The organism is Pseudomonas sp. Leaf59 (assembly GCF_920984685.1).
Lineage (GTDB): Bacteria > Pseudomonadota > Gammaproteobacteria > Pseudomonadales > Pseudomonadaceae > Aquipseudomonas.
Map to the genome: position 1 here is coordinate 113,749 of NZ_CAKLBR010000002.1, position 230,686 is coordinate 344,434.

Below are 230,686 nucleotides of genomic sequence, written 5' to 3' on the forward strand. Positions count from 1 at the left end.
GCATGACCCGCGCGGCGGTGATCGACCAGCTCGACAGCCCCTACGTGGAAATGGCGCGGCTCAAAGGCGTCGGCCCGATCCGCATCGTGCTGCGCCATGCCTTGCCCAATGCCATCGGCCCGATTGCCAATGCCATCGCCCTGAGCCTGTCGTACCTGCTGGGCGGCGTGGTCATCGTCGAAACCATCTTCAACTACCCGGGCATTGCCAGCCTGATGGTCGATGCGGTGACCAACCGCGACATGGCGCTGGTGCAAGCCTGCACCATGCTGTTCTGCACGGCTTACCTGAGCCTGGTGCTGATCGCCGACCTCTGCGCAATCCTCTCCAACCCGAGGCTGAGAAACCAATGAACACGCTCATTGCGAAGTCCAAGCCTGCATCCTCCGCCCTGGCACTGGCCAAAGCCTCCAACGGCCCGTCCTGGCTGGGTCTGGCCGGTGCGGTGATCTGCGTCGCCTGGCTGCTGCTGGCGCTGGTCGGCCCCTGGCTGGCGCCACACCCGGTGGGTGAAGTGGTGTCCGATAACGTCTTCGACGGCTTCAGCCTGGCGCACCCGTTCGGCACCGACTACCTGGGCCGTGACATGCTCAGCCGGGTGATGGTCGGCGCACGCTTCACCGTCGGGCTGGCGCTGGTGGCCGCGGTGCTTGCCAGCACCCTGGGCACCCTGTGTGCGCTGGTGTCGGTGGTGTCGCCCAAGTGGCTGGACGAAATCATCAGCCGCATCATGGACGCCTTCATTTCCATCCCGAGCAAAATGCTCGCGCTGATCATGGTGTCGGCTTTCGGCTCGTCGGTGACCCTGCTGATCTGCACGGCGGTCATCAGCTACATCCCCGGATCGTTCCGCGTGGCCCGCAGCATGGCGGTGAACATCGAGGCGCTGGAATACGTGCAGGTCGCCCGCACCCGGGGCGAGCGCCGTTTGTACGTAGCGTGCCGGGAGATCCTGCCGAACATCCTCAACCCGGTGCTCACCGACCTCGGCCTGCGGTTCGGTTACATCGTACTGTTGCTCGCCGGCATGAGTTTTCTCGGCCTCGGCGTGCAGCCACCCGACGCCGACCTCGGCTCGCTGGTGCGCGAAAACATCGGCGGCCTCAGCCAGGGCGCGCTGGCTATCGTTATTCCGGCGCTGGCCATCGGCACCCTGACCATCGGCGTGAATCTGTTGATCGACTACCTGTCTTCCAGGCGTAGCCGACGCACCGGAGGCCATTGAAATGACTGAATTGATTCGTGTCGAAGACTTGCGCGTGGTCGCCTGTGGCGAACGCGGCGAGGTGGAAATCGTCAAGGGCGTGAGCTTTGCCCTGGAACAGGGCCAGGTGCTGGCGCTGATCGGCGAGTCCGGTTCCGGCAAGACCACCATCGCTCTCGCGCTGTTGGGCTATGCGCGCAGTGGTTGCCGGTTGTCCGGCGGCGTGGTGCGTGTGGGTGAGCACGACATGCTGGCGGCGAGCGAAAGCCAGTTGCAGAAACTGCGCGGCAACCGCGTGTCCTATATCGCCCAGAGTGCCGCCGCCGCGTTCAACCCGGCGAAAAAACTTATCGACCAGGTGGTGGAGGGCGCCTTGATCCATGGCCTGGGCAGCCGCGTTGAGCTGGAGGCCAAGGCGATCGAGCTGTTCCGCGACCTGTCATTGCCAAACCCGGAAACCATCGGCCAACGCTACCCGCACCAGGTCTCGGGCGGGCAGTTGCAGCGGGTGATGGCGGCCATGGCGCTGATCAGCGACCCGTTGCTGGTGGTGCTCGACGAGCCCACCACGGCGCTGGACGTGACCACCCAGATCGACGTGCTGCGCGCGTTCAAGCGCGTGGTGCGCGAGCGCGGTGCCACGGCGGTGTACGTGTCCCACGACCTGGCGGTGGTGGCGCAGATGGCCGACCGCATCGTGGTGCTCAATGACGGGCAGATTCTTGAACAAAGCGACACCGCACCCTTGCTGGCGGTGCCGGCCCATGACTACACGCGCAGCCTGCTTGCGGCCGCGCGGCCCGACGCGACGATTCGCCCGCCCAGCGGCATCGCCGAAGACACACCGCTGCTGACCATCAGCGGCCTGACCGCCGGTTACGGCAACAAGAACGCCCAGGGCATGCCGCTGATCCGTGTGCTCGAAGGCATCGACCTCACCGTGCGCCGTGGCCAGGCGATTGGCGTGATCGGCGAATCCGGCTCGGGCAAATCCACCCTGGCGCGGGTGGTCGCGGGCCTGCTGACACCGGCCCTGGGCGGCCTCACATTCGACGGCCAGCCCCTCGGCGGTTGCCTGTCCGAGCGCACGCCGGAACAGTTTCGACGCATTCAGATGGTGTTCCAGAACGCCGACACCGCGCTTAACCCGATGCACAGCGTGGGCGCCATCATTGGCCGGCCGCTGAAGATGTATTTCGGCCTCAAGGGCGCGGCGTTGCGCGAGCGCACCCATGAACTGCTCGACCTGGTGCGCCTGCCGCACGCCCTGGCCGAGCGGCGCCCCAGCGAGTTGTCCGGCGGGCAGAAGCAGCGGGTCAACCTGGCCCGGGCGCTGGCCGCCAAACCCGACCTGATCCTCTGCGATGAAGTGACCTCGGCGCTGGACACCGTGGTCGGCGCGGCGATCCTTGAGCTGCTGCGCGATTTGCGTCAGCAACTGGGCGTGTCCTATCTGTTTATCAGCCACGACATCTCCACCGTGCGCGCGCTGTGCGACGACATTGTGGTGATGTACAGCGGCCACAAGGTGCAGGCCGGCAGCCGCGAGTCGTTTGCCGCGCCGCCGTTCCATCCCTACACCGACCTGCTGATTCATTCGGTGCCGGAGTTGCGCCAGGGCTGGCTGGAAACCTGCGGCGCCACCAGCGGCACTCTGCCGCCAGTGGGCGCGCGGGCCGCCGTGCCGGAGCTGTGCACCTTCCTCAACCGTTGCCCGGTGCGTATCGACGGCGTCTGCAACCGCGTCGCCCCCAGCCGTCACTCCCTGGACAATGGCAGTGAAATGCTCTGCCACCATGACGGCGCCCAATTGATCAAGACCCAGCGTGGCCTCGTGGTGGAAACCAGCGGAGCCTACGCATGAGCCGATATTTTGCCCTGCAACGGAGCCAGTCCTTATGAAACCGCGCGTACTGGAGATCCTGAAAAAACTGATGGCGTTCGACACCGTGTCGTCCGAGTCGAACATGGCCTTGATCGAATACGTGCGTGAGCTGCTGCTGACCCAGGGCATCGAGTCGCTGATCGTCAAGGACCAGAGCGGCAAGAAGGCCAACCTGTTTGCCAGCACCGGGCCCGAAGTGCGCCCTGGCGTGCTGCTCTCCGGGCACACCGATGTGGTGCCGGCGGCAGGGCAGGCCTGGACCTTCCCGCCGTTTGCCGCCACCGTGCAGGACGGGCGCATCTACGGGCGTGGCAGTTGCGACATGAAGGGCTTTATCGCGCTGGCCATCGACGCCATGCTCGATGCGGCGCAGCACACCTTGAACCGCCCGTTGCAACTGGCCTTGTCCCATGACGAAGAGATCGGCTGCGTCGGCGTACGGCGCCTGCTCGATGTGCTGCACCTGGCACCGATGCGTCCGTTTCTGTGTGTGATCGGCGAGCCGACCAACATGCAATTCGTGCTGGGGCACAAGGGCAAGGGCTCCTACCGCACCTACTGTCGAGGCCTGGAGGCGCACTCGTCGCTGGCGCCGCGTTCGGTCAACGCCATCCATGTCGCCTGCGACTTTATCGCCGCACTGCGCGAGAGCCAGCAGCAGTTGCAGCACCATGGCGCCCAGGACAGCGATTACGATGTGCCCTACAGCACCGTGCATGTCGGGCAGATTGTCGGCGGCAAGGCGCTGAACATCGTGCCCAACCTGTGCACCCTGGATTTCGAGGTGCGCAACCTGCCGGCCGACAACCTGGACCTGTTTCTGGAGCAACTGCGCGAGCGCGCCGAAGTGATCGTGCACGAGGCGAAAAAACTCTCCAGCGTGGCCGCCATCGAGATCGAAACCGTCAACGTCTACCCCGGCCTCGACACGCACCCCAGCGTTGAAGCGGTGCGTTTTCTCAAGCAGTTCGCCGCGCCCGACACCGGCACCGCCAAGGTCTCGTTCGGCACCGAAGGCGGGCTGTTCAAGCAGCGCCTGGACGTGCCGGTGGTGGTATGCGGGCCGGGCTCCATCGAACAGGCGCACAAGCCCGACGAGTTTATCGAGATCAGCCAGATGGAGGCCGGCGAGGCATTCCTGCACGGCCTGCTTGGCTCGTTGAGGGCTTAGCAGAGCCTGCCGTTGCGCGGGTAATTTCAGCACGCCACGCTGCCCACGCCACGCTTTCGGCATCCTCGTTCGCGGCACCTCCCTAGACTGGAGCGTGTCTCGGATCAGGACTCGACCATGCTCACTACTCGCCTGCAAGACCCCAGCCTTCTGGCTGAACTCGCCTACGTTGACGGCCAGTGGATCGCCGCCGCCAGCGGCGCCACCCTGGACATCCTTGACCCTGCCAGCGGCGAGGTGCTCGCACGGGTGCCGGCCATGGACACGGTCGACACCCGCCGCGCCATCGACGCCGCTGAGCGTGCCTGGCCCACCTGGCGTGCACGCCCGGCCGCCGAACGCGCAGCGCTGCTGGAGCGCTGGTACCAGGCCATGCTCGACAACCTCGAGGACCTGGCGCTGATCATGACCTGCGAGCAGGGCAAGCCGCTCAATGAAGCCCGTGGCGAGATTCGCTACGGCGCAGGTTTCGTCAAATGGTTCGCCGAAGAAGCACGGCGGGTGTATGGCGAAACCATGCCGGCGCCCAGTGGCGACCGGCGTCTGCTGACGTTGAAACAGCCGGTGGGTGTGTGCGCCGCCATCACCCCGTGGAATTTCCCCAACGCGATGATCACCCGCAAGTGCGCGCCGGCATTGGCCGCCGGTTGCCCGATCATCGTCAAACCGTCCGACCTCACACCGCTGTCGGCCCTGGCCCTGGCGGTGCTGGCCGAGCGCGTCGGCATTCCGGCCGGCGTCTTCAATGTGATCACCGGGCTGCCCGCCGGCATCGGCGCCGAGCTGACCGGCAACCCGGTGGTGCGCAAGATTTCCTTCACTGGCTCCACCGCCGTCGGCCGCCTGCTGATGCGCCAGAGCGCCGAGCACATCAAGCGCCTGAGCCTGGAACTGGGCGGCAATGCGCCGTTCGTGGTGTTTGACGACGCCGACCTGGAGCAGGCGGTGGCCGGGGTCATGCTCAGCAAGTTTCGCAATGCCGGGCAAACCTGCGTGTGCGCCAACCGCATCCTGGTGCAGGCCGGCATCTACGAACGCTTCGCCGCGCGGCTGGTGGAGGAGGTGGGCAAGCTCAAGGTCGGCAATGGGCTGCAGGAGGGCGTGACCATCGGCCCGCTGATCAACCCTGCGGCGGTGGCCAAGGTGACGCGGCATATCGAGGATGCCCTGAGCCAGGGCGCGACCTTATTGTGTGGCGCCATCCCAGGTGGTGACAGCCCGTTTGTGCAGCCTACGGTGCTGGGCGAAGCCCACGCCGGGATGCTGCTGGCCAATGAGGAAACCTTTGGGCCGGTGGCGCCACTGATGCGCTTTACCGACGAAGCTGAGGCGCTTGCGCTGGCCAATGCCACGCCGTATGGGTTGGGTGCCTATTACTTCACGCAGAACCTGGCACGCTCGTGGCGCTTTGGTGAGGCGCTGGAGTTTGGCATGGTCGGGCTCAATACCGGGATCATCTCGATGGAGGTGGCGCCGTTTGGCGGTATCAAGCAGTCGGGGTTGGGGCGTGAGGGGAGCAAGTACGGGTTGGATGAGTATCTTGAGGTTAAGGCATTTCATATTGGGGGGTTGGGGTGACAGCTTTTTAGCGGTGGGTACATATCCGTTATTTGGGTAACGGCTACGTAGGGTTCCGCCCTTACGGCGGGTCACTTTGGAAAAGAGCCCCAAAGTAACCAAAGGGCTCTTGCCCCACCACTCGGCACCTCGCTAGGGCTCGGTGTGCCCGCACTCCGGCTTGAATCCGTGGGCCGCCGCGATGGGCCATCCCTGGCCCAGCGCGGCTAACCCGGCGTCCTGCCGGGTTACCCACGGATTCAAGCCTGCGTGCGGCCAGCGTGGTTAACGGGGCGCCTGAGATCAAGATCAAAAGCCAGAGCCAGAGCCAGAGCCAGAGCCAGAGCAAAGCAGATCAAAAGCAGTGTGATATCCAACAGACAAATGGAGATCAACTGTGGGAGGGGGCTTGCTCCCGATAGCAGTGGGTCAGCTACCCATAAGCTGACTGACACTCAGCCATCGGGAGCAAGCCCCCTCCCATAGTTTGAACAGCGCCAGGTAGTGTGGGGAGGTTTTAGATATGGCACTGGTGGGAGGTTGGTGGGATGAGCCGGGACAAACCGGGAGATGGTGCGACAGGCCAAGCCTCGCAAGGGATTCGGAAGATACCGTCCCCCCAAATCAGTGCCAAAGAAGTGCGACAAAATAAACAGGACAAAATTAGTTGTAACGCCGTAGCCGGGTGGTTTTAGCGAAACCTTTGGCACTGGGCTCCAGCGCCTCAGTAGGTTGATATTATACCTTGCCTGGCCGGCAAGCTAGCGATAGGTCAGTTTGGTTTAGGGGGTAGCACGGCTTCTGGTGTACCAATTGACTCAGTTGGTCTTCCCGGTGGGTTCTATTACTACGGGGCGGGTAGTACCGGTTTTGGCAACAACGTCTCCCTAGTCAACATCCCCTATGGTATTGCGGGATATGCCGGTCAAATTGGTATCCGGCAGGGTCAGGTAGAACCAGAAGTATTAGTCCGGGGCTGCCAGTCAAATGGCGTGTGGGGCAACACACGCAAGCTGTGGCACTCCGGCAATTTTGATCCTAACGCTCTTTTGCCTACTGGTACGTCCATAGCCTTTGCCTCTTCATCGGTTCCCGTTGGATTCCTGAAAGAAAACGGCGCAGCCGTATCACGCACTGTTTACGCAAATCTGTTTGCGGTCATTGGCACCTTCTACGGTGCGGGCGATGGCAGCACTACGTTCAATTTGCCTGATAGCCGTGGTGAGTTTTTCCGGGGCGCGGACGATGGGCGCGGTGTCGATTCAGGGCGCGCTGTAGGTAGTTGGCAGGATTCGCAAAATAAGGACCACACGCATTCCTATGGCGCTCAACACAACACCAATTTTGGTCTCAGTGCTACTGGCTACGCCGGGGTTAGCCCTGGCAGTCAAGTGATGTACGAAACCGCATCTTCAGGCGGAAGCGAATCGCGTCCGCGCAACACCGCACGACTTATGTGCATCAAGTACTGAGGTGAACCATGTCTGAATCCACTCTGATGGTGTACCAAGCACACCCCGTAACCGGAGAATATCTCGGCCCGTGCCAGGCCGACGCGGACCCACTGGATGAGGGTAAATGGTTAATTCCCGCGATGGCCTTTACCGATGTTCCCCCAGAGCCGAAGCCAGGCTTCGCAATTGCGCATATCGCAGGCAAAAAGTCCGCATGGAGTCTCGTTGTCGACTTCCGAGGCATCGTCTACCAGGTTTCCAATGGTGAGGCCGTTGAATGGCACAGCCTCGGCCCGCTGCCGGAGGAACTGACAGCAGAAGCTTATCCAGGCCCCTTCCATGTCTGGAAGGATGGCGCCTGGAGCCTTGATGAGGCATTGGAAGCTGAAGTGCTGACGCAACAGGCGTTGGGTAAGCGTGACGGAATGCTAATTGATGCAGCCACCAGGATCAGCCCTCTACAGGACGCCGTTGACCTTGGTGATGCCTCCGCTAAAGAACAAGCGGAGCTAGAGGGCTGGAAGCGTTATCGAGTGGCCTTGAATCGGATTCAGCAGCAACCAGGCTTTCCTAAAACTATTGACTGGCCTTCGGTGCCAAATACGTCGTCAGATTCCGAGGTTTGAATCGCGGCGCGCGATGCCAATCATCGCGCAATGCGGTGCCAAATCCGGCGCGCGCTTACAGGTAGGAAAACCTCGGTCGGCTCTAAGGCCGCCGCGCTCTTGATCTTGATCTGAGGCGCCCCGTCAAACACGCTGGCCGAACGCAGGCTTTGGAGCGTGGGTAACCCGGCAGGACGCCGGGTTAGCCGCGCTGGGCCAAGGATGGCCCATCGCGGCGGCCCACGCTCCAAAGCCGGAGTGAGGGCACACCGAGCCCAGGCGAGGTGCCGAGTGTTGGGGCAAGAGCCCTTTTGGTTACTTTTGGGGCTCTTTTCCAAAAGTGACCCGCCGTAAGGGCGGAACCCTACGTAGCCGTTACCCAAATAACGGATATGTACCCAGTAATAACGGATATGTACCCCATCAATACCCCTTCCCCCGATCCACCTCCCCAACCATCCGCTCCCCGCGCTGAAACCTTCGAATATTCCCCAACAACACGCCAAACGCACTCTCCGGCTGAGTCATCGCCGCAATATGCGGCGTCAGCACAATCTGCGGATGCCCCCAAAACGGATGCTCTTCTGGCGCCGGCTCCTGCTGCAGCACGTCCAGCACCGCGCCGCTGAGTTGCCCGCTGGAAAGCGCTCCCAGCAGATCCTCCTCCACCAGGTGCCCGCCGCGTCCCATGTTGATAAGCCCCGCACCCTGTGGCAGTTGATCAAACAAGCGGCTGTTGAGAATGCCCTGGGTCTGCTCGGTCAACGGCAACACGCACAGCAGAATGTCGCACTGGCCGAGAAACGCCGGCAGTTGCGCTTCACCCGCATAACACGTAACCCCCGGCAGTTGATGTACGCTGCGGGCCCAGCCCGACAAGGCAAACCCCAGCGGTGCGAGGGTCGCGAGGATCTGCTGCGCCTGCGCGCCCAGGCCCATCACGCCGACGCGGCGGTTGGCCGCCGGTTGCAACCGGTGCGCCTGCCAGCAGCGCGCCGTCTGTTGCTGGCGGTAGCGCAGCATGTCGCGATGCAGGCTGAGCACGGCCCAGGTGGCATATTCGCACATGCCCTGGGTGATGCCGGGATCGAGCAGGCGCACCACCGGCAAGTCGGCGGGCAAGCGGGCAAGGTCCAGTTGATCGACCCCGGCCGATACGGCAAACAGCACCTTCAGGTTGGGCAGCAATTGTTCAAGATCGTCCGGCGCCAGCCAGGCGGCGAGGTAGTCGATTTCGCTGGGGTCGCCAATGTCCGGCCAGGCGCGCCATTCGATGTCCGGCGCGTGTTCGGCAAACAGCGCCTTCCAGCGTTCGCCGCGCACGGGGTCGGATTTGTAGAGCAGGGCCATGGGCATCTCCGCAGGGCTGAAAGTAGCCATCATCATCGCGCAATGCCGGCGCAGGATCTGTTGAAACGCAGTGAAAAAACAGTCGATCCGAATTTCTCACGGGGCAAGTTCGGTGCAGTTCGTTTTTGCCAGGCCGTAATCTGAATGTCATCGCAACCACCTTCCGGTTGCCGGGCTCACCTTGGGAAATGCCATGAACAGCAGAGTCGATAAAACCCCACATTTGCTCCGTCAGCGCGATCAATTCGTACCCCGTGGCCTGATCACCGCGCACCCGCTGGTGATCGATCGCGCCCAGGGCGCCGAACTCTGGGACGTGGAAGGCAAGCGCTATCTCGATTTCGTCGGCGGCATCGGCGTGCTGAACATCGGTCATAACCACCCCAAAGTGGTCGCGGCGGTGCAGGCGCAGTTGCAGAAAGTCTCCCACGCCTGCTTCCAGGTGGTGGCCTACCAGCCTTACCTCGACCTGGCCCAGCGCCTGTGCGAGCTGGTTGGCGGGGAGGCGGCGTACAAGGCGGCGTTCTTCACATCCGGCGCCGAGGCGGTGGAAAATGCCGTGAAGATCGCCCGTGCCCACACCAATCGTTCGGCAGTCATTGCCTTTCGCGGCGGCTTCCATGGCCGCACGTTGCTTGGCACGACGCTCACCGGCATGAGCCAGCCGTACAAACAGAACTTCGGACCGTTCGCGCCGGAGGTGTTTCACACCCCCTATCCCAACGCATACCGCGGCATGACCAGCGAGCTGGCGCTCAAGGCGCTGGATGAACTGCTGGCCACCCAGGTTGCCCCGGACCGCGTCGCGGCGATTCTCATCGAGCCGGTGCAGGGTGACGGCGGCTTTCTCGCCGCGCCGCCGGAGTTTCTTCAGGCCTTGCGCGCACTGGCCGACAAACACGGCATCGTGCTGATCCTCGACGAGATCCAGACTGGTTTCGGTCGCACTGGCAGTTGGTTCGGTTTCCAGCACTCGGGCATCCAGCCCGACCTGGTCACCGTGGCCAAGAGCCTGGCCGGCGGCTTGCCGCTGTCCGGCGTGGTGGGCAAGGCGCACATCATGGACGCGCCGCTGCCTGGCGGTCTGGGCGGCACCTACGGCGGTAATGCGTTGGCCTGCGCGGCGGCGCTGGCGGTGATCAGCGCGTTCGAAGAGGAACAATTGCTGGCGCGCAGCCACGTGCTCGGCGAACGCCTGCGCCACGGTTTGCTCGGTCTGCAGGCGCGCTACCCGCGCATCGGTGACGTGCGTGGCACCGGCTTCATGCTGGCAATCGAACTGGTCAAGGACGACGCGGCGCGTAGCCCGGATGCCGACCTCAATCAACGGGTGATCGACGAAGCCCGCGCCGGTGGTTTGCTGGTGATCAAGTGCGGTGTGTACCGCAACGTGCTGCGCTTCCTTGCGCCGCTGGTGACCACCGAGGCGCAGGTCGACGAAGCCGTGCAGATTCTCGACGCAGCCCTGGTACGGGTCTTGAACTGAGCCGCTACCGGCGACGAACCCGGTTGGCGGCAGCGCCCGTGACCCGTTATGGCGCACGGGCGACCACATTGCATCATTGGAGGCGTGACCCCTCATGGGACTGACAGATTATCGAGCGTTGCTGATCGATTGTGATGGGGTGCTGGTGGACCGTGACTCGGGCGTATTCGCCGCGTTGCAGCCGCTGCTCGACAGCCGTGGCGGGCCAGCGCCGGCCAGGGAGCAGGTGCTGGCCGAGTTCAACACGGTGATCGAGGGCCTCTACCCGCGTTTTGCCGAGCTGGGCTTCAGCGGCGTGCTGTGTTTTGCCCATCGCCAGCTCGCCGAGCGCTGGGGGCTGCACGCCAGTTGGGAGGAGGGCATGAGCTTTGCGCGTTCGGCGGGCAACTGGTCGCTGTTCGAGGATGCGCCGGGGGCGATGCTGTACCTGCGCAAGTTCTATCGTCTGCTGGTGCGCGGCGACCGCGATGCCGAGGACCGTGGGCTGTTGTGCGAGCGCCTGGGCATTGAGGCGGAGCATTTCATTTCCCTGGTCGAGGCCGAGCAATGGCTTGACCGCCAAGGGGCGCAGGTAGAGCCTGTGTTGCACGTGACCCGCGCATCAGCCGGCGCCGTTCTGGCGCTGGACCGCTGCCTGATCGGCCGTCACCGCTCGCCGCAGCCCACGCCGTGTGCAGCCGATTACTGCATTAACAGCATGGCTGATCTGGTCGCTCAGCATCAGCTGTCTTTACGGCGCTGATTTTGCTAGAAGATTGCTTACAAACGGCAGTCAAGAGGTATGCAATGGAAGGGCTCGTCAAGCTGGACCGGATCGACATCAGCATTCTGGTTGAACTGCAAAAAGATGGTCGGATGACCAACGTCAGCCTGGCCGATGCCGTGGGCCTGTCCGCCAGCCCCTGCCTGCAACGGGTCAAGCGGCTGGAGTCGGCCGGTTATATCTCCAGCTACAAGGCGCATCTGAACCTGGCCAAGATTACCGATTCGGTCACGGTGTTCACCGAAATCACCCTCAGCGACCACAAGCGCGAAGACTTCGCCAAGTTCGAATCCAACATCCGCCTGGTGGATGAGGTGCTCGAATGCCACCTCATCAGCGGCGGCTACGACTACCTCGTGCGTTTCATGACCCGCAGCATCCAGCATTACCAGGAAGTGGTCGAAGGCCTGCTGGACAAGAACATCGGTATCTCCAAGTACTTCAGCTATATCGTGATCAAATCACCGGTGCTGAAAGACGGCGTGCCGCTGCGCAAGCTGCTGCGTCATTGAGTGCGGCTGCGCCCGTTCAGGATCAGCAGGGTCAACAGCCCCGCGACAATGCCCCAGAACGCCGAGCCGATGGAAAACAGCGTCAGCCCTGATGCGGTGACCATAAAGGTGATCAGCGCCGCTTCGCGTTCCTTCGGCTCGTGCATGGCGACGCTCAGGCCATTGATGATCGAGCCGAACAACGCCAGCGCCGCAATCGACAGCACCAGCTCTTTTGGCAAGGCGGCGAACAGTGCCGCCAGGGTCGCGCCGAACACCCCGGCAATGCCGTAGAACACGCCGCACCACACGGCGGCGGTGTAGCGCTTGTTTCGGTCTTCATGGGCGTGCGGCCCGGTGCAGATGGCCGCGCTGATCGCCGCCAGGTTGATGCCGTGGGAGCCGAACGGCGCCAGCAGCAGCGAGGCCAGCCCGGTGACGCTGATCAATGGCGAGGCCGGCACGCTGTAACCGTCGGCGCGCAGCACGGCGATGCCGGGCATGTTCTGCGAGGTCATCGCCACCACGAACAGCGGGATGCCGATGCTGATGGTCGCCGCGAGCGAGAAGTGCGGCGTGGTCCACACCGGCACCGCCATTTCCAGGTGAAAGACGCTGAAATCCAGCAGCCCCAGCAGCCCGGACAATGCGGTGCCGATCACCAGCGCGGCGAGCACCGCATAACGCGGCGACAGGCGCTTGATGATCAGATAGGTAAAAAACATCCCCAGCACCAGTGCGGTGCGATGTTGCGCGGCGACAAAGATTTCGCTGCCGATCTTGAACAGGATCCCGGCCAGCAAGGCTGCGGCCAGTGAGGCGGGGATGCGCTTGAGCAGTCTTTCAAAACTGCCGGTCAGCCCGCACAGCGTCACCAGCACCGCGCAGGTGATGTAGGCACCGATGGCCTCGCCGTAGCTCACACCGCCCAGGCTGGTGATCAACAGCGCAGCGCCGGGCGTCGACCAGGCGACGGTGATCGGCGTGCGGTAGCGCAGCGACAGGCCGATGCTGCACACCGCCATGCCGATGGACAGCGCCCAGATCCACGAAGAAATCTGCGCCGTGGTCAAACCGGCAGCCTGGCCGGCCTGGAACATCAGCACCAGGGAGCTGGTGTAGCCGGTCATCATGGCGATAAAACCGGCGACGACGGCCGACGGCGAAGTGTCGGCCAGCGGGCGCAGCGGCGCGTGGGTGGCGTCGGTCATGACGGGGTGTTCCTTTTGCCTGGGTATTTGCCGGTGAGGGCGCGGATTCAAGCCTAAACTCAAAGGTAACCGGTCATTGCAATACAGCCGGGGCCGCAAACAGCCGTACAGTGTGTTGGCGTATTGGGTTGTGTACAATGTGCCCCGTTTTCAGGCGATACTTGCCAGCGCCACGCTGTTGCCGTATTACCGTTAATTCGCCGCCGTTCTCCAAACCCGAGTGCCCATGAACGAACAGTTGCAACCTCTCAAGAAACAACCGCGCGCCGGCAAGGCCGGTCGCACCGGCACCCAGGACGATATCGTCTACGCGCATATCTTCGAGGCGATCCTCGAGCAGCGCCTGGCACCCGGCACCAAATTGAGTGAAGAGGCACTGGGCGAAATCTTTGGCGTGAGCCGCACCATCATTCGCCGTGCGCTGTCGCGTCTGGCCCATGAAGGCGTGGTGCTGCTGCGGCCCAATCGCGGTGCGGTGGTTGCCAGCCCGAGTGTCGAAGAGGCCCGCCAGGTGTTCATGGCGCGGCGTCTGGTGGAGCGGGCGATCACTGAATTGGCAGTGCAGCACGCCACTGCCGAGCAACTGGCTGAACTGCGCCAGATGGTCAACGACGAGCGCGACAGTTTTTCCCGGGGGGATCGCGGTGCGGGTATTCGTCTCTCCGGCGAATTCCACCTCAAGCTGGCCGAAGCGGCTAAGAATGCGCCGCTGATCAGCTTTCAGCGCAGCCTGGTTTCGCAGACATCATTGATCATTGCTCAGTACGAAAGTGGCAACCGCTCGCACTGTTCCTACGATGAACACACCCAGTTGATCGATGCGATCGAAGCTCGCGATGCGGTGCTGGCGGTGGATTTGATGATGCATCATATGGATCATATCGACAGCAAGCTTAACCTTGATGAGGAAGGGGCTTCGGATGATTTGCATGCGGTGTTTTCGCATTTGCTGCAGACCAGGAAGGCTGGGCGTTCTTCTTTGAAGGTGTGAACACATTTTTAAAAGTGTGGGAGGGGGCTTGCTCCCGATGGTGGCTTTATTGTGTACATATCCGTTGCTGCGGTAACGGCTGATATGGGTTCCGCCCTTACGGCGGCTCACTTTTGAAAAGCGCAAAAGTAAGCAAAACGCTCTTGCCCCACCACTCGGCACCTCGCCTAGGCTCGGTGTGCCCGCACTCCGGCTTGAATCCGTGGGCCGCCGCAATGGGCCATCCCTGGCCCAGTGCGGCTAACCCGGCGTCCTGCCGGGTTACCCACGGATTCAAGCCTGCGTTCGGCCAGCGTGGTTGACGGGGCGCCTGAGATCAAGATCAAGATCAAAGGCCAAAGCAAAGCAGAGCAAAAGCAGGTGATATCCATCAGACAAATGGAGATCCAAATGTGGGAGGGGGCTTGCTCCCGATAGCAGTGGGTCAGCTACCAATAAGTTGACTGACACTCAGCCATCGGGAGCAAGCCCCCTCCCACATTTTGTACAGCGTTCGGCAAACCATTCCGGTCGGCTCTAAGGCTGCCGCGCTCTTGCTTTTGATCTGGGGCACACCGAGCCTGGACGAGGTGCCGAGTGGTGGGGCGATGTAAGGGTGGAACCGCCAGCACTGGAGATGTACACAATAACCCCGTGGCCAAGATCAGCGTTCGTGCACTAACCGGCCAGCCGCATAGGTCTGCAACACCACCCGATCATCCCCCAGCGTCATCAACACAAACAACGTCTCGGCAATAGTGTTCGACTGCTTCAAGCGATAACTGAGCAGTGGCGTAGCGTTGTAATCCAGCACCAGAAAATCCGCATCCGAACCCGGTTGCAAGGTCCCGATCCTGTCCTCCAGGCGCAGCGCCCGGGCGCCGCCGAGGGTCGCCAGGTACAACGACTTGAACGGGCTCAACCGCACGCCCTGCAACTGCATGACCTTGTACGCTTCGTTCAGGGTCTGCAGCAGTGAAAAGCTGGTGCCGCCGCCCACATCGGTGCCCAGACCGACATTGAGCTTGTGCTTCTCGGCCATCGGCAGGTTGAACAGCCCGCTGCCCAGAAACAGGTTCGAGGTAGGGCAGAAGGCGACTGCCGAGCCGGTCTCTGCCAGTCGCGCGCATTCGTCGTCACACAGGTGCACGCCGTGGGCGAACACCGAGCGTTCGCCCAGCAGCTTGTAGTGGTCGTACACGTCCAGGTAGCCGCTGCGCTCCGGGAACAGCTCTTTTACCCATTCGACTTCCTGCGTGTTCTCGCTGATGTGGGTCTGCAGGTAAAGGTCCGGGTATTCCCCCAGCAACTGCCCGGCCAGTGTCAGTTGCTCCGGCGTGCTGGTGGGCGCAAAGCGCGGGGTGACTGCATAGTGCAGGCGGCCCTTGCCGTGCCAGCGTTCGATCAGCGCCTTGCTGTCCGCGTAGCTGGTTTGGGCGGTGTCGGTGAGGTAGTCCGGTGCGTTGCGGTCCATCATCACTTTGCCGGCGATCATGCGCAGGTCGAGTTTTTGCGCGGCTTCAAAGAACGCGTCCACCGACTGCGGGTGCACACTGCCGAACACCAGCGCCGTGGTGGTGCCGTTGCGCAGCAGTTCCTTGATGAAAATGTCCGCGACGTGCTCGGCATGGGCCTTGTCGGCGAACTGGCTTTCGCAGGGGAAGGTGTAGGTGTTGAGCCAATCGAGCAATTGCTCGCCATAGGCGCCGACCATGCCGGTCTGCGGCAGGTGAATATGGGTGTCGATCAGACCTGGTGTGATCAGCGCGTCCTGATAATGAACGACTTCGGTATCGGCGGGCAGGCTCGGCAGCAGGTCGGCGGCGTGGCCGACGGCGCTGATGCGGCCGTTTTCGATCACCAGCAGGCCGTCCTCGAAATACTCGTAGGAGGCTTCGATCCCCACTTCGGCAGGGTCGCCGATGCTGTGCAGGAGGGCGGCGCGGTAGGCTTTGCGAGTCAAAGGCATGAGGGTCTCGATTCAGATAGCTTGGCTGCGACGTGACGCCGGCAGCAGTTTGGCAATGGGTTCGGCGCGGGCAGCGTGCTGGCCGAAACTGGCGTTGTAGGTGGCGATGATTTCGCCGGCGATGGAAATGGCGATCTCCACCGGCAGTTTGCCCTTCACCTCGGTGAGGCCCATGGGGCAGCGCATGCGTTGCAGCTGCGCGGCATCGAAGCCGCGCTCGCGCAGGCGGTGTTCGAACTTGACGCGCTTGGTCCTGGAGCCGATCAGACCGAAGTAGGTGAAGTCATTGCGCTTGAGCAGGGCGGCGCTCAGTGCCAGGTCCAGCGCGTGATTGTGGGTCATGACGATGCAATAGCTGCCCGCTGGCAGGTCGGCAATTTCGTCGACCGGCTCTTCGCTGACGATTTTACGCACGCCCTCGGGAATCTGTTGCGGAAATTCCTGCTCGCGCGAATCGATCCAGCGCACCCGGCACGGCAGGCTCGCCAGCAACGGCACCAGTGCGCGGCCGACATGGCCGGCGCCGAACACCGCGATGTGTGCCTGCACCTGGCCCATGGGCTCGAACAGCAGCACGGTCACGCCGCCACAGCACTGGCCCAGGCTGGCGCCGAGGCTGAAGCGCTCCAGATGAGTGTTCTGCTGGCCGCGCACGAGCATGTCGCGGGCGATCTGCATCGCCTTGTATTCCAGGTGCCCGCCGCCGATGGTGTCGAAGGACCGGTCGGCGCTGATCACCATTTTCGACCCGGCATTGCGCGGGGTGGAGCCGAGCTCTTCGATGATGGTGACAAGCACGCAGGGTTCGCCGCTGGTTTGCAGGTGGGCGAGGGCGCTGATCCAGTTGTTCATGGTTACCTCTCGTGGTGTCTGTCAGGCCGTCATCGCGGGCAAGCCGCTCTTACAGTCGGAATGCGTTCCCCTGTGGGAGCGGGCTTGCTCGCGAAGGCAGCACCTCGGTCCTAAAGCGAAGCCTGCAACTGCCGCATCTGCTCACACCCCCACAACACCCGCTCCGGCGTCGCCGGCGCATCGATCTTTGGCTGATGGCGGTAATCACCGAGGCTTGCGACCGCATCCTTGATCGCGCACCACGAGGCGATGCCGAGCATGAACGGCGGCTCGCCGACGGCCTTGGAGTGAAACACCGTGTCTTCCGGGTTCTTGCGGTTCTCCACCAGCTTCACCCGCAAATCCAGCGGCATGTCCGCCACCGCCGGGATCTTGTAGCTGGCCGGTCCATTCGTCATCAGCTTGCCCTTGTCGTTCCACACCAGCTCTTCCATGGTCAGCCAGCCCATGCCTTGAATGAAGCCGCCTTCGACCTGGCCGATGTCGATGGCCGGGTTCAGCGAGGCGCCCACGTCATGCAGGATGTCGGTGCGCAGCATCCGGTATTCGCCGGTGAGGGTGTCGACAATCACTTCGCAGCAGGCTGCGCCGAACGCGTAGTAGTAGAACGGCCGCCCGCGCGACTGGCTGCGGTCGTAGAAGATTTTCGGGGTCTTGTAGAACCCGGTGCTCGACAGCGACACCTGGGCGAAATACGCCTGCTGGATCAACGCCTCGAAGCTCAGGATCTGCTCGCGCACGCGCACATGGCCGTTGCGAAATTCCACATCCGCTTCACTCACGTCGTACTTGCGCGCAGCAAATTCCACCAGGCGCTGCTTGATGGTTTCGGCGGCGTTCTGCGCGGCCTTGCCGTTCAGGTCGGCGCCGCTGGAGGCGGCCGTGGGCGAGGTGTTCGGCACTTTATCGGTGTTGGTCGCGGTGATCTGCACGCGGTCGATGTGCACCTGGAAGACCTCGGCCACCACTTGCGCGACCTTGGTGTTCAGGCCCTGGCCCATCTCGGTGCCGCCGTGGTTGAGGTGGATGCTGCCGTCGGTGTAGATGTGGATCAGCGCGCCGGCCTGGTTGAGAAAGCTGGCGGTAAACGAGATGCCGAATTTCACCGGGGTCAGCGCCAGGCCTTTTTTCAGGATCGGGCTGTGGGCGTTGTACTGGCGGATCGCTTCGCGGCGTTCGGCGTATTGGCTGCTGGCTTCAAGCTCGGCAGTCATTTCGTCGAGCATGTTGTGCTCGACGGTCTGGTAGTAGTGGGTGACGTTGCGCTCGGTCTTGCCGTAGTAATTGGCCTTGCGCACCGCCAGCGGGTCGAGCGCGAGGTGGCGGGCGATGGCGTCCATCACTTCTTCGATGGCGACCATGCCCTGTGGGCCGCCGAAGCCGCGATAGGCGGTGTTGGACGCGGTGTTGGTCTTGCAGCGATGACCGTTGACCGTGGCGTCGCCCAGGTAATACGAGTTGTCGGCGTGGAACATCGCGCGGTCGACGATCGAGTTGGACAGGTCCGGCGAGCAGCCGCAGTTGCCCGCCAATTCCAGGTTGATCCCGTGCAGCCGGCCACTGTCGTCAAAACCCACGTCGTATTCGATATAGAACGGGTGGCGCTTGCCGGTCATCAGCATGTCTTCGACGCGCGGCAGGCGCATCTTGGTTGGCTGGCCGGTGAGGCGCGCGACCACTGCACACAGGCAGGCGGGGCTCGCCGCCTGGGTTTCCTTGCCGCCGAAACCACCGCCCATGCGGCGCATGTCGACGACGATTCTATTCATCGACACGTCGAGCACTTCGGCCACCAGTTTCTGTACTTCGGTGGGGTTTTGCGTAGAGCAGTAGACGATCATGCCGCCGTCTTCGGTGGGCATCACCGAGGAAATCTGGGTTTCGAGATAGAAGTGTTCCTGACCGCCGATGTGCAAGGTGCCTTGCAGACGATGTTTGGCCGCGGCCAATGCGCCCGCCGAATCCCCGCGTTGGTGGGTGTGGCTGTCGAGCACGAAGTGTTTGGTGCGGTAGGCTTCGACCACGTCGAGCACCGGTTCCAGGTCTTCGTATTCGATCAGCGCCGCCATCGCGGCTTTGCGCGCGGTGTCGAGGTCGCGGGCGGCCACGGCCAGCACCACCTGACCGACGTATTGCACGGTGTCGATGGCCAGCAGCGGGTCGCCGGGCAGCAACGGGCCGATGTCTTTGAGGCCCGGCACGTCTTCGTGGGTGATGACGATGCGCACACCGTCAAAGGCGTAGCAGGGCGCGGTGTCGATGCTGAGAATGCGCGCGTGGGCGCGGTCGGACAGGCGCGCATACAGGTGCAACTGGTTGGGAAATTCCAGGCGGTCATCGATGTACTGCGCTTCACCGCTGACGTGCTTGGCGGCGCTGTCGTGCTTGACGCTGCGGCCGACGCCAGAGGTGATTTCCCCGGCGAACAGCTCGGCCAGTTCGGCCTGGGTTTTAACGACGGCGTGATGGTTAGACATAAGCGGTCACCCGAGTCTCGATGTGCGGCGTCTGCAGCTCGATGAAGTATTTGCGCAGCAGGTTCTGCGCGCTGAGCAGGCGGTATTCCTTGCTGGCGCGAAAATCCGAGAGCGGGGTGAAGTCCTCGGCCAGGGCGGCGCAGGCGTGTTCGACGGTGGCGGCGTTCCAGGTGGCGCCGACCAGCGCGGCTTCGCAGTGTTTGGCGCGCTTGGGCGTGGCGGCCATGCCACCAAAAGCAACGCGCGCGTGGCGGATTACACCGTTGTCGATCTTCAGGTTGAAGGCGGCGCAGACCGCGGAAATATCATCGTCCAGGCGCTTGGACACCTTGTACGCACGAAACAGCGTGTGGCCCTTGGGCACGATGATTTTTTCGATGAATTCGCTGTCTTGCCGGGCGGTGACGCGGTAGTCGATGAAGTAGTCTTCCAGCGCCAGGGTGCGCCGGGTGTTGCCCTTGCACAGCACGATCTGCGCGCCCAGGGCGATCAGCAGCGGCGGTGAATCGCCAATCGGCGAAGCGTTGCCGATATTACCGCCCAGGGTGCCCTGGTTGCGGATCTGCAGGGAGGCAAAACGCTGCAGCAGTTCGCCAAAATCCGGATAGGCCTGGTGCAACGCGGTGTAGCAGTCGGAGAGGGCGGCGGCGGCGCCGATTTCCAGGCGGTCGTCAAAGGCGTCGATGCGCTTCATCTCGTCGATGTTGCCCACGTAGATCATCACCGGCAGCGTGCGGTGAAACTGCGTGACTTCCAGCGCCAGGTCGGTGCCGCCGGCGAGCAGCCGGGCTTGCGGGTAGGCGTCGTAAAGGTCGGCCAGGTCGGCGACGGTGAGCGGCACCAGGCAGCGTTTGTCGCCGCTGTTCAACTCGCCGGTCTGGGTGGGCGCGATGGCCTTGAGGCGGGCAATGGTCTGGGCCTGGCGACTGTCGAACTGGTCCTGGGGTTTGTTGCAGCAAGCCTGCGCGGCGGCGGCCAGGATCGGGCGGTAGCCGGTGCAGCGGCACAGGTTGCCGGCCAGGGCTTCGTGGGCTTTGTGGCTATCGGGTGAGTCGCTGTTCTTTTGCAGGGCAAACAGCGACATCACAAAGCCCGGCGTGCAAAAGCCGCATTGCGAGCCGTGGCACTCGACCATCGCCTGCTGCACGCTGTGCAACTGGCCCTGGTGCTTGAGGTCTTCGACGCTGATCAATTGTTTGCCGTGCAACGACGAGACAAAGGTCAGGCATGAATTGAGGCTGCGATAACGAATCTGCTCGGCGCCGCTGTCATCGCGGTGCAACTCGCCCACCACCACGGTGCACGCGCCGCAGTCACCGCTGGCGCAGCCTTCCTTGGTGCCGGGCTTGCCCACGTGTTCACGCAGGTAGTTGAGCACCGTCAGGTTGGGGTCCAGGGCGTGCTCGCTACGGAGTTCCTGGTTGAGTAAAAACTGGATCACGGAAGGCCTCGCAGATTCATTATTGTTGTAACCGCTTTGCGCCGAATCTAGTCATGTCTGACTTTTCGGTCAATGCTTTTCTGACTTAAGGGTCAAGAAAGCGCGATCACAGCATCCTCAATTAGGGGGCGGGCTTCTGAAGCCGGCGTTTTTACAGGGTGATGAGCTGTAATAACTGCTTATTTCATGCCAAATTCGCCCCTGTGGGCGTAGCGCCATCAGCGAGCCAATGCGCTACACTGCCGCGCTGTCAACGATAGAAGATTTTGAAGGGAAAACATGACGTTCAAGGCGCCGGACAGTCTCGCCGAGCAAATCGCTCACCACCTCGCCGAACGCATTATTCGCGGCGATTTAAAGCCTGGGGAGCGTATCCAGGAACAGAAGGTCACGCTGGCGCTGAATGTCAGCCGTGGTTCCGTGCGCGAAGCCTTGTTGATCCTCGAACGTCGCCACCTCATCGCGATCCTGCCGCGCCGTGGCGCCCACGTCACCGAACTGACGGCGCACAAAGTGCAGAGCCTGTGCACGTTGATGGGCGAGCTGTACATCCTGCTCGGCAATGCGGTCGCCGAGGGCTGGCAGACCCAGGCCGATATGGCGCCGTTCGTGCAGATCCAGCAGCGCCTGGTGAGCAATTTCGAACGCCAGGACATCCGCGCCTTCGTCGAAGAAAGCTTCAATGTGATGCGCGCCGCGTACCCCTTCGCCAACAACCCGTATCTGCAGGAAACCGTCGAGAACCTGCAACCGGCGATGAACCGTGCCTATTACCTGGCCCTGGATCAGCGCAAGGCGAGCATGAGCGAATACCTGGCGCTGTTCGAGCAACTGCTCGCCGCCGTGCTCGAGCGTGACCTGGCGCAGATTCGCGCGGTGCTGTCGGCCTACTGCCAACGCAGCAGCTCGCTGGTGATCGCCGCGTTGGCGGACGCCTAAGCGTGCGGCTCAAGTGCATCAAGCTGGCGGGGTTCAAATCCTTCGTCGACCCGACCACGGTGAACTTCCCCAGTAACATGGCGGCGGTGGTCGGGCCCAATGGTTGCGGCAAGTCGAACATCATCGACGCCGTGCGCTGGGTGATGGGCGAGAGTTCGGCGAAGAACCTGCGTGGCGAGTCGATGACCGACGTCATCTTCAACGGCTCCACCAGCCGCAAACCCGTGAGCCAGGCCAGCATCGAGCTGGTATTCGACAACTCCGACGGCACCCTGGTCGGCGAATACGCCGCCTACGCCGAAATCTCCATCCGCCGCAAAGTCACCCGCGACAGCCAGAACAGCTACTTCCTCAACGGCACCAAGTGCCGTCGACGCGACATCACCGATATCTTCCTCGGCACCGGCCTGGGCCCGCGCAGCTACTCGATCATCGAGCAGGGCATGATCTCCAAGCTGATCGAAGCCAAGCCTGAGGATCTGCGCAACTTCATCGAAGAAGCCGCCGGCATCTCCAAGTACAAGGAGCGTCGCCGCGAGACCGAAAACCGCATCCGCCGTACCCATGAAAACCTTGCCCGCCTGACCGACCTGCGCGAAGAGCTGGAGCGTCAGTTGGAGCGCCTGCACCGCCAGGCCCAGGCGGCCGAGAAGTATCAGGAATACAAGGGCGAGGAACGCCAGCTCAAGGCGCAGCTGTCGGCCCTGCGCTGGCAGGCGCTGAACGAGCAGGTGGGCCAGCGCGAGGCGATCATCGGCACCCAGGAAATCAGCTTCGAAGCCCTGGTGGCCGAACAGCGCAACGCCGACGCGAGCATCGAGCGCCTGCGTGACGGGCACCATGACCTGTCCGAGCGCTTCAATCTGGTGCAGGGGCGCTTCTATTCGGTGGGCGGCGACATTGCCCGCGTCGAGCAGAGCATCCAGCATGGCCAGCAGCGTCTGCGTCAGTTGCAGGACGATTTGAAGGAAGCTGAGCGCGCGCGCCTGGAAACCGAATCGCACCTGGGCCATGACCGCACTCTGCTGCTGACCCTCGGCGAAGAGCTGGACAGGCTCACCCCGGAGCAGGAAATCACCAGCGCCGCCGCCGAGGAAGCCGCTGCTGCCCTGGAAGAAGCCGAAACCACCATGCACGGCTGGCAGGAGCAGTGGGACGCCTTCAACCTGCAATCGGCCGAACCGCGCCGTCAGGCTGAGGTGCAGCAGTCGCGCATCCAGCAGCTGGAAACCAGCATGGAGCGCCTGGCCGAGCGCCAGCGCCGCATGCTCGAAGAGCGCGCGCTGCTCGCCGCCGACCCTGAAGATGCTGCAATCATGGCCTTGAACGAGCAACTGGCCGAAAGCGAGATGACCCTCGAAGAGCTCGAAGCCAGTGAAGAACAGCAAGTGGAGCGCCTGGAGCAACTGCGTCAGCAATTGCACACGGCGACCCAGGCCCAGCAGCAGGCCCAGGGCGATCTGCAGCGGCTCAATGGCCGGCTGGCGTCGCTTGAGGCCTTGCAGCAAGCGGCCCTGGACCCGGGCACCGGCACCGCCGAATGGCTGCGCGACCAGCACCTGGCCGAGCGTCCGCGCCTGGCCGAGGGCCTGAAGGTGGACGCCGGTTGGGAATTGGCAGTGGAAACCGTTTTGGGTGCCGACCTGCAAGCGGTGCTGGTGGATGATTTCGCCGGCTTTGACCTGGCCGGCTTTGCCCAGGGCGATCTGCGCCTGCTCAGCCCGGACGCCGATGGCAAGCGGGTGCCGGGCAGCCTGCTGGACAAGGTCGAGGCGGCCGTTGACCTGTCGCCGTGGCTGGGCCAGGTCAGGCCGGTTGAATCCCTCGACGAGGCGCTGGCCCAGCGCAGCCAGTTGGCGGCGGGCGACAGCCTGATCAGCCGCGATGGCTACTGGGTCGGCCGTCACTTCCTGCGGGTGCGCCGCGCCAGCGAAGCCGAAAGCGGCGTGTTGGCCCGTGGCCAGGAAATCGTCAACCTGAGTGCCGAGCGCGAAGAACGCGAAGCCACCCTGGAACGCCTGGAAACCGAACTGCAAACCCTGCGCGCGACCCAGCGCCAGCAGGAAACCGGCCGCGAGCACCTGCGCCGTCTGTTGCAGGACGAAGCGCGCCAGCAGGGCGAATTGAAGGCGCAGCTCTCGGCGAGCAAGGCCAAGGCCGAGCAGCTGACCCTGCGTCGCACGCGTCTCGACGAAGAAGTCGCGGAGATGGGCGAACAACGCGCCCTTGAACACGAACAGATCGGCGAAGCGCGCCTGCAGTTGCAGGAAGCCCTCGACAGCATGGCCCTGGACACCGAACAGCGCGAGCTGCTGCTGGCCCAGCGCGACAGCCTGCGCGAACGCCTCGACCGCGTGCGCCAGGAAGCCCGGCAGCACAAGGATCACGCCCATCAGTTGGCGGTGCGCCTGGGTTCAGTGCGCGCCCAGCATGCGTCCACCGCCCAGGCCCTCGAACGCCTGGAGATGCAGTCCGAACGCCTTACCGAAAAACGCGAGCAACTGAGCCTGAACCTGGAGGAGGGCGAAGCGCCGCTGGAAGAGCTGCGCCTCAAACTCGAAGAGTTGCTCGACAAGCGCATGAGTGTCGACGAAGAACTCAAGACCGCGCAGATCGCCCTGGAAGATGCCGACCGCGAATTGCGCGACGCCGAGAAGCGTCGCACCCAGGCCGAGCAGCAATCGCAGTTGATCCGTGGCCAGCTCGAACAACAGCGCATGGAGTGGCAAGCCCTCACCGTGCGCCGCAAGACCCTGCAGGACCAGTTGCTCGAAGACGGCTATGACCTGCACGGCGTGCTCAATACCCTGACCGCCCAGGCCAACGAGAAAGACGCCGAAGAAGAACTCGAACGCATTGCCGCGCGCATTCAGCGCCTGGGCGCGATCAACCTTGCGGCCATCGACGAATACCAGCAGCAGTCCGAGCGCAAACGTTATCTGGATGCTCAGGACGCCGACCTGGTCGAAGCACTGGACACCCTGGAAAACGTGATCCGCAAGATCGACAAGGAGACCCGCAACCGCTTCAAGGATACCTTTGATCAGATTAATGGCGGTTTACAGGCGTTATTCCCGAAAGTTTTCGGCGGTGGCAGCGCTTATCTGGAACTGACGGGCGAAGATCTACTCGATACAGGGGTGACGATCATGGCGCGCCCGCCGGGCAAGAAGAACAGCACCATCCATTTGTTGTCCGGCGGCGAAAAAGCCCTCACCGCACTGGCGCTGGTATTTGCCATCTTCAAGCTCAACCCGGCGCCGTTCTGCATGCTCGACGAAGTGGATGCGCCGCTGGATGATGCGAACGTCGGGCGCTATGCGCGCCTGGTCAAGGAGATGTCCCAGACGGTGCAGTTCATCTATATCACCCATAACAAGATCGCCATGGAAATGGCCGATCAACTGATGGGGGTGACGATGCACGAACCGGGGTGTTCGCGATTGGTGGCGGTGGATGTCGAAGAAGCGCTGAAGATGGTGGAGTCTTGAACGCGGCCATCGGCGCCAATGCAGGGGGCGATAAAGGGCGTTTTACCGGTCTGAAGAAAGTGGCAAATGGACATATTTGCTCAAGGCATTTTGACAGACGGTGTAAAGTTATCTTTGGTCGTGCTAGTTTAATGTGAATTTTCGTGTACGTGGGCAAAACGTCAGTCAGAACATAGAGTTGGCGCCACGTTTTAAAGCGGTTTGCACGGTGCTAAACCCCTTATTTTTCAGCATTTTTTATTAGAGGCACGGGATTACATGGAAATCGGTCTGCGCGAGTGGCTGATCGTCATCGGCATCATTGTGATTGCCGGTATTCTTTTTGATGGCTGGCGCCGCATGCGCGGCGGCAAGGGCAAGCTTAAGTTTCGTCTGGACCGCAACCTGTCCAACTTGCCCGACGACGACGGCAGCGCCGAGCTGCTGGGGCCGCCCCGTGTGCTCGATACCCATAAAGAGCCGCAGTTGGACGAGCATGACCTGCCGTCGATGAGCGCGCCGCAGCGTGAAGCCCGCGAGCCGACCAAGCGTGGCAAGCGTGGCAGTGCAGGCGCCGCCGAACCGCACCAGGGTGACTTGAATCTCGACGTGGAAGAAGGCCCGAGCTTCAGCAGCCGCGACGATGATTTCCCCGATGAAAACGTCGGCAAGCAGGCCTCGCGTCAGTCGGTCAGCGACCAGCCGGCCGCCGAGGAAGTGCTGGTGATCAGCGTGATCTGCCGCGACGCCGGTGGTTTCAAAGGCCCGGCGCTGTTGCAGAACATTCTCGAAAGCGGCCTGCGCTTTGGCGAGATGGATATTTTCCATCGTCACGAAAGCATGGCCGGTAACGGCGAAGTGCTGTTCTCCATGGCCAATGCGGTCAAGCCGGGCACCTTCGACCTGGACGACATCGACCTGTTCAGCACCCCGGCAGTGAGTTTCTTCCTTGGCCTGCCAGGCCCGCGTCACCCGAAACAGGCGTTCGACGTGATGGTGGCGGCAGCCCGCAAGCTGTCCCAGGAACTCAACGGCGAACTCAAGGACGACCAGCGCAGCGTGCTGACCGCCCAGACCATCGAGCATTACCGTCAACGCATCGTCGAGTTCGAGCGTCGCGCCCTGACACAGAAACGCTGAGGTTCGATCTTAAGCGTTGTCTGTAGAATCCGTGCACTAACATATTGAGCAGCTTCGGCTGCTCTTTTGCTTTATGAGAGAACACCCATGACCGCCGCCCACACCCGCATTCTCGAGCTGCGCGCTGAACTGGATCAGCACAACTACCGCTACCACGTGCTCGACGAGCCGAGCATTCCGGACGCCGAGTACGACCGCCTGTTTCATGAGCTCAAGGCGTTGGAGGCCGAGCATCCTGAGCTGGTGACGCGCGATTCGCCGACGCAGCGGGTGGGCAGTGCGGCGCTGTCGGCGTTTACCCAGGTGCGCCATGAGATTCCCATGCTCAGCCTGGGCAACGCGTTCGATGAGAGCAGCATGCTGGAGTTTGATCGGCGCGTGACCGAGGGCCTGGACCTGCCGGCCGGCGACCTCTTTGGCGCTGTCGAGTACAGCTGCGAACCCAAGCTTGATGGCCTGGCGGTCAGCCTTTTGTATCAGGACGGCGAGCTGGTGCGTGGCGCCACCCGTGGCGACGGCACCACCGGCGAAGACATCAGCGTCAACGTGCGCACCGTGCGCAATATCCCGCTCAAACTGCACGGCAGCGGCTGGCCGGCGACGTTGGAAGTGCGCGGCGAAGTGTTCATGTCCAAGGCCGGTTTCGAGCGCCTCAACGCGTCGCAGCTGGAAGTCGGCGGCAAGACCTTCGCCAACCCGCGCAACGCGGCAGCCGGCAGCCTGCGCCAGTTGGACTCGAAGATAACCGCCAGTCGCCCGCTGGAATTCTGCTGCTATGGCATCGGCCAGGTGACGGCGGACATCAGCGACAGCCATATCGGTAACCTGCAGCAACTGCAGCAGTGGGGCCTGCCGATCAGTCATGAACTGAAACTGGCCAAGGGCATTCAGGATTGCCTCGACTACTACCGCGACATCGGCGAACGGCGTAACAGCCTGCCCTATGAAATCGACGGCGTGGTGTTCAAGGTCAACCGCATTGCCTCCCAGCGCGAACTGGGGTTTCGTGCCCGCGAACCGCGCTGGGCCATTGCCCATAAATTCCCGGCCATGGAAGAACTCACCGAACTGCTCGATGTGGAATTCCAGGTCGGCCGTACCGGCGCCGTCACCCCGGTGGCGCGCCTGAAACCGGTGAAAGTGGCCGGCGTGACGGTGTCCAACGCCACCTTGCACAACATGGATGAAGTGGCGCGCCTGGGCCTGATGATCGGCGACACGGTGATCATCCGCCGCGCTGGAGACGTGATCCCGCAGGTGGTCTCGGTGGTGACCGAACGCCGCCCCGGGCACGCCCGCGCGGTGCAGATCCCCGAGCACTGCCCGGTGTGCGGCTCCCATGTGGAGCGCACGCAGCTGGTCAAGCGCAGCAAGGGCAAGGAAACCGTCAGCGAGGGCGCGGTGTACCGTTGCGTCGGCCGCCTGGCCTGTGGTGCGCAGCTCAAGCAGGCGATTATCCATTTTGTCTCGCGCCGGGCCATGGACATTGACGGCCTGGGCGACAAGACCATCGAGCAACTGGTGGATGAAAAGCTCATCGGTTCGCCAGCTGACCTCTACAAGCTCACGTACGAGCAGATCATCGACCTGGAAGGCTTCGCCGATATTTCCAGCAAGAAGCTGATCACCGCGATTGAAAACAGCAGGACGCCGACCCTGGCGCGCTTTATCTATGCCCTCGGCATTCCCGATGTGGGCGAGGAGACCGCCAAGGTGCTGGCACGCTCTCTGGCCTCGCTGGAGCGGGTGCAGCAGGCCTTGCCGCAGGTGCTGACGTACTTGCCGGACGTGGGCCTGGAAGTGGCGCACGAGATTCATAGCTTCTTCGAAGACGCTCATAACCGGCAGGTGATCGGCGCGCTGCTGTCGCCGGACGAATGTGGCCTGCAGGTGCAGGATCAGGGTGACCTGAGCGCCGAGTTCGCCGCCAGCACCACCCTGGGCGGCTTGCTCGACAAACTGCACGTACCGTCCGTCGGCCCGGGCGCGGCGCAGAAGCTCGCCGATAAGTTCGGCAGCCTCGAAGGCGTAATCAAGGCCGACTGGCTCGACATGCGCCAGGCACTGCCCGAGAAGCAGGCCAAGGCGGTGCGCGAGTACTTCGATAACCCGGCAAACGCCAGCCACGCGTTGGCCATCGAGCAGCAGCTCAAGGATTTCGGCATGCACTGGGAGAGCGAGAAAAAGGTCGTCGAAGGCCTGCCGGAAGCCGGGCACACCTGGGTCCTCACCGGCTCTCTGGAGTTGATGAGCCGTGACGTGGCCAAGGAAAAGCTCGAAAGCCTGGGCGCCAAGGTGGCCGGTTCCGTGTCGGCGAAAACCCACTGCGTGGTGGCTGGGCCAGGGGCAGGATCCAAGTTGGCCAAGGCCAGCGAGCTGGGGCTCAAAGTGCTGGATGAGGCCGCCTTTGTGGCGTTTCTGAGCAAGTACGGAAAAGCCTGACGCTGCGCGGGAACGATCCCGTGCGCAAGGTGATCTAGTCTCTGTCTTCCCGTGAGAGATCGCCATGTTCCGCTACTTCGAGCAACTCAGTTCGCGCATCGCCGCCCCGTTCATGGCCGGATCCTCGCGTAACAGCAAGGTCTGGCAATGCCGCTGCGGCCAGTCGCTGTTTTTTCGCAACAGCCAGTGCCTGGCCTGCTCGGCCCTGCTGGGCTACCACCCGCAGCAGAGCCGGCTGTCGTCGCTGCAACCGGGCCCGGTGGTCGACACCTGGCAGATGGATGACAACCTCGACGCAGGCGCCTTTCGCCGTTGCGCCAACCTCGACACCCCGGCGGCGTGCAACTGGCTGATCCCGGCCCACAGCACCGACACGCTGTGCGTGGCCTGCAGCCTGAACCGCACCATTCCCGACCTGTCGATTGCAGAAAATCACGAACGCTGGGGCAAGGTCGAGACGGCCAAGCGTCGGCTCGTCGCACAGTTGATCAGCCTGGGCCTGCAAGTGGTGCCCAAAAGCGTGGATGAAGAGGCGGGCCTGGCGTTCGACTTCGTCGGTGTCGACCTTGAAGGCAATGCACCCACCACCGGCCATGCCAACGGCCTGATCACCCTCGACATCAAGGAAGCCGACGACGCTCACCGCGAGAAGGTCCGCGTGCAGATGCACGAGCCCTACCGCACCTTGCTCGGGCATTTTCGTCATGAAGTCGGCCATTATTACTGGGATCGTCTGATCGCCAACAGCCACTGGCTGCAGCCATATCGCGACCTGTTCGGCGACGAACGCGCCAGTTACGCCGAGGCGCTTGACCAGCACTACCAGCACGGCCCGCGTGCCGACTGGCAGCAGACCTGCGTCAGCGCCTACGCCACCATGCACCCGTGGGAAGACTGGGCGGAAACCTGGGCCCACTACCTGCACATGATGGACGCCGTCGACACCGCCCTGGGCTTTGGCATGAGTGCCCGTGAGATGGACCTGGACTACCAGCCGTTCCCCCTCACCACCCTCTATGACCCCGAGCATCCCGGCGGCCCGGCGTTCCTGTCGTTCGTCAACGCCTGGATCGAACTGGCCGGCATGCTCAACGAACTGTCACGCAGCATGGGCCAGCCGGATTTTTACCCCTTTGTACTGCCGCCTGCAGTGATCGCCAAGCTGCACTTCATTCACCTGGTGATTCAGGAAGAGGGCGGCCGGGCTGATGAGGTCCTGCTGGCAAAATGAAAGAGCGCCAATGGTGAGGCGCAAGTCTCTGGCAAGTGCTTGAACCAGCGGATATTTTTAATCCGGCACCAACGGTTGTAACTTCCGATGAGATCGGTACAATGGCCCCGCTTGCCGAGAGGCAGGCGTCGTTATGGTGACCCCATCGGTCCCCCCGCAACGATTACCCGTGAACCTGGTCAGAGCCGGAAGGCAGCAGCCACAGCGGGAACATTGTGTGCCGGGGTGTGGCTGGTGGGGTTGCCTCCATAACGCTCTCCCTCCTGATTCAACTCACCCTCCTTTTATTCAGCCTTCTGCCCATTTTTCATGGCGCGGACGATCCCGGCTGGACAACACCACGCTGCCTGCTAATTTCAATCATGCAAATGACCTCAGTGCTGGAGTAGTGAAGAAGTGAAGGCGCTCATTTCCTGAAGACTTAGGATGATTGCCATGACCACTTCTGCAGATTTATCCGGTGCTATCGGTGCTTCAGTCGGCACCGCTGCCAAAGCCAGCAATGTGCCCGCTGACGTCAAATTCATTCAACAGCTGTTCAATCTGATCGCCCCCACCTCCGCGACGCCCCTGGTGGTAGACGGCAAATGTGGGCCGCTGTTGATCCAGCGTATTAGCGACTTCCAGAAAACTCGCCTCAATGTGATCAGCCCCGACGGGGTCATTGATCCGGGCGGCAGGACGTTTAAGAGTCTGCTCGAGGATGCGCGCAAGGCCGGGCAACCTGCTGCGGCGGTTCAATCGCCGGTTCAGGCTGTGTCGGACAAGCAGCAGTTGGTCAACCAGGCCACCTGCGACGGTAACGTGAACCTCAGCGACGCCGACTTCAAGCGTGCGGCCCTTGCGTTGGGCAACGGCATCGAGGTGAATATCATCAAGGCGTTCGCCATCGTGGAGTCGAGCGGACGATCCGGATTCGGGCCGGAAAAATTCCCGGTGCTCGCCTACGAGCGGCACATCTTCCATAAATACACCCAGAAAAAGTATGCCAGTACCCATCCCAATCTTTCAGCCCCCAGCATGGTAAAGGCCGACACGCAATGGCGAATCAATAACAAGAATCAGGCCACCGCCTGGCAAACCTTGCGGGCGGCGTACAGCCTGGATCAGAAGGCTGCATTGATGTCCGCGTCTTACGGCATGTTTCAGATCATGGGCTTCAATTTTGCAGCGTGTGGTTTCAAGGATGTGTTTGATTTTGTTGCTGCGATGAAGCTCAACGCCGGCCAGCAGTTGAATGCGTTTGTGGGTTTTTGCAGCAAGAATGCGACGTTGGTCAAGGCCATGAAGGCCCGGGATTATGCTGGGATGGCCCGTCACTACAATGGTCGGCAATACGGCGATTACGACCAGCGAATCAAAAAGGCTTATGAAAAGCTGCAAGCCACTAAATAGCGGGCTTACCTGGGCTGTTTCTCGGCAGGAAACAGCCTATGGACAACCCCGAACCGGCTTGTTAGCGTCCGCCGGCCTCTTGCTCATCACGTGTCAAGTGTGCGCAATTGATAGTGAACTGGGGAAAGACACGATGATCCGTTTTTTGGCGATGGGTGTGTTGTCGTTATGCGTTGTTGGCCCTGCCTTGGCGGCCGAACTGCATTCGGGCAGATACGAAGGCTTGATGCTGGCCGTGACGCCGCAGCATGAGGTCGAAGGCTATTACGCCGAACAAATGGGCGAAGGTGTGACGCGCAGTTGCGCGTTCTACCTGCAAGGCAAGCCCGACGCGCTGACCACCTGGCTCGACGCCGCCTACCCCGGCAGCGTGGCGCCGTCAGTCGATGGCGTGACGTTGACCGTGGAGCAGGGCCGGCAGCATCCCGGTTGCATGACTGTGCTGATGCCCGAGATCGCCACCGGCCTGGACTTGAGCGAGACTGCCGATACGCAATGGATCGGTCTGGTGACCGTGTCGGCCGACAAGGCCTACCTGCTTGAATCGCCGGGCGCCGACGCTGCCAAGCGCCCTTACATCGTCAAGCATGACGTGGTGGGGGTGCTGGCCTTCAAGGATGGCTGGGCCCAGGTCGAGTTCACCAATGCCGGGGATCGCACCTACACCGGCTGGATCAGCCAGGATCAGTACGCTCGGTTGACTGCGCCGAAAAGCTGACCTCAACGACACAGACAATCCAAGTGTGGGAGGGAGCAAGCCCCCTCCCACACGGCTTTTCTGAGTTAAGCGAAGGTTCCTTGCCGGTCTTCAGTCCGCAGGGGCATTGGCGGCGGGGCGCCCGGTGTACAACTGGATAATGCCGTCGATTTCCCCCGACCTCTTCATTTGCTGCAAGGTGCGCAGGATCTGTTGCACCGGCACGTCCGCGGCATTGCGCACCACGCACCTGAGGTCTTGCTCTTCAATTGTCGCCACCTTGTGCAAGCGCCGCCCAACCGGGACTTTCTGATTGAAGCGATCAACGATCCATTCATTCATCACCGCATAGTCGAAGCGCCCGGCCACCAGCTTTTGCAGCACCTGTTCCTCGCTGCGGGCATCGTCGCGGCTGAGCTGGCCGCTGGCAAACAGCAGGTCGAGCAGGGGGTAGCGGTAGTTGAGCACCGTGCCGATCGGTTGCGCGGCCAGTTCGTCCACCTTCACCGGCTGGCTGTTGATGCTGACCAGCACATCGCGCTGCACCATCAGCGGCACGCTCCAGCTGTAGTCGCCCGACAGGTCGTTGACCCAGGCCTGGGCCACGTAACAGCGCACATCAATGTCGCCATGGGCCATGGCTGCCGCAATCCGCACCCGCGACAGCACATGGAAACTGATCGGGCGGCCGACCTGGGTGGCCAGGCTCGACATGAGGTCGTACACAATCCCTTGGGTGGGCACGCCGCCCTCCAGTTGCACCACCGGCATCGCCCAGCTGTCGGAAACCGAGAAACGCAGCGGCGCAGGGGCCGCCAGGGTGGCCGTGGCTATCATCCATAAAGCGCCCAGAACTACGCGCATATGCCCTCCATGTTCAGGCCTTCGAGAGGCGGTTGAGCACAGCTTAGTCAGATTAGACGAGCGTGCCGGATGCAATTTCCCCCTTGCTCCGCTAGCATTACCGGCTTCCGCTTCCCAGTTGCGACGGTTTTCGATGAGTTATCAGGTTCTTGCACGTAAATGGCGCCCGCGCTCGTTCCGCGAAATGGTCGGCCAGACCCATGTGCTCAAGGCTCTGATCAATGCCTTGGACAGCCAGCGGCTGCACCATGCCTACCTGTTCACCGGTACGCGGGGGGTGGGCAAGACCACCATCGCGCGCATCATCGCCAAGTGCCTGAACTGCGAAACCGGTATCACCTCCACACCCTGCGGTACCTGCTCGGTGTGCCGCGAGATCGACGAAGGGCGCTTCGTCGACCTGATCGAGATCGACGCCGCGAGCCGCACCAAGGTCGAAGACACCCGCGAACTGCTCGACAACGTGCAGTACGCCCCCAGCCGCGGCCGCTTCAAGGTCTACCTGATCGACGAAGTGCACATGCTCTCCAGCCATTCCTTCAACGCGCTGTTGAAAACCCTGGAAGAGCCGCCGCCCTACGTCAAATTCATCCTGGCCACCACCGACCCGCAGAAACTTCCTGCGACGATTTTGTCGCGGTGCCTGCAATTCTCCCTGAAAAACATGACCCCGGAGCGCGTGGTCGAGCATCTGACCCACGTGCTCGGCGTCGAGAACGTACCGTTCGAGGACGACGCACTGTGGCTGCTCGGCCGCGCCGCCGATGGCTCGATGCGCGACGCCATGAGCCTCACCGACCAGGCCATCGCCTTCGGTGAAGGCAAGGTCATGGCCGCCGATGTGCGCGCCATGCTGGGCACCCTGGACCACGGCCAGGTGTTCGACGTGCTGCACGCGCTGATCGAGGGCGACGCAAAGGCACTGCTCGAAGCGGTGCGCCATTTGTCGGAGCAGGGCCCGGACTGGAACGGCGTGCTCTCGGAAATACTCAACGTGCTGCACCGCGTCGCCATCGCCCAGGCGCTGCCTGAAGGCGTCGACAACGGCCATGGTGACCGCGACCGCGTTTTGGCCCTGGCCCAGGCGCTGCCGGCCGAAGATGTGCAGTTCTATTACCAGATGGGCCTGATCGGCCGCCGCGACCTGCCGCTGGCGCCGGACCCGCGCGGTGGCTTCGAGATGGTGCTGCTGCGCATGCTGGCCTTCCGGCCCGCCGACTCGGCCGACGCGCCGAGGCAGCCGCTAAAGCCAGTGGGGATCAGCCAGGCCACAGTTGATTCCGCCAACTCCGTGGCGGGTGCGGCGGTGGTTGCGCCGGTGGCGACTGCGCCTGTTGTGCCGGAGCCGGCGCCGGCGCCAGAGCCATTGCCCGAGCCGGCGCCGGTCGTGGTCGAACCCGAGGCTGAGCCCGAGGCGATTGTCGATCTGCCCTGGAACGAGCAGGCCCCAGTCGAGCCCGAACCCGGACAGCAGCCCGCCGTGGAGCCCGTGCTGGAAACCACCGGCGAGCAGCCCGAACTGACGCCGATGCCCACGCCGACCCCGGACAGCGTGGTGCCGGATGCCCCCGAGTGGGTGTCTGCGCCGGTGCCCGAGCCGACCGTTGCGCAGGTGGAAGCCGCCGTTCCGGCTATCGACCTCGACGACGAACCGCCACTGGACGAAGATTACATCGAGCCGGATATGGATTCGGCCTACAGCTACCTGGACGAACTGGCCAGCGAACACGTTGCCGAACCGGCTCCGGAGCCCGAGGCGGAACCCGCCGCAGCCCCGGCCACCGGTCTGGCGCTGCAATGGCTGGAGTTGTTCCCGAAACTGCCGATTTCCGGCATGACCGGCAGCATCGCCGCCAACTGCACCCTGATCGCCATCGACGGCGACCACTGGCTGCTGCACCTGGACCCGGCCCACAGTGCGCTGTTCAATGCGACCCAGCAGCGTCGGCTCAACGATGCGCTCAACCAGTACCACGGGCGCACGTTGACCATCGCCATCGAGCTGATCAAACCTGAGCAGGAAACCCCGGCCCAGGCCGCGACCCGTCGGCGCATCAACCGCCAGCGCGATGCGGAACAGTCGATCCAGGCTGATCCGCTCGTCCAGCAGATGATGCAGCAGTTCGGTGCGGTGGTGCGTCACGATACTATTGAACCTGTCGAGGCTCCGGTGACCCAAGCGTCATGACACCGGGCTGTTAACTGTTTGATCCACATACTTTTGAGGTGATTCCCATGATGAAAGGTGGCATGGCCGGCCTGATGAAGCAGGCGCAGCAGATGCAGGAAAAGATGGCCAAGATGCAGGAAGAGCTGGCCAACGCCGAAGTCACCGGCAAGGCCGGTGGCGATATGGTCAGCGTGGTAATGACGGGTCGTCACGACATCAAGCGCGTGAGCATCGACCCTAGCGTGCTGCCGGGCGTGGGCGAAGATGACCTGGAAATGCTCGAAGCGCTGTTTGCCTCGGCCGTCAACGACGCCGTGCGCAAGATCGAAGCCAACAGCCAGGACAAAATGTCCGGCATGACCGCCGGCATGCAGATGCCTCCGGGAATGAAGCTGCCGTTCTGATCGTTCAGCCTGGGCTGTACGTCAATGCCAGGCCTTGCGCCTGGCATTTTTGTTTGTGCCGATCCGATCGAACCCCGGCATGACACTCGCGGTCTGCACCCTATACCGATGATTTCGATAAGGAGCACCCTGATGTCTCAAGAACCGACTCTCAACCAGCGCATCGTCCTGGTTTCGCGCCCCCAGGGCGCACCGACGCCGGAAAACTTCCGCCTGGAACGGGTGACGCTGCCGGAGCTGGCAGACGGCCAAGTGCTGCTCAAGACGCTGTACCTGTCCCTCGACCCCTACATGCGTGGCCGCATGAGCGACGCGCCGTCTTACGCGGCGCCGGTGGAAATCGACGAGGTGATGACCGGCGGCGCCGTCAGCCGTGTCGAGCAATCGCGCAATCCGACATTTGAAGTGGGCGACCTGGTGGTCGGTTCCACCGGCTGGCAGAGCCACAGCATTTCCGATGGCAGTAACCTGGTGCCGGTGCCCAACGGCCTGGCCAGCCCGTCCATGGCGCTGGGCGTGCTGGGTATGCCGGGCATGACCGCCTACATGGGCCTGATGGACATCGGCCAGCCCAAGGCCGGCGAAACCCTGGTGGTGGCGGCGGCCTCGGGCGCGGTGGGCTCGGTGGTGGGGCAGGTGGCCAAGCTCAAGGGCCTGCGCGTAGTGGGCATCGCCGGCGGTGCGGAAAAATGCCGCTACGTGGTGGACGAGCTGGGTTTTGACGCCTGCGTCGACCACAAGAGCGAAGATTTCGCCAACGAACTGGCCGTGGCCTGTGCCAACGGCGTCGACATTTATTACGAAAACGTCGGCGGCAAGGTGTTCGATGCGGTGCTGCCGTTGCTCAATGCCAAGGCGCGCATTCCCCTGTGTGGCTTGATCGCCGGCTACAACGCCAACGAAGCACCCACCGGCCCTGATCGCCTGCCGGCGCTGCAACGCACCCTGCTGACCAAGCGCGTGCGTATCCAGGGCTTTATCGTGTTCGACGACTATGGCGACCGCCAGCCGGAATTCCTCAGCGCCATGGCGCCATGGGTGCGCGAGGGCAAGATCAAGTTCCGCGAGGACGTGGTGGACGGCCTGGAACAGGCCCCCGAGGCGTTTATCGGTTTGCTCGAAGGACGCAACTTCGGCAAGTTGGTGGTACGCGTCGCGCAGGATTGAGCATTTGACGCTAATCCGAGGCGCGGGTATAAACCGCGTCTCGTTGTTTTGTCGGACCCTTCGCCCATGAGCTTCAGCCCCCTGATTCGCCAACTGATCGACGGCCTGCGTACGTTGCCGGGCGTCGGCCAGAAAACCGCCCAGCGCATGGCGCTGCAACTGCTGGAGCGTGATCGCAGCGGTGGCATCCGCCTGGCCCAGGCCCTGAGCCAGGCCATGGAAGGCGTAGGCCATTGCCGTCAGTGCCGCACCCTCACCGAAGAAGAACTCTGCCCACAATGCGCCGACCCGCGCCGCGACGACACTTTGCTGTGCGTGGTGGAAGGGCCGATGGACGTCTACGCGGTGGAGCAGACCGGCTATCGCGGCCGTTACTTCGTGCTCAAGGGCCACCTGTCGCCGCTGGACGGTCTGGGGCCGGAAGCCATCGGCATTCCGCAACTGGTGACGCGGATCCAGGAGCAGGGCACGTTCACCGAAGTGATCCTGGCCACCAACCCGACCGTGGAAGGCGAGGCCACCGCGCATTACATCGCGCAGTTGCTGACCAACAAAGGCCTGATTACCTCGCGCATCGCCCACGGCGTGCCACTGGGGGGCGAGCTGGAACTGGTGGACGGCGGCACCCTCGCGCACTCGTTCGCCGGCCGCAAGCCCATCGCGCTCTAGGCAATACCGCAAGCCTCAAGGTGCACACCCAATAAAAATGTGGGAGGGAGCAAGCCCCCTCCCACATTTTGACTTGCGGCTTAACCGCTATTTTTCGGTCAATGCAAACTGCGTCAGGCAGAACGTGGGAATCCCCATAGCCTGCAAACGCTGCGACCCACCCAGCTCCGGCAAATCAATGATCGCCGCTGCTTCAAAGATCTGCGCGCCCATGCGTCGCACCAGGTTCGCTGCCGCAATCAGGGTGCCGCCGGTGGCGATCAGGTCATCGAACATCAGCACCGAGTCGCCTTCGCACAGGCTGTCGGCGTGCACTTCCAGAAAAGCCTCGCCGTATTCGGTCTGGTAACCCTCGGCGAGCACGTCGGCCGGCAATTTGCCCTGCTTGCGGAACAGGATCAGCGGTTTGTTCAACTGGTAGGCGATGATCGAGCCGATCAGGAAACCGCGCGCATCCATTGCGCCGATGTGCGTGAAGTCGGCCTCGACGTAGCGCTGGGCAAAGGTATCGGCCACCAGGCGCAGAGCGCGGGGTGATTGGAACAGCGGCGTGATGTCACGGAAAATCACCCCAGGCTTGGGGAAGTCGATGACGGGGCGGATCAGGGATTTGATGTCGAACGAATCGAGGATCATCGTCGAGGGTCCTGGGAGGAAAACGGACGCGAAGTATACCTGCGGCGTCGCCGGTGCGCTTGGCCGCAGGTGTCTGGATCAGCCTTCCAGGGAGCCGCCGGCCAGTGCGCACAGCTGGATCGGGTCGAGGATGTGCACTTCCTTGCCCTCGGCGGCCAGCAATTGACTCTGTTGAAAACGCGTGAATACCCGGGACACGGTTTCCACCGCGAGGCCCAGGTAGTTGCCGATTTCATTGCGCGACATGCTCAGGCGGAACTGGTTGGCCGAGAACCCACGGGCGCGAAAGCGCGCCGAGAGGTTGACCAGGAAGGTGGCAATGCGCTCGTCGGCGGTTTTCTTCGACAGCAGCAACATCATCTGTTGATCGTCACGAATCTCGCGGCTCATCACGCGCATCAACTGGCGGCGCAGTTGCGGCAGTTGCAAGGCCAGTTCATCCAGGCGCTCGAAGGGGATTTCGCACACCGAGGTGGTCTCCATCGCCTGGGCCGACACCGGGTGCATCTCGGTGTCCATGCCTGACAGCCCGACCAGTTCGCTGGGCAGGTGAAATCCGGTGATCTGCTCTTCGCCGCTGCCGCTCAGGCTGAAGGTTTTCAACGCGCCCGAGCGGACTGCGTAGACGGAATCGAACCGGTCGCTCTGGCGAAACAGAAACTCGCCTTTCTTCAGCGGGCGCCCGCGTTTAACGATCTCGTCCAGCGCATCCATGTCTTCCAGATTCAACGAAAGTGGCAGGCAGAGGGGGGCCAGGCTGCAATCCTTGCAGTGAGCCTGGCTGTGAGCGCGCAGTTTGACTGGCTCAGGCATTTCTTAAATCCTTGTGGGAAATCACACATAAGACGTAAGGGTAACGCACCGAGGGTAGGTGAGGCCAGCGCGTACAAAACGGCGCCGACGCTATAAAGGTTCGTGTATCGGTGCCGATACAAAGGCCTATCTCATTCAATCAGGACCCGGATCATGTCTTCCATCGGTGGCCTCAATCCTTCCAGTGTGAACATTCCCACGGTGCCGGACCTCAGGAAAAACCCGGCGGCAGAAGCGGCGCGCGACGACGAAAAACCTGTCAGTGAGACCAAGGTGACCGAGGGTGTGAGCGTGTCGATCTCCAATGCCGGCTTTCGTGCCGCCAAAACCGACTCGAACAAGGACATCGATAACAGCAGTCAGACCGACCCGGTCAAACAGCTACTGAAAATGATCCGCGAACTGAAAAAGCAGATCGCCGATAAGCAGGCCGAAGTCGCTGCCGCCCAGTCCGACAATTCGATGACACCCGAGGCGCGTCAGGCGCGGGTCGCCAACCTGCAGGCGAGCATCGCCACGTTGCAGGCCAGCCTGACCATGGTGCAGATGCAGTTGGGCAAGGCCATGAAGGACCAGCCTGCCGACGCGCAGATGGAAGCCATGAGCCTGGCGTCTAAGTAACGCTTCAGATCACCCGCGAAAACTGCTGCCGGTTCTGCTGCGCAAGGTAGGCATCGAAGAGCATGCACAGCGAGCGTACCAGCAGGCGCCCGGCCGGCAGTACGCGGATGCCCTGGGCGTCGAGCTTGATCAGGCCGTCGCTGGCCATGGTCTGCAACTGCGGCCACAGCGCGGCAAAATAGCCGCGAAAGTCGAGGGTGAACGCCCGCTCGATGCACTCGAACTCCAGCTGAAAATGGCAGATCAACTGCTGGATCACCTCGCGCCGCAGTCGATCATCCGGGGTGCACAGCAGCCCACGGCAGGTTGCCAGTTGCGCACCCGCCAGCGCGTTCTGATAGACGCCGAGGTCGCTGGTGTTCTGGCAGTACAGGTCGCCTATCTGACTGATCGCCGACACCCCCAGCCCAATCAAATCGCAGTGCCCGTGGGTGGTGTAGCCCTGGAAGTTGCGTTGCAGGGTGCCGTCTTCCTGGGCGCTGGCCAGTTCGTCGTCCGGCAGGGCGAAATGGTCCATGCCGATGTAGCGGTAGCCAGCCTGGGTCAACTGTTCGATGCTGGTTTGCAGCATCAACAGTTTGGCGGCCGGGGTGGGCAGGTCATCGCTGTTGATGCGCCGCTGGGGCATGAAGCGCTCCGGCAGGTGCGCGTAGTTGAACACCGACACGCGGTCCGGTTGCAGTCGGATGACTTCCTCCACGGTGTGGGCAAAACTCAGCGGCGACTGCTCGGGCAAGCCATAGATCAAGTCGATATTGATCGAGCGAAACTGCAGGGTGCGTGCCGCGTCGATCACCGCGCGCGTTTGCTCCAGGCTTTGCAGGCGATTGACCGCGCGCTGCACGTGCGGATCGAGGTCCTGCAGGCCGATGCTCACCCGGTTGAACCCCAGCTCGCGCAGCAGGCCCATGGTTGCCCAATCGGCTTCGCGCGGGTCGATCTCGATGCCGTAGTCGCCCGAGTCGTCATCCAGCAGATGGAAGTGCCGGCGCAGGCTGCCCATCATCTGGCGCAGTTCGTCGTGGCTGAGAAAGGTCGGAGTGCCGCCGCCCAGATACAGCTGCTCCACCACCTGTTTTGGGCCGAGGTGGCAGGCCACCTTCTCGATCTCTTGCGTCAGGCTTTGCAGATAGGGCCTGGCGCGGCCACGGTCCTTGGTGATCACCTTGTTGCAGGCGCAGTAGTAGCAGATGTTTGCGCAGAACGGCACGTGCACATACAGCGACAGCGGTCGCGCGGCCTTGCGGCTGTCGTGCAGCGCGTGCAACAGCTCGAAGGCGCCGACCTGGTTGTGCCATTGCACGGCGGTGGGGTAGGACGTGTAGCGCGGCCCGGCGAGGTCGTAGCGGTGAATCAGATCGGTGTCCCAACAAATGGCGTCGAGCATGCGGGCGCTCCCCCGGATAGGCTGATGGGCGGAGTCTAGGGGCAGGGCGGGGCAGGCATGTTGATTTGCATCAACGGGGAGTGGCGCTGTGCCACAGGCTGACTAATGCCCCATCAGCCAATGCTGGTGCGGGCCCGGCAGGGTCCAGAAGCCGAACAACATCACCAGCATGCCACCGGCCACGCGCACCCTGCGCCGGCGCAGTAATGCGGTGACCCGCTCCGCCGCCAGGCCTGTGGCCAGCAGCACAGGCCAAGTGCCCACGCCGAAAGCCAGCATCAGCAATGCGCTGTGGGCCGCATTGCCCTGGCTCGCTGCCCACAGCAAGGTGCTGTAGACCAGCCCGCACGGCAACCAGCCCCAGAGTGCGCCGAGCAGTAAGGCACGCGGCAGGCTCGACACTGGCAACAGGCGGTTGGCCAGCGGCTGGATATGCCGCCACAGGCCACGGCCCAGGTTTTCGAGGCGGGTGAGGCCGCTCCACCAACCGGCGAGGTACAGGCCCATGCAGATCAGCAGTCCACCGGCCAGTACGCGCATGACCATCGCCGCAGGGCTGTTGGCCACCGCCCAGCCGGCCAGGCCGATGAGCAGTCCGGCGCAGGCATAGCTGAGGATGCGCCCCAGGTTGTACGCCAGCAGCAGGCGAAAACGGCGGTTGCGTTGCTCGCGGGGAATCGCCAGGGTCAGCGCACCCATCAGCCCGCCGCACATGCCCAGGCAATGGCCGCCACCCAGCAGGCCGAGGATCAGCGCGGAGATCAGCAGCGGCGCCAGGTCAAGCACGGGGCGGATCCCTGGGCGGTTGCTGCGGTGGATTGGCCTCGTCGATAGCGGCGAGGTGGTTCGCGTCCTGATCGTCGAACAGCACGCTGTGGGCCGGGCCGTCGAGGTCGTCGTACTGGCCGCTGTCCACTGCCCAGAAAAAGAGGTAGATCGCCGCGCCCACTAACAGCAGCGCCGCCGGAATCATTATGTAAAGAGCTGGCATCGCTACTCCAGGCCTGCGCGGCTCAGGCCGGCAACGGGCGGTTTGGCAACGGGCGTGAAGGGCGCACGCGGCTGGCGTGTCAGGCGCAGGGCGTTGAGTACCACGGTCAACGAACTCACGGACATGCCGATTGCCGCCCAGAGCGGCGTGATCCAGCCCAGCGCGGCGAACGGCAGCATCAGGCCATTGTACAGACCGGCCCACAGCAGGTTTTCAATGATCACCCGGCGGGTCCGCCGTGCCAGGCTGAACGCCTGCACCAGAGCGTCCAGGCGGTTGTTCAGCAATACCGCGTCGGCGCTGGTTTTCGCCAGGTCCGTGGCCGAGCCCATGGCCACGCTGATATCGGCGGCGGCCAGTACGGGCACATCGTTGACACCGTCGCCGAGCATCAGCACCTTGCGACCCTGCGCGTGCAAGCGTTGCAGCACCTGCAACTTGTCATCCGGGCGCAGGCCGCCGTGGGCTTCGTCAATGCCCAACGCTGCGGCGACGCTGGCGACCATCGGCGAGCTGTCCCCCGACAGCAGCAGCGTGCGCCAGCCTCGTGCCTTGCACGCTGCGAGCAGCGCTGGCGCATCGCTGCGCAGGCGGTCGTCGAGCACGAACCACGCGAGCGCGCCGCCGCGGTCGCCCAAGAGCAGCCATTGCCCGGTTTGCTCCGGCGCGGCGGGCGGCGGGCAACCGCTGAGTTCACACACGTATGCAGGCTGGCCGATGCGCAGCAGGCGTTCACCCACACGACCTTCCAGCCCCAGGCCCGCGGCGCTGCGCACGTCAACGGCGGGCAGCGGCGCCCGGCCGAATGCGCGGGCAATCGGGTGCTCGGAGCGGTTTTCCAGGGCGGCGGCGAGGCCCAGGCATTGGTCGCTGTTCAGTTCGCCCAGAGGCCGGATGGCGTTGAGGGTCAGACGACCTTCGGTGAGGGTGCCGGTCTTGTCGAAAATCACCGTATCGATCTGGTTCAGGCCTTCGAGCACATGGCCGCGTGTCAGCAGCAGGCCGAGGCTGTGCAGCGTGCCGGTGGCGGCGGTGAGCGCCGTTGGCGTGGCCAGCGACAAGGCGCACGGGCAGGTCGCTACCAGCATCGCCAGCACGATCCAGAATGCCCGCGACGCGTCGAGCTGCCACCACAGCAGACCGATCATGGCGGCGGCTATCAATGAACCCAGCAGGAACCCCTGTGCGGCGCGGTCGGCCAGCTGCGCCAGGCGTGGCTTTTCCGCCTGGGCGCGTTCCAGCAGACGCACGATGGCGGACAGTTGCGTGTCGTGGCCCAGGGCGCGCACCTGCACGGTCAGCGCGCCGTCGACGTTGAGCGTGCCGGCCGTCACGCTGTCGCCGACTTGCCGGGGGTGTGGCAGGTACTCGCCGGTCAGCAGGGATTCATCGATGCTCGACTGGCCCTCGAGGATCACGCCGTCGGCCGGCAGCACCGCGCCGGGGTGCACCAGCACACGGTCGCCCAGGGCCAGCTCGGACAGCAGGATACGTTCGCTCTGGCCGTCATGCTTGAGGCGCAGGCACGAAGCGGGCAACAGGTTGACCAGTTGCGCGGTGGCGGCAGCGGTGCGCTCCCGGGCGCGACGTTCCAGGTAACGCCCGGCCAGCAGGAACAGCGCGAACATGCCCACCGCGTCGAAATACAACTCGCCCGTGCCGGTGACAGCGGTCCAGATGCCGGCCAGGTACGCGCCGCCAATCGCCAGGGACACCGACACGTCCATGGTCAGGTGGCGCGTGCGCAAATCGCGCATCGCGCCCTTGAAGAATGGCGCGCAGCTGTAGAACACGATGGGTGTGGTCAGGAACATCGCGATCCAGCGCAGGATCACGTGCAGCTCGGGGCTGAGGTCGACATTGAATTGCGGCCAGGTCGCCATGGTGGCCATCATTGCCTGGAACCACAGCAGGCCGGCGACGCCGAGTCGGCGCAGGGCCAGGCGGTTTTCGCCGGCCAGTTGCTCGGCGGCGCGGTCGGCCTGATACGGGTGGGCGGCGTAGCCGATATGGCGCAACTCACTGAGCAGCCGGCTCAGCGGCACTTGCCCGTCGGCCCAGCGCAGGTGCAGCCGGTGGTTGGACAGGTTCAGCCGCGCCTCGGCCACGGCGGGCAGGTGGCGCAGGTGTTTTTCGATCAGCCAGCCACAGGCCGCGCAACTGATGCCTTCCATCAGCAGGGTGGTTTCGGCCAGGTCGCCGTCGTGGCGCACGAAAGGTTTTTGCACATCGGCGCGGTCGTACAGCGCCAGCTCGTCCAGCCATTGCACCGGCAGGGTGTCGGGGTTGGCCGAGGCTTCGCTGCGGTGCTGGTAATAATGTTGCAGCCCACCGGCCACGATGGCTTCGGCCACAGCCTGGCAGCCCGGGCAACAGAGCTCGCGGCGCTCGCCAAGGATCATCGCGGTGAAGCGGCTGCCGGCTGGAACGGGCAGGGCGCAGTGGTAGCAGGGGCTGGTCATGGTTGGTATCTGGGGTGGCTGGGAGGGCCTCTGTGCGAGCATTTTGAGCGAGGCGTGCGTTTTATTGCTTCAGCTCCTCGGCGCCCTGCAGCGGTTCATCACCCAGCAGCAGGTCCTTGTCGTGGCTGACGTCTTCTTCTTCGAAGAGGCGCCAGGTCTGGTTGCCTTCCACCCCCAGCAGTTCGACGAAGCGCCGGCCCTCGACCCTGTCGGTCACCTGGCCGATGTAGCGGCCCGGTTCGCTGTCGCTGCGGGTCAGGTTGATCCTGCGGTCCTTCTGCGGCTGGGTCGGGGAAATCAGGTTGAGTTGCAGGGTGTTCGGGTTGCTGTAGCCGGTGAGGCGCAGCTCGACTTCACCGGTCAGTTCGTCCAGGTGCAGCTTGCCGCGCAGTTGCAGGGTCTGGGCCAGGCGTTCACGGTCCAGGGCGCGGTTGATGCCCTTGCCGGCCTCGTAGTAATTGTCGTTGACCAGGTTGTCCGGGTTGTTCACCGCAATGGTCACCATGGACAGGGTCAGCGTCACCGAACAGGCCAGGATCGCAATGATGATCCAGGGCCAGAGGTGCTTGTACCAGGGGCTTGCGGCAGTGGCTGGGGGCATGGTTCGGTTCTCTGGTTATCGAACGGGCGGGCCGATGAATCGGCTGCCGGCTTCAATCCGGACGCCGGCGTCATCGACGTCCGTCAGGATGAATGTCACTTCGTTGGTGCTCGACGGCAACTGCTGCGGCGCGCTCGACAGGCCTACCGGCAGGCTGACGGTATCACCGGCGGCCACCCTGATTTCACGCCGGCCTTGCAGCTTGAGGTCGGGCAGGCCAGTGGCGCTGAGCAGGTAGAGGTGGTCGCGCTGGTCCTTGTTCATGATCTTCAGGCTGTAGACGTTTTCGATGCGGCCTTCGACGTCTTCGCGGAACAGCACACGGTCCTTGCTCACATCCAGGCTCACCAGCGGACGCAGGAGGAATGCCGCCACCAGCAGGCTGATCATCGCCAGCAACACCCCTGCGTAACCGATCAGGCGCGGGCGCAGTGTGTGGGTTTTCTGCCCGGACAGGTTGTGCTCGGTGGTGTAGCTGATCAGGCCGCGCGGATAGTCCATCCTGTCCATGACGCTGTCGCAGGCGTCGATACAGGCGGCGCAGCCGATGCATTCGATTTGCAGGCCGTCGCGGATGTCGATACCGGTAGGGCACACCTGCACGCACATCGTGCAGTCGATGCAATCGCCCAGGCCCTGGGCCCTGTGGTCGCTGTCTTTTTTGCGCGGGCCACGCACTTCGCCACGGCGCGGGTCGTAGGACACGATCAGGGTGTCCTTGTCGAACATCACGCTCTGAAAGCGCGCATAAGGGCACATGTAGATGCACACCTGCTCGCGCAACCAGCCGGCATTGGCGTAGGTGGCAAGGGTGAAGAAACCGACCCAGAAATACGCCCAGCCATCGGCCTGGCCGCTGAAGAACTCCACCACCAGCTCTCGGATCGGCGAGAAGTAACCGACGAAGGTCAGGCCGGTAGCCAGGCCGATCAACAACCACAGCGTGTGCTTGGCCAACTTGCGCAGATATTTGCTGGCGCTCATCGGCGCCTGGTCCAGCTTGATGCGTTGGTTGCGGTCGCCCTCGGTGATTTTCTCGCACCACATGAACATCCACGTCCACACGCTTTGTGGGCAGGTATAGCCGCACCACACGCGCCCGGCGTACACGGTGATGAAGAACAGGCCAAACGCCGCGACGATCAGGATGCCCGACAGCAGGATGAAATCCTGGGGCCAGTAGGTGGCGCCAAAAATGAAGAACTTGCGCTCCGGCAGGTTCCACCACACCGCCTGATGGCCACCCCAATCGAGCCACACCGTGCCGAAATACAGCAGCAGCAATGCGCCGCCGCCGAGCATGCGCACAGTGCGAAACAGGCCGGTGAAAGCGCGTGTGTAGATCTTCTCTCGTGACGCGTAGAGATCAACGGTTTTCCCGGGCGGGGTGACGTCATGTACCGGTATCTGGTTGCTCATCATGGCATCGGCCGGTCATTGGTCCCATGGATTGATCAGTGGAACGCCGCTGGATTGGAAGTCACTGATGTTACGGGTGACCACCGTGAGTCCATGTACCAACGCAGTCGCGGCAATCAATGCATCACTCTCGTTGGCCTGGTCAGGCACATGCAGGTTGGCGCAACGCAATGCCACGGCTGCGTCAACGGGCAGGATTCTGGCATCGAATGCCGGCATCACGTGGCGCTTGAGCCAGGTACGCAACACCTTGCCCTGCGCCGGGTCTCGTCGCTCCATGCGCAGTACGCCGGTTTCCAGCTCTTTTAAGGTGATCGCCGAGATGAACATGCGCGTAGCGATAATGCTTTTGGCCCAGGCGACCACGTTCGCGTCTGCCCGGGGTTTACGAAGTTCGGAGATGACATTGGTGTCGAGCAAATACATCAAGAGAGGTCCACAGGTCGATGAGTGATCACGGCGCGCCTGGTTTCGAGGTCGATATCGGCCGCTTCCGGCATCACCAACAGGTCAACGATATCGGCGTTGAGACCTGTCAGTTTCTGGTAGTCCTCAATGCTTAGCAGCACATGAGCAGGCTTGCCGCGATCGGTGATGAAAACCGGTCCCTGGCGGGCTGCTTTTTTGGCACCACTTGTGTCCTGATTGAATTCGCGGCTGGAGATCGTCGTGATAGTCATGGGGTATTCCCCTTTCTTGAAATTAATGTAGTCACGTTACTACTTTGGCTGTGTGACGAGCAAGCCCGAGGCTACCAGCGGTCTCTGTCCAGAGCAGAAAAAACACAGTCCTGCCCAGCGCTCACTGCGCGGGGGCCTCGACGGACTTGGCGTGCTCCTCAGTCTTCTCATCCCCATGAGACAAGCTGTACACATACGCCGCCAGCACATGCACCTTGTCATTGCCCTGCAGTTGCTCCTGCGCCGGCATCTGGCCCTGGCGGCCGTGGCGGATGGTTTGCTGCAACTGGGCGAAGCTTGATCCGTAGATGAATGCACCCGGGTGTGTCAGGTCCGGCGCGCCCATGGCGGGGTTGCCTTTGCCGGCCGGGCCGTGGCAGGCCGTGCAGGTGGCGGCGAACAGTTTCGCGCCATTGGCCACGTCGGCCTTGGTGCCTTCGGGCAGTGTGCGGCCGTCGAGGTTGCTCAGCACAAAACCTGCAACGTCGGCCACGCCTTGCTCGCCGATGACGGCGGCCCAGCCCGGCATCACCGCTTGGCGGCCTTTCAGGATGGACGCCTTGATGGCGTCAGGCGTGCCGCCCCAGCGCCAGTCGGCGTCGGCCAGGTTGGGGAAGCCGTAGGCGCCCTTGGCATCGGAACCGTGGCACACCGAGCAATTGGAGGCGAACAGGCGAGCGCCCATCTTCAAGGCCTTCGGGTCCCTGGCCACGTCCTCGATCGGCATCGCGGCGAATGTGGCAAAGATCGGGCCGAACTTCGCCTGCGACTGGGCCATTTCCTTTTCCCATTCATGCACGGAGGTCCAGCCGGTCTTGCCGTTGGCGAAGGGCGTCTGCCGGTCGTTGTCGAGGTAGTTGTAGCCCGGCAGCAGGCCCTGCCAATTGCCCAGGCCCGGGTACAGCGCCAGGTAACCGAGGGCGAAGACAAGGGTGCCGATGAACAGCATGAACCACCATTTGGGCAACGGGTTGTCGTACTCCTCGATGCCGTCGAACGAGTGACCGACGGTTTCCTCGGTCTGCTCGCTGCGCTGGCCCTTGCGGGTCGACAGCAACAGCCAGGTGATGGCGAACAGAGTGCCCAGGCTGAGGACGCTGACGTAGAGGCTCCAGAACGTGCTCATTGCTTGTCATCCCTGGCGGCTTGCTCGACCTGCTGGAGCGCTTGCGGGTCGTCGGCGAAAGGCAGCAGGGTTGCCTCGTCAAACTCGGCCTTGCGCCGTGGGCTGAACACCCACAACGCCAGGCCGATGAAGGCCACCATCACCACCAGGGTGCCCAGGCCCCGAATCATCCCGATATCCATGCGATCACCGTTTGCTCTTGATGAGGGTGCCCAGGCCTTGCAGGTAGGCCACCAGTGCGTCCATTTCAGTCTTGCCCTTGACGGCGGCGGCCGCGCCGGCAATGTCCTGGTCGGTGTAGGGCACGCCCAGGGTGCGCAGCACTTGCATCTTCTTCGCGGTGTCCTTGCCGTCGAGTATGTTTTCGACGAGAAACGGGTACGCCGGCATTTTCGACTCCGGCACCAGGTTGCGCGGGTTGTAGAGGTGCGCGCGGTGCCAGTCATCCGAGTAACGCCCGCCGACCCGCGCCAGGTCCGGCCCGGTGCGCTTGGAGCCCCACAGGAATGGGTGGTCCCACACGCTTTCGCCAGCCACCGAGTAATGGCCGTAACGTTCGGTTTCGGCGCGGAACGGCCGGATCATCTGCGAGTGGCAACCCACGCAACCGTTGGCGATGTACACGTCACGGCCTTCCAGCTCCAGCGCGCTGCGCGGCTTCATGCCTTCGATGGGCTTGGTGGTCACGTCCTGGAAAAACAGCGGGACGATCTGGGTCAGCCCGCCGATGCTCACGGCAATGACCATGAAGAAGGCCAGCAGGCCGATATTTTTCTCGACGACTTCATGCTTCATCAGTGCGCTCCCGCAACGGCGATGGCGGCGGCGGCTTCGGCTTGCGCCGGGTCCGAGGCGCGCACGGTGCGCCAGACGTTGTAGGCCATCAGCAGCATGCCGCTGGCAAAGATCGCTCCACCCACGGCCCGCACGATATAGCCCGAATGGCTGGCCTGCAGCGTTTGCACGAAGGAGAAGGTGAGCGTGCCGTCATCGTTGATCGCCCGCCACATCAGGCCCTGGGTGATGCCGTTGACCCACATCGAGGCGATGTAGAGCACGGTGCCGATGGTGGCCAGCCAGAAGTGGCTGTTGATCAGCGCGATGCTGTGCATCTGCGTGCGGCCGTAGAGCCTGGGGATCATGTGGTAAAGCGAGCCGATGGAGATCATCGCCACCCAGCCCAGGGCGCCGGCGTGGACATGGCCGATGGTCCAGTCGGTGTAGTGGGAGAGCGCGTTGACGGTCTTGATCGCCATCATCGGCCCCTCGAACGTCGACATGCCGTAGAACGCCAGCGACACCACCAGAAAGCGCAGGATCGGGTCGGTGCGCAGCTTATGCCAGGCGCCGGAGAGGGTCATCATGCCGTTGATCATGCCGCCCCAGCTGGGGGCCAGCAGGATGATCGACATCACCATGCCCAGGGACTGCGCCCAGTCGGGCAATGCGGTGTAGTGCAGGTGGTGGGGGCCGGCCCAGATGTACAGGGTGATCAGCGCCCAGAAATGCACGATGGACAGGCGATAGGAATAAATGGGGCGTTCGGCCTGCTTGGGCACGAAGTAGTACATCATCCCGAGGAAACCGGTGGTGAGGAAAAAGCCGACGGCGTTGTGCCCGTACCACCACTGGATCATCGCGTCTGTTGCGCCGGCATAGGCCGAGTAGGACTTGAACAGGCTGACCGGCAACGATGCGTGGTTGACGATGTGCAGCATCCCCGTCACCAGGATGAACGCACCGTAGAACCAGTTGGCAACGTAGATGTGCCGGGTCTTGCGCTTGACGATGGTGCCGAAGAACACCGTTGCGTAGGCCGCCCACACGATTGCCAGCAAAATCGCGATCGGCCATTCCAGTTCAGCGTATTCCTTGGTGGTGGTGTAGCCCAGCGGCAGGCTGACGATGGCGCCGATGATCACCGCTTGCCAGCCCCAGAAGGTGAATGCGGCGAGGCCGTCGCTGATCAGGCGCGCCTGGCAGGTTCGCTGCACCACGTAATAGGAGGTGGAGAACAACGCGCAGCCACCGAAGGCGAAGATCACCAGATTGGTGTGCAGCGGGCGCAGGCGACCGAAGGTGGTCCAGGGCAGGTCGAAGTTCAATTGCGGCCAGACCAGCTGCAAGGCGATGAATACGCCGAGCCCCATGCCGAGGATGCCCCAGACCACCGTCATGATGGCGAACTGACGGACGACCTTGTAGTTATAAGCAGTCGGGCTGATTGCTGTGCTCATGCCGGGGTTCCACGATTTAGTATTTTTATAGATAAAGCGGCCGCAGTATGGAGAAAGCGAGAGGCCATTGCAACGCACGTGATCACCGCCATCAACCAGGTTGAACGCCAGATTCTGCGGCTTTTCCGTGCTCAGTGTAGGGACAATATCCTAAATTGAAAGCTGATCAAGTGGACAGGAATATTTCCGGGCCTGTCCTGCACGCAAATCCGGCGTCGCAGGCGCGGTGTTGTGGGGGCCTCCAGGTGGTGACAGGCGGTACTTACACGGTAATGTTCATGAGCGACAGACCGATTGAATAGCGAGGCAAGCGTGGGCAAACAGCACAAGGCAAGTATTGACGGGGATCAGTGGGCACACTGTGTGCGGGAACGCGGCTGGTTGTGGGATGCCGCCGCTCAAGGCGCGTCAGGTGAGGCGGTCACATTGATGCTGGCCCATGGCGCCGGCGCGCCGATGGACTCCAGCTTCATGAACGACATGGCTGCACGCCTTGCCGGGCATGGCGTCAACGTATTGCGTTTCGAGTTTCCCTACATGGCCCAGCGTCGGCTGGACGGCGGCAAACGTCCGCCGAACCCGGCGCCGAAACTGCTGGAGGCTTGGCGGGAGGTGTATGCCGAGGTGCGACGCCATGTCGGCGGCAAACTGGCGATTGGCGGCAAGTCCATGGGCGGGCGCATGGCCAGTTTGCTGGCCGATGAATTGGCGGCCGACGGGCTGGTGTGTCTGGGGTATCCGTTCTATGCGGTGGGCAAGCCGGAGAAACCACGGGTCGAGCATTTGGCCGGGTTGAAGACGCCGAGCTTGATCGTGCAGGGCGAGCGCGATGCGCTGGGCAATCGGGCGGCGGTGGAGGGGTATGCGTTGTCGCCGAGCATCGAGGTGATGTGGCTGGCGGCGGCGGACCATGACTTGAAGCCGTTGAAGGCGTCGGGGTTCAGTCATGAGCAGCATCTGGAGGCTGCGGCGGTGAAGGTGGCTGAGTTTCTCGGTGGCTGTTAGGGCCTCATCGGGAGCAAGCCCCCTCCCACCTTTGATTGGGTTCACACATTTCCATTGGTGAACACTGTAAAGGTGGGGGCTTGCTCCCGATAGCGATTACCGGTTGAAACGCTCCACCAGCGAATACTGGGAATTGGCCGTATGGGTCAGCTCTTCGCTCAACTGCGCCGAGTTCATCGCCTGCTCCGAGGTCTGGTCCGCCAGCAACGCAATGGTGCTGATATTGCGGCTGATCTCCTCGGCCACCGAGCTTTGCTCTTCGGTCGCGGCGGCGATCTGGGTGGTCATGTCGGTGATGTGCGCCACCGCTTCGCTGATGCCGACCAGTGCCTGGTCCGCTTCCGTCACCCGCGTCACGCCTTCTTCGGCCTGACGGCGCCCGGCGTCCATGGTTTGCACGGCGGCGTTGGCGGTCTGTTGCAGCTTGGCGATCAGGGCATGGATCTGCCCGGTGGACTCGGTGGTGCGCTGCGCCAGTTGGCGCACTTCGTCAGCCACTACGGCAAACCCCCGGCCCATCTCACCGGCACGCGCCGCTTCAATGGCGGCGTTCAGTGCCAGCAGGTTGGTCTGGTCGGCAATGCCCTTGATCACGTCGACCACGCCGCCGATTTCATCGCTGTCCTTGGCCAACTGGGTCACGGTCACGCCGGTTTCGCCCACCGCCACCGACAGGCGCTGAATCGCCTCGCGGGTTTCCCCGGCGATGTCGCGACCGCGACCGGTCAGGCGATTGGCTTCCTGGGTCGCGTCCGCCGTGCGCTGCACGTGGCTGGCGACTTCCTGGGTGGTCGCCGCCATCTGGTTGACCGCCGTGGCCACCTGCTCGGTTTCCACGCGCTGGCGTTCCAGACCGCTGGAGCTGTTATGCGCATAGGTGTTGGATTGCAGCGCCTGAGCGTTCAAGTGTTCGGCAGTGTCCTGCAAGCGCGTAAGGCACGTCTTCAAACGGGCTTCCTGGCTGAGGATCGACATTTCCAGACGCGCCTGGGCGCCACGGCTGTCGGTGTACATCTGCGCGATCAACGGGTCTGAGGTGGTCTGCTCGGCCAGGCGCAGCAAGCGCTTGAGGCCGCGCTGCTGCCAGCGCAGGCCCAGCAGCCCCAACGGCACCGACAACCCGGCCGCCAGGGCGAAGCCCCAGTGGGAATTGAGCGATACGCCGATCATGAAGCTCAACTGGCTCACCAGGATGAACGGCAACCAGTCCTGCAACACCGGCAGCCATTTGTCGCGCCGCGGAATCGCCGACTTGCCCTGGTTGATGCGTTGATAAAGCGCTTCGGCGCGGCGGATCTGTTCGGCGGTGGGCTTGACGCGCACCGACTCGTAGCCGATCACCTGGCTGCCATCGAAGACCGGCGTCACATAGGCGTTGACCCAATAGTGATCGCCACTCTTGCAGCGGTTCTTGACGATGCCCATCCATGGCAGGCCTTGTTTGAGCGTGGTCCACATGTGCGCGAAGACGGCCGCCGGAACGTCCGGGTGACGCACCAGGTTGTGCGGTGCGCGCATCAGTTCGTCATGGCTGAACCCACTGATTTCGACGAAAGCGTCGTTGCAGTAGGTGATAACCCCTTTGGCATCTGTGGTGGAGATCAACCGTTGCTGGGCAGGGAAGGTACGTTCGCGCTGGGTAACGGGCTGGTTATTACGCATGGCAGTTCAATCCGTGAGGCTTTCGGGGGTTATCGGCCGTATCGGAGGTTTATTTAGATTCTTTTTGCAACAATCCGCGGTGGCCGCAGCACCAGCCACAATGCCCCGCCAATCAACACGCCGCCATACACGTGGGCCATCGACAACGGCTCATCCAGCAGCAGCGCGCCCCACAGCACGCCGAACGGCGGGATCAAAAAAGTCGTGGTCATCGACCTCACCGGGCCGATGGCGGTCAGCAGGCGAAAGTACAGGACGTAGGCAAACGCCGTGCACACCAGCCCCAACCCCAGCAGCGACGTCCACACCTGCCAGCCGCCCCAGCTCGCCGGGGGATGGCTGATGGCGCTGTAGGCGAACAGCGGCAACAGAAACAGGGTGGCGCCGAGCATGCTGCCCAAGGCGGACAGACGGCTGTCCAGCCCGCCCTGGCGATCCAGCCAGCGCCGCGCGAGAAACCCGGCAAACCCGTAGCAGGTGGTGGCCAGCAGACACGCCAGCGCGCCCATCAGCAAGGGCAGGTCAAACGCCACCGGGCCGGCGCGGGTCAGCACACCCACACCGAACAGGCCCAGGCATACCCCGGCAAATTTTGAGGGGGTCAGGCGTTCGCTGAAGAACAACCCGCCGATCAACACGCCCATCAGCGGCGTGGTGGCGTTGAAGATCGCCGAGTAACCCGCCGGCAGCACCTGGGCGGCCACCGAGTACATCGTGGCGGGGATCCCGGAGTTGATTACGCCCAGCAGCAGCACGGTTTTGAACTTGCCCTGGAAATCCCAGCGCACGCGCATCAGCGCCAGAATCACCAGCAGGCCGGCGGCGGCGATCGACACGCGGAAAAACGCGGTCGGCACACTGCCGATTTCCGGCGCGATGATGCGCATGAACAGAAAGCTCGCGCCCCAGATGGCAGCCAGGCCCAGCAGGTACAGGGTGTCGACAGGTCTCACAGCACATTCCTACCTTGATAAGGCCGCGAGTGTTGCCCAGCGGCCTGCCTGACACAATCGCTAATTAAACGACGAACCGCGTCACCAGCCCATTGAGGTCCACGGCCAGGCGCGACAGTTCCTGGCTGGCGGCCGAGGTCTGGCTGGCGCCGGCGGCGGTCTGAGTCGACAGGGCGCGAATGTTCACCAGGCTGCGGTCGACGTCACGGGCCACCAGCGCCTGTTGCTCAGCGGCGCTGGCGATCACGCGGTTGCGCTGGTTGATCTGCGAGATGGACGCGGTGATTTTCGCCAGCGCGTTGCCGGCGTTGTTGGCCCGCTGCAGGGTATGACCGGCGTGTTCGGCGCTGCTGTTGAGTGCGCCGACGGTGTCCTGGGTGCCTTGCTGGATACTGGTGATCATCTGCTCGATGTCTTCGGTGGAGGCCTGGGTGCGTTGCGCCAGCGAGCGTACTTCATCGGCGACGACCGCAAAGCCGCGTCCGGCCTCGCCTGCGCGGGCCGCTTCAATGGCGGCGTTGAGTGCCAGCAGGTTGGTTTGCCCGGCGATGCCACGGATCACTTCGAGCACCTTGCTGATGTCCTGCGCCTTGGCGGCCAGGCCTTCGGCCTTGTTCGAGGCGCCGAGCACTTCGTCGACCAGGCTCTGGATCGCGCTGATGGTCTGGCTGATCTGGTGGTGGCCGTGTTTGCTGTCCTCGTCCGAGGCCTGCGATGCTTCGGCGCTGGACACCGCGTTGTTGGCCACGTCGTCCACGGCGACGCTCATCTGGGTGACGGCGGTGGCGGCCTGTTCGATTTCATCGTTTTGCGCCTGCAGGCCACGTGTGCTCTGCGCCATTACCGAACTCATTTCTTCGGCCGCCGAGGCCAGTTGCTGCGCCGACTCACTGATGCCGCGCAGGGTGCCCTGCAATTGCGTCTGCATGCTGGCCAGGGCGGCCAGCAGTTGCGCCGGCTCGTCGCGACCGTGCACGGTCACGGGCTGGCTCAGGTCGCCGGCGGCGATGGTGCGCGCCACTGCCAGCGCCTGGCCCAGCGGCGTGGTGATGCTGCGGGTGAGCAGCCAGGCCAGCAGCAACGTGGCGACCAGCGCGACGACGATGATCAGGCCGACAATCCAGCGCGCACGCGCATACACCTGCGCTGCCGAGTCGGCCGCCGCTTCGACACCCCGCTTGTTGAAGTTGATCAAGGCCTCCAGGTGCTGGTTGAGGGCATTGCCCAGGGGCGCCAGGCGGCTGGTGACCAGGTCGATGGCGTCTTGTTGCTGTTCCTTGTCCACCAGGCTGATCATCTGGCCGATGGTACCCATGTAGCTCGCCACCGCAGTGTTGACCTGTTGCAGCAGCGCGCGCTCGTCGTCGTTGCTCGGCAGGCTCTCATGGCTGGCCAGCAACGCCTTGAGCTGACCGGTATTGCGCGTGATCAGGCCTCGGCTGGTGTCGCGGATGCGTGATTCATCGGTGGTAACGAAGCGCAGCGCCTCCAGGCGAATGCCGGCCACGGTGGCGGCGATTTCATGGGCGTTTTCGATGCTCGGCATCCACGAGCGCTCGATGATCAGCGCGCTTTCGCGCAGCTCGGCCATCTGCCCCAGGCCGAACAGGCCGACAATCACCAGCAGGCTGGCCAATACGGCAAAACTCAGACTGGCACGCAGACCAATCCTCATGTTCCTCAACGACATCTCACTGCTCCTCGGGGGGTTGAAACCTGCTCCCGGATCGGTCTTGTGACCTTGTCAGGCTGGGAGGGCGCGGGCTATATATCAAAGCGCCATTAACGTGGTAATCAGGGTTTCCCTTACGGTGTATCAGCACGGTTACATTTGTTAGGGGCCGGATGAGCCGGGCAGGTTTTCCCTGTCAAACGCGCCAGACGTTGCCGTTAAAGGCGTACAGATAAAAATCCGAGTCTGAGAGTAGGGATTTGTCGTGCAGTTACTGACCGCTCGGTCGAATAAAAAAACTGAAAATAGTGGAGGTTTCTCCCATGTCCGCCCTCGCCATTGCCCGCACCCTGCTTGACGGCTTCGACGATTACCGTGAGCACTTTCGCCGGATCACCGATGGCGCTCGTGAACGTTTCGAAAAGGCCCAGTGGCAGCAGGGGCAGGCGGCGTCGGCAGCGCGGATCAACTTGTATGAAGAGAAAGTGGCCGAAGTGACGGCGCGCCTGCGGGCAGGTTTCGACAGTACTGTGTTGCTGCAGAGCAGCAATTGGCCCCAGGTGAAGAGCGCCTATATCGGCCTGATCGACCTGCGCGTCGACGATGAGTTGGCCGAGACCTGGTACAACTCGATCTTTTGCGGTCTGTTCAGCCATGACCTGATCAGTGACGCCTGCATGTTCATCCACACCACGCGGCCGAGCCAGCGCGAGGCGAGGGCGGCGCAGACCCGCCTTTACACGCCGGCCGGGAACCTGTCGGACCTGCTGGCGCAGGTCTTCGCCGACTTCTGTTTCAGCGAGCCCTACGCCGACCTGTCCGGCGACGTGCGCCGCCTCCAGGCGCAATTGCGCGAGAGCCTGCCGGACTGGGTCTGCAAGGACCCGGACCTGAGCGTCGAGTTGTTTTCTTCGGTGCTTTACCGCAACAAGGGGGCGTATCTGGTGGGGCGCATCTACACCCACGACGAACAATGGCCGCTGGTGATCCCGCTGCTGCACCGCGAAGGACGTGGCATCCAGATCGATGCGCTGATCACTGACGAAGCGCAGGTGTCGATCATCTTCTCGTTCACCCGTTCCTACTTCATGGTCGACGTGCCGGTGCCGGCTGACTTCATCGGCTTGCTGCGGCGCATCCTGCCGGGCAAGCACATCGCCGAGCTGTACACCTCCATCGGTTTCTACAAGCACGGCAAGTCGGAGTTCTACCGCGCGCTGATCAACCATCTGGCGAGCACCGACGACCGTTTCATCATGGCCCCGGGTGTGCGTGGCATGGTCATGAGCGTGTTCACGCTGCCGGGCTTCAACACCGTGTTCAAGATCATCAAGGACCGATTCTCGCCGTCGAAGAACGTCAACCGCGCCACGGTGATCGAGAAATACCGTCTGGTCAAAAGCGTCGACCGCGTCGGACGCATGGCCGACACCCAGGAGTTCGCCGATTTCCGCTTCCCGCGGAGCAAGTTCGAGCCCGACTGCCTGGCCGAGCTGCTTGAGGTGGCCGCCGGTACCGTTGAGGTGCAAGGCGACACGGTGCTGATTCGCCACTGCTGGACCGAGCGGCGCATGACCCCGCTCAACCTCTACCTGGAACGCGCCAACCCCGCCCAGGTGCGCGAAGCCCTGGACGACTACGGCCTGGCGATCAAGCAACTGGCGGCGGCGAATATCTTCCCCGGCGACATGTTGCTCAAGAACTTCGGCGTCACCCGCCACGGGCGCGTGGTGTTCTACGACTACGACGAAATATGCTTTCTCACCGAAGCCAACTTCCGCCACATTCCCGCGCCGCGCACCCCGGAAGACGAAATGGCCTCCGAGCCCTGGTATTCCATCGGCGCGCTGGACGTGTTCCCGGAAGAGTTCCCGCCGTTCCTGTTTGCCGATGCCGGCCAGCGCACGCTCTTCGATGAGCTGCATGGCGAGCTGTACGATGCCGACTACTGGAAAGGGCTGCAGGACGCGATCCGCGCCGGCAAAGTGATTGATGTGTTCCCGTATCGGCGCAAGGACCCGCTATAAACTGCACTCACATCCATGTGGGAGGGGGCAAGCCCCCTCCCACATTTGTTTTCGGTTTACACCCGAGTCGCGCGTGAAGCTTGGCGCTCCCAACCGCTTTTCTGCCACACTTGCCGGCCCCGCCTAAACAGATGACCGTCAAAGTACCTGATGACTGACCAAGCGCCCGCTATCGACCCACTGCTGAAAAACCTCGATCACGCCATGCTCGCCGACCGCCACCGCTTGCGGCGCCAGTTGTTCGAGCTGCGCAAGAAGCCCGATGAGGAGAAGCTGGCGCAGTGGGTGACGCGCATGCAGGCGTCCTGCGCCCAGGTGACCGCGCGGCGCGCGAGCCTGCCGGTGATCCGCTACGACGACAGCCTGCCGATTGCCGCCAAGCGCGATGAAATCAAGGCTGCGTTGAACAAGCATCAGGTACTGATCATTGCCGGCGAGACCGGCTCGGGCAAAACCACCCAGTTGCCGAAAATCTGCCTGGAGATCGGTCGCGGCCAGTACGGCCTGATCGGTCACACCCAGCCACGCCGGATCGCTGCGCGCAGTGTGGCCAGCCGGGTCGCCGAAGAGCTTGCGACCCCATTGGGCGCGTTGGTCGGCTATCAGGTGCGGTTCGAAGACCAGAGCGATTCCAATACCCTGATCAAGCTGATGACCGACGGCATCCTGCTGGCGGAAACCCAGAACGACCGCTACCTGGAACGCTACGACACGATCATCGTCGACGAAGCCCACGAACGCAGCCTGAACATCGACTTTCTGCTTGGCTACCTGAAAACCCTGCTGCCGCGCCGCCCGGACCTGAAAGTCATCATCACCTCGGCGACCATCGACCTGGAGCGTTTCTCCAAACACTTCGACGATGCGCCGATTGTCGAAGTCTCGGGCCGCACCTTCCCGGTGGACACCTGGTACCGGCCGCTGACCCTGGAGCAGGACGAGGAGGGCAACCGCGTCGAGGACGATCTGACCGTCGACCAGGCGATTCTTGCCGCGCTGGATGAAGTCGCAGCCTACGAGCGTAGCGAGCGGCGCAGCCCCGGCGATGTGCTGGTGTTTTTGCCCGGCGAGCGCGAGATTCGCGACGCCGCCGAGATGCTGCGCAAGGCCCAGCTCAAGCACACTGAGATCCTGCCGCTGTACGCGCGTCTGTCGCCGGCCGAACAGCAGCGCATTTTCCAGTCCCACCCGGGGCGGCGCGTGGTGCTGGCGACCAACGTCGCGGAAACTTCGCTGACCGTGCCGGGCATCCGTTATGTGATCGACAGCGGCACCGCACGCATCAGCCGCTACAGCTACCGCGCCAAGGTGCAACGCCTGCCGATCGAGGCAATTTCCCAGGCCAGCGCCAACCAGCGTAAAGGCCGCTGCGGGCGGGTCGAGCCGGGTATCTGCATACGGCTGTACAGCGAAGAAGACTTTATCGGTCGCCCGGAATTCACCGACCCGGAGATTCTGCGCACCAACCTCGCCGCCGTGATCCTGCAGATGCTGCACCTGCGTCTGGGCGAAATCACCGATTTCCCGTTTATCGAACCGCCGGATGGCAAGGCGATCAGTGACGGGTTCAACCTGCTGCAGGAGCTGTCGGCAGTGGATCGCAACAGCCAGCTCACGCCGCTGGGCCGCCAGCTGGCGCGCCTGCCGGTGGACCCGCGGATGGGCCGCATGCTGCTCGAAGCCGCCAAACTCGGCAGTTTGCAGGAAGTGTTGATCGTGGCCAGCGCCATGTCGATCCAGGACCCGCGCGAGCGCCCGCCGGAGCGTCAGCAGGCCGCCGACCAGGCCCACGCCCAGTGGAAGGACCCGGATTCGGACTTCGCCGGGCTGGTCAATCTGTGGCGCGGCTTTGAAGAGCAGCGCCAGGCGTTGACTGCCAGCCCGTTGCGCAACTGGTGTCGCAAGAACTTCCTCAACTACCTGCGCCTGCGCGAATGGCGCGATTCCCATCGCCAGTTGAGCCTGATCTGCCGCGACCTGCAGTTGACCCTCAACAAAGAACCGGCCGACTACCCCAAGCTGCACAAGGCGGTGCTGGTGGGCCTGCTCAGCCAGATCGGACAGAAGACCGAAGACGGCGATTACCTCGGTGCGCGTCAGCGGCGTTTCTGGATTCATCCGTCGTCGGGCATCGGCAAAAAGCGCCCGCAATGGCTGATGACCGCCGAGCTGGTGGAGACCACCAAGCTGTATGCGCGCATGGTCGCCAAGATCGATGCCGATTGGATCGAACCGCTGGCCGGGCACCTGATCAAGAAAAACCATTTCGAGCCGCACTGGGAGAAGAAGCGCGGCCAGGTGGTGGCGTTCGAGCAGATCACCCTGTTCGGGCTGATCGTGGTCGGGCGCCGGCCGGTGCATTACGGGCCGATCGACCCGGTGGTGTCGCGCGAGCTGTTTATCCGCGAGGGCCTGGTGCGTGGCGAGATCCAGTCGCGGGCCAGGTGCCTGAGCGCCAACCAGCAATTGCTGGAGCAGCTCGACGAGCTGGAAGCCAAGGCGCGCCGTCGTGACATTCTGGCCGATGAAGAAACCCTGTACGCGTTCTACGATGCGCGGTTGCCGGCGGAGATTCATCAGACTGCCACCTTCGACAGTTGGTACAAAATCAACAGCCAGAAAGACCCGCAACTGCTGATCATGCGTGAGGAAGACGTGCTGGCCCGCGAGGCCAGTGAAGTCACTGCCGCGCATTACCCGGACACCCTGCACCTGGGCGACCTGGCCCTGGCCTTGAGTTATCACTTCGAACCCAACCACCCGCGCGACGGCGTGACCCTGCGCGTGCCGGCGCCGCTGCTGCCGGCTTTGCCGCCGGAGCGCCTGGAGTGGCTGGTGCCGGGGGTGATCGAGGCCAAGTGCATTGCCCTGGTGCGCAACCTGCCCAAGGCGCTGCGCAAGAACTTTGTGCCGGTGCCGGATTTCGTCAAGGCCGCGCTGCAGCGCATCGAATTCGGCAACGGCTCGCTGCCCCAGGCGCTGGGGCGCGAACTGTTGCGCATGACCGGCGCGCGGGTCAGCGATGACGCCTGGGCCGAGGCGGCGCAGCAGGTGGAGAGCCACCTGAGGATGAACCTGGAAGTGGTCGACGGGCAGGGCAGGTTCCTCGGCGAAGGCCGCGACCTGGCCGAGCTGACCGCACGTTTCGCCGAAGCCAGCCAGGCCGCGTTGGCCGTGCCGCAGACCGCAAAAAGTCAGGAGCCGGTGCAGGCCAGGGCGTTTGCGGCGGTGGCCGAGAAGACCCAGCAGCAGATCGCCGGCCTGTCGATGACGGTGTATCCGGCGCTGGTGGAGGAGAGCGGCGCGGTCAAGGAGGGGCGCTTTTCGACGGCTGTCGAGGCCGAGTTTCAGCATCGTCGCGCGTTGCAGCGTCTGCTCCTGCAACAGTTGGCGGAGCCGGCGAAATTCCTGCGCGGCAAACTGCCCGGCCTGACCGAGCTGGGCCTGATGTACCGTGACCTGGGGCGTATCGACGCGCTGGTCGAAGACATCCTGCTGGCCAGCCTCGACAGCTGCGTGCTCGAAGGTCAAGCCAGCCTGCCGCGCGACGGTGCCGGGCTGGCCGCCTTGGCCGAGCGCACGCGGGGCGGTTGGACCGAACACGCCGAACGCCTGGCGCGCCTGACCCTGGAGGTGCTGAAACTCTGGCATGGCCTGCAAAAGTGCTTCAAAGGCAAGATTGACCTGACCCAGGCCGTGGCGCTGAACGATATCAAGCAGCAGCTAAGCCACTTGGTGTACCCGGGGTTTGTGCGGGAAACCCCGGCGCAATGGTTCAAGGAACTGCCGCGCTACCTCAAGGCCATCGAGCAACGCCTGGAGAAATTGCCGGGCCAGCTGCAAAAGGATCGGGTGTGGAGCACCGAACTGGGCGGACTGTGGACGCAGTATGAGAATCGTCTGAAAAAACACGCCCAGGAAGGCAAGCGCGACCCGCAGCTGGCACTCTACCGCTGGTGGCTGGAGGAATACCGGGTATCACTGTTTGCGCAGCAACTGGGGACCAAAGTACCGATCTCCGACAAGCGCCTGAGCAAGCAGTGGAGCCAGGTAGAGCCCTGAACCGCCGAGTGCCCAACTGCCTCTGCGGCGAGCGGGCCTGTCGTGGCGAGCGGGCTTATTGTGGCGAGCGGGCTTGCCCCGCGTTGGGGTGCGAAGCGCCCCCAATCAAGCAAAACGCGGTGTACCTGATACGGCTCAGCGTCTGGTTTTGGGGCTGCTGCGCAGCCCAACGCAGGACAAGCCTGCTCGCCACAGGGAATCTGCGCTTAACTGAACGGCATTAGGGCAAGCCAGCTCCCACAACAAGCCCGCTCGCCAGGTTGTTGCGCGACAGCGCCAAGGCGGCGCCTTCCGCATTTAAACCAGCGCTTGTCTGAGATGTGGCGCCAAATCCCCGGGTTTGTGGCAAACTTCGCGCCCATAAATGCCGGGATCGTCGCAAGGGCTGCGACGCGATGGAATAAAGCGATGCCAGTTTGATGCCACTGGATGGAATCAAACGACTTACAGTTTGGTACTAAAGTGCCAATACCTTCTGCCTGACCTATCCAGAGGAACGACCGTGCATAACGTCGTCATCAGCGGCACTGGCCTGTACACCCCGGCCAACAGCATCTCCAACGAAGAGCTGGTGCAGTCTTTCAATGCTTACGTGCATCAGTTCAACACCGACAACGCCGCCGCCATCGAGCGCGGTGAGGTGCAGGCGCTGACCGAGTCCAGCGCGGCCTTTATCGAGAAGGCATCGGGTATCAAGAGTCGCTTTGTGATGGACAAGGAGGGCATCCTTGACCCGCAACGCATGGCCCCGCGCCTGCCCGAGCGCAGCAATGACGAGTGGTCGGTGCTCTGCCAGATGGCCGTCGCCGCCGCCGAACAGGCGCTGCAGCGCGCCGGCAGGACCGCCGCCGATATCGACGGCGTGATCGTCGCCTGCTCCAACCTGCAACGCGCCTACCCGGCGATTGCCATTGAAGTCCAGGAAGCGCTGGGCATCGAAGGCTTCGGCTTCGACATGAACGTGGCGTGTTCCTCGGCCACCTTCGGTATCCAGAACGCCGCCAACAGCATCCAGCTGGGCCAGGCCCGGGCGATCCTGATGGTCAACCCGGAAGTCTGCACCGGCCACTTGAATTTCCGTGACCGCGACAGCCACTTCATCTTTGGCGACGCGGCCACCGCTGTGCTGCTGGAGCGCGCCGACCTCGCCACCTCCGAGCATCAGTTCGAGGTGGTCAGCACCAAGCTGCTGACCAAGTTCTCCAACACCATCCGCAACAACTTCGGCTTCCTCAACCGCGCCGCCGAAGAAGGCGTCGGCGCGCCGGACAAACTGTTCGTGCAGGAAGGCCGCAAGGTGTTCCGCGATGTGTGCCCGATGGTGGCCGAACTGATCGGCGTGCACCTGGAAGAAAACCAGTTGAACGTGGGCGACGTGAAACGCTTCTGGCTGCACCAGGCCAACCTGAGCATGAACCACCTGATCGTGAAGAAGCTGTTGGGCCGCGAAGCGACGGTGGAAGAAGCGCCGGTGATTCTCGATACCTACGCCAACACCAGCTCCGCAGGCTCGGTGATTGCGTTTCACAAAAACCAGGACGACCTGGCCAAGGGCTCTGTCGCCGTGCTCAGCTCCTTTGGCGCCGGCTATTCGATCGGCAGCGTGATCCTGCGCAAGCGCTGATTTTCTGCTTGCAGGCGTGATTGGAGCGGTTTTATCCGGAATGTCGAGGTCTTGAATGGCAGCAGCGGACGACGCGCACCTGCTTGAACGCCTGCTCAAGGGAGAGCAGCAGGCCTATAAGGAACTGGTCACCGCCTACCAGAGCGCCATGCGCGCCGTGGCGTATGCCATCGTCGGCCAGCGCCACGCCGATGAAGTGGTGCAGGACGCCTGGCTGTCGGTGGTGCGCAACCTCGGCAAATTCGAGGGGCGGTCCAGTCTCAAGACCTGGTTACTGACCATCACGGCCAACGCCGCCAAGGGCCGCTACAGGCAGAACCGTCGGGAAGTGCTGCTCGACGATCTGCCTTCGCCCCATGGCACGATTGGCGCAGAGCGTTTTTCCCCTGACGATGGCCACTGGGCGGTCGCCCCGTATGCCTGGCATCAGGACAGCCCGGAAGCCTTGTTGACCGAAGATGAGCTGCGCAATTGCCTGGAGCATACGCTACTGAGTTTGTCGGACTTGCAGAGCAGCGTGCTGGTGCTGCGTGAACGCCAGGGCCTGGAGCTGGAAGAAATCTGTAATCTTTTGACGCTCTCGCTCTCGAATGTGCGTGTGCTGTTGCATCGAGCGCGGCTCAAGGTATTCGCCACGGTGGAGCATTTTGAGGAAACGGGAGAATGTTGACCTGTAAGGAACAAGTGGCACGCTCCAGTGATTACCTCGATGGGCAACTGACCTTTCGCGAGCGTCTGCTGGTGCGTCATCACTTGATGTTCTGCCCGAACTGCCGCCGCTTTATCCGTCAGATGCGCCTGATGCAGGCGACGCTGAAGAAGATGCCGCAGGCACCGGTGCCGGAGGTGGATGCCCTGGCCGAACGGCTGGCTGCCGAGCGGCGCAAGGGCGGGTAGCGGCGTTATCAGAACTTGGCTTCAGCATCCAGCTGCAGGGTGTTGGTGTTGGCATCACGCTGCGTACGGCTGGCGAAGTCGGCCTTGGTCAGGAAGTACGTGGCGCCGAGGGCGAAGTTCTTGTCGATGTCGTAGCTGACCTTCATCTTGTGACCGCGCGAGCCGGTGGTGCCGTTGGCGAAGTCCGAGTCGGTAAAGGCGCCGACCACTGCGTTACGTTGAACATCGCGGTAGTTGTAGTCCAGGTTGAAACCGAACACCTTGGACTTGGCACCTACCAGCCACGCTGTGTCCTGATCGGTCACGGCATCGTTGTTTTTCACGTACTGACCATAGAACGCCAGGGGCACGGCCAGGCCACCGATGTCTGCCTGGGCGAAGCCTTCGTACAGACGGAATTCGTTGTCGGCCGAATTACCGTTGACTGCCAGTGCGCAAGGCGTGGTGGTGGTTGTGCAGCGGCTGTCGCGGTCGTTCTGGTAGGCGTAGACGCTGCCGCCCAGGGTCATTTTCAGGTTGTCGGTGATCGAGAAGCGCGTACCCAACTGGCCGGATGTCAGGCGCAGGTCGTGGCGAAACTGCACGCCGTCGCCGTCGACGTTGTCCTTGAGGTTGTAGTTGCCCAGGCTGCCGAACAGCTCGGCGCTGCTGCCCAGTGGGTATTTGTAGGTGACTGCGAGGCCTTCGGGGTTGATGTCGCTGTCCCAGATCACGTCGCCCATGCTCACCCACGGTTGCAGCATCTTGCCGCCGATCACGTGCAGGTTCTTGATCTGGTCCGGGTGGTAGTCGATGTAGCCAAGGTCCAGCCAGATCGATTTCTTGTCGAAATAGCCGTCCTGGTCCTGGTTGGTGGAGCGCGCATCGTCGCCGCCGCCGGTGGCGATGCGGATGCCGGTGTCCACTTGCGGGTTGATTTCGGTGTAGGCGCCCAGGCGCGCACGGATACGTTGACGGTCCTTGTCACGGCCGCCGTTGTTGGGCTCGCCGTCGATCTTGATGGTTTCCTGGCGGAACCGCACGTCGCCCTTGAACTGGGTCTTGGCGGCCCAGGCGAGTTTCTGGTCGAACGTGCTCAGGTCGTTGGTCTTTTTCGCGGTGGCGGCGATCTGTTCGTTGCTCTCTTGCTGAGCTTGCCGCGCGATCTGCTGTTCTTTCTGGTCCTTGGCCAGTTCGGTTTGCAGTTCGGTGTACTGCGCCGCAGTGATCTGGCCGTTGGCCTTGAGCATGTCGAGCAATTTAGCGTCGACTGCAGCGCTGGCCGGCACGCTCAGGGCCAATAACAGGCCGCCGCACAGGACCGCTGCAGTTTTGGTGGAAGCAAGACGCATATCAATCTCCGAAAGTGAGGAGGAGGGAATAGACCCTCCAGGACACGAACGCCCTATGAAGGACGCGAAAAATGGCTATTTGGTTAGAACCAGATGCTCTAAAAAACACGGCTAGTATTGCTGTCGTTTATGACGAAGTAGTGGCTAAATCATGTCGTCTTGATGACAAATGCCTTGTCCGTGGAACTATTGGTCTAGAGCCCTGTCCGCCGTTTTTCGAGGTGTGAACAGTGCCGTGATGAGCGATACTCGCCAGGCTTATATGCCAACCGCCAGTGAGGATGCCGATGCCGTTGCAACGTCTGGACAACCTGTCCGAAATCGCCCCGTCGGTGTGGGATGCGCTGGTGCCGCAGGCTCAGCCGTTCGTGCGGCATGCTTTCTTGAGTGCGCTGGAAGACAGCGCCAGCCTGGGCCCGCAATCGGGCTGGCGGCCCGAGCATCTGCTGCACTGGGAGGGTGATCGACTGGTGGCGGCGTTGCCCAGTTATCGCAAGTGGCATTCCTACGGCGAATATGTGTTCGACCATGGCTGGGCTGATGCCTGTGCGCGTGCCGGCATCGACTACTACCCCAAGCTGCTCACGGCGGTACCGTTCAGCCCGGTAAGCGGGCCGCGCCTGCTGGCGGCGAGTGCCGAGGACGGTTTCGAGCTGCTCAACAGCCTGCCGGGTTACCTGGAAATCGAAGGGCTTTCCAGTGCACATATCAACTTCACCGACGTGTTGGCCGATGACGCCTTGACCCGGCAGCCGGGCTGGTTGCAGCGCCTGGGTTGCCAATTTCACTGGCAGAACCGTGGCTACCGCGATTTCCAGGACTTCCTCGACGCCTTGAGCTCACGCAAGCGCAAACAGATGCGCAAGGAACGCGAACAGGTGGCGGGGCAGGGCATCGAGTTCGAGTGGCTGCACGGCCATCAACTGACAGAAGCGCAGTGGGATTTCGTCTACGCCTGTTACGCCAACACCTACGCGGTACGCCGCCAGGCTCCTTACCTGACCCGCGCGTTTTTCAGCCTGCTGGCCGAGCGCATGCCCGAGATGATCCGCGTGGTGCTGGCCAAACAGGGTTCGCGCCCGGTGGCGATGGCGTTCAGTCTGATCGGCGGCGACAGTTTTTATGGGCGTTACTGGGGCTGCCTGGCCGAATTCGACCGCCTGCATTTCGAGACCTGTTTCTACCAGGGCATGGACTACGCCATCGCCGAAGGCCTGCAACGCTTCGATGCAGGCGCCCAGGGCGAGCACAAACTGATTCGCGGGTTCGAGCCGGTGATCACCCGCTCGTGGCATTACCTGCGCCATCTGGGGTTGAAGAATGCCGTGGAAGATTTTCTGGAGAGAGAGCGCGTGGGGATTCTGGCGTATGCCGAAGAGGCGAGGTCAGCCCTGCCTTATCGGCAGGGCTGAACACGCCCGGTTTTAGCCTGGCGCCTCCTTGCCAAGCCATCGATACATCACGCCACCGATCACCGCACCCAGGATCGGCGCGAGCCAGAACAACCACAACTGCTCGATCGCCCACCCGCCCACCAGCAGGGCCGGGCCGGTACTGCGGGCCGGGTTGACCGAGGTGTTGGTCACGGGGATGGAGATCAGGTGGATCAGTGTCAGGGCCAACCCGATGGCGATGGGCGCGAGGCCCTTGGGCGCGCGTCTGTCGGTGGCGCCGAGGATGATCACAACGAACATCGTGGTCATCACCAGCTCACAGACAAACGCCGCCGCCAGCGAATAACCGCCCGGAGAATGCTCGCCATAGCCGTTGGACGCCAGGCCGCCAGCCAATTCAAATCCTGGCTTGCCGCTGGCGATGAAGTACAACAATGCGGCGGCGACTGCTGCGCCGATGACTTGGGCGACAAAATAGGCCGGCAACTCCCGCGCCGGAAACCTTCCGCCCACCACCAGCCCCACCGATACCGCCGGGTTGAGGTGACAACCACTGATAGTGCCGATCGCGACCGCCATGGTCAGCACCGTCAGCCCGAACGCCAGCGCAACGCCCAACAGGCCAATACCGACTGCAGGAAACGCTGCGGCCAATACCGCACTCCCGCAACCGCCCAACACCAGCCAAAACGTACCCAACCCCTCTGTGACTGAACGTTTGAACAAAGACATGCAGCCCGTCCTTGATAGATCTCTATCTAATCAGTAAATCATGATGCTCCCTGCAGATTTACTTCAGCGCCCCTCTGGGCACTGCACTGATTACAGCACGGTTTTGATACAAGTCCAGGGCATGAATAATCACCAGAAGCCCGTGGCTGCTGGGGTTTGATGCAGACGTCGTTGAGTGAATTCGATCAAATATGGGAGGGGGAGAGCCCCCTCACGTATTTTAAGAGATGTTTGCGTCAGTCGATTCCGACAAACCCACCCGTCTGGTGTTGCCACAGCCGTGCATACAGGCCGCCGTGTGCCAGCAACTGCGCATGGCTGCCGCTTTCGGCAATCCGGCCCTTCTCCAGCACCACCAGGCGGTCCATGCGTGCGATGGTCGACAGACGGTGCGCAATCGCAATAACGGTCTTGCCCTGCATCAGGGTTTCCAGACTTTCCTGAATCGCTGCTTCCACTTCCGAGTCGAGTGCCGAGGTGGCTTCGTCCATGATCAGAATCGGCGCGTCCTTGAGCAGCACGCGGGCGATGGCGATGCGCTGACGCTGCCCGCCGGAGAGTTTGACGCCGCGCTCGCCCACATGGGCATCGAGCCCGGTGCGGCCCTCGGCGTCCGAGAGCAGCGGGATGAACTCATCGGCGCGCGCCTTGTGGATCGCGGCCCAGAGTTCTTCATCGGTGGCGTCGGGCTTGCCGTACAACAGGTTGTCGCGGATCGAACGATGCAGCAGCGATGTGTCCTGGGTGATCATGCCGATCTGCTCGCGCAGGGTTTCCTGGGCGACTTCGGCGATGTTCTGGCCGTCGATCAGGATGCGTCCGCCTTGCAGGTCGTAGAGGCGCAGCAGCAGGTTGACCAAGGTTGACTTGCCCGCGCCCGATGGGCCGATCAGGCCGATCTTTTCCCCGGCCTTGATCTCAAGGTTCAGGCCGCCAATGATCCCGCTCTGCTTGCCATAGTGGAAATCCACCTGCTCGAAGCGCACCTCGCCATGGGGGACTTGCAGGCGCTGGGCGTTGTCGCGGTCGATCACGGCCAGGGGTTGTGCGATGGTTTTGAGGCCGTCCTGCACCATGCCGATGTTTTCGAAAATGCCGTTGACCACCCACATGATCCAGCCGGACATGTTGACGATGCGGATCACCAGGCCGGTGGCCAGGGCAATCGCGCCCACCGAGATGAGCGAGTGCGTCCACAGCCACAGCGCAAGGCCGGTGGTGGTGACGATCAGCAGGCCGTTCATGGTGGTGATCACCACGTCCATACTGGTCACCACGCGGCTGGCCAACTGGGTTTTTTCGGTCTGCTCGATGATCGCTTCCCTGGCGTATTCCTGTTCGGACTGGGTATGGGCGAACAGCTTCAGGGTGGTGATGTTGGTATAGCCATCGACGATGCGCCCCATCAGTTTGGAGCGCGCCTCGGAGGAAATCACCGAGCGCTCCTTCACCCGTGGCACGAAGTAGCGCAGCGCCAGGCTGTAGCAGACGATCCAGGTCACCAGCGGAATCATCAGGCGCCAGTCGGCCTCGGCAAACAGCACCAGGGCGCTGATGGCGTAGATCGCCACGTGCCAGATCGCGTCCACGGCCGCCACGGCGGAGTCACGCAGGGAGTTGCCGGTCTGCATGATGCGCTGGGCGATGCGCCCGGCAAAATCGTTCTGGAAGAAATTCAGGCTCTGTTTGAGCACATAGCTGTGGTTTTGCCAGCGGATCAGGCTGGTCATGCCGGGGCTGATGGTCTGGTGCACCAGCAGGTCGTGCAGTGCGCCGAAAATCGGGCGCAGCAGCAGGGCGACCACGGCCATCCAGATCAACTCGGTGCTGTGCACCTGGAAGAAGTCGGCGGGTGGCGTGCCCTGGGCCAGGTCGATGATGCGGCTCAGGTAGCTGAACAGCGCGACTTCGATCAATGCCCCGATCAGGCCCACCACCAGCAAGGCGGCGAAGTGCGGCCATACCTGACGCAGGTAGTAAAGGTAAAAAGGCAGGACTTTATCAGGTGGGGCGGCGCTGGGCGCGTCGCGGAAGATGTCGATCAGTTGTTCAAAACGACGATAGAGCATGGGTTGACACCCGCCGGGCGGGCTCTCCTTTCAAATGCGCGCGCGGCCTTGTGGGCCGCGCACGGAACTCCCTGCAAACCTTAGTCGATGCGCTTGGCCGACTTGATCCGGACAGGGTCGATTGGCACGTTCTGCATGCCTTGCTGGGTGGTGGTCTGGGAGTTGACGATGACGTCGACTACGTCCATGCCCTTGACCACTTTGGCGAATACCGCGTAACCGGCATCGCGACCCGGGTCGAGGAAGGCGTTGTCGGCCACGTTGATAAAGAACTGGCTGGTGGCCGAATCCGGGTTGGAGGTGCGCGCCATCGCCAGCGTGCCGCGTACGTTATGCAGGCCGTTGCTGGCTTCGTTCTTGATCGGCGCTTCGGTCGGCTTTTGCGACATCTGCTGGGTGAACCCGCCGCCCTGGACCATGAAGCCCGGAATGACACGGTGGAAAATCGTGTCGGTGTAGAAACCCTTGTCCACATAGGCCAGGAAGTTCTTGGTGCTGATCGGCGCCTTGACCGGGTCCAGTTCGATTTCAATGTCGCCGTTGGTAGTGGAGATCAACACATGGGGGGGCTTGGCCGGCTGGGCCGCCATCAGGTTGGCGGCAAACAGTACGGAACCGGCAAAGAAGGCAATTTTTTTCAGCATGGGGTCAGTGATCCTGAGTGGTGGTGTCGAGTGGTCGTGTTCGGCGCTGGGACAGGGTTAGGACCGGTCATCCTGGCGCGTTGTTCCTGCCGATCCCGGCGCGCAATGGCGTCGAAGCGGGCGAGATAAGCATGTTTGTGATTGTTTGCCCAGCCTTGGGCCCTGGATGAACGCCTTTTCAGCTCTGCCTGGGCGCGGCAAAAGGCGCGTCCAGCGGCGCCGTGTCAAAGCTGCGCAGCAATTCAACCAGGATTTGCGTGGCCGGCCCGAGGGGTTTGTCCTTATTCGAGTACAGATAAAACGTGGGGTGGCGGCTGGCCCCCTGTTCCAAGGGTAGCTGCTTGAGCACGCCCTCGGCGATTTCGCGTTCGATCAGGTGCCGCGGCAGCCACGCAAAGCCCAGGCCGCTGCCCACGAAGGAGGCAGCGGTGGCCAGGCTGCCGACGGTCCAGCGCTGTTCGGCGCCGAGCCAGCCCACGTCGCGCGGCTGCTGGCGCCCGGAGTCGCGAATCACCACTTGCATCTGGCTTTCCAGGTCCTGGAAGCTCAGCTCGCGATTCATGCGGTGCAGGGGGTGATCGGGGTGGGCAACGGCAATGAATTCCACGTCGCTCAGTTCGGTGCCCAGGTAACCGGCAATGCTGAAGCTGCAGATCGCGAGGTCGGCCACGCCTTCAATCAACAGCTCTTCGACGCCCGACAGCACCTCTTCACGCAGACGCACGCGGCAGCCACGGCTTTGCGGCATGAACGCGGTCAGCGCGCGCACCAGACGCGTGTTGGGGTAGGCGGCATCCACCACCAGCCGCACTTCGGCTTCCCAGCCTTGTTCCATGTGGTGGGCGAGGTCTTCCAGTTGGCTGGCGTTCTTGACCAGTTGGCGGGAACGGCGCAGCAGCACCTCACCGGCGTCGGTGAGTACGGCCTTGCGCCCGTCGATACGCAACAGCGGCACGCCGAGCTGGTCCTGCATGCGCGCCACGGTGTAGCTCACCGAGGACTGCGATCGGTGCAGCGCTTCGGCGGCCTGGGCGAAGCCGCCGTGGTCGACCACGGCCTGCAGCGTGCGCCATTGATCAAGGGTAACGCGGGGCGCTTTCAAGATGGGTTCCTCTTGTCCTAAGCTGACAGTCCTTATTGGAGACTGCCGAATGAGAAAATTGTGTTGTGTGCTGCTGGCGCTGCTGCCGATCAGTGCGTTTGCCTACCCTATCGATGTGAGCAAGAAAATCGAAGGCGTAAGCATCGATTACACGGCGTCGGACGTGGACGCCGACATCAGCTCGATCCAGTTGAGCAACTACGGCAGCAACGACGCGGTGTGTTCGGTCATCTTCACCAACGGTCCGGAATCGCCGCGCCGCCGCACGGTCACGGTGCCGGCCGGTAAAAACACCCACACCACGGTCAAATTCAACCGCGCGATCATCAAGATGCGCATTGCCCTGGCGTGCAGCCCGAAATAGAGCGTCGACGGCGCTTGCTCTGCTTATAAACAACTTTATAGATGGGTTATAGCAGTTTTTTGCGCTTTTTTATCGAGTGGGCCCTGGTTAATCTCCATTCCATTGTCTGACAGCATTTGCAGATGGAGCCTACAAGCACACATGCCACGTTCTGATCATTGAAAGCTGCGGCCATCAGGGCGCGGTTTGCTCGGGTCGCCTGATCCTTTAATCGTCAGATAATCGCGCGCTGTTTACATGGCTCCACGCAAACCCTTCAAGTACGCGTACGAACCTCCCTTTGCAATTGTTGCTCCTGAGTGCTCCTGCCCGACTGCCGCTTTAGCGAGGTCGGGTTTTTTTTGCCCCGAGTTTCTTCAAGCGTCGAAAACCTTTACTGTCCCGCCCATTCGAAACGAGGCGCGCATGGGCTATCTACTGATTGTCACCCTGATTCAGGCATTTTCCTTCAGCTTGATCGGCGAATACCTCGCCGGTCACGTCGACAGCTACTTCGCAGTGTTGGTGCGCGTGGTGCTGGCCGGCTTGATCTTTCTCCCGCTGACCCGCTGGCGCTCGGTGGAGCCGGCCTTCATGCGCAGCATGCTGGTGATCGGCGCGTTGCAGTTTGGCGTGACCTATGTCTGCCTGTACCTGAGCTTTCGCGTATTGACGGTGCCGGAAGTGTTGCTGTTCACCATCCTCACGCCGTTGCATGTGACGCTGATCGAAGATGCTCTCAACCGGCGCTTCAACCCGTGGGCGCTGGTGGCGGCACTGGTGGCGGTGGCGGGCGCAGCGGTGATTCGCTTCGACCAGATCACGCCAAACTTCCTGATGGGTTTTCTGCTGCTGCAACTGGCCAACTTCACCTACGCCGCCGGGCAGGTCATGTACAAGCATTTGGTGGCGCGTTATCCGAGCGATCAGCCGCACTACCGGCGTTTCGGTTATTTCTATCTGGGGGCGTTGCTGGTGGTGCTGCCGGCGTTTCTGCTGTTCGGCAAGGCCGACTTTTTGCCGCAGGCGCCGTTGCAGTGGGGCGTGTTGCTGTTCCTGGGTCTGGTCAGCACCGCGCTGGGCATGTACTGGTGGAACAAGGGCGCGTGCCTGGTCAATGGCGGCACGCTGGCGGTGGTCAACAACCTGCATGTGCCGGTGGGGCTGTTGCTGAACCTGCTGATCTGGAACCAGCATGAGCCGCTGGGGCGCCTGGCGTTGGGTGGGTTGGTGATTCTGGCGGCGGTGTGGATCAGCCGGCTTGGTATTCGCAAAGAGCCGGCTCACCCCTGAAACGTTAGAGGGCGCTGTTTTCCTGCGCAGGCAGTGGGCTGAACACGCCTGCCCGCAGGTCATTGCCGCTTGGCTGCTGATACAGGCTCAAGCCGAATTCCGGCAACACCGCCAACAGGTAATCAAAAATATCCCCCTGGATCCGTTCGTAATCCGCCCACGCGGTGGTGCGGGTAAAGCAGTAGATTTCCAGTGGCACGCCCTGGGCGGTGGTTTGCATCTGGCGCACCATGCAGGTCATGTTCGGCTGAATGTCCGGATGGCTTTTCAGATAGGCCAGGGCGTAGGCGCGGAAGGTGCCGAGGTTGGTCATGCGGCGACGGTTGGCCGACAGTTGCGCGCTGTTGCCCTGGGCCTCGTTCCAGGCCTTGAGTTCGGCCTGCTTGCGGCTGATGTAGTCGGTGAGCAGGTGAACCTGGGTCATGCGCACTTCTTCGTCATCGCGCAGAAAGCGCACGCCGCTGGCATCGATAAACAGGCTGCGCTTGATGCGGCGCCCGCCCGAGGCCTGCATGCCGCGCCAGTTCTTGAACGACTCCGACATCAGACGCCAGGTGGGGATGGAGACGATGGTTTTGTCAAAGTTCTGCACCTTGACCGTGTGCAGGGTGATGTCCACCACATCGCCGTCGGCGCCCACCTGAGGCATCTCGATCCAGTCGCCCACGCGCAGCATGTCGTTGCTGGTGAGCTGCACGCTGGCGACGAATGACAGCAGGGTGTCCTTGTACACCAACAGGATGACCGCCGACATGGCACCCAGACCGGACAGCAGCAACAGCGGCGAGCGGTCGATCAAGGTGGCGACGATGATGATCGCGGCAAACACGAACAACACCATTTTCGTCAACTGCACATAGCCCTTGATCGAGCGGGTGCGGGCGTGTTCGGTGCGCGCGTAGATGTCCAGCAACGCGTTGAGCAGGGCGCTCACGGCCAGCGTCATGAACAGGATGGTGATTGCCAGGGACACGTTGCCGATAAACAGGATGGCGGTCTTGCTCAGGTCCGGCACCAGGTACAGGCCGAACTGGATCACCAGGGACGGCGTCATTTGCGCCAGACGATGAAACACTTTGTTGTGCCGCAGGTCGTTGAGCCAGTGCAGGGCCGGTTGCCGGCCGAGCAGCTTGACCGCGTGCAGGATCAGGTAACGTGCCACGCGCCCGAGCAACAGGGCCACCACCAGCAATACCAGCAGGCCGAGGCTGGAATGCAGCAACGGATGCTCGTCGAGGGTGCCCCAGAGATCTTGCACGTTGCGCCACAGCTGTTTGATATCCATGGGTAAAGCCGATTCCTCTGTAAGACAAGACGGGGCCGATTAGAGCATTTAAGTGCGCTGAAGTTGACGCTATGGACAAATACACTCACAAAAAAGCTGCCGATTAGCACTGTTCGCGTAAAGAAACTCGGTTTGGACGCCCGAAACCGTTACCCTATGCAGCTGATATTTTGTATTTCTTCGAGGTAGCACCCGTGTTTTCCCAATTCGCCCTGCACGAACGCCTGCTCAAAGCCGTGGCCGAGCTTAAATTTGTCGAGCCAACGCCTGTGCAGGCAGCGGCCATTCCGCTCGCGCTCGAAGGGCGTGACCTGCGGGTGACGGCTCAAACCGGCAGTGGCAAGACCGCCGCTTTCGTCCTGCCGATTCTCAACCGCCTGATCGGCCCGGCCAAAGTGCGTGTCAGCATCAAGACGCTGATCCTGCTGCCCACCCGCGAGCTGGCCCAGCAGACCTTGAAGGAAGTGGAGCGCTTTTCGCAGTTCACCTTCATCAAGTCCGGCCTGATCACCGGCGGCGAAGACTTCAAGGTCCAGGCCGCGATGCTGCGCAAGGTGCCGGACATCCTGATCGGCACGCCGGGCCGCATGATCGAGCAGCTCAACGCCGGTAACCTCGACCTCAAGGAAGTCGAAGTGCTGGTGCTCGACGAAGCCGACCGCATGCTCGACATGGGCTTTGCCGACGACGTGCAGCGTCTGGTCAGTGAGTGCGTCAACCGTCAGCAGACCATGCTCTTCTCCGCCACCACCGGCGGCTCGACCCTGCGCGACATGGTCGCCAAGGTGCTGAACAACCCTGAGCACTTGCAGGTCAACAACGTCAGCGACCTGAACGCGACCACGCGTCAGCAGATCGTCATGGCTGACCACAACGTGCACAAGGAACAGATCCTCAACTGGTTGTTGGCCAACGAGACGTATCAGAAGGCCATTGTGTTCACCAACACCCGCGCCGCTGCCGACCGCATCTACGGTCGTCTGGTGGCCCAGGAATACAAGGCGTTCGTGCTGCACGGCGAAAAAGATCAGAAGGACCGCAAACTGGCCATCGACCGTCTGAAGGCGGGCGGCGTGAAGATTCTGGTCGCCACTGACGTCGCCGCGCGCGGCCTGGACGTGGATGGCCTGGATATGGTCATCAACTTTGATATGCCCCGTAGCGGCGACGAATACGTGCACCGTATCGGCCGCACCGGGCGTGCCGGCAACGATGGCCTGGCGATCTCGCTGATCTGCCACGGCGATTGGAACCTGATGTCGAGCATCGAGCGCTACCTCAAGCAGTCGTTCGAGCGCCGCACTATCAAGGAAGTCAAAGGCACTTACACCGGGCCGAAGAAGGTCAAGGCATCGGGCAAGGCTGTTGGCGTGAAGAAGAAAAAGACCGACGCCAAGGGCGACAAGAAGAAAGCCGGCGCCAAGTCGCCGACCAAGCGCAAGATTGCCAATCGCCCGAAGACCGACAATCTGTCCCTCGTCAGCAAGGATGGCATGGCCCCGCTCAAACGTCGCAAGCCGGAAGCGCCGGCTGCGGAATAACGCGCAGGCAACAAAAAAACCGGACAATGTCCGGTTTTTTTATGCGCGATGATGTGCGCCTGGCGCCGGGAACGTCTGGAAACTTCAGGAAAATGGCGTCTGTCCATTCGGCTGAACGCAGAGTGATGCTGTGGGTCACAGCTTTTACGGGCTACTTTTCAACGGCCTGCAGGAGGAATCAGGATGACGACTTACAACTGGGATCTGATCGAACGTTTGCTGCACGAAGTGCAGAACGGCGAGGGCAGCTTTGCTCCGCGCAAATACGCCGCGCAGGAAGCTGCTGGCAAGGCCATGGCGGGCGAATCGGCCGGCAACCTTGATGCGCTGAAAGAAACCGCTGCGGATTATGAAGCGCTGTTGCTCAAGCGCGGGTTCATTGAATCGCGCCCGGAGGCAGAGGGTGGCAATGGCGAGAATTTCATTTTGACGCCGCGGGGTTCGAGCCTGCTGTCGTTGATCGACAGTGCAATTCCCGGCGAACGCGATACGCGCCAGGTCCTCGACGAACAGGTAGATGCGCTGGATGAGGCAACTTTCGAAAAAGTGGCTTCCCAAGCCGCGATTGCCGGTGGTGCGATCTGAAGGTCATGCCCGACCCATGTGGGAGTGGGCTTGCTCCCGATAGCGGTAGGTCAGTCATCAATAGGCTGACCGACACCCGCAATCGTTAGCAAACCCCACCCCACACATGGTTATCAGTTGGCAGCCTTCAGGCACTTCAATGCTTTGAAATCACCCCGCACACCGTCGATTTTTTGCGTGAGCTTGATTCGCTGTTGTGCGGAACTCTGCGCCATCAAATCCACGATCAGGCTGCGCGCCGCCGCTTCCGTCTGGGCATAGGCTGCGCGGTATTCCGGCGTCCACAAGCTTTCGCGATCCACCAGTAATTGCTGCACCTTCTGTGGGAAATCGGCACTGTGGCGTTGCTTCACGGCGTCGATGAGCTGGGCCTGCCAATGGGCGCGATTGCCGATCCAGGCGGTGTTCTGATCACCCAGTTCCGTTGACCAGGCCATCACGCGGCTCTGCTGGCTGGCGCTGAGCGGTCCCATCCAGGCATCCAGGCGCTTGTTCATCCGCTCGGCGCGCTCCTTGATCTGCTGGGTCAGTGGCGGCTTCAGGTATTCGTCCTGGCGTTTGCGCAGGTCCTTGGCCAGGGCGTCGTTCATCTCCTTGACCTGTTGATCATCCAGCCCTTGCAGCAGTTGAATCGCCGATGGCGTGATCTCCCGCGCGACGTCGGCGATCGCCTGTTTGGCTTCGACAGTGCGCGCTTGCAGCGCTGCATCGGTGACCTGATTGTCATCGACCATCTGCTGCAGGCGATCCAGCCAGTCCAGATAACCCGGCAACTGCGTGGTGCAATGCCAGGCCAGGTGCTGCTTGAGGGTGTCGTTGAACCAGCTCTTCTGCCCGGCATTCATGTCCAGGTAGTCGTTGAGGGTCCAGGGGATGATCACGTCGAGATTGCGGTAGGCCAGGCCCACGCGATTGCAGCCGGCGAGCACCAGGCCGAGCGTCAGCAGTACCACCAGAAGTTTGAGCCGGCGTAGCATGGGCGGGTCCTTGCGCAGAGGGGTTCACGTATCTGAACCTGCGCGAGGCGCGACAGTTCAGCCCATTAATAAAACGAGCGGGCGGCCTTCAAGGTCAATAGGCCATCGCATTGCGAGTTGTGTCCGGAGTAGGCCGAACAGTCGCCGCCGCTAAGGCTGGAGTCGCTGTAGATCAGGTCCAGATCGATGCCTTTCCATGCCCTGGAAAACTGTACCGACCAGTCACTGAAGCTGCGGATCGAGCCGTTGTCCACCGCGACCGGGGTGCCGAGTTGATGGGTGGTGTACTTCATGCTGACACCGATGCCGAAGGGCTGGGTGCCGGTGAGGTCGGCAAACAGCGTGCTGTCCTGACGGTCGGGGTCGTTGCTGAAGGAAGCGCCGAAACGGTTGCCGAGCAGGTTGAGGCCGCCGTAGAACTCCTGGCTGTCGAGGGGGCTGAGCGTGGGGTAGCTGTAGTGGATCAGGCCGACTTCGTAGCCCAGGGTCTGATCGAAAGGGTGTTTGAAGCCCATGTACGAATCGACTTCGAGGTCGCGGGAGGACGATAGCCCCATATTCGGCGAAAATTGACCAAAGTACAGGCCGCTGTTGTGGCTTAAATCCAGGCCGCCGTGGAATGAGTCGCTGCCGGGCGAGGTGGGCTTGACCAAGCCCTGAGCCATGGAGCGGCTGGGCGTGGTGCCCAACTTGAGGTCGAAGTCTCCCCATTCGCGCTGAAATATCTGCGCTTCGGCGAGCGGGCTGGCGATCAGGGCGCTGACCAGAAAAATGCATGGTTTGAACATGCTTCACTCCATGAAAAGCGAGGAGCAGGACGGACGAAATCGGGCAGATGCCCGTGCTAGACGTGTGCAAGCATAACGGCGAATGATCGGCGATGAGGCCCGTTCGTCGATTAGCGCAGTTTGAGGTAAAGCAGGAGGGTGTCTCGGATTCCAGTCCTAGCGCCTTGAGGACAAGACGCGTAGGGACCAGATGTGCTGCGCGGGTGTTACTTCTTGCCCAGGCTGATCTGCTTGGACGGGCCGAAAGTCTGGCCGCTCACGCCCTTGGCAATTTGCTGGATTTCGCCGCCGGACTTGAGGAAAGCAGCAATCTGGCTGTTGATCGATTCGCTGGTTTCAACGGCGGGAGCTGGCTTTGCTTTGCTGTTGGATGCTTTTACACGCATGGCGGCCACTAACCTGTAGAGAATTAACTTGGCCAGGCATAGTACAGGAAATACTTGACAATTGCTTGGCAAATATCCCCAGGAGGCTGAGTGTCAGGCTGGTAATGGAGGCCCATTAATCCCTGAATTAAATGGCTAACTTACTGTTTTAAATAGAATCAACAGGCTGGACGGTGCCAGGTAGCGCGCCAGCATCCAGCGAAGTGATCAGACGAGCGGGCTGCGCCAGTGGAACGCCATGCCTGCCCGCGATTTTCGAGGGCCACGCGCGTGCCGGTCTCAACTCGGGTAGAATGCCGCCCACGTAATGAGGGTATTTGGAAATGGCTTTAGTCGGGCGCTACAACAGCTTGCAAGTGGTTAAACACACTCACTTTGGTTTGTACCTGGACGGTGCGCAGGATGGCGAAATCCTCTTGCCCAATCGGTATATCCCCAAGGATATTCCCAGTGAAGATGAAGACTGGCTTAACGTTTTCATTTATCTGGACAGCGATGACAAACTTATCGCCACGACGGAAAAACCCAAAGTTCAGGTTGGCGAATTCGCCAGTTTGAAAGTCGTTGAAGTGAATAGTATTGGTGTGTTCCTCGATTGGGGGCTGCCCAAGGATCTGTTGCTGCCGTATTCGGAAGAAAAACGCCAGTTGACCGCTGGTGAATACTGCGTGGTGCACGTCTACCTCGACAAACACACCCGGCGCATTACCGCCACCGCACGCCTCGACCGCTACCTCGACAAGACGCCGGCCAATTACCAGGTGGGCCAGGAAGTCGACCTGCTGGTGGCTGAAGCGACCGACATGGGTTTCAAGGCGATCATCAACAACAAACACTGGGGCCTGATTCACAAGAATGAGGTGTTCAAGTTCCTGCGCCCCGGCAAGGAAGAGAAGGGTTTCATCAAGGAAATTCGCGCCGATGGCAACATCAGCCTGAGCCTGCAGCCGGTCGGCCAGGAAGCGGCGTCGAGCCTCAACTCGAAGATTCTCGCCAAGTTGCGCGACAACAACGGCACGTTGCCGGTCAGCGATAAAAGTGATCCTGCGGTTATCAGCAACTTGTTCGGCGTGAGCAAGGGCAACTTCAAGAAGGCGATTGGTGCGCTCTATAAACAGGGCCAGATCGTGATTCACGCGGATCGCATTGAACTAAGCTGAGCGCGGTTTGCTCTAGCTGTAGGCGCACACTCGCTCCTACAAGGTCCTTCGTGATGTCCAAGAAAACGCTGTTTGCCTGCCTCGGCACCCTCGTTGCCTTTCTGATTCTCGACGGCCTGTGGCTTGGCGTGCTCATGGGGCCTACCTACAAATCCCTGCTCGGTTCGCTGATGCTTGATCAGCCGCGCGTGCTGCCCGCTGTGCTGTTCTATGTTCTCTACGTCATTGGTTGCGTGGTGTTCGTGGTGCTGCCCAGCGCGAGCTGGCAGCGCGCCGCGCGCATGGGCGCCTTGCTCGGACTGGTGGCCTACGGCACGTACGACCTGAGCAACTGGGCCACCTTGCAGGGTTGGTCCGCCGGGCTTGCGCTGATGGATATGGCCTGGGGCACCTTCCTGACGGCAACCTGTTGCACGGTAGGGTACCTGTGTGCACAACGAGTGCACCGGTGATTGTGTACAGGATTGATCTGCACCGTTGTTGAGCGCGGCTCCCGCAGCTGAAGCGCCATGTACCCCTTTGGAGCGCCGTTCCAGAGGGATTGTGTGCTATTGGCACGCAATCTGCTGACTACCTCGTATACAAACCATGCCGCCTCCCGTATGCACCCTGTTACGGATGCGCAGGCCGGTATTTCGAGGAGCCAAGCGATGACCGAACAATTGCCCAAAGGCTACAGCCCACGCCTGTACAACCAGGACCTGGGCCCGCTGCCGCAGAAATGGACCTGGTACAACATCTTCGCCTTCTGGATGAGCGATGTGCACAGCGTCGGCGGCTACGTGTTCGCCGCCAGCCTGTTTGCGCTGGGCCTGGCCAGTTGGCAGGTGCTGATCGCGTTGCTGGCCGGCATTTGTATCGTGCAGTTGATCGCCAACCTCGTCGCCAGGCCGAGTCAGCAGGCTGCGGTGCCGTACCCGGTGATCTGCCGGCTGGCATTCGGCGTATTCGGGGCAAATATTCCCGCAGTGATTCGCGGCCTGATTGCGGTGGCGTGGTACGGCATTCAGACGTACCTGGCGTCCAGTGCCTTGATCATTGTGGTGCTGCGCTTTTTCCCACAGATGGCGGTATATGCAGAGCCGCACTTCGCGGGCCTGTCTTACCTGGGCTGGTTTGGTTTCCTGACGTTGTGGGTGTTGCAGGCGGCGGTGTTCTGGGCCGGGATGGAGTCGATCCGTCGTTTTATCGATTGGGCGGGGCCGGTGGTGTATGCGGTGATGTTCGCCCTGGCGGGCTGGATCGTGTGGAAAGCGGGCTGGAGCAACATCAGCTTTACCCTGGCCGAAAAGTCCCTGTCGGGCTGGCAGGCATTCGGTCAGGTGATCGTGGCGACTGCGCTGGTGGTGTCTTACTTCTCCGGGCCAACACTGAACTTTGGCGATTTCAGCCGTTACTGCCGCAGCATGCAGGATGTGCGGCGCGGCAACTTCTGGGGGCTGCCGGTAAACTTCCTGGCGTTCTCCCTGGTGACCGTGGTGATCGTCTCGGGGACTTTGCCGGTGTTTGGCGAAATGCTGCATGATCCGATCGCCACCGTCTCGCGCATCGACAATGACATGGCCGTACTGCTGGGCGCCTTTGCCTTTGTCACCGCGACCATCGGTATCAATATCGTCGCCAATTTCGTATCCCCGGCATTCGATTTCGCCAATGTCGCGCCGAGCAAAATCAGCTGGCGCGCCGGCGGAATGATCGCTGCAGTGGCGTCGATCTTCATCACGCCATGGAACCTGTTCAACAACCCGCTGATGATCCACTACACCCTGGATATCCTCGCGGCATTCATCGGACCGCTGTTCGGGATTCTGCTGGTGGACTTCTACCTGATCAAAAAACAGAAAATCGACGTGGATGCCCTGTTCGATGATAGCCCGAGCGGGCGCTATTACTTCGACGGCGGAGTGAACTGGACGGCGGTAAAAGCGCTGGTGCCAGCGACGCTGGTGGGGGTGGCGATCACCTTCACGCCGGCATTGCAGGGGATGGCCAACTTTGCCTGGTTCACCGGGTGCTTCCTGGGCGGGCTGTTTTTTCTGATACTGGCGCGCCGTGAGCAGGTAAGGGTTGGCGCCCCGATAGTTGCGGGCTAACCCTCAGCGTGTGATAGCTTGAACGAAGCGTCAGGATTCGGATCCATTCAGTAATAGTTAGTTGTGGTTTCGTTCAAGCATTACGTAGGACTTAGGGCTACTATCAGTGTAGGAAACGGCGACATATATCCGCCGACTCGCACACCCTCAAGGGGGGCAACCATGAAAGAGAAAATCCACAACTGGCTCCATGACCTCGGCGTGGCACTCGGTTTGATCGAGCCACCCCTGCAACCGGTGCCGATCCGCACCGATGACGAGCAGCGTCGTCCGCGTCGCCGCTAAGCATTAATGTGTGGGAGCGAGCAAGCCCGCTCCCACATTTACGTTGTGCTCGTGGTTAAACCACGCGAACCGCAGCCGCCTGCGGTTTACGCGACAACGCACTCATCCCCACAAAAGTCACCAAACCCACCCCCAGGCTGTAGTAGATCGGCGTGTTCGCATCCAGCCCATCTTTGAACATGAACACCAGTGCGGTCAAAAAGCCCAACGTCATGGAGGCAATGGCCGCCGATGTGGTCGAACGTTTCCAGAAAATCGCCCCCATCAGCGGGATCAGCATGCCGCCCACCAGCAGGTTATAGGCCAGGGTCAGCGCGCTGATCACATCGCTGACCATCAACGCGATAGCCAGCACTGCCGCCCCGGTCAGTAAGGTGAACAAACGGTTGATGCCCAGGCTCGACTGCCTGCCGCCGCGCAGGCGTGGCAGCAGGTCTTCGGTGAGGACGGTGGAGGCCGCGAGCAGGCTGGCGCTGGCGGTCGACATCATCGCCGCCAGCGCCGCAGCGATCACCAGGCCGCGAATGCCGTCCGGCAGCGACAGTTTGACGATGGCGGCAAATGCGTTGTTGACGTTATCCAGGTCGGGGATCAGCACATGCGCCGCCATGCCGATCAGGGCGCAGGCCAGGCCGTAGAGGATGCAGTAGAAGCCGGCGAATGTGCCGGCGTATTGGGCGACCTTCGCGTCACGCGCTGTGAACACTCGCTGCCAGATGTCCTGGCCGATCAGGATGCCGAAGAAGTAGATCATGAAGTAGGTGATGATCGTGTCCCAGCCGATTGCCGTGAAGCTGAAGCTCGAAGGGGGCAGGCGGTTCACCAGTTCATCCCAGCCACCGACGCGGTACAGGCAGATCGGCAGCAGGATGAACATCAGGCCGACGGTCTTGATCACGAACTGCACAATGTCGGTCAGCGTCAGCGACCACATGCCGCCGATGGTCGAGTACACCACCACCACACCACCGCCCAGCAACAATGAACTCCAGAAGGGCAGGCCGAACAAGACCTGCAGCACGGTGCAGATCCCCAGCACCGACGTCACGCCCAGCATCACCGCGTAGGCCAGCATGATCACCGCGCTGGCCTGCCGTGCCATGGGGTTGTAGCGCTTTTCCAGAACCTGGGTGACGGTGAATATCTTCAGCTTGAGCAGCGGCTTGGCCAGGAACAGGTTCAGCGCAATGATCCCCATGCCCAGCGCAGCGCACAGCCAGAAGCCGGAGATGCCGTGTACGTAACCCAGGCGCACGGTGCCGACGGTGGACGCGCCGCCCAGCACCGTGGCGGCCATGGTGCCCATGTACAGCGACGGGCCCAGGTTGCGCCCGGCCACCAGGTAATCTTCATGGGTCCTGGCACGGCGCATGCCGTAATAGCCGAGCACGAGCATGCCGGCGGCGTAGATGAGTACGACGAATAAATCCAAAGCCATGACGGCGGTTCTCCGATTATATTTTTTGTGGGCGAGCTGGCGGCAGACGGCTGCGCAAATACGCAAAGCAAGAATCAGGTGCCTCGAGGTCTACGGCCCCGTTGGCAGTCAGTGCACGAGTGCACTCATCAGCGGCGTGCCACGCCAGGCAGCACGCAGAGCATCTCGTACAGCAGGTTGGCGCCCAGCAACGAGGTGTTGCCGGTGGTGTCGTAGGGCGGTGAAACTTCTACCAAATCACAACCAATCAGGTCGAGGCCCTGGCAGCCGCGGATGATTTCGATCGCCTGGATGGTGGTCAGCCCGCCGATTTCCGGGGTGCCGGTGCCGGGCGCCCAGGCCGGGTCGATGCCGTCGATGTCGAAACTCAGGTACACCGGGCCGCCGCCGACTTTCTCGCGTACTTCGTCCATCAACGGCGCGAGTGAGTGGTGCCAGCATTCTTCGGCCTGCACTACGCGAAAGCCCTGCTTGCGGCTCCAGTTGAAGTCTTCGGCGGTATAGCCCTGGGCACGCAGGCCGATCTGCACCACGCGGTCGCAGTCGAGCAGGCCTTCCTCGACAGCGCGGCGGAAGGTGGTGCCGTGAGCGATTTTCTCGCCGAACATATGGTCGTTGACGTCGGCGTGGGCATCGATGTGCACCAGCCCGACCTTGCCGTATTTCTTGTGGATTGCCCGCAGGATCGGCAGCGTGATGGTGTGATCGCCGCCCAGGGTCAGGGGAATCACGCTGTGTTCGAGGATGTCATCGTAGGCTTGTTCGATGATGCGCACAGCGTCCAGCAGGTTGAAGGTATTGATCGCCACGTCGCCGATGTCCGCTACCGACAGCGAATCGAACGGTGCGGCGCCGGTGGCCATGTTGTAGGGGCGGATCATCACCGACTCGGCGCGGATTTCACGCGGCCCGAAGCGGGTGCCGGCGCGCAGCGAGGTGCCGATATCCAGCGGCACGCCGACAAAAGCGGCATCCAGACCTCTGGCCGTTGGCAGGTGCGGCAGGCGCATCATGGTGGCGATGCCGGCGAAGCGCGGCATTTCGTTGCCGCCCAGTGGTTGATGGAAAATCTTGTCCACGGGAGTGCCTCATCGTTTTAGTGTGTCAGGGGGCCGATTCTGCGAAAAGCCAGCGAGGGGAAGAATCGCCAGCGGCAAATACTTAGTTCAGATTTTTCTAAACTGATGCCGGCGGTTAAACTCGCTCGATTGTGTGTGCCTCTGGAGACTCCATGGCCAGCGCCTTGCCCGACCTGAAACTCCTGCGCATCTTCGTCAGCGTCGTGCGGCATCAGGGGTTTGCCACTGCCCAGCACGAACTCAACTTGTCCACCTCGGCCATTTCCACCTACATGAGCCAGCTGGAAGCGGCGTTGGGCCTGGTGCTGTGCCATCGTGGCCGGGGCGGGTTCAGCCTCACCAGCAAAGGCGAACTGTTTCATCAGGAAACCCTGCGCCTGCTTGGCGAACTGGAAGGCTTCGAGCAATACGCCGCCGCGCTGAAGGGTGAATTGCGGGGCACGCTCAGACTTGGCGTGCTCGACTCCACGGTCAGCGACAAGGCCCTGCCGTTCGCAGAAGTGATCGGCGCCTACAGCCTCGAACACCCTGCGGTGCACCTGCACTTGTCGGTAATGAGCCCCTATGAACTGCAGCTCGGCGTGCAGGACAATCGTCTTGACCTGGCCATTGGCGCTTTCTCCACCCGTATGAGCGGGCTGATCTACATGCCGCTGTACCGCGAGCAGCACTGGTTGTATTGCAGCACGCGTCATCCCCTGTTCAGCGAGCGGCGTATCCCCGAACAGCTGATCACCCAGCAGCGCATGGTCGGGCGCGGTTACTGGAGCCAGGCGGAGCTGGCGCGTCACGGCTTCAAGCACAGCGCCGCCACCGTGGAAAGCATGGAAGCGCAGCTGATCCTGGTGCTGTCCGGTGCCTATATCGGTTACCTGCCCGAACACTATGCCCAGGCGTGGGCCGACAAGGGTGACCTGCGCGTGCTGTTGCCCGCGACCTTCGGTTACCAGGCGCCGTTCTCGATGATCATACGCCGCGGTCGCAGCCGCGAGCCGCTGATCCAGACTTTCCGCGACCTGCTCAAGGCGCAGCTCAACCAGGCCCGATAAATCATGTCCAGACCCCAATGTTCCCGTTGCCTCAGGCCTGCCAGCCATTGCCTGTGCGCGCTGATCCCCAGTCTGGACAGCCGCACCCGCGTGTTGCTGTTGCAGCACCCGAGCGAGGTCAACCATGCGCTCAATACCGCGCGCCTCGCGGCATTGGGTCTGAATAACGCGCAGCTGCGTGTGGGCGAGGTGTTCGATGATCTGGCGACCTTGTTGAGCCCGCCCGGATATCAGGCACGCCTGTTGTTTCCGGGCGACGATGCCCAGCCGTTGCAGGCCTATGCGCCGAGCGATCAGCCGCTGTTGCTGGTGGTGCCCGATGGCACCTGGCGCAAGGCGCGCAAGCTGCTGCACCTCAACCCGTTGCTGGCGGCATTGCCACGGGTCACCCTGGCCGAGGGCGGCGTGTCGCGCTATCGGTTGCGCAAGGCGCCGGGGCCAGGGGCGTTGTCGACGGTGGAGGCGATTGTGCAGGCACTGCAGGTGCTGGAAGCACCGCAGTCGTTCGAGCCATTGCTCAAACCCTTCGAGGCACTGATCGAAGGGCAGATTGCAGCGATGGGTCCAGCGGTTTTCGAAAGAAACCACGGCGCTACATAGCTACCGGGCCTGGCGCCAATCACGGGATAGGCTGGGCTTTTCAGGAACACCCGAAATGCCCGAGCCCTCTCACCCCCCTGCGCCCACTGACCCGTTGGCCGAATTCATGGCTGAGCGCCGCGCGCCATTGATGACGCGTGCGCAATGGTCTGCCCTGCAAAACCTGGATGTTCTGCGAATCAGGTTCGACGCGTTTTTTGGCGGACTCAACGACCAGGAAAAGCACGACTATGTGCGCCTGCAACAAGCCTGTATTGATGCACAACGCAGCATGGAGACAAGCGTCAGGGACCTGACTCACGCATTTGAGCAGCAGGCCATGGCGTTGTTACGCGCCGAGTTGCAGGCCTTGACCGGACAGGATATCGATCCGGTCAACGCGCGCATTTATACCCGCTACCTGCCACCTGAACAGCGCGTGCGGCGTGCAGCCGAAGGCGTAGTCAAGGTCGCCAGCCTCAGCCTGTGGGACGCTGCCTGCCTCAATTATGACGGCCTGACCGGGTGGAGCTACCCTGGCCGTACCGGCCTGGCGGATGCCAGTTACCTGGATACCCACGTCATGGCCACGGCCGCTGAATTCATCGCGCTGGTGCGCAGGCTCAATCTGGGCGAGCAGTTGCGCCAACGACTCGACGATGCGCTGAAACCCACGGGCTCACTGGGTAGCAGTGTGACGGCGCTGGCGACGGCTGAGTTTGCTTTCGCGCTGATAGAAGCGCTGAGAACCACCGTCACCAGCGGCATTGACCGAGAAAAATATCAATGGATCCAGCGTGCGTTGAGCGGTAAGGCAAGCTGGGGATCGAAGGAGGAAATGCTGCTGTTTATCCCCCACGGTGTCGACAATGCGAGCTGGATACCTCAGCCCATAGGACTTACCGGGCACTACGTGGGTACGCCGCCAGGCGACCGGTTGAACATCCCCCACCTGGTGTTTTCGGTCGTTGGCTGCAAGGGCGCGTTCAGTTTTTTCCCCAGCCGGCCGGGGGGCGCCCTGCGTCATTTTCAGAGTCACCGCAGAGCTTGCGATCATTTCCGAGTGGTCTTTGATAGCGCCTTCCGACAGGGAAACGTCGATTGGCTGTACCCGATAATGTCGCTGCGCGACTGTGCGCGTCTGAAGCGAATCGCCAAGGTCACACCGGCGCCCACCGACTTTGAAGGGGCCACTTATTTGGTTTACCGGTTGGCTAAGGCCATCCCGCCAGTCGATACGGTCGGAAGGATCGGCTACGTCAGAAATACCGTAGAGAAAGTGCCGGTCGTAAGCCTCAGTGACTTCTACATCAAGCGGTGTCGAGCCAACCTGCAGGAAATGGCCCATCAAACGCCGGGCTTCATGACGACGCTGCTTGAGGTGTTCAAGACCCTGGCCCTCGAAATCCTCAATGTGCTCTTGATTCCCGTGCCGGGGGCCTTGAAAGGCCTGGGGCGGGTGCGCACCATTGCGATGTTCGTGGCGCTGGAGCAAGCGCTGGTCGAGGGCGGCAGTCAGGCGATACAAGGTGAGCCGGGCGACTTGCTCCAGGGCTTCGCGGACCTGGCTGATCTGCTTATCAGCGGTCGCTTGCACACGCCCCTGGCTAAAAGCGTGCAGCGTCGTCATCAGCGCCTGTATCGGCGATTGTCCGAAGCGCGTGGCGTCACTGAACATCGCGAGCCAACCGCCCCCAAGGTGCTGGAGGCCATGCTCGGTTCGGACGCGCCAGCCCGTGAGATGCAGGTGATCCTTGTGAGCAGTACCACCTCGCAGGAGACGCTGGAGCAGGTTTGGGCCGGAGCGCAACCCTCGGCTTCACTGGTCGACGCCGTTGAGCGGTTCCAGGCTGACCGGCTGATCGACTGGGTTGGCGAGGGAGTCGACCCCACGCGTACCGTGCCGGTTGAAGCCGTTGACGTGCTCGCTCCGTTGCTCACCCAGCTGCCAGCCTGGCCGGCGGACATCGCGCTGAGTGTTGCCAACCAGCAGGGCGTGGAAGTACGACGCTACAGCAAGGGCGGCTTCGTTCAGACGACCGCCGTGGTCAGCGTGACTGCACTGGAAAACCATCAGTTCGCCTACGGCACGCCGCAACAGTTCACTGCCCATTTGCCCAACGCCATCATCGAGTTGCTGCCTGAGCACTTTCCGGCGGGCGAACACGCGCTTGGTCAACAACTGGCCCTGCAAGCCAGGGCCCTGAAACCGGATCTGTTTGAAGCACTCACGCGGTTTGCCGAGTTCAGCCGCTCTGCGGCGAGCGGGGCCAGCGTGGCGGTACACGCCTTGCTGCCCGATCGCGTCACCCTGGACACGCCGGTTCCCGCCGTGATTACCCAATTGCGCGCGCTGCACCCCGACATTAGCTTGGCGCGTTTGCTCGAGGTATTGCGCGAGCATCCGCTTTCCGAGCATCAACAGGCCCAGTTGCTGGCGTCGCAATTGCAACCCGAGGCGCTTTACCTGGCGTTGCGCGCTGCCCGGGTGGTGGCTCGCCGGGAAAAGATCATCGATGGGTTGTTTCATGGGCGACGCTTCGACCGACAAACCTGCAACTGGGCCTTCGAGTTTGCCGATGCTGTGCTGCGCGACCTGACCGGCCAACGATTGGTGGTCAGCCCCGCAGGGCAAGCGGTTCCCTACGTGTCCAGGGGACCAGCGGATCGCAATGTGGTCGTCATTGATCAGTTGCGTGGGCGTTTTGCAGCGTACAACCATCATCAGTTACGCACCGGAGCGACATTGAGTGGAACTGACAGCTTTTATGAAGCGATCGTCAGTCAGCTTTCGGAAGGGGACAGGCTGCAGTTGGGGTTGAGTGCGCAAGGCATCGCCGATCTACGTCATCAGGTCGCCCATGCAATGCTGCGCAACCGTATGCCTGACGGATCGTTTTACCCCTGTCGAGGTGAAATTCAGCATTACGCGGTTACCACCGACACCACCGGTATTTCCCCCGAACCCGACGCATTGGGCCTTTACCGACGGGGAACGGATCACTACCTGTTCATCGAAGGTGAGTATTTCAAGGTCTTCAACGATGAGGTGCTCGGAGCCTGGCGCGTTCAGCATCCGTCCTTGAATGACGCGTATTCCCCTGTATTGACCCACAATGGCAACGGTGCCTGGCGCCATGAAGGGGAAAACCCTCTGACCTGGGACGGGCAACAACCTTTTTATCGTCTGGGGCCGTTGGCGCGCGCGCTGTCGCCGGATGCCATTGAGCAGATCCAGCAGATCAGCGCAGTGACGTCGGACATGCTGCGCAGAGTGCATGTGCGCAACGAACGCCCGCCAGCGGTTCTGGTGGACACCGTCGAGCGTTACACGCTGCAGCAGCGGGTGATCACCGGTATGGAAACGGGCCGGGATTTTTTTGATCAAGTACTGGGCGAGGTCGGGCCTGATCTGGCCGATGAGCTGGTTGGGCGTTCAGGTGTCGCGCGGGCCGAGCAGGTTGCGTTGCTTGAAACCCGGGTGAGGATCGACAAGGCGCAGATGGAACGGCATTTCTACAAGGCACTGCGTCAGAAAAAAGCGCTGCCGTCGAAAAACCCCCATGCTCGCGTGCTGCAGCGGTATTTTCCCGGGTTGCCGGCTTGGGCTGCCAGCGATCTGGTCTACGCTATCACCCCGGCGCAGCAGCGAAGCCTGGAGGCGGGCCATCTTCCATTGAGCCTTACACCGGATATTCGCCGGACGTTGGAGTACTCGCGCAGAATCCGGGCCGTGGAAGGCTTGTATAGCAGGTTGGCGGCGAATGAGGACAGCACGAGGCTGATTATGCGTGCGCTGCCGGACCTTCGGGGTTGGCCTGCCCACCTGCGCGTCGAGGTGTGGGAGAGAGGCCGTCTGATTGACAGCATCGGCCCTGAGGGCGCCGCACTCAGGCGGATGCTTGAACCGGTTTCTCACCACTACCAGGCGTACACACCCCTGGACAACGGTGAGCGCAAAGCGGTGGGAAGCCCTGGACCGTTCCTGACGGTTTTATTGACAGCGTTGCCGAAGGCGGAACGCGAGGCGTTGGGCTACACCCACGCATCCGGGCCCGAGGAGCTTTTACGCTCGATTGCTGAACGCGAGCGGCACACGTTGGAGAGCGCTGATACGGTGCTCGACATCGACCGTCGGCCACGCTTCAACCCGCCACGGCGCCTGGCTGATGGGCGCATCGGTTACCCGCTCAGCGGCCGTGAAGGACTTGGCCCGATGGTCCGTGAGCAAGTCGGTCGGTTGCGCGCGTTATACCCCTCCAAGAGCGACGATGAGATGGTGGCGTTGCTGCGCGAGGCGGGTGATTCGACGGATGAGCGTACTGTAATGATCGACTATCTGGTGCGCGAACGAAACGCGCTGGACGTGGGCCTGCAGCAGTGGCGCGACGCCGCTTCGGCTGGGGCGAACGATGCTGTATCAGTCCGCTCGCGGGCCCTGGCGGTGGCCCGGATTCAGCGTTGCTGGGCCAAGGAGGGCCTGACGCCTGGCATTATCGAAGAGCTCAACCTGGATGATCTGGAACTCACAAGCCTGCCGACACTGAGCGCCCATTTCGGCCACGTGACAGTGCTGAACGTCAATGGCAATTATCTGACCGAGTTACCTGATCGGTTTCTGCGAAGCTTCCCCGGGCTTCGAGTGATCTCCTTCAAAGGTAACCGCCTCAGTCATCTACCGGATTTGGACGGGATGGCTCACCTGGCGGTGCTCAACCTTTCCAATAACCTGCTCGGGTTCAACCTGCAGGACACCTATCGACTGGCTGCGCTGACCGGTTTGAGGAACCTTGATTTATCGGTCAATCCACTGGGCCAGGGGCGGCGGCTGTCACTCTATGCGCTGACGCACTTGCGTGAGCTTAACCTGCGCAATTGCGGCCTGGACCGCTTGCCGCTGGGGGCCGTGACCCTAAAGGCACTGCGCAGTTTTGACCTGCGCAACAATGCGATCAGGGAATTGGCCGAGACGGACTTGTTTATCTACCCTGACGTTCATCGGGCGATGAACCTGCGGGGTAACCCGCTTTCGCCCGAAGCACGGCAGCTATTGCGCCGAATCGGTGAGCGGCAGGGGCAGCCGGACATTGATTTCGGGCTTTGGGCGCCTTCCGCCTCTTTCGATCAGCGCGCCGATCGTTGGTTGGCGTTGCTGCCGGCTGGCGAAGTCCAGGCGCGGCAACTGGACTGGGCGGCGTTGCAGGCACAGCCCATGGCGGACTATTTTTTCGAGCTGTTGGGGAATATCGCTGATTATCCGCTGTTCGCTGATGTGGGCCATCGCACCCTGCGCGAAACGATCACGCGGCGGGTGTGGCAGTTGGTCGACGAGGCTTTGTCTCACGGGGGAGGGGAGCAGATTTATTCCGTGCGGCCCTATGGTTACATGAGCGGAGGAATCGACGGTTGCCTGTTGAGCCTGCATGAGCTGGAATTGCTCAGGCTACCGTATCGAATGCTCGCCACGGACGTACAAAACGCCGGTCCGGCGTTTGTGCATTATTACCGGGCGCTGCGTCGGTTGGACTCCATCAGCCAGCACGTCAGTCGCCATTTTCCGGGCCAGACACGCTGGCAGGCATTTACGCGAATCCACAGTTATCGCATCGCTCTGGCGGCGAGTCTTGATCTGCCGCTGGTGCTTGCTTCACGCTTCAACGTGCCCTTGGCACAACCCGACAACCTCTCCGTAGACACGCTGCGCGCCAGCATCTTGCGTGAAGAAGTGGGCATGAACTGGCCTCTGCACCTGCGCAGCAGGGAGCATTGGGTGGAGTTTCTGAAGCGCAAATACCGCAGCCGTGTTGCCACGACACTGCGCGGCTATGATCGACTGATGGAGATCGCCAGCAACAAGGTTGCAGACGCTGTAATGACGGAGGGCGAATACTTGCGCTATGTCCAAACCCTGCAGGCAGCCAGGGCAACGGCCGAAAACGCTCTGGTGGCGGAGTTGACCGATCGCGAGTGGACGGACTTTGTCATTGGCTGATCTGATGCTTATATCTTTGAGGCATAAGTACCGCACTTTGCGTGATATGGCGCGCCGACCTTTCCCGGTATGATGTTCGCCCCCGCAGTCTGGATTGCGAATACGCCATGACCTTGCAGTACCCTACAATCGCCGACTGCGTCGGCAATACGCCTCTGGTTCGCTTGCAACGCATGGCGGGTGAAACCAGCAATACCCTGTTGCTCAAGCTCGAAGGGAACAACCCCGCCGGCTCGGTCAAGGACCGCCCGGCGCTGTCGATGATCACCCGTGCCGAGCTGCGCGGGCAGATCAAGCCCGGCGACACCCTGATCGAAGCGACCTCGGGCAACACCGGGATCGCCCTGGCCATGGCTGCGGCGATCAAGGGCTACAGGATGATCCTGATCATGCCCGACAACTCCAGCGCCGAGCGCAAGGCTGCGATGACGGCCTACGGTGCCGAGCTGATTCTGGTGACCCAGGAGCAGGGCATGGAAGGCGCCCGTGACCTGGCCGATCGCATGGCGTCCGAAGGCCGTGGCCAAGTGCTGGACCAGTTCGCCAACGGCGACAATCCCGAGGCGCACTACGCTACCACCGGCCCGGAAATCTGGCGCCAGACTGGCGGCACCATCACCCATTTCGTCAGTTCCATGGGTACCACCGGCACCATCATGGGCAACTCGCGCTACCTCAAGGAGCAGAACCCGGCGATCCAGATCGTCGGCCTGCAACCGATGGAAGGCGCGGCGATCCCGGGTATCCGTCGCTGGCCGCAAGAGTACCTGCCCAAAATTTACAACGCGACGCGGGTGGACCGCATCATCGACATGGCCCAGCGTGAAGCCGAAGACACTACCCGCCGCCTGGCCCGTGAAGAAGGCATCTTCTGCGGCGTGTCGTCCGGCGGTTCGGTGGCCGGCATGTTGCGCTTGTCCAGGGAAGTTGAAAACGCGGTGATCGTCGCGATCATCTGTGACCGAGGCGACCGCTACCTGTCGACCGGCATCTTCGACGAACCCAACTGATGGCCAAACATGAGAGAGGCCTGCGCTTCCAACCGACGGGCGGCAGCCGGGCGCCACAGATTCCCGTGGGCAAAAAGCAACGCCTGACCATCGAGCGCCTGGCCAACGATGGCCGGGGCATCGTGTTCTTTGAAGGCCGCACCTGGTTCGTCAACGGTGCACTGGCTGGCGAGGACGTGGAGGCACGGGTGCTGGGCGCTCACGGCAAGGTGGTCGAGGCGCGTACTGAACGTGTGTTCACCGCCAGCGAACTGCGTCGCCCGGCACCCTGCGCGCACTTCGGTCGCTGCGGCGGTTGCAGCGTGCAGCACTTGCCCCACGACGAACAGCTTGCCCTGAAGCAGCGCATGCTTGCCGAGCAACTGTCCCGCGTGGCAGGTGTTGAACCGCAGGCGTGGGCAGCGCCCTTGAGTGGGCCGGAGTTCGGCTATCGACGGCGCGCGCGGGTTGCGGTGCGCTGGGATAGCAAGGCGAAAAAGCTCGAGGTGGGTTTTCGCGCCGTGGCCAGCCAGGACATTGTCGGCATTGATGAATGCCCGGTGCTGGTACAGGCCTTGCAACCGATCATGCAGCGTCTGCCGAACATGCTGCGCCGCTTGAGCAAGCCTCAGGCGCTGGGGCATGTGGAGTTGTTCAGCGGGTCATCGATTGCCGTGTTGCTGCGGCATATGGCGCCGCTGTCCGAGGCGGACCTGCTGGTGCTCAAGGAGTTTTGCGCGTTTCATGACGCCCAGCTGTGGCTGCAGGGCGAGGGCAAGCCGGAACCTGTAGAGCCTGATCAACCCCTGGGGTTTCGCCTGGAGGCGTGGGACCTGGAGCTGGCCTACCGGCCGGGAGACTTCGTTCAGGTCAATGCCGCGGTCAACGAGGCGATGGTCGCCCAGGCGTTGCAATGGCTGGCGCCGCAGGCCGATGAGCGGGTGCTGGACCTGTTTTGCGGCCTGGGCAATTTTGCCCTGCCGCTGGCCGGGCAGGTGCGTGAAGTGGTCGCCGTGGAAGGCGTGCAGACCATGGTGGACCGCGCCGCACTCAACGCTGTCAGCAACAATTTGCATAATGCGCAGTTTTTTCAGGCCGATTTATCCCAGCCGTTGACTGACGCAGAGTGGGCCAAACAGGGCTTTTCTGCGGTACTCTTGGACCCACCCCGTGACGGTGCCCAGGAGGTTGTGCGCAAACTCGCCAGCCTGGGTGCCAGGCGCGTGGTGTATGTGTCCTGCAACCCGGCCACGCTGGCGCGGGACACGGTTGAGTTGGTCAGGCAGGGCTACCGGCTAAAACGTGCCGGGATCCTCGACATGTTTCCGCAGACGGCACATGTCGAGGCCATGGCGTTATTTGAAGCGGGCTAGGATGCCCGTTTAATCCGACCGGCCTGCGTTCTCCAGGGCCCATGAACTGCCACGGAGTTCGCAGTCAAGGTCGGCGATGATTCCGGCGCATCCAAGGTGCGTCGTAGGGAAGGTAAGAAAGATGGTACAGGTGAGAGCACACCAGCCGATCAACACCGACGGCAGTATCAATCTGGAGGCATGGCTCGACCATGCCATCAGTGTCGATCCGGCACTGGACCGTGAGGCCTTGAAAGCGGCCTGCGAGTTCGCTCGTGAGTCCGAGCAGCAGGACAATGCGGCCAAGAACCTGTGGGCCGAAGGCACCTCAAGCTTTCGTACCGGGTTGGAAATCGCCGAGATCCTTGCCGATCTCAAGCTCGACCAGGATTCGCTGATCGCCGCCGTGCTCTATCGCGGCGTGCGCGAAGGGCACATTGAGCTGGCCACCGTCGGCCAGCGCTTTGGCTCGGTGGTGGCCAAGCTGATCGACGGCGTGCTGCGCATGGCGGCCATCAGTGCCAGCCTCAGCCCGCGCCAGTCCATGGTGCTGGGCACCCAGGGCCAGGTGGAAAACCTGCGCAAGATGCTGGTGGCGATGGTCGACGACGTACGCGTCGCCCTGATCAAGCTGGCCGAGCGCACCTGCGCGATTCGCGCGGTGAAGACCGCCGACGACGAAAAGCGCAACCGCGTCGCCCGCGAAGTCTTCGACATTTATGCGCCGCTGGCGCACCGCCTGGGCATCGGCCATATCAAGTGGGAGCTGGAGGACTTGTCCTTTCGCTACCTTGAACCCGATCAGTACAAACAGATCGCCACGCTGCTGCACGAGCGGCGCCTGGACCGCGAGCGCTTTATCAGCGACGTGATGGGCCAGTTGCGCACCGAGCTGCAGGCCACCGGCGTCGATGCCGACATCAGCGGCCGCGCCAAACATATCTATTCGATCTGGCGCAAAATGCAGCGCAAGGGCCTGGCCTTCAGCCAGATCTATGATGTGCGGGCGGTGCGCGTGCTGGTGCCGGAAATGCGCGACTGCTACACCGCGCTGGGTATCGTCCACACGCTGTGGCGGCACATCCCCAAGGAATTCGACGACTACATCGCCAACCCCAAGGAAAACGGCTATCGCTCGCTGCACACGGCGGTGATCGGTCCCGAGGGCAAGGTGCTCGAAGTGCAGATCCGCACCCATGCCATGCACGAAGAGGCGGAACTGGGCGTGTGCGCGCACTGGCGCTACAAGGGCACCGACGTCAAGGCCGGGTCCAACCAGTACGAAGAGAAGATTTCCTGGTTGCGCCAGGTGCTCGAATGGCACGAAGAACTCGGCGATATCGGCGGCCTGGCTGAACAGCTGCGCGTGGATATCGAGCCTGACCGCGTTTATATCTTCACCCCGGACGGGCATGCCATCGACTTGCCCAAGGGCGCCACGCCGCTGGATTTTGCCTACCGCGTGCACACCGAGATCGGCCACAACTGCCGGGGCGCCAAGATCAACGGGCGCATCGTGCCGCTCAACTACAGCCTGCAGACCGGTGAGCAGGTCGAGATCATCACCAGCAAGCACGGTACGCCGAGCCGCGACTGGCTGAACCCGAACCTGGGTTACATCACCACCTCACGCGCGCGGGCGAAGATCGTCCACTGGTTCAAACTGCAGGCGCGCGATCAGAACGTCGCCGCCGGCAAGACCTTGCTCGAACGCGAACTGGCGCGTCTGGGCCTGCCCCAGGTGGACTTCGACAAGCTGGCCGAAAAGGCCAACATGAAGATCGCCGAAGACATGTTCGCCGCCCTCGGCGCCGGCGACCTGCGCCTGGCGCAACTGGTCAACCTGGCGCAGCAGTTGGTGGAGCCGGAGCGCGGCAACGAACAGCTGGAACTGATCCCGCGCAAGGCCACCGGCTACAAGCCCGGCAAGCGCGGCGATATCCAGATCCAGGGTGTGGGCAACCTGATGACGCAAATCGCCGGTTGCTGCCAGCCGCTGCCGGGCGATGCGATTGTCGGCTATATCACCCAGGGCCGTGGCGTGAGCATTCACCGTCAGGATTGCGCCTCGGTGCTGCAACTGGGCGGGCGTGAGCCGGAGCGGATCATCCAGGTCAGCTGGGGCCCGGTGCCGGTGCTCACTTATCCGGTGGACATCATCATTCGTGCCTACGACCGTTCCGGTCTGCTGCGCGACGTGTCGCAAGTGCTGCTCAATGAGCGCATCAACGTGCTGGCGGTCAACACCCGCTCGAACAAGGAGGACAACACCGCGTTGATGTCCCTGACCATCGAGATTCCGGGGTTGGACGCATTGGGGCGTTTGCTGGGGCGGATTTCCCAGTTGCCGAACATCATCGAAACCCGGCGCAACCGCACGCCATAAGCAACTGAATGGACGCGGACCAAACCTGTGGGAAGGGGGCTTGCTCCCGATAGCGGTGGGCCAGAAAATCCATCTGGCAATGACCCAGCGTCATCGGGAGCAAGCCCCTCCCACATGTGATCTTCAGCGGAAAGAGACCGATGTATTCACTTGAAGACCTGCTGCACCTGATGAACCGCCTGCGCGACCCGCAATACGGCTGCCCGTGGGACATCAAGCAAACCTATGCCACGATCGTGCCGCACACCCTGGAGGAGGCTTACGAAGTGGCCGACGCCATCGAGCGCGGCGACTTCGATCACCTGCAGGGTGAACTGGGCGACCTGTTGTTCCAGGTGGTGTATTACAGCCAGCTGGCACGCGAAGACGGGCGTTTCGAATTTGCCGGTGTGGTCGACAGCATCACCCGCAAGCTGATCCGTCGCCATCCCCACGTGTTCCCCACCGGGGATCTCTATGCGCCGCTGGACGTGCCGCAACTGAGCGAAGACGAGGTCAAGGCGCGCTGGGAGCAGATCAAGGCTGAGGAGCGTGCAGAGAAGTCCGGCGCGCCGCAGCAGCTGTCCCTGCTCGATGATGTGCCCACGGCGCTGCCGTCACTGTCCCGTGCGGCCAAATTGCAAAAGCGCGCCAGCCAGGTCGGTTTCGACTGGCCGTCCGCCTTGCCGGTGGTGGACAACGTGCGCGAAGAGCTCGATGAAGTGCTCGAAGCCATGGCCGCCAACGACCCGGCTGCGATCGCCGATGAGGTCGGTGACCTGCTGTTTGCCGCAGTCAACCTGGCCCGTCACCTCAAGGTCGACCCGGAAACCGCCCTGCGCGGGGCCAATGCCAAGTTCGAACGACGTTTCCGATTTATCGAACAGGCATTGCGCGATACGCATCAACCCATAGAAGATTGCACCCTCGAAACCTTGGACGCCCTGTGGGGCGAAGCCAAGCGTCAGGAAAAGAATGTGTCCAGCTGCGGTTGAGCAGTTGCCTAAGTGAGTAAGCACCATGAGCCTTTCCCTTCGCGACCAGTTGCTCAAAGCAGGTCTGGTCAACCAAAAGCAGGCCAAGCAGGTCGGCAAAGAGAAACAGAAGCAGCAGCGCCTGGTCCACAAGGGCCAGGCCGAGGTGGATGACACCCAGGCCCGTCTGGCGGCCGAGGCGCATGCCGAGAAGGTCAAGCGTGATCAGGAACTGAACCGGCAGCAGCAGGAAAAAGCCGAGGCCAAGGCCCGCACGGCGCAGGTCAAGCAACTGATCGAGACCTCGCGCCTGCCCAAGCTGACCACCGAGGACTACTACAACTTCGTGGACGACAAGAAGGTCAAGCGCCTGTCGGTCAACACGTTGATGCGCAACAAGCTGAGCAACGGCTCCCTGGCCATCGTGCACCACGGCGGTGGCTACGAGGTGATCCCACGCGAAGCGGCGCTGAAGATCCAGGAGCGCGCGCCGGAGCGTATCGTGCAGCTCAATATCCTCACCGAAAGCCAGGTGCCGGACGAGGATGATCCGTACGCCGCCTACCAGATCCCGGACGATCTGATGTGGTAAGGCTGTAGACACGAAAAACCCCGCTCACAAGGCGGGGTTTTTCTTTGCAGGCACGCCAGCTGCTGTGTGGGGCCGGGTGCCTGCGAGATTTCAGTGTTTCAGGAACTCTGTGCCTGGCGTTTCAGTTCAAGCGTTTCCAGCTCGTTCTTATAGTTATGAGCGTCGCTTTCATTGTGAAACATGCCGACCAACAGGTCTTGTTGATGGACATCCCAGATATGAATCCCGTGGCCCAGAGCTTCATGGGACATATGTTCGTCGTCGCGTTCAGTCACTTTTACAGTCATCTGCTTGCTCCAATCTCGGGTGGATCTGCGGCAAGTCGTCGCAGGCCTTTGTTATATGTTTTGTTAGCTTGCTAAGTAAATAGTCTTTGCGCGCAACAATTTATTGCACGACACGCAACAGTGCTGCAGGCCGCGTAATCCGTGGTGCTTGGTCGTAGGCGAAGGGGTTTTATGACAAAAGTTTCATTTTGCGTTGGCCCTGTCATGGCCATCGGGAGCAAGCCCCCTCCCACATGTGGAATGCATTCCACGTGTGGGAGGGGGCTTGCTCCCGATAGCGATATAAGCTTCAGCACCCAAATACCAGGCAAAAAAAAGCCCCGCATTCAGCGAGGCTCTTTGTTCAATCTGCCGATCAGCTGCCTTTGATGGCCTGGCCATCAACAGTGCCATCCTGCAGCATGATGTTGTATTCCTTGCCGTCCGTCTCAACCTGACGCAACGCCACCAGCACGCCGCCCAGATCCTTGGCGAACCACATCTGGGTGATGCGCTTGCTCTGCGACGGGTCACGCACGCGCTCGACCTTGATCGCGTCGATGGCGCCTACCTTGGTCTGGACCTTTTCCGGGCCAATCACGCGGAAGTCATAAGTGTCGACGTCCGTGCCTTCGACGACGCGGTAGCTCATGCTTTTCTTGCCGGCGGCCACGTCACGTTGAAGGGCCAACTGGTAAGTCGACTTGTCGAGCATGCCGCTTTCCAGGGTGACGTTCACCGGGTCCTTGTTTTCAAAGCCGGTGACTTTCTTGGCGCTCTGGTCGAAGTCCAGGTTGACCTTCTTCGATTTGCCCAGGCCGCCACGTTCGAAGCTGTAGCTGACCGGCTGCAGGGCGTCCTTGTCGAAACGGATCACGCTGGTTTCGGTGAGGCTGGCGATCATCATGGAAGCCTTGAAGTTCAAGGTCCAGGAGCCGTTGTCATTCTTGGTCAGGCTGCGTTCGGCCGAACCGCTCATGGGCAACTGTTTCCAGTCGGCGGTGTAGCTGGCGGAGAAAGGGTGAAGGTCTGCTGCCTGCACGGCAGGCAAGGCGAACAGCGCAAAAGCGAAGAGCAGGGCGCGACGCATAAAATCTCCTAAGTTCGAATCAAGTGGCCGCTGGCCGCGAGTAACTGACCGTCCAATAATGCACCCTGTTCACCGAGAATCAACCGACCCTCGGCAAACCAGCGAACAGCCAGTGGGTAAATTCTGTGTTCCTGGGCATGAACCCGTTGCGCAAGGCTCTGCGCCGAGTCACCCGACTCTACCGGAACCACTGCCTGTACGACCAGAGGTCCGCCATCGAGTTCCTCGGTGACAAAGTGCACGCTGCAGCCGTGCTCGCTGTCGCCGGCGTCAAGCGCGCGCTGGTGAGTGTGCATGCCTTTGTATTTGGGCAGCAGGGAAGGGTGGATATTGAGCAGGCGCCCAGCGTAGTGCCGCACGAAGTCAGCGCTGAGGATGCGCATGAAACCGGCCAGGACCACGAGTTGGGGTTTGAAGGCGTCGATCAGTTCGATCAAGGCCGCGTCGAAGGCCTCGCGACCGTCGAATGCCTGGTGATCCAGCGAGCGGGTGTCGATGCCGGCGTCCCTGGCGCGTTGCAGGCCGTAGGCATCGCTGCGATTGGAAATCACCGCAGCGATGCGCAAAGGGCTGTCGCCGGTGCGCGTGCTGTCGATCAAGGCCTGCAAGTTGCTGCCGGTGCCGGAAAGCAGCACCACGACATTACAGGTCCGAGGCATCAGTGAGCCTTGAGGTTCTTCAGTTCGACCTGGGCTGCGCCTTGCGCGGCAGTGGCGATCTGGCCGATCACCCAAGGCTGCTCGCCGGCTTCACGCAAGACGTTCAGCGCGGTCTCAACGTGTTCCTGTGCCACGCAGATGACCATGCCCACGCCGCAGTTGAGTACGCGGTGCATCTCGGTCTCGTCCACATTGCCCTGCTCCTGCAGCCAGTCGAAGACTGCCGGGCGCTGCCAGCTGGCTACGTCGACAATCGCCTGGGCGCCTTTTGGCAGCACGCGCGGAATGTTGTCCAGCAGGCCGCCGCCGGTGATGTGGGCCATGGCTTTTACCGCGCCAGTATCCTTGATCAACTTGAGCAGCGGCTTGACGTAGATGCGGGTCGGGGCCATCAGCAGGTCGGTCAGCGGCTTGCCGTCGAGCTGGGTGTTTTCGATGTCGGCGCCGGACACTTCAATGATCTTGCGGATCAGCGAGTAGCCGTTGGAGTGCGGGCCGGAGGATGGCAGGGCGAGCAGGGCGTCGCCAGCAGCGACTTTGGAGCCGTCGATGATCTCGGCTTTTTCCACCACACCCACGCAGAAGCCGGCCAGGTCGTAGTCTTCGCCTTCGTACATGCCGGGCATTTCAGCGGTTTCGCCGCCGACCAGGGAGCAACCCGACAATTCGCAGCCGGCGCCGATACCGGTCACCACCTGTGCCGCGGTGTCTACGTTCAGCTTGCCGGTGGCATAGTAGTCGAGGAAGAACAGCGGCTCGGCGCCGCACACCACCAGGTCGTTGACGCACATGGCGACCAGGTCGATGCCGATGGTGTCGTGCTTGTTCAGGTTCAGCGCCAGACGCAGCTTGGTGCCCACGCCGTCGGTGCCGGACACCAGCACAGGCTGCTTGTAGCCGGCCGGGATTTCGCAGAGGGCGCCAAAACCGCCCAGGCCGCCCATGACTTCGGGGCGCGCAGTGCGCTTGGCGACGCTCTTGATGCGTTCGACCAATGCTTCACCGGCGTCGATGTCTACACCGGCGTCCTTGTAGCTCAGGGAGGGTTGCTTGCTCATGATCCAGGCCTTTAGGGGGGATTTCTGGGTAACGACCGAGCCGACGGCGGCGTTTGTGAAAAGGCCTCGACGTTGACGGTCTGCGAAGGCGCGCGATTTTATCAGGCTTGAGGGGCAGCGGCCATCCTCGGGCCGACGGGCAGGGCCATATAGGCTAAAAAAGGCCGATTAAAAAAATGCTCAGCGGCCCTGCCCTGGTGCGTATTAAGGTATAGCCTTGAGCAAGCTATCGTTGTGACAGTACGAAAACTTACCGCAACCCTGTGAATGTTTTATCAATCACTCTGGTCACAGCCTGGCTGAACCGGGTGCACGCGGTCTGTTCCACCCGCTAAATTTGTCGTTCGGGAATCTTCCATGCGTTTGTGTAAATTCTTTTTTGTAGGCTGTTTGTCGTTGTTCAGCCTGGCGAGTCATGCCGAAACCCTCAATGGCCTCTATCAAGTGCTGGAACCTGTCAGCAGCCAGTCGCCCCAGGAGCGCGACCAGGCCACCCAGCGCGCGGTGCAGACCCTGGTGATTCGCCTGACCGGCGACGCCAAGGCCGCCGAAGGCCCGGGCCTGGCGGCGATCCGCAAGGACCCGCAGCAAATCATCACGCAATACGGTTACGACGCCGGCCCGCCGGAAAGCCTGCAGGTGGATTTCGACCCGGTCAGTACTGACCGCGCGCTGCGTGACGCGGGCCTGTCGATCTGGGGCAGCAATCGCCCGTCGATCCTTGGCTGGTGGCTGAACGATTCCACCGACGGCAGCAGCCTGGTCGGTGATGGACAGCCCGTCGCCCAGGCGCTGCGCCGTGCCGCACAGCATCGCGGCCTGCCGCTGCGCCTGCCGTTGGGTGATCTGGATGAACAGGTGGTTGCTACCGCACCGAATCTGGAAGGCGCCGACGCCACGCCGTTGCGCGCCGCTTCCGAGCGCTATGGCGCCGACGCGTTGCTCGCGGTGCATGCGCGCCAGGAAGGCAGCCAGTGGCAGGCCAAATGGCGGCTGTGGCTGGGCGATAAAAGCGAGCAGGGCACCGCGCAAGGCGCCGACACCGCTGCGGTTGCCGACGCGGTGCTGCTGGCCGTCAGCCAGAAGCTCGCGCCGCGCTTTGCCGTCAAGCCGGGCATGACCACCGAACAGTTGCTGGAAGTGCAGGGCATGAACCTGGAGCGTTACGCCTCGCTCGCTCACCTGCTGGAACCTTTTGGCGGCCAGCCGCAGTGGGTGGACGGCAATCGCATTGTGTATCGCGTCAATGGCAGTGCCGATCAATTGCGCACCCAACTGAGCCTGGCCAGGCTGCAGGAAATTCCCGCAGGTGAAGCTCCGGTTCAGCCACCCGCAGTTGATGGCACGCAACCCGCAGCGGCACCTGAACCTCAGGCGCAACTGCGTTTTCGTTGGTAAATATTCTTCCTTATATAGAAGCAATTGGAGTGGTGTATGGCGGATACGCGTCGTTGGGTGTGGCTTGGCGGGATTGTCCTGCTGTGCGTTTTTGTGTTCCTGCTGCATTCGATCCTGACGCCGTTCCTGGTCGCGTTGTTGCTCGCCTATCTGTTCGATCCGGTCGTGGATCGCCTGGAAAAGCTCGGCCTGTCGCGGACCCTGGGCGTGGTGACGGTGTTTGCGCTGTTCACGTTGATCATCACCGCGCTGGTGCTGGTGCTGGTGCCGATGCTGGCCAAGCAGCTGTTTCGCTTGTACGAGCTGGCGCCGCAGATGCTCGACTGGCTGCAACACACGGCGATGCCGTGGGCTCAGACCAAGCTGGGGCTGTCGGAGGGGTTCTGGAAGTTCGACAAGGTCAAGGCCGCGATCAGCGAGCATATGGGCCAGACCACCGACATCGTCGGTGTGGTGCTCAGTCAGGCCACCGCTTCCAGCCTGGCGCTGATCGGTTGGCTGACGAATCTGGTGCTGATTCCGGTGGTGGCGTTTTACCTGCTGCGCGACTGGGACATCATGATGGCCAAGATTCGCGGCCTGCTGCCGCGAGACAGCGAGGAGCGCGTGGTATCACTGGCGGCAGAGTGCCATGAAGTGCTGGGTGCATTCGTGCGTGGCCAGTTGTTGGTGATGCTGGCACTGGGCATCATCTACGCGGCCGGGCTGATGGCTATCGGCCTGGAGCTGGGCCTGTTGATCGGCCTGATCGCGGGCCTGGCGGCCATTGTGCCCTACATGGGCTTTGTGATCGGGATCGGCGCGGCGCTGGTGGCCGGGTTGTTCCAGTTCGGCGGCGACCTGTACCCGATGCTGGGGATTGTCGCGGTGTTCATGGTCGGCCAGGCCCTCGAAGGCATGGTGCTGACGCCCTTGCTGGTGGGTGATCGGATCGGCCTGCACCCGGTGGCGGTTATCTTTGCGATCCTGGCGGGCGGTGAGCTGTTCGGTTTTACCGGCATCCTGCTGGCTTTGCCCGTGGCGGCAGTGATCATGGTGTTGGTGCGCCATGTGCACGTGCTGTACAAGGATTCGGATGTGTACACGGGCGTCGAAGACCCCGAGCTGTAATCGCAGTGCGACAAACCCGGCTCATGGCCGGGTTTGTTGTTTATGAGGTGGGCGCGTCAAACACTCCGTATAAACCGGCAGGTTAACGCAAACCTTTGATTTTGCTTGTGGTCTGCTGCATTGTGCGCCCGGCGTCACGGGTATAGACTTTGCCAACTTTACACAGAGGCCACTAGCGGTTCGATGGGAGCCGTTCAGTCAGCATGAAACCGATTCAGCTGCCCCTAGGTGTGCGTCTGCGTGATGACGCAACCTTTATCAATTACTACCCAGGCGCCAATGCCGCAGCACTCGGCTATGTCGAGCGTCTATGCGAAGCCGACGCCGGGTGGACGGAAAGCCTGATCTATCTGTGGGGCAAACATGGCGTGGGACGTACCCATCTGTTGCAGGCCGCGTGCCTGCGCTTCGAGCAGATGGGCGAGCCGGCGGTGTATCTGCCACTGGCCGAGCTGATGGACCGTGGCATCGGCATTTTCGACAACCTTGAGCAATACGAACTGGTGTGCCTGGATGACCTGCAGGCCATCGCCGGCAAAGCGCAGTGGGAAGAAGCCTTGTTCCATCTGTTCAACCGCCTGCGTGACAGCGGCAGGCGCCTGCTGATCGCGGCGTCCACCTCGCCCCGGGAATTGCCGGTCAAACTGGCCGACCTCAAGTCACGCCTCACCCTGGCGCTGATCTTTCAGATGCGCCCCTTGTCCGACGAAGACAAATTGCGTGCCCTGCAATTGCGTGCATCGCGTCGCGGCCTGCACCTTACCGACGAAGTCGGGCATTTTATTCTCACCCGTGGCACCCGCAGCATGAGCGCGTTGTTCGATTTGCTCGAACAACTTGACCAGGCCTCCCTGCAGGCACAAAGAAAATTGACGATCCCTTTTCTCAAAGAGACGTTGGGCTGGTAACCGTTTGATTCGCAACGGTTCGGCATTTTTCAGGCGCCAGAAATCCTGCGTTTTAGCCTCACCGGCTACGCATTGTGCTCATTAAATGGAATTACGGCTTAGATGGCGCAGTCCAATCGCCAAGTCACATAGACCTCGATTGAATTTGCAAATCGATCCGATAGCGGGCATAGTCTCGGCTTCTTTACATACCAGCCACGGTCGTGCCCATGCTAAATCGCTTCGCACCCCTCGTGCCTCTCGCACTTGTCACCCTGTTGTTTGGTTGCGCCTCCCAGCCCCAGCAAGTGGCTGTCCAGCAAAAACCACAGGTTCAAAGCCAGGCAAAATTCGTTGCTGCTCAGTCTGCTTCTGTTTACGAAGAAGAGCTGGCAACCGAAAAAGAGCTGACCGATTTCTCCGGCAGCAAGCCTTACCAGCTTCCGGTGCTGGCCGACAGCATCCTCGAACGCGGCATGTCGCTGATCGGTACCCGTTACCGTTTCGGCGGTACCTCTGAAGCCGGTTTCGATTGCAGCGGTTTCATCGGTTATCTGTTTCGTGAAGAGGCGGGCATGAATCTGCCACGCTCGACGCGCGAAATGATCAACGTGAAAGCACCGTTGGTCGCGCGCAACAACCTCAAGCCTGGCGATCTGCTTTTCTTCAGTACAGCGGGCCGTGGTCGTGTCAGCCACGCCGGTATCTACCTGGGCGATAACCAGTTTATCCACTCCAGCAGCCGTCGCAGTGGCGGTGTTCGAGTCGACAGCCTGGGCGACAGTTACTGGAGCAAGACCTTCATTGAAGCCAAGCGCGCACTGGCCATGGCCCCGTCCACAGTGACCGCCAGTAAGTAAAGTTAAAGTGATACTTGAAGTTTGACGCGTAAGCGCTAGAATCCCTGGACATTGTTGTAATCCGTTCGCGCGAGCTTTGCTTGCGCGTTCTGGTTTTCAGCGTTCGGCAGCGAAAGCCGCATCCAGACCAGGATTGTTCTGCCCATGTCGACCTCGGCCCGCCTCATGCTTCTTGTTTGCGCCGCGCTGCTCAGCGCCTGCGCAAGCCGTCCACCGCCGCCGGCGCCTGTCGCCGTCAAGCCCAAGCCGGTGTTCAACTACGCTGCCACCCAGAGTTTCTCGCCTGCGGCCGAAGACGTGCTTTTCCGTGCACTCGGCCTGGTTGGCACACCGTATCGCTGGGGCGGTAATACGCCGGACTCGGGGTTCGATTGCAGTGGCCTGATCGGGTTCGTCTATCGTGATGCCGCCGGCATTTCCCTGCCGCGTACCACCCGCGAACTGATCGTGATGCGCGCCCAGGACGTGAGTGAACAGAACCTGCAGACCGGTGATTTGCTGTTCTTCGCCACCGGCGGCGGTTCCCGCGTCAGCCATGCGGGCATCTACGTGGGTGAAGGTCGTTTCGTGCACGCGCCGCAAACCGGCGGCACAGTGAAGCTGGATACCCTGTCCAAGGCGTATTGGCAGAATGCGTACCTGAGCGCCAAGCGCGTATTGCCGGCCGAGCATCTGGCGCGCAACCCTTAACGCTGAAACCAGGATCCATATGTGGGAGGGGCTTGCTCCCGATGACGGTGCATCAGTCCAGGAATTCATTGACTGACCCACTGCTATCGGGGGCAAGCCCCTCTCACATTTTTTCGCGGCGTTTATTTAGCTGCTGAAACCCGCCACACCTTATTCCCCACATCATCAGCCACCAGCAGATCCCCCTGCTGATCGATCACCACGCCCACCGGCCGGCCCATTGCTTTCTCGTCCTTGTCGAGGAAGCCGGTCAGCACGTCCACCGGCTGCCCCTTGGGTTGCCCGCCTTCGAACGGCACGAAGATCACCTTGTAGCCACTGTGCGGCTTGCGGTTCCACGAGCCGTGCTGGCCGATGAACGCGCCGTTGCTGAATGGCGCCGGGAGTTTGCTGCCTTCGGCAAAGGTCAGTCCCAGGGACGCGGTATGCGGGCCCACGGCGTAGTCCGGCGCAATGGCCTTGGCCACAAGCTCCGGGTTCTGCGGCGTCACGCGCACATCCACATGCTGACCGTAGTAACTGAACGGCCAGCCATAAAAGCCGCCATCCTTGACCGACGTGATGTAATCCGGCACCAGGTCGCTGCCGATTTCGTCGCGCTCGTTGACTGCCGTCCACAGTTTGCCGCTTTGCGGTTCCCAGGCCATGCCGTTGGGGTTGCGCAGGCCCGAGGCGAAAATCCGGTGCTGGCCGGTGGCGCGGTCAACTTCCCAGATCGCTGCGCGGCCTTGTTCGGCTTCCAGGCCGTTTTCGCCGACGTTACTGTTGGAGCCGACGCTCACGTACAGCTTGCTGCCGTCCTTGCTCGCCACCACGTTTTTCGTCCAGTGGTGATTCAGCGGGCCACCGGGCAAGTCCACCACCGTGGCGCCCTGGGTTTTGATCGCGGTTTCACCAGGCTGATAGGCAAAGCGCAGCAGTTTGTCCGAGTCGGCCACGTAGAGGTCGTTGCCCACCAGGGTCATGCCGAATGGCGAGTTGAGATTTTCCAGGAACACCGTGCGTGTCTCGGCCACACCGTCATGGTCGGCATCGCGCAGCAGGGTGATGCGGTTCGGGCTCGGCACGCCAGCGCCGGCGCGGCCCATGACTTTCTCCATCACCCAGCCGCGAATGCCCTTGGCATCATCCGGCTTGGGCGGCGCGTTGGTTTCGGCCACCAGCACGTCGCCATTGGGCAACACATACAGCCAGCGCGGGTGGTCCAGGCCTTCGGCGAACGCGGCCACCTGAGTACCGGCGGCGGCCGTCGGCTTGGCGCCATCAGGCCAGCCGATGGCCGGTGCGATATTCACGGTGGGGATCAGCGTCTTGTTCGGCTGCGGCAATTTGGGCGACGGCCCGGTGCCATCCGAGACCTGCAACGTCGAGCTTTCACCGCAGGCGGCGAGGGTGCCGGCGAGCATGATGAGTAAGGCGAGTCTTGTTTTATGCATGATTTTCTCCTGAATGCCTGTAAGGGTAGAGGATTGCCTGCGCAGGATGGTTCAAGTGCCAGGCCAGCTTTAATTGACGCTCCCCCCCCCAACCCACTAACCTTCGCCGCTTGTTCCAGGTGCTCCGTGGCGCGTGCGTCGACAGAGTGAAACAGGGAAGCCGGTGAGTGAGCGCACTTGTACACAGTGCTGCCGCGATCCCGGCGCTGCCCCCGCAACGGTAAATGAGTCAAAACGGTGCTGTTTGCCACTGTATCGTGCGCGATATGGGAAGGCGCGCCGCCGGCCTGCCTGCGCTTGATACGTGCAGGCGCCGCTCATGAGTCCGGAGACCGGCCTTGAACATTCAACAGCATCACGGTGGGCGATGCTTGGCTGTCTGTATGCGCTTGTTTCCTGCCCGCCGTTTTTGTCCAGCCCCAACGGAGAGCTGCCATGACCGATTCCCCCGAACGTGACGAGCGCCATCTGGCGCGCATGCTGCGCAAAAAAGCCGTGATCGACGAGCGCATCGCCAATTCGCCGAATGAGTGCGGCCTGTTGCTGGTGCTCACCGGCAACGGTAAAGGCAAGAGCAGCTCGGCCTTCGGCATGCTGGCCCGCGCCATGGGCCATGGCATGCAGTGCGGTGTGGTGCAGTTCATCAAGGGGCGTTTCAGCACCGGCGAAGAGATGTTCTTCCGCCGCTTCCCCGAGCAGGTGCGCTTTCACGTGATGGGCGAAGGCTTCACCTGGGAAACCCAGGACCGCCAGCGCGACATCGCCGCCGCCGAGGCCGCCTGGGCGGTGTCCCGGGCGATGCTGCAAGACGCCTCCATTGGCCTGGTGGTGCTGGACGAACTGAACATCGCCCTCAAGCACGGCTACCTCAACCTCGATCAGGTCCTCAGCGACCTGCAGGCCCGCCCGCCGATGCAACACGTAGTGGTCACCGGCCGTGGCGCCAAGCCCGAGCTAATTGAAATGGGCGATACCGTCACCGAAATGGGCATGCTCAAGCACGCATTCCAGGCCGGCATCAAGGCTCAGAAGGGCGTCGAACTTTGAATCAGCCCCGTCATTGCCCGGCCGTACTGATCGCCGCACCGGCGTCCGGCCAGGGCAAAACCACTGTGACGGCTGCCCTGGCCCGCTTGCACCGCAACCTTGGGCGCAAGGTGCGCGTGTTCAAGTGCGGCCCGGACTTCCTCGACCCAATGATCCACGAGCGCGCCAGCGGTGCGCCGGTGTATCAGTTGGACATGTGGATGGTGGGCGAGCAGGAAAGTCGCCGCCTGCTGTGGGAAGCGGCGGGCGAGGCCGACCTTATTCTGATTGAAGGCGTCATGGGCCTGTTCGACGGCACGCCCTCCAGCGCCGACCTGGCGCGACATTTCGGCGTGCCGGTGCTCGGCGTGATCGACGGCACCGCCATGGCCCAGACCTTCGGCGCACTGGCCCTGGGCCTGGCGCGCTACCAGCCGGACCTGCCGTTCGCCGGCGTGCTGGCCAACCGGGTCGGTACCCTGCGCCATGCGCAACTGCTCGAAGGCAGCCTCACCGAGGGCCTGCGCTGGTACGGCGCGCTGTCCCGCGAGACCGGTATCGAACTGCCCAGCCGCCACCTGGGCCTGGTGCAGGCCAGTGAACTCAATGACCTCGACGCGCGCCTGGACGCCGCCGCCCAGGCGCTGGGCAGCAGTTGCGAAGTGGCGGTGCCGCCGTCAGTGACCTTTGCCGTGCCTGAAGTGATCGAGGCCGAGCCGCTGCTCGCCGGCGTGCGCATTGCCATCGCTCGGGACGAAGCGTTTGCCTTCACCTATGGCGCCAGCCTGGACCTGTTGCGGGCGATGGGTGCCGAGCTGACGTTCTTTTCTCCGCTCCACGATAGCCAGCTGCCTGAGGCCGACAGCCTCTACCTGCCCGGTGGTTACCCGGAACTGCACCACCAGGCGCTGTCGCACAATACCTCGATGCTCGCGTCCATTCGCGCCCATCACGCGGCGAACAAACCCTTGCTCGCCGAGTGTGGCGGCATGTTGTACCTGCTCGACTCGCTCACCGACGTCGACGGCACCCGCGCCGAACTGGTGGGCCTGTTGCAGGGCGACGCGGTGATGCAGAAAAAACTGGCAGCGCTGGCGCTGCAGAGTGTCGAGCTGCCGGAGGGCACGTTGCGCGGGCACACCTATCACCATTCCTTGACCAGCACCGAGTGGCAGCCGATCGCCCGTGGCCTGAGCCCCAATGGCGGGCGCGGCGCCGAGGCGGTGTATCGACAGGGACGGATGACCGCTTCCTATGTGCACTTTTACTTTCCGTCGAATCCGGCGGCGGTGGCCGCGCTTTTTGCGCCGGACCTCAAGACAGCGTTCACAGATCAAACGGTGGGAGCGGGTTTGCCCGCGACTGGGCCATGACCGATCACGCATTCCCCCAGGCCGAACGCGACGCCGTCTACCGCGCAATCGCCGAACGCCGCGACATGCGCCACTTCAGCGGCGGCACGGTCACACCCGAATTATTGCAGCGCCTGCTCCAGGCCGCACACCAGGCCCCCAGTGTCGGCCTGATGCAGCCGTGGCGGTTTATCCGTATCAGCGACCGCTCGTTGCGCGGGCGGATTCAGCAACTGGTGGAAGAGGAACGCGTGCGCACCGCCCAGGCCCTGGGGGAGAGCTCCGACCAGTTCATGAAGCTCAAGGTCGAAGGCATTCATGACTGCGCCGAAGTGCTGGTGGCGGCGCTGATGGATGACCGTGAGCGGCATATCTTCGGCCGTCGCACCTTGCCGGAAATGGACATGGCCTCGCTGTCCTGCGCGATCCAGAACCTGTGGCTGGCAGCGCGGGTGGAAGGGTTGGGCATGGGCTGGGTGTCGCTGTTCGAGCCCCGGGCCCTGGCCGACCTGCTGGGCTTGCCGCCGGGCGCCAAACCCCTGGCCGTGTTGTGCCTGGGCCCGGTCGCCGAATTTTATCCGGCGCCGATGCTGCAGCTCGAAGGCTGGCGCGAGCCACAACCGTTGAGTGACATGCTGTATGAAAATGCGTGGGGAGTGAGTCAATGAGTGTGGCCTTGCTGTGCGTCGCTGCGGTGGCGCTGGACGCGCTGCTGGGTGAGCCCCGGCGCTGGCATCCGCTGGTGGCGTTTGGCAACTTCGCCGGGCGTATCGAGCAACGCTTCAACAGCGGTGGACGCGGCTGGCGCAGCCATGGCGTGACCGCCTGGGTGATCGCGGTGGTGCCGTTGACCCTGCTGGCCACCGCGTTGTCATGGGCGCCCTACATTGGCTGGGCGCTGGAGATCCTCGCGTTGTACTGCGCCCTGGGCATGCGCAGCCTGGGCGAACATGTGATGCCCGTGGCCCAGGCCCTGCGCAGCGATGACCTGGTTGAGGCGCGCACACGGGTGAGCTACCTGGTCAGCCGCGAGACCGCCGAACTGGACGCCACCGACGTCGCCCGCGCCGCCACCGAATCGGTGCTGGAAAACGGCAGCGACGCGGTATTTGCCGCACTGTTCTGGTTTGTGGTTGCCGGCGTGCCGGGCGTGGTGCTTTATCGTCTGAGCAATACGCTGGACGCGATGTGGGGCTACCGCACTGAACGCTTCGAGCGCTTCGGCTGGGCGGCGGCCAGAATTGACGATGTGCTCAACTATATTCCCGCACGGCTGGTGGCCTTGACCTACGCCGTGCTGGGCAAGACCCGCCTGGCGCTCAAGTGCTGGCGCACCCAGGGTCCGACCTGGGACAGCCCCAACGCTGGCCCGGTGATGGCGGCCGGCGCGGGCGCGCTGGGCGTGGCGCTTGGCGGTGCGGCGATTTATCACGGCGAGCTGCACCAGCGTCCACCGCTGGGCGAAGGCCCGCCGGCGGATGCCGATGCCATCGAGCGGGGCTGGCAACTGGTGCAACGCGGCGTATGGTTGTGGCTGCTGATCCTGTGCGCGGGGGCGCAATTTTATGCTTGAGCACGGCGGACGGCTGCGCAAGGCGGCCATTCAATACGGTATTGCCGAAGATCAGTGGCTCGACCTGTCCAGCGGCCTGGCGCCGTGGCCATGGCCGATCCCCGAGATCCCGCTGCGGGCCTGGGCGCGCCTGCCGGAAACCGACGATGGCCTGGAGTTGGCCGCCAGCGAGTATTACGGCGCGGCGCATGTGTTGCCGGTGGCCGGTTCCCAGATGGCCATCCAGCTACTGCCGCGCCTGCGTCGCTCCGGCAAGGTCGGCGTGTTGTCGCCGTGTTATGCCGAACATGCCGAGGCCTGGCGTCGCGCCGGGTATGTGGTGCGCGAAGTGCAGGAGCAGGAAGTCGACTTCTTTCTCGACAGCCTCGATGTGCTGGTGGTGGTCAACCCGAACAACCCCACCGGGTTGAACCTGAGCCCGCAACGTCTGCTCGATTGGCACGCCCGCCTGGCGCAACGCGGTGGCTGGCTGGTGGTGGACGAAGCGTTCATGGACGTCACCCCGCACCTGAGCCTGGCAGGCCATGCCCATCAGGTCGGGTTGATCGTGCTGCGTTCATTCGGCAAGTTCTTCGGCCTGGCCGGTGTGCGGCTTGGCTTTGTCCTGGCCGAGCGGCGGTTGCTCAAGTTGCTCGCCGAGCAGGTCGGTCCCTGGGCCGTCAGCGGGCCGACGCGTGTGCTGGGTCAGGCATGTCTGCGTGACAGCGACGGGCATACGCGCCAGCGTGCGCGGTGTGTCGAGGCCGCTCAGCGTTTGTTTGCCCTGCTCGAGCGCCACGGCTTTCAACCTCAGGGCGGCTGCGCTCTGTTCCAGTGGTTGATCACGACGCACGCCGAACGGCTGCACGAATTCATGGCCCAGCGCGGCATCCTGCTGCGCCTGTTTGTCCACAACAGCAGCCTGCGCTTCGGCCTGCCCGACACCGAGGCCGACTGGCTGCGCCTCGATACGGCCCTGGCCGCTTACCGGGAGACCGCATGAGTACGCTGATGGTGCAGGGCACCACCTCCGATGCCGGCAAAAGTACCCTGGTGACCGCGCTGTGCCGCTGGCTGGTGCGCCAGGACGTGGCGGTGGCGCCGTTCAAGCCGCAGAACATGGCCCTCAACAGCGCCGTGACCGCCGAAGGCGGCGAGATCGGCCGTGCCCAGGCCGTACAGGCCCAGGCCGCGCGCCTGGCGCCCCACACCGACATGAACCCGGTGTTGCTCAAACCCAACAGCGACACCGGTTCCCAGGTCATCATCCATGGCCGCGCCGTCACCAGCATGAACGCGGTGGCCTATCACGATTACAAAGCCATCGCGATGCAGGCGGTGCTGGCCTCTCACGCGCGCCTGAGCGCAGCCTACCCGGTGGTGATGGTGGAAGGCGCGGGGTCGCCGGCAGAGATCAACCTGCGCGCCAACGACATCGCCAACATGGGCTTTGCCGAGGCGGTGGATTGCCCGGTGCTGCTGATCGCCGATATCAACCGTGGCGGCGTGTTCGCCCACCTGGTGGGCACCCTGGAATTGCTCTCGCCCAGCGAACAGGCGCGGGTTCGGGGCTTCATCATCAACCGCTTTCGCGGCGACATCGCGCTGCTGCAGCCGGGGCTGGATTGGCTGCAGGTGCGCACCGGCAAACCGGTGGTGGGCGTGTTGCCTTATGTGATGGACCTGCACCTGGAAGCCGAGGACGGCATCGACCGGCGCCAGATCGACAAGGCTGCGCAGGTGCTCAAGGTGGTGGTGCCGGTGTTGCCGCGCATCAGCAACCATACGGATTTCGACCCGTTGCGCCTGCATCCCCAGGTAGATTTGCAGTTCGTGGGGCCGGGCCAGCCGATCCCGGCCGCCGACCTGATCATCCTGCCAGGCTCGAAAAGTGTGCGCAGTGACTTGGCGTACCTGCGCGCCAATGGCTGGGACAGCGCCGTGGCGCGGCATTTGCGCTATGGCGGCAAGGTGCTGGGGATTTGCGGTGGTTTGCAGATGCTCGGCGAGCAGGTGCATGACCCGCTTGGGCTGGAAGGGGCGGCGGGGTCCAGTGATGGGCTGGGGTTGCTGGGGTTCACCACCACGCTTGAAGAAGAAAAGCAGTTGCGCAATGTGCGTGGGCGGCTGTTGTTGGAGGACGCTGAGGTCAGTGGCTATGAGATTCATGCGGGGGTGACGTCGGGTGACGGGCTGTCGCGTGCTGCGGTGCTGCTCGATGATGGGCGCAGTGATGGCGCGCTCAGTGCTGACGGGCAAATTCTCGGCACCTACTTGCACGGATTGTTCGAAACTCCCGCCGCGTGCAGCGCCTTGCTGCGTTGGGCCGGGTTGCCGGATGTGCAGGAGGTGGATTACCACGCGTTGCGTGAGCGCGATATCGAGCGGTTGGCGGATTTGGTCGAGAACCATCTGGATACCGAGTTGTTACGCAAACTGTGTGGAATCTGACGGTGTACATACGGCGTCTCTGTGGAAGCGGGCTTGCCCGCGATGGCAGCCTGACAGCCGGTCACTATTCAACTGAAGCGCCGCGTTCCAAATGTGGGAGGGGGCTTGCTCCCGATGGCGGTTTTTCAGTGTACATATCCGTTGTTGCGGTAACGGCTGCTTATGGTTCCGCTCTTACAGCGGGTCACTTTTGGAAGAGCCCAAAAGTAACCAAAAGGCTCTCGCCCCACCACTCGGCACCTCGCTTAGGCTCGGTGTGCCCGAACACAGGCTTGAATCCGTGGGCCGCCGCGATGGGCCATCCATGGCCCAGCGCGGCTAACCCGGCGTCCTGCCGGGTTGCCCACGGATTCAAGCCTGCGTTCGGCCAGCGTGGTTTTACGGGGCGCCTGAGATCAAAAGCAAAATCAAAAGCCAGCTCAAAAGCTGATGTGCTTTTCTGTGGCAGCGGGCTTGCCCGCGATGGCGGCCTGACAGCCAAACAATTTCAGCCAACCGAAGGTGCCATCCATGCTTGAACTGATCCTCGGTGGCGCTCGTTCCGGCAAAAGCCGTCTCGCCGAAAAGCTTGCCTGCGACAGTGGCTTGCCGGTCACTTATATCGCCACCAGCCAGCCGCTGGACGGTGAGATGAATGAGCGGGTTGCCTCGCATCGCCAGCGTCGACCCGAGCATTGGGGTTTGATCGAAGAGCCCATTGAGCTGGCGCGTGTCCTGCGCGACAACGCGGCAGTGGATCGCTGCCTGTTGGTGGACTGCCTGACCCTGTGGCTGACCAACCTGCTGATGCTCGAGGACGCAGGGCGCCTGGCGTTCGAGCGCGATCAACTGCTGGACACCCTGGCCTCGCTGCCTGGGCAGATCATTTTTGTCAGCAACGAGACCGGTCTGGGTGTCGTGCCGCTGGGCGAATTGACTCGCCGCTATGTGGATGAAGCCGGTTGGCTGCATCAAGCCCTGGCCGAGCGTTGTCAGCGTGTTGTTCTGACCGTCGCCGGCCTGCCCCTGACTTTGAAAGGTACTGCGTTATGAGTGACACCTGGTGGCTCAACCCGTGTAAGGCGATTGACGCCTCGGCGTACGAACAAGCCCTGGCACGCCAGCAGCAATTGACCAAGCCGGCCGGTTCCCTTGGCCAACTGGAAGCGCTGGCGGTGCAATTGGCGGGGTTGCAGGGACGGGTCAAACCGTCGGTGGATCGGCTGTGGATCGCGATCTTCGCCGGCGATCACGGCGTGGTTGCCGAAGGTGTATCGGCCTTTCCCCAGGAAGTGACCGGGCAGATGCTGCACAACTTTGTCAGCGGCGGCGCGGCCATCAGTGTGTTGGCGCGCCAGTTGGATGCGCAGCTGGAAGTGGTCGACCTCGGCACCGTCACGCCTGCGTTGAAACTGCCCGGCGTGCGTCATTTGAATCTCGGCGCGGGCACGGCGAATTTCGTCAAGGGCTCGGCGATGACTGCGGCCCAGGGCAGGCAAGCGCTGCAAGCCGGCCGCGATAGCGTGCTGCGCGCCGTGGAGAGCGGCGCGCAATTGTTTATCGGCGGCGAGATGGGCATCGGCAACACCACCGCCGCCAGTGCGTTGGCGTGTGCCTTGCTCGATTGCCCGGTGACAGACCTGACCGGCCCGGGCACGGGGCTCAATGCCCAGGGTGTCAGCCACAAAGTGGCCGTTATCGAGCGCGCGCTGGCGCTGCACGCCGGGCAACGCGGTGATGCGCTGCAGACGCTGTTCAACCTCGGCGGGTTTGAGATCGCGGCGTTGGTCGGCGCGTATCTGGCCTGTGCCCAGGAGGGCGTCGCGGTGCTGGTGGACGGGTTTATCTGCACCGTCGCGGCGCTGGTTGCCACGCATCTGAACCCGCCGTGCCGCGACTGGCTGCTGTTTGGCCATCGTGGCGCCGAGCCAGGGCATCGCCACGTGCTGCAACGCCTCGACGCCCAGCCATTGCTGGACCTTGGCCTGCGCCTGGGCGAAGGCAGTGGCGCGGCAACGGCGGTGCCGCTGTTGCGCCTGGCCTGCGCGCTGCACGGGCAGATGGCGACCTTCGCCGAAGCGGCCGTGGCGGACCGTCCTGCATGACCTTGCACCTGGACTTGCTGCGTCACGGTGAAACCGAATTGGGCGGTGGACTGCGCGGCAGCCTGGATGACGCGCTCACCGCCAACGGCTGGACGCAGATGCGCGCCGCCGTGGTCGAGCAGGGGCCCTGGGACCGCGTAGTCAGTTCGCCGCTGCAACGCTGTGCGCGTTTTGCCGAGGAGTTGGGTGCACGCCTCGACCTGCCGGTGAGCCTGGAAAAAGACCTGCAGGAGCTGCACTTCGGTGCCTGGGAAGGGCAGAGCGCGGCGGCACTGATGCAAACCGATGCTGAAGGCCTGGGCCTGTTCTGGGCCGATCCGTATAACTTCACCCCACCCGAGGGAGAGCCGGTCAGCGATTTTTCCGACCGCGTACTTGGTGCGGTCTCACGCCTGCATCAGGCCTATGCCGGTGAGCGCGTGCTGTTGATCAGCCACGGCGGGGTGATGCGTTTGCTGCTGGCCCGCGCGCGTGGCCTGCCCCGCGAGCAGTTGCTGAACGTCGAAGTCGGCCACGGCGGGCTGTTCAGCCTGCGCGTCGGCGCAGGCGGTGTATTGAAGGAAGACATCTGATCATGTTGCCGTTCTGGATCGCCCTGCAATTTTTGAGCAGCCTGCCGATTCGCCTGCCGGGCATGCCGCAACCCCAGGAGCTGGGGCGGTCGTTGCTGTTTTATCCACTGGTGGGTTTGCTGTTCGGGTTGCTGCTGTGGGGCTTGAACAGTCTGTTGATGGGCGCACCGCTATTGCTGCACGCCGCGCTGCTATTGACTGCGTGGGTATTGCTCAGTGGCGGCCTGCACCTGGACGGCCTGGCAGACAGCGCGGATGCCTGGCTCGGTGGCTTCGGCGACCGCGAGCGTACGCTCAGCATTATGAAAGACCCGCGCAGCGGGCCGATTGCCGTGGTAACCCTGGGCCTGGTGTTGCTGCTCAAGTTCGCGGCGTTGGTCGCCCTGATCGAGCAGCACAACGGTGCGGCCTTGATCCTGGCGCCGCTGATCGGGCGCGCCTCGATGCTGGCGCTGTTTCTCACCACGCGCTATGTGCGGGCAGGGGGATTGGGCCAGGCCTTGTCAGATTATTTACCGCGCGTGGTGGGCCAGCAGGTGCTGATCCTCAGCGGTTTGGCCTGCCTGCTGATCGGCGGTTTCAGTGGCGGCATCGCCGTGCTGCTCGCAGCGCTGTGCTTTATCGGCCTGCGCCGGCTGATGGTCAAGCGGCTCGGTGGCACCACTGGCGATACGGCCGGCGCCGTGCTGGAGCTGCTGGAAGTGGCGGTGCTGGTCGGGCTGGCTTTGTAACACTTTCTTGCATTTGCTCAATCGCGGGTATATACACGCTCCATGCTTGCCTCCCAATGTTTATGTATCAACCTGCGTCGCGCCGCTCGTGGCGTCAGCAGGCACTACGACGGCGCCCTCGACGGCTTCGGGATCAACGTCGCCCAGTATTCACTGCTGTGCAACCTGCAGCGGCTGGATCAGCCGAGTATTTCCAGCCTGGCCGATGCCATGGGCCTGGATCGCAGCACCCTGGGGCGCAATCTGCGGGTGCTGGAATGCGAAGGCCTGGTGCAGTTGGTCGAGGGTAGCGACCTGCGAAACCGTCTGGTGATGTTGACCGATGCCGGTACAGAGCGGCTGGCTGCCGCGTTGCCGGCCTGGGAAGCGGCGCAGCAGAAACTGATTGACCGACTGGGCGCCGACAAGCGCGAAACCCTGTTGGCCTTGCTGGACGAACTCGCCTGAGGGCGGGTTCGTTCGACGATAAGCGGGTATATACCCGCGAGCGGAGAATAAGAAATGACCTCGATGTGGCGCACCAGTGGCTGGGTTCTTGTGGGGAGTGCGCTGATCCTGGCGTTGTCTTTGGGCGTGCGTCATGGCTTTGGCCTGTTTTTGTCGCCGATGAGCGCCGAATTCGGCTGGGGCCGTGAGACCTTCGCCTTCGCCATTGCCTTGCAAAACCTGATCTGGGGCCTGGCGCAGCCGTTCACCGGGGCCCTGGCCGACCGCTTTGGCGCGACCAAAACCGTGTTTGTCGGCGGCGTTCTTTACGCCGTGGGCCTGGTGTTGATGGGCTTGTCCGATTCGGCGTGGTCGCTGTCATTAAGCGCGGGCCTGTTGATCGGCATCGGTCTGTCAGGCACTTCGTTTTCGGTGATCCTCGGTGTGGTCGGGCGTGCGGTGGCCCCGGAAAAACGCAGCATGGCCATGGGCATTGCCAGCGCCGCCGGGTCTTTTGGCCAATTCGCCATGGTGCCGGGCACCCTGGGTCTGATCAGTTGGCTGGGTTGGTCGGCCGCGCTCTTGGCACTGGGCTTGATGGTGGCGCTGATTCTGCCGCTGGTCAGCATGCTTAAGGACAGGCCGCTGCCGGTACTGGTCGGCCAGCAGACCCTGCGTGAAGCGTTGCGGGAAGCCTGTTCCCACTCCGGCTTCTGGTTACTGGCTTTTGGTTTCTTTGTCTGCGGTTTTCAAGTGGTGTTCATCGGTGTGCATTTGCCCGCCTACCTGGTGGACCAGCATTTGCCGGCCACGGTCGGCACCACCGTGCTGGCGTTGATTGGCCTGTTCAATATCTTCGGCACCTACACCGCCGGTTGGCTCGGCGGGCGCATGTCCAAGCCGCGCCTGCTGACGGGGTTGTATCTGTTGCGTGCGGTGGTGATCGCGCTGTTCCTGTGGGCGCCGGTGACCCAGGTCAGCGCGTACCTGTTCGGCATGGCCATGGGGTTCCTGTGGCTGTCCACCGTGCCGCTGACCAATGGCACGGTCGCGACGCTGTTCGGTGTGCGAAACCTCTCCATGCTCGGTGGGATTGTGTTCCTGTTTCACCAGCTCGGCTCGTTCCTCGGCGGGTGGTTGGGCGGGGTGGTCTATGATCATACCGGCAACTACGATTTGATCTGGCAGGTGGCAATTGTGCTCAGCCTGATCGCTGCAGGCCTGAACTGGCCGGTGCGCGAGCGGCCGGTGGCCAGGCTGCAGGCGCAGATGGAGGCCGCATGAGCGGGACAGCAAGGTCGTTGGTGATCGTCGCCGGCATCGTCCTGTTGCTGATGGCCTGGTGGGGCTGGCAACGTGGAGGACTGGCGTTGATGCAACTGGGTATGTCGATCTGTTAAGTTCGGGCTCTGAATTTTTTATAGGACATTTCCACATGCACATGCGCTGGCTTGCAGTTCCCGTGTTGATGGCGGCTTTTGGCGGGGTGGCGATGGCTGCCGAGTGTCCGCCGCTGCTCGAAGGGCAACTGCCCAAGTTGCGTGCGAAAGAATCCATCGACCTGTGCCAGCGCTTTGCCGGTAAACCGCTGGTGATCGTCAATACCGCGAGCTTTTGCGGGTTCGCGCCGCAATTCAAAGGTCTCGAAGCCTTGTACCAACGCTACAAGGGTCAGGGGCTGGAAGTGATCGGCGTGCCATCCGACGACTTCAAGCAGGAAGCCAAGACCGGCGAGGAGACCGCCAAGGTCTGCTATGTGAATTACGGCGTCACGTTCACCATGACCGAGCCGCAGCCGGTCAGGGGCGCGGACGCGGTGCACCTGTTCAAGGTGCTGGCGCAGCAAAGCAACGCGCCCAAATGGAATTTCTACAAGTACGTGGTGGACCGCCAGGGCAAGGTCATCGCCGACTTTTCCAGCCTCACCAAGCCCGACAGCCCGGAGTTGATAGATGCGGTCGAAAAGGCAATCGCCTCCAAACCCTGATGGGCGCCCATTGAAAAGCCCCGCCTCCCTTGCAGGAGAGCGGGGCTTTTTTATGCCGCTGTGAATCAGAAGCGGTAGGTCATGCCCAGGCCGAAACCATTGGCACTGTTTTCATACTTGGCGTTGTAGCTGGCCAATTGGTTGGAGCGTGCAACCTTGACGTCCTCTTCCTTCAGGTAGGAGTAGGCCACGTCGACAGTCATGTTCGGCATCACTTCGTAGCCAAGGCCCAGGCTGAAGATGGTGCGGTCGCCGGTCGGGATGCGCGGCGAGCGATCCGTGTTGTTGGTCGGCGACTGGTCGAACGTCAGGCCGGTACGCAGTACCACCTGTTTGGTCAGCTGGTAAGAGGTACCCAAGGCGTAGGCCCAGGTATCGTGCCAGTTCTGGTCTTCCTTGATGGTGCTCACCAGGGCTGGCGCCAGTGCGCCGCCGGTAGCGCCGCTCACGCCCTTGTTTTCGACGGTGATGTCTTTCAGACGGCTCCAACGGGTCCAGGTCGCGCCCGCGTAGAGTTTCCACGCGTCGGTCAGGTCCTGGGTGACCGACAGGTCGTAGGACTCAGGGGTGTCGATCTTCAGCGACGCATCGTAGCGATTGCTGCGCAGGAACGGCGAAGTCGCAGTCGGTGCGGTGACTTCGGTATGGCCATCGAGCTTGTAGCTGACCTTGGAGTGATAGGTCAGGCCGACACGGGTGGTGTCGGTGGCTTGAACCAGCACGCCGACGTTGAAGCCCAGTGCGGTGTCGTCACCCTTGATCTTGATATTGGTGTCCGGCGCGGCAGGGTTCAGCGTCAGGTCCGATTCCAGGGTGCCGGCGATGCGGTTGATGGTCGGGCCAAAACCTACGGAAACGCGATCATTGAAGGCGTAGCTGACGGTAGGCTGCAAGGTGATGACTTTTACTTCGCTTTTGCTGCCAAAGCCACGGCCCTGGAAGCCGCTTTCGTAATCGGTCACCAGGCCGAACGGTGCATAGACGCCGAAGCCGACCGCCCATTGATCGTTGAGTTTATTGGTGTAGAAACCGAAAGGAACGCCAGTGAAAGGCACCATATCGCCTTTGTTGCTGCCGCGGGAGCGGCCACTCACGTCGCTGATGTCGGTGGAGGCGTCGATGGCTGCAGCGCCACCCGTGACCTGCTGGCCTTGCAGGCGTGCCATACCGGCAGGGTTGCCGTAGACAGTGCTTGCATCATCGGCAGAAGAGGAACGACCGGCGAAACCCGTACCCATCCCGCTGACGCTCTGTTCGTTCAGCGCGAAACCGCTTGCGAACAGTTGGGAAGAGGCCATGGCAACGGCGAAGCTAAGTGTGGTCTTGAGCATTACTTTTTTCATTATTAGAACTCCGTGGTGATCACCGTTGCGGAAAGTATCAATAAATTTAACATCGCGCTATAGGCTGTAATGCAGGAGATAGAGGGGTTTTGTAGGACAATCCGACCATAATTTCCGTTATTTGACGAATCTTGCAAATTCCCCGGTCGGTGGGGGCTCATGATTCATTGGCGAAACACCGGTTTACCGGGCTTTGCTCACCATGCGTAGTCCGCTTTGAGCATGAAATATTTATTTTCAGATACGTGTCACCCGTCGATAAGGCTCACTTACGCTTCAATCAGCGGGGATGGTCGACGACGCCTGAGCGGGGAGGGCTTGGCAGCAATGAATCGAAGCTCAGGCTCGCCGAAAGCGGATCATGCCGCTCGAGTTGAAGTGTAGTGTGATATTCGTGATGTAAAAGGCTGTTTTTAAAACATCTTCTTCATTCAGTTATAACGGTTATATCTATTCGAACTGAGGTCGAAATCGCCGAGTACAAATCGCGGGCAATAAAAAACCCTGTTTTTCAGACAGGGTTTTTGCGTTTCAGCGACTCGGGTCGATCAGGCAACCAGTGCCTGACGGGTACGCTCGATCACGGCCTGCAGCGGTTCTGCGCTGGAGTATTGATCGGGGTACAGGCGTTCGCTGTGACGCGCGATGCCGTGTTCGTTGACCAGGGTGAAACTGAAGCAGCCTTTGCGAGCGGCCATGATCAGGCAGTTCATTGGGGCAAAAGCGTTGGTGAGGGTGCGGATGGCATCCTGAGTGTGGATTTGAGCGTTCATATTATGGGTGTTCCTACAAATGACACGGTTTAAGAACCGTGCAACGTTAAAACGTTCCAGTAACGTTGATCACCATTGATCAAACGAAGAACCTGACTGGAACAAAGCCGCCAGTTTGAAGCGCTGATAATTAGGCGCGCTTGGGCTGGCAGGTAGGTACTTAGGAGGGCAGGCAACACAACAAGGGCAAAGGTTCTGGGCCCGGGGTGAAGATCCTGATCAATCTGCAGGTTGGTTCGGTCAGAGTATGGAAACTTCGCGACACCCTTTGCTTGTTCAAAGGCTGTGTCGTCGCAAGCGATACCTGGAAACCATCGAGGTGGTCGATCCCGCATTGTTCAGGGGATTTGTTCGACCAGAATTGACTTTCAGCTTGGTACTAACGCCGCGGATAGTAATGGATCGAAACACGAAAGGAAAGCCCGTTGGCAAAAAAACTTCATTCAGCCGCCAAGCAGTCCGCGATACACCAGCACCGTAATCGCCGCCGCCAGCGAGCAGCCCAGCGCGTAGGTGGCCAGGGTCAGCCGCAGTGACTGGCCTGCTTCGACCACCTTCATCACATCCCCCATGTCATTGATCCGGCCCTCACCCAGCTCAATGCACAGGCTCAATGCCGTGAACGCCGCAGACACCAGAATGGCGATGGCGAACAATGCGCCGTCGGGGGAGGGCAGCGCCGCATTGATGCCCAGAGACGTTGCGCAGATGGCCAATAACAACACGGCGAATAACAGCATTCCTTTCATGTATCCGTACACCGATGCGCTGCCAGGTGGGGCAGTGTGGCGACCGGAAAGGCATTTGAAAAGTCCCGCTTTCGCACCTTCGGTAACATTTGCGCTGGTTGACGACTCAAAAAATCACGCCCATATAGCCGGATGATTGCAACTTGTGCACATTGGTTGCAGCCTGTGTCGTGCTGCCGGTACTTGCACTCCGGGGCCGCCATTTGCCTGCAATGAAAATTTAAGTCAATGAAAAACATCGCTTTTTTTTATTGGTGAAAAAATCGTCAGTTTGACTGCGGCCCCCGTTCCATGGGGCTTTGCGCAAGTTAAAGCACGGTTGTCCACTGAGTTATCCACAGCTTCTGTGGATTGTCCCAGGCGCTTGCTCTAGCACGGGCGTGCAGGTTTATTTCAGCTTTACCTGCACGAAAAAAAGAGTAGAGTGGCGCGCCTTCCGATCTGTCCCACAGTGCTTTATGAAGTTTCGCTCAGTATCATCTTCTGTTACCGATACCTCCCAGACTGTTACCGCACCCAGGCGCTTCTCCCTGAAGGTCGCCTTGTGGCTGCTCGATAGTCCACGCCTGGGGCATCACACCAACGTCAAGCACTTTGCCGGGCGTTTGCTCAAACAGCCGGCCCGCGCAGGCGTGGTGGCTGCGCAGAGTCGCCTGGGCGAACTCATGTGCCGTGAATGCGGGAATGCCCGCGACCGTCGCATCGGCCACGACCTGCTGCGCCTGGCCGCCCGCGCCGGCGATCGCCGTGCCCTGCGCGAATTGGCCCAGGTCGAAGACTGAGCTGTCCTCCAGCCCTGCGCTTGGTTAACCTTGGTCTTTTTCGGTGACGGCAAATATGGCTATGGCTTTTGACTGGACCAGCCTCGCGCTGGGCCTCGCGGGCGCCGCGGTGCCGTTATTGGCGCTGTGTTGGCAGCTTCAGCGGCGCCTGACTGCGCGCACCACCGGCTGGGAACTGCTCGAAGAACGACTGGCCACCGCGCAACTGGCCCAGGAAGGGCTTGCCGCCCAGCTGGACGCCAGCCGCGATGAGATCAGCGACTTGAGCCACGCCAACGCGGCCAAGCAGGCGGATCTGGCGGCCGTGCGTCGCGAGGTCGAATTGCTGCAGATCGATCGCGATAATGCCCGCGATACCGCCCACGCCTGGAATCTCGACCGTAGCGCCAAGGAAGCCGAACTGCGCCGCCTCGACGCCCTGGCGGCCGCCTTGCGCGCCGAGCTGCGCGAGCAACAGGACAGCCACCAGCAACGCCTCACCGACCTGCAAGGTTCCCGGGATGAGCTGCGTGCGCAATTCGCTGAGCTGGCCGGGAAAATCTTCGATGAACGTGAGCAGCGCTTCGCCGAAACCAGCCAGGAACGCCTCGGTCAGTTGCTCGATCCGCTCAAGGAACGCATCCAGTCCTTCGAAAAGCGCGTTGAAGAAAGCTACCAGAATGAGGCCCGTGAACGTTTCTCCCTGGCCAAGGAGCTTGAACGCCTGCAGCAATTGAACCTGCGCCTGTCGGACGAAGCCACTAACCTGACCCGCGCCCTCAAGGGTCAGAAAACCCAGGGCAACTGGGGCGAGTTGATCCTTGAGCGCGTGCTGGAGCATGCAGGCCTGGAGAAGGGCCGCGAGTACCAGACACAAGTCAGCCTCAAGGGTCCGGACGGCGAGCGTTTCCAGCCGGATGTGCTGATCATGTTGCCCGGCGACAAGCAGGTGGTGGTCGACTCCAAGGTCAGCCTGACCGCCTACCAGCAGTATGTGGCGGCGGATGACGAGGTGATCGGCCAGGCGGCGTTGAAGCAGCACGTGCTGTCGCTGCGCAATCACGTCAAAGGCTTGGCCGGCAAGGATTACAAACGCCTGGAGGGTTTGCACAGCCTGGACTTCGTGCTGTTGTTCGTGCCGATCGAGGCGGCTTTTTCGGCGGCCTTGCAGGCCGAGCCCAACCTGTTCCAGGAAGCGTTCGACCGCCACATCGTGATCGTCAGCCCCACCACCTTGCTCGCCACATTGCGCGTGATCGACAGCCTGTGGAAGCAGGAGCGTCAAAGCCAGAACGCGCGGGAGATCGCCGAACGCGCCGGGTGGCTGTACGACAAGTTCGTGCTGTTTATCCAGGACCTGGATGAAGTGGGCAACCGGCTGCAGCAGTTGGATAAGGCTTACAGCGCAGCGCGCAACAAGCTTACGGATGGACGCGGAAATCTGGTCAGCCGCACCGAGCAATTAAGGCTGCTCGGTGCCCGCGCCAGCAAAAGCCTGCCGGCCGATTTGCTCGAACGCGCGATGACCGACTCTGATGGCGTGGCGCACGTCCCCGAATAAAAACGCAGCCCCAGTGTGGGAGGCGACTTGCTCCCGATAGCGGCGGGCCAGCTACGTTTTGGTTGGCTGAGCGACTGCAATCGGGAGCACGCCCCCTGCCACATTTTGACCGAGTGAAGCAGGCTTACAGCGGCAGGTGCCGGCTTAACAGCGCCCGCAGCGCTGCAGGTTTTACCGGCTTGGCGAGGTAGTCCAGCCCCGCTGCGTGAACTTCGGCGACTGTCTCTGCACGGCCATCGGCGCTGATCACCACGCCGGGAATCGGCTCGGCCAGCTGCGCACGCAACCAACCCATCAGCCCGGTGCCGGTTTCGCCGTGGTCCAGGTGATAGTCCACCAACACCAGTTGCGGACGTACGCCGTCGGCAAGCAAGACGGCGCATTGCGCCTGATCGGCGGCGGTCCATACTTCGCAGCCCCACCGGGTCAGCAGGCTGCGCATACCGATCAGGATGCTGTCTTCGTTGTCCACGCACAGCACGCGCGCGCCACTCAGCGGTTGGCCGGTTTCCTGCGGCGCCTTGATCGGTGGGCTGGCTTGGTTGCGCGCCAATGGCACGCGCACGCTGAACACGCTGCCTTTGCCCGGCCAGGAGCGCACGCTCAGGCGGTGGCCCAGCACCCGGCACAAGCCATCGGCAATCGCCAGGCCCAGGCCCAGGCCTTTCTCGGCGCGGGTCTGGTGGCTGTCCAGGCGCTTGAACTCCTCGAAAATGACCTTCTGTTTATCCAGCGGAATGCCCGGGCCACGGTCCCACACCTCCAGGCACAATTCCCCGCGACGCCGGCGTACGCCCAGCAGCACCGGGCCTTCGGCATAACGGAATGCATTGGTCAGAAAATTCTGCAAAATCCGCCGCAGCAGCTTGATGTCACTGTCGACTCGCAGACGGCTACCGCGCAGACGAAAGCGCAAGCCTTGCTCCTGAGCCAACGCCTTGAACTCGGCGCCAAGGGTGTCGAACAGTTCGTTCAGTACAAACGGCTGACGCTGCGGGTTGATCTTGCCGTTTTCCAGGCGCGAAATGTCCAGCAGGTCGCTGATCAGGTCTTCAGCCGAACGCAGCGAACTGTCCAGGTGCTGCACCAGTTGCCGGGCGTCGCTCGAAAGGCCGTCGTGCTGATGGGAGAGGGCGGCGGAGAACAGACGTGCGGCGTTCAAGGGCTGCATCAGGTCATGGCTCACTGCGGCGAGAAAGCGGGTTTTCGACTGGCTGGCAGACTCGGCCACGCCTTTGGCGTCGGTGAGTGCCAGGTTGAGTTGCGACAGTTCATGGGTGCGCTCGGTCACCCGTTGTTCCAGCCCTTCATTGGCCTCGGTGAGGGCCTGCTCCGCTTCGCGGAACGCGGTGATGTCGGTGAAACTCATGACAAAGCCGCCGCCCGGCATCGGATTGCCGATCAGCTCGATCACCCGGCCATTGGGAAACAGACGCTCGGAGGTGTGCGCACGGCCCTGGCGCATCCAGTGCAGACGTCGCGCCACATGCACCTCGGCCTCGCCCGGGCCGCACAGGCCGCGTTCGGCGTTGTAGCGAATGATGTCGGCAATTGGCCGGCCCACGCTGATCAGCCCGTCCGGGTAGTTGAACAGCTCCAGGTAACGGCGGTTCCAGGCCACCAGCTTGAGTGACTGATCGACCACGCTGATGCCCTGGGTGATGTTCTCGATGGCGCCTTGCAACAGGGCCCGGTTGAACTGCAGCACTTCCGAGGCTTCGTCGGCGATTCGGACGACGTCCTCAAGCTGCATTTCCCGACCTTCAATGGCAGCTTTTACCACGGCCCGCGTCGACGAGGCGCCGAGTACCCCGGCCAGCAGGCGTTCGGTGTGGGCGATCCAGTCATTGTCGGCATTCTGGTTGGGGTTGAAACCTTTGCCCTGACGATAGGCGAAGCGGATGAAGCTCTGCTGCGCGCGTTCCTCACCGACAAAGCGCGCCGCCAGGCTGAGCAGGTCGCTGATCTGCACCGACAGCATGGAGCGCGCGCTGGCACGCTGGCTGGTCTCCTGGCCGATAAAGCGGCCGGCCTGCCAATGCTCGGAAACCCGGGTGCGCGACAACATCGACACCCACACGAACAGAGTGAAGTTGCCTGCCAGGGAAAACACCGTGCCGAGGGTCAGCGAGGTGACGGACAACCCCAGCGGGTGCGAATGCAGCCAGGTCATGCCGGGGAAAATGCTGAAGGACCAACCGAGACTTTTCGCGGTCACCGGTAGGACCAGGGTGTAGAACCACAGGAACGTGCCCGCCGCGAGGCCTGCAAACACGCCACGCCGATTGGCCTGCTTCCAGTACAACGCGCCGAGCATGGCGGGCGCCAGTTGGGTCACGGCGGCAAAGGCGATCTGACCGATGGTGGCCAGGCTGGCGGTGGAGCCCAGCAACCGATAGCTGACATAGGCCAGCAGCAGGATGATCACAATGCTGACCCGGCGCACCGAGAGCATCCAGTGGCGGAACACTTCGAACGGCCGCTCGGCGCTGGAACGGCGCAGCAGCCAGGGCAGCAGCATGTCGTTGGACACCATGGTCGACAGCGCGATGCTGGCCACGATCACCATGCCGGTGGCTGCCGAGGCGCCGCCGATGAACGCCAATACCGCCAGCGCCGGATGAGCTTCGGCCAGGGGCAGGCTGATCACGTAGGAGTCGGGCAATACCGAGCCGGGCAGCAGCATCTTGCCGCCCAAGGCAATTGGCACCACGAACAGTGCGGCGAGGATCAGGTACGCCGGAAACACCCATTTGGCCAGGCGCAGGTCCTGCGGGTCGATGTTCTCGACCACTGTGACGTGGAACTGCCGTGGCAGGCAGATGATCGCCATCATGGCGACGCCCGTCTGCACCACCATCGACGGCCAATTGATGGTCTCTTTCCAGTATTCCTCCAGCCGGGGCGCGAGCATCGCCTGGCTGAACAGGTCGTCGAAGCCGTCATACAAGCCGTAGGTCACAAACGCGCCGACCGCAAGAAACGCGAACAGCTTGACCAGCGATTCGAATGCAATCGCCAGCACCATCCCTCGGTGGTGTTCGGTGGCGTCGAGGTTGCGGGTGCCGAAGACGATAGTGAACAGCGCCAGCACCAGTGAAACCACCAGCGCCGTGTCCTGGGCGCGGGTGCCGGTGGTGTCGGCGCCAGAGCCGATCAACAGGTTGACCCCCAGCACGATGCCTTTGAGTTGCAGCGCGATATACGGCAGCACGCCGACCAGGCAGATCAATGCAACCACCACGGCCAGCGACTGGGATTTGCCATAACGGGCGGCGATAAAGTCGGCGATGGAGGTGATGTTTTCCTGCTTGCTGATCAGCACCATCTTTTGCAGCACCCAGGGTGCCAGTACCAGCAACAGCACCGGGCCCAGGTAGATCGGGATGAATGCCCACAGCTGTTCGGCCGCCTGGCCGACGGCGCCGAAGAACGTCCAGCTGGTGCAATACACCGCCAGCGACAGGCTGTACACCCAGGCGCGCACACGTGGTGGCAATGGCGCGCGACGGCGGTCACCGTAGAAGGCGATGGCAAACATAATGGCCATATAGGCCAGGGCAACGGCGGCGATCAGCCCGCTGGACAGCGTCATGTTAACTCCGAGCACAGGAACACCCAGGCAGACCCGGCCCGGCGGGACAGTCTCGCATGATGCAAGGGGTTAGTCAGTGTCGACCAAGGTCGCCCCTCGATCACCTCGGTGGCAGGGTTTTCTGACGCAGGATGTAAACCGTTACCAGCACGGCGCTGGTCAGCATGAACCCGCGCGCCCAGGGCGAGGGCACCAGGTAGCAGGATACGCCGATACTCAGCCACATCAGGCCGATGGCGTAGACCTTGCCCTTGAGCGGGATGCCATTGCCGTCCAGATAGCCTCGAATCCACGGGCCCAGTTGCGGGTGTTCCACCAGCCAGCGGTAGAAGCGCGGAGAGCTGCGTGCGAAGCAGGCGGCGGCGAGCAGGAGGAACGGTGTGGTGGGCAGCACCGGCAGGAAAATGCCGATCACCCCCAGCGCCACGCTGATCCAGCCGATGGCCAGCAGCGTATAGCGCAGGAGCGGCGAGCGATTGCCCATGCGTGTCACGGGCAAACCACTCAGTGGTGGCGAGGCTTGAGAATCGCCGGCTTTTCGTCAGGCGCGTTGCACAGCAGGTACAGCGCGGTGAGGGCTTCCGGGATCTGTACGATCATGTCGTCCATCAGATTGGCGTCGGCGGCGATGTCGGAGAATTCAGCTTCCTCCTCGAACAGGCCCGAACCGACCATGATTGGCAGCAGCATCTCGCTGACTTCTTCTTCGGCAGATTCGAACCAGGCGGCTTCACGCAGGAACACGCCTTCCATGAAACCGATGCACCAGCCGCGCAGGTCGGAGTCATCCGGATCTTCGCCCAGGTCCAGCTCGCACGGCAGCTCGAATTCCTCGTCGGAGGCCAGTTGGCGACCGATGTGAGCCTTGAGGGCCACCAGGGTGGATTCGATTTCTTCGCGGTGGGCGTCGTCGGTGTAGTGAGGCTCTTCAGCGAACAGCGCGTCGATCCATTCACGGTCGGGGACGACGTCGGCGCAAATCGACAGGGCGGTCAGGTAGCCGTGGGCGGCCACGTAGTCCAGCGCCTCGTCATGCAGCTCATCGGCGTCGAGGAAGGCTTGCAGGCGGGTTAGTTGCTCAGCGAAGGACATTGAAGGACTACCTTGGGAATAAACGATGCTGAATTCTAGGCTTTCTTGAGCGCCCAGGCCAGCCGCACTGCATATTTGCCAGGTTTTAGCGAGAGAGGTCTATTCGTCAGTCGCGCCCTTTGCCGGATGACGCTCGGGTATACTGCCGCGTTTTGTGATGCCCCATGCAGGCCGGGCGGCGCTCCGGGAAAACTTCGCTTACGGATTATTTTCCGTGCCCGCGCAGTTTTTCGGCCAGCCTGTACAGAGGGATTTCGGCACCATTTTGGAGTTTTACATGCTCGAGCAGGCTCAACGCGTCCTCAAGGACATCTTCGGCTACGACAGTTTTCGTGGCCGCCAGGGTGCGATCATTGAGCGCGTGGCCAACGGTGGTGATGCCCTGGTATTGATGCCCACCGGGGGTGGCAAATCCTTGTGCTTCCAGGTGCCAGCCTTGCTGCGCAATGGCCTGGCGGTGGTGGTTTCGCCGTTGATCGCGTTGATGGACGATCAGGTGGCTACCCTGGAAGAACTCGGCGTCGCGGCGGCCTCGCTGAACTCCACCCTCAGCGCCGAGCAGCAGCGCGACCTGGCCGCACGCATCAAGCGCGGCGAAGTGAAAATGCTTTATCTGGCCCCCGAGCGCCTGGTGCAGCCGCGCATGCTGGCGTTTCTGCAGAGCCTGGAAATCGCCCTGTTCGCCATCGACGAAGCCCACTGCGTGTCGCAGTGGGGGCATGATTTTCGTCGCGAATATTTGCAGTTGGGCCAGTTGGCCGAGCTGTTCCCCGATGTGCCGCGTATCGCCCTGACCGCCACCGCCGACAAGCGTACCCGTGAGGAAATCGTCGAGCGCCTGCATCTGCAGAACGCCGAGCGTTTCCTGTCGAGTTTTGACCGACCGAATATCTTCTACCGCATCGTGCCCAAGGAGCAGCCGCGCAAGCAGTTGCTGGCGTTCCTGTCCGAGCGGCGCAGCGATGCCGGTATTGTTTACTGCCTGTCGCGTAAAAAGGTTGATGAAGTGGCGGCGTTCCTCTGCGAGCAGGGCTACCCGGCACTGCCGTACCACGCGGGCCTGCCCAATGAGACGCGCTCGGCCCACCAGAAGCGCTTCCTCAACGAGGAAGGCCTGATCATGGTGGCAACCATTGCGTTCGGCATGGGCATCGACAAATCCAACGTGCGCTTCGTCGCCCACATGGACCTGCCCAAATCCCTCGAGGCTTACTACCAGGAAACCGGCCGCGCCGGCCGCGATGGCCTGCCGGCGGATGCCTGGATGGTCTATGGCCTGCAGGACGTGGTGATGCTCAAGCAGATGTTGCAGAACTCCGAAGGCGACGAGCGTCACAAGCGCCTGGAGCAGCACAAGCTCGACGCCATGCTGTCGCTGTGCGAAGAAACCCGTTGCCGCCGCCAGACCTTGCTCGCCTACTTTGACGAAGACATGCCCGAGCCCTGTGGCCATTGCGACAACTGCACCGATGGCGTGCAGACCTGGGACGCCACCGAGCCGGCGCGTCAGGCATTGTCGACCATCTACCGCACCGGCCAGCGCTACGGCGTGGGGCATTTGGTGGATGTCTTGCTGGGCAAGGACAACGAGAAAGTGCGCAGCTTCGGCCACGAAAAGCTCTCGGTCTACGGCGTCGGCAAGGCCCGCGCCGAGGGCGAATGGCGTTCGTTGTTCCGGCAGATGGTCGCGCGCAACCTGGTGGACATCGACATCGAAGGTTACGGCGGCCTGCGCCTTAACGACAGTTGCCGGCCGCTGCTCAAGGGCGAGGTAACCCTGGAGCTGCGCCGCGACCTCAAGCCGCAGACCACTGCCAAAAGCAGCAGCACCAGCCAGGCCAGTCAGTTGGTGCGTGGCGAAGAACGCGAACAGTGGGAAGCCTTGCGCACCCTGCGCCGCAAACTGGCGCAGGAACACAGCGTGCCGCCTTACGTCATCTTCCCCGACTCCACCTTGCTGGAGATGCTGCGCGAGCAGCCCACCACCATGGCGGAGATGGCCAGGGTCAGCGGCGTGGGCGCGCGCAAGCTGGAGCGCTACGGCCAGGCCTTCCTCGAAGTACTGGGCGGGCAAGCCGAAGCGCCGAAGGAAGTCGCCGATATCCGCCACGAACTGATCAGCCTGGCGCGAGCCGGCATGACGCCGATCCAGATCGCTGGCCAACTGCAATGCTCGGAAAAAAACGTCTACACCTTGCTCGCTGAATCCATTGGCAAGCAGCAATTGTCACTTGAGCAGGCCCTTGATTTACCGGAGGATCTGCTCGGCGAAATTCAGGATGCCTTCCTTGACGGAGAGGGCGAACTGCCACCCGTTGCGGAGATCGCACCGCTGTTCACCGGACGTGTGCCGGAAGGCGTCCTGTACTGTGTACGTGCGGCGTTGCAGTCTGAATTCGAGATTTAATGGGCCAATTGCGACAATGTAACGAATCAGTACATAGCCACTATTGCCTATGGGCATGGCTCATGCTTAGCTGACTAATAATTAGCCAAACTTTATTTTCAGTCTAAAACACGAGTTTTTTATGCCGTTAACCGATCAACACCGATTTGGCATGCAACTGGCGCAAATGTCCCGAGGTTGGCGCGCCGAGCTGGACCGCCGCCTTGCGGGGCTGGGCTTATCCCAGGCGCGTTGGCTGGTGCTGCTGCACCTGGCGCGTTTCGAAGATGCCCCGACTCAGCGGGAGCTGGCGCAGAGCGTAGGTGTTGAAGGGCCGACCCTTGCGCGGTTGCTCGACAGCCTCGAAGGCCAGGGGTTGGTGCAGCGCCAGGCTGTGGTGGAGGATCGGCGTGCCAAGCGGATTTTGTTGTGTGATACGGCTCGGCCGTTGATTGATCAGATTGAGACGATTGCGACTGCTTTGCGCCATGAGTTGTTTGTGGGTGTGGATGAGGCGGATTTGAAGGTGTGCATGCGGGTGCATGGGCATATTTTGCAAAATTTGGAGAAGTCTTGATTAAGTGATCCGTTATTTGGGTAATGGCTCCTGGCGGTTCCGCTCTTACAGCGGGTCACTTTTTGAAGAGCACAAAAACTAACCCAAAACGCTTCGCTCCAACACTCGGCACCTCGCCTGCGTTCGGCCAGCGTGTTTGACGGGGCGCTTCAGATCAAAAGCAAAAGCGCGGCAGCCTTAGAACCGACGGGAATTGTCTGCCGTACGCCGTAAAATGTGGGGGGGCTTGCTCCCGATGAGGGTGGGTCAGTCAGCTTATGTGTAGCTGACCCACTGCTATCGGGAGCAAGCCCTCTCCCACATTTGGATCTCCATTTGTCTTATGGATATCACACTGCTTTGGTTACTTTGGGCTGGGCTGGCATTCCGGCTCTTTTCCAAACTGACCCGCCGTAAGGGCGGAACCAATAGCCGCCATTACCTAAATAACGGATATATACCCCGCCCAAGAACACCCCCCTTAAAACGTCTGCCCCAAATTCAAATAAACCGCCTTCTGCCGTTCATCATTAAACCCATAACTGAAATTCAACGGCCCCAGCGGCGTATCAAACCCCAAAAACACACTCGCAGCATTGATATACCCGCTGTCGAACTCATTATCATTGTTCCACGCCCGACCCCGCTCCAGAGAAGCCCCCAGGTACAGCGGGAAATCCAGCGGCAAGTACGACCGCGGCGTCAGTCGGCGATAGTAAACCGCTCGCATCAGGCTGATGTTCTGCCCGGAAATCGCATCCTGACGAAACCCCGACAACTGCCGCGCGCCGCCCAGCAGAAAGCTGGAAACCACCACCTCCGAGTTGTCCAGCGTGCGCCCATAACGGCCCCCCAGCACCAGCGTGTCCGGGCCATGGCTCATCGCCTTGTCCAACTTGAACTCCCATTGCCGGTAGCGCTGGTCGGAGCCCAGTCCCGGTTCGAATTCGCGGAAAGCCAGGGCGATATCTTCGCCCGTGTGGGGGAAGTACACATTGTCCAGGGAATCGAAGGAATATTTGAGTTCGTAGAAGCCTTCGCTGAAGCTCGCACTCGGCAGGTCGCGTTCGCCGATGCGCACGTCCGCCTTGCCCCACGCTTCACCGACGCCGAAGCGAATCTCGCCGCTGTTGCCGATCTGCCGCCCGATATTCAGGCCAAACCCATAGCGCTCCACGCGGTATTCGGCGATCGGGTCGTTGTCCAGCACCAGTTCGACGTTTTGCGCCCTGGCGGTTAGATAGGGCGCAACGAAGTAACGCGAGCCGGCGTCCATCGGTTGGTAGAACTCGCTGTACAACTCCTGCCGATCACCGATCTGCACACGCGTCAGCCATTCGGCACCGAGGCGGTTGATGCCGTTGACGCGGTAACTGGCGCCCAGGTTGAAGGCACTGTCGCCGCGCATGTCGTCCGACAGGTTCAGGCCCAGCCGCAGGTAGTCGGTACCGCTGCGCTTGCCCCGTGCGCTGATCACCAGGGTGTTGTCGCGGCCTTTTTTCACCACGCGGTATTGCACCTGTTCGAAGTAATCCAGGCCATACAGGGTGCCCATGTCCGATTGCAGGCGGCCCAGGTTGAGGGGCTCGCCCAGGGGTTGGCGGATGTAGTAGCGGATTACGTCGTCGCTGACTTTCGAGTCGTTCTCCACGTTGATGGCAGTAATCAGGGGTGTGCGCTCGCCAGGGGCTCGCGCGGCTACCAGCTCGGCATCGATCTGTTCGGCGGGACGCAGGTGGGCCAGGCGCTGGTCGAGGGCGCGGGTGGCGCGGTAGCCGGCGTCGATCATGTCCCTGGCGCGGCCGAAATCGGTGACGCCGTAGGCACTCAGTGGCGGCTGGATCAGCACGTCCTTGGGATGCAGGGCCTTGAGCTGTTCTTCGGAGTTGCGCCGGGTCATCAGGGTGATGGACTGGTTGAGTACATCTACCACCGTAGCCAGTTGCTTGCGCGAGCGTAGCGGGGTGCCGATGTCGACCACGATAGCAATGTCGACGCCCATCTCACGCGCCACATCCACGGGAATGTTATCGGTCATGCCACCGTCCACCAGCAATCGGCCGTCCAGTTCCACCGGGGCGAACACGGCAGGGATCGACATGCTGGCGCGAATCACCTGGGGCAGGTGGCCTTTGCTGAACACCACTTTTTCGCCCGTGGTGATGTCGGTGGCCACCGCCCGAAACGGGATAGGCAGTTTGTCGAAATTACGCGTGTTGCTGCTGTGGGCGAACATGCTCTCCAGCAGCAGCGCGAGGTTCTGGCCCTGGATCACGCCCAGCGGCAGGCCGAGGCTGCCGTCGTCGCGGAAGCTGAGTTTCTGCTTGACCAGAAAATCCCGGTCATCCTGCTTGCGGCGAAACGGTACGTCTTCGCGTGGTGGTGCATCGGACAGGGCTTGCTGCCAGTCGATGCTCAGCGCGAGTTTTTCCAGTTCGTCGATCTTGTAGCCCGATGCGTACAGCCCGCCGATCACCGCGCCCATGCTGGTGCCGGCGATGGCATCGATGTGGATGCCTTGCTCCTCCAGCGCTTTGAGCACGCCAATGTGGGCCAGGCCACGCGCGGCGCCGCCGGACAGCACCAGGCCGATTTTCGGGCGTGGCGGTTCAACGGCATCGGCAAGAAGGGGAAACAGGCACAGGAACAGGCAGGACAACAGGCGGCGCATCATGAATCTCAAGGCTGGGCGATAATGGCCGGTATTATAGCCACTCGATCCGCTGAGGCCGTTACGCCAGGAGCCTGTCAAATTATGTCCGCGAACAAACCCGAGATCGTCATCACCTACTGCACCCAGTGCCAATGGCTGCTCCGCGCGGCGTGGCTGGCGCAGGAGCTGTTAAGCACCTTTGCCGAGGATCTGGCCCGGGTCGCGCTGGAGCCTGCGACCGGCGGCGTATTTCGGATTACCTGCGACGGCGTGCAACTGTGGGAGCGCAAGGCCGACGGCGGCTTCCCCGAGGCCAAGGTGCTCAAGCAACGGGTACGTGACCAGATCGACCCGCAACGTGATCTGGGCCACAACGACCGCACCGCTTAGGCGTCAGCTTGCCCCAGCCGGCTGTTTTGCCTGAGCGGCGCTGCCCATCAGGCCGGACAGCACAATGGCGACGATGATCAGCGCGCCGCCCAGCAGCATGCGCAGGGTCGGGGTCTCGGCGAACAGCAGCCAGGCCACGGTAATGCCATAGACCGGCTCCATGGCGAACACCACCGACGCAGTGCGTGCCTTGATCACTGCCAGGCTGGCAACAAACAGGCTATGGGCCAGGCCCGTGCAGAACACCCCGAGCAGGCCGATCCACAGCCAGTCAATCGCACGCACCTGCGCCAGCCCCGGTGCCGCCACGGGCAACAGGCATACCGCGACCACCACGTTCTGGCACAACGCCGCCTGCACCGCCGGAATTCGCCCGGAGCCGGCACGGTTGTTCAGCGACAGCAACGAGAACAGCAACCCCGAGACAATCCCCCACAACAGGCCGCCGGTGGCTTCGCTGGCAAGATTGAAGTCCGGCGTCACCAGCACCAGGCCGACCGTGACCAGCGCCACCAGCAACACTTCATTGGCACGGATGCGTTCGCGAAAAATCAGCCCTTCAAGGATCACGGTAAACGCCGGGAACGCAGTGAACCCCAGCGTGGCAACCGCCACACCGGCCACTTTGACCGCAATAAAGAACGTTACCCAGTGCGCCGCCAGCAGTACGCCGCTGACCACCAGTCGGCGCCAGTCGCGCATCTGCAGTGGCTTCCAGGGAGCATTGCTGGCGAACCGGGCAAATACCGCCAGGGCCAGCACGGCAAACGCGGCGCGACCAAACACGATAATGGCGGGTGAGGCGGCCGCCAGTTTGCCGAATACGCCGGTGAGGCCAAACATCAGTGCGCCGATATGCAGGGCGCCGAGGGCTGAGCGGGGAGTCATTGCGATCCTTGAACCAACGAGGTGACAGAGGCGCAGTCTAGTGGGTTGCGCAGGTCGGCGTCTGTCGTCCGCCTCGCGATTTTTATCGCATGACTATTCCTACAACGCACACTGCGTCGGGATGATCGCAGCCAGTTCGCTGTCATCAGACTGACGCACCGTTGTCATGGGCTATTAATCGCCAGGGCGCAAGCTCGCGAAAACACCGCCGAGGCAAGCCCATGACCAGTGCAGAGTCCATCAAGCCCAGCCGCAAGCAAAGGGTGCGTACCCTGTGGATTTCCGACGTGCACCTGGGCACCCGGGATTGCCAGGCTGAACACCTGTCGCAATTTCTCAAGGGCTACCACGCCGACAAGGTGTACCTGGTGGGCGACATCATCGATGGCTGGAAAATGCGCGGCGGCATGTATTGGCCCCAGGCTCACACCAACGTGATCCGCCGTCTGCTGACCATGGCCAAGCGCGGTACCGAGGTGATTTATGTCACCGGTAACCATGACGAATTTTTGCGCCGCTATTCCAAGCTGATCCTCGGCAATATCCAGCTGGTGGACGAAGCGGTGCACGTCACCGCCGATGGTCGTCACCTGCTGGTGATTCACGGCGACCAGTTTGACGTGATCACCCGCTATCACCGCTGGCTGGCGTTTCTGGGCGACTCGGCCTACGAATTTACCCTCACCTTGAACCGCTGGCTCAACCATTGGCGGGCGCGCTATGGCTATGGCTATTGGTCGCTGTCGGCGTATTTGAAGCACAAGGTGAAGACCGCCGTGAGTTTTATCAGCGATTTCGAAGAAGCCATCGCCCACGAAGTGACCAAGCGCGAGCTGCACGGAGTGGTGTGCGGGCATATTCACCATGCGGAGATTCGCAAGGTGGGCGAGGTGGACTACCTCAACTGCGGGGACTGGGTTGAGTCCTGCACCGCGCTGATCGAGCACTGGGATGGGCAGATCGAGTTGTATCGCCTGGCGGATGCGCAGGCGAAAGAAGCGCAGCTCAAGGCCGAAATGGTCGCAGGCTGAAGGTGTGGGAGGGAGCAAGCCCCTCCCTCCTTCAGTTGGGTGACACGTCGGCGATGGCCTGGGCCAGCCTGTTCAGGCGTGTTGCATCAATCCCTGCGACGTTGGCCCGTCCCGAACTCACCATGTACACGCTGTGTTTCTCACGCAGTTGTTTGACCTGCTCGGCACTCAGGCCGGTGTAGGAAAACATTCCGCGCTGCGTCCCGATGTGCGCAAACCGCTCAGCCAACCCGTGGGGGACCAGGGCGTCCACCAGCCCGGCACGCAATTGGGCGATGCGCGCGCGCATGGCTTCGACCTCGCCGCTCCACAGGGCGCGCAGTTCAAGGTCGCCGAGGATGGTTGCGACCACTGCAGCGCCATGATCCGGCGGCGTCGACCACAGGTTGCGCGCGGTATTGGCCAATTGGCTGCGCACATCCGTCAGTTTCTCGGCATCGGCCGCACACACAATCAGCGCGCCCACGCGGTCGCTGTAGAGGCCGAAGTTCTTCGAGCACGAGCTGGTCACGAGCACTTCGGGCAACTCGGCGGCAAACAAGCGCACGGCCCAGGCGTCCTGTTCCAGCCCATCGCCAAAGCCCTGGTAGGCGAAGTCGATCAGCGGCAGCAACCGGCGCTCGCGCACAATCTGCAGCACCTGGCGCCAGTCATCCTGGGACAGGTCGAAGCCGGTCGGGTTGTGGCAGCAGGCGTGCAGCAGCACCACGTCGCCCTCCGGCACCGTGGTCAGCGTCGCCAGCATTGCCGCTACGTCCAGGCGATTGTCAGCCCCCACGTAGGGGTAGTGGCTGACCTTGAGCCCGGCCCTGGCGAAGATGCTTTCGTGGATCGGCCAGGTCGGGTCGCTCAGCCAGACACCACGGCCGGGCAAACTCTGGGCGATGAAGTCGGCGCTCAGGCGCAGGGCACCGGTGCCGCCCGGGGTTTGGGTGGCGCCGGCACGACGTTCGCCGAGCACCGCTGAATCGGCGCCCAGTACCAGTTCGCAGAGCAGGGTGCCGAAGGCCGCATTGCCGTGGCCGCCGATGTAGGTCTTGGTGGTCTGCGTGTCCACCAGGCGCTGCTCGGCGAGTTTCACCGCATGAAGAATCGGCGTCAGGCCCTGATCGTCCTTGTACACGCCCACGCCGAGGTCGAACTTGTGCGGGCTGGCGTCCTCGGCGTACAGCTCCATCAGGCCCAGGATCGGGTCGCCGGGCACGCGGCCAATGGCATCGAAATGCATCACTTGCGGCCCTCGGCGCCGGTGGCCACTTCGTCGGTGCGCGCGGCCATGATGAAGTCGTTGCGGTGCAGGCCCTTGATCGAGTGGCTCCACCAGGTCACGGTGACCTTGCCCCATTCAGTGAGCAGGCCAGGGTGATGGCCCTCGGCTTCGGCGATCTCACCCACAGCGTTGGTGAAAGCCAGGGCGAACTTGAAGTTCTTGAACAGGAATACCTTTTCCAGCTGCATCACGCCGTCGCGCACTTCGATGTTCCAGTCAGGGATCTGCTTGAGCAGTACCGGCAACTCTTCATCGCTGACTTGCGGGGCGTCGGCGCGGCAGGCTTCACAGTGGGCTTGGTTCAACGTGGTCATGGAGATGTCCTGAATTCGAAAGGTGAAGGTCAGTGGCGTCACCCTAAAGCAACGCGCGGCCAGGGAACAGACTCACCTGGCGTCAAAATACACGGTTCAGGCAGCCTTGGGCTTGGGGGGAAACTTGGGCGCGTGCAGACCCAGCTGCATGCCGCGCTCGACCATGCCCATGATGTCTTCCTGCGCCACGTCGAACAGGCGCTTGAGCTCGGGCAGGACGAAATACAGCGGTTGCAGGATGTCGATGCGGTACGGCGTGCGCATGGCTTCCAGTGGGTCGAAGGCTTGATGTTCGGGCTGCGCTGACAGGCTGTACACCGTCTCCCTGGGCGACGACAGAATGCCGCCACCGTAGATGCGCAGGCCGGCGGGGGTGTCCACCAGGCCGAACTCGATGGTCATCCAGTACAGCCGCGCCAGGTACACCCGTTGCTCCTTGGTGGCCGCCAGGCCGAGCTTGCCGTAGGTGTGGGTGAATTCAGCGAACCAGGGGTTGGTCAGCAGCGGGCAGTGGCCGAAGATCTCGTGAAAGATATCCGGCTCTTGCAGATAGTCCAGTTCCTCGCGGGTGCGAATAAACGTCGCCACCGGAAACTGCTTGCTGGCGAGCAGCTCGAAAAAGGTCTGGAAGGGGATCAGCGCCGGAACGCGAGCCACTTGCCAGCCGGTGGTGTCGGCCAGCACTTGATTGATTTCGTCCAGTTGCGGGATGCGGTCCAGTGGCAGTGCCAGCTTGTCGATACCGTCCAGGTATTCCTGGCAGGCGCGACCCTCGATCACCTTCAGTTGGCGCGTGATCAGGGTATTCCACACCGCGTGTTCTTCCGGCGAGTAATGGATAAAACCTTGCGCATCGGGCTCGCGGGCCACGTATTGCGTCTGCTTCATACGGCTCTCCTGCTAGGCGTTCATTATTGTTATGTCCTGCGATACCGGTATTGATACGCCCTGCCGGGCAGGATTCCATCCGGTTTCCAGAGTCAGTTGCAGGAAAACTCACTACCGTTCGTAAAGAATTCGTTACGGATCTGCGCTCGTCACGGCATTGGGCTGGGAAAAGGACACTGGCTGTAACATAATCTTGACGATAATCTGCGCTCAGCGACAAAAACACGCAGCGTCTTCCCACTCTTCGGGTCTCTTCATGCGTATCAAAGTGCATTGCCAGAACCGCATCGGCATCCTGCGGGACATTCTCAACCTGCTGGTGGAGTACGGCGTCAACGTCGCCAAAGGCGAGGTCGGCGGTGAGCATGGCAACGCCATTTACCTGTACTGCCCAAACCTGGTGAACATGCAGTTCCAGGCCTTGCGCCCGAAGTTCGAGGCAATTGGCGGGGTGTTCGGCGTAAAACGGGTAGGGCTGATGCCCAGCGAGCGCCGGCACATGGAACTCAACGCCTTGCTGGGCGCCCTGGAGTTTCCGGTGCTGTCGATCGATATGGGCGGCTCCATCGTTGCCGCCAACCGCTCGGCCGCGCAGTTGCTCGGGGTGCGGGTGGACGAGGTGCCGGGAATTCCGCTGTCGCGCTACGCCGAGGATTTCGACTTGCCGGAACTGGTGCGCGCCAGCAAGTCGCGCATCAACGGCTTACGGGTCAAGGTCAAGGGTGATGTGTTCCTGGCCGATATCGCGCCGTTGCAATCGTCCGAGCACGACGACAGCGAAGCCATGGCGGGCGCCGTACTGACCCTGCACCGTGCCGACCGTGTCGGCGAGCGCATCTACAACGTGCGCAAGCAGGAGTTGCGCGGCTTCGACAGCATTTTCCAGAGCTCGCGGGTCATGGCCGCGGTGGTCCGCGAGGCGCGGCGGATGGCGCCGTTGGATGCGCCGCTATTAATAGAAGGCGAAACCGGCACCGGCAAGGAACTGCTGGCCCGCGCCTGCCACCTGGCCAGCCCGCGTGGGCAATCGCCGTTGATGGCGCTCAACTGCGCGGGGTTGCCGGAGTCGATGGCCGAGACCGAACTGTTCGGCTACGGCCCCGGCGCATTTGAAGGGGCCCGCGCCGAGGGCAAGCTCGGGCTGCTGGAACTGACGGCGGGCGGGACCCTGTTTCTTGATGGCGTGGGGGAAATGAGCGCGCGGTTGCAGGTGAAATTGCTGCGGTTTCTGCAGGACGGTTGCTTTCGTCGAGTGGGCAGCGATGAAGAGGTGTACCTGGATGTGCGGGTGATTTGCGCGACCCAGGTGGATTTGTCCGAACTCTGCGCGCGGGGAGAGTTTCGTCAGGATTTGTATCACCGGCTGAATGTGTTGTCGTTGCATATCCCGCCGTTGCGCGAGTGCCTGGATGGCCTGGCGCCGTTGGTGGAGCACTTTCTCGACCAGGCCAGCCGGCAGATCGGCTGCCCGCTGCCAACACTGGCACCGGCGGCCATGGACCGGCTTGCTCATTACCATTGGCCGGGGAATGTGCGGCAACTGGAGAATGTGTTGTTTCAGGCGGTTTCGTTGTGTGAGGGCGGGGTGGTCAAGGTGGAGCATATTCGACTGCCGGATTACGGGGTGCGTCAGCCGCTGGGAGACTTTTCGCTGGAAGGCGGGTTGGAGGCGATTGTCGGGCGGTTTGAGAAGGCGGTGTTGGAGGCGTTGTATGTGGAGCATTCCAGCAGTCGGCAGTTGGGGAAGCGGTTGGGGGTTTCGCATACGACTATTGCGAATAAGTTGCGCGATTATGGGGTGGTGAAGGGTGCTTGAGTGCGTCCGGGGGTGGGTACACCGCTTTTACAGCGGCTCACTTCTGGGAGGAACTTTATAGTCCGGACACATGGTTGACGGGGCGCTTCCAGATCAAAAGCAAAAGCGCGGCAGCCTTAGAGCCGACAGGGGTTTTCCTGCCTGACGCTGTTCAAAATGTGGCAGGGGGCTTGCTCCCGATAGCAGGGGGTCAGCTACCCATAAGCTGACTGACACTCAGCCATCGGGAGCAAGCCCCCTCCCACATTTGGATCTCCATTTTTCTGAAGGTATCAGACTGCTTTAGATCTGCCTTGCTCTGGCTTTTGATCCTGCTTTTGATCTTGGGCGCCCCGTTACCCAAATAACGGATCTGCACACAAAAACCCAGGCAGCCCCCAAAAACCCAACCCGCGTCAGTTTCAAGACCGATACTTGCCGCCCGCGGCAGTAGTCCGCCGTTTTTTCGACTATCCCCCGTCCATCCGCCCACCTCAACTCCCTCCAAACCCCCGCCCCACCTGCACTTGCGTCCATTCCAAAAAGTTGGACCGCAAATTGCTTAAGCCTCATCAGTACAGCGGTGGGCGGCAAGCGTCCGTCAGAAAGAGGATAGAGCGTGGACAAATACCTTTACGTGGCAATGACCGGCGCCAGCCAGAATGCTCTGGCGCAGAAGGCCCATGCCAACAATCTGGCGAACATTTCCACCAACGGCTTCCAGCGCGACCTGGAGCAGGCGCGTTCGATGCCGGTGTTCGGTGACAGCTTTCCGGCGCGTGCGTTTGCCCTGACCGAGCGGCCAGGCACTGACTTCTCGCCGGGCGCCATGATCGAAACCGGCCGTGACCTCGATGTGGCCGTCAGCGGCGACGGCTGGATGGCCGTGCAAACCCCGGATGGCGGCGAAGCCTACGTGCGCAGCGCCAGCATGAATGTGGACGCGCTGGGCGTGCTGCGCGCCGCCAACGGCATGCCGATCATGGGCAACGGCGGCCCGATTGCCGTGCCGCCCCAGCAGAAAATCGAAGTGGGCACCGACGGCACCATCAGCATCCGCGCCATGGGCGAAGGCCCGCGGGTGATGGCCGAAGTGGACCGCATCAAGCTGGTCCAGCCGGACCTCAAGAACATGACCAAGGGGCTGGACGGCACCATCCACACCAAGGATGGCCAGCCTGCCCAGGCCGATGCGCGGGTCACGCTGAACTCGGGTTTCCTGCAGGCGAGCAACGTCAACGCGGTGGAGGAAATGACCGCGGTGCTGGCGCTTTCCAAACAGTTCGAGCTGCACATCAAGATGATGAACAGCGCCAAGGAAGACGATCAGGCCATGACTCGCGTCATGCAGATGAGCTAAGTCACCCACTAATTTCGCAGCACGGCGCCAACGATCAGGCGCACGAAGGAGAACAGCATGCTTCCGGCTCTATGGGTTGCCAAAACCGGTTTGTCCGCCCAGGACACCAACCTGACCACCATTTCCAACAACCTGGCGAACGTGTCGACCACGGGCTTCAAACGTGATCGCGCCGAGTTCCAGGACTTGCTCTACCAGATCAAGAAGCAGCCGGGCGCCCAGTCGACCCAGGACAGCGAACTGCCGTCGGGCCTGCAGCTGGGTACCGGTGTGCAGATCGTCGGCACCCAGAAAAACTTCACCGCCGGTAACTTGCAGCAAACCGGGCAACCCCTGGACATGGCGATCAACGGCAAGGGGTTCTTCCAGATCCTGCAACCGGATGGCACGACTTCCTACACCCGTGACGGCACATTCCACCTGGACGCCAACGGTCAGGTCGTCACCGCCAATGGTTTTGCCCTGGAACCTGCGATTGTGGTGCCTGCGAATGCGCAGACCTTCACCGTCGGTAACGACGGCACCGTGTCGATCACCGTCGCCGGCAACCCGGCGTCGCAAGTGATCGGCAACCTGCAGACCGCCGACTTCATCAACCCGGCCGGCCTGCAGGCGATGGGCGGCAACCTGTTCCTGGAAACCGCCTCCAGCGGCGCGCCGCAAATCGGCACTCCAGGCCTCAACGGTTTCGGCACCACCCTGCAAAGCACCCTGGAAACTTCCAACGTCAGCACGGTTGAGGAGATGGTCAACATGATCACCACTCAACGCGCCTACGAGATGAACTCCAAGGTGATTTCCACCGCCGACAAGATGCTTTCGTTCGTCACGCAGAATCTGTAATCAAGTCTATGGGGCGCTTGCGAGCGCGTCTGCAACACCGTGAGGTTAGGGTCATGAATCGCTTTGTTTGTGTCTTGGCATTGAGTGGGATCAGCGTGCTGGCGGGGTGTGTCGCGCCGTCGCCGAAACCCAATGACCCGTACTACGCGCCGGTGTTGCCGCGCACGCCATTGCCGGCGGCCGCCAACAATGGCTCGATTTACCAGGCCGGTTTCGAGCAGAACCTGTACAGCGATCGCAAGGCGTTCCGGGTCGGTGACATCATTACCATCACCCTGAACGAGCGCACCCAGGCCAGCAAGAACGCCAACTCCCAGGTGGGCAAAACCAGCAAGGCCGGCATCGGCCTCACCTCGCTGTTCGGTGCGGTGCCCAACGTCAATAATCCGTTGGGCGATGGCGACCTGAGCTTGAGCGCCGGTTACAGCGGCGACCGTGCCACCAATGGCAAGAGCGCGGCAGGGCAGGGCAACAGCCTGACCGGTTCGATCACTGTGACCGTGGCCGATGTATTGCCCAACGGCATCATTGCGATACGTGGTGAAAAGTGGATGACCCTCAACACCGGCGACGAGCTGGTGCGCATTGCTGGCATGGTGCGTGCAGATGATATCTCCACCGACAACACCGTGCCGTCGACCCGCATCGCCGATGCGCGCATCACGTACTCCGGCACCGGCGCGTTTGCCGATGCGAGCCAGCCGGGCTGGTTCGACCGTTTCTTCCTTAGCCCGCTGTTTCCTTTCTAGGTGCCCATTAAGGTGAGAACTTTGAACCTCAAGCAACTGCTGGCGGCGGCGCTCCTGCTGAGCCTGAGCGCTGTCGCCCAGGCCGAGCGCCTGAAAGACATCGCCAGTATTTCCGGCGTGCGCTCCAACCAGTTGATCGGTTACGGCCTGGTAGTGGGGCTCAGCGGTACGGGTGACCAGACCACCCAGACCCCGTTCACCCTGCAGACCTTCAACAACATGCTCTCGCAGTTCGGCATCAAGGTGCCGGCGGGTTCAGGCAACGTGCAACTGAAAAACGTCGCGGCGGTGTCGATCAGCGCCGATTTGCCGGCGTTCTCCAAGCCGGGCCAGGTGGTGGATATCACCGTGTCGTCCATTGGTAACTCCAAGAGCCTACGCGGCGGCACCTTGCTGATGACGCCGCTCAAGGGCATCGACGGCAACGTCTACGCCATCGCCCAGGGCAACCTGGTGGTGGGCGGTTTTGACGCCGAGGGCCGCGACGGTTCGAAGATTACCGTCAACGTTCCGTCGGCCGGACGCATCCCTGGCGGCGCTACCGTGGAACGCACCGTGCCCAGCGGGTTCAACCAGGGCAACAGCCTGACCCTGAACCTCAATCGCTCCGACTTCACCACTGCCAAACGTGTGGTCGACAAGATCAACGACATGCTCGGCCCAGGCGTGGCCCAGGCCATCGACGGTGGCTCCGTGCGCGTCACCGCGCCACTGGACCCAAGCCAGCGTGTCGATTATCTGTCGATCCTGGAAAACCTCGAGGTCGATCCTGGCCAGGCGGTGGCCAAGGTCATCATCAACTCGCGTACCGGCACTATCGTGATCGGCCAGAACGTCAAGGTCTCGCCGGCGGCGGTCACCCACGGCAGCCTGACTGTGACCATCACCGAAGACCCAATCGTCAGCCAGCCCGGGGCCTTGTCCAATGGCCAGACGGCGGTGGTGCCACGCTCGCGGGTCAATGCCCAGCAGGAAGCCAAACCGATGTTCAAGTTCGGCCCCGGCACCACCCTGGACGAGATCGTCCGTGCGGTGAACCAGGTGGGCGCGGCGCCAGGCGACTTGATGGCGATCCTCGAAGCCCTGAAACAGGCCGGCGCCTTGCAAGCCGACCTGATCGTGATCTGAGGCCATGGCCATGGATATGCGCAAGAGCGGCATCAGCAGCACGGCGGACTCGGGGTCTTACTCCGACTTGAACCGGCTTAACCAGCTGAAGGTCGGCGACAAGAACAGCGACGGAAACATGCGCAAAGTGGCGCAGGAATTCGAGTCGCTGTTTCTCAGCGAAATGCTCAAGTCGATGCGCAAGGCCACCGACGCCGTGGGCGAAGACAACCCGCTGAACACCGATGCCGCCAAGCAGTACCAGGACATGTACGACCAGCAACTGGCGGTGTCGATGTCCCGCGAAGGCGGCGGCATCGGCCTCGCCGACGTGCTGATGCGCCAGATGCAGAAGAACAAGCCGGTGGACGCCCAGGCGGCCACCCTGCAAGGCCCTGGGGCAACTGAGCCGGCGAAGAAAGTCGATGTGCCGACCGAGATTGCCGCCGGCACCCAGGCTTCCGGCCCGTTGGGCCGCTCCAATGGCCAGCGGCCGTTGTGGGCGTACCGTGTGGCTGAGCCCCAGGCCGGCGGCGCGGCGTCCCACAGCAATGACGTGGCACTGATGAACCAGCGCCGCATCGCCTTGCCGAGCAAGCTGACCGACCGCCTGCTCGCCGGCATCGTGCCGACCGCGCCGGTGGCTATCGACGCCAAAAGCGCGCCGCTGCGCAACAGCGCCTCCGCCGACAATGTGGTCAACAGCAGCGCGCGTGCGTTTGCCGCGCCGAGCGGGCAGATGCAGGTATACGCCCGCGCCGTGGCCCAGCCACCGTTGGCGCCGGCGAAGAAAGCGTTCAGTTCCCAGGATGAATTTGTCGCCACCATGCTGCCGATGGCCAAGGCCGCCGCCGCGCGCATTGGCATCGATCCTAAGTACCTGGTGGCCCAGGCCGCCCTGGAAACCGGTTGGGGCAAGTCGGTGATGCGCGCCCAGGATGGCAGCAGCAGCCACAACCTGTTCGGTATCAAGGCCGGCAAGAGCTGGCAGGGCGAACAGGCCCGTGCAATCACCAGCGAGTTTCGTGACGGGGCGATGGTCAAGGAAACGGCGCAGTTCCGTTCCTATACGTCCTACCAGGACAGCTTCCATGACCTCGTCACGTTGCTGCAAAGCAATGATCGCTATAAAGATGTTGTGAAATCTGCCGACAACCCGGAGCAGTTTGTGCGCGAGTTGCAAAAAGCCGGATACGCAACCGACCCGGATTACGCCAGCAAGATTTCGCAGATCGCAAAAACGATGGGCAGTTACCAGAATTACGCTGCCGCTGGCGCAACCACACATTTATAAGGTTTGAACCATGAGTTTGCTCAGTATCGGGATGTCGGGGCTCAACGCCGCTCAAGGGTCGTTGTCAGTCTTGAGTAACAACATCGCCAACGCCAATACCTCGGGCTATTCGCGTCAGCAGACCACGCAGAACGCCAGCGCGGCCAACCCTTACGGTGGCCTGTTCGTCGGTACCGGCACCACCCTGGCCGACGTGCGCCGGGTGTACAACGAATTCCTCGACGCGGCTTACCAGAACAGCACGGCGCTCAATAACGACGCCAAGGCTTATTCGGGCCAGGCCAGCGCCATCGACAAGACCCTGTCGGACAAGACCACCGGCATGTCTTCGGTGCTGAGTGGATTCTTTGCCGCCGTGCAGACCTCGGCGGCCAATCCCAGCGACGTGTCCGCCCGTCAGGTGCTGCTGACCAGCGCCCAGACCCTGAGCAACCGCTTCAACGCAATTTCCAGCCAATTGACCCAACAGAAAGAGTCGATTAACGGTCAGTTGAGCACCATGAGTGATCAGGTCAACCAGTTGACCTCTTCCATCGCCTCGCTCAACAAGCAGATCACCCAGGCGCAGGGCTCCAACATGAGTGCGCCGGCCAACCTGCTGGATGCGCGCAACGAGGCGGTGCGTTCGCTCAATGAGCTGGTGGGCGTCACCACCGGCGAGAAGAACGGCGTTTTCAGCGTCAGCACCGGCAGTGGCCAGTCCCTGGTGCTGGGCGACCAGTCCAACAGCATTTCGGCAGTGCCGAGCAAAAGCGACCCGACCCAGTACACCATCCAGCTCAATGCCGGTGGCAGTACCGCCATCGACCTGGGCAATGTGCTCAGCGGTGGCAGCATCGGCGGCCTGTTGCGTTACCGCAGCGATGTGCTGACGCCCACCATCAACGACCTGGGGCGTATCGCACTGGCCACTGCTGACACCGTCAACAGCCAGCTGGGCCAGGGCCTGGACCTGAACGGTGACTTTGGTGCGTCGTTGTTCAAGGACATCAACAGCGCCGCCGCCATTGCGCAGCGCAGCCAGGGAGCGGCGGGCAACAGTGCCGGCTCCGGCAACCTGAATGTCACGATCAAGGACACCAGCAAGCTGTCGACCTACGACTACAAGGTCAGCTTCACCAGTGGCAGCACTTATACCGTGCTGCGTTCCGACGGCAAGGCGATGGGCGCGTTCGACACCACCACCACGCCGCCGCCGGTGATCGATGGCTTCACCCTGGCACTGGACGGCAAGGGCCCCATGGCCGCCGGCGACAGTTTCAAAGTCAGCCCCACCGCCAATGGCGCGACCACCATCGGCACCCAGCTGACCGACGCCAATAAAGTCGCGTTCGCCGCGCCGTTGCTGGGCGAGGGCAGCAAGACCAACCAGGGCACGGGCACCTTCACTCCGCCGACCCTGACCGTGCCGATTGATATTCACGGCGGCGCCGACACCGCTCAATTGCGTACCGGGATCGAAAGCTCGATGCCGGTAAAAATGGTGTTCGGCAAGCCGGCCGCCGATGGCACCCAGAGCTACACGCTCAACGATGCCCAGGGCAATTCGATTGGCACCGGCACCATCATCCCGGGCCAGACCAACAAGATCACGGTCGACGTGCCGATGCGCGATGCCAGTGGGGCTGTGCTGGTGCCGGCCAAGAGCTTCAAGTTCGATACCACTGTCGCCGGCTCGCCCGCCAATGGCGACAGCACCACGTTCTCGTTCAATGCGACGGGCAAGTCGGACAACCGCAACGCCCAGGCGCTGCTCGACCTGCAGACGAAGGTCACGGTGGGGCTGAGTGACGGCAGCGGCGGCGGCGTGAGCCTGGTCGGCGCCAACAGTCGACTGGTGTCCACCGTCGGGGCCAAGGCCGCCTCGGGCAACACCGACACCACCGCCACGGGCGCACTGCTCAAGGCCAACCAGGACGCGCGCAACTCGGTATCCCAGGTCAACCTGGATGAAGAAGCGGGCGACATGATCAAGTTTCAGCAGTACTACACCGCGTCGTCGCAGATCATCAAGGCGGCGCAAGAAACCTTCAGTACGCTGATCAATAGTCTTTAAGGGAGCCTGGGACAATGCGCATTTCCACACAGCAGTATTTCGATACCACTGCCGCCAAGTACCAGACCAACTATTCAAGCCTGGTACAGGCTCAGGATCAGGCCTCCACGGGCGTACGCGTGCAGACAGCCGCCGATGACCCGGTGGCGGCGGCGCGCCTGTTGATGCTGCAGCAGCAGAAAGACATGCTGGGCCAGTTCAACACCAACGTCACCAGCCTGAAAAACTCCCTGACCAACGAAGAGAGCGTGCTGCAGTCGATCAACCTGGCCTTGGGCCGTGCCAGTGAACTGGCGCTGCGTGCAGGCGGCTCCCTCAGCGATGCGGACCGCCGTTCGGTGGCCAGTGAAGTCGGTGCCATCGAAGATCAAGTGCTGGGCCTGCTCAACAGCAAGGACTCGTCGGGCAACTACCTGTTTTCCGGTTCCAAGACCGATACGCCGCCCTACAGCCGTAACAGCGACGGCACCTACAACTATCAGGGCGACGAAACCCCGCTCAGCCTGCAGGTGTCCGACACCCTGAGCATCAGCGCCGGTGACACCGGCAAGAACATTCTGGAAGGCGCGGTCAACTCCAGTCGCACCCAGGCCACCTGGATTGCGCCGGCCGTGGTGCCACCGGCCACCCAGCCGGTAGCCAATGACAATAAAGTGGCGTTGTCGGCCGGGCTCGTCACCAATGGCATCGACTACACCAATAAATTCGCCGACGGCCAGCCCTACAAGCTGACCTTCAGTAGCAGTACCCAGTACACCGTGGTCGACAAGAACGGCGTTGACATCACCTCGCAGATCCCCGGTAACGGTACGTTCGATTCCACCAAGGAAGGCAGCTCCAGCGTCAACTTGCGTGGCGTGAAATTCGACATCAACTTCAACCTGGGTGACGTCGCGTCGGGCCCCAACTCCGATGCCGTGGTCAAGGATCGCTCGTTCAGCCTGGAAGCCAAGCCGGACACTTTCAGCGTGTCGCGCACCGCCAGCAACCCTTCGACGGCGCAGTTGAGCAATGCCCGCGTGACCAACCAGGCCTCGTATGCCAGCACGTTCCCGGCCAACAACGGTGCGGTGATCAAGTTCACCAGCGCCACGGCGTATCAGGTGTATGCCCAGCCGTACACGTCCGAGAGTAAATCCATCGCCACCGGCGATACGGGCGGCGGCACCACCGTCGTCGCGGCCGGGGTGACGTTCGACGTCAGCGGCACGCCGCAGAACGGTGACCAGTTTGCGGTGGGCGCCGCTACCCAGAAGACCCAGAACGCGCTCGATACCCTGAGCCAACTGCGCCAGGCGCTTGAACTGCCGGCCGACGGCAGCCCGGCGGCGACGGTCAAGCTCAAGGACGCGTTGTCTGCCGCGATCAGCAACTTCACCAACTCCAGTACCCAGATCGATGTGGTGCGCGGCTCCATCGGCGCGCGGCAGAATGCCCTGGATACCCAGGCCAGTGAGAACGCCAGCATCGGCCTGGCCAACACCAGCACCATGAGCGACCTGGGCAACATCGACACCGCGCAGGCGGCGATCAACCTGACCTTGCAGCAAACCATGCTGCAGGCCTCGCAATTGGCGTTCGTGAAGATCTCGCAGTTGAGCCTGTTCAACAAGATGTAAGGCTCGCGCAGCGAACGACGGCTCACTCCGAAAACGGGGTGGGCCGTTGTCGTTTTCGCGGCTGAACTGTTGAAGGGTTTTGCACAAAACGCAGAAAATTGAGTGACCTGTGAGTCATAAGGCGCATCTTCACTGTATCGTGTGAAAAGGATAAGTCGCCCAGCACACCCTGCGGTGCGGCTTTCAGCGAGATTTTACGGGGTTACCCCCTCTTATTGTCAGCACTCCAGGCGCAGTCCCGGGGGTGTTCTCCAGCTATTCGGTATTGGGAAGCCACAATGATTGGCATAAAAAGCATCGCCAGTTACGTGCCCGCGGACGGGATCGATAACTACGCCCAGGGTGCCAAATTCGCCAAGGATGAAGAATTCATCATTGGCAAGATCGGGTCGGCGTTCCTGCCGCGCAAGGAAGCTACGCAGGAAACCTCCGATCTGTGTGTCGAGGCGGTCAACGCGTTGTTTGCCAACAACCCGGAGTTGAAGCGCGAGTCGATCGACGCGCTGATCGTCGTCACCCAGAACGGCGACGAAGAAGGTTTGCCCCACACCGCCGCCATCGTGCAGGACAAACTCGGCCTGCCGACTCATGTGGCCGCCTTTGATATTTCCCTGGGCTGCTCCGGCTACGTCTACGGTATCTACGCGATGAAAGGCTTCATGGAAGCCGCCGGCCTGAAAAACGGCCTGCTGATCACCGCCGACCCGTACTCGAAAATCGTCGACCCCGAAGACCGCAACACCACCATGCTGTTCGGCGATGCCGCCACTGCCACCTGGATGGGCGAAGATGCGCCGTGGTTGCTCGGCAAGTCGAAGTTCGGCACCGACGGTTCCGGCGCGCCGCACCTCAAGGTCAGCGACGGCGTGTTCTTCATGAACGGCCGTCAGGTCTTCAACTTTGCCTTGCTCAAAGTGCCGGCCCATCTGCACGAGCTGCTCAACGAATCAGACCTCAAGGCTGACGAGATTGACGCGTTCTGCATTCACCAGGGCAGTGCGGCCATCGTCGACGCCGTGGCGCGGCGTTTTGAAGATGCACCAGTGGACAAGTTCATCAAGGACATGGTCGAGACCGGCAACACCGTGTCGTCGAGCATTCCGTTGCTGCTGGAAAAGCACGTGATGGACGCCACTTGGAAACGCGTGGCAATCAGCGGGTTTGGTGTGGGCCTGTCGTGGGGCTCGGCGATTCTGTATCGCCCGTGACACCTTAATAGAGCCGCCACACAAAACGCCGATGATCGAGAGATCATCGGCGTTTTTTATTTGGCGCCAGAAAAACCAGTGGTTATGGGGTTTCAGGCCCGCGTAAACCCTTGAATTGCAAGGGGTGGCACGGGGCTATTAAAAATATTCAAAAAAACACTCAAGCAACCGGCTCATACGACGATAACTATTACGAAGGTTCTCAGGCACACCCGGCGGTTGCCAGGGCCGGAAGCCGCAGTAAACCACCATCGAGGATTTCGTCATGGCTTTAACAGTAAACACCAACATTGCTTCCATCACTACCCAGAACGGCCTTGGCAAAGCAGCCAACTCGCTGCAAACCTCCATGCAGCGTCTGTCCACTGGTCTGAGCATCAACAGTGCTAAAGACAATGCTTCGGGCCTTCAGATCTCCAACCGTCTGACCAGCCAGATCAACGGCCTGGGCCAAGCGGTCAAGAACGCCAACGATGGTATCTCCATCGCGCAGACCGCTGAAGGCGCAATGCAGGCTTCGACCGACATTCTGCAAAAGATGCGTACCCTGGCTCTGTCCTCGGCTACTGGCTCCCTGAGCGACGCTGACCGTACTTCGAACAACGAAGAATACCAGGCGCTGACTTCGGAACTGACCCGTATCTCGCAGACCACTACTTTCGGTGGCCAGAAGCTGCTCGACGGTTCGTACGGCACCAAAGCCATTCAGGTTGGCGCCAACGCTAACGAAACCATCAACCTGAGCCTGGACAACGTAGCCGCCAACAACATCGGTTCGCAGCAGGTCAAAAGCGTTGGTATCACCCCTAGCACCAGCGGCGTAGCAGGCGGCGCGATCGGCATCACCGGTAACGGCCAGACTGCCAGCGTCACTGTAGCGGCAGGTGCTTCGGCCAAAACCATCGCCAGCCAACTGAACGGCGCTGTAGGCGGCCTGTCGGCTACTGCCAGCACTGAAGCTCAGTTCGTCGTCGGCGCTGCTGCCAAAACGACTCCGGCTTCGTTCACCTTGACCATTGGTGGCCAAGCTACAACGTTCACCGGCGTGACCGATACTGCCAGCCTGGCTGATCAGTTGAAATCCAACTCCGCCAAGCTCGGCATCAGCGTCAACTTCGACGAAACCAAAGGCACCCTGTCGGTCAAATCCGACTCCGGTGAAAACCTGGCATTCAGCGCTGCCACCGCAGCCGGCTCGATCACTGTTGCCACCAAAGATGGTTCCGGCAACTACGGCACCGCCGCGGCCCTGGCCAACGGCCTGATCGCCACCGGTTCCGTGAACCTGGACTCGTCCAAGGGCTATGCACTGAACGGTGCCGGTGTAACCGGTCTGTTCGCCGCTACCGGCACTGCCGCAGCGTCGACCAAAACCACCATCGCTCAAACCGACGTGACCAGTGCCTTCAACGCACAGGCCGCAGTGGCAGTGATCGACAAGGCTATCGGCGGCATCGACAGCGTACGTTCGGGCCTGGGTGCTGTTCAGAACCGTCTGACCACTACCGTAGACAACCTGACCAACATTCAGAAGAACTCCACCGCTGCACGTTCGACTGTACAAGACACCGACTTCGCTGCTGAAACAGCCGAGTTGACCAAGCAACAAACTCTGCAATCGGCCGCTACCGCGATCCTGTCGCAGGCCAACCAACTGCCATCCGCTGTACTGAAGCTGCTTCAGTAATAACCGCGCTTGGTGACTGACGGAAGGGTGCGTTTACGTGCCCTTTCGTCGTTTCGGTTTTAGAGGAGATTGGACATGGACATGAGTGTAAAGCTAGCCTCGTCTTATCCACCGGTTGCACCTCAAAGCGCACCGACCGCACTCGTTGCGGACAAGGACAAGGACAAGACCAAGGTCGAGGCCATCGCGCCGATCGCTGGCAAGCCGGAACGGGCTGACCTGGAACAAGCGGTTACCGATATTCGTGAATTCGTACAAGCGGCCCAGCGCAAACTGGATTTTTCGATTGACGATTCAACCCACCGGGTTGTGGTCAAGGTCATCGCCACCGACAGTGGCGAGGTGATTCGCCAGATTCCCTCGGAAACAGCCTTGAAGCTGGCGCAAAACCTGGCAAATGCCAGCCACGTGCTGTTCGACGAAAAGGTCTGAGCTGGCATGAAACTTGTTGCGGTGATGTCTTGATGGGTTGCTCGTCAAGAAAACGGCAACTACCGAATTAGGAGCACGATGATGGCGAGTACAACAGTTAGTGGTGTGGGTTCTGGTATCGATACCAGCTCGATCATTACGTCGCTGGTAAATGCTGAAAAAGCACCGAAACAGCTTCAGATCAACACGCAATCGCAGAAAGCGACCACTCAACTTTCGTCCATCGGAAAGATTCAGGCAGCCTTGGACGCATTCCGTGGCGCGCTAAAGACCCAGGGGACCGACAACAGCTTCAGTGGCCTGGTCGGTACGTCCTCGGATGAAAAAGTCGCCACCATGACCGCAGGGACAGGCGCTTCCAACGGCTCGTTTTCGCTGGTGGTGTCGCAGCTGGCCCAGCCTTCGAAGCTGAGCAGCGCCAACTTTGCCGGTGGCGCATCGAGCGTGATCAACAAGGGCAACACGGCGACCACGCTGACCATTTCGCAGTCAGGCAAGAACTTTGACGTCAGCGTGGCGCCCGGCGCGACCCTGCAGCAGGTACGTGACTCGATCAACTCGCAATTCGGCACTGCGGGCCTGAGTGCCAACATCCTCACGGACTCCAACGGTTCGCGGTTGATCCTCACCTCGACCAATGGCGGTGTGGGCACGGACTTGACCATGTCCGGCAACTCGGGTGTCGACACCGGCTACACCGTGGTCAATCCGCCGCAGAATGCCAAGTACACCATTGATGGCATTGCCGCCGAATCGAAGACCAACAACATTACCGAGGCGGTGAGTGGTGTCAGCATCAAGTTGCTGACGGTATCGCCGCTGGCGACTGCGGGAGACAAGAGTGATAATCCTGTGCGTACGGCCCTGACCATCTCCGTCAGTACCAGCACTACCGCACTCAAATCCGGCGTCAAGGGCTTCGTCGACACCTACAACGCGCTGCTCAAGGCGATGACCGCAGAAACGGCGGTGACCAAAAGTGCGGCGGGCGACCCCGTGGCGGCGACATTGACCGGTGACTCGACCATGCGCACGCTGCAATCGGCGATTCGCAACGAGTTCAACACGATGTCGGGCAACGGTGCATTGAGATCCCTGGCCCAGTTCGGCGTCGAAACCGACCAGACCACCGGCCTGCTGTCGATCGACGACAAGCAGTGGGACAACGCGATGAAGACCAATGCTGCGGACCTCAGCAGCATCTTCACGGGCAAGGACGGCTTGCTGGCGCGCTTGACCACGGCGACCGACGCCTACGCCAAACCGACCACCGGTATCCTGGCGACGCGTTCCACCTCGTTGTCCGATAGCCTCAAGGACCTGGCCAAGCAACAGTCTGCACTCGACCAGCGGATCGATGCCTACCAGACCACGTTGACCAACAAGTACGCGGCGATGGACTCCCTGGTGGCCCAGTTGCGCCAGCAGAGCAACAACGTGTTGGGTACGCTCAACGCGCTGAACAACCAGAAAAACAACTGATTTGACTGATTGGCAAAAAGCCCGGGTCGTTGACCTGGGCTTTTTTATGCGTGCGCAGACTCCCTGTGGCGAGCAGGCGTGTTGTGGCGAGCGGGCTTGCCCCGCGTTGGGGTGCGAAGCGCCCCCCATCGAGCAAAACGCGGTGTACCTGATACGGCTCAGCGCCTGGCTTTGGGGCTGCTGCGCAGCCCAACGCAGGACAAGCCTGCTCGCCACAGGGAGTCTGCGCTTAAACTGAACGGCATTAGGGCAAGCCCGCTCGCCACATAAAAGCTCCACTGCTGGGGTTTAAGCGTTCCTCATGCACACGTCAGGGCAGCCACGCCTCTCGCCATGCCAGCAGGTTGTCTTCACTGAGCATCCACTTGTCCAGTATCACGCTGTGCAGGGCGTCGCCGGCTGCGGCGCTGGCGTCCGGTTCGGCCAGGTGTTCGCGAATGGCGGCAATCCAGTCACTGGAGCGGTTCTTGACCCGCGTCACCGGAAGATCACCGCGATAACACAGGATGTCCGAACAGATCACCGGCAGGGCGCAGGCGCCGTATTCCAGCAGCCGCAGGTTGCTTTTGCAGGCGTTGAAAAAATTGTCTTCCAGCGGCGCCAGCGCCAGGTCCAGGTTCAGCGCCGCCAGGCGTGCCGGGTATTGGTCGATATTCACGCCACCGTGAAACTCATGCACATAAGGGCGCAGCGCCGGCGGGCACATGCCCATGAACACCCATTCCACCTCGCCGGCCAGCTCGCGAACCACCTCGGCAATCACCAGCAGGTCGGCGCCGTGGCTCGAGCCGCCGGCCCAGCCCACGCGAGGCTTGCGCCCCTGCTGGCGCAGGCTCGTCAGGCCGGTCCACCACTGGGTGGGCAGGCGGTTCTCCATCACGCGTATGTCGGTGTTGTAGCCTTTGAGCGCGTTGGCCAACGGTCGGGTCGACACCACCAGTCGATCGCACAAACCCACGGCTTTTTTCAGGCGCTTGGCGATGTCCTTGGGAAACAGCGAGCGGGTCAGGTTGCCGGCGGGCACATCGAGGATGTAGTCGTCCAGCTCGTACACCTTGAAGGCTTTGGACAGCGAACGGGCATTCTGGATGACTTCCAGTTGGGTTTTGGTGAACTGGCGCTGGAAGATGATCGTGTCCGGCGCCAGGCGCTCCAGTTCTACCGGTTGCAGCAGCAAATCGCTCACTTCACCGTCGATCAGTCTGGCGGCCTGCAAGGCAGCGAAGGGCTGACGCACTCGATAATGCCCGCTGCCGAAGGAATCGCCGGGATAGCACAGAGCATAAGGCAGCGCGCGGCTGGCGAATGGCCGCCAGGCCACATCGCTGTTGCATTCGTGAGCGAAGCCGCCGCCTTCCAGGGTCAGGTTGCGATTGTAGGCAGGGTCGTTCGCCAACTGCGGCAGCCAGCGCTGATACATCACCGCCCGTTCGCGCTTGAAGCGCTCGCGTTTGGCGTCCTGGCTGGTCTTGTCGACCTGGTTCTGACTTACGTTGGCTTCGTGCATCAGAATCGCGTAAGGCGTCCAGACCACCAGTTGCCCGGCCTGGCCGACTTTCAGGCACAGGTCCACGTCGTTATAGGAAACCCCCAGGCCGGCCTCGTCCATCCCGCTCACCTGACGATACAGCTCGGTGCGGATCATCAGGCAGGCGGCCGTTACGGCGCTGTAGTTCTGATCGATCTGCAGGCGGTGCAGATAGCCGTTGGACAGCATCGGGCTGTCGATGAATCCGTGATCCGCCACGCCGCGTAAGCCAAGGACCACGCCGGCGTGCTGCACCATGCCGCTGGGGAACAGCAGTTTGGCACCGACAATGCCGACTTCCGGTCGCTGGGCGTGATGAAGCAGGGCGTCAAGCCAATCGCCGTCGATGACGGCAGTGTCGTTGTTGAGCAGCACCAGGTACTCGCCACGGGCGCGGCTGACGGCGAAGTTGTTGATGGCCGAATAGTTGAACGGGTGCGGGTAGCGCAGGATGCGCACCTTGGCATCGTTCAGGCGCTCCATGCCGGCGAACCATTCACGGGCTTCGGCGGTTTGGCTGTTGTTGTCGACGATGAGCAGTTCGTAATGGGTGTAGCGGGTTTTCTCCATCAGGCTTTCTATGCAGCGCATCAGCATAGGCAACTGGTCTTTGGTGGGGATGATGATCGACACCAACGGCTTTGCGGGGTGCTGATAGACCACGCGGTGCACCATCGGCAGTGGCCCGGTGCGCAGCTCGTGCGCCACGCCCAGGCGCTGCAGGTGCGCCTCGACGACTGCCGCGGAGTGAGCGATGACCTGCGCTTCACCCAGCCACTGGCCGAAGTTGATGGCCTGGTGCACCAGCACTTCGGCGATGTGGCCGACGCAGCCCAGCCCGTGGGCCTCGATCAGCCGCAAGAGCAGGTCGTGGGGCGCAAGTTCCGTGAAGGCAGGGTCGAAGCCATCGGCCTGCAAGGCGGCGTCGCGGCTGAACGCCAGGGCGCGGCCCACATACGGGTAACTGCGCAACAGGTCGAGGTTGAGGTCCGGCTTGAAGACCGGGTCCTGGCAGCCCGAGGCGGTGATCGAATCCTCGTCGCTGTAACAGGCACGGATGCCGGGATTCAGCGCGATCCCCTCGGCCAGCAGCAGCAGGGCATGGGGGTCGAGTTGGTCGCCGCCGCGCAGCAGGTAGCACCAGTCGGCCTGGATGCCTTGCAGCAATTCATTGAGCTGGCTCGGCCAGGACTCTGCCAGCGGCAGCCACACCAGATTGTCGGCCGGGGTTATCCCGGCGGGCTCGGCATTGGACAGTACGGCGATGGCTGCCGCCTGGTAGAGCTGGCGGTCGATGCTGTCCAGGGTGGCCCGCAAGGCGGCGATGTCACCGCTGGTATCGGTCACCACCAGCAATACGCCCGGCTGTTGCGGCCAGCTTGCCAGCCGCGCAGGCAAGCCTTCGAATTCGCTGGCGGCCAGTTGCCGGGTTTCCAGCCAGCGCTGATACAGGTTGAGATTGCGCTGCTGTTTGCCGATATGACCCAGCACGCCGAAAAAGCGTTCGAACGCGTGGGCAAGGGTGCCATCGAGCTGGCCGGCTTCGGTTTCGAAGTCGGCAGGCGTCAGGTGCATGCGCTCCAACGGGGCCAGGGCCTCCAGGCGCACGAAGAACATGGTGCCGCCAAAAAAATCCGCCTCGTAGATGTGATGAGGGTCAATGCCAGCACGCTGGGCCAGGGCGAGCAGATGGAAGCGGTTGTTTTCAGACAGGTTGGTGACCACTGCCTGGCGGTAGCGCTCCGTGCCCAGCAGCGGATGGTGCGTCGGGTTGGCCAGGTACTCCACCGACTGGCGAAAGCGCACTGGCCCGAGCAGGTCATCGAACAGGTCATCGAACAGGTCACTGGCCCATGAATTGGCGACACCCAGGTGGATCGAACGCTTGGTGTGCAGCTTGACAAGGGTGTGGATATTATCGGCGCGTAAATACGGCAGTACGCTCAAAAACGGCAGGACGTCGCGCCCATGGTTGGACACCCGGAACAGTGAATAACCCAGGCCTACTGCCGCCAAATGGCCGCGTACTTCATTTTCGCGCCCTGCCATACAGGTGACGTATAGATGCAGACGCTCATGCAGTTGAATCAGGCGCTGCAGGATGTCTGGCAGCAAATCCGGGTGAAAGGCATGGATCACCACGGCCACGGGGGGCTCGCTGTCCTCCAGAGTGGGCCGGTGTACCTCCAGCAATTCGCACGTTTCGGCACTGCCCGCCGAGGCAGTAGCTTCGGCATTGGGGACAACGTAAGCATTGCGCAGTGCAAACGGCGTGAATGCCTGAGGGCTGAACAGGGAGCGGCGACGCACCTGCAGCAGGAACTGCGGGCGATACAATCCCAGCGCACGAATCTGCTCGACGAAGTCGGCACGGCTCTGCTTGAACAGCGCTTGCATGTCGGGCTGATTCTGACGCTGGTCGGCGTGCCGACGAAACAGCGACAGCGGCTCATGCAGAAACGCCAGGTGACCGTGCTGCAGCAGGTTCACAAACATCGCCAGGTCGTTGATGGCGCGGATCACCACACCGCCAAGGGCACAGATGTATGGCAGCTTGTCGCTCAACTGCGCGCGGCGAAACATCACGGTGCTGGGTTCGCCGATGAAATTCACCGGCCAGTCGCAGAGCAGCGAAATGATGTCCTCGCCGTGCAGGCAGGTGTCTTCGCTGAAAACGGCGGAGGTTACGAGGATATCCGGCTGCGCGTCACCCTGGGCATCGATTATCGTGCGTCGCGAAGTGACCAGCGCGATATCGTCGCGCGCCTGGAGTACCGCCGCCATGCGCGAGACGCAGTCGGGCAGCAGCACGTCATCGTCGTTGAGAAACTTGATGTATTCGCCCTGGGACTCCTGCATGCAGCGGTTGAGGTTGAGCACGCCGCCCAACTGCTGTTCGTTGTGCAGGTAGCGCACCGGCACAGCCGACTGTGCAGCCAGGCGTTCGGTAATCAGGCGAACGCCGTCGTCGCGACAATCATCGGTGATCACCACTTCGATATTGGTATAGCGCTGGCTCAGCGCACTGCTCAGTGCCGCCTCGAAGAATCGTGGGCTGTAGGCCGGTATTGCAATGCTGACCAGCGGCACGTGTGTGGCTGAAGGAGTAGTTGTCATGCTCACACCAGTTTGAACAATGGGCGAAGGTTGAACCGGATGTCTGCGCGCGCGGTCATGTCGCTGCCGCTTGATCGGTGAGCAGGTCTGCCAGGCAGTCGATCACTCGTTCGATGTCTGCATCGGTCAATGAAAGATGGAAGGGCAAGCCCAACAGGCGTTCGGTCAACAGGTCGACCTGCGGCAGCGGGCCGGCTGCGCACGCCTGGAAGGCCGGGTGGCCGTGCAGGGGAGGGCAGTACCAGCGACGGGTTTCGATGTCTTCGCCGAGCAGGCGCAGTTGAATGTCCACGCCGCGAACGCCCGGCGGCAGTAACACCAGCATCAGGCTGTACACGCCTTCGGCGGGTTTGACTTGAAGTTTCAGTGCGGGAATCCGCTCCAGCAGGCGGGCGGCATAGCGCTGATGCAGGTTGCGCCGTGTTTCGGCGACGGTCGGCCAGTTGTCCAGCGCGGCCAGGGCAACGGCGGCGTGGTATTCGCTCATCTTGCCGTTCTCGCCCGCATCGAACACCAGGCCGCCACTCTGGGCATCGATGCCGAAGTTGCTGAGTGCGCGCATGCTCTGGCCATAAGCGTGGTGGCGAGCGGCGACAAAACCGCCTTCGCCGCCGCCCAGCGCCTTGGTGGCGTGCAGGCTGAAGGCAACCTTGGTGGTCAGGCCGACCTGTTGATTGCCCCAGGCGCCTGCGGCGTCCACCACCACCGGGATGCCGGTTTCGGCGGTGAACAGGTCCCAGCCGGCGACGTCCTGAGGGCAACCATACGTCGCGACCGGCATCACTGCGTCAAACGGCGTTTGAGCCAGTGCTGCGCGTGCTATGGCGGGCGTCAGCAACCAGTTGTCCGAGTCCACATCGCTGATCAGCGGCGTAAGTCCCGCACGGATGATGGCGGTGGCCGTGGCGACGAAGGTCAGCCCCGGCACGAGCACTCGGCCAGCCTTGCGCAGCCTCAACGCTTCCAGAGCGATTTGCAGCGCGCAGGTGCCATTGGCCATGGACACCACGTGCACCTTCGTCGGCTCGCGACTGAATGAGCGCGACAGCCGTTCTTCGAGTTCGCAGACCAGCGGGCCGAAATTGGTGTACCAGCGATTTTCATCGATCTGCTGCCAGTACGGAAGAATCTGCTCGACCTTCGGCATCTCTGGCACTAACAACTTGATGATATTTTTCATGGTGCCCGCGACTGTCAATTAAATATCGTTTCCTACGATTGGAAAGGGGCAAAGCAGGAACTGTACCAAGCGGATTTGTGGCGCCCTTGCGGCGCCACGCAAAAAGCCAATGCTGCGTGCATTGGCTTTTTTGATAACCGCGGGATTAAAGTTATGGGTAATCGAGTCGACATAAACGTTACTGAAATCTTTCCGCTGTCGCCTGTTACGAGGTAGAACCATGAATCCCATGAGAGCCCTTCGCCAATACCAGAAGGTCAATTCCCATGCTCAGATCTCTGAAGCCAGCCCGCACCGTCTGGTGCAGATGCTGATGGAGGGTGGGCTTGACCGCATGGCTCAGGCCAAGGGTGCGCTGGCGCGTGGTGATATTGCGCAAAAGGGCCTGATGCTCGGCAAGGCGGTGGATATCATCATCGGCCTGCGCGACGGTCTGGACGCTGAAAAGAGCGAAAACCCGGCGTATGTCCAGCAACTGGAAAGTCTGTATGCCTACATGACCAACCGTCTGATGGAAGCCAACCTGCATAACGACCCCGAGATGATCGACGAGGTTGCGCGCTTGATGATTACCGTCAAGCAAGGCTGGGATGGTATCGCTACCCCACAAGGCGCCGCACAGTAAGGCCAACGGCCTCGAGGAATACGTCATGAGCCATGCACTGCAACGCATTGATGAAACCCGTGAGGCGCTGGTAGGCGCGCTGGCGGACCGTAACTGGGAGGCCATCGGCGAACTCGACCTGGGCTGCCGCGATGTGATCGATCAGGTGCTCAGCGAAGCACCGGTCAACGAGGATGCGTTGCGTGAAAAGCTGGAAAGTCTGCTGGCGGTGTACCAGCAATTGCTCGAGGTGACGACGGGGGAGAGGCAGGCGATTTTCGAAGAGATGTCGCAGATCAACCAGGCGAAAAACGCGTCAAAGGTCTACCATCTGTTTGGTTGAACAGAGTCGGTTAACCCTAATGCGCGTCATAAATTTGACTGCGCAGGTTTTTTTGACTTAACTAGTGTTGTTTTCAGATTTCAGACGTCTACAAGGAGAGAAGTCCTACAGGCGTCTCGATTGCCTTCACACTGGGGCAGGAAGTTTTACTAGGGAAGTTGCTATTGCATGTGGCGTGAAACCAAAATTCTGCTCATTGATGACGATAGCGTTCGCCGCCGCGACCTGGCGGTGATTTTGAATTTTCTTGGCGAAGAAAATCTGCCCTGCGGCAGCCATGATTGGCAGCAGGCGGTCAGCTCATTGTCATCGAGCCGTGAAGTCATCTGTGTGCTGATCGGGACGGTAAACGCTCCTGGCGCAGTTTTGGGCTTGTTAAAGACACTGTCGACCTGGGATGAGTTCCTTCCGGTGTTGCTGATGGGCGATATTTCTTCGGTCGAGTTGCCCGAAGACCAACGCCGCCGCGTGTTGTCCACGCTGGAAATGCCGCCCAGCTACAGCAAATTGCTCGACTCCCTGCACCGTGCCCAGGTCTATCGCGAGATGTACGACCAGGCCCGCGAGCGCGGCCGTCACCGCGAGCCCAACCTGTTCCGCAGCCTGGTCGGCACCAGCCGTGCGATCCAGCACGTGCGCCAGATGATGCAGCAAGTGGCCGACACCGACGCCAGCGTGCTGATCCTCGGCGAGTCCGGCACCGGCAAGGAAGTGGTCGCGCGTAACCTGCACTATCACTCCAAGCGCCGCGACGGGCCCTTTGTGCCGGTCAATTGCGGGGCGATCCCGGCGGAGCTGCTTGAAAGCGAACTGTTCGGCCACGAGAAGGGCGCCTTCACCGGCGCCATCACCAGCCGTGCCGGGCGTTTCGAACTGGCCAATGGCGGTACCCTGTTCCTCGACGAAATCGGCGACATGCCGCTGCCGATGCAGGTCAAGCTGTTGCGCGTGTTGCAGGAACGCACCTTCGAACGTGTGGGCAGCAACAAGACCCAGAGCGTCGACGTGCGCATCATTGCCGCCACCCACAAAAACCTCGAAAGCATGATCGAGGTCGGCAGCTTCCGCGAAGACCTGTACTACCGCCTCAACGTATTCCCCATCGAGATGGCTCCGCTGCGCGAGCGCGTGGAAGACATCCCGTTGCTGATGAACGAATTGATCTCGCGCATGGAACACGAAAAGCGCGGCTCAATCCGCTTCAACTCCGCCGCGATCATGTCCTTGTGCCGTCACGGCTGGCCGGGCAACGTCCGCGAGCTGGCCAACCTGGTGGAGCGCATGGCGATCATGCATCCCTATGGCGTGATCGGCGTGGTCGAGCTGCCGAAAAAATTCCGCTACGTCGACGACGAAGACGAGCAGATGGTCGACAGCCTGCGCAGTGACCTGGAAGAGCGAGTGGCCATCAATGGCCATACGCCAGACTTCGCGTCCACTGCCATGCTGCCGCCCGAAGGCCTGGACCTGAAGGACTACCTCGGCAATCTGGAGCAAGGTCTTATTCAGCAGGCCCTGGACGATGCCAACGGCATCGTCGCCCGCGCCGCCGAACGCCTGCGCATCCGTCGAACCACGCTGGTGGAGAAAATGCGCAAGTACGGAATGAGCCGTCGTGAAGGTGATGAACAGGCGGATGATTGACGCCTGTTTTTCAACTGACTGAAAAATAAGTCTATTTTTTTAGGCACGGGTATTGCTACAGCTCTCGCAACGTTCCGTTTAACTGACGGTCAGCCAGCGAGAGAGCATCATGCCCCACGCCGCCCAGCTATCTTCGGCCCCTGCCATCCAGGGGCTGGTTCCGCCTGTAGAGTCGCCGATCCGCCAGGGTCTTGAGCAGGCGTTCTCGCAGTTCAACCAGATGTCGAGCCAACTGACCGACTCCTACAGCCTGCTGGAAGCCCGGGTTTCCGAGCTCAAGGGCGAGTTGGCGGTGGTCAGTGCCCAGCGTATGCAAGAGCTGGCCGAGAAAGAGCGTTTGGCCAACCGTCTGCAAAACCTGCTGTCGCTGTTGCCGGGTGGCGTCATCGTGATCGACGACCAAGGCCGCGTGCGCGAGGCCAACCCGGCCGCCTGCGACATGCTCGGCCTGCCGCTCGAAGGCGAACTGTGGCGTGAAGTCATCACCCGCTGCTTTGCCCCCCGTGAAGACGACGGCCATGAAATTTCCCTCAAGGACGGGCGCCGCCTGTCCATTGCCACCCGTTCCCTGGACGCCGAGCCCGGTCAGTTGGTGCTGCTCAACGACCTGACGGAAACCCGGCACCTGCAGGACCAACTGGCACGCCACGAACGGTTGTCATCGCTGGGCCGGATGGTCGCTTCTCTGGCGCATCAGATCCGCACACCGCTGTCGGCCGCGCTGATCTACGCCAGTCATTTGACTGACGAGCAATTGCCCGCCGCCACCCATCAGCGCTTTGCCGGACGCCTCAAAGAGCGCCTGCATGAGCTGGAGCATCAGGTGCGTGACATGCTGGTGTTTGCCCGTGGCGAGTTGCCTTTGACCGACCGCGTCACCCCGGCGGCGCTGATGCAGGCGCTGCAGGCCGCCGCTGCCACTCATATCCAGGACGTGCAAGTGCGCTGGCAGTGCGACAGCCATCTCGGTGAGCTGCTGTGCAACCGCGACACCCTGGTGGGCGCGCTGCTCAACCTGATCGAAAATGCCACCCAGGCCAGCGGCCCCGGCGCACGCCTGAAGATTCACTTGTACAGCCGCGAGCAAACCCTGCGCCTGTGCATCAGCGACAGCGGCAGCGGCATCGACCCGCGGGTGCTGCAACGCCTGGGCGAACCCTTTTTTACTACCAAGACCAACGGAACGGGCCTGGGCCTGACCGTGGTCAAGGCAGTGGCGCGTGCCCATCAGGGAGAATTGCTGCTGCACTCCCGGTTGGGGCGTGGCACCTGTGCATTGATGACCCTGCCGCTGTTTACCAGTGCGGCAGGCGCGGAGTAAGGATATGTCTATCAAGGTTTTGTTGGTGGAAGACGATCGCGCTCTGCGTGAGGCATTGGCTGACACGCTGCTGCTGGCGGGCCATGACTACTGCGCGGTCGGTTCTGCCGAAGAAGCCTTGGCGGCCGTGGAACAGGAGGCTTTCAGTCTGGTGGTCAGCGACGTGAACATGCCCGGCATGGACGGTCACCAGTTGCTCGGCCTGCTGCGCGCGCGCCACCCGCAATTGCCGGTGCTGCTGATGACCGCCCACGGCGCCGTCGAGCGTGCGGTGGACGCCATGCGCCAGGGCGCGGCAGATTATCTGGTCAAGCCGTTCGAGCCCAAGGCGCTGATCGAACTGGTTGCCCGGCACGCCCTTGGCGTTATTTCCAATCCCGACGGCGAGGGCCCGATTGCCTTCGAGCCGGCCAGTGCCCAGTTGTTGGAACTGGCCGCCCGTGTAGCGCGCAGCGACTCCACCGTGCTCATCTCGGGCGAGTCCGGCACCGGTAAGGAAGTGCTGGCGCGCTATATCCACCAGCAATCGAGCCGCGCCAAACAACCGTTTATCGCGATCAATTGCGCCGCGATCCCCGACAACATGCTCGAAGCCACCCTGTTCGGCCACGAAAAGGGCTCGTTCACCGGTGCCATCGCGGCCCAGGCTGGCAAGTTCGAGCAGGCAGACGGCGGCACCATCCTGCTCGATGAAATCTCGGAAATGCCCCTGGGCCTGCAAGCCAAGCTGCTGCGGGTATTGCAGGAGCGTGAAGTGGAGCGGGTGGGCGCGCGCAAGCCGATTCAGCTGGATATTCGCGTGGTCGCCACCACCAACCGCGACCTGGCGGGTGAAGTGGCGGCGGGGCGCTTTCGTGAAGACCTGTTCTACCGGCTGTCGGTATTCCCTCTGGCCTGGCGCCCGTTGCGCGAACGCCCGGCGGACATCATCCCGCTGGCCGAGCGCCTGTTGCGCAACCACGTCAAAAAAATGAAGCACGCCCAGGCGCGGCTGTCGGCCGAGGCCCAGGCGTGTCTGATCGGCTACCCGTGGCCGGGTAATGTGCGCGAACTGGACAACGCAATCCAGCGTGCGTTGATCCTGCAGCAGGGCGGCTTGATCCAGCCGCAGGATTTCTGCCTGGCCACTGGCACGGGCGCGGCGCCGTTGCCGAGCCTGGCGCCCGCGCCCGTTGTCGCCGAAGCCGAATCGGCGGGCGCGCTGGGTGACGACCTGCGTCGCCGTGAATTCCAGATGATCATCGACACCCTGCGTGCCGAGCGCGGCCGCCGCAAAGAGGCCGCCGAGCGCCTCGGTATCAGCCCGCGCACCCTGCGCTACAAGCTGGCGCAGATGCGCGACGCCGGCATGGACGTCGAAGCCTACCTCTTCGCCACCTGACTCAACCCTGCACAGGTTTGCTCAGCCCCGTGGCGAGCAGGCTTGCCCTGCGTTGGGCTGCGCAGCAGCCCCAAAGCCAGGCGCTGAGCCGTATCAGGTACACCGCGTTTTGCTCGATTGGGGGCGCTTCGCACCCCAACGCGGGGCAAGCCCGCTCGCCACAGGAGTCGTCCTCGTCAATGACTGGGTGAAATATAGTCCGACCGCCTTTGTCGCCTTTTCTTACGAGTTGCTCCAGAGCTGGCACCCTTGTTGCACCTACCCCTGATAACTGCTGCGTAGTGTCAAAAATTTGCGGGTTGTCGGAGAGAGAAGGTCATGAGCCAGGGTATTGAGTTCAATCGGTTGATGTTGGATATGCGCTCCATGCAAATGGATGCCATGGCCCGGCCGAAATCCGTCGCACCCGTGCCGGAATTGGGCCAAAGCAATTTTGCCGACATGCTTGGTCAGGCCATCAACAAGGTCAGCGACACCCAGCAAGCCTCCAGCCAGTTGGCCACCGCATTCGAAATCGGCAAAAGCGGCGTGGACCTCACCGATGTGATGGTCGCTTCGCAAAAGGCCAGCGTTTCCTTTCAAGCCTTGACCCAAGTGCGTAACAAAGTGGTTCAGGCTTACCAAGACATCATGCAGATGCCGGTTTAAGGGCGAGAGTTAAGTCATGGCAGAAGCAGTCACCGACAACGTACCCGCCAAAGCAGGTGGCAAGCCGCCGCTGTTTGGCCTGTCGTTCCTGGAAAACCTCTCGGAAATGACCATGCTGCGTCAGGTCGGCCTGATGGTCGGCCTGGCGGCGAGCGTGGCGATTGGCTTTGCCGTGGTGCTGTGGTCGCAGCAACCCGATTACCGTCCGCTGTACGGCAGCCTGGCGGGCATGGATTCCAAGCAGATCATGGAAACCCTCGCCGCCGCCGACATCGCCTACACCGTAGAACCCAACTCCGGCGCCTTGCTGGTCAAGGCCGATGACGTGGCCCGTGCCCGCATGAAGCTGGCCGCCGCCGGCGTGACGCCGTCCGACAGCAACATCGGTTTCGAAATCCTCGACAAGGACCAGGGCCTGGGCACCAGCCAGTTCATGGAAGCCACGCGCTACCGTCGTGGCCTTGAAGGCGAACTGGCGCGCACCATCTCCAGCCTCAACAACGTCAAGGGCGCCCGTGTGCACCTGGCGATTCCGAAAAGCTCGGTGTTCGTGCGTGACGAGCGCAAGCCCAGCGCCTCGGTACTGGTTGAGCTGTTTTCCGGCCGCTCCCTGGAGCCTGGCCAGGTACTGGCGATCATCAACCTGGTGGCCACCAGCGTTCCCGAACTGAGCAAGTCGCAAATCACCGTGGTCGACCAGAAGGGCAACCTGCTGTCGGACATGGCCGAAAACTCCGCGCTGACCCAGGCCGGCAAGCAGTTCGACTACAGCCGCCGCATGGAAAGCATGCTCACCCAGCGGGTGCACAACATCCTGCAACCGGTGTTGGGCAACGACCGCTACAAGGCCGAAGTCTCCGCCGACGTGGACTTCAGCGCTGTCGAGTCGACGTCCGAGCAGTTCAACCCGGACCAGCCAGCGCTGCGCAGCGAGCAATCGACCAGCGAGCAACGTACCGCCAGCAGCGGCCCGCAAGGTGTGCCGGGTGCCCTGAGCAACCAGCCACCGACCCCGGCCACCGCCCCGCAAACCACCGGTGGCGCCGCCGCCACCGCTGGCGCCATTGCCGCCGGGCAGCCGCTGCTCGACGCCAACGGCCAGCAGATCATGGACCCGGCCACCGGCCAGCCGATGCTCGCGCCGTACCCGGCGGACAAGCGTAACCAGTCCACCAAGAACTTCGAACTCGACCGTTCCATCAGCCACACCAAGCAGCAGCAGGGCCGCATCAATCGCCTGTCGGTGTCGGTAGTGGTCGATGACCAGGTCAAGGTCAACGCTGCCGACGGTGCCGTGACCCGTGCGCCGTGGACCGCCGATGAATTGGCGCGCTTCACCCGCCTGGTACAGGATGCCGTTGGTTTCGACGCCAGCCGTGGCGACAGCGTCAGCGTGATCAACATGCCGTTCTCCGCCGAGCGTGGCGAAGTCATCGCTGAAGCGGCGTTCTACACCCAGCCGTGGTTCTGGGACATCGTCAAGCAAGTGCTGGGGGTGTTGTTCATCCTGGTGCTGGTGTTCGGTGTGCTGCGTCCGGTGCTCAACAACATCACCGGCAACGGCAAGAAACAACTGGCCCTGGCCGGTGGCGACGTCGAGTTGGGTGGCATGGGCGGCCTGGACGGCGAACTGGCCAACGACCGCGTCAGCCTCGGCGGCCCGCAAAGCATCCTGTTGCCCAGCCCGAGCGAAGGCTATGACGCTCAGCTGAACGCAATCAAGAGTCTGGTAGCAGAAGACCCGGGCCGTGTGGCCCAGGTCGTGAAAGAGTGGATCAACGCAGATGAGTGATAATCGAGCCGCTGTTGCCAAGCTCTCCCGAGTCGACAAAGCCGCCGTGCTGCTGCTGTCGCTGGGCGAAACCGACGCCGCCCAGGTGCTGCGTCACATGGGGCCCAAAGAGGTCCAGCGCGTGGGCGTGGCCATGGCGCAGATGCGCAATGTGCACCGTGAGCAAGTCGAACAGGTGATGAGCGAGTTCGTCGAGATTGTCGGCGACCAGACCAGCCTGGGCGTCGGCTCCGACAGCTACATCCGCAAGATGCTCACCTCGGCGCTCGGCGAAGACAAGGCCAACGGCCTGATCGACCGCATCCTGCTGGGCGGCAACACCAGCGGCCTGGACAGCCTCAAGTGGATGGAACCGCGCGCGGTGGCCGACGTGATCCGCTACGAACACCCACAGATCCAGGCCATCGTCGTCGCGTACCTGGACCCGGACCAGGCCGGTGAAGTGCTCGGCCACTTCGACCATAAAGTGCGCCTGGACATCATCTTGCGCGTGTCGTCGCTGAACACTGTGCAGCCGGCGGCCCTGAAAGAACTCAACACGATTCTGGAGAAGCAGTTCTCCGGCAATTCGAATGCCTCGCGCACCACCCTGGGCGGCATCAAGCGCGCGGCCGATATCATGAACTTCCTCGACAGCTCGGTCGAAGGCCAGTTGATGGACTCGATCCGCGAGATCGACGACACCCTGTCCGGCCAGATCGAAGACCTGATGTTCGTGTTCAACAACCTCTCCGATGTTGACGACCGTGGCATCCAGGCGTTGCTGCGTGAGGTGTCTTCGGATGTGCTGGTGCTGGCGCTCAAAGGCTCCGACGAGAACGTCAAGGAGAAGATCTTCAAGAACATGTCCAAGCGCGCGTCCGAACTGCTGCGCGACGACCTCGAAGCCAAGGGTCCGGTACGCGTCAGCGACGTCGAAACTGCGCAGAAGGAAATCCTCACGATTGCCCGCCGTATGGCCGAAGCCGGAGAAATCGTTCTCGGTGGGAAGGGCGGCGAAGAAATGATCTAAGGCGCTGTCCATGTCGAGCAAAGATGAAACGCCCAGCGACCTGATTCGCGCGCGGGACGTGGGCGGGTTCGACATCTGGTCGTTGCCCAGCTTCGACCCGCATGTGCCCGAGCCCGAACCCGCACCGGTGTTGGAAACCCCGGCGGAGATGGAAGAAGTGCCGTTGGACGAAGTCCAGCCGCTGACGCTCGAAGAGTTGGAAGCCATCCGCCAGGAGGCTTACAACGAAGGCTTCGCGGCAGGCGAAAAGGACGGTTTTCGCAGCACCACCCTCAAGGTGCGCCAGGAGGCCGAGGTGGCGCTGGGCGTCCAGCTCGCCAGCCTGGAACGCCTGATGAACGGGCTGTTCGAGCCGATTGCCGGGCAGGATGCGCAGATCGAAAAATCCATGGTTGCACTGGTGCAACACATCACGCGCCAGGTGATCCAGCGCGAACTGGTGCTGGACTCCAGCCAGATCGAAGGCGTGATGCGCGAAGCGCTCAAATTGTTGCCCCTGGGCGTCGGCAATGTGCGGCTGTACATCAACCCGCAGGATTTCGAGCAGGTCAAAGCCTTGCGCGAGCGCCATGAAGAAACCTGGCGCATCGTCGAGGACGCCGCGCTGCAGCCCGGCGGCTGCCGGGTCGAGACCGAGCACAGCCGCATCGATGCCACGGTGGAAACCCGCATCAGCCAGATCATGGCCAAGTTGCTCGACCAGCAGCACGAACAGGCCATGAACCCGGGCGAACCCGATATCAGCATCGACCTGGACCGCCCGGATGCGCCTTGACCGTACCAGCTTCGCCAAGCGCCTGGGCAGTTACGCCGAGGCCACACAGCTGCCCGGCCAGCCGATTCTTGAAGGGCGCCTGCTGCGCATGGTCGGCCTGACCCTCGAAGCCGAGGGCCTGCGCGCCGCCATGGGCAGCCGTTGCCTGGTGATCAACGACGACAGCTACCACCCGGTGCAGGTCGAAGCTGAAGTAATGGGCTTCTCCGGCAGCAAGGTGTTCCTGATGCCGGTCGGCAGCGTTGCCGGCATTGCCCCCGGCGCCCGCGTGGTGCCGCTGGCCGACACCGGCCGCCTGCCGATGGGCATGAGCATGCTTGGCCGCGTGCTCGACGGCGCCGGCCGTGCGCTCGACGGCAAGGGTGGCATGAAGGCCGAAGACTGGGTGCCGATGGACGGGCCCACGATCAACCCGCTCAATCGCAACCCCATCAGCCAGCCGCTCGACGTGGGCATTCGCAGCATCAACGGTTTATTGACGGTCGGGCGCGGCCAGCGTCTGGGCCTGTTCGCCGGTACCGGGGTGGGTAAATCGGTGCTGCTGGGCATGATGACGCGCTTTACCGAGGCCGACATCATCGTGGTGGGGCTGATCGGCGAGCGTGGCCGCGAGGTCAAGGAGTTCATCGAGCACAGCCTGGGCCCGGAAGGCCTCAAGCGCTCGGTGGTGGTCGCATCGCCGGCCGACGATGCGCCGCTGATGCGCTTGCGCGCCGCCATGTACTGCACGCGCATCGCCGAATATTTTCGCGACAAGGGCAAGAATGTCCTGTTGCTGATGGACTCGCTCACGCGTTTTGCCCAGGCCCAGCGGGAAATTGCCCTGGCCATCGGCGAGCCGCCGGCGACCAAGGGTTACCCGCCGTCCGTATTCGCCAAGTTGCCCAAGCTGGTGGAGCGCGCCGGTAATGCCGAGGCGGGCGGCGGCTCGATCACGGCGTTCTACACGGTTTTGTCCGAAGGCGATGACCAGCAGGACCCGATTGCCGACTCGGCGCGGGGCGTGCTCGACGGCCACATCGTGCTGTCCCGGCGCCTGGCCGAGGAAGGGCACTACCCGGCCATCGATATCGAAGCCTCCATCAGCCGGGTGATGCCATCGGTGGTAACGCCGGAGCACATGGCCCGCGCCCAGCAATTCAAGCAACTGTGGTCGCGCTATCAACAGAGCCGCGACCTGATCAGCGTGGGTGCCTACGTGGCCGGTGGCGATCGCGAGACCGACCTGGCGATTGCCCTGCAACCGCAACTGGTGACCTACCTGCGCCAGGGCCTCAACGACAACATCAGCATGGGCGAAAGCGAGGCTCACTTGCAGTCGATCTTCGCCCCGGCGCCAGGCGGTTAAGCCATGGCCAATTCGCGTTCTGCACGCCTTGCGCCGGTGGTGGAGATGGCCGAAAAGGCCGAAAAAGCCGCGGTGCAGCGCCTGGGTTATTTCCAGGGCCAGGTGCGTCTGGCCGAAAGCAAGCTGGGCGACCTTGAACGCTTTCGCAGCGAGTACCAGCAGCAGTGGATCGACCGTGGCAGCAAGGGCGTGTCCGGCCAGTGGCTGATGGGTTACCAGGGCTTTCTCAACCAGCTGGAAACCGCCGTCGGTCAGCAACGCCAGAGCCTGGCCTGGCACCAGAACAACCTCGACAAGGCGCGTGAAAGTTGGCAAGCCGCCTATGCCCGGGTCGAGGGTCTGCGCAAACTGGTGCAGCGCTACATCGACGAAGCGCGCGCGCTGGAAGACAAGCGTGAGCAGAAGCTGCTCGATGAGCTGTCGCAACGTCTTCCCCGCCAATCCCCGTTCTAAATAGGGGACAAACCCCTCCCGCGATTGATTTGCTGTGTTGCTCGGATTCCATTCAACTGCTAAACCTGTGTCACATTTACCCATGACAAGGAAGCAGTTAAATGTCGGTCGAAAAAAAAGTATCCATGGATGGGAAGACGTTGACGATTGCGATCAAGGGCCGCTTCGATTTCAGCAGCCACCAGGATTTTCGCAACGTCTATGAAGGCGTTTACCCCAAGCCCGAGACGGTGGTGGTGGACTTGAAGGAAACCACCTACATGGACAGCTCGGCGCTGGGCATGCTTCTGCTGCTGCGCGACCATGCGGGGGGCGACAAGGCCTATATCCGTGTGATCAACAGCAGTTCGGACGTGCGCAAGATCCTCGCCATCTCCAACTTCGACAAACTGTTCGATATCGAATGAGTGTCCAGGCCCCTGTCCTTGAGGCGCTGACGATTCTGATCGCCGAAGACAGCGCCGCCGACCTGCTGTTGCTGTCGACCATCGTGCGCCGTCAGGGCCATCAGGTGCTCACCGCCACCAATGGTGCTGAAGCGGTGCAGGTGTTTACCCGTGAACGCCCGCACCTGGTGTTGATGGACGCGCTGATGCCGGTGATGGATGGGTTCGAGGCTGCGCGGCGGATCAAGCAACTGGCGGGCGAAGCGCTGGTGCCGCTGATTTTCCTCACCTCCCTGCGCGAAAGCGAAGCCCTGGCCAAATGCCTGGACGCTGGCGGCGATGACTTTTTGGCCAAACCCTATAACCCGGTGATCCTCGCGGCCAAGATCAACGCCATGGACCGCCTGCGTCGCCTGCAGGCCACGGTGTTGCAGCAGCGCGACCTGATCGCCAAACACCATGAGTACCTGTTGCACGAGCAGCGGGTGGCCAAGGCGGTGTTCGACAAGGTGGCCCATTCCGGCTGCATCAACGCGGCGCCGAACATTCGCTATCTGCAATCGCCCTATGCATTGTTCAACGGCGACCTGCTGCTGGCGGCCTACACGCCGTCGGGTGACATGCATGTGCTGCTCGGCGACTTCACCGGTCATGGCCTGCCGGCGGCGGTGGGCGCCATGCCGCTGGCGGAAGTGTTCTATGGCATGACCGCCAAGGGCTACGGCCTGGCCCAGACCCTGCGCGAGATGAACGCCAAGCTCAAGCGCATCCTGCCGGCGGACATGTTCTGCTGCGCCACGCTGCTGTGCCTGAGCACCCAGCGGCGTGCGGTGGAGGTGTGGAATGGCGGCATGCCCGAGGGCTATGTGCACGAGGTCGCCACGGGCAAGCGCACGCCGTTGATGTCACGCCATTTACCCTTGGGCGTGCTGTCGGCGGAGCAGTTTGACGACCGCACCGAAGTCTGGCCGATGGCCCTGGGTGACCGCGTGTTTTTACTGTCCGACGGCGTGCTCGACACCGCCGATGCCAACGAACAATTATTTGGCGCCGAGCGCTTGCTGCAGGTGTTTGCCGCCAATCGCGAGCCAGACCGCCTGTTTGAAGACATCGAGCAGGCGCTGGCAGCGTTTCGCGGCCAGGTGCGCGATGACATCAGCATGGTGGAAATCACTCTGCAGGCCGGACAGTCGCTGCGCGCAACCGGTCCTTTGTACGCCGACAGCGGCCAGTCTTGCCCGCTGGACTGGTCGGTGAGCTTCGAGTTTCGCGCCGACACCCTCAAACGCTACAACCCGTTGCCCTATCTGCTGCAATTGCTGCTGGAAATCCACGGCCTGCGCGAGCAGAGCGGGGCGCTTTACAGCGTGATGGCCGAGCTGTATTCCAATGCCCTGGAACACGGCGTGCTGGGGCTGGACTCGCGGCTAAAGCGCGATGCCGAGGGGTTTGCGCAGTATTACCGCCTGCGCAACGAGCGACTGACACAACTGGACAGCGGGTTTGTGCGTGTGCATGTGCAGGTGGTGCCCACTGACACCGGCGGTACCCTGAGCTTGCGCGTCGAAGACAGTGGCCAGGGGTTTGACGTGGAGCAGGTACTGGCGCGGCCGCTGGATATCGACCGTCTGTCTGGCCGGGGGCTCAGCCTGGTACGCCAATTGTGCAGCGCTGTAGGCTGGTCTGATGGCGGGCGCAGTGTCTGCGTGGAGTTTTGCTGGGAGGCTCTGGCATAATCCGGCGATTCTTGATCAAGGAGCGAGCAAGTGGTTGATGTTCATATGGACCCGCAGGTGTTGGCGGGTTTGCAGGAGGTGATGGAGGGGGAGTATCCGCGCTTGCTGGATACCTTTTTGCTTGACTCCGAAGAGCGGGTGAAGGCGTTGCACATGGCGCGTGGTGATGCGCAGGCGTTGCGGCAGATTGCGCACAGTTTCAAGGGGAGCAGCGGGAATCTGGGCGCGGTGCGGTTGGCCTTGTTGTGTCAGCGGTTGGAAATGGCATCGGTGGGGGATCTTGGGACGTTGGTGGATCAGATTGACCGGGAGTTTGCTTTGGTTCGGGCGATGTATGAGGGAGAGCTTCGGCGGGTTTTTGTGGGGTGATTGGCGTTGCGCGCCCTACGGCGCGGATGGACCATCCCTGGCCCTGCGTGTTTGACGGGGCGCCCAGATCAAAAGCAAGAGCGCGAATGGTTTGTCGAACGCTGTACAAAATGTGGGAGGGGGCTTGCTCCCGATGGCTGAGTGTCAGTCAGCTTATGGGTAGCTGACCCACTGCCATCGGGAGCAAGCCCCCTCCCACATTTGGATTTCCATTTGTCTGATGGATATCACACGGCTTTGATCTGCTTTGCTTTGGCTGGGCGCCCGTCAACCACGCTGGCGGGCCAGGGATCGCGTAGTCATCACCCAAATAACGGATATGCACCCAAGCAAACCAACCTGGCCCAACTCTTGCTATATCTCCACAACTGCATCCCACGACCCCCATGCAGTTGGAGACCCTACTTATGCCAGTCGCCCCCAACTCCCTCCTTCAGGCTGCCCCTGCGGCCAAGCCTCAAGCGCCCGTCGCTCCTTCACCTTCAGTGACGGCGGACCCACGGGACAAAGGCCCTGGCTTCGCTCAAGTGTTCGCCAACCAGGCGCCCAAACCAGTCGCCAAGCCCGACGCCAGCCCGGCCAAACCCGCGCGGGACAAGCCCGCCGAGAGCCCGGCCAAGCCCGTTGCCGACAGCGACAAACCTGCCGCCAACACGCCGGCGGTTGCCGATAGCGGCAAACCCTTGCCTGCCACGCCGCCGGCCAAGTCCGACGACAGCGCCAGCAGCGACGACGACAAACCCACCGACGCGGCCCAGGCACAACAGCCAGCGGCCGATCCGGTGGTCGACCCGGCGCTGGTGGCCACGCTCACGCCGGTGGTGGCTGTGCCGGTGCCGCCGGAAACCCCGGCCCCGGTTGCCGCCAAGCCCGACAAGGCTGACAAGGCTGACAAGACGCAACCCGCAGTCGCTGCACCTGTCGCGGCAACCGATGCCGCCAAGCCTGCCTTCGACCCCGCCGCCGACCCGCTGGACGACATGCCCGCCGTGCGCCTGGCGATGGAGCAGGGCGGTCACGTGTCGGCCACCAGTCAGGCGCCGCAGAAGGGCGCACCGACCACCACCCAGGATCAGCCTAGCGCTGCGCAGACCTTCGCCGCCGGCATGGCCACCCTGGTGGACCAGCAAGCCGCCAAAGACAGCACCCATCAGGGCGGCGAGAAGGCGTTCGGTGCGCTGATCGATGACGGCCTCAAGGACCTGAAAAACGCCGGCAGCGATACACGGGTCGATAACTTCGCCGATCGCCTGGCCGCGCTGACCCAGGCTGCCACGCCGAAAACCGCCAATGCGCTGCCGCCGGTAGCCAACGCACCGCTGGCGATGCACCAGAGCGGCTGGACCGAAGAAGTGGTCAACCGCGTGATGTACCTCTCCAGTGCCAACCTCAAGTCGGCCGAGATCCAGCTGCAACCGGCCGAGCTCGGGCGCCTGGATATCAAGGTCAACATGACACCGGACCAGCAGGCCCAGGTGACGTTCATGAGCGGTCACGCTGTGGTGCGTGAAGCGCTGGAAAGCCAGTCCGGTCGGCTGCGCGAGATGTTCGCCCAGCAGGGCATGGGCCAGGTGGACGTGAACGTGTCCGACCAGTCCCGTGGCCAGGAGCAGCAACAGCAACAACAGAGCCAGATGCGCGGCGTGAGTGGCGGCGGGGGGCGGGGTGGCCGTGGCGATGTGGCTGAGCAGGCTGACGTGAGCGCCGCTGTCGCGCCCGTAACGACCAGCGTGATCGGCTCCAGCGCGGTCGATTACTACGCCTGATTTCGGCCATATGCCGCTTGAATGTGGGAGGAGGCTTGCTCCCGATAGCCGTGTGTCAGTCACTGTATGTGGCAATGACCCAACGCTGTCGGGAGCAAGCCCCCTCTCACAAGGCCATGTGCCTGTCTACTAGACAATTCTGGCATAACACTTGCTCTTGCCTTTCCGTAGATCTATGAATCCCCGAATAGTGACGGATTATTGGCATGGCGAAGAGCGAAGACGCAGCACAAGCACCCGAAGGCAAGGTCAAGGGCAAGGGCAAACTCAAGCTTATCCTGATGATTGTCCTGGGCCTGCTCCTGGCCATTGGTGCTTCGGTAGGCGGCACCTGGTACATCATGCACAGCAGTGCCAGCAAACCGGCCCCTGCCGCCGAGACCGCCACCAACGTCAAGCAACCGGCTATCTTCGAGCCGATGCTGCCGGCCTTTGTCGCCAACTACAATCAGAACGGCCGTCAACGCTACCTGCAGGTGAGCATGACGCTGCTGGCGCGTAACCAGGCGGACCTGGATGCACTCAAGGTGCATATGCCGGTGATCCGCAACAACCTGGTGATGCTGTTATCCGCACAGAGCTTCGACAGCCTGGTAACCCCGGTTGGCCAGGAAATGCTGCGCCAGAAAGTCACCGCCAGCGTGCAGGAAGTTTCTCAGAAGGAGCTCGGCAAAGTCGCCGTCGAGCAAGTGCTCTTCACCAATTTCGTATTGCAGTAGGATCACGACATGGCCGTGCAGGACCTGCTGTCCCAGGATGAAATCGATGCGCTGCTGCATGGCGTGGACGATGGTCTGGTACAGACCGAAATGGCTGCCGAGCCCGGCAGCGTCAAAAGTTATGACCTGACCAGCCAGGATCGCATCGTCCGTGGGCGCATGCCGACCCTGGAGATGATCAACGAACGTTTCGCCCGCTACACCCGCATCAGCATGTTCAACATGCTGCGCCGTTCGGCTGACGTGGCGGTGGGTGGCGTGCAGGTGATGAAGTTCGGCGAGTACGTGCACTCGCTGTACGTGCCCACCAGCCTCAACCTGGTCAAGATCAAGCCGTTGCGCGGCACTGCGCTGTTCATCCTCGACGCCAAGCTGGTGTTCAAGCTGGTGGACAACTTCTTCGGTGGCGACGGCCGTCACGCCAAGATCGAAGGCCGCGAATTCACCCCTACCGAATTGCGCGTGGTGCGCATGGTGCTGGAGCAGGCCTTCATCGACTTGAAGGAAGCCTGGCAGGCCGTTATGGAGGTCAATTTCGAGTACATCAACTCGGAAGTGAACCCGGCCATGGCCAACATCGTCGGGCCGAGCGAGGCCATTGTGGTGTCGACGTTTCACATCGAACTCGATGGCGGCGGCGGCGATCTGCACGTGACCATGCCGTACGCGATGATCGAACCGGTGCGCGAGATGCTCGACGCGGGCTTCCAGTCCGACGTGGACGACCAGGACGAACGCTGGGTCAAGGCCCTGCGCGAAGATTTGCTCGACGTCGACGTACCCCTGAGCGCCACCGTGGCCCGTCGCCAGTTGCGCCTGCGCGATATTCTGCACATGCAGCCCGGCGACGTGATTCCGGTCGAGCTGCCGGAAGAAATGATCATGCGCGCCAACGGCGTGCCGTCGTTCAAGGTCAAGCTCGGTTCCCACAAGGGCAACCTGGCGCTGCAGGTGATCGAGCCGATCAACCGGCGCTGATCCCCCCTCTTTTTATGAATGTTTGCTTCGCCGAGGACATGTAATGGCTACCGAACACGAAAACACTTCCGCCGAAGACCAGGCCCTGGCTGACGAATGGGCAGCGGCCCTGGAAGAAACCGGCGATGTCGGCCAGGACGATATCGACGCGCTGCTGGCCGCCGATGCCGCCACCGCGCCGGCCGGCAAGCGCCTGCCAATGGAAGAATTCGGCAGCGTGCCGAAGAACAATGACCCGGTGAGCCTCGACGGACCCAACCTGGACGTGATCCTCGACATTCCGGTGTCGATCTCCATGGAAGTGGGCAGCACCGAAATCAACATCCGCAACCTGCTGCAGCTCAACCAGGGCTCGGTGATCGAGCTGGACCGCCTGGCCGGTGAGCCGCTGGACGTGCTGGTCAACGGCACGCTGATCGCCCATGGCGAGGTGGTGGTGGTCAACGAAAAGTTCGGCATCCGCCTGACGGACGTGATCAGCCCGAGCGAACGCATCAAGAAGCTGCGCTGACATGAAGTATTCACTGGCGGGACTGTGTCTGGCGCTGCCATTGAGCGCCCTCGCGGCCGAACCCGTGGCGAAGGCGGCCGCGCCCGTGGTCGGCAGCAGTGTCGGCGGGCAACTGACCCAACTGGTGCTGGGGTTGCTGCTGGTGGTGGGGCTGATCTTTGTGCTGGCCTGGGTGATGCGCCGCATGCAGCGCATCGGCCCGGGCAATGGCCAGGTGATCGAGATGATCGGCGCACGTGCGCTCGGACCGCGTGACCGGCTGGTGCTGGTGCAGGTCGGTGGCGAACAGATTTTGCTGGGCATCACGCCGGGCCGCATCACCCCGCTGCACGTGCTCAAGAACCCGGTGAACGTGGACTCGTCCACGCCTGCCACGCCGGAATTCGCTCAGCGCCTGATGGAGTTGCTGGGCAAGGATCAGAAGGATAAGAAGTAATGCGCGTTTTATTGACGCTCATGCTGTTGCTGGTCGCGCCACTGGCGCTGGGCGCCGACCCGTTGTCGATCCCGGCGATCACCCTGGGCACCAACGCGGCCGGCGCGCAGGAATATTCGGTCAGCCTGCAGATTTTGCTGATCATGACCGCGCTGAGTTTTATCCCGGCGTTCGTCATGCTGATGACCAGCTTTACGCGGATCATTATTGTGTTCTCGATCCTGCGCCAGGCCCTGGGCCTGCAGCAGACGCCGTCGAACCAGATCCTCACCGGCATGGCGCTGTTCCTGACCATGTTCATCATGGCGCCGGTGTTCGACAAGGTGAACCAGCAGGCCCTGCAGCCTTATCTGGCCGAGACCATCACGCCTCAGGTCGCCATCGACAGGGCCCAGGGCCCGATCAAGGACTTCATGCTGTCGCAGACCCGCTCCAGCGACCTTGAGCTGTTCGTGCGCCTGTCCAAGCGCACCGACATTGCGACACCGGATCAGGCGCCGCTGACCATCCTGGTGCCGGCGTTCGTCACCTCGGAACTGAAGACCGCATTCCAGATCGGCTTCATGATCTTCATCCCGTTCCTGATCATCGACCTGGTGGTGGCGAGTGTGCTGATGGCCATGGGCATGATGATGCTGTCGCCGCTGATCATCTCGTTGCCGTTCAAGATCATGCTGTTTGTGCTGGTGGATGGCTGGGCGCTGATAATCGGCACTCTGGCCGGTAGTTTCGGAGGGGTATGAGGCCATGACGCCAGAAGTAGCGGTCGACCTGTTCCGTGATGCGTTGTGGCTGACCACCATGATGGTCGCCGTGCTGGTGGTGCCGAGCCTGTTGGTGGGCCTGCTGGTGGCGATGTTCCAGGCCGCGACCCAGATCAACGAACAGACCCTGAGCTTCCTGCCGCGCCTGCTGGTGATGCTGATCACGCTGATCGTCGCCGGCCCGTGGCTGGTGCAAACCTTCATGGAATACATTCTGCAGCTGTACGGCAGTATTCCGCAGTTGATCGGCTGAGCCCATGCAATCGCTGCTGGCGCTGACCGACACGCAGATCAGTACCTGGGTGGCCTCGTTCATCCTGCCGCTGTTTCGCGTCACAGCGATGCTGATGGCGATGCCGGTGTTCGGCACCACCCTGGTTCCCCGTCGTGTGCGACTGTACTTTGCGGTGGCCATCACGGTGGTGATCGTTCCCGGCTTGCCGCCGATGCCGCCGGTCAACGCACTCGACCTCAGCGCCTTGCTGCTGATCGCCGAGCAGGTGCTGATCGGCGCCATGCTGGGCTTTTCCCTGACCCTGTTCTTCCAGGCCTTCGTGGTCGCCGGGCAAATCATTTCGATCCAGATGGGCATGGGCTTCGCGTCCATGGTCGACCCTACCAACGGCGTCTCGGCGGCGGTGATCGGGCAGTTTTTGACGATGCTGGTGACCTTGCTGTTTCTGGCCATGAACGGCCATCTGGTGGCGTTCGAGGTGCTGACCGAAAGCTTCACCACCTTGCCGGTGGGCTCGGGGCTGGTGGTCAATCATTTCTGGGAAGTGGTGGGGCGCCTCGGCTGGGTGCTGGGCGCCTCGCTGTTGCTGGTGCTGCCGGCGATCACCGCATTGCTGGTGGTGAACATCGCGTTCGGCGTGATGACGCGTGCGGCGCCGCAGTTGAATATTTTCTCCATCGGCTTCCCGCTGACCCTGGTGATGGGCATGGTGATTTTCTGGGTCGGCCTGGCTGACATTCTCAATCAGTATCAACCGCTGGCGACCGACGCCCTGCAGTTTTTACGTGACCTGGCACGGGCGCGCTGAGCCATGGCCGAGAGCGAGAGTGGTCAGGACAAGACAGAAGACCCCACGGAGAAACGCAAAAAGGACTCCCGGGAAAAGGGCGAGATCGCCCGTTCCAAGGAGCTCAACACCGTCGCGACCATGATGGCCGGTTCTGGCGCCCTGTTGATCTATGGCGGCGGCCTGGCCCTGGATTTGCTGGAGTTGATGAAATACAACTTCAGCCTGCCGCGCGAGGTGCTGCTCAATCCCGATGCCATGGGCCAGTACCTGATGCACTCGGGCAAGATCGCGCTGTTGGCAGTGCAGCCGATCCTGATCACGTTGATGCTGGCCGCGCTGATTGGCCCGGTGGCCCTGGGCGGCTGGCTGTTCGCCGCCAGCAGCATGGCGCCCAAGTTCAGCCGCATGAACCCGGGGGCAGGGCTCAAGCGCATGTTTTCCGCCAAGGCGCTGGTGGAACTGCTCAAGGCCCTGGCCAAATTCATCCTGATTCTGTTCGTGGCGCTGGCGGTGTTGTCGTCCGATATCGACGACCTGCTGCGCATCGCCCACGAGCCGCTGGAGTCGGCGATCATTCACAGCTTGCAGTTGGTGGGCTGGAGCGCGCTGTGGATGTCCGCCGGGCTGATCATCATTGCGGCGGTGGACGCGCCCATTCAGCTGTGGGAGAGCCACAAGAAACTGCTGATGACCAAGCAGGAAGTGCGCGACGAACACAAGGACCAGGAAGGGCGGCCGGAGGTCAAGCAGCGCATCCGCCAGCTGCAGCGTGAAATGTCCCAGCGCAAGATGATGGCCTCGGTGCCCGACGCCGACGTGATCATCACCAACCCGACCCACTACGCCGTAGCGCTCAAATACGACCCGGAGAAAGGCGGCGCGCCAATGCTGCTGGCCAAGGGCAGCGACTTTACTGCGCTGAAAATCCGTGAAATTGCCGTGGCCAACGACATCCTGCTGCTGGAGTCGGCGGCGCTGGCGCGCTCGATCTTCTACTCCACCGACCTGGACCAGGAAATTCCCGCCGGCCTGTACCTGGCTGTGGCGCAGGTTCTGGCCTATGTCTACCAGATCCGCCAATACCGCGCGGGCAAGGGCAAACGGCCGGACCCGCTCAAGGACTTGCCGATTCCGCCGGAGCTGCGGCGCGATTCCTGAGGCTGCGTGGTTCCCACTGTGTCGCATTTTTACATCGCCACCACTCGTTATTGGGTTGCGTCTACCTGTCAACTTTGACAGTAGTCAGCAGCGCTTTTGCGCGGTTCCATTGCAGTAGAAACCGTACACAGGTTGTGAGCTATATACAGGGAGAGCGGTATTGAAGGTGTATAGAGGTACTGTCAAATCCTACGATCCGGTCAGGGCCGAGTGGGTGATTCCGGCGTTTCATTGGTTCGGTGACGTATTCGTAAACAAGAGTGATTGGGGGGGGATTGAGTTTTCGATTGGCCAGCAAATGGAATTCCAAATGATCCATCGACCCCAAGGTCTGTACGCGCTGCCGCCGATCGGATCAGCCACACCAAAACCTTGATGACGCAAGGCGCCAGCGGCGCACATCCAGTCTTTACACAAACCAGAATGTGGGAGGGGGCTTGCTCCCGATAGCGATGGATCAGTCACTCCAGCGGTGGACTGACCCACGACTATCGGAAGCATGCCCCCTTCCGTATTTTTGATCCTGTTGCCAAAACCAAAGTTGGACAGCTTCTTGCAATACCGCCTGCAAGTCGCCTCCTGGCGTCAAAAGTTTGCTTTACGTTACGAGGAATACCGGTGGTGGATCGCTCTCAAATGTTCGGCACGGCCCGTACGACCCTGACTGACCTTTCGCGGGGCAATCTGGGTGTGCCGTTGTTGTTGCTGGTGATGCTGGCAATGATGATGTTGCCGATGCCGCCGTTTCTGCTCGACGTGTTCTTCACCTTCAACATCGCGTTGTCCGTGGTCGTGTTGCTGGTGTGCGTATACGCGCTGCGGCCGCTGGATTTTGCCGTGTTCCCCACTATCCTGCTGGTGGCGACCCTGCTGCGGCTGGCGCTGAACGTTGCGTCCACCCGTGTGGTGATGCTGCACGGCCAGGACGGCCATGCCGCCGCCGGCAAGGTGATCCAGGCATTCGGTGAGGTGGTGATCGGCGGTAACTACGTGGTCGGTATCGTGGTGTTCGCGATCCTGATGATCATCAACTTCGTGGTCGTGACCAAAGGTGCCGGGCGTATTTCCGAGGTGAGCGCGCGCTTTACCCTCGACGCCATGCCCGGCAAACAGATGGCAATCGACGCCGACCTCAACGCCGGCCTCATCGACCAGAACCAGGCCAAGTCCCGCCGCCTGGAAGTGGCCCAGGAAGCCGAGTTCTACGGTTCCATGGACGGTGCGAGCAAATTTGTGCGTGGCGACGCCATCGCCGGCCTGCTGATTCTGTTCATCAACCTCATCGGCGGCATGGCCGTGGGTATCTTCCAGCACGGCATGACCTTCGGCGATGCCGGCAAGGTGTACGCCTTGCTGACCATCGGTGACGGTTTAGTGGCGCAATTGCCATCACTGTTGTTATCCACAGCAGCAGCCATCATGGTGACCCGTGCTTCGGGCTCCGAAGACATGGGCAAGCAGATCAGCCGGCAGATGTTTGCCTCGCCCAAGGCCCTGGCCGTGGCGGCGGGCATCATGGCGATCATGGGGATCGTGCCGGGCATGCCCCACGTGTCGTTCCTGACCATGGCGGCCCTGGCGGGTGGCGGTGCCTACCTGTTCTGGAAAAAACAGAACGCGGTCAAGGTGCAGGCCCTGCAAGAGGTGGCGCGCCAGCAGGAATTGCTGCCATCCCCGGCCCGCGCCCAGGAAACCAAGGAGCTGGGCTGGGATGACGTGACCCCGATCGACATGATCGGTCTGGAAGTCGGCTACCGCCTGATTCCTCTGGTGGACCGCAACCAGGGTGGCCAGTTGCTTGCGCGGATCAAGGGTGTGCGCAAGAAGTTGTCCCAGGACCTGGGCTTCCTGATGCCTACCGTGCACATCCGTGACAACCTCGACCTGGCCCCCAGCGCCTACCGCCTGACCCTGATGGGCGTGATTCTCGCCGAAGCCGAGATTTACCCGGACCGTGAGCTGGCGATCAACCCGGGCCAGGTGTTCGGCAGCCTCAACGGCATCACCGCCAAAGATCCGGCTTTTGGCCTGGACGCGGTGTGGATCGAAGTCAGCCAGCGCAGCCAGGCGCAATCGCTCGGTTACACCGTGGTGGACGCCAGCACCGTAGTTGCTACCCACCTCAACCAGATCCTCTACAAACACTCCCACGAGCTGATCGGCCACGAGGAAGTCCAGCAATTGATGGGGTTGCTGGCCAAGGCCTCGCCAAAACTCGCCGAAGAGCTGGTGCCGGGCGTGCTCTCGTTGTCGCAGCTGCTCAAGGTGCTGCAAGCGCTGCTGGCCGAACAGGTACCGGTACGCGACATTCGCAGCATTGCCGAGGCTATCGCCAACAACGCTGCCAAGAGTCAAGATACCGCCGCGCTGGTGGCTTCGGTGCGCGTCGGATTGTCCCGCGCAATCGTGCAAAGCATTGTAGGGCTTGACTCCGAGCTGCCTGTTATCACCCTGGAGCCAAGGTTGGAACAGATTTTGCTAAATAGTATTCAGAAGGCAGGATTAGGCCAGGAAGAGGGCGTTCTGCTGGAGCCAAGCATGGCTGAAAAACTGCAGCGTTCGTTGATCGACGCCGCACAGCGCCAGGAAATGCAAGGCCAACCGGTGATTTTGCTGGTGGCAGGCCCGGTCCGAGCGATGTTGTCGCGGTTTGGACGCCTGGCAGTACCGAATTTGCACGTGTTGGCTTACCAGGAAATTCCTGACAATAAGCAAGTGACTATCGTCGCGACAGTAGGGCCCAACGGCTGAGGTAGTGGGTTATGCAAGTGAAGCGTTTTTTCGCCGCCGATATGCGTCAGGCCATGAAACTGGTGCGTGATGAGCTGGGCGCCGATGCTGCCATTATCGGCAACCGCCGCATCGCCGGCGGTGTGGAGCTGACGGCTGCCCTGGATTACACCCCCCAGGCCCTGGCGCCACGCGTGCCGAACATGGAACTCGAAGACGAGCTGCGCAAAACCGCCTCGCGCATTGTGTCGGCCCAGGCCGAGCTGAGCATGCGCGGCGACAGCGACACCACCACCAATCGCCAGCTGTTCGCCGGCCTGCCGCTGACCGCTGCCGAGCCGCTGGTGGAGCCGACTTTCGTTGAGCCGCCGCGTCCTGCCGCACCGGCCCCGGCTGCCGCCGTCGACCAGCGCGTCTTCGATTCGATGCGCTTTGAACTCAACGGCCTGCGCGAACTGCTCGAAGTACAACTGGGCTCGCTGGCCTGGAACCAGTTGCAAGGCAGCAAGCCGCAACAGGCCAACCTGTGGCGTCGCCTGCAACGCATCGGCCTGTCCGGCCCGCTGTCGCGCGACCTGCTGGCGCTGACCGGCAACATCGAGGAGCCCCGTCAGGCTTGGCGCATGCTGTTGGCGCACCTGGCGCGGATGATCGCCACCCCGGAAATCGAACCCCTCGAAGAGGGCGGTGTGATCGCCATGGTCGGCCCTGCCGGCATGGGCAAAACCACCACCCTGGCCAAGCTGGCCGCCCGTTACGTGCTCAAGTACGGCGCCAACAACATCGCGCTGGTGAGCATGGACAGCTACCGTATCGGCGCCCAGGAACAGCTCAAGACCCTCGGCCGCATTCTCAATGTGCCGGTGACCCACGTCGACCCGGGCCAGTCCCTGGCCAACGCCCTCGACCCGCTGCTGCGCAAGCGCGTGGTGCTGATCGACACCGCCGGCCTGCAAGCCAGCGACCCGGCGTTGCGCATGCAGTTGGAAAGCCTGGCCGGCCGTGGGATCAAGTCGAAAAATTACCTGGTGCTTGCAACCACCAGCCAGAAACAGGTTCTTACCGCTGCGTATCACAGTTACAAGCGCTGCGGTCTGGCCGGCTGCATCCTCACCAAGCTCGACGAAACCGCGAGCCTGGGCGAAGTGCTGAGCCTGGCAATCAGTCATGAATTACCGGTCGCCTACCTGACCGACGGCCCGCGAATCCCGGATGATCTGCATCTGCCGCGTCGTCATCAGTTGGTCAGCCGTGCCGTGAGTGTGCAAATGCAAGACGAGCCTAGCGAGGAAGCGATGGCTGATATGTTCGCCGACCTTTACCACAACCCGGCAAAACGGGTCGGTTGAGGCAGGATGAACACCGTGAAATGTACCTACATCGATGGTCTGCAAGCGATTCAAGCGGCCAAGCCATGTAGCCTGCGTCTAAGCAAGACAAGGTAAAGAAATAAAATGGGCAGCATGCATCCCGTACAGGTGATCGCGGTGACCGGCGGCAAAGGTGGCGTCGGGAAAACTAACGTGTCAGTGAATTTGTCCCTGGCCCTGGCAGAGCTTGGCCGTCGCGTCATGCTGCTGGACGCTGACCTGGGCCTGGCGAACGTGGACGTTCTGCTGGGGCTGACCCCCAAACATACCCTTGCCGATGTGATCGAAGGGCGCTGTGAGCTGCGCGATGTGCTGCTGCAGGGGCCCGGCGGGATCCGCATCGTGCCGGCTGCCTCCGGCACCCAGAGCATGGTGCACCTGAGCCCGGCGCAGCATGCCGGCCTGATCCAGGCGTTCAGCGATATCGGCGACAACCTCGACGTACTGGTGATCGACACCGCCGCCGGCATCGGCGAGTCCGTGGTCAGCTTTGTGCGCGCCGCGCAGGAAGTGCTGCTGGTGGTGTGCGACGAGCCCACTTCGATCACCGACGCCTACGCCCTGATCAAACTGCTTAACCGTGACTACGGCATGAACCGCTTCCGCGTGCTGGCCAACATGGCCCAGAGCCCGCAGGAAGGGCGCAACCTGTTCGCCAAGCTGACCAAGGTCACGGATCGTTTTCTCGATGTCGCCCTGCAATACGTTGGCGCAGTTCCCTACGACGAATGCGTGCGCAAGGCTGTTCAAAAACAGCGTGCGGTCTACGAAGCATTCCCGCGTTCCAAGTGTGCGCTGGCATTCAAGGCGATTGCCCAGAAGGTCGATACCTGGCCGCTGCCCGCCAACCCGCGTGGGCATCTGGAGTTCTTCGTCGAGCGATTGGTGCATCAGACAAGCGCGGGTCCTGTGCTATGACATCCAGCGGCTACAACCTCTATAAAAAATCGGCACGCGACAGCCAGGGCGAATTGATCGAGCGCTATGCGCCGCTGGTCAAGCGCATTGCCTATCACCTGCTGGCGCGCCTTCCGGCCAGTGTGCAGGTCGAAGACCTGATCCAGGCCGGCATGATCGGCCTGCTCGAAGTGTCGACCAAGTACGACGCGAGCAAGGGCGCCAGTTTCGAGACGTATGCGGGTATTCGCATACGTGGCGCGATGCTCGATGAAGTGCGTAAAGGGGATTGGGCGCCGCGTTCGGTGCACCGCAATACGCGGATGGTCAGTGACGCAATTCGCTCAATTGAAGCAAAAACCGGTCGCGACGCTAAAGATCACGAAGTTGCGGCCGAACTCCAATTGAGTCTCGATGATTATTACGGGATTTTGAACGATACCTTGGGCAGCCGCCTGTTCAGTTTCGACGACCTGTTGCAGGACGGCGAACACGAAGGGCTGCACGAGGACGGCGCGAGTGCGCATATGGAACCGTCACGCGACCTGGAAGATGAACGTTTCCAGGGCGCACTGGCGGAAGCCATTGCCAACTTGCCGGAGCGTGAGCGCCTGGTCCTGGCGCTGTACTACGACGAAGAGCTGAACCTCAAGGAAATCGGTGAGGTCCTGGGGGTCAGCGAATCGCGTGTCAGCCAGTTGCATAGCCAGTGCGCAGCCCGTTTGCGGGGGCGTTTGGGAGAGTGGCGCGCGCGCTGACAGGCAGTGTGGGGACACTGCAGACGATACCGCGAGGGTCACGACCTTCGCGGGGTCGACCCGTGGTGGACCCGGCAGTCCTTTTTGTGTAACGCCCGTTGATTGAAATGGCGCGTCCAGGTGCTGGGCGCGTTTAAGACTGCTTGGAGGTCGAATTGGACAAGAACATGAAAATCCTCATCGTTGATGACTTCTCAACGATGCGGCGGATCATAAAAAACCTGTTGCGTGACCTTGGGTTCACAAACACGGTCGAGGCGGACGACGGCATTACGGCGATTCCGATCCTCAACAGCGGCAGCATCGACTTTCTGGTAACCGACTGGAACATGCCGGGCATGACTGGCATCGACTTGTTGCGCCATGTGCGCGCCGACGAAAAGCTGCGCAGCCTGCCTGTACTGATGGTGACCGCCGAAGCCAAGCGTGAACAGATTATCGAAGCCGCCCAGGCCGGGGTAAACGGTTACGTGGTCAAGCCATTCACTGCATTGGCGCTAAAAGAGAAGATCGAAAAAATCTTCGAACGCATCCACGGCTAATGCCATCGCGGGGGAGCTATGGAGCATAAAGAAACAACATTGGGCGATTTTGAGTCGACCCTGAAAAAACATGCTCACCAGTTGGTCGACAGCCTTGAAAAAGGTCATTTCGGCGACGCGGTGCAGTTGATCCATGAGCTTAACCAGACCCGTGACCGCGGCCTGTACCAGGAAGTGGGCAAGCTCACGCGCGAGCTGCACAGTGCGATCGTCAATTTCCAGATTGACCCGCACATGCCCCAGGCCGAAGAAATTTCGCAGATCACCGATGCCACCGAACGCCTGTCCTATGTGGTCAAGCTGACCGAAGCGGCGGCCAACCGCACCATGGACCTGGTGGAAAACGCCACGCCTCTGGTCAATGGCATGGCCACCGAGGCTCAAGCGCTTAGCCACGACTGGGGCCGCTTCATGCGTCGCGAAGTCGGTGCTGAAGAGTTTCGTGAACTGGCTCGTCGGGTCGACGGTTTTCTGTCGCGCAGCGAACAGGAAAACCGCACGGTGGCGAGCAACCTCAACGATATTTTGCTGGCCCAGGATTACCAGGACCTCACCGGTCAAGTGATCAAGCGCGTGACCCAACTGGTCACCGAAGTGGAAAGCAACCTGCTCAAACTGGTGCTCATGGCCGGGCAGGTCGATCGTTTTGCCGGCATCGAACATGACCGCGCGGCGATCCTCTCGGAAAAAGATCCACAAAAACATCTCGCCAAGGGTGAAGGTCCGCAGATTCATGCCGATAAACGTGAAGACGTTGTGTCAGGTCAGGATGATGTCGATGACCTGTTATCCAGTTTAGGCTTCTAAGGAGCACCCACATGAGCTTCGGCGCCGATGAAGAAATCCTTCAGGATTTCCTTGTAGAGGCCGGCGAAATTTTAGAGCAACTGTCCGAACAACTGGTCGAGCTGGAAAGCCGACCGGATGATGCGAACCTGCTCAATGCAATTTTTCGCGGTTTTCACACTGTAAAAGGGGGCGCCGGCTTCCTCCAGCTCCATGAGCTGGTTGAGTGCTGCCACATCGCCGAGAACGTGTTCGACATCCTGCGCAAGGGTGAACGGCAGGTCGACTCGGAGTTGATGGACGTGATTCTCGAAGCACTGGATGCGGTCAACGGCATGTTCAGCGAAGTGCGTGAACGTGCCCCGATCACCGCCGCCACTCCGGAACTGCTGGCCGCCCTGGCGCGCCTGGCAGAGCCGGCTGCCGAGGCGCCGGCCGTACAAGCTGCACCTGCGCCGGTGGCCGAGCCTGAGCCCGAGGCGGATGTCACCGACAGCGAGTTCGAACAGTTGCTCGATTCGCTCAACGCCGTGAAGGCCGAGGCCGAAGCACCGCAGACGCCACAGCCAGCGGTTGCTGCACCTGCCGCGCCAACCAGCGAAGACATCACCGACGCCGAGTTCGAATCGCTGCTCGACCAGTTGCATGGCAAGGGTCAGTTCGCTGCCGACGCCGTGGCACCGGTCGCCGCGCCGCCTGCAGCCGCAGCGAGCGCCAGCACCGATATCACCGATGACGAATTCGAAGCCTTGCTCGATCAACTGCACGGCAAGGGCACCTTTGCTGTCGATGCCTTGCCGGAAGTCGCCGCGACGGCGCCAGCCGCCGCCGCGCCAGCCGCTCCGGCAGCCAGCGCAGCACCGGCCGGCGACGGGTTGATCAGCGATCACGAATTCGAGGCGTTGCTCGACGAATTGCACGGCAAGGGCAAGTTCACCGAAGTGGCCCCGGCCGCAGCGGCGACTGCTGCGCCTGTGGCCGCCAAATCTGCACCTGCACCGGCCGCCGCTCCAGCCGCCAAGCCCGCACCGGCACCTGCCGCAGCACCTGCACGCGCCCCGGCTGCCGCCGTGGCCGAAAAGCCGGTCACCACCGAAGCCGAGACCACCGTACGGGTAGACACCGCGCGCCTGGACGACATCATGAACATGGTGGGCGAACTGGTGCTGGTGCGTAACCGCCTGGTGCGCCTGGGCCTGAGCAGTGGCGACGAAGCCATGCAAAAGGCCGTGTCGAACCTCGACGTGGTCACCGCCGACCTGCAGACCGCGGTGATGAAAACGCGCATGCAGCCGATCAAGAAAGTCTTTGGCCGCTTCCCGCGTCTGGTTCGCGACCTGGCACGCCAGCTCAAGAAAGAAATCAACCTGGAACTGGTGGGCGAAGAAACCGACCTCGACAAGAACCTCGTCGAGGCCCTGGCCGACCCGTTGGTCCACTTGGTGCGCAACGCCGTCGACCACGGCGTGGAAACCCCTGAAGAACGTGAAGCGGCGGGCAAGTCGCGCAACGGCAAGGTGATTCTGGCGGCCGAGCAGGAGGGCGATCATATCCTGCTGTCGATCACCGACGACGGCAAAGGGATGGACCCGGCAATCCTGCGCAATATCGCAGTCAAGCGTGGCGTGATGGACAAGGACGCCGCCGACCGCCTCACCGACACCGAGTGCTACAACCTGATCTTCGCTCCGGGCTTCTCGACCAAGACCGAGATTTCCGACGTGTCGGGCCGTGGCGTCGGCATGGACGTGGTAAAGACCAAGATCAGCCAGCTCAACGGCTCGATCAACATCTACTCGACCAAGGGCCAGGGCTCCAAGATCGTCATCAAGGTGCCGCTGACCCTGGCGATCATGCCGACCCTGATGGTGATGCTGGGCAACCAGGCGTTCGCCTTCCCGCTGGTCAACGTCAACGAGATCTTCCACCTCGACCTGTCGCGCACCAACGTGGTCGACGGCCAGGAAGTGGTGATCGTGCGCGACAAGGCCCTGCCGCTGTTCTACCTCAAGCGCTGGCTGGTGGCGTCGGCCAAGCATGAAGAACAACGTGAAGGCCACGTGGTGATCCTGTCCGTGGGCACCCAGCGCATCGGCTTTGTGGTCGATCAGTTGGTGGGCCAGGAAGAGGTGGTGATCAAACCATTGGGCAAAATGCTGCAGGGGACCCCGGGCATGTCGGGCGCGACCATCACCGGTGACGGTCGGATCGCGCTGATTCTCGATGTTCCGAGCATGCTCAAGCGTTACGCCGCACGGCGTATTTGATTTTGGTGGGGCTCAGGCGGTAACGCCCGCCCCACCTAACGGAGTGTTTATGGTAGTCAAGGTCCTGGTGGTGGACGATTCGGGTTTCTTCCGCCGCCGCGTCTCGGAAATTCTTTCCGCCGATCCAAGCATCCAGGTGGTCGGCACGGCCACCAACGGCAAAGAGGCGATTGACCAGGCAATTGCGTTGAAGCCGGACGTGATCACCATGGACTACGAGATGCCGATGATGGACGGCATCACGGCCGTGCGCCATATCATGCAACGCTGCCCCACCGCGGTATTGATGTTCTCCTCGCTGACCCACGAAGGCGCCCGAGTGACCCTCGACGCGCTGGACGCCGGCGCGGTGGATTTTTTGCCGAAGAATTTCGAAGACATCTCGCGCAACCCCGAGAAGGTCAAGCAGATGCTGTGCGAAAAGGTGCACAGCATTGCGCGCAGTAACCGTCGCAGCCTGTCCAGCGCACCTGCGCCGACACCGGCGGCCGCACCAGTTGCCCCAGCAGGTTCCTCGTTCAACCGCCCGGCACCTGCGCCGACGGCCCGGCCTGCATCCGCCGCACCGGCCCGTAACCCTGCGCCCGCCGCGCATGCGCATTCACCGGCGCCCAAGCGCAAGGCCTACAAGCTGGTCGCCATCGGCACCTCCACCGGCGGCCCGGTGGCCCTGCAACGGGTGTTGACCCAACTGCCGGCCAACTTCCCGGCGCCCATCGTGCTCATCCAGCACATGCCCGCTGCGTTCACCAAGGCATTCGCCGAGCGCCTGGACAAGCTGTGCCGCATCAGCGTCAAGGAAGCCGAGGATGGCGACATCCTGCGTCCTGGCCTGGCGCTGCTGGCCCCGGGTGGCAAGCAGATGATGGTGGACGGGCGTGGCGCGATCAAAATCCTGCCGGGCGATGAGCGCCTCAACTACAAGCCGTGCGTGGACATCACCTTTGGCTCCGCCGCCAAATCCTACGGCGACAAGGTTCTGGCGGTGGTGCTCACCGGCATGGGCGCCGACGGCCGTGAAGGCGCACGCCTGCTCAAGCAGGGCGGCAGCGCCATCTGGGCCCAGGACGAAGCCAGCTGCGTGATCTATGGCATGCCCATGGCCATCGTCAAAGCCGACCTCGCCGACGCCGTCTACAGCCTCGACGACATTGGCCGGCATCTGGTGGAGGCCTGTCTCTGATGGATGTGTTGAGCCTGATCGGCATCACCCTGGCCTTTGTCGCAATCATTGGCGGCAACTACCTGGAGGGCGGCCACCTTGGCGCCCTGGCCAACGGCCCGGCGGCGTTGATCGTGATCGGCGGCACCGTGGGCGCGGCTTTGCTGCAGGCGCCCTTGAGTTCGTTCAAGCGCGCCATGCAGATTCTGGTGTGGATCATTTTTCCGCCGCGTGTGGACCTGGCCGGCGGCGTCGACCGCGTGGTCAACTGGAGCCTCACTGCGCGCAAGGAAGGCTTGCTGGGTCTGGAAGGCGTGGCCGATGCCGAGCCCGACAGCTACGCACGCAAAGGTCTGCAACTGCTGGTTGACGGCGCCGAGCCGGAGGCGATCCGCAGCATCCTGGAAGTGGATTTCTACACCCAGGAAAGCCGCGATATCAACGCCGCCAAAGTTTTTGAAAGCATGGGCGGCTACGCGCCGACCATCGGCATCATCGGTGCGGTCATGGGCCTGATCCACGTGATGGGCAACCTCGCCGATCCGTCGCAACTGGGCAGCGGGATTGCCGTGGCGTTCGTCGCCACCATTTATGGTGTGGCCAGTGCCAATCTGGTGCTGCTGCCGGTGGCGAGCAAACTCAAGTCGATTGCCCTGCGCCAGTCCCGTTATCGCGAAATGTTGCTCGAAGGCATCCTGTCGATTGCCGAGGGCGAGAACCCGCGTTCCATCGAATTGAAGCTTCAGGGCTTCATGGATTGATGGGGGGAGTTGCCAGTGAGCCGTCGTCGCCGCGAGCCTGAAGAACACGTCAATCATGAACGCTGGCTGGTGTCCTATGCGGACTTCATCACCTTGCTGTTCGCGTTTTTCGTGGTGATGTATTCGATCTCGTCAGTCAACGAAGGCAAGTACAAAATCCTTTCCCAGGCGCTGGTGGGCGTGTTCAACGACACGGATCGTGCGCTCAAGCCAATTCCCATTGGCGACGAGCGGCCCAAGACCGTGACCCCGGCCAAGCCGCTGGTCAACGACAGCGACGAGACCGCTGCGGGCATAGGCGGTACCAGCGACCCGTTGAAAAGCATCGCGGATGACATCAGCGCAGCGTTCGGCGACCTGATCAGCTCCAACCAGATGACCGTGCGCGGCAATGAACTGTGGGTGGAAATCGAACTCAACTCCAGCCTGTTGTTCGCCAGTGCCGATGCCATACCCAGCGATCAGGCGTTCAACATCATCGACAAGGTGGCGGCGATCCTCAAGCCGTTTGACAACCCGATTCATGTGGAAGGCTTCACCGACAACCTGCCGATCAACACCGCGCAATACCCGACCAACTGGGAGCTGTCGTCGGCACGCGCGGCGAGCATCGTGCGCATGCTCGCCATGCAGGGTGTGAACCCCGGACGCCTGGCATCGGTGGGTTATGGCGAGTTCCAGCCGGTGGCCAACAATGCCACGGTGCAGGGCCGCGCGCGCAACCGCCGTGTGGTGCTGGTGGTATCACGCAACCTGGATGTACGCCGCAGCCTCACGGGCACCGGCACTGCAAATGCAACACCGGATGCCGCGTTGAAGCGCGCTGGCACACAAACTGCACCGCCAGCGGTTAAGCCGCCGGTTCGACAGGGCTCCGTCAATTCCCCGTCGCCGGCTCACTAATTTTATGCACTGTCTCGGTCGCGCCATTGCCTGCCGGGAGGAACCAACCGAATGAGAGTCTGGGCAGTTGCCAATCAAAAAGGTGGAGTCGGCAAGACCACCACCTCCATCGCGTTAGCCGGCTTGCTGGCCGAGGCGGGCAAGCGTGTGGTCGTGGTCGATCTGGACCCTCACGGCTCGATGACCAGCTATTTCGGCTACGACCCGGATGCGCTGGAACACAGCTGCTACGACCTGTTCCTGCACAAGGGCAGCGTGCCGGCCGACTTGCCGGGGCAATTGCTGCTGCCCACCAGTAACGAGAGCATTTCCCTGCTGCCGTCCAGTACCGCGCTGGCCACCCTTGAGCGACAGTCTCCGGGGCAGAGCGGCCTGGGCCTGGTGATCGCCAAGACCCTGGCGCAGCTGTGGCAGGAATTCGACTACGCGATCATCGACAGCCCGCCGTTGCTCGGTGTGCTGATGGTCAACGCCCTGGCGGCCAGTCAGCAACTGGTGATTCCGGTGCAGACCGAACACCTGGCCGTCAAAGGCCTGGAGCGCATGGTGAGCACCCTGGCGATGATCAACCGCTCGCGCAAACAGCCGTTGCCCTACAGCATCGTGCCGACCCTGTTCGACCGGCGTACCCAGGCATCGCTCGGCACCTTGCGCGTGTTGCGCGACGGCTACCCGGATGCGATCTGGAACGGCTACATCCCGGTGGACACGCGCCTGCGTGACGCCAGCCGCGCGGGGCTCACGCCGTCGCAGTTCGACGGCAAGAGCCGTGGCGTGCTGGCCTACCGTGCGTTGCTCAAGCACCTGTTGTCGCAGCAACTTGTGGCGCAGGTGGCATGATGAACCGACCTGTCGACTTCAAGCTCAAGACCCGGCCGCAGTTGGCACTCGAGTCCTATCTGGATGCCTTGCTGCAGGAAGCGACCGCCGAAGAATTGCCGGAGCCGATCCTGGTGCTCGAACCGGCCCCTGCGGTGCAAGCTCCGTTGGACGAGTTCCAGTTGGCGGTGCTGGAAGAACAGGCGCGCGACGCGCAGGTGGTGGTGCCGATTGTTCCGCTGCCGGTGGTGGCTGCGCCGGCGGTGGTCGAGCCCGTGGTCGAAGTGCACCTGCCGCCGAGCATCACACCGCCGACGGTGCGTGGCGACGAGCGCCCGGCCTGGGCCGCGGAGCCGTTCGAATGCCTGCTGTTCGACGTCGCCGGCCTGACGCTGGCGGTGCCGCTGGTATGCCTGGGCTCGATCTATTCGCTCGAAGGCCAGGAGTTGACGCCGCTGTTCGGGCAACCGGAGTGGTTCCTCGGTATCCTGCCGAGCCAGGCTGGCAACCTCAAGGTGCTCGACACCGCGCGCTGGGTGATGCCCGATCGCTACCGCGACGACTTCCGCCAGGGCTTGCAATACGTGATCTCGGTGCAGGGCTACGAGTGGGGGCTGGCGGTGCATCAAGTCAGCCGCTCGTTGCGCCTGGACCCGAACGAAATCAAATGGCGCAGCCACCGTGGCCAGCGGCCGTGGCTGGCGGGCACCGTGATCGAACACATGTGCGCGTTGCTTGACGTCGCCGAACTGGCCGAGTTGATCGCCAGCGGTGCGGTCAAGACGATGGCGCAGAATAAACGCAGTTGATTGAACAATAAGGGCTGCGCGCAAGTGCGGTCAGGCAAGTACACACGCCGTGTCTACGGTATTTGAAGGGGTCAGAGAAATGAACAAGTCAGCGTCCGCACAAGGTTTGGATGATCCGATCCTGCAATGGGTTACCTTCAAACTGGACAACGAGTCCTACGGCATCAACGTGATGCGCGTGCAGGAAGTCCTGCGCTACACCGAGATCGCGCCGGTCCCGGGTGCGCCCAGCTACGTGCTGGGTATCATCAACCTGCGCGGCAACGTGGTGACGGTGATCGACACCCGCCAGCGTTTCGGCCTGGTGCCGACCGAGGTCAACGACAACACGCGTATCGTCATCATTGAAGCCGACAAGCAAGTGGTCGGGATCATGGTCGACAGCGTGGCCGAAGTGGTCTACCTGCGCCAGTCGGAAGTGGAAACCGCGCCGAACGTGGGTAACGAAGAATCCGCCAAGTTCATCCAGGGCGTGTGCAACAAGAACGGCGAACTGCTGATTCTGGTTGAACTGGACAAGATGATGAGCGAGGAAGAGTGGTCGGATCTGGAGAACATCTGATTGTTCTTTGAAGCCTTGGTGATTGTCCTGGCCCTGCTGTGGGCCGGGACGGTGGCGTTCGTGCTGCGTTATATGCGCCAGCAACGGGAGCTGGCCCTGCAACAGGCCGAGCGGGATGCGCTGCGCGAGCGGCGCATTCTCGACCTGGTCCGGCGGGTGGATCACTACCAGCAGAGTGCGGTGAGGGTGGGGGATGAGGTGCATGAACTGCGCGCGATCCTGGCGCCGATCCCGGACAAGCTGGAGCAGCTTGAGCAGCGCGACCCGGCGAATCTGTCGTTTGCCCAGGCGGCGAGGTTGGTCGGCATGGGGGCGACGGTGGATGAGCTGACGCAGTCGTGCGGGTTGACCCAGGCTGAGGCGCAGTTGATGAGCAAGTTGCACAAGAGCTAGCTTTGGGGTTGGAGTGCCTGGCTTTTGTGGGAGGGGGCTTGCTCCCGATGGCGGCTTTTTGTGTACATATCCATTTCTTTTGTAATGGCGGCTATTGGTTCCGCCCTTACGGCGGGTCACTTTTGGAAAGAGCCCAAAAGTAACCAAAAGGCTCTTGCCCCACCACTCGGCACCTCGCTCAGGCTCGGTGTGCCCGCACGCAGGCTTGAATCCGTGGGCCGCCGCGATGGGCCATCCTTGGCCCAGTGCGACTAACCCGGCGTCCTGCCGGGTTACCCACGGATTCAAGCCTGCGTGCGGCCAGCGTGGTTGACGGGGCGCCTGAGATCAAGATCAAGATCAAAAGCCAAAGCAAAGCAGAGCAAAAGCAGGTGATATCCATCAGACCAATGGAGATCCAACTGTGGGAGGGGGCTTGCTCCCGATAGCAGTGTGTCAGCTACACATAAGTTGACTGACCCACCGCCATCGGGAGCAAGCCCCCTGCCACATTATGTACAGCGTTTGGGCACACCGATCCTGGGCGAGGTGCCGAGTGTTGGGGCAGGAGTCCTTTGCTTGCTTTGGGGCTTTTTCTATAGCGCGGATCCGCCAGCAGCCGTTACCTGAATAACGGATAGGTCCCCAATCTGCCTGTCTCACCCAAACTCGCCATCATCAAAAAATCGCGCCAACCCCGGTAAACCAATCCCCCTCGACAAAGGTCACATCCCTCATGCACCTTCAACTCCCGGAGTAACCCACCAATGACCACCCCCAAAGCGCTGTTGATTCTCCACGGCAAGCAAGCCCTCAACGAGGACGTGCGCAGCGCCGTGAAAGCCAGGCGCGAGCTGGGCTGGGAACTGGCGGTTCGGGTGACGTGGGAGGGCGGCGATGCACGGCGCCTGGTCGATGAAGCGCTGGCTGGCGGCTACACCCACATCATCGCCGGCGGTGGCGACGGTACCTTGCGCGATGTGGCCGAAGCCATGGCTCAGTCCAAGGCGCAGGCCAGCCTGGTGCTGATGCCCCTCGGCACCGCCAATGACTTCGCCAAGGCCGCGGGTGTGCCCCAGGAGCCGGCCCAGGCCCTGGCGCTGCTGGATACGCCGCCCAGGGCGATTGACCTCGGTCAGGTGGGCGAGCAGATCTTCCTCAACATGGCCACCGGCGGCTTCGGCAGCCAGGTCACCGCCAACACCTCAGAAGACCTGAAAAAAGTCCTCGGTGGCGCCGCCTACCTGTTCACCGGCCTCACGCGCTTCAGCGAGTTGAAGGCTGCCTATGCCGAGCTGGACGGGCCGGATTTCCACTGGCAGGGCGAGCTGCTGGCGCTGGGGATCGGTAACGGTCGGCAGGCGGGCGGTGGGCATGAGCTGTGCCCCGAGGCGATGGCCGATGACGGCCTGCTCGACGTCAGCATCCTCCCGGCGCCCCAGGAAGTGGTCGGCACACTGCGCGAGCTGATGAACAACGGCTGGGGCCTGGACGCGATGTTCGTGCGGGCGCGGCTGCCATGGGTGCAGATCAGGCAGGCGAGAGAGCTTTACATCAACCTCGACGGTGAGCCGCTCAGCGGCGATGACCTGCGCTTCGAGGCGTTGCCCAAGGCCCTGCGCGTGCACCTGCCGAAGGATTCTCCGCTAGTCGTCCAGGCTGATAATCTGCTCGCGCACGGCGAATAACACCAACCCCGCCACGTCGAAGATCTGCAGCCGCTTCATGATCTGCGAGCGGTGCGCTTCGATGGTCTTGATACTCAGGCCCAGGCCATGGGCAATTTCGCGGGTGGACTTGCCGCGCACGATCAGGCGCAGGATTTCCAGCTGCCGCGCGGTGAGCGTGTGGCTCGGCACGGCAGCCGAAGCTGCGCCCTGGCTGCGCACCAGCGCCTGGTTGATCACGGTGTGGGCGATGGCCGGGCTCAGGTAGCGCTCGTCGTTGCACAGCGCGCGCAGGGCGTGTTCCAGCTCGGTGGCGGTGGTGTCCTTGAGCAGGTAGCCATGGGCGCCGGACTCCAGCGCGCACATGATCATCTCCGGGTCGGTGTGCATCGACAGAATCAACACCTTGCTCCTGGGATACGCACCCTTGAGCTGCTGCAGGGCATCGAGGCCACCGGTGTGTTTCATCGACAGGTCCAGCAGCACGATGTCCGGTTGCAGGGCGCCGAACCGCTCCAGCAACTGTGCGCCATCGCTGGCTTCGCCGATCACCGCGTAGCCGGGAATATCCATGATCAGCGCACGCACGCCGGCCCTGATCAGCGCGTGGTCATCCACCAGGAGTACGTTGCAGGTCACTCGATAACCTTCGGGCGACTGGCGCGTTCGAGGGCGCGTGGCGCCCAGGGGAACAGCGCGTCGATGCGGGTGCCTTTGCCAGGCTGGCTGCTCACCGCCAGCGTGCCTCCCAGTTGGTCGATCCGCTCACACATGCCGGCCATGCCGCGTTGTCCTTCAAGAGCAGGGTTGCTGGCGGGGGAGAAGCCCTGGCCGTCGTCGCTGATCACCAGCGACAGGCCTTCGGGCAGGCGTTGCAGGCGTACCAGCAGATTGTGCGCCTGGGCATGGCGCAGCATGTTGGTGACCGCTTCCTGGGTAATGCGAAAGGCCGCCACGGCCATTTCTTCCGGGATGCCGGTTAGCCGTTGCTGGCATTCCAGGCTCCAGTGCACCGGGGTGTTTGCCAGGGTCTTGAGCAGATGCGCCCGCAGGCTGGCTTCCAGGCCCAGGCTGGACAATTGGCGCGGGTTGAGAATCGCGGACACGTCGCGCACCTTGGCCAGGGTTTCATTCAGGGTGTTGCACAGCACCGTGCATTGACCCTGCAGCTCGTCCGGCAGGCGGCGCTGCAGCCATTCGCTTTGCAGCTTGGCGGCGGTGAGCAATTGGCCGATATCGTCGTGCAGTTCGCGGCTGAGGCGGTGGCGTTCGTTTTCCTGTACCTGCAGCAGGCGCTCGGCAAGTTCCTGAGGTTGGAACCTGATGGCCTTGCGTGATTTCCATTGCTGCAGGCCGACCACCAGCACTATCGCCAGGTTCAGCAGCAGCACCGCCAGCGGCAGTGGGAGGGAGCGGCTGTAGGCCCACACGCTCAGCGACAGCGAGCCAAGGCACAGCACGAGGACCATGCGGCGTGCATTGCTGCGCGAAACAGACCTGGCGATAAGTGACTTGAGGCTGGCGTACATAGCGAATGGAGCCAATGAAGTTGAGTCTTCGAGCGGCGCATAGTACCACCACTATTACCGTTGGTCGCCAAGCGCATGACGTCGCCTGGCCCGTTCAGGCCAATGGCCGGGGCGGCAGTTTCGACAGGCAGGAAAGGGCGTTGCGGTGTTCAGGTGCGTGTGTATCGTCAGGGCCATTCAAGGCCAATCGATCTCTTTTTCGCTGGCACGTAAAGTTCAAATGGCGACGGTTCGCGTCGTTAACGGATATAAGCCCGGCTGCAACTCAGGCGCTGTGGTGCAAACGTTGCTGCGGTTTATAACTGAAGTTCTTCTGCGGAATCTGCAGGGAGGCGGTTGCGATCAGCGTAGTTTGTTCAGTTTCGTCCAATTGCAGTCGGCCAGTGCGAGCATCTATCAGTTCGAGTTGCCAGGCCAGTAATGTCAGGCAATCGTGCAGGGCCGCCAAGGCCTGATCATGCAGTTGCAACGGGTTTTCGGCATTGGCGATCAGGTGCTGAATGTGCCGCGAAAACTCGCTAATCCCCTGCAGGGCCAGGCTGTCGGCTTTTTCTGCGAGCGTGCTGAGACTGCTTTCCATGCAGTCGATGGCGTCACTGTCGTTGCGAATCATGTGCAGGTGGCTCAAGCACTCTTCGGACTTGGCCAGCAGTTTTTCAGCCTCCTGCTGAAACAGGGAAAGTGCAACTTGCCATTCGTTAGCGTCGTTCATCATGCAAGTCTCCACAACGCAAGGTCGGGTGGTGAGATGCCGCACTGGGTGAATGGCTTAAAACTAACGCTGAAATATGACTGAGATCTGTAGGCAGCTTCCGATATTTTGGTAGGAAGTTTATTTAAAGACGTGCCGCAGACCTGCGTGCCGAATGCAGTCGAGTTCATTCGCAGCGCTTCGGTTGCCGTCGGGTTTACGTCTGAGAGGCCTTTGGGCCGAGGGCTGGCGATGGCGAGCAAAGGCCTGACTCCATTCATGCAATGAGAATGGCGTCACATTAATGGCTATTAGATATCGCGAATATCAGGTCACGCCTGATTGCGCCTAGGGGAACCCCTTACGCGACGGAACCTCGCGTGGTTTTGAGGGTCGCGCTGCGTCGTTGGCATGCCGTATGGAGGCACCGACGAAGTAAAGCATGATATCAGTGTGACATCAATGCGTTTAAATGGCATTTTACAGGGTCAAGGTCTGGCGCCCGCCGCCGATAACCAATCTTAAGCGAACAGCACAATCCCTCAGCGCACCAGGAGCTTTCAATGGCCGGCATTCTCGACTCGGTAGATCAACGCACGCAACTGGTGGGTGAGAACCGCCTGGAGATCCTCATGTTTCGCCTGGCCGGGCGGCAACTGTTCGCGATCAACGTGTTCAAGGTGCAGGAAGTGCTGCAACTGCCCAAGCTGACCCTGATGCCCCAGCGTCATCCGTTCGTGTGCGGCGTGGTCAACCTGCGTGGTCAGACGCTGCCGGTCATCGACCTGTCCCAGGCCATCGGCATGCGTCCGCTGGTTCCGGGTCCGAACAGCACCATCATCGTCACCGAGTACAACCGCTCGGTGCAGGCATTCCTGGTGGGTGGCGTCGACCGCATCGTCAACATGAACTGGGAAGCCATCCTGCCGCCGCCGACCAGCGCCGGGCGCCAGCACTACCTCACGGCCATCAGCAAGGTCGATGACCAGTTGGTGGAAATCATCGACGTGGAAAAAGTGCTGGCCGAAATCGTGCCGTACAACGCCAAGGTTTCCCGCGAAAAACTCGAAGACCCGGTGCTCGAACGCGCCCGTGGCCGCGAAGTGCTGCTGGTGGACGACTCCAACGTCGCCCTGTCGCAACTGCGCGACACCCTGGGCCAGCTCGGCATGAAAATGCACATTGCCAGCGATGGTCTCAAGGCGCTGAACATGCTCAAGGGCTGGGCCGACAGCGGCCAGGTGATGACCGACAAACTGCTGATGATCTTCACCGACGCCGAAATGCCCGAGATGGACGGCTACCGCCTCACCACCGAGATCCGCAACGATCCGCGCCTGCGGGAGCTTTACGTGGTGCTGCACACCTCGCTGTCGGGCAGCTTCAACGACTCCATGGTGAAGAAGGTCGGCTGCGACAATTTCCTCTCCAAATTCCAGCCGGACAAGCTCGTGGATGTGGTGCGTCAACGCCTGATGCTGGACGAAGTGTCGGCTTGACCTTAGGGTGACGGCTTTGCCCCTCAGGAAAGCAGGCTCATGCTTCGTCTCAGCGCGTTGTACCGTTACCCCTTGAAGTCCGGCAGGGCGGACGCCTTGCAGCACATCGGCCTGGATAAACTCGGGCTGCAGGGGGATCGACGCTGGATGCTGGTGGACGAAGCCAGCGGGCGATTCCTCACGCAGCGGGCGGTGGCGAAAATGAGCCAGTTGTCGGCGCTGTACAATCCTGCCGGCGGCCTCACCCTGAGCTCGCCGGGCTACGCCACGCTGGACGTGGCGCTGCCCGACAGCGCGGCTGAACTGCGCGGCATCACTATCTGGCGCGACACCTTGCGCGTGCCGGATGCAGGCGACGCAGCCGCCCGCTGGGCCAGTGAATTCATCGGCAAGCCGACGCGCCTGGTGTACATGCCGCTGGAGCGTGCGCGCGCTACCGATGCCGGCTTCGGCAAGGACACCGATCAGGTGGGCTTTGCCGACGGCTACCCGCTGCTGTTGATCGGTCAGGCGTCCCTCGACGATTTATCCGCGCGCATCGGCCGCCCCATGCCAATGCTGCGTTTTCGTCCCAACCTGGTGATCGAGGGCGCCGAAGCCTTTGCCGAGGACGGCTGGAAACGCCTGCGCATCGGCGATATCGAATGTCGCGTGGTCAAGCCCTGCTCGCGCTGCATCCTCACTACCATCGACCCGCAGACCGGCGAGCGCAGCGCCGACCGCGAGCCTTTCGCAACGCTTGAAACCTATCGCAAGACCGAGAACGGCGCGATGTTCGGCCAGAATCTGGTCAACGATGGCGTCGGTGAGTTGGCGGTCGGGATGCCGGTGACAGTGCTGGAATAAAAAATGCCCGTCTCGCAGGAGACGGGCATTTTTTCAAGCCGTAACGCTTAGCCGCGGTATTCGCACAGGTAAGCGGTGTCGACGGCGACCTTGAGGTGGAACTTGCTGTTGGCCGGCACGTTGAAGCGGGTGCCGGCTGCGAAGGTTTCCCAGTCGCTGGCGTCCGGCAGCTTGACGCTCAGGGCGCCGGACACCACGTGCATGATTTCGCGCTGGGCGGTGCCGAATTCGTATTCACCCGGGGCCATGACGCCGATGGTCGCCGGACCTTCTGCGGTGCCGAAGGCGATCGACTTGACGGTGCCGTCGAAGTACTCGTTGACTTTGAACATGGGCGAATCCTCGCAAAAGGGGTCTGGAAAGGTCGGCCAGTATGCCCAACGCCGCAGTAGCTGCCTAGACCGGCAAAATCAGCGGCAGCAGGCGCGCGGTGTTGCGTGCATCCTCCAGTGCCCGGTGCTGCTGGCCAAGGAACTGCATGCCGGCCAATTGCAGGGCGCCGTTGAGCCCCAGCGGTTTGTCCAGGCGCCGGGCCTTGGCGAAGCGCTGTTTGAGGTTCACGTGCAGTGTCTGGGCGAGTGCGCTGACCAGGCCATGGCGCTGCCATTCGAGCTCCAGCTGCGCGCGATCATAGTCACCCCAGCTGGCCCAACCTTCCAGGCGCGATTGATGCTGGCCCAGCCAGCGTTCGAACAGCGGCCACACCTCGGTGATCGGCGCAGCAGCGTCGATATTCGCCTGGGTGATGTGGGTGAGCTGGCGGCAAAAGGGCGTCAGCAGTGGCCGGCGCAACGGCCGTACAAAACGCTGGAAATGATCCAGCTCGCGGCCCTGGCGGTTGACCAGGCTCGCGCCGATTTCGATGACTTCCATCTCCGTCACGGGCCAGCCGCCTTCATCCGTCGTGGCTTCAAGGTCAATAATCAGCCAATGAGGCATGGTGCAGGTTCCCGTACTGTTCCCGTCCTGATGGGGATAGAGCGTAGCCCGGGCCTGTAGTTCCGCGCTGCTTTTCGATTAAGGCCCGGACTGGGGTTTGCCCGGGCAAGCGCGGCGGGCGGTGCGCTACGCCGATGGAGACGCAAACTATTAATTTGCCAGTACAAAGTTGTCTCCGCGGACAAAAACGCCTAGCTTATCGCCATCAGAGAATCGAACGGTGTGTGCCTTGATGTTTTCGCCATGGCGGCTGGCTGCAGGACTGACTTTATGGGCACTGGGCACCGCAGGGTGGGCGCAGACCAATCCCGCGCAAGTGGTCAGGATCGGCGCCGCGCATTTCCCGCCCTACACCGTACGCCCCGAGCAGGGCGCCGACACCGGCCTGCTGCCGCAATTGATCGAAGCCCTGAATGCCACGCAGGCCGACTACCGCTTTGTGCTGGTGCCCACCTCGATCCCCCGGCGTTTTCGCGACCTTGAGCAAGGCCGGATCGACATGGCCATCTTCGAGAATCCCGACTGGGGCTGGCAGGAAATCCCCCATACCACCGTCGACATGGGCCTGGAAGATGCCGAGGTGTTCGTCGCCCAGCGACAGTCCGGGCGCGACCAGGACTATTTCGCCGACCTCAAGGGCAAGCGCCTGGCGGTGTTCAGTGGCTACCACTATGCCTTTGCCAACTTCAACCCTGACCCCAGGTTCATGGCCGAGCAGTTCAACGCGACGTTGACCTACTCCCACGACAGCAACCTGCTGATGGTCGCGCGCGGCAGGGCGGATATCGCGCTGGTGACGCGCTCCTACCTGAGTGATTTTCTGGTGCGCAATGCCGACATGGCCCGGCAATACCTGGTCTCCGAACGCGTTGACCAGGTGTATCACCACTATGCACTGCTGCGGCCGAACGCGCCGATCAGCGGGGAAGCGTTCGCCGAGTTGCTCAAGCGCCTGCGCGACAGCGGCCAGCTGTTGAAGATTTTCGAGCCGTATCGCATCGACGTGATGCCAGCGCACTGAAGCGAAAGACAAATCAAAATGTGGAAAGGGGCAAGCCCCCTTCCACATGAATGCGTGTCGTCTATCAGACCCGGCGCGCAAACGTATCGCTATGGCTGCCCGACACCTTGCGGCAATGCACCAGCGCGTCGCGGATCATGAAGTTCACCAGCGTCGGCGAAACCCCCAGTTCCTTGGCGATATCCTTTTGCGGCACGCCGTGCAGGCGGTACATCTCGAACGCGTAGCGGGTGCGCTGGGGCAGCTCCGTCAGGGCGTCGGCGATGTTTTCCAGGGTGTTGAAATTGATATGCGAGGTTTCCGGTGACGCGCCGTGAATCACCACATTCAGGCCTTCCTCTTCGGTTCCCGAATATTTGAGCTCCAGCGCCTGCTTGCGATAGTGATCGATGGCCAGGTTGCGCACGATCTGGAACAGGTAACTCAACTGGGCCTTGAACGATGACGTGATCGTCGGCGCCGATTGCAGTCGGAAGTAAGCGTCCTGCACCACATCCTCGGCCCGGGAGCGGCACCCGGTGATACGTGCTGCGATCTTCACCAGAATCAGCCGATTGTCGACAAAGGCCTGGAGAAGCGGTGAGTCGCACCGGCCTGAGAATACTTGTTCCGTCATGGAAATCACCTGGCTGCTGAATAGGTTAGGGGAGGGCTTCCTTGCTGAGGCCTCCTACACATCGGGCAACAAATTATGCTTAATGATAATGATTGTCAAATGAGAAGACGAACTAATCTTGGCCTTGCCTGTTTGCAGTGAGTCTCTCTCGCTCGCCGTCGACGACTAATTATTTGCCGGTGCCGTCCGTTCTTCTGGGTGACAGGCCCGTTGGAAAACGGCCATGGATCAGCACCCGCAGGAGGACGCAATGGGTTTGTACCGTGCACACAGCATGTCTCTGTCTGGAGTTCCGGCTCGATGAGTATGCCAACCCGACTGCGGCTGTTTTGCCTGCCTTACTCAGGCGCCAGCGCCATGGTGTATGCGCGCTGGCGTCGATCCCTGCCGGACTGGCTGCACGTGTGCCCGCTGGAATTGCCCGGCCGCGGCATGCGCATGGACGAGCCGTTGCAGCGCGACATCAAGGCTCTGGCCGCGCAGCTTGCAGAGGAAATCAGCCGCGACGTGAGCGGCCCATACGCCTTGTTTGGTCACAGCCTCGGCGGCCTGCTGGCCTTCGAACTGGCCCACGCCTTGCGCGCCCTCAACGTGCCCGCGCCGCTGGCGCTGTTTGCCTCCGGCACGGCCGGCCCTGCCACCAGGGATGTCAGCGAATACGCCGTCGAAAAGACCGACGAACAACTGATCGCCCGTCTGCGCGAACTGCAGGGCACCGCCGAAGAAGCCCTGGCCAACCCCGAATTGATGCAACTGATGCTGCCGATCCTGCGCGCCGACTTCCTGCTGTGCGGCAGTTTTGTCTACGGCCAGCGTGAGCCGCTGGGCCTGCCGATCCATGTGTTCGGCGGCAAACAGGACAGCGTGCGCGCCGACCAGTTGCTCGACTGGCAACTCGACGCCGCCAGCGGTTTTTCCCTGGACATGTTCGACGGTCACCACTTCTTTCTCATGCAGCACGAAAGCGCGGTGCTGCGCTGCCTGCGCCGCTACGCCGAAGACCACCTGGCCCGCTGGCGCAATGGTGCGGCGCGGCAGCTGGCCGCCGGCTGACAACCCCCCTATTTCCCGATTTACCGCAAGCCGATTTCAGGCAGGAACCCCATGATGGACGCCTTCGAACTTCCCCGCACCCTGGTCCAGTCCCTTCAACGCCGCGCCGCGCAGACTCCGGACCAGGTCGCCCTGCGTTTCCTCGCCGAGTCCGCCGAGCACAACGTGGTGCTCAGTTACCGTGACCTCGACCTGCGCGCGCGCACCATCGCCGCCGCCCTGCAAACCAGCGCCGCACAGGGTGATCGTGCAGTGTTGCTGTTCCCCAGCGGGCCGGACTATGTGGCGGCGTTCTTCGGCTGCCTGTACGCCGGGGTGATCGCGGTGCCGGCTTACCCGCCGGAGTCCACCCGGCGTCATCACCAGGAGCGCCTGCTGTCAATCATCAGCGATGCCGAACCGCGCCTGCTGCTGACCATCGCCAGCCTCGCCGAGGGCCTGGCGCAGATTGAAAACGCGCCGCCGATACTCAGCGTCGATACCTTGCCGGGCGCCGGCGACTGGACCGCCCCCGAGCTGCAGCCCGACGACATCGCCTTTCTGCAATACACCTCCGGCTCCACCGCACTGCCCAAGGGCGTACAGGTCAGCCACGGCAACCTGGTGGCCAACGAAGTGCTGATCCGCCGTGGCTTTGGCATCGACCTGAACCCACACGACGTGATCGTCAGCTGGCTGCCGCTGTACCACGACATGGGCCTGATCGGCGGCCTGCTGCAACCGATCTTCAGCGGCGTGCCCTGCGTGCTGATGTCGCCGGCCTACTTCCTCGGCCGGCCGTTGCGCTGGCTGGAAGCGATCAGCGAATACGGCGGCACCATCAGCGGCGGTCCGGATTTCGCCTACCGCCTGTGCAGCGAACGGGTCAGCGAGTCCGCGCTGGAGCGCCTCGACCTGAGCCGGTGGCGCGTGGCCTATTCCGGTTCCGAACCGATCCGCCTCGATACCCTGGAACGCTTCGCCGAGAAATTCGCCGCCTGCGGGTTCAGCGCCAACAACTTCTTCGCCTCCTATGGCCTGGCCGAAGCGACCCTGTTTGTCGCCGGTGGCCGCCGTGGCCAGGGCATCCCGGCGCTGCGGGTGGACGATCGGGCCCTGGCCGCCAACCGTGCCGAACCGGGGCAGGGCAGCGCGATCATGAGCTGCGGCACCGGTCAGCCTGACCACGCTGTGCTGATCGCCGACCCGCATACCCTGAGCGAACGGGCGGACAACCACGTCGGCGAACTCTGGGCCAGCGGCCCGAGCATCGCCCACGGCTACTGGCGCAACCCTGAAGCCACCGCCAACACTTTCGTGCAGCACGCTGGCCGCACCTGGCTGCGCACCGGTGACCTGGCATTCATCCGCGACGGCGAGGTGTACATCACCGGTCGTCTGAAGGACCTGCTGATCGTGCGCGGCCACAACCTGTATCCGCAGGACATCGAACGGACCATCGAGCGCGAAGTGGAAGTGGTGCGCAAGGGCCGGGTTGCCGCGTTTGCGGTAAACGACCAGGGCCTGGAAGGTATCGGCATCGCCGCCGAAATCAGCCGCAGCGTGCAGAAGATTCTGCCGCCCGAAGCGCTGATCAAAGCCATTCGCCAGGCCGTGGCCGAGGCGTATCAACAGGCGCCGAGCGTGGTGGTGCTGCTCAATCCGGGTGCGCTGCCCAAGACCTCCAGCGGCAAAGTGCAGCGCGCCGCCTGCGCGCTTCGTCACGCCGATGGCAGCCTCGACAGCTACGCGCAGTTCCCCGGCCTGCACGTGCAGGCCGGTGATGCGGTGCTGGAATCCAACCTGCAACACCAGATCGCCGCGATCTGGTGCGAGCAACTGCAGGTCAACGAGGTCGCTGCCGACGATCACTTCTTCCTGCTCGGCGGCAACTCCATCACCGCCACCCAGGTGGTCGCGCGGCTGCGTGAAAGCCTGGGGCTGGAGCTGAACCTGCGCCTGTTGTTCGAAGCGCCCACCCTGCAAGCTTTTGCCGCCAGCGTCGCCCGTTTGCAGCTGGACGGCGGCGTCGCCGAAGGCGCGATTCAGGCCCTGCCGCGTGAGGTCGAACTGCCGCAATCCCTGGCGCAGAACCGTCTGTGGATCACCTGGCAGTTGGAGCCTGACAGCAGCGCCTACACCATCCCCGGCGCGCTGCGTTTGCGCGGCGAGCTGGATGAAGACGCCGTGCGCGCAAGCTTCCAGTACCTGGTGCAGCGCCACGAAGCGCTGCGCACGCGCTTCTACGAGCGCGACGGCCAGGCCTTTCAGCGCATTGAGGCGAGCGTGGCGTTCGAGCTGCACGTCATCGACCTCAGCGACCTGCCCGCCCATGAGCGTGACGCCCGCGCGCAGCAGATTCGCGAGGAGCAGGCGCATACCCGGTTCGATCTCGAAAAGGGGCCGCTGCTGTGGGTGACCCTGGTGCGTCTGAACGATGAAGAGCACCACTTGCTGGTGACCCTGCACCACATCATCGCCGACGGTTGGTCGCTGAATATCCTTATTGATGAATTCTCGCGCCTCTACGCCGCCGCCGCCCAGGGCCAGCCTCTGGAGCTGCCGCCGCTGACCCAGCGATACGCCGATTACGGCAGCTGGCAGCGCCAATGGTTGGCCGAAGGCGCAGGCCAGCGGCAACTGGCGTACTGGAAGGCTCGGCTTGGTGATGAGCATCCGGCCCTGAGCCTGACCACCGACCACCCACGCTCGGCCCATCACCGTCACAGTGCCTCGCGCCACAGCGTGCGCCTGAGCGCCGACCTCAGCGACGCGGTGCGTAAAGCGGCCCAGGCCCATGAGTCGACGCCGTTCATGCTATTGCTCGCCGCATTCCAGACGTTGCTCCATCGCTACAGCGGCCAGCGCGATATCCGAATCGGCGTACCCAGCGCCAACCGTCCGCGCCAGGAAACCCAGGGGCTGATCGGCTTCTTCATCAACACGCTGGTGCTGCGTGCCGAGCTGGACGGGCGCCTGCCATTCAATGAGCTGCTGGCGGCGACCCGCCAGGCCGCCCTCGGCGCTCAGGCCCATCAGGACCTGCCCTTCGAGCAATTGCTGGAAGCCTTCCCCCAGGCCCGCGAACAGGGCCTGTTCCAGGTCATGTTCAACCACCAGCAACGTGATCTCGGTGCGTTGCGCCGCCTGCCCGGCATGCTCGCCGATGAGCTGCCATGGCACAGCCGCGAAGCCAAGTTCGACCTGCAGCTGCACAGCGAAGAAGACCGCAATGGGCGCCTGAGCCTGGCGTTCGACTACGCCGATGAGCTGTTCGATGGCGCAACCATCCAGCGCCTCGCCGAACACTACCTCACGCTGCTGCAAGCCGCCTGCACGCAGCCACAACAGGCGATCGGCGATTTGCCGCTGATGCTTCAGGACGAGCAGCGCCACTGGAGCGCCGCGCCCTGTGCGCCTGCCACCCAGTGGCTGCCCGAGTTGCTCAATCAGCACACCTCGCACGCTACCGCGCTGGTCTGGGAGCACGGCAGCCTGAGCTTTGCCCAACTGCACACCCAGGCCAACCGCCTGGCCCATTACCTGCGCGACAAAGGCGTCGGCCCGGACGTGTGCGTGGCCATCGCCGCCGAGCGCTCGCCGCAGCTGCTGGTCGGCCTGCTGGCGATCATCAAGGCTGGCGGCGCCTACGTGCCGCTCGACCCGGATTACCCGGCCGAGCGCCTGGCCTACATGCTGCATGACAGCGGCGTGCACCTGCTGCTCACCCAGACCTCACTGCTGGCGCAACTGCCCAGCGCCGAAGGGGTGTGCGTCATCGCCATGGACAGCCTGCACCTGGACAGCTGGCCAACCCAGCCGCCCGGCCTGCACCTGCACGGCGACAATCTCGCTTACGTGATCTACACCTCCGGCTCCACCGGCCAGCCCAAGGGCGTGGGCAATACCCATGCGGCCCTGGCCGAGCGTTTGCAGTGGATGCAGGCCACCTATCAGCTCAACGCCACTGACGTGCTGATGCAAAAGGCGCCGATCAGTTTCGACGTGTCGGTGTGGGAATGCTTCTGGCCATTGATCACCGGGTGCCGTCTGGTGCTGGCAGGGCCCGGCGAGCATCGCGATCCTCATCGCATCGCGCAGTTGGTGCAGGCACATGGCGTGACCACGCTGCACTTCGTGCCGCCACTGTTGCAGGTGTTTATCGACGAACCGCTGGCGGCCGAGTGCACCAGCCTGCGTCGCCTGTTCTCGGGCGGCGAAGCCTTGCCCGCCGAGTTGCGCAACCGCGTGCTGGCGCAATTGCCGGCGGTGCAGTTGCACAACCGCTATGGCCCGACGGAAACCGCGATCAACGTCACTCACTGGCATTGCGCGGTGGCCGATGGCGAGCGCTCGCCGATTGGCCGGCCGCTGGGCAACGTGATCTGTCGGGTAGTGGACGCGCAGCTCAACCCGCTGCCGGCCGGCGTGCCGGGTGAGCTGTGCATCGGCGGCAGCGGCCTGGCCCGGGGTTACCTGGGCCGTGCCGGGCTGACCGCCGAACGCTTTGTCGCCGACCCGCTGGGCGAGGCAGGCACGCGCCTGTACCGCACCGGTGACCGCGCGCGCTGGAGCACTGACGGCGTGCTCGAATACCTCGGCCGTCTGGATCAGCAAGTGAAGCTGCGCGGGTTTCGCGTGGAGCCGGAAGAAATCCAGGCGCGCCTGCTCGCCCAGGCCGGTGTCGCCCAGGCCGTGGTGCTGGTGCGCGATGCGCAGTTGATCGGCTACTACACCGGCCATGCCGAGCTGGACGCTCATACGCTGAAAACCGCCCTGGCTGCCGAGCTGCCGGAGTACATGGTGCCTGCCGTGCTGATGCGCCTGGACGCAATGCCCCTGAGCCCCAGCGGCAAACTCGACCGCCGCGCATTGCCGGAGCCGGTGTGGCACTCCCGCGAACACGTCGAGCCGCAATCAGCGTTGCAGCAGCAAATCGCCGCGATCTGGCGCGACGTGCTCGGCCTGCCGCGCATCGGCCTGCACGACGACTTTTTCGCCCTCGGCGGCCACTCGTTGCTGGCCACGCAAATCATCTCGCGCACCCGCCAGGCCTGCGACGTCGAACTGCCATTGCGCACCCTGTTCGACGCCAGCGAGCTGGGCGCCTTTGCCGCGCAGGTTGCGCGGATCCAGGGCGCCGGCCAGCGCAATCAGCAAACCGCCATCGCCCTGGTCGACCGCAGCCAGAAAGTGCCGCTGTCCTACTCCCAGCAGCGCATGTGGTTCCTCTGGCAAATGGAGCCCGACAGCCCGGCCTACAATGTCGGCGGCATGGCGCGCCTGCGCGGCGTGCTGGATGTGGGACGGTTCGAGGCGGCGTTGCAGGCCTTGATCATGCGCCACGAAACCCTGCGCACCACGTTCCCGAGCGTCGATGGCGTGGCGTATCAGCGGGTCGCGGCGCAAACCGGCTTGCGCATGGACTGGCAGGATGCCTCGGCGCTGAACGAAACCGAGCGCCAGCAACGCATCCAGCAACTGGCCGATCACGAAGCCCACACCCCCTTCAACCTGGAAACCGGGCCGTTGCTGCGCGCTTGCCTGGTCAAGGCCGCCGAGCAGGAACACTACCTGGTGCTGACCCTGCACCACATCGTCACTGAAGGCTGGGCCATGGACATCTTTGCCCGTGAGCTGAGCGCCCTGTACGAAGCCTTTATCGACGAGCGCGACTCGCCGCTGGCGCCGCTGCCCGTGCAATACCTGGACTACAGCGTGTGGCAACGCCAGTGGATGGAAGCCGGCGAGCGTCAGCGCCAGCTCGATTACTGGACCGCGCAACTCGGCCATGAGCATCCGTTGCTGGAGCTGCCCGGCGACCGTCCACGGCCGTCCGTGCAGAGCCATCGTGGCGAGTTGTATCGCTTTGATCTGAGCGATGATCTGGCGGCGCGCGTGCGTGCGTTCAACGCCAAACGCGGCCTCACGCTGTTCATGACCATGACCGCGACGCTGGCCGTGTTGCTTTACCGCTACAGCGGCCAGACCGACCTGCGCATCGGCGCGCCGGTGGCCAACCGCATTCGCCCGGAAAGCGAAGGGCTGATCGGCGCGTTCCTCAACACCCAGGTGCTGCGCTGCCGGCTCAACGGGCAGATGAGCGTCGGCGAGCTGTTCGAGCAGGTGCGCCATACGGTGATCGAGGGCCAGTCCCACCAGGACCTGCCGTTCGACCACCTGGTTGAAGCCCTGCAACCGCCACGCAGCGCGGCGTACAACCCGCTGTTCCAAGTGATGTGCAACGTGCAGCGCTGGGAATTCCAGCAAAGCCGCCAGTTGGCCGGCATGAGCGTCGAGTACCTGGCCAACGATGCGCGCGCCACCAAGTTCGACCTCAATCTGGAAGTCACCGACCTCGACCATCGCCTGGGTTGCTGCCTGACCTACAGCACCGACCTGTTCGATGAACCACGCATTGCACGCATGGCCGCGCATTGGCGCAACCTGCTCGAAGCGCTGATCGCCGATCCGCAGCAGCGCCTCAGCGAATTGCCGTTGCTCACCGCGGTAGAGCAGCGTGCATTGCAGGACAGCCTCGGGGTTGAAGCCGGCGAGCACCGTCTCGACCAGTGCCTCCAGCAGCTGTTCAGCCAGCAGGCGCGTCAGCGTGCCGACGCACCGGCGCTGACCTTTGCCGGTGAAACCCTGACCTACGCAGAACTCGATGCGCGCGCCAATCGCCTGGCCTGGGTACTGCGCGAGCGCGGCGTGGGCCCGCAGGTGCGAGTGGGCCTGGCGTTGCCGCGCTCACTGGAAATGGTCATCGGCTTGCTGGCGATCCTCAAGGCTGGCGGCGCTTACGTGCCGCTGGACCCGGAGTATCCGCTGGACCGTTTGCACTACATGATCGAAGACAGCGGCATCGGCCTGTTGCTCAGCGATGCGGCGATGTTCGAAGCCCTTGGCCCATTGCCGGCGACGGTGGCCTGCTGGTGCCTGGAAGATGACCTGCCGGCGCTGGCGAACTACCCGGCCGATGAGCTGCCGTTTATCAGCCTGGCGCAACACCAGGCGTACCTGATCTACACCTCGGGCTCCACCGGCAAACCCAAGGGCGTGGTGGTGTCCCACGGTGAAATCGCCATGCATTGCCAGGCAGTGATCGAGCGTTTCGGTATGCGTGCGGACGACTGCGAGCTGCATTTTTATTCGATCAACTTCGACGCCGCCACCGAGCGTTTGCTGGTGCCGCTGCTCAGCGGCGCGCAGGTGGTATTGCGCGCCCAGGGGCAGTGGGATGCCGAGGAAATCTGCGCGCTGATCCGTACCCATCGCATCAATATTCTCGGCTTTACCCCCAGCTACGGCAGCCAGCTGGCGCAATGGCTGGCCACGCAGCAGCAGACGTTGCCGGTGCGCATGTGCATCACCGGTGGCGAAGCGCTGACTGGTGAACACCTGCAGCGCATTCGTGCCGCGTTCCAGCCGCAGGTGTTTTTCAATGCCTATGGCCCGACCGAAACCGTGGTGATGCCGCTCGCCAGCCTGGCGCCGGAGCAACTGGAGGAGGGTGCTGCCAGCGTACCGATCGGCAGCCTTATCGGCGCGCGCGTCGCCTATATTCTCGACGCCGACCTGGCGCTGGTGCCGCAAGGCGCAACCGGCGAGCTGTACGTCGGCGGTGCCGGTCTGGCCCAGGGGTATCACCAACGGCCGGGCATGACGGCGGAGCGTTTTGTCGCGAACCCGTTTGCCCGCAAGGGCGGTCGCCTTTACCGCACCGGCGACCTGGTGCGCCAGCGTGCCGACGGACTGGTCGAGTACCTGGGCCGCATCGACCATCAGGTAAAGATTCGTGGCTTTCGCATCGAGCTGGGCGAGATCGAAACCCGCCTGCTCGAACACCCGGCCGTGCGTGAAGCGGTGGTGCTGGCGCTGGATGCGCCGAGCGGCAAACAGCTGGTCGCTTATTGGGTCAGCGATGCGCAGCACGGCGCGTTGCGCGATGCGCTGAAGGCGCACCTCAAGGCGCAGTTACCGGACTACATGGTGCCTGCGCACCTGATTGTGCTCGACAGCATGCCGCTCACCGCCAACGGCAAACTCGACCGCCGCGCCTTGCCGCAGCCCGATCCCGAAGCGAATCGCCAACAGTACGTGGCGCCACGCACCGCACTGGAAAGCACCCTGGCCACCATTTGGTGCGCGGTGTTGAACGTGCAACAGGTTGGCCTCGACGATAACTTTTTTGAACTGGGCGGCGATTCGATCCTGTCGATCCAGGTGGTCAGCCGCGCGCGTCAGGCCGGAATTCACTTCAGCCCGCGCGATTTGTTCCAGCACCAGACCGTGCACGCCCTGGCCGCCGTCGCCACGCGTGCCGAGCAGGTAGTGGCCGAGCAAGGGTTGCTCACGGGCGCCTCGGCGCTCACGCCAATCCAGCACTGGTTCTTCGACACCGACATCCCGGCGCGCGAGCACTGGAACCAGGCGTTGCTGCTCAAGCCGCTGCAATTGCTCGACCCTCATCGCCTGGAGCAGGCGTTGCTGGCGGTCCTGGAACATCACGATGCACTGCGCCTGAGCTTCACCCGGCGCGATGCGCAGTGGCACGCCGAACACCTGGGCGTGCCGCACGGTGGCGTGCTGATGCAGGCGCAGGTGCAGGACATGGCGCATTGCGTCGCACTGTTCACCGAAACCCAGCGCAGCCTCGATCTGCAACATGGCCCGCTGCTGCGCGCGTTGTTGGTCGACGGTCCCGAGGGGCAGCAACGGCTGCTGATCGCGATCCATCACCTGGTGGTGGATGGCGTGTCGTGGCGCGTGTTGCTCGAAGACCTGCAGAACGTTTATCGCCAACTGAGCGAAGGCCGCTCCGTCAGCCTGCCGGCCAAGACCAGCGCGCTGCGCGAGTGGGCGGCACGCTTGCAGGCGTATGCCCATAGCGAATCCCTGCGTGAAGAGTTGAGCCTGTGGCAACGTCAGTTGGCCGGGCCTGCCTCGCTGTTGCCGGTGGCGCGACCACAGGGCGCGTTGCGCAACCGCGATGCCGAGACGGTCAGCGTGCGCCTGGATGCCGAGCGCACCCGCCAGTTGTTGCAGCAGGCGCCGAGCGCCTACCGCACCCAGGTCAACGATCTGCTGCTGACCGCCCTGGCGCGGGTGGTGTGTCGCTGGAGCGGCCACGACTCGGCCGTGATCCAACTGGAAGGCCACGGCCGCGAAGCGCTGTTCGATGACATCGACCTGACCCGCAGCGTTGGCTGGTTCACCAGCGCCTATCCGGTGCGCCTGACGCCGGCGGCTGCGCAGGGCGATTCGATCAAGGCGATCAAGGAGCAACTGCGCGGCGTGCCGCACAAAGGCCTGGGCTACGGCGTACTGCGTTACCTGGCCGACGACCTGTGCCAACAGACCCTGGCGGCGCTGCCGGATGCGCCCATTACCTTCAACTACCTCGGCCAGTTCGACCAGAGCTTTGGCAGCGACGCGCTGTTCCATCCGCTGAATGAGTCGGCCGGCCTGGCGCACGACCCGGACGCGCCGCTGCCCAATGAGCTGAGCGTCGACAGCCAGGTGTACGGCGGCGAACTGGTGCTGCGCTGGACCTTCAGCCGCGAACGCCATGAGCCGCAGACCATTCGCGCGCTGGCCGACGGGTATCTGGCCGAGCTGCAAGGCCTGATCGCCCATTGCCTGGAAGACGAAGCTTTTGGCCTCACGCCGTCCGACTTCCCCCTGGCGCACCTGAACCAGGGGCAGCTCGACAGCCTGCCGGTGGCGGCGAACCGGATCGAAGACGTCTACCCGCTGACGCCGATGCAGGAAGGCCTGCTGCTGCACACCCTGCTCGAACCGGGCACCGGCCTGTATTACATGCAGGACCGCTACCGCATCGACAGCGTGCTCGACCCCGAGCGTTTCGCCCAGGCCTGGCAAGCGGTGATCGCACGCCACGAGGCCCTGCGTGCGTCGTTCTGCTGGAACGTCGGCGAAGACATGCTGCAAGTGATCCACAAACCCGGCAACACGCCGATCGAGTATCTGGACTGGAGCGGCGACCGCGAAGACCAGCACGAGCCGCGCCTGCAAGCGTTGCTCAAGCAGGAGCGCGAAGCCGGGTTCGATCTGCTCAACCAGGCGCCGTTCCACCTGCGCCTGATCCGTGTGGGCCAAGCGCGCTACTGGTTCATGATGAGCAACCACCACATCCTCATCGATGCCTGGTGCCGTTCGCTGCTGATGAACGACTTCTTCGAGATCTACCTCGCCCTCGGCGAAGGCCGCGCGGCGCAACTGGCCACGCCGCCACGTTACCGTGACTACATCGCCTGGCTGCAACGCCAGGACCTCAACGAAGCGCGCCAGTGGTGGCAGCGCAACCTGCAGGGTTTCGAGCGCACCACGCCGATCCCCAGCGACCGGCCGTTCCTGCGCGAACATGCAGGCCACAGCGGCGGCATGCTGGTGGGCGACTGCTACACCCGACTGGATGCCCGTGACGGCGCGCAACTGCGCGAACTGGCCCAGGCCCATCAACTGACCGTCAATACCTTTGCCCAGGCGGCGTGGGCCCTGGTATTGCGGCGTGTGAGCGGCGAGCGTGACGTGCTGTTCGGCGTCACCGTGGCCGGGCGCCCGGTGGACATGCCCGAGATGCAACGCACTGTTGGCCTGTTCATCAATAGCATCGCGCTGCGGGTGAAACTGCCCGAGGACGACCAGCCCTGCAGCGTGCGCCAGTGGTTGAGCGACCTGCTCGACAGCAACATGCAACTGCGCGAGTACGAATACCTGCCGTTGGTGACGATCCAGGAACACAGCGAACTGCCCAAGGGCCAGCCGCTGTTCGACAGCCTGTTCGTGTTCGAAAACGCCCCGGTGGACACCTCGGTGCTGGACCGCGCGCAGAGCCTGAACGCCACCTCGGATTCCGGCCGCACCCACACCAATTTCCCGCTGACGGCGGTGTGCTATCCAGGCGATGACCTCGGTTTGCACCTGTCCTACGACCAGCGTTACTTCGATGAAACCACCGTGCAAGGCATGCTCGGTGAGTTCAAACGCCTGCTGCTGGCGCTGATGCAGGGCTTTCACGGCGACATGACCGACCTGCCGCTGATCGGCGAGCAGGAGCGTGCTTTCCTGGTGGAGGGCTGTAACCAGAGCGCACAGGATTACCCGCTGGCGCGCAGCTACGTTGAGCTGTTCGAAGAACAGGTGGCGCAGCATCCGCAGCGCATTGCCGCCAGTTGCCTGGACCAGCGATGGACCTATGAGGCACTGAACCGCCGCAGCAACGGCCTGGGCCATGCGTTGATCAGCGCGGGTGTCGGCGTGGATCAACCGGTGGCATTGCTGGCCGAGCGCAACCTCGACCTGCTGGGCATGATCATCGGCAGCTTCAAGGCCGGTGCCGGTTACCTGCCGCTGGACCCGGGCCTGCCTGCTCAGCGGCTGAGCCGCATCCTCGCGCTGAGCCGCACGCCGTTACTGGTGTGCAGTGAAGCGTGTCGCGAACAGGCCATCGAGTTACTCGATGGCACCGATTGCCAGTTGCTGGTGTGGGAGGAGGTGCCGGCCCGTGGTGAAAATCCTGGCATCTACAGCGCACCGGATAACCTCGCCTACGTGATCTACACCTCGGGCTCCACCGGCCAGCCCAAAGGCGTGATGGTCGAACAGCGTGGCATGCTCAATAACCAGTTGAGCAAGGTGCCGTACCTGGACCTGTCGCCAGCGGATGTCATCGCGCAGACCGCCTCGCAAAGCTTTGATATTTCCGTGTGGCAATTTCTCGCGGCGCCGCTGTTCGGCGCGCGTGTGGATATCGTGCCGAATGCCATCGCCCATGATCCCCAGGGCTTGCTCGAACATGTGCAGGCCCAAGGCATTACCGTGCTGGAAAGCGTGCCGTCGCTGATCCAGGGCATGCTGGCCCAGGAACGCGTCAGCCTGGACGGGCTGCGCTGGATGCTGCCGACGGGTGAAGCGATGCCGCCGGAGCTGGCGCATCAATGGCTGCAACGCTATCCGCAGATTGGCCTGGTGAATGCCTACGGCCCGGCTGAATGCTCGGACGACGTGGCGTTCTTCCGCGTCGACCTGGCCTCGACACGCGGCACGTACCTGCCGATTGGCACGCCGACCGACAACAACCGTTTGTACCTGTTGGACGGTGCGCTGGACCTGGTGCCGCAAGGCACCGTGGGCGAGTTGTGTGTGGCCGGCACCGGTGTGGGCCGTGGCTATGTCAGCGATCCGTTGCGCACCGCCCAGGCGTTTGTGCCCAACCCGTTCGGCGCGGCGGGCGAGCGTCTCTATCGCACCGGTGACCTTGCCCGTCGCCGCAGCGATGGTGTGCTGGAATACGTGGGACGTATCGACCATCAGGTGAAGATTCGCGGTTACCGTATCGAGCTGGGTGAAATCGAAGCGCGTCTGCACGAGCAACCCGAAGTGCGCGACGCGGCGGTGGGCGTGCAGGAGGGCGTCAACGGCAAACACCTGGTGGGCTACCTGGTGGCCGCCGACGCGGCGCTTGACCCCGGCGAACGCCTGGATCGCATCAAGCAACGCCTGCGCGCCGAGCTGCCGGAATACATGGTGCCGCTGCACTGGCTCTGGCTTGACCGCCTGCCGCTGAACGCCAATGGCAAGCTCGACCGCAACGCGCTGCCGGCCCTGGAGATCGGCCAGTTGCATAGCCACCACTACCTGGCGCCGCGCACTGCGCTGGAAGAGGCATTGGCCGCCATCTGGGCCGAGGTGCTCAAGGTTGAGCGAGTAGGGGTGCAGGACAACTTCTTCGAACTGGGCGGCCACTCGTTGCTCGCCACACAGATCGCCTCGCGGGTGCAGAAAACCCTGCAACGCGACGTGCCGCTGCGGGCGATGTTCGAGTGCAGTACGGTGGCGGAGCTGGCCGAGTATATCGAGGGGTTGGCGGGCAATGAGATCAGCGTGGAGAAGGTGGGCAGGTTGAGTGATTTGATGGCCGAGTTGGAGGGGCTTTAACCGCTTCTGTCTGTTCTGGCCTCATCGCAGGCCAGCCAGCTCTTACATTTGATGTGTGAATACAGTCAAGTGTGGGAGCTGGCTGGCTCCCGATAGCGTCAGCCCGGACGCCGCCTATTTGGGCCCAAGTATCTTCGCCAACTTGTCCGGCGACGGGGCGCCTTGCTGTTGTTGCAGGCCGCCTTTGTCATCCAGGTAGAAAATCGCCGGCGTCGCCGATAACTCCAGCTCTTCCATCAACTTCATGTTGGCGTCGAGCTTGGCCTCGATAATGGCCGGGATCTTGTCCAGCGCCTGCAACTTGCTGGCCTTGCCGGCAGCCTCGTGTTCCTCCAAGGCTTTTTGCGGATCCTTGGCGGCGAACAGGGCCGCGGATTTTCCGGGGCTGTCCTCGCGAATAATCCCGACCATGATGTGGCGCAACTGCACCTTGCCGGCGTTTACCCACGGGCGTGCCTGCTCCCAGAACATGTTGCAGTACGGGCAGTTGGGGTCGCTGAACAGGTAAACGGTGCGCGGCGCGTTTTTATCGCCATCCTGGATCCAGCTGCTTTTTTCCATCTTGGCCCAGACTTCCTTGGCCATCGGCGCGTACACCAGTTTTTCCAGGGGCGCGCTGCTCAGGTCATTGCCCTGTGCGTCGTACAGGTTGCCGGCGAGCACGCTGTTGCCGTCGGCGGTCAGGTACAGGGCCATCCCGCGGTTCTGGTATTGCGCGGCGTAGCCGGTCAGGCCGCTGGGGGCGTCGAACTTGCCGAGGATCTTTGCGCCTTTGGCTTCAATCTGTTTGATCGGGGCCGGCCAGTCTTCGGCCTGGGCCAGGGTGGCCGCGAGCGTCAGCGGCAGCAGGGTCAGCAGGTAGCGGAGGCTTGGCATGTCGGTTTCCTTTGCGGTGCAGTGTCGAAGGGTTCCATGGCGCGGGCCAGGCTGGCTTGGGACAACTCGCCCAGGTGGCTGTTGATCAGGCGCCCATCGGCTTGGTAGAACAAGGTGGTCGGCAAGGCCATGGAGCCCACGGCCTGGCCGAGACGGCCGCTGGCATCGAACAGCACGTTATCGAGGGTCAGGCCCTGGGTGGCCAGGAAGGTGCTGACGCTTTGCATGCTTTCGGCCTGGTTGACGAACAGGAACGTCACGTCGGGCCGTTGGTGTTGCGCGCGTTCCAGCACCGGCATTTCGCGACGGCACGGCGGGCACCAGGTGGCCCACAGGTTGATCACCAGCGGGCCGCCTTTGTAATCGGCAAGTTGCACCTCCTGGCCATCGGCAGTGCGCAGGGTGATCGAGGGCAGTTGCGAACCCTTGTCGTAGAGGTTCAGCGACAGGCTGGTAATGCCCCAGAACAACAGCCCGGTGATGACGCCCGCGCTCAGCGGCTTGCGCAGGGCCGGGCGGCGCCAGCCGTAGGCGAGGGCGGCAAGCACCAGCGCGATGATGCCGGGCCAGGCGAGAAAACCGCCGTCGCGCAGGTCGACCATCTGCAGCCAGTCGTTGCGATAGTCACTCCAGTACATCAGCACGAAGCTCACCCGCGCCGCGAGCATGCCCAGCAGAAACAGGCTGAACAGCACCGACTCGGGGTTCTCACCGCCACGCTTGGCCACACGCCAGCCCACCAGGGTGGCGAGAATCAGCGCGCTGATCAGCAGGATGTGATTCAGCGCGATGGCGAAGGTGCCGATGGTCAGGGTCAGCATCAGCGGGCGTCCCGGGTCTGAGTCCAGCGTTGCAGGAAGGCGTCGGCGTCGACTTCACCGGTGATGCGCCGGGCGCGGCGCTCTTCACCGTCGGGGCCGATCCACACGAAGCTTGGCGGCCCCGGCACCTTGTAGCGGCCGAGCAGTTCGCGGCTGGCGGCGTTGTCGGCGGTGACGTCCAGGCGCAGCAGGCGCACGTCCTTGAGGGCCTGCATCACCTCGGCGTTGCCGAACACCTGTTTTTCCATGATCTTGCACGACACGCACCAGTCGGCGTAGTAGTCCACCAGCACCCACTGGCCCTGGGCCCTGGCGCTGTCGAGCTGATTTTGCAGGGCGACCGGGTCGTTGATCGTGGTGAAGGCGTCGTGTGCCTCGGCGGTAGCGGCGCGCGAGCCGCTGTAGACGCTCAACGGTTGCCACAGGTCGTCGCTGCCACCGGCTGCACCCACCACCAGTACCGCACCCCACAGGCCCAGCACCACGGAGCCGGCGCCAAATACCTTGGCGGCCAGACCGTATTCACGGGCCAGGCCCCAGCCGCAGTAGGCCATCACCAGCGCCAGTGCGCCCCACAGGCCAAGCCACAGGCTGTCGCCGACCACTGGGCGAATCATCAGCACGGCCGTGCCCAGAAACAGGAAACCGAAGATGCCCTTGAGCACGTTCATCCAGGTGCCCGGCTTGGGCAGGAAGCGGTTGCCCACGGTCACCAGCAGCAACAGCGGCACACCGATGCCGATGCCCATGGCGAACAGGATCAGACCGCCATGCAGCGCATTGCCGCTCTGGGCGATATAGAGCAGCGCGCCGGCCAGTGGCGCGGTCATGCACGGGCCCACCAGCAGCCCGGACAAGGCGCCGAGGATGCCGGCGCCCACCAGGCTGCCACCGCTTTGCTGGCGGCTGGCGTTGTCCAGGCGGTCACGCAGGAAGGTCGGCAATTGCAGTTCAAAGAAGCCGAACATCGGCAAAGCGAGGATCACAAACAGGGCGGCGAAACTGCCGAGGATCCACGGGGTTTGCAACAACGCGGCGAGGTTGGCGCCGGCGAGTGCGGCCAGCACGCCCAGCGCGGCATACACCAGCGCCATGCACACCACGTAGCTGCCGGCCAGGGCCAGGCCACGACGTGGGCTGGCGCCACTGCCCACCACCAGCCCGGCAAGAATCGGCAGCATCGGCAATGAACACGGGGCAAACGCCAGCAACAGGCCCAGGCCGAAGAACGCCAGCACACTCCAGCCCAGGCTGCGCTCTTGCAGGCCGCTGGCCAGGCTCTGATCCTGAGCCTGGGCGGTGGCAGCTACGGCCGGGTTGCCGCCCAGGTCGACGGTGATCGATTGCGGCGGGTAGCACAGGCCCGCATCGGCGCAGCCCTGCCAGCCGAGCTTGAGCTGGCCGGTGGCACCGGCGGGGATCTTCACTTCCAGGCCCTGGCGATACACCTCCTGCTCGCCGAAGAACTCGTCGCTATGGGCTTCGCCCTTGGGCAGCGTCGGCTTTTCGGCGAGGCCTTCGAACTTCATGCGTTGCTGGTACAGGTAATAACCGTCGGCAATCTGCCAATACAGCTGGGTCTCGCCACTTTCCAGGCGCTCGGAAGTAAAGGTGAACGCCTTGCCCACCGGGAGGAAATCGGGTTTGGTGTCGAAAGGGTTGCCAGGCGAGGCCTGGGCCAATCCCGCAAGCATTACCAGCAAAAAGGTAAACAGATGCCGCATGGTCAAGCCTTAATCCCGTACAAGTTGAGGCACACAATGTGTGGCGTTGATTAACCGATGATTAACCGGGCGCTATTCTAGAGTGTACGGATCAGCGGGTGTTGCCAACATTGGCGGCATAATGCGCGCTTAATCCCTGCATTCTCTAATCACGCCATCTTTCATGAAGGGTTCAGCATGCACGTACTGGTCTGTGAAGACGATGAACTGATCGCCAGCGGCATTGTGGCCGGTCTCACCGCCCAGGGCTTCACCGTGGAGCGCGTGGCGAGCGCCGGCGCGGCGCGGGCGATGCTCAAGGCAGCAGCGTTCGACATCATGGTGCTCGACCTTGGCCTGCCCGACGAAGACGGTCTCAAGCTGCTGCAGCAACAGCGCAGCCAGGGCCTGGAAATCCCGGTGCTGATCCTCACCGCACGGGATTCGGTGACCAACCGTGTCGACGGCCTGCAAGCGGGTGCCGACGACTACCTGCTCAAACCTTTCGACCTGCGTGAACTCGCCGCCCGCCTGCAAACCCTGCTGCGCCGGGTGGCGGGGCGCAGCGTCAACCTGATCGAACATGGCCGCCTGGCCTACGACCCCAGCAGCCGCGAGACTTTCCTTGGCGGCCAGCCGGTGGACCTGTCGCGCCGCGAGCAGGCGTTGTTGCAGGCCCTGCTGCACAACAAGGGCCGGGTGCTTTCCAGCGAACAGCTCAAGGACAGCGTCTACGGTTTCAGCGACGAGCTGGAGAGCAACGCGCTCAATGTGCATATCCATCACCTGCGGCGCAAATTGGGCAATGGCATCGTCGAAACAGTGCGTGGCCTTGGCTATCGTTTGGGCGCTGCCGATGAAGGTCGCCCTGATGAGGGAGAGAAGGTTTCGTGAAAAGCCTGCGCCTGCGCCTGACGTTCAAGCTGGGCGCCGCTTTTGTGTTGATCTGGGCGCTGGCGGCGACCTGGATGCTCAACGACCTGCGTAACCAGATGATGTTTTCCCTCGACCAGCGTCTGGTCGCATCGGCGCGCATGGTGGCGGGGCTGACCGAGCAGATGCCGGGCCTGGCCAGTGTCAGTGGCGGCGCGCGTTTCAGCGCCGAACACCTGCATGTGCCCGGTGGCATGGCCTGTCAGGTCAGCTCCTTGCGCGGGGAAGTCCTCGCGCGCAGCCACACCACCCCGGACGAGGGCCTGGAGTCGCACCAGAGCGGCTTTCGTGACCAGATGATCGACGGCGTGGCCTGGCGCAGTTTTACCCTCAGCCGTGGCGACCTGTTGATCACCACCGCCGACCGCCATGCGGAGCGCGAAGCGTTGAACACGTCGATCCTGCTGGCGGCCTCGGTGCCGGTGGGTGCGGCGATGCTGGGGTGTCTGTGCCTGTTATGGCTGGGCATCGGCCAGAGCCTGCTGCCGCTCAATCGTATGCGTGATGCCTTGATGCGGCGCAGTGCCGACTCCCTCGAGCCGTTGCAGATTCACCCGTTGCCCAGCGAACTCAAACCGCTGCTCGACACGCAGAACCAACTGTTGCAGCGTATTGCCAAGACCATCGAGCGTGAGCGCCGCCTCACCGGCGACGCCGCCCACGAGCTGCGCAGCCCGCTGACGGCGATCAAGACCCACCTGCAAGTGGCCCGCATGACCGATGGTGCGGCCCGCGACCAGTCGCTGGCCCATGCCGAGGCAGGCGCCGACCGCCTGCACCGCACCCTCGAGCAATTGCTGCTGCTGGCGCGGGTGGAGGGCAGCCTGTCGTTCGACGATGGTGTGCAGTCCAGCGCCGAAGAGGTCGCCAGGCTGGCGATCCAGGATGCGAATGCCGGTGACAACAGGCGTATCGACCTGATCCTGCCGGACAACCTCTCGGCCGCCCCGGTGGAAATGCCGGTGGGCCTGGCGGTCGCCGCGCTGCGCAACCTGCTCGACAATGCCCTGCGCCATACCCCGGCGGATACCCGCGTGGAACTCAGTGTGCTGACCGCCGCCGACTGCGTGATCTTTCGCGTGCGTGACCATGGCAAGCAGATCTCCAGCGAAGACCTGCAGTACCTGACCCAGCGCTTCTGGCGCAACGGCAACAGCGAAGGCTGTGGCCTGGGCCTGGCAATCGTGCAGGCGATCGTGCAGCGCTGTTCCTGCTCATTGAAATTCGACAGCCAGCCGGATGGTTTGCGCGTCGAACTGGGCATGCCGCTGCGGCGTTGATTGTTTTTTCAGGTGCCAGATAGTTACCGCCATCCTGGGGTTCAAGCCTTCAGGATGGCGGTAATTTTTTTGCGCTTGAACGGGCTGAACGATTCGGCCTGTATTGAAAAGGATGGTTCTTATGTTGGTCATTGACAGCAGTTTCCCCGCCACGGGTTTCAACCAGCGCAACGGCGAGCAGGTGCAGCAGGTAATCCTGCACTACACCGCCGCGCCGTTTGCCTCCTCGTTGCGCACCCTGACCCAGGATGGGGTGAGCGCCCACTACCTGTTGCCCGACCCGAACGAATCCGGCTATCGCTGCGCCGGGTATGACGAGTTGCGCGTGTTTCGCCTGGTAGAGGAAGACCAGCGGGCGTGGCATGCCGGGGTGAGCCATTGGGGTGGGCGGGACAACCTCAACAGTCGTTCGATTGGTGTGGAGATCGTCAACCTGGCGCGGGATGACAAGGGGGTGTTCACGTTTCCTGCGTATGCGCCGGAGCAAGTGCAGGCATTGATTGCGCTGGTGCGCGATGTGCTTGGGCGGTACCCACAGATGGGGCCGACCGACATTCTTGGGCATTCGGATGTGGCGTATTGGCGCAAGAGTGATCCAGGGCCGCAGTTGCCGTGGCGGTGTTTGTTCGAGGCGGGGGTAGGTGCCTGGTTTGATGAGGCGACCCGCAGAATGTATCTGCGGCGTTTCAACCTCGGGTTGCCGCCGGAGGTGGAGTTGGAGCGGGCGTTTCAGCGGTATGGCTACAAGGCGGCGGCGAATCGTCAGGGGTTTGAGCTTCGAACGCGGGCGTTTCAGATGCATTTTCGGGGGCGGGATTATGGTGGGGTTTTGGATGCTGAGACGTGTGCGATTTTGTATGCCCTGAATGAGAAGTATCGGGGGCTTTGATGGGGGGTATATCCGTTATTCAGGTCACGGCGGCTTAGGGGTCCGCCCTTGCGGCGGTTCACGTCGAAGACAAAATGGGGGAGGGGGCTTGCTCCCAATGGCTGAGTGTCAGTCAGCTTATTGGTCGCTGAGCCACTGCCATCGGGAGCAAGCCCCCTCCCACATTTGGATCTCCATTGGTCTGATGGATATAACACGGCTTTTGATCTCAGGCGCCCCGTCAACCACGCTGGCCGCACGCAGGCGAGGTGCCGAGTGGTGGGGCAAGAGCGGGATATACACCCAACTAACCGAAAAAGCCCCCTAAATCCCCCCCACCCTCAAGCGTCTCCAACTCAAGCAACCAAACAGCGTATTGAGGGATTCGAAAGATGTCAGTCGCTACCAGCCGTATCGAAACCACCCCGGCGCACCCCGCCGAAACGCTCTACCAGTTCGACGAAACCCCACTCCTGGCCCGCCAGCGCCAACAGGAATCCAACGCGCGCAGTTACCCCCGGCGCATTCCTCTGGCGCTCAAGCGGGCCAAGGGTATCTACGTGGAAGACGTTGAGGGCCGCAGCTTCATCGATTGCCTGGCCGGCGCCGGCACGCTGGCGTTGGGGCATAACCACCCGGTGGTGATCGAGGCGATCCAGCAGGTGCTGGCCGATGAGTTGCCATTGCACACCCTGGACCTCACCACGCCGGTCAAGGATCAGTTCGTGCAGGACCTGTTCGGGCTGCTGCCGGCCGAGCTGGCGCGGGAAGCGAAAATCCAGTTCTGCGGCCCAACCGGCACTGATGCGGTGGAAGCGGCGTTGAAGCTGGTGCGCACCGCCACCGGGCGCAGCACGGTGCTGTCGTTCCAGGGCGGTTACCACGGCATGAGCCAGGGTGCGCTGAGCCTGATGGGCAGCCTGGGGCCGAAAAAACCCTTGGGTGCGTTGCTCGGCAATGGCGTGCAATTTCTGCCTTATCCCTATGACTACCGTTGCCCGTTCGGCCTGGGTGGCGCGGAGGGTGTGCGGGTCAACCTGCATTACCTGGAGAATTTGCTCAACGATCCCGAAGCCGGGGTGCTGCTGCCGGCGGCGGTGATTGTCGAAGTGGTGCAGGGCGAAGGCGGTGTGATCCCGGCCGATCTCGACTGGCTGCGTGGCTTGCGCCGCATCACCCAGCAGGCAGGGGTCGCGTTGATTGTCGATGAAATCCAGAGCGGTTTTGGCCGCACCGGCAAGATGTTCGCCTTTGAACACGCAGGCATCATCCCGGACGTGGTGGTGCTGTCCAAGGCCATCGGCGGCAGCCTGCCGCTGGCGGTGGTGGTGTATCGCGACTGGCTCGACACCTGGCTGCCGGGCGCCCATGCCGGTACGTTTCGCGGTAATCAGATGGCCATGGCGGCGGGGTCGGCGGTGATGCGCTACCTCAAGGAACACGACCTGCCGGCCCACGCGACGGCGATGGGCGAGCGCCTCGGCGAGCACTTGCGCATCCTGCAGCGCGATTACCCGCACCTGGGCGATATTCGCGGTCGCGGGCTGATGCTGGGGGTGGAGCTGGTCGACCCGCTTGGTGCGCCCGATAGCCAGGGCCATCCGCCGGTGCATCGCGAGTTGGCGCCGCTGGTGCAGCGCGAATGCCTCAAGCGTGGGCTGATCCTGGAACTGGGCGGGCGCCATGGCAGCGTGGTGCGCTTTCTGCCGCCGCTGGTGATTACCGCTGCCGAGGTCGACCGCGTTGCCGACCTCTTCGGCCGCGCCCTGGCAGCGGCCGTCGCCGGCCTCTAATTTTTTCCACGGCCGGTACGTTTCTACAGATATCAGCGCTGCGCGTGGTGCGCAGCCAGCCTTTGAGCGATGGAGAACAGCAATGACCTCAGTATTTGACCGCGACGACATCCTGTTTCAGGTAGTGGTCAACCACGAAGAACAGTATTCCATCTGGCCTGACTACAAAGCCGTGCCGGAAGGCTGGCGCACTGTGGGCAAGAGCGGTTTCAAGAAGGAGTGCCTGGCTTACATCGAAGAAACGTGGACCGACATGCGCCCGTTGAGCCTGCGCCAGAAGATGGATGGCGCCGCGTTGGCCTAGGCACCACAGATCAAAATATGGGAGGGGGCTTGCTCCCGATAGCGATGGGTCAGCAATGCATGCAGCGGCTGACACTCAGCCATCGGGAGCAAGCCCCCCCAACCTTTAATTCGTGCTGCCTTGCGACTTGTCTTTTTCCAATCCCGCCGTCACCACCTGCACACTCAAGCGCGGCGTCGCCAGATCCATTCCGGCCTCGTCCAGCTGCCGCTTGAGCGCCAGGTTGAACGCTCGCGACACCTCCCATTGTTTGATCGGCGCGGTCTTGAACCGCGCGCGCAGGATCGCGCTGCCCGACTCGAAACTCTCCACCCCCTGAATCTCCAGCGGCGACCAGATATTGCGCCGTTGCAGCGGGTCGTTGCGCATCTTTTGGCCGACGTCGCGCATCAGCTTGATCGCGTCGTCGATTTCCATGTTGTAGGGGATCGCCACACGGAAGATCGCGTAGCCGAACTCCCGCGAGTAGTTCTTGATGCTTTTGATTTCGCTGAACGGGATGGTGTGCACGATACCGTCGATGTCGCGCAGCCGCACGGTGCGGATGGTCAGGCCCTCGACAGTGCCGAGATGGCCGCCGACGTCCACGTAGTCATCGATGGCCAGGGAGTCTTCGATGATGATGAACAAGCCGGTGATCAGGTCCGCCACCAGCGACTGCGCGCCAAAACCGATGGCCAGGCCGATCACACCGGCACCGGCCAGCAGTGGCGTGACGTTCATGCCCATGTTCGCCAGGGCGACGATGGCAGCGATGATGAAGATGGTCACGAACAGCACGTTGCGGATCAACGGCATCATGGTCTGCGCACGCGCATTGGCCAGGCCCTTGCGCGAGCGGGTCAGGGCGTGATGGATCGCGGTGTCGCTGAGGATCCAGATCAGCCAGGCAAACAGCAGCGTGCCGCCCAGGCCGAACAGCTTGACGCTGATTTCATGGCCGTCGCCTTCGGTAAAGCGAATCAGCGACAGGCCCCATACCCGCAGGCCCAGTTCGATGAACACCAGCCACACCGCCAGGTGGGCCAGGGTGTAGACGAAGTTTTTCAGGCGCTCGGAGTACAGCGCATGGCGCTTGTGCCCGCGCATCGGCTTGAGGGCGTGGCGGCGCACCAGACCGTTGATGACCATGCACAACACCAGCAACACCGTGCACAGCAGCGATTGGCGCAGGGCGGTGCTGGTGTCGCCGGCAGACAGGAACGTGGCGAACAGCGAGATGCCCACCAGCAGCAGTGCCGGGAGATACCAGAACGAGCCGATGATCGACAGGGTGTCGCTGATGGCGCG

Annotated in this window: 193 protein-coding genes, 1 other RNA gene and 1 riboswitch (2 of these 195 running past the window's edge); of the genes, 131 read left to right on the plus strand and 63 right to left on the minus strand. The window is 62.3% G+C overall.

Annotated features, from left to right (window positions below):
- The 7 genes from LUB09_RS02260 to LUB09_RS02290 all read left to right on the plus strand — a co-directional run.
- Positions 1-353, plus strand: the 3' portion of a protein-coding gene (locus tag LUB09_RS02260; protein ID WP_209983710.1) for an ABC transporter permease. The gene continues 604 nt to the left of window position 1, outside the view; only the last 353 of its 957 coding nucleotides appear in the window; its start codon lies off the left edge, out of view; its stop codon occupies positions 351-353.
- On the plus strand, positions 350-1,225 hold the full coding sequence (locus LUB09_RS02265) for an ABC transporter permease (protein WP_057009186.1): 876 nt from the start codon (positions 350-352) through the stop codon (positions 1,223-1,225). The genes LUB09_RS02260 and LUB09_RS02265 overlap by 4 nt, the downstream gene beginning before the upstream one ends.
- Before the next feature lies 1 nt (position 1,226).
- Positions 1,227-3,068, plus strand: coding sequence for an ABC transporter ATP-binding protein (locus tag LUB09_RS02270; RefSeq protein WP_231421463.1), 1,842 nt, complete (start codon positions 1,227-1,229; stop codon positions 3,066-3,068).
- A 34-nt stretch (positions 3,069-3,102) separates the two neighbouring features.
- The gene (argE, locus tag LUB09_RS02275) at positions 3,103-4,260 is read left to right on the plus strand and encodes an acetylornithine deacetylase (RefSeq protein WP_209983706.1); all 1,158 of its coding nucleotides are present in this window, start codon (positions 3,103-3,105) and stop codon (positions 4,258-4,260) included.
- A 117-nt stretch (positions 4,261-4,377) separates the two neighbouring features.
- Entirely contained in the window at positions 4,378-5,838 is a 1,461-nt protein-coding gene (locus tag LUB09_RS02280) for an NAD-dependent succinate-semialdehyde dehydrogenase (protein ID WP_231421464.1), read from the plus strand.
- A gap of 971 nt (positions 5,839-6,809) precedes the next feature.
- Positions 6,810-7,289, plus strand: coding sequence for a phage tail protein (locus tag LUB09_RS02285; RefSeq protein WP_231421465.1), 480 nt, complete (start codon positions 6,810-6,812; stop codon positions 7,287-7,289).
- 8 nt (positions 7,290-7,297) lie between these two features.
- Positions 7,298-7,897, plus strand: a complete 600-nt coding sequence (locus tag LUB09_RS02290; RefSeq protein ID WP_231421466.1) for a tail fiber assembly protein — start codon at positions 7,298-7,300, stop codon at positions 7,895-7,897.
- A 402-nt stretch (positions 7,898-8,299) separates the two neighbouring features.
- Here LUB09_RS02290 and LUB09_RS02295 read toward each other — a convergent pair whose 3' ends face one another.
- Positions 8,300-9,226 (minus strand): 2-hydroxyacid dehydrogenase, encoded by a 927-nt coding sequence (locus LUB09_RS02295; RefSeq protein ID WP_231421467.1) that lies wholly within the window; start codon positions 9,224-9,226, stop codon positions 8,300-8,302.
- Between the two features lie 193 nt (positions 9,227-9,419).
- On the opposite strand from LUB09_RS02295, the gene gabT reads away from it, so the two are divergent.
- The 3 genes from gabT (at position 9,420) to LUB09_RS02310 (ending at position 11,987) form a co-directional block, all read left to right on the plus strand.
- A complete protein-coding gene (gene gabT / locus LUB09_RS02300) occupies positions 9,420-10,712 on the plus strand; it encodes a 4-aminobutyrate--2-oxoglutarate transaminase (protein WP_231421468.1) in 1,293 nt (430 codons plus the stop codon).
- Between the two features lie 94 nt (positions 10,713-10,806).
- Positions 10,807-11,454: a 2-haloalkanoic acid dehalogenase gene (locus LUB09_RS02305; RefSeq protein ID WP_209983698.1), complete on the plus strand. Its 648-nt coding sequence runs from the start codon at positions 10,807-10,809 to the stop codon at positions 11,452-11,454.
- A gap of 44 nt (positions 11,455-11,498) precedes the next feature.
- A complete protein-coding gene (locus LUB09_RS02310) occupies positions 11,499-11,987 on the plus strand; it encodes an Lrp/AsnC family transcriptional regulator (protein WP_003230384.1) in 489 nt (162 codons plus the stop codon).
- Here LUB09_RS02310 and LUB09_RS02315 read toward each other — a convergent pair.
- Positions 11,981-13,177, minus strand: coding sequence for a benzoate/H(+) symporter BenE family transporter (locus tag LUB09_RS02315; protein WP_231421469.1), 1,197 nt, complete (start codon positions 13,175-13,177; stop codon positions 11,981-11,983). The genes LUB09_RS02310 and LUB09_RS02315 overlap by 7 nt on opposite strands.
- 226 nt (positions 13,178-13,403) lie before the next feature.
- Between LUB09_RS02315 and LUB09_RS02320 the strand changes: the two genes are divergently transcribed.
- Complete coding sequence (locus LUB09_RS02320; protein ID WP_209983695.1) at positions 13,404-14,168, plus strand: GntR family transcriptional regulator; 765 nt, start codon at positions 13,404-13,406, stop codon at positions 14,166-14,168.
- Positions 14,169-14,811: 643 nt separating this feature from the next.
- Here the strand turns inward: LUB09_RS02320 and guaD are convergent.
- The 4 genes from guaD to xdhA all read right to left on the minus strand — a co-directional run bounded on the left by guaD (position 14,812) and on the right by xdhA (position 20,886).
- Complete coding sequence (gene guaD / locus LUB09_RS02325) at positions 14,812-16,116, minus strand: guanine deaminase (RefSeq protein WP_209983694.1); 1,305 nt, start codon at positions 16,114-16,116, stop codon at positions 14,812-14,814.
- A 12-nt stretch (positions 16,117-16,128) separates the two neighbouring features.
- The gene (gene xdhC / locus LUB09_RS02330; protein WP_231421470.1) at positions 16,129-16,968 is read right to left on the minus strand and encodes a xanthine dehydrogenase accessory protein XdhC; all 840 of its coding nucleotides are present in this window, start codon (positions 16,966-16,968) and stop codon (positions 16,129-16,131) included.
- A gap of 110 nt (positions 16,969-17,078) precedes the next feature.
- Positions 17,079-19,445: a xanthine dehydrogenase molybdopterin binding subunit gene (gene xdhB, locus LUB09_RS02335; protein WP_231421471.1), complete on the minus strand. Its 2,367-nt coding sequence runs from the start codon at positions 19,443-19,445 to the stop codon at positions 17,079-17,081.
- Entirely contained in the window at positions 19,438-20,886 is a 1,449-nt protein-coding gene (gene xdhA, locus LUB09_RS02340; protein ID WP_231421472.1) for a xanthine dehydrogenase small subunit, read from the minus strand. The genes xdhB and xdhA overlap by 8 nt, the downstream gene beginning before the upstream one ends.
- 279 nt (positions 20,887-21,165) lie before the next feature.
- Between xdhA and LUB09_RS02345 the strand changes: the two genes are divergently transcribed.
- From LUB09_RS02345 to LUB09_RS02380, 8 genes are all read left to right on the plus strand, one after another.
- On the plus strand, positions 21,166-21,825 hold the full coding sequence (locus LUB09_RS02345; protein WP_209983685.1) for a GntR family transcriptional regulator: 660 nt from the start codon (positions 21,166-21,168) through the stop codon (positions 21,823-21,825).
- A gap of 2 nt (positions 21,826-21,827) precedes the next feature.
- Entirely contained in the window at positions 21,828-25,316 is a 3,489-nt protein-coding gene (smc, locus tag LUB09_RS02350; protein ID WP_231421473.1) for a chromosome segregation protein SMC, read from the plus strand.
- A 258-nt stretch (positions 25,317-25,574) separates the two neighbouring features.
- The gene (zipA, locus tag LUB09_RS02355; RefSeq protein WP_209983681.1) at positions 25,575-26,435 is read left to right on the plus strand and encodes a cell division protein ZipA; all 861 of its coding nucleotides are present in this window, start codon (positions 25,575-25,577) and stop codon (positions 26,433-26,435) included.
- Between the two features lie 87 nt (positions 26,436-26,522).
- Complete coding sequence (ligA, locus tag LUB09_RS02360; RefSeq protein WP_231421474.1) at positions 26,523-28,877, plus strand: NAD-dependent DNA ligase LigA; 2,355 nt, start codon at positions 26,523-26,525, stop codon at positions 28,875-28,877.
- A 64-nt stretch (positions 28,878-28,941) separates the two neighbouring features.
- Positions 28,942-30,108 (plus strand): zinc-binding metallopeptidase family protein, encoded by a 1,167-nt coding sequence (locus LUB09_RS02365; protein ID WP_209983677.1) that lies wholly within the window; start codon positions 28,942-28,944, stop codon positions 30,106-30,108.
- Positions 30,109-30,251: 143 nt separating this feature from the next.
- Positions 30,252-30,348, plus strand: an RNA gene (gene ffs, locus LUB09_RS02370) — signal recognition particle sRNA small type.
- Between the two features lie 195 nt (positions 30,349-30,543).
- Positions 30,544-31,503 carry an N-acetylmuramidase family protein gene (locus LUB09_RS02375; protein WP_231421475.1) on the plus strand — a complete coding sequence of 320 codons (960 nt, stop codon included), beginning with the start codon at positions 30,544-30,546 and terminating at the stop codon, positions 31,501-31,503.
- Between the two features lie 133 nt (positions 31,504-31,636).
- Positions 31,637-32,221, plus strand: a complete 585-nt coding sequence (locus LUB09_RS02380; protein WP_231421476.1) for a hypothetical protein — start codon at positions 31,637-31,639, stop codon at positions 32,219-32,221.
- Between the two features lie 90 nt (positions 32,222-32,311).
- Here LUB09_RS02380 and LUB09_RS02385 read toward each other — a convergent pair whose 3' ends face one another.
- Positions 32,312-33,064 carry a substrate-binding periplasmic protein gene (locus LUB09_RS02385; RefSeq protein WP_231421477.1) on the minus strand — a complete coding sequence of 251 codons (753 nt, stop codon included), beginning with the start codon at positions 33,062-33,064 and terminating at the stop codon, positions 32,312-32,314.
- Positions 33,065-33,197: 133 nt separating this feature from the next.
- Between LUB09_RS02385 and dnaX the strand changes: the two genes are divergently transcribed.
- From dnaX to recR, 4 genes are all read left to right on the plus strand, one after another.
- Positions 33,198-35,252, plus strand: coding sequence for a DNA polymerase III subunit gamma/tau (gene dnaX, locus LUB09_RS02390; RefSeq protein WP_231421478.1), 2,055 nt, complete (start codon positions 33,198-33,200; stop codon positions 35,250-35,252).
- A 47-nt stretch (positions 35,253-35,299) separates the two neighbouring features.
- Positions 35,300-35,638 carry a YbaB/EbfC family nucleoid-associated protein gene (locus LUB09_RS02395; RefSeq protein ID WP_003230417.1) on the plus strand — a complete coding sequence of 113 codons (339 nt, stop codon included), beginning with the start codon at positions 35,300-35,302 and terminating at the stop codon, positions 35,636-35,638.
- Between the two features lie 132 nt (positions 35,639-35,770).
- Positions 35,771-36,805 (plus strand): NADP-dependent oxidoreductase, encoded by a 1,035-nt coding sequence (locus LUB09_RS02400; protein ID WP_231421479.1) that lies wholly within the window; start codon positions 35,771-35,773, stop codon positions 36,803-36,805.
- A 66-nt stretch (positions 36,806-36,871) separates the two neighbouring features.
- Complete coding sequence (gene recR / locus LUB09_RS02405; RefSeq protein WP_003230421.1) at positions 36,872-37,474, plus strand: recombination mediator RecR; 603 nt, start codon at positions 36,872-36,874, stop codon at positions 37,472-37,474.
- Between the two features lie 87 nt (positions 37,475-37,561).
- Here recR and LUB09_RS02410 read toward each other — a convergent pair whose 3' ends face one another.
- Entirely contained in the window at positions 37,562-38,110 is a 549-nt protein-coding gene (locus LUB09_RS02410) for an adenine phosphoribosyltransferase (protein ID WP_057009159.1), read from the minus strand.
- A gap of 78 nt (positions 38,111-38,188) precedes the next feature.
- Positions 38,189-38,923 (minus strand): fumarate/nitrate reduction transcriptional regulator Fnr, encoded by a 735-nt coding sequence (gene fnr, locus LUB09_RS02415; protein WP_003230424.1) that lies wholly within the window; start codon positions 38,921-38,923, stop codon positions 38,189-38,191.
- 153 nt (positions 38,924-39,076) lie between these two features.
- Here fnr and LUB09_RS02420 point away from each other — a divergent pair, with 153 nt between their 5' ends.
- Complete coding sequence (locus LUB09_RS02420) at positions 39,077-39,544, plus strand: hypothetical protein (protein ID WP_209983644.1); 468 nt, start codon at positions 39,077-39,079, stop codon at positions 39,542-39,544.
- Between the two features lie 4 nt (positions 39,545-39,548).
- Here the strand turns inward: LUB09_RS02420 and hemN are convergent, their stop codons facing one another.
- The 12 genes from hemN to ccoN form a co-directional block, all read right to left on the minus strand.
- The gene (gene hemN, locus LUB09_RS02425) at positions 39,549-40,931 is read right to left on the minus strand and encodes an oxygen-independent coproporphyrinogen III oxidase (RefSeq protein WP_231421480.1); all 1,383 of its coding nucleotides are present in this window, start codon (positions 40,929-40,931) and stop codon (positions 39,549-39,551) included.
- Positions 40,932-41,033: 102 nt separating this feature from the next.
- Positions 41,034-41,717 (minus strand): sulfite exporter TauE/SafE family protein, encoded by a 684-nt coding sequence (locus LUB09_RS02430; protein WP_231421481.1) that lies wholly within the window; start codon positions 41,715-41,717, stop codon positions 41,034-41,036.
- Positions 41,710-41,922, minus strand: coding sequence for a cbb3-type cytochrome oxidase assembly protein CcoS (gene ccoS, locus LUB09_RS02435; protein WP_209983638.1), 213 nt, complete (start codon positions 41,920-41,922; stop codon positions 41,710-41,712). Before ccoS ends, LUB09_RS02430 begins: the two co-directional genes overlap by 8 nt.
- Before the next feature lie 2 nt (positions 41,923-41,924).
- The gene (locus LUB09_RS02440) at positions 41,925-44,384 is read right to left on the minus strand and encodes a heavy metal translocating P-type ATPase (protein ID WP_231421482.1); all 2,460 of its coding nucleotides are present in this window, start codon (positions 44,382-44,384) and stop codon (positions 41,925-41,927) included.
- A gap of 61 nt (positions 44,385-44,445) precedes the next feature.
- Positions 44,446-44,985: a FixH family protein gene (locus LUB09_RS02445; protein ID WP_209983635.1), complete on the minus strand. Its 540-nt coding sequence runs from the start codon at positions 44,983-44,985 to the stop codon at positions 44,446-44,448.
- A gap of 15 nt (positions 44,986-45,000) precedes the next feature.
- Complete coding sequence (gene ccoG / locus LUB09_RS02450) at positions 45,001-46,404, minus strand: cytochrome c oxidase accessory protein CcoG (protein ID WP_231421489.1); 1,404 nt, start codon at positions 46,402-46,404, stop codon at positions 45,001-45,003.
- Positions 46,405-46,419: 15 nt separating this feature from the next.
- Positions 46,420-46,830 carry a type II toxin-antitoxin system VapC family toxin gene (locus LUB09_RS02455; protein WP_209983630.1) on the minus strand — a complete coding sequence of 137 codons (411 nt, stop codon included), beginning with the start codon at positions 46,828-46,830 and terminating at the stop codon, positions 46,420-46,422.
- Positions 46,830-47,084 carry a type II toxin-antitoxin system Phd/YefM family antitoxin gene (locus LUB09_RS02460; protein ID WP_209983628.1) on the minus strand — a complete coding sequence of 85 codons (255 nt, stop codon included), beginning with the start codon at positions 47,082-47,084 and terminating at the stop codon, positions 46,830-46,832. Before LUB09_RS02460 ends, LUB09_RS02455 begins: the two co-directional genes overlap by 1 nt.
- Positions 47,085-47,205: 121 nt before the next feature.
- Entirely contained in the window at positions 47,206-48,210 is a 1,005-nt protein-coding gene (gene ccoP, locus LUB09_RS02465) for a cytochrome-c oxidase, cbb3-type subunit III (protein ID WP_231421495.1), read from the minus strand.
- Positions 48,207-48,392, minus strand: coding sequence for a cbb3-type cytochrome oxidase subunit 3 (locus tag LUB09_RS02470; protein WP_209983624.1), 186 nt, complete (start codon positions 48,390-48,392; stop codon positions 48,207-48,209). Before LUB09_RS02470 ends, ccoP begins: the two co-directional genes overlap by 4 nt.
- 4 nt (positions 48,393-48,396) lie before the next feature.
- On the minus strand, positions 48,397-49,005 hold the full coding sequence (gene ccoO, locus LUB09_RS02475) for a cytochrome-c oxidase, cbb3-type subunit II (protein ID WP_231421498.1): 609 nt from the start codon (positions 49,003-49,005) through the stop codon (positions 48,397-48,399).
- Positions 49,005-50,447, minus strand: coding sequence for a cytochrome-c oxidase, cbb3-type subunit I (gene ccoN, locus LUB09_RS02480; protein WP_231421502.1), 1,443 nt, complete (start codon positions 50,445-50,447; stop codon positions 49,005-49,007). Before ccoN ends, ccoO begins: the two co-directional genes overlap by 1 nt.
- Before the next feature lie 312 nt (positions 50,448-50,759).
- Between ccoN and LUB09_RS02485 the strand changes: the two genes are divergently transcribed.
- Positions 50,760-51,452, plus strand: coding sequence for an alpha/beta family hydrolase (locus LUB09_RS02485; RefSeq protein WP_231421503.1), 693 nt, complete (start codon positions 50,760-50,762; stop codon positions 51,450-51,452).
- 96 nt (positions 51,453-51,548) lie between these two features.
- Here LUB09_RS02485 and LUB09_RS02490 read toward each other — a convergent pair whose 3' ends face one another.
- The 3 genes from LUB09_RS02490 to LUB09_RS02500 form a co-directional block, all read right to left on the minus strand.
- Positions 51,549-53,114 (minus strand): methyl-accepting chemotaxis protein, encoded by a 1,566-nt coding sequence (locus tag LUB09_RS02490; RefSeq protein ID WP_003230455.1) that lies wholly within the window; start codon positions 53,112-53,114, stop codon positions 51,549-51,551.
- 53 nt (positions 53,115-53,167) lie between these two features.
- Positions 53,168-54,067, minus strand: a complete 900-nt coding sequence (locus LUB09_RS02495) for a DMT family transporter (RefSeq protein ID WP_231421505.1) — start codon at positions 54,065-54,067, stop codon at positions 53,168-53,170.
- A 64-nt stretch (positions 54,068-54,131) separates the two neighbouring features.
- Positions 54,132-55,757 carry a methyl-accepting chemotaxis protein gene (locus LUB09_RS02500; protein ID WP_209983615.1) on the minus strand — a complete coding sequence of 542 codons (1,626 nt, stop codon included), beginning with the start codon at positions 55,755-55,757 and terminating at the stop codon, positions 54,132-54,134.
- Positions 55,758-56,062: 305 nt separating this feature from the next.
- On the opposite strand from LUB09_RS02500, the gene aceK reads away from it, so the two are divergent.
- The 5 genes from aceK to LUB09_RS02525 all read left to right on the plus strand — a co-directional run bounded on the left by aceK (position 56,063) and on the right by LUB09_RS02525 (position 64,349).
- Positions 56,063-57,766, plus strand: coding sequence for a bifunctional isocitrate dehydrogenase kinase/phosphatase (gene aceK, locus LUB09_RS02505; protein ID WP_231421506.1), 1,704 nt, complete (start codon positions 56,063-56,065; stop codon positions 57,764-57,766).
- A 150-nt stretch (positions 57,767-57,916) separates the two neighbouring features.
- Positions 57,917-61,828: an ATP-dependent RNA helicase HrpA gene (hrpA, locus tag LUB09_RS02510; protein ID WP_231421512.1), complete on the plus strand. Its 3,912-nt coding sequence runs from the start codon at positions 57,917-57,919 to the stop codon at positions 61,826-61,828.
- Between the two features lie 502 nt (positions 61,829-62,330).
- Positions 62,331-63,452 (plus strand): beta-ketoacyl-ACP synthase III, encoded by a 1,122-nt coding sequence (locus LUB09_RS02515; protein WP_231421514.1) that lies wholly within the window; start codon positions 62,331-62,333, stop codon positions 63,450-63,452.
- Positions 63,453-63,507: 55 nt separating this feature from the next.
- Complete coding sequence (locus tag LUB09_RS02520) at positions 63,508-64,122, plus strand: RNA polymerase sigma factor (protein ID WP_209983606.1); 615 nt, start codon at positions 63,508-63,510, stop codon at positions 64,120-64,122.
- A complete protein-coding gene (locus LUB09_RS02525) occupies positions 64,116-64,349 on the plus strand; it encodes an anti-sigma factor family protein (protein ID WP_209983605.1) in 234 nt (77 codons plus the stop codon). Before LUB09_RS02520 ends, LUB09_RS02525 begins: the two co-directional genes overlap by 7 nt.
- Positions 64,350-64,357: 8 nt before the next feature.
- Here LUB09_RS02525 and LUB09_RS02530 read toward each other — a convergent pair whose 3' ends face one another.
- Positions 64,358-65,680, minus strand: coding sequence for a putative porin (locus LUB09_RS02530; protein ID WP_209983603.1), 1,323 nt, complete (start codon positions 65,678-65,680; stop codon positions 64,358-64,360).
- A gap of 287 nt (positions 65,681-65,967) precedes the next feature.
- On the opposite strand from LUB09_RS02530, the gene LUB09_RS02535 reads away from it, so the two are divergent.
- A complete protein-coding gene (locus LUB09_RS02535; protein ID WP_231421516.1) occupies positions 65,968-67,092 on the plus strand; it encodes a GNAT family N-acetyltransferase in 1,125 nt (374 codons plus the stop codon).
- Between the two features lie 12 nt (positions 67,093-67,104).
- Here the strand turns inward: LUB09_RS02535 and aqpZ are convergent, their stop codons facing one another.
- The 4 genes from aqpZ to LUB09_RS02555 all read right to left on the minus strand — a co-directional run bounded on the left by aqpZ (position 67,105) and on the right by LUB09_RS02555 (position 71,621).
- Positions 67,105-67,806, minus strand: coding sequence for an aquaporin Z (gene aqpZ / locus LUB09_RS02540; RefSeq protein ID WP_231421518.1), 702 nt, complete (start codon positions 67,804-67,806; stop codon positions 67,105-67,107).
- Positions 67,807-68,042: 236 nt separating this feature from the next.
- Positions 68,043-69,875, minus strand: coding sequence for an ABC transporter ATP-binding protein (locus LUB09_RS02545; protein WP_209983597.1), 1,833 nt, complete (start codon positions 69,873-69,875; stop codon positions 68,043-68,045).
- A gap of 80 nt (positions 69,876-69,955) precedes the next feature.
- Positions 69,956-70,519, minus strand: coding sequence for a peptidylprolyl isomerase (locus LUB09_RS02550; protein ID WP_231421523.1), 564 nt, complete (start codon positions 70,517-70,519; stop codon positions 69,956-69,958).
- A 178-nt stretch (positions 70,520-70,697) separates the two neighbouring features.
- Positions 70,698-71,621: a LysR family transcriptional regulator gene (locus LUB09_RS02555; RefSeq protein WP_003230476.1), complete on the minus strand. Its 924-nt coding sequence runs from the start codon at positions 71,619-71,621 to the stop codon at positions 70,698-70,700.
- A 49-nt stretch (positions 71,622-71,670) separates the two neighbouring features.
- Here LUB09_RS02555 and LUB09_RS02560 point away from each other — a divergent pair, with 49 nt between their 5' ends.
- Both LUB09_RS02560 and LUB09_RS02565 read left to right on the plus strand, forming a co-directional pair.
- Positions 71,671-71,985, plus strand: coding sequence for a 3-phosphoglycerate kinase (locus LUB09_RS02560; RefSeq protein ID WP_209983593.1), 315 nt, complete (start codon positions 71,671-71,673; stop codon positions 71,983-71,985).
- Positions 71,986-72,390: 405 nt separating this feature from the next.
- Positions 72,391-73,257, plus strand: coding sequence for a carboxylate/amino acid/amine transporter (locus LUB09_RS02565; RefSeq protein WP_231421524.1), 867 nt, complete (start codon positions 72,391-72,393; stop codon positions 73,255-73,257).
- Between the two features lie 4 nt (positions 73,258-73,261).
- Here LUB09_RS02565 and LUB09_RS02570 read toward each other — a convergent pair whose 3' ends face one another.
- A complete protein-coding gene (locus tag LUB09_RS02570; RefSeq protein WP_209983589.1) occupies positions 73,262-74,542 on the minus strand; it encodes a mechanosensitive ion channel family protein in 1,281 nt (426 codons plus the stop codon).
- Positions 74,543-74,736: 194 nt separating this feature from the next.
- On the opposite strand from LUB09_RS02570, the gene LUB09_RS02575 reads away from it, so the two are divergent.
- Together LUB09_RS02575 and LUB09_RS02580 are read left to right on the plus strand one after the other, a co-directional pair.
- Positions 74,737-76,083 carry a DEAD/DEAH box helicase gene (locus tag LUB09_RS02575; protein WP_003230485.1) on the plus strand — a complete coding sequence of 449 codons (1,347 nt, stop codon included), beginning with the start codon at positions 74,737-74,739 and terminating at the stop codon, positions 76,081-76,083.
- Between the two features lie 183 nt (positions 76,084-76,266).
- Complete coding sequence (locus LUB09_RS02580) at positions 76,267-76,668, plus strand: transcriptional regulator (protein ID WP_209983587.1); 402 nt, start codon at positions 76,267-76,269, stop codon at positions 76,666-76,668.
- A gap of 113 nt (positions 76,669-76,781) precedes the next feature.
- Here LUB09_RS02580 and LUB09_RS02585 read toward each other — a convergent pair whose 3' ends face one another.
- The 3 genes from LUB09_RS02585 to LUB09_RS02595 all read right to left on the minus strand — a co-directional run bounded on the left by LUB09_RS02585 (position 76,782) and on the right by LUB09_RS02595 (position 78,819).
- Entirely contained in the window at positions 76,782-77,645 is an 864-nt protein-coding gene (locus tag LUB09_RS02585; RefSeq protein WP_231421526.1) for a DUF6279 family lipoprotein, read from the minus strand.
- A gap of 65 nt (positions 77,646-77,710) precedes the next feature.
- Positions 77,711-78,433, minus strand: coding sequence for a TorF family putative porin (locus LUB09_RS02590; protein ID WP_209983583.1), 723 nt, complete (start codon positions 78,431-78,433; stop codon positions 77,711-77,713).
- Between the two features lie 206 nt (positions 78,434-78,639).
- On the minus strand, positions 78,640-78,819 hold the full coding sequence (locus LUB09_RS02595) for a hypothetical protein (RefSeq protein WP_003193095.1): 180 nt from the start codon (positions 78,817-78,819) through the stop codon (positions 78,640-78,642).
- Positions 78,820-79,142: 323 nt separating this feature from the next.
- Between LUB09_RS02595 and LUB09_RS02600 the strand changes: the two genes are divergently transcribed.
- From LUB09_RS02600 to LUB09_RS23855, 4 genes are all read left to right on the plus strand, one after another.
- Positions 79,143-79,979, plus strand: coding sequence for a CvfB family protein (locus LUB09_RS02600; RefSeq protein WP_231421529.1), 837 nt, complete (start codon positions 79,143-79,145; stop codon positions 79,977-79,979).
- Positions 79,980-80,032: 53 nt separating this feature from the next.
- Entirely contained in the window at positions 80,033-80,431 is a 399-nt protein-coding gene (locus LUB09_RS02605) for a DUF2177 family protein (RefSeq protein WP_231421531.1), read from the plus strand.
- A 198-nt stretch (positions 80,432-80,629) separates the two neighbouring features.
- Complete coding sequence (locus LUB09_RS02610; protein ID WP_231421533.1) at positions 80,630-82,072, plus strand: NCS1 family nucleobase:cation symporter-1; 1,443 nt, start codon at positions 80,630-80,632, stop codon at positions 82,070-82,072.
- Between the two features lie 162 nt (positions 82,073-82,234).
- The gene (locus tag LUB09_RS23855) at positions 82,235-82,357 is read left to right on the plus strand and encodes a PA1414 family protein (RefSeq protein ID WP_015372621.1); all 123 of its coding nucleotides are present in this window, start codon (positions 82,235-82,237) and stop codon (positions 82,355-82,357) included.
- Between the two features lie 55 nt (positions 82,358-82,412).
- On the opposite strand, the gene LUB09_RS02615 is transcribed toward LUB09_RS23855, so the two are convergent.
- Positions 82,413-83,795, minus strand: a complete 1,383-nt coding sequence (locus LUB09_RS02615) for a sodium:solute symporter (RefSeq protein WP_231421534.1) — start codon at positions 83,793-83,795, stop codon at positions 82,413-82,415.
- 128 nt (positions 83,796-83,923) lie between these two features.
- Entirely contained in the window at positions 83,924-84,874 is a 951-nt protein-coding gene (gene speB, locus LUB09_RS02620) for an agmatinase (RefSeq protein WP_231421536.1), read from the minus strand.
- Between the two features lie 152 nt (positions 84,875-85,026).
- On the opposite strand from speB, the gene LUB09_RS02625 reads away from it, so the two are divergent.
- The 8 genes from LUB09_RS02625 to LUB09_RS02660 all read left to right on the plus strand — a co-directional run bounded on the left by LUB09_RS02625 (position 85,027) and on the right by LUB09_RS02660 (position 98,766).
- Entirely contained in the window at positions 85,027-85,923 is an 897-nt protein-coding gene (locus LUB09_RS02625) for a LysR family transcriptional regulator (RefSeq protein WP_209983570.1), read from the plus strand.
- A 3-nt stretch (positions 85,924-85,926) separates the two neighbouring features.
- Positions 85,927-86,523, plus strand: coding sequence for a tRNA-uridine aminocarboxypropyltransferase (locus LUB09_RS02630; protein WP_231421538.1), 597 nt, complete (start codon positions 85,927-85,929; stop codon positions 86,521-86,523).
- A 55-nt stretch (positions 86,524-86,578) separates the two neighbouring features.
- A complete protein-coding gene (locus LUB09_RS02635) occupies positions 86,579-92,494 on the plus strand; it encodes a dermonecrotic toxin domain-containing protein (protein WP_231421540.1) in 5,916 nt (1,971 codons plus the stop codon).
- Positions 92,495-92,601: 107 nt separating this feature from the next.
- Positions 92,602-93,504, plus strand: a complete 903-nt coding sequence (gene cysM, locus LUB09_RS02640) for a cysteine synthase CysM (protein ID WP_209983567.1) — start codon at positions 92,602-92,604, stop codon at positions 93,502-93,504.
- On the plus strand, positions 93,504-94,856 hold the full coding sequence (rlmD, locus tag LUB09_RS02645; RefSeq protein ID WP_231421546.1) for a 23S rRNA (uracil(1939)-C(5))-methyltransferase RlmD: 1,353 nt from the start codon (positions 93,504-93,506) through the stop codon (positions 94,854-94,856). Before cysM ends, rlmD begins: the two co-directional genes overlap by 1 nt.
- Positions 94,857-94,977: 121 nt before the next feature.
- On the plus strand, positions 94,978-97,221 hold the full coding sequence (gene relA, locus LUB09_RS02650) for a GTP diphosphokinase (RefSeq protein ID WP_209983563.1): 2,244 nt from the start codon (positions 94,978-94,980) through the stop codon (positions 97,219-97,221).
- 140 nt (positions 97,222-97,361) lie between these two features.
- Entirely contained in the window at positions 97,362-98,195 is an 834-nt protein-coding gene (gene mazG, locus LUB09_RS02655) for a nucleoside triphosphate pyrophosphohydrolase (protein ID WP_231421552.1), read from the plus strand.
- Positions 98,196-98,220: 25 nt separating this feature from the next.
- Positions 98,221-98,766, plus strand: a complete 546-nt coding sequence (locus LUB09_RS02660; RefSeq protein ID WP_014719402.1) for a DUF2058 domain-containing protein — start codon at positions 98,221-98,223, stop codon at positions 98,764-98,766.
- Positions 98,767-98,864: 98 nt separating this feature from the next.
- Here LUB09_RS02660 and LUB09_RS02665 read toward each other — a convergent pair whose 3' ends face one another.
- From LUB09_RS02665 to purM, 4 genes are all read right to left on the minus strand, one after another.
- On the minus strand, positions 98,865-99,053 hold the full coding sequence (locus LUB09_RS02665; RefSeq protein ID WP_209983560.1) for a hypothetical protein: 189 nt from the start codon (positions 99,051-99,053) through the stop codon (positions 98,865-98,867).
- Positions 99,054-99,408: 355 nt separating this feature from the next.
- Complete coding sequence (locus LUB09_RS02670; protein ID WP_003238835.1) at positions 99,409-100,122, minus strand: DUF3108 domain-containing protein; 714 nt, start codon at positions 100,120-100,122, stop codon at positions 99,409-99,411.
- An 8-nt stretch (positions 100,123-100,130) separates the two neighbouring features.
- Positions 100,131-100,781, minus strand: a complete 651-nt coding sequence (gene purN, locus LUB09_RS02675) for a phosphoribosylglycinamide formyltransferase (protein WP_209983558.1) — start codon at positions 100,779-100,781, stop codon at positions 100,131-100,133.
- Entirely contained in the window at positions 100,781-101,839 is a 1,059-nt protein-coding gene (purM, locus tag LUB09_RS02680; protein ID WP_209983556.1) for a phosphoribosylformylglycinamidine cyclo-ligase, read from the minus strand. Before purM ends, purN begins: the two co-directional genes overlap by 1 nt.
- 357 nt (positions 101,840-102,196) lie before the next feature.
- Between purM and LUB09_RS02685 the strand changes: the two genes are divergently transcribed.
- The 5 genes from LUB09_RS02685 to LUB09_RS02705 all read left to right on the plus strand — a co-directional run bounded on the left by LUB09_RS02685 (position 102,197) and on the right by LUB09_RS02705 (position 106,784).
- Positions 102,197-103,237 (plus strand): DUF2066 domain-containing protein, encoded by a 1,041-nt coding sequence (locus LUB09_RS02685; protein ID WP_231421553.1) that lies wholly within the window; start codon positions 102,197-102,199, stop codon positions 103,235-103,237.
- A 36-nt stretch (positions 103,238-103,273) separates the two neighbouring features.
- Positions 103,274-104,347 (plus strand): AI-2E family transporter, encoded by a 1,074-nt coding sequence (locus tag LUB09_RS02690; RefSeq protein WP_057010335.1) that lies wholly within the window; start codon positions 103,274-103,276, stop codon positions 104,345-104,347.
- Between the two features lie 203 nt (positions 104,348-104,550).
- Positions 104,551-105,255 (plus strand): DnaA regulatory inactivator Hda, encoded by a 705-nt coding sequence (hda, locus tag LUB09_RS02695; protein ID WP_209983550.1) that lies wholly within the window; start codon positions 104,551-104,553, stop codon positions 105,253-105,255.
- 209 nt (positions 105,256-105,464) lie between these two features.
- The gene (locus tag LUB09_RS02700; RefSeq protein ID WP_060548805.1) at positions 105,465-106,094 is read left to right on the plus strand and encodes a C40 family peptidase; all 630 of its coding nucleotides are present in this window, start codon (positions 105,465-105,467) and stop codon (positions 106,092-106,094) included.
- 144 nt (positions 106,095-106,238) lie between these two features.
- Complete coding sequence (locus LUB09_RS02705) at positions 106,239-106,784, plus strand: C40 family peptidase (RefSeq protein WP_057010337.1); 546 nt, start codon at positions 106,239-106,241, stop codon at positions 106,782-106,784.
- A 122-nt stretch (positions 106,785-106,906) separates the two neighbouring features.
- On the opposite strand, the gene LUB09_RS02710 is transcribed toward LUB09_RS02705, so the two are convergent.
- Positions 106,907-108,220, minus strand: coding sequence for a PQQ-dependent sugar dehydrogenase (locus LUB09_RS02710; protein ID WP_231421555.1), 1,314 nt, complete (start codon positions 108,218-108,220; stop codon positions 106,907-106,909).
- A gap of 100 nt (positions 108,221-108,320) precedes the next feature.
- Positions 108,321-108,575, plus strand: a riboswitch (cobalamin riboswitch).
- A gap of 80 nt (positions 108,576-108,655) precedes the next feature.
- On the opposite strand from LUB09_RS02710, the gene cobO reads away from it, so the two are divergent.
- The 13 genes from cobO (at position 108,656) to LUB09_RS02775 (ending at position 120,401) form a co-directional block, all read left to right on the plus strand.
- Positions 108,656-109,267 carry a cob(I)yrinic acid a,c-diamide adenosyltransferase gene (cobO, locus tag LUB09_RS02715; RefSeq protein WP_209983545.1) on the plus strand — a complete coding sequence of 204 codons (612 nt, stop codon included), beginning with the start codon at positions 108,656-108,658 and terminating at the stop codon, positions 109,265-109,267.
- Positions 109,264-110,619, plus strand: coding sequence for a cobyrinate a,c-diamide synthase (locus LUB09_RS02720; protein WP_209983542.1), 1,356 nt, complete (start codon positions 109,264-109,266; stop codon positions 110,617-110,619). The genes cobO and LUB09_RS02720 overlap by 4 nt, the downstream gene beginning before the upstream one ends.
- A complete protein-coding gene (bluB, locus tag LUB09_RS02725; protein ID WP_231421562.1) occupies positions 110,616-111,266 on the plus strand; it encodes a 5,6-dimethylbenzimidazole synthase in 651 nt (216 codons plus the stop codon). The genes LUB09_RS02720 and bluB overlap by 4 nt, the downstream gene beginning before the upstream one ends.
- Positions 111,263-112,171, plus strand: coding sequence for an adenosylcobinamide-phosphate synthase CbiB (gene cbiB, locus LUB09_RS02730; protein ID WP_231421563.1), 909 nt, complete (start codon positions 111,263-111,265; stop codon positions 112,169-112,171). Before bluB ends, cbiB begins: the two co-directional genes overlap by 4 nt.
- Positions 112,164-113,153, plus strand: coding sequence for a threonine-phosphate decarboxylase CobD (cobD, locus tag LUB09_RS02735; protein WP_209983536.1), 990 nt, complete (start codon positions 112,164-112,166; stop codon positions 113,151-113,153). The genes cbiB and cobD overlap by 8 nt, the downstream gene beginning before the upstream one ends.
- Positions 113,150-114,601: a cobyric acid synthase gene (locus LUB09_RS02740; RefSeq protein WP_231421564.1), complete on the plus strand. Its 1,452-nt coding sequence runs from the start codon at positions 113,150-113,152 to the stop codon at positions 114,599-114,601. The genes cobD and LUB09_RS02740 overlap by 4 nt, the downstream gene beginning before the upstream one ends.
- A gap of 510 nt (positions 114,602-115,111) precedes the next feature.
- A complete protein-coding gene (gene cobU, locus LUB09_RS02745) occupies positions 115,112-115,633 on the plus strand; it encodes a bifunctional adenosylcobinamide kinase/adenosylcobinamide-phosphate guanylyltransferase (RefSeq protein ID WP_231421565.1) in 522 nt (173 codons plus the stop codon).
- On the plus strand, positions 115,630-116,685 hold the full coding sequence (cobT, locus tag LUB09_RS02750) for a nicotinate-nucleotide--dimethylbenzimidazole phosphoribosyltransferase (protein WP_231421566.1): 1,056 nt from the start codon (positions 115,630-115,632) through the stop codon (positions 116,683-116,685). The genes cobU and cobT overlap by 4 nt, the downstream gene beginning before the upstream one ends.
- Positions 116,682-117,257, plus strand: coding sequence for an alpha-ribazole phosphatase family protein (gene cobC, locus LUB09_RS02755; protein ID WP_231421567.1), 576 nt, complete (start codon positions 116,682-116,684; stop codon positions 117,255-117,257). The genes cobT and cobC overlap by 4 nt, the downstream gene beginning before the upstream one ends.
- Positions 117,258-117,259: 2 nt before the next feature.
- Complete coding sequence (locus LUB09_RS02760; RefSeq protein ID WP_231421568.1) at positions 117,260-117,988, plus strand: adenosylcobinamide-GDP ribazoletransferase; 729 nt, start codon at positions 117,260-117,262, stop codon at positions 117,986-117,988.
- A gap of 42 nt (positions 117,989-118,030) precedes the next feature.
- Complete coding sequence (locus LUB09_RS02765) at positions 118,031-118,435, plus strand: MarR family winged helix-turn-helix transcriptional regulator (protein ID WP_209983523.1); 405 nt, start codon at positions 118,031-118,033, stop codon at positions 118,433-118,435.
- Between the two features lie 54 nt (positions 118,436-118,489).
- Complete coding sequence (locus LUB09_RS02770) at positions 118,490-119,698, plus strand: MFS transporter (protein ID WP_416195169.1); 1,209 nt, start codon at positions 118,490-118,492, stop codon at positions 119,696-119,698.
- A gap of 151 nt (positions 119,699-119,849) precedes the next feature.
- Positions 119,850-120,401 carry a glutathione peroxidase gene (locus tag LUB09_RS02775; RefSeq protein WP_231421569.1) on the plus strand — a complete coding sequence of 184 codons (552 nt, stop codon included), beginning with the start codon at positions 119,850-119,852 and terminating at the stop codon, positions 120,399-120,401.
- Positions 120,402-120,466: 65 nt separating this feature from the next.
- Here the strand turns inward: LUB09_RS02775 and LUB09_RS02780 are convergent, their stop codons facing one another.
- The 3 genes from LUB09_RS02780 to LUB09_RS02790 all read right to left on the minus strand — a co-directional run bounded on the left by LUB09_RS02780 (position 120,467) and on the right by LUB09_RS02790 (position 123,266).
- A complete protein-coding gene (locus tag LUB09_RS02780) occupies positions 120,467-121,744 on the minus strand; it encodes an OmpP1/FadL family transporter (RefSeq protein ID WP_057010350.1) in 1,278 nt (425 codons plus the stop codon).
- A gap of 548 nt (positions 121,745-122,292) precedes the next feature.
- Positions 122,293-122,517, minus strand: coding sequence for a hypothetical protein (locus LUB09_RS02785; protein WP_003175353.1), 225 nt, complete (start codon positions 122,515-122,517; stop codon positions 122,293-122,295).
- A 443-nt stretch (positions 122,518-122,960) separates the two neighbouring features.
- On the minus strand, positions 122,961-123,266 hold the full coding sequence (locus LUB09_RS02790) for a hypothetical protein (RefSeq protein ID WP_209983520.1): 306 nt from the start codon (positions 123,264-123,266) through the stop codon (positions 122,961-122,963).
- Between the two features lie 458 nt (positions 123,267-123,724).
- Here LUB09_RS02790 and LUB09_RS02795 point away from each other — a divergent pair, with 458 nt between their 5' ends.
- Both LUB09_RS02795 and rmuC read left to right on the plus strand, forming a co-directional pair.
- Complete coding sequence (locus tag LUB09_RS02795) at positions 123,725-124,048, plus strand: sel1 repeat family protein (RefSeq protein ID WP_209983518.1); 324 nt, start codon at positions 123,725-123,727, stop codon at positions 124,046-124,048.
- A gap of 175 nt (positions 124,049-124,223) precedes the next feature.
- A complete protein-coding gene (gene rmuC / locus LUB09_RS02800; RefSeq protein ID WP_231421633.1) occupies positions 124,224-125,588 on the plus strand; it encodes a DNA recombination protein RmuC in 1,365 nt (454 codons plus the stop codon).
- A gap of 124 nt (positions 125,589-125,712) precedes the next feature.
- On the opposite strand, the gene LUB09_RS02805 is transcribed toward rmuC, so the two are convergent.
- The 3 genes from LUB09_RS02805 to LUB09_RS02815 all read right to left on the minus strand — a co-directional run bounded on the left by LUB09_RS02805 (position 125,713) and on the right by LUB09_RS02815 (position 130,275).
- On the minus strand, positions 125,713-129,183 hold the full coding sequence (locus LUB09_RS02805) for a hybrid sensor histidine kinase/response regulator (protein WP_231421570.1): 3,471 nt from the start codon (positions 129,181-129,183) through the stop codon (positions 125,713-125,715).
- Between the two features lie 100 nt (positions 129,184-129,283).
- Entirely contained in the window at positions 129,284-129,667 is a 384-nt protein-coding gene (locus LUB09_RS02810; protein ID WP_231421571.1) for a YbaN family protein, read from the minus strand.
- A 20-nt stretch (positions 129,668-129,687) separates the two neighbouring features.
- Positions 129,688-130,275: a UPF0149 family protein gene (locus LUB09_RS02815; RefSeq protein ID WP_231421572.1), complete on the minus strand. Its 588-nt coding sequence runs from the start codon at positions 130,273-130,275 to the stop codon at positions 129,688-129,690.
- 277 nt (positions 130,276-130,552) lie between these two features.
- Between LUB09_RS02815 and recQ the strand changes: the two genes are divergently transcribed.
- Both recQ and LUB09_RS02825 read left to right on the plus strand, forming a co-directional pair.
- Positions 130,553-132,682, plus strand: coding sequence for a DNA helicase RecQ (gene recQ / locus LUB09_RS02820; protein ID WP_209983510.1), 2,130 nt, complete (start codon positions 130,553-130,555; stop codon positions 132,680-132,682).
- A 121-nt stretch (positions 132,683-132,803) separates the two neighbouring features.
- Positions 132,804-133,238: a MarR family transcriptional regulator gene (locus tag LUB09_RS02825; RefSeq protein WP_057010357.1), complete on the plus strand. Its 435-nt coding sequence runs from the start codon at positions 132,804-132,806 to the stop codon at positions 133,236-133,238.
- A 460-nt stretch (positions 133,239-133,698) separates the two neighbouring features.
- Here the strand turns inward: LUB09_RS02825 and LUB09_RS02830 are convergent, their stop codons facing one another.
- On the minus strand, positions 133,699-135,888 hold the full coding sequence (locus LUB09_RS02830; RefSeq protein ID WP_231421634.1) for a patatin-like phospholipase family protein: 2,190 nt from the start codon (positions 135,886-135,888) through the stop codon (positions 133,699-133,701).
- A gap of 84 nt (positions 135,889-135,972) precedes the next feature.
- Here LUB09_RS02830 and LUB09_RS02835 point away from each other — a divergent pair, with 84 nt between their 5' ends.
- Positions 135,973-136,260, plus strand: coding sequence for a SelT/SelW/SelH family protein (locus tag LUB09_RS02835; protein ID WP_209983508.1), 288 nt, complete (start codon positions 135,973-135,975; stop codon positions 136,258-136,260).
- A 3-nt stretch (positions 136,261-136,263) separates the two neighbouring features.
- Here the strand turns inward: LUB09_RS02835 and LUB09_RS02840 are convergent, their stop codons facing one another.
- Positions 136,264-137,148 carry a DMT family transporter gene (locus LUB09_RS02840; protein ID WP_209983505.1) on the minus strand — a complete coding sequence of 295 codons (885 nt, stop codon included), beginning with the start codon at positions 137,146-137,148 and terminating at the stop codon, positions 136,264-136,266.
- 221 nt (positions 137,149-137,369) lie between these two features.
- Between LUB09_RS02840 and LUB09_RS02845 the strand changes: the two genes are divergently transcribed.
- The gene (locus tag LUB09_RS02845; RefSeq protein WP_057010361.1) at positions 137,370-138,179 is read left to right on the plus strand and encodes a UDP-2,3-diacylglucosamine diphosphatase; all 810 of its coding nucleotides are present in this window, start codon (positions 137,370-137,372) and stop codon (positions 138,177-138,179) included.
- 31 nt (positions 138,180-138,210) lie between these two features.
- On the opposite strand, the gene LUB09_RS02850 is transcribed toward LUB09_RS02845, so the two are convergent.
- From LUB09_RS02850 to phhA, 3 genes are all read right to left on the minus strand, one after another.
- A complete protein-coding gene (locus LUB09_RS02850) occupies positions 138,211-139,407 on the minus strand; it encodes an amino acid aminotransferase (protein ID WP_442964089.1) in 1,197 nt (398 codons plus the stop codon).
- Positions 139,407-139,763 (minus strand): 4a-hydroxytetrahydrobiopterin dehydratase, encoded by a 357-nt coding sequence (locus LUB09_RS02855; protein WP_003238764.1) that lies wholly within the window; start codon positions 139,761-139,763, stop codon positions 139,407-139,409. The genes LUB09_RS02850 and LUB09_RS02855 overlap by 1 nt, the downstream gene beginning before the upstream one ends.
- 96 nt (positions 139,764-139,859) lie before the next feature.
- The gene (gene phhA / locus LUB09_RS02860; RefSeq protein WP_209983499.1) at positions 139,860-140,651 is read right to left on the minus strand and encodes a phenylalanine 4-monooxygenase; all 792 of its coding nucleotides are present in this window, start codon (positions 140,649-140,651) and stop codon (positions 139,860-139,862) included.
- 256 nt (positions 140,652-140,907) lie between these two features.
- On the opposite strand from phhA, the gene LUB09_RS02865 reads away from it, so the two are divergent.
- The 12 genes from LUB09_RS02865 to fliD all read left to right on the plus strand — a co-directional run bounded on the left by LUB09_RS02865 (position 140,908) and on the right by fliD (position 156,283).
- On the plus strand, positions 140,908-142,467 hold the full coding sequence (locus LUB09_RS02865; protein ID WP_231421574.1) for a sigma-54-dependent transcriptional regulator: 1,560 nt from the start codon (positions 140,908-140,910) through the stop codon (positions 142,465-142,467).
- A 598-nt stretch (positions 142,468-143,065) separates the two neighbouring features.
- A complete protein-coding gene (locus LUB09_RS02870; RefSeq protein ID WP_209983495.1) occupies positions 143,066-143,806 on the plus strand; it encodes a flagellar basal body rod protein FlgF in 741 nt (246 codons plus the stop codon).
- Between the two features lie 57 nt (positions 143,807-143,863).
- Positions 143,864-144,649, plus strand: a complete 786-nt coding sequence (gene flgG, locus LUB09_RS02875; RefSeq protein WP_003230929.1) for a flagellar basal-body rod protein FlgG — start codon at positions 143,864-143,866, stop codon at positions 144,647-144,649.
- A gap of 53 nt (positions 144,650-144,702) precedes the next feature.
- The gene (flgH, locus tag LUB09_RS02880; RefSeq protein ID WP_057008190.1) at positions 144,703-145,398 is read left to right on the plus strand and encodes a flagellar basal body L-ring protein FlgH; all 696 of its coding nucleotides are present in this window, start codon (positions 144,703-144,705) and stop codon (positions 145,396-145,398) included.
- A 21-nt stretch (positions 145,399-145,419) separates the two neighbouring features.
- Positions 145,420-146,526, plus strand: coding sequence for a flagellar basal body P-ring protein FlgI (locus tag LUB09_RS02885; protein WP_231421635.1), 1,107 nt, complete (start codon positions 145,420-145,422; stop codon positions 146,524-146,526).
- A 4-nt stretch (positions 146,527-146,530) separates the two neighbouring features.
- A complete protein-coding gene (gene flgJ, locus LUB09_RS02890; protein ID WP_209983493.1) occupies positions 146,531-147,799 on the plus strand; it encodes a flagellar assembly peptidoglycan hydrolase FlgJ in 1,269 nt (422 codons plus the stop codon).
- 10 nt (positions 147,800-147,809) lie between these two features.
- On the plus strand, positions 147,810-149,855 hold the full coding sequence (gene flgK / locus LUB09_RS02895; RefSeq protein WP_209983490.1) for a flagellar hook-associated protein FlgK: 2,046 nt from the start codon (positions 147,810-147,812) through the stop codon (positions 149,853-149,855).
- A 14-nt stretch (positions 149,856-149,869) separates the two neighbouring features.
- Positions 149,870-151,474: a flagellar hook-associated protein 3 gene (locus LUB09_RS02900; protein ID WP_231421575.1), complete on the plus strand. Its 1,605-nt coding sequence runs from the start codon at positions 149,870-149,872 to the stop codon at positions 151,472-151,474.
- A 278-nt stretch (positions 151,475-151,752) separates the two neighbouring features.
- A complete protein-coding gene (locus LUB09_RS02905; protein WP_231421576.1) occupies positions 151,753-152,682 on the plus strand; it encodes a ketoacyl-ACP synthase III in 930 nt (309 codons plus the stop codon).
- Positions 152,683-152,947: 265 nt separating this feature from the next.
- Positions 152,948-154,369, plus strand: a complete 1,422-nt coding sequence (locus LUB09_RS02910) for a flagellin N-terminal helical domain-containing protein (RefSeq protein ID WP_231421578.1) — start codon at positions 152,948-152,950, stop codon at positions 154,367-154,369.
- Between the two features lie 75 nt (positions 154,370-154,444).
- Positions 154,445-154,801, plus strand: a complete 357-nt coding sequence (locus tag LUB09_RS02915; RefSeq protein WP_231421579.1) for a flagellar protein FlaG — start codon at positions 154,445-154,447, stop codon at positions 154,799-154,801.
- An 81-nt stretch (positions 154,802-154,882) separates the two neighbouring features.
- Complete coding sequence (gene fliD, locus LUB09_RS02920; protein WP_231421581.1) at positions 154,883-156,283, plus strand: flagellar filament capping protein FliD; 1,401 nt, start codon at positions 154,883-154,885, stop codon at positions 156,281-156,283.
- 310 nt (positions 156,284-156,593) lie between these two features.
- Here the strand turns inward: fliD and LUB09_RS02925 are convergent, their stop codons facing one another.
- Together LUB09_RS02925 and LUB09_RS02930 are read right to left on the minus strand one after the other, a co-directional pair.
- Positions 156,594-160,928 carry a glycosyltransferase gene (locus LUB09_RS02925; RefSeq protein WP_231421582.1) on the minus strand — a complete coding sequence of 1,445 codons (4,335 nt, stop codon included), beginning with the start codon at positions 160,926-160,928 and terminating at the stop codon, positions 156,594-156,596.
- 55 nt (positions 160,929-160,983) lie between these two features.
- The gene (locus LUB09_RS02930) at positions 160,984-162,108 is read right to left on the minus strand and encodes a DegT/DnrJ/EryC1/StrS family aminotransferase (protein WP_209983477.1); all 1,125 of its coding nucleotides are present in this window, start codon (positions 162,106-162,108) and stop codon (positions 160,984-160,986) included.
- Between the two features lie 220 nt (positions 162,109-162,328).
- On the opposite strand from LUB09_RS02930, the gene fliS reads away from it, so the two are divergent.
- From fliS to yegS, 38 genes are all read left to right on the plus strand, one after another.
- Positions 162,329-162,733 carry a flagellar export chaperone FliS gene (gene fliS, locus LUB09_RS02935; protein WP_209983475.1) on the plus strand — a complete coding sequence of 135 codons (405 nt, stop codon included), beginning with the start codon at positions 162,329-162,331 and terminating at the stop codon, positions 162,731-162,733.
- Positions 162,734-162,758: 25 nt separating this feature from the next.
- A complete protein-coding gene (locus LUB09_RS02940; protein ID WP_003230955.1) occupies positions 162,759-163,055 on the plus strand; it encodes a hypothetical protein in 297 nt (98 codons plus the stop codon).
- A gap of 168 nt (positions 163,056-163,223) precedes the next feature.
- Positions 163,224-164,699, plus strand: a complete 1,476-nt coding sequence (locus LUB09_RS02945) for a sigma-54 dependent transcriptional regulator (protein WP_231421583.1) — start codon at positions 163,224-163,226, stop codon at positions 164,697-164,699.
- A 109-nt stretch (positions 164,700-164,808) separates the two neighbouring features.
- On the plus strand, positions 164,809-166,020 hold the full coding sequence (locus LUB09_RS02950; RefSeq protein ID WP_209983471.1) for a sensor histidine kinase: 1,212 nt from the start codon (positions 164,809-164,811) through the stop codon (positions 166,018-166,020).
- A gap of 4 nt (positions 166,021-166,024) precedes the next feature.
- On the plus strand, positions 166,025-167,401 hold the full coding sequence (locus LUB09_RS02955) for a sigma-54-dependent transcriptional regulator (protein ID WP_209983469.1): 1,377 nt from the start codon (positions 166,025-166,027) through the stop codon (positions 167,399-167,401).
- Positions 167,402-167,719: 318 nt separating this feature from the next.
- Complete coding sequence (fliE, locus tag LUB09_RS02960) at positions 167,720-168,049, plus strand: flagellar hook-basal body complex protein FliE (protein WP_003230964.1); 330 nt, start codon at positions 167,720-167,722, stop codon at positions 168,047-168,049.
- A 16-nt stretch (positions 168,050-168,065) separates the two neighbouring features.
- Positions 168,066-169,841, plus strand: coding sequence for a flagellar basal-body MS-ring/collar protein FliF (gene fliF / locus LUB09_RS02965; protein ID WP_209983466.1), 1,776 nt, complete (start codon positions 168,066-168,068; stop codon positions 169,839-169,841).
- Complete coding sequence (gene fliG / locus LUB09_RS02970) at positions 169,834-170,853, plus strand: flagellar motor switch protein FliG (protein ID WP_003230967.1); 1,020 nt, start codon at positions 169,834-169,836, stop codon at positions 170,851-170,853. The genes fliF and fliG overlap by 8 nt, the downstream gene beginning before the upstream one ends.
- Positions 170,854-170,863: 10 nt before the next feature.
- Positions 170,864-171,628, plus strand: a complete 765-nt coding sequence (gene fliH / locus LUB09_RS02975) for a flagellar assembly protein FliH (protein ID WP_231421584.1) — start codon at positions 170,864-170,866, stop codon at positions 171,626-171,628.
- Positions 171,618-172,976: a flagellar protein export ATPase FliI gene (gene fliI / locus LUB09_RS02980; RefSeq protein WP_231421585.1), complete on the plus strand. Its 1,359-nt coding sequence runs from the start codon at positions 171,618-171,620 to the stop codon at positions 172,974-172,976. Before fliH ends, fliI begins: the two co-directional genes overlap by 11 nt.
- 3 nt (positions 172,977-172,979) lie before the next feature.
- Positions 172,980-173,429 carry a flagellar export protein FliJ gene (gene fliJ, locus LUB09_RS02985; RefSeq protein ID WP_209983461.1) on the plus strand — a complete coding sequence of 150 codons (450 nt, stop codon included), beginning with the start codon at positions 172,980-172,982 and terminating at the stop codon, positions 173,427-173,429.
- Positions 173,430-173,530: 101 nt separating this feature from the next.
- Positions 173,531-173,836, plus strand: a complete 306-nt coding sequence (locus LUB09_RS02990; RefSeq protein WP_209983459.1) for an STAS domain-containing protein — start codon at positions 173,531-173,533, stop codon at positions 173,834-173,836.
- Positions 173,833-175,551 carry an ATP-binding SpoIIE family protein phosphatase gene (locus LUB09_RS02995; RefSeq protein ID WP_209983457.1) on the plus strand — a complete coding sequence of 573 codons (1,719 nt, stop codon included), beginning with the start codon at positions 173,833-173,835 and terminating at the stop codon, positions 175,549-175,551. The genes LUB09_RS02990 and LUB09_RS02995 overlap by 4 nt, the downstream gene beginning before the upstream one ends.
- A gap of 30 nt (positions 175,552-175,581) precedes the next feature.
- Positions 175,582-175,920 carry an Hpt domain-containing protein gene (locus LUB09_RS03000; RefSeq protein WP_209983455.1) on the plus strand — a complete coding sequence of 113 codons (339 nt, stop codon included), beginning with the start codon at positions 175,582-175,584 and terminating at the stop codon, positions 175,918-175,920.
- 407 nt (positions 175,921-176,327) lie between these two features.
- Positions 176,328-177,686 (plus strand): flagellar hook-length control protein FliK, encoded by a 1,359-nt coding sequence (locus LUB09_RS03005; RefSeq protein ID WP_231421586.1) that lies wholly within the window; start codon positions 176,328-176,330, stop codon positions 177,684-177,686.
- Positions 177,687-177,892: 206 nt separating this feature from the next.
- Positions 177,893-178,405, plus strand: coding sequence for a flagellar basal body-associated protein FliL (gene fliL, locus LUB09_RS03010; protein ID WP_209983451.1), 513 nt, complete (start codon positions 177,893-177,895; stop codon positions 178,403-178,405).
- A 9-nt stretch (positions 178,406-178,414) separates the two neighbouring features.
- Positions 178,415-179,383 (plus strand): flagellar motor switch protein FliM, encoded by a 969-nt coding sequence (fliM, locus tag LUB09_RS03015; RefSeq protein WP_209983449.1) that lies wholly within the window; start codon positions 178,415-178,417, stop codon positions 179,381-179,383.
- A gap of 43 nt (positions 179,384-179,426) precedes the next feature.
- On the plus strand, positions 179,427-179,894 hold the full coding sequence (fliN, locus tag LUB09_RS03020; RefSeq protein ID WP_057008168.1) for a flagellar motor switch protein FliN: 468 nt from the start codon (positions 179,427-179,429) through the stop codon (positions 179,892-179,894).
- A 1-nt stretch (position 179,895) separates the two neighbouring features.
- Positions 179,896-180,330, plus strand: a complete 435-nt coding sequence (gene fliO, locus LUB09_RS03025; protein ID WP_209983447.1) for a flagellar biosynthetic protein FliO — start codon at positions 179,896-179,898, stop codon at positions 180,328-180,330.
- Positions 180,330-181,073 carry a flagellar type III secretion system pore protein FliP gene (fliP, locus tag LUB09_RS03030; protein WP_003236875.1) on the plus strand — a complete coding sequence of 248 codons (744 nt, stop codon included), beginning with the start codon at positions 180,330-180,332 and terminating at the stop codon, positions 181,071-181,073. The genes fliO and fliP overlap by 1 nt, the downstream gene beginning before the upstream one ends.
- A 4-nt stretch (positions 181,074-181,077) precedes the next feature.
- Positions 181,078-181,347 (plus strand): flagellar biosynthesis protein FliQ, encoded by a 270-nt coding sequence (gene fliQ, locus LUB09_RS03035; protein WP_209983445.1) that lies wholly within the window; start codon positions 181,078-181,080, stop codon positions 181,345-181,347.
- A 4-nt stretch (positions 181,348-181,351) separates the two neighbouring features.
- Positions 181,352-182,137: a flagellar biosynthetic protein FliR gene (gene fliR / locus LUB09_RS03040; protein ID WP_209983443.1), complete on the plus strand. Its 786-nt coding sequence runs from the start codon at positions 181,352-181,354 to the stop codon at positions 182,135-182,137.
- 3 nt (positions 182,138-182,140) lie between these two features.
- Positions 182,141-183,277 carry a flagellar biosynthesis protein FlhB gene (flhB, locus tag LUB09_RS03045; RefSeq protein ID WP_209983441.1) on the plus strand — a complete coding sequence of 379 codons (1,137 nt, stop codon included), beginning with the start codon at positions 182,141-182,143 and terminating at the stop codon, positions 183,275-183,277.
- Between the two features lie 636 nt (positions 183,278-183,913).
- Positions 183,914-186,028: a flagellar biosynthesis protein FlhA gene (flhA, locus tag LUB09_RS03050; RefSeq protein WP_245229258.1), complete on the plus strand. Its 2,115-nt coding sequence runs from the start codon at positions 183,914-183,916 to the stop codon at positions 186,026-186,028.
- Between the two features lie 11 nt (positions 186,029-186,039).
- Positions 186,040-187,356, plus strand: coding sequence for a flagellar biosynthesis protein FlhF (gene flhF / locus LUB09_RS03055; protein WP_209983437.1), 1,317 nt, complete (start codon positions 186,040-186,042; stop codon positions 187,354-187,356).
- A gap of 105 nt (positions 187,357-187,461) precedes the next feature.
- Positions 187,462-188,295: a flagellar synthesis regulator FleN gene (gene fleN, locus LUB09_RS03060; RefSeq protein ID WP_003192912.1), complete on the plus strand. Its 834-nt coding sequence runs from the start codon at positions 187,462-187,464 to the stop codon at positions 188,293-188,295.
- Positions 188,292-189,032, plus strand: a complete 741-nt coding sequence (gene fliA, locus LUB09_RS03065; RefSeq protein ID WP_057008163.1) for an RNA polymerase sigma factor FliA — start codon at positions 188,292-188,294, stop codon at positions 189,030-189,032. The genes fleN and fliA overlap by 4 nt, the downstream gene beginning before the upstream one ends.
- A 167-nt stretch (positions 189,033-189,199) precedes the next feature.
- A complete protein-coding gene (locus tag LUB09_RS03070; RefSeq protein WP_015885173.1) occupies positions 189,200-189,574 on the plus strand; it encodes a chemotaxis response regulator CheY in 375 nt (124 codons plus the stop codon).
- 18 nt (positions 189,575-189,592) lie between these two features.
- Positions 189,593-190,381 (plus strand): protein phosphatase CheZ, encoded by a 789-nt coding sequence (locus LUB09_RS03075; protein WP_209983435.1) that lies wholly within the window; start codon positions 189,593-189,595, stop codon positions 190,379-190,381.
- Between the two features lie 11 nt (positions 190,382-190,392).
- Positions 190,393-192,627 (plus strand): chemotaxis protein CheA, encoded by a 2,235-nt coding sequence (locus LUB09_RS03080; protein ID WP_231421587.1) that lies wholly within the window; start codon positions 190,393-190,395, stop codon positions 192,625-192,627.
- A gap of 49 nt (positions 192,628-192,676) precedes the next feature.
- Positions 192,677-193,810, plus strand: a complete 1,134-nt coding sequence (locus LUB09_RS03085; RefSeq protein WP_209983431.1) for a protein-glutamate methylesterase/protein-glutamine glutaminase — start codon at positions 192,677-192,679, stop codon at positions 193,808-193,810.
- Complete coding sequence (locus LUB09_RS03090; protein WP_003236851.1) at positions 193,810-194,550, plus strand: flagellar motor protein; 741 nt, start codon at positions 193,810-193,812, stop codon at positions 194,548-194,550. Before LUB09_RS03085 ends, LUB09_RS03090 begins: the two co-directional genes overlap by 1 nt.
- A 15-nt stretch (positions 194,551-194,565) precedes the next feature.
- Positions 194,566-195,453, plus strand: a complete 888-nt coding sequence (gene motD / locus LUB09_RS03095; RefSeq protein WP_209983429.1) for a flagellar motor protein MotD — start codon at positions 194,566-194,568, stop codon at positions 195,451-195,453.
- 51 nt (positions 195,454-195,504) lie between these two features.
- On the plus strand, positions 195,505-196,293 hold the full coding sequence (locus LUB09_RS03100; protein WP_003236847.1) for a ParA family protein: 789 nt from the start codon (positions 195,505-195,507) through the stop codon (positions 196,291-196,293).
- Positions 196,293-197,081, plus strand: coding sequence for a CheW domain-containing protein (locus LUB09_RS03105; RefSeq protein WP_209983427.1), 789 nt, complete (start codon positions 196,293-196,295; stop codon positions 197,079-197,081). Before LUB09_RS03100 ends, LUB09_RS03105 begins: the two co-directional genes overlap by 1 nt.
- Positions 197,082-197,160: 79 nt before the next feature.
- Positions 197,161-197,643, plus strand: a complete 483-nt coding sequence (locus LUB09_RS03110; protein WP_003236843.1) for a chemotaxis protein CheW — start codon at positions 197,161-197,163, stop codon at positions 197,641-197,643.
- Positions 197,644-198,036 (plus strand): DUF2802 domain-containing protein, encoded by a 393-nt coding sequence (locus LUB09_RS03115; protein ID WP_209983424.1) that lies wholly within the window; start codon positions 197,644-197,646, stop codon positions 198,034-198,036.
- A 746-nt stretch (positions 198,037-198,782) separates the two neighbouring features.
- Positions 198,783-199,703 carry a lipid kinase YegS gene (yegS, locus tag LUB09_RS03120; RefSeq protein WP_231421590.1) on the plus strand — a complete coding sequence of 307 codons (921 nt, stop codon included), beginning with the start codon at positions 198,783-198,785 and terminating at the stop codon, positions 199,701-199,703.
- On the opposite strand, the gene LUB09_RS03125 is transcribed toward yegS, so the two are convergent.
- The 3 genes from LUB09_RS03125 to LUB09_RS03135 form a co-directional block, all read right to left on the minus strand.
- Entirely contained in the window at positions 199,662-200,321 is a 660-nt protein-coding gene (locus LUB09_RS03125) for a response regulator transcription factor (RefSeq protein ID WP_231421592.1), read from the minus strand. The two genes, yegS and LUB09_RS03125, sit on opposite strands and share 42 nt — an antisense overlap.
- Complete coding sequence (locus LUB09_RS03130) at positions 200,318-201,211, minus strand: sensor histidine kinase (protein WP_209990434.1); 894 nt, start codon at positions 201,209-201,211, stop codon at positions 200,318-200,320. The genes LUB09_RS03125 and LUB09_RS03130 overlap by 4 nt, the downstream gene beginning before the upstream one ends.
- Before the next feature lie 265 nt (positions 201,212-201,476).
- Positions 201,477-201,926: a hypothetical protein gene (locus LUB09_RS03135; RefSeq protein ID WP_209983418.1), complete on the minus strand. Its 450-nt coding sequence runs from the start codon at positions 201,924-201,926 to the stop codon at positions 201,477-201,479.
- A 539-nt stretch (positions 201,927-202,465) separates the two neighbouring features.
- Between LUB09_RS03135 and LUB09_RS03140 the strand changes: the two genes are divergently transcribed.
- Together LUB09_RS03140 and LUB09_RS03145 are read left to right on the plus strand one after the other, a co-directional pair.
- Entirely contained in the window at positions 202,466-203,401 is a 936-nt protein-coding gene (locus tag LUB09_RS03140; RefSeq protein ID WP_209983416.1) for a chemotaxis protein CheV, read from the plus strand.
- 39 nt (positions 203,402-203,440) lie between these two features.
- Entirely contained in the window at positions 203,441-204,247 is an 807-nt protein-coding gene (locus tag LUB09_RS03145) for an MOSC domain-containing protein (RefSeq protein WP_209983412.1), read from the plus strand.
- 47 nt (positions 204,248-204,294) lie between these two features.
- Here LUB09_RS03145 and ppnP read toward each other — a convergent pair whose 3' ends face one another.
- Together ppnP and LUB09_RS03155 are read right to left on the minus strand one after the other, a co-directional pair.
- Positions 204,295-204,579, minus strand: a complete 285-nt coding sequence (gene ppnP / locus LUB09_RS03150; protein WP_209983410.1) for a pyrimidine/purine nucleoside phosphorylase — start codon at positions 204,577-204,579, stop codon at positions 204,295-204,297.
- Positions 204,580-204,643: 64 nt separating this feature from the next.
- Positions 204,644-205,186: an exonuclease domain-containing protein gene (locus LUB09_RS03155; protein ID WP_209983409.1), complete on the minus strand. Its 543-nt coding sequence runs from the start codon at positions 205,184-205,186 to the stop codon at positions 204,644-204,646.
- Positions 205,187-205,418: 232 nt separating this feature from the next.
- Between LUB09_RS03155 and LUB09_RS03160 the strand changes: the two genes are divergently transcribed.
- A complete protein-coding gene (locus LUB09_RS03160) occupies positions 205,419-206,207 on the plus strand; it encodes a substrate-binding periplasmic protein (RefSeq protein ID WP_209983407.1) in 789 nt (262 codons plus the stop codon).
- A 64-nt stretch (positions 206,208-206,271) separates the two neighbouring features.
- On the opposite strand, the gene LUB09_RS03165 is transcribed toward LUB09_RS03160, so the two are convergent.
- Positions 206,272-206,823 carry an RNA polymerase factor sigma-70 gene (locus LUB09_RS03165; protein ID WP_209983405.1) on the minus strand — a complete coding sequence of 184 codons (552 nt, stop codon included), beginning with the start codon at positions 206,821-206,823 and terminating at the stop codon, positions 206,272-206,274.
- A gap of 300 nt (positions 206,824-207,123) precedes the next feature.
- Between LUB09_RS03165 and LUB09_RS03170 the strand changes: the two genes are divergently transcribed.
- Complete coding sequence (locus LUB09_RS03170) at positions 207,124-207,876, plus strand: thioesterase II family protein (protein WP_231421594.1); 753 nt, start codon at positions 207,124-207,126, stop codon at positions 207,874-207,876.
- A 51-nt stretch (positions 207,877-207,927) separates the two neighbouring features.
- Positions 207,928-220,818, plus strand: a complete 12,891-nt coding sequence (locus LUB09_RS03175; RefSeq protein WP_231421596.1) for a non-ribosomal peptide synthetase — start codon at positions 207,928-207,930, stop codon at positions 220,816-220,818.
- 114 nt (positions 220,819-220,932) lie between these two features.
- Here the strand turns inward: LUB09_RS03175 and dsbG are convergent, their stop codons facing one another.
- Genes dsbG through dsbD form a run of 3 tightly spaced genes read right to left on the minus strand, consistent with a single transcriptional unit; the run spans position 220,933 to position 224,239 of the window.
- Positions 220,933-221,694, minus strand: a complete 762-nt coding sequence (gene dsbG, locus LUB09_RS03180) for a thiol:disulfide interchange protein DsbG (protein WP_231421598.1) — start codon at positions 221,692-221,694, stop codon at positions 220,933-220,935.
- Entirely contained in the window at positions 221,670-222,515 is an 846-nt protein-coding gene (locus LUB09_RS03185; RefSeq protein WP_231421600.1) for a TlpA disulfide reductase family protein, read from the minus strand. Before LUB09_RS03185 ends, dsbG begins: the two co-directional genes overlap by 25 nt.
- The gene (gene dsbD / locus LUB09_RS03190; RefSeq protein WP_231421601.1) at positions 222,515-224,239 is read right to left on the minus strand and encodes a protein-disulfide reductase DsbD; all 1,725 of its coding nucleotides are present in this window, start codon (positions 224,237-224,239) and stop codon (positions 222,515-222,517) included. Before dsbD ends, LUB09_RS03185 begins: the two co-directional genes overlap by 1 nt.
- Positions 224,240-224,416: 177 nt before the next feature.
- Here dsbD and LUB09_RS03195 point away from each other — a divergent pair, with 177 nt between their 5' ends.
- The 5 genes from LUB09_RS03195 (at position 224,417) to LUB09_RS03215 (ending at position 229,396) form a co-directional block, all read left to right on the plus strand.
- Positions 224,417-225,112, plus strand: a complete 696-nt coding sequence (locus LUB09_RS03195) for a response regulator (RefSeq protein WP_209983393.1) — start codon at positions 224,417-224,419, stop codon at positions 225,110-225,112.
- A complete protein-coding gene (locus tag LUB09_RS03200; RefSeq protein ID WP_231421602.1) occupies positions 225,109-226,431 on the plus strand; it encodes an ATP-binding protein in 1,323 nt (440 codons plus the stop codon). The genes LUB09_RS03195 and LUB09_RS03200 overlap by 4 nt, the downstream gene beginning before the upstream one ends.
- Before the next feature lie 121 nt (positions 226,432-226,552).
- Complete coding sequence (locus LUB09_RS03205) at positions 226,553-227,320, plus strand: N-acetylmuramoyl-L-alanine amidase (RefSeq protein ID WP_209983389.1); 768 nt, start codon at positions 226,553-226,555, stop codon at positions 227,318-227,320.
- A gap of 371 nt (positions 227,321-227,691) precedes the next feature.
- Positions 227,692-229,092 carry an aspartate aminotransferase family protein gene (locus tag LUB09_RS03210; protein WP_209983387.1) on the plus strand — a complete coding sequence of 467 codons (1,401 nt, stop codon included), beginning with the start codon at positions 227,692-227,694 and terminating at the stop codon, positions 229,090-229,092.
- Between the two features lie 82 nt (positions 229,093-229,174).
- Positions 229,175-229,396 (plus strand): MbtH family protein, encoded by a 222-nt coding sequence (locus LUB09_RS03215; protein ID WP_057008136.1) that lies wholly within the window; start codon positions 229,175-229,177, stop codon positions 229,394-229,396.
- Between the two features lie 105 nt (positions 229,397-229,501).
- Here the strand turns inward: LUB09_RS03215 and LUB09_RS03220 are convergent, their stop codons facing one another.
- On the minus strand, positions 229,502-230,686 hold the 3' portion of the coding sequence (locus LUB09_RS03220) for a mechanosensitive ion channel family protein (protein ID WP_209983385.1). Its footprint extends 987 nt past the window's final position; the window shows 1,185 of its 2,172 coding nt (coding positions 988-2,172); its start codon lies beyond the right edge, outside the window — the gene reads right to left on this strand; the stop codon is at positions 229,502-229,504.

Coding starts and splice junctions, on each gene's coding strand:
- LUB09_RS02265 (WP_057009186.1), top strand. CDS start 350: ATGAACACGCTCATTGCGAAGTCCAAGCCTGCATCCTCCGCCCTGGCA.
- LUB09_RS02270 (WP_231421463.1), top strand. CDS start 1,227: ATGACTGAATTGATTCGTGTCGAAGACTTGCGCGTGGTCGCCTGTGGC.
- argE (WP_209983706.1), top strand. CDS start 3,103: ATGAAACCGCGCGTACTGGAGATCCTGAAAAAACTGATGGCGTTCGAC.
- LUB09_RS02280 (WP_231421464.1), top strand. CDS start 4,378: ATGCTCACTACTCGCCTGCAAGACCCCAGCCTTCTGGCTGAACTCGCC.
- LUB09_RS02290 (WP_231421466.1), top strand. CDS start 7,298: ATGTCTGAATCCACTCTGATGGTGTACCAAGCACACCCCGTAACCGGA.
- LUB09_RS02295 (WP_231421467.1), bottom strand. CDS start 9,226: ATGGCCCTGCTCTACAAATCCGACCCCGTGCGCGGCGAACGCTGGAAG.
- gabT (WP_231421468.1), top strand. CDS start 9,420: ATGAACAGCAGAGTCGATAAAACCCCACATTTGCTCCGTCAGCGCGAT.
- LUB09_RS02305 (WP_209983698.1), top strand. CDS start 10,807: ATGGGACTGACAGATTATCGAGCGTTGCTGATCGATTGTGATGGGGTG.
- LUB09_RS02310 (WP_003230384.1), top strand. CDS start 11,499: ATGGAAGGGCTCGTCAAGCTGGACCGGATCGACATCAGCATTCTGGTT.
- LUB09_RS02315 (WP_231421469.1), bottom strand. CDS start 13,177: ATGACCGACGCCACCCACGCGCCGCTGCGCCCGCTGGCCGACACTTCG.
- LUB09_RS02320 (WP_209983695.1), top strand. CDS start 13,404: ATGAACGAACAGTTGCAACCTCTCAAGAAACAACCGCGCGCCGGCAAG.
- guaD (WP_209983694.1), bottom strand. CDS start 16,116: ATGCCTTTGACTCGCAAAGCCTACCGCGCCGCCCTCCTGCACAGCATC.
- xdhC (WP_231421470.1), bottom strand. CDS start 16,968: ATGAACAACTGGATCAGCGCCCTCGCCCACCTGCAAACCAGCGGCGAA.
- xdhB (WP_231421471.1), bottom strand. CDS start 19,445: ATGTCTAACCATCACGCCGTCGTTAAAACCCAGGCCGAACTGGCCGAG.
- LUB09_RS02345 (WP_209983685.1), top strand. CDS start 21,166: ATGACGTTCAAGGCGCCGGACAGTCTCGCCGAGCAAATCGCTCACCAC.
- zipA (WP_209983681.1), top strand. CDS start 25,575: ATGGAAATCGGTCTGCGCGAGTGGCTGATCGTCATCGGCATCATTGTG.
- ligA (WP_231421474.1), top strand. CDS start 26,523: ATGACCGCCGCCCACACCCGCATTCTCGAGCTGCGCGCTGAACTGGAT.
- LUB09_RS02365 (WP_209983677.1), top strand. CDS start 28,942: ATGTTCCGCTACTTCGAGCAACTCAGTTCGCGCATCGCCGCCCCGTTC.
- LUB09_RS02375 (WP_231421475.1), top strand. CDS start 30,544: ATGACCACTTCTGCAGATTTATCCGGTGCTATCGGTGCTTCAGTCGGC.
- LUB09_RS02380 (WP_231421476.1), top strand. CDS start 31,637: ATGATCCGTTTTTTGGCGATGGGTGTGTTGTCGTTATGCGTTGTTGGC.
- LUB09_RS02385 (WP_231421477.1), bottom strand. CDS start 33,064: ATGCGCGTAGTTCTGGGCGCTTTATGGATGATAGCCACGGCCACCCTG.
- dnaX (WP_231421478.1), top strand. CDS start 33,198: ATGAGTTATCAGGTTCTTGCACGTAAATGGCGCCCGCGCTCGTTCCGC.
- LUB09_RS02395 (WP_003230417.1), top strand. CDS start 35,300: ATGATGAAAGGTGGCATGGCCGGCCTGATGAAGCAGGCGCAGCAGATG.
- LUB09_RS02400 (WP_231421479.1), top strand. CDS start 35,771: ATGTCTCAAGAACCGACTCTCAACCAGCGCATCGTCCTGGTTTCGCGC.
- recR (WP_003230421.1), top strand. CDS start 36,872: ATGAGCTTCAGCCCCCTGATTCGCCAACTGATCGACGGCCTGCGTACG.
- LUB09_RS02410 (WP_057009159.1), bottom strand. CDS start 38,110: ATGATCCTCGATTCGTTCGACATCAAATCCCTGATCCGCCCCGTCATC.
- fnr (WP_003230424.1), bottom strand. CDS start 38,923: ATGCCTGAGCCAGTCAAACTGCGCGCTCACAGCCAGGCTCACTGCAAG.
- LUB09_RS02420 (WP_209983644.1), top strand. CDS start 39,077: ATGTCTTCCATCGGTGGCCTCAATCCTTCCAGTGTGAACATTCCCACG.
- hemN (WP_231421480.1), bottom strand. CDS start 40,931: ATGCTCGACGCCATTTGTTGGGACACCGATCTGATTCACCGCTACGAC.
- ccoS (WP_209983638.1), bottom strand. CDS start 41,922: ATGCCAGCTCTTTACATAATGATTCCGGCGGCGCTGCTGTTAGTGGGC.
- LUB09_RS02440 (WP_231421482.1), bottom strand. CDS start 44,384: ATGACCAGCCCCTGCTACCACTGCGCCCTGCCCGTTCCAGCCGGCAGC.
- LUB09_RS02445 (WP_209983635.1), bottom strand. CDS start 44,985: ATGCCCCCAGCCACTGCCGCAAGCCCCTGGTACAAGCACCTCTGGCCC.
- ccoG (WP_231421489.1), bottom strand. CDS start 46,404: ATGAGCAACCAGATACCGGTACATGACGTCACCCCGCCCGGGAAAACC.
- LUB09_RS02455 (WP_209983630.1), bottom strand. CDS start 46,830: ATGTATTTGCTCGACACCAATGTCATCTCCGAACTTCGTAAACCCCGG.
- LUB09_RS02460 (WP_209983628.1), bottom strand. CDS start 47,084: ATGACTATCACGACGATCTCCAGCCGCGAATTCAATCAGGACACAAGT.
- ccoP (WP_231421495.1), bottom strand. CDS start 48,210: ATGAGCACGTTCTGGAGCCTCTACGTCAGCGTCCTCAGCCTGGGCACT.
- LUB09_RS02470 (WP_209983624.1), bottom strand. CDS start 48,392: ATGGATATCGGGATGATTCGGGGCCTGGGCACCCTGGTGGTGATGGTG.
- ccoO (WP_231421498.1), bottom strand. CDS start 49,005: ATGAAGCATGAAGTCGTCGAGAAAAATATCGGCCTGCTGGCCTTCTTC.
- ccoN (WP_231421502.1), bottom strand. CDS start 50,447: ATGAGCACAGCAATCAGCCCGACTGCTTATAACTACAAGGTCGTCCGT.
- LUB09_RS02490 (WP_003230455.1), bottom strand. CDS start 53,114: ATGCGTAATAACCAGCCCGTTACCCAGCGCGAACGTACCTTCCCTGCC.
- LUB09_RS02500 (WP_209983615.1), bottom strand. CDS start 55,757: ATGTCGTTGAGGAACATGAGGATTGGTCTGCGTGCCAGTCTGAGTTTT.
- aceK (WP_231421506.1), top strand. CDS start 56,063: ATGTCCGCCCTCGCCATTGCCCGCACCCTGCTTGACGGCTTCGACGAT.
- hrpA (WP_231421512.1), top strand. CDS start 57,917: ATGACTGACCAAGCGCCCGCTATCGACCCACTGCTGAAAAACCTCGAT.
- LUB09_RS02520 (WP_209983606.1), top strand. CDS start 63,508: ATGGCAGCAGCGGACGACGCGCACCTGCTTGAACGCCTGCTCAAGGGA.
- LUB09_RS02525 (WP_209983605.1), top strand. CDS start 64,116: ATGTTGACCTGTAAGGAACAAGTGGCACGCTCCAGTGATTACCTCGAT.
- LUB09_RS02530 (WP_209983603.1), bottom strand. CDS start 65,680: ATGCGTCTTGCTTCCACCAAAACTGCAGCGGTCCTGTGCGGCGGCCTG.
- LUB09_RS02535 (WP_231421516.1), top strand. CDS start 65,968: ATGCCGTTGCAACGTCTGGACAACCTGTCCGAAATCGCCCCGTCGGTG.
- aqpZ (WP_231421518.1), bottom strand. CDS start 67,806: ATGTCTTTGTTCAAACGTTCAGTCACAGAGGGGTTGGGTACGTTTTGG.
- LUB09_RS02545 (WP_209983597.1), bottom strand. CDS start 69,875: ATGCTCTATCGTCGTTTTGAACAACTGATCGACATCTTCCGCGACGCG.
- LUB09_RS02550 (WP_231421523.1), bottom strand. CDS start 70,519: ATGCTGAAAAAAATTGCCTTCTTTGCCGGTTCCGTACTGTTTGCCGCC.
- LUB09_RS02560 (WP_209983593.1), top strand. CDS start 71,671: ATGAGAAAATTGTGTTGTGTGCTGCTGGCGCTGCTGCCGATCAGTGCG.
- LUB09_RS02565 (WP_231421524.1), top strand. CDS start 72,391: ATGGGCTATCTACTGATTGTCACCCTGATTCAGGCATTTTCCTTCAGC.
- LUB09_RS02570 (WP_209983589.1), bottom strand. CDS start 74,542: ATGGATATCAAACAGCTGTGGCGCAACGTGCAAGATCTCTGGGGCACC.
- LUB09_RS02580 (WP_209983587.1), top strand. CDS start 76,267: ATGACGACTTACAACTGGGATCTGATCGAACGTTTGCTGCACGAAGTG.
- LUB09_RS02585 (WP_231421526.1), bottom strand. CDS start 77,645: ATGCTACGCCGGCTCAAACTTCTGGTGGTACTGCTGACGCTCGGCCTG.
- LUB09_RS02590 (WP_209983583.1), bottom strand. CDS start 78,433: ATGTTCAAACCATGCATTTTTCTGGTCAGCGCCCTGATCGCCAGCCCG.
- LUB09_RS02595 (WP_003193095.1), bottom strand. CDS start 78,819: ATGCGTGTAAAAGCATCCAACAGCAAAGCAAAGCCAGCTCCCGCCGTT.
- LUB09_RS02600 (WP_231421529.1), top strand. CDS start 79,143: ATGGCTTTAGTCGGGCGCTACAACAGCTTGCAAGTGGTTAAACACACT.
- LUB09_RS02605 (WP_231421531.1), top strand. CDS start 80,033: ATGTCCAAGAAAACGCTGTTTGCCTGCCTCGGCACCCTCGTTGCCTTT.
- LUB09_RS02610 (WP_231421533.1), top strand. CDS start 80,630: ATGACCGAACAATTGCCCAAAGGCTACAGCCCACGCCTGTACAACCAG.
- LUB09_RS23855 (WP_015372621.1), top strand. CDS start 82,235: ATGAAAGAGAAAATCCACAACTGGCTCCATGACCTCGGCGTGGCACTC.
- LUB09_RS02615 (WP_231421534.1), bottom strand. CDS start 83,795: ATGGCTTTGGATTTATTCGTCGTACTCATCTACGCCGCCGGCATGCTC.
- LUB09_RS02625 (WP_209983570.1), top strand. CDS start 85,027: ATGGCCAGCGCCTTGCCCGACCTGAAACTCCTGCGCATCTTCGTCAGC.
- LUB09_RS02630 (WP_231421538.1), top strand. CDS start 85,927: ATGTCCAGACCCCAATGTTCCCGTTGCCTCAGGCCTGCCAGCCATTGC.
- LUB09_RS02635 (WP_231421540.1), top strand. CDS start 86,579: ATGCCCGAGCCCTCTCACCCCCCTGCGCCCACTGACCCGTTGGCCGAA.
- cysM (WP_209983567.1), top strand. CDS start 92,602: ATGACCTTGCAGTACCCTACAATCGCCGACTGCGTCGGCAATACGCCT.
- rlmD (WP_231421546.1), top strand. CDS start 93,504: ATGGCCAAACATGAGAGAGGCCTGCGCTTCCAACCGACGGGCGGCAGC.
- relA (WP_209983563.1), top strand. CDS start 94,978: ATGGTACAGGTGAGAGCACACCAGCCGATCAACACCGACGGCAGTATC.
- mazG (WP_231421552.1), top strand. CDS start 97,362: ATGTATTCACTTGAAGACCTGCTGCACCTGATGAACCGCCTGCGCGAC.
- LUB09_RS02660 (WP_014719402.1), top strand. CDS start 98,221: ATGAGCCTTTCCCTTCGCGACCAGTTGCTCAAAGCAGGTCTGGTCAAC.
- LUB09_RS02665 (WP_209983560.1), bottom strand. CDS start 99,053: ATGACTGTAAAAGTGACTGAACGCGACGACGAACATATGTCCCATGAA.
- LUB09_RS02670 (WP_003238835.1), bottom strand. CDS start 100,122: ATGCGTCGCGCCCTGCTCTTCGCTTTTGCGCTGTTCGCCTTGCCTGCC.
- purN (WP_209983558.1), bottom strand. CDS start 100,781: ATGCCTCGGACCTGTAATGTCGTGGTGCTGCTTTCCGGCACCGGCAGC.
- purM (WP_209983556.1), bottom strand. CDS start 101,839: ATGAGCAAGCAACCCTCCCTGAGCTACAAGGACGCCGGTGTAGACATC.
- LUB09_RS02685 (WP_231421553.1), top strand. CDS start 102,197: ATGCGTTTGTGTAAATTCTTTTTTGTAGGCTGTTTGTCGTTGTTCAGC.
- LUB09_RS02690 (WP_057010335.1), top strand. CDS start 103,274: ATGGCGGATACGCGTCGTTGGGTGTGGCTTGGCGGGATTGTCCTGCTG.
- hda (WP_209983550.1), top strand. CDS start 104,551: ATGAAACCGATTCAGCTGCCCCTAGGTGTGCGTCTGCGTGATGACGCA.
- LUB09_RS02700 (WP_060548805.1), top strand. CDS start 105,465: ATGCTAAATCGCTTCGCACCCCTCGTGCCTCTCGCACTTGTCACCCTG.
- LUB09_RS02705 (WP_057010337.1), top strand. CDS start 106,239: ATGTCGACCTCGGCCCGCCTCATGCTTCTTGTTTGCGCCGCGCTGCTC.
- LUB09_RS02710 (WP_231421555.1), bottom strand. CDS start 108,220: ATGCATAAAACAAGACTCGCCTTACTCATCATGCTCGCCGGCACCCTC.
- cobO (WP_209983545.1), top strand. CDS start 108,656: ATGACCGATTCCCCCGAACGTGACGAGCGCCATCTGGCGCGCATGCTG.
- bluB (WP_231421562.1), top strand. CDS start 110,616: ATGACCGATCACGCATTCCCCCAGGCCGAACGCGACGCCGTCTACCGC.
- cbiB (WP_231421563.1), top strand. CDS start 111,263: ATGAGTGTGGCCTTGCTGTGCGTCGCTGCGGTGGCGCTGGACGCGCTG.
- cobD (WP_209983536.1), top strand. CDS start 112,164: ATGCTTGAGCACGGCGGACGGCTGCGCAAGGCGGCCATTCAATACGGT.
- LUB09_RS02740 (WP_231421564.1), top strand. CDS start 113,150: ATGAGTACGCTGATGGTGCAGGGCACCACCTCCGATGCCGGCAAAAGT.
- cobU (WP_231421565.1), top strand. CDS start 115,112: ATGCTTGAACTGATCCTCGGTGGCGCTCGTTCCGGCAAAAGCCGTCTC.
- cobT (WP_231421566.1), top strand. CDS start 115,630: ATGAGTGACACCTGGTGGCTCAACCCGTGTAAGGCGATTGACGCCTCG.
- cobC (WP_231421567.1), top strand. CDS start 116,682: ATGACCTTGCACCTGGACTTGCTGCGTCACGGTGAAACCGAATTGGGC.
- LUB09_RS02760 (WP_231421568.1), top strand. CDS start 117,260: ATGTTGCCGTTCTGGATCGCCCTGCAATTTTTGAGCAGCCTGCCGATT.
- LUB09_RS02765 (WP_209983523.1), top strand. CDS start 118,031: ATGCTTGCCTCCCAATGTTTATGTATCAACCTGCGTCGCGCCGCTCGT.
- LUB09_RS02770 (WP_416195169.1), top strand. CDS start 118,490: ATGACCTCGATGTGGCGCACCAGTGGCTGGGTTCTTGTGGGGAGTGCG.
- LUB09_RS02775 (WP_231421569.1), top strand. CDS start 119,850: ATGCACATGCGCTGGCTTGCAGTTCCCGTGTTGATGGCGGCTTTTGGC.
- LUB09_RS02780 (WP_057010350.1), bottom strand. CDS start 121,744: ATGAAAAAAGTAATGCTCAAGACCACACTTAGCTTCGCCGTTGCCATG.
- LUB09_RS02785 (WP_003175353.1), bottom strand. CDS start 122,517: ATGAACGCTCAAATCCACACTCAGGATGCCATCCGCACCCTCACCAAC.
- LUB09_RS02790 (WP_209983520.1), bottom strand. CDS start 123,266: ATGAAAGGAATGCTGTTATTCGCCGTGTTGTTATTGGCCATCTGCGCA.
- LUB09_RS02795 (WP_209983518.1), top strand. CDS start 123,725: ATGAAGTTTCGCTCAGTATCATCTTCTGTTACCGATACCTCCCAGACT.
- LUB09_RS02805 (WP_231421570.1), bottom strand. CDS start 129,183: ATGACGCTGTCCAGCGGGCTGATCGCCGCCGTTGCCCTGGCCTATATG.
- LUB09_RS02810 (WP_231421571.1), bottom strand. CDS start 129,667: ATGGGCAATCGCTCGCCGCTCCTGCGCTATACGCTGCTGGCCATCGGC.
- LUB09_RS02815 (WP_231421572.1), bottom strand. CDS start 130,275: ATGTCCTTCGCTGAGCAACTAACCCGCCTGCAAGCCTTCCTCGACGCC.
- recQ (WP_209983510.1), top strand. CDS start 130,553: ATGCTCGAGCAGGCTCAACGCGTCCTCAAGGACATCTTCGGCTACGAC.
- LUB09_RS02825 (WP_057010357.1), top strand. CDS start 132,804: ATGCCGTTAACCGATCAACACCGATTTGGCATGCAACTGGCGCAAATG.
- LUB09_RS02830 (WP_231421634.1), bottom strand. CDS start 135,888: ATGCGCCGCCTGTTGTCCTGCCTGTTCCTGTGCCTGTTTCCCCTTCTT.
- LUB09_RS02835 (WP_209983508.1), top strand. CDS start 135,973: ATGTCCGCGAACAAACCCGAGATCGTCATCACCTACTGCACCCAGTGC.
- LUB09_RS02840 (WP_209983505.1), bottom strand. CDS start 137,148: ATGACTCCCCGCTCAGCCCTCGGCGCCCTGCATATCGGCGCACTGATG.
- LUB09_RS02845 (WP_057010361.1), top strand. CDS start 137,370: ATGACCAGTGCAGAGTCCATCAAGCCCAGCCGCAAGCAAAGGGTGCGT.
- LUB09_RS02850 (WP_442964089.1), bottom strand. CDS start 139,407: ATGCATTTCGATGCCATTGGCCGCGTGCCCGGCGACCCGATCCTGGGC.
- LUB09_RS02855 (WP_003238764.1), bottom strand. CDS start 139,763: ATGACCACGTTGAACCAAGCCCACTGTGAAGCCTGCCGCGCCGACGCC.
- phhA (WP_209983499.1), bottom strand. CDS start 140,651: ATGAAGCAGACGCAATACGTGGCCCGCGAGCCCGATGCGCAAGGTTTT.
- LUB09_RS02865 (WP_231421574.1), top strand. CDS start 140,908: ATGCGTATCAAAGTGCATTGCCAGAACCGCATCGGCATCCTGCGGGAC.
- flgG (WP_003230929.1), top strand. CDS start 143,864: ATGCTTCCGGCTCTATGGGTTGCCAAAACCGGTTTGTCCGCCCAGGAC.
- flgH (WP_057008190.1), top strand. CDS start 144,703: ATGAATCGCTTTGTTTGTGTCTTGGCATTGAGTGGGATCAGCGTGCTG.
- flgJ (WP_209983493.1), top strand. CDS start 146,531: ATGGCCATGGATATGCGCAAGAGCGGCATCAGCAGCACGGCGGACTCG.
- flgK (WP_209983490.1), top strand. CDS start 147,810: ATGAGTTTGCTCAGTATCGGGATGTCGGGGCTCAACGCCGCTCAAGGG.
- LUB09_RS02900 (WP_231421575.1), top strand. CDS start 149,870: ATGCGCATTTCCACACAGCAGTATTTCGATACCACTGCCGCCAAGTAC.
- LUB09_RS02905 (WP_231421576.1), top strand. CDS start 151,753: ATGATTGGCATAAAAAGCATCGCCAGTTACGTGCCCGCGGACGGGATC.
- LUB09_RS02910 (WP_231421578.1), top strand. CDS start 152,948: ATGGCTTTAACAGTAAACACCAACATTGCTTCCATCACTACCCAGAAC.
- LUB09_RS02915 (WP_231421579.1), top strand. CDS start 154,445: ATGGACATGAGTGTAAAGCTAGCCTCGTCTTATCCACCGGTTGCACCT.
- fliD (WP_231421581.1), top strand. CDS start 154,883: ATGGCGAGTACAACAGTTAGTGGTGTGGGTTCTGGTATCGATACCAGC.
- LUB09_RS02925 (WP_231421582.1), bottom strand. CDS start 160,928: ATGACAACTACTCCTTCAGCCACACACGTGCCGCTGGTCAGCATTGCA.
- LUB09_RS02930 (WP_209983477.1), bottom strand. CDS start 162,108: ATGAAAAATATCATCAAGTTGTTAGTGCCAGAGATGCCGAAGGTCGAG.
- fliS (WP_209983475.1), top strand. CDS start 162,329: ATGAATCCCATGAGAGCCCTTCGCCAATACCAGAAGGTCAATTCCCAT.
- LUB09_RS02940 (WP_003230955.1), top strand. CDS start 162,759: ATGAGCCATGCACTGCAACGCATTGATGAAACCCGTGAGGCGCTGGTA.
- LUB09_RS02945 (WP_231421583.1), top strand. CDS start 163,224: ATGTGGCGTGAAACCAAAATTCTGCTCATTGATGACGATAGCGTTCGC.
- LUB09_RS02950 (WP_209983471.1), top strand. CDS start 164,809: ATGCCCCACGCCGCCCAGCTATCTTCGGCCCCTGCCATCCAGGGGCTG.
- LUB09_RS02955 (WP_209983469.1), top strand. CDS start 166,025: ATGTCTATCAAGGTTTTGTTGGTGGAAGACGATCGCGCTCTGCGTGAG.
- fliE (WP_003230964.1), top strand. CDS start 167,720: ATGAGCCAGGGTATTGAGTTCAATCGGTTGATGTTGGATATGCGCTCC.
- fliF (WP_209983466.1), top strand. CDS start 168,066: ATGGCAGAAGCAGTCACCGACAACGTACCCGCCAAAGCAGGTGGCAAG.
- fliG (WP_003230967.1), top strand. CDS start 169,834: ATGAGTGATAATCGAGCCGCTGTTGCCAAGCTCTCCCGAGTCGACAAA.
- fliH (WP_231421584.1), top strand. CDS start 170,864: ATGTCGAGCAAAGATGAAACGCCCAGCGACCTGATTCGCGCGCGGGAC.
- fliI (WP_231421585.1), top strand. CDS start 171,618: ATGCGCCTTGACCGTACCAGCTTCGCCAAGCGCCTGGGCAGTTACGCC.
- fliJ (WP_209983461.1), top strand. CDS start 172,980: ATGGCCAATTCGCGTTCTGCACGCCTTGCGCCGGTGGTGGAGATGGCC.
- LUB09_RS02990 (WP_209983459.1), top strand. CDS start 173,531: ATGTCGGTCGAAAAAAAAGTATCCATGGATGGGAAGACGTTGACGATT.
- LUB09_RS02995 (WP_209983457.1), top strand. CDS start 173,833: ATGAGTGTCCAGGCCCCTGTCCTTGAGGCGCTGACGATTCTGATCGCC.
- LUB09_RS03005 (WP_231421586.1), top strand. CDS start 176,328: ATGCCAGTCGCCCCCAACTCCCTCCTTCAGGCTGCCCCTGCGGCCAAG.
- fliL (WP_209983451.1), top strand. CDS start 177,893: ATGGCGAAGAGCGAAGACGCAGCACAAGCACCCGAAGGCAAGGTCAAG.
- fliM (WP_209983449.1), top strand. CDS start 178,415: ATGGCCGTGCAGGACCTGCTGTCCCAGGATGAAATCGATGCGCTGCTG.
- fliN (WP_057008168.1), top strand. CDS start 179,427: ATGGCTACCGAACACGAAAACACTTCCGCCGAAGACCAGGCCCTGGCT.
- fliO (WP_209983447.1), top strand. CDS start 179,896: ATGAAGTATTCACTGGCGGGACTGTGTCTGGCGCTGCCATTGAGCGCC.
- fliP (WP_003236875.1), top strand. CDS start 180,330: ATGCGCGTTTTATTGACGCTCATGCTGTTGCTGGTCGCGCCACTGGCG.
- fliQ (WP_209983445.1), top strand. CDS start 181,078: ATGACGCCAGAAGTAGCGGTCGACCTGTTCCGTGATGCGTTGTGGCTG.
- fliR (WP_209983443.1), top strand. CDS start 181,352: ATGCAATCGCTGCTGGCGCTGACCGACACGCAGATCAGTACCTGGGTG.
- flhB (WP_209983441.1), top strand. CDS start 182,141: ATGGCCGAGAGCGAGAGTGGTCAGGACAAGACAGAAGACCCCACGGAG.
- flhA (WP_245229258.1), top strand. CDS start 183,914: ATGTTCGGCACGGCCCGTACGACCCTGACTGACCTTTCGCGGGGCAAT.
- flhF (WP_209983437.1), top strand. CDS start 186,040: ATGCAAGTGAAGCGTTTTTTCGCCGCCGATATGCGTCAGGCCATGAAA.
- fleN (WP_003192912.1), top strand. CDS start 187,462: ATGGGCAGCATGCATCCCGTACAGGTGATCGCGGTGACCGGCGGCAAA.
- fliA (WP_057008163.1), top strand. CDS start 188,292: ATGACATCCAGCGGCTACAACCTCTATAAAAAATCGGCACGCGACAGC.
- LUB09_RS03070 (WP_015885173.1), top strand. CDS start 189,200: ATGAAAATCCTCATCGTTGATGACTTCTCAACGATGCGGCGGATCATA.
- LUB09_RS03075 (WP_209983435.1), top strand. CDS start 189,593: ATGGAGCATAAAGAAACAACATTGGGCGATTTTGAGTCGACCCTGAAA.
- LUB09_RS03080 (WP_231421587.1), top strand. CDS start 190,393: ATGAGCTTCGGCGCCGATGAAGAAATCCTTCAGGATTTCCTTGTAGAG.
- LUB09_RS03085 (WP_209983431.1), top strand. CDS start 192,677: ATGGTAGTCAAGGTCCTGGTGGTGGACGATTCGGGTTTCTTCCGCCGC.
- LUB09_RS03090 (WP_003236851.1), top strand. CDS start 193,810: ATGGATGTGTTGAGCCTGATCGGCATCACCCTGGCCTTTGTCGCAATC.
- LUB09_RS03100 (WP_003236847.1), top strand. CDS start 195,505: ATGAGAGTCTGGGCAGTTGCCAATCAAAAAGGTGGAGTCGGCAAGACC.
- LUB09_RS03105 (WP_209983427.1), top strand. CDS start 196,293: ATGAACCGACCTGTCGACTTCAAGCTCAAGACCCGGCCGCAGTTGGCA.
- LUB09_RS03110 (WP_003236843.1), top strand. CDS start 197,161: ATGAACAAGTCAGCGTCCGCACAAGGTTTGGATGATCCGATCCTGCAA.
- yegS (WP_231421590.1), top strand. CDS start 198,783: ATGACCACCCCCAAAGCGCTGTTGATTCTCCACGGCAAGCAAGCCCTC.
- LUB09_RS03130 (WP_209990434.1), bottom strand. CDS start 201,211: ATGTACGCCAGCCTCAAGTCACTTATCGCCAGGTCTGTTTCGCGCAGC.
- LUB09_RS03135 (WP_209983418.1), bottom strand. CDS start 201,926: ATGATGAACGACGCTAACGAATGGCAAGTTGCACTTTCCCTGTTTCAG.
- LUB09_RS03140 (WP_209983416.1), top strand. CDS start 202,466: ATGGCCGGCATTCTCGACTCGGTAGATCAACGCACGCAACTGGTGGGT.
- LUB09_RS03145 (WP_209983412.1), top strand. CDS start 203,441: ATGCTTCGTCTCAGCGCGTTGTACCGTTACCCCTTGAAGTCCGGCAGG.
- ppnP (WP_209983410.1), bottom strand. CDS start 204,579: ATGTTCAAAGTCAACGAGTACTTCGACGGCACCGTCAAGTCGATCGCC.
- LUB09_RS03155 (WP_209983409.1), bottom strand. CDS start 205,186: ATGCCTCATTGGCTGATTATTGACCTTGAAGCCACGACGGATGAAGGC.
- LUB09_RS03160 (WP_209983407.1), top strand. CDS start 205,419: ATGTTTTCGCCATGGCGGCTGGCTGCAGGACTGACTTTATGGGCACTG.
- LUB09_RS03165 (WP_209983405.1), bottom strand. CDS start 206,823: ATGACGGAACAAGTATTCTCAGGCCGGTGCGACTCACCGCTTCTCCAG.
- LUB09_RS03170 (WP_231421594.1), top strand. CDS start 207,124: ATGAGTATGCCAACCCGACTGCGGCTGTTTTGCCTGCCTTACTCAGGC.
- LUB09_RS03175 (WP_231421596.1), top strand. CDS start 207,928: ATGATGGACGCCTTCGAACTTCCCCGCACCCTGGTCCAGTCCCTTCAA.
- dsbG (WP_231421598.1), bottom strand. CDS start 221,694: ATGCCAAGCCTCCGCTACCTGCTGACCCTGCTGCCGCTGACGCTCGCG.
- LUB09_RS03185 (WP_231421600.1), bottom strand. CDS start 222,515: ATGCTGACCCTGACCATCGGCACCTTCGCCATCGCGCTGAATCACATC.
- dsbD (WP_231421601.1), bottom strand. CDS start 224,239: ATGCGGCATCTGTTTACCTTTTTGCTGGTAATGCTTGCGGGATTGGCC.
- LUB09_RS03195 (WP_209983393.1), top strand. CDS start 224,417: ATGCACGTACTGGTCTGTGAAGACGATGAACTGATCGCCAGCGGCATT.
- LUB09_RS03205 (WP_209983389.1), top strand. CDS start 226,553: ATGTTGGTCATTGACAGCAGTTTCCCCGCCACGGGTTTCAACCAGCGC.
- LUB09_RS03210 (WP_209983387.1), top strand. CDS start 227,692: ATGTCAGTCGCTACCAGCCGTATCGAAACCACCCCGGCGCACCCCGCC.
- LUB09_RS03215 (WP_057008136.1), top strand. CDS start 229,175: ATGACCTCAGTATTTGACCGCGACGACATCCTGTTTCAGGTAGTGGTC.